The 225,327-nt window shown below is 59.1% G+C and carries 211 protein-coding genes, 2 tRNA genes and 1 riboswitch (2 of these 214 only partly in view); of the genes, 112 read left to right on the forward strand and 101 right to left on the reverse strand.

Annotated elements, in window-relative coordinates; all coding sequences use genetic code 11:
* The 3 genes from QOM10_RS06575 to pdxH form a co-directional block, all read left to right on the forward strand.
* Positions 1 to 732, forward strand: partial view of a serine hydrolase domain-containing protein gene (locus tag QOM10_RS06575; protein ID WP_127926099.1) — the 3' portion only. 414 nt of this gene lie to the left of the window's left edge; only the last 732 of its 1,146 coding nucleotides appear in the window; its start codon lies beyond the left edge, outside the window; the stop codon is at positions 730 to 732.
* Between the two features lie 113 nt (positions 733 to 845).
* Positions 846 to 1,952, forward strand: coding sequence for an OmpA family protein (locus tag QOM10_RS06580; protein WP_316917762.1), 1,107 nt, complete (start codon positions 846 to 848; stop codon positions 1,950 to 1,952).
* A 24-nt stretch (positions 1,953 to 1,976) separates the two neighbouring features.
* Positions 1,977 to 2,624 carry a pyridoxamine 5'-phosphate oxidase gene (gene pdxH, locus QOM10_RS06585; protein WP_316917763.1) on the forward strand — a complete coding sequence of 216 codons (648 nt, stop codon included), beginning with the start codon at positions 1,977 to 1,979 and terminating at the stop codon, positions 2,622 to 2,624.
* 5 nt (positions 2,625 to 2,629) lie between these two features.
* Here pdxH and QOM10_RS06590 read toward each other — a convergent pair whose 3' ends face one another.
* The gene (locus QOM10_RS06590; protein WP_150774157.1) at positions 2,630 to 2,866 is read right to left on the reverse strand and encodes a hypothetical protein; all 237 of its coding nucleotides are present in this window, start codon (positions 2,864 to 2,866) and stop codon (positions 2,630 to 2,632) included.
* Positions 2,867 to 3,046: 180 nt separating this feature from the next.
* Between QOM10_RS06590 and QOM10_RS06595 the strand changes: the two genes are divergently transcribed.
* Positions 3,047 to 3,511 carry a glycine zipper 2TM domain-containing protein gene (locus QOM10_RS06595; protein ID WP_007918566.1) on the forward strand — a complete coding sequence of 155 codons (465 nt, stop codon included), beginning with the start codon at positions 3,047 to 3,049 and terminating at the stop codon, positions 3,509 to 3,511.
* A 61-nt stretch (positions 3,512 to 3,572) separates the two neighbouring features.
* Here the strand turns inward: QOM10_RS06595 and QOM10_RS06600 are convergent, their stop codons facing one another.
* The 3 genes from QOM10_RS06600 to nhaA form a co-directional block, all read right to left on the reverse strand.
* Positions 3,573 to 3,827: a colicin E3-like toxin immunity protein gene (locus QOM10_RS06600; protein ID WP_127926103.1), complete on the reverse strand. Its 255-nt coding sequence runs from the start codon at positions 3,825 to 3,827 to the stop codon at positions 3,573 to 3,575.
* 7 nt (positions 3,828 to 3,834) lie between these two features.
* Entirely contained in the window at positions 3,835 to 5,055 is a 1,221-nt protein-coding gene (locus tag QOM10_RS06605; protein WP_150775287.1) for an S-type pyocin domain-containing protein, read from the reverse strand.
* Positions 5,056 to 5,215: 160 nt separating this feature from the next.
* Positions 5,216 to 6,406, reverse strand: a complete 1,191-nt coding sequence (gene nhaA, locus QOM10_RS06610) for a Na+/H+ antiporter NhaA (RefSeq protein ID WP_316917764.1) — start codon at positions 6,404 to 6,406, stop codon at positions 5,216 to 5,218.
* A 251-nt stretch (positions 6,407 to 6,657) separates the two neighbouring features.
* Between nhaA and QOM10_RS06615 the strand changes: the two genes are divergently transcribed.
* Complete coding sequence (locus tag QOM10_RS06615) at positions 6,658 to 7,752, forward strand: PLP-dependent cysteine synthase family protein (RefSeq protein ID WP_316917765.1); 1,095 nt, start codon at positions 6,658 to 6,660, stop codon at positions 7,750 to 7,752.
* 115 nt (positions 7,753 to 7,867) lie between these two features.
* On the opposite strand, the gene QOM10_RS06620 is transcribed toward QOM10_RS06615, so the two are convergent.
* The 3 genes from QOM10_RS06620 to QOM10_RS06630 all read right to left on the reverse strand — a co-directional run bounded on the left by QOM10_RS06620 (position 7,868) and on the right by QOM10_RS06630 (position 10,890).
* The gene (locus QOM10_RS06620; RefSeq protein WP_150749377.1) at positions 7,868 to 9,481 is read right to left on the reverse strand and encodes an NAD(P)/FAD-dependent oxidoreductase; all 1,614 of its coding nucleotides are present in this window, start codon (positions 9,479 to 9,481) and stop codon (positions 7,868 to 7,870) included.
* 97 nt (positions 9,482 to 9,578) lie between these two features.
* Positions 9,579 to 10,232, reverse strand: coding sequence for a COG3650 family protein (locus tag QOM10_RS06625; protein WP_150749376.1), 654 nt, complete (start codon positions 10,230 to 10,232; stop codon positions 9,579 to 9,581).
* 58 nt (positions 10,233 to 10,290) lie between these two features.
* Positions 10,291 to 10,890: a short chain dehydrogenase gene (locus QOM10_RS06630; protein WP_127926109.1), complete on the reverse strand. Its 600-nt coding sequence runs from the start codon at positions 10,888 to 10,890 to the stop codon at positions 10,291 to 10,293.
* A 104-nt stretch (positions 10,891 to 10,994) separates the two neighbouring features.
* Between QOM10_RS06630 and QOM10_RS06635 the strand changes: the two genes are divergently transcribed.
* A complete protein-coding gene (locus QOM10_RS06635) occupies positions 10,995 to 11,909 on the forward strand; it encodes a LysR family transcriptional regulator (RefSeq protein ID WP_316917766.1) in 915 nt (304 codons plus the stop codon).
* Positions 11,910 to 12,018: 109 nt separating this feature from the next.
* Here QOM10_RS06635 and QOM10_RS06640 read toward each other — a convergent pair whose 3' ends face one another.
* From QOM10_RS06640 to QOM10_RS06680, 9 genes are all read right to left on the reverse strand, one after another.
* Positions 12,019 to 12,495 carry a DoxX family protein gene (locus tag QOM10_RS06640; RefSeq protein WP_316917767.1) on the reverse strand — a complete coding sequence of 159 codons (477 nt, stop codon included), beginning with the start codon at positions 12,493 to 12,495 and terminating at the stop codon, positions 12,019 to 12,021.
* Positions 12,492 to 13,250: a DNA-binding domain-containing protein gene (locus QOM10_RS06645; protein WP_316917768.1), complete on the reverse strand. Its 759-nt coding sequence runs from the start codon at positions 13,248 to 13,250 to the stop codon at positions 12,492 to 12,494. Before QOM10_RS06645 ends, QOM10_RS06640 begins: the two co-directional genes overlap by 4 nt.
* On the reverse strand, positions 13,247 to 14,134 hold the full coding sequence (locus QOM10_RS06650) for a DUF692 domain-containing protein (protein ID WP_316917769.1): 888 nt from the start codon (positions 14,132 to 14,134) through the stop codon (positions 13,247 to 13,249). The genes QOM10_RS06645 and QOM10_RS06650 overlap by 4 nt, the downstream gene beginning before the upstream one ends.
* A gap of 25 nt (positions 14,135 to 14,159) precedes the next feature.
* A complete protein-coding gene (locus tag QOM10_RS06655; protein ID WP_127926114.1) occupies positions 14,160 to 14,465 on the reverse strand; it encodes a DUF2282 domain-containing protein in 306 nt (101 codons plus the stop codon).
* 292 nt (positions 14,466 to 14,757) lie between these two features.
* On the reverse strand, positions 14,758 to 15,459 hold the full coding sequence (locus tag QOM10_RS06660) for an ABC transporter ATP-binding protein (RefSeq protein WP_003222380.1): 702 nt from the start codon (positions 15,457 to 15,459) through the stop codon (positions 14,758 to 14,760).
* Complete coding sequence (gene livG, locus QOM10_RS06665) at positions 15,460 to 16,227, reverse strand: high-affinity branched-chain amino acid ABC transporter ATP-binding protein LivG (protein WP_077571419.1); 768 nt, start codon at positions 16,225 to 16,227, stop codon at positions 15,460 to 15,462.
* Positions 16,224 to 17,480 (reverse strand): high-affinity branched-chain amino acid ABC transporter permease LivM, encoded by a 1,257-nt coding sequence (locus QOM10_RS06670; protein ID WP_038358181.1) that lies wholly within the window; start codon positions 17,478 to 17,480, stop codon positions 16,224 to 16,226. Before QOM10_RS06670 ends, livG begins: the two co-directional genes overlap by 4 nt.
* Positions 17,477 to 18,400 carry a high-affinity branched-chain amino acid ABC transporter permease LivH gene (gene livH / locus QOM10_RS06675; RefSeq protein WP_007918526.1) on the reverse strand — a complete coding sequence of 308 codons (924 nt, stop codon included), beginning with the start codon at positions 18,398 to 18,400 and terminating at the stop codon, positions 17,477 to 17,479. Before livH ends, QOM10_RS06670 begins: the two co-directional genes overlap by 4 nt.
* 231 nt (positions 18,401 to 18,631) lie before the next feature.
* Positions 18,632 to 19,759 (reverse strand): branched-chain amino acid ABC transporter substrate-binding protein, encoded by a 1,128-nt coding sequence (locus tag QOM10_RS06680; protein ID WP_316917770.1) that lies wholly within the window; start codon positions 19,757 to 19,759, stop codon positions 18,632 to 18,634.
* A gap of 352 nt (positions 19,760 to 20,111) precedes the next feature.
* Here QOM10_RS06680 and QOM10_RS06685 point away from each other — a divergent pair, with 352 nt between their 5' ends.
* Positions 20,112 to 20,432, forward strand: coding sequence for a DUF2288 domain-containing protein (locus QOM10_RS06685; RefSeq protein WP_160038587.1), 321 nt, complete (start codon positions 20,112 to 20,114; stop codon positions 20,430 to 20,432).
* A 280-nt stretch (positions 20,433 to 20,712) separates the two neighbouring features.
* On the opposite strand, the gene QOM10_RS06690 is transcribed toward QOM10_RS06685, so the two are convergent.
* A complete protein-coding gene (locus tag QOM10_RS06690; RefSeq protein ID WP_007918508.1) occupies positions 20,713 to 22,911 on the reverse strand; it encodes a hypothetical protein in 2,199 nt (732 codons plus the stop codon).
* 194 nt (positions 22,912 to 23,105) lie between these two features.
* Here QOM10_RS06690 and QOM10_RS06695 point away from each other — a divergent pair, with 194 nt between their 5' ends.
* Positions 23,106 to 24,002 (forward strand): NAD(P)-dependent oxidoreductase, encoded by an 897-nt coding sequence (locus QOM10_RS06695; RefSeq protein ID WP_316917771.1) that lies wholly within the window; start codon positions 23,106 to 23,108, stop codon positions 24,000 to 24,002.
* Here the strand turns inward: QOM10_RS06695 and QOM10_RS06700 are convergent.
* Positions 23,893 to 26,175, reverse strand: a complete 2,283-nt coding sequence (locus QOM10_RS06700) for a bifunctional diguanylate cyclase/phosphodiesterase (protein WP_316917772.1) — start codon at positions 26,173 to 26,175, stop codon at positions 23,893 to 23,895. The genes QOM10_RS06695 and QOM10_RS06700 overlap by 110 nt on opposite strands.
* Positions 26,176 to 26,324: 149 nt before the next feature.
* Positions 26,325 to 26,693, reverse strand: coding sequence for a YkgJ family cysteine cluster protein (locus tag QOM10_RS06705; RefSeq protein ID WP_034155003.1), 369 nt, complete (start codon positions 26,691 to 26,693; stop codon positions 26,325 to 26,327).
* A gap of 301 nt (positions 26,694 to 26,994) precedes the next feature.
* On the opposite strand from QOM10_RS06705, the gene QOM10_RS06710 reads away from it, so the two are divergent.
* Positions 26,995 to 28,344: a spinster family MFS transporter gene (locus QOM10_RS06710; protein ID WP_127926119.1), complete on the forward strand. Its 1,350-nt coding sequence runs from the start codon at positions 26,995 to 26,997 to the stop codon at positions 28,342 to 28,344.
* 184 nt (positions 28,345 to 28,528) lie between these two features.
* Here QOM10_RS06710 and rapA read toward each other — a convergent pair whose 3' ends face one another.
* The gene (rapA, locus tag QOM10_RS06715) at positions 28,529 to 31,375 is read right to left on the reverse strand and encodes an RNA polymerase-associated protein RapA (protein ID WP_127926121.1); all 2,847 of its coding nucleotides are present in this window, start codon (positions 31,373 to 31,375) and stop codon (positions 28,529 to 28,531) included.
* 242 nt (positions 31,376 to 31,617) lie between these two features.
* On the opposite strand from rapA, the gene QOM10_RS06720 reads away from it, so the two are divergent.
* From QOM10_RS06720 to ccoM, 3 genes are all read left to right on the forward strand, one after another.
* A complete protein-coding gene (locus QOM10_RS06720) occupies positions 31,618 to 31,959 on the forward strand; it encodes an aspartate-semialdehyde dehydrogenase (protein WP_077571425.1) in 342 nt (113 codons plus the stop codon).
* Positions 31,960 to 32,056: 97 nt separating this feature from the next.
* Positions 32,057 to 32,218, forward strand: coding sequence for a hypothetical protein (locus tag QOM10_RS06725; RefSeq protein ID WP_095119184.1), 162 nt, complete (start codon positions 32,057 to 32,059; stop codon positions 32,216 to 32,218).
* A gap of 145 nt (positions 32,219 to 32,363) precedes the next feature.
* A complete protein-coding gene (gene ccoM / locus QOM10_RS06730) occupies positions 32,364 to 32,477 on the forward strand; it encodes a cytochrome c oxidase subunit CcoM (RefSeq protein WP_003222396.1) in 114 nt (37 codons plus the stop codon).
* 1,004 nt (positions 32,478 to 33,481) lie between these two features.
* Here ccoM and QOM10_RS06735 read toward each other — a convergent pair.
* Together QOM10_RS06735 and QOM10_RS06740 are read right to left on the reverse strand one after the other, a co-directional pair.
* Complete coding sequence (locus QOM10_RS06735; protein ID WP_034153067.1) at positions 33,482 to 34,957, reverse strand: inorganic phosphate transporter; 1,476 nt, start codon at positions 34,955 to 34,957, stop codon at positions 33,482 to 33,484.
* 374 nt (positions 34,958 to 35,331) lie between these two features.
* Complete coding sequence (locus QOM10_RS06740; RefSeq protein WP_127926122.1) at positions 35,332 to 35,532, reverse strand: hypothetical protein; 201 nt, start codon at positions 35,530 to 35,532, stop codon at positions 35,332 to 35,334.
* A gap of 651 nt (positions 35,533 to 36,183) precedes the next feature.
* On the opposite strand from QOM10_RS06740, the gene pcaR reads away from it, so the two are divergent.
* From pcaR to pcaC, 11 genes are all read left to right on the forward strand, one after another.
* Complete coding sequence (gene pcaR, locus QOM10_RS06745; protein ID WP_007917109.1) at positions 36,184 to 37,026, forward strand: pca regulon transcriptional regulator PcaR; 843 nt, start codon at positions 36,184 to 36,186, stop codon at positions 37,024 to 37,026.
* Between the two features lie 294 nt (positions 37,027 to 37,320).
* Positions 37,321 to 38,667, forward strand: coding sequence for an MFS transporter (locus tag QOM10_RS06750; protein WP_127926124.1), 1,347 nt, complete (start codon positions 37,321 to 37,323; stop codon positions 38,665 to 38,667).
* A 272-nt stretch (positions 38,668 to 38,939) separates the two neighbouring features.
* The gene (locus QOM10_RS06755; RefSeq protein ID WP_099758203.1) at positions 38,940 to 39,797 is read left to right on the forward strand and encodes a CoA transferase subunit A; all 858 of its coding nucleotides are present in this window, start codon (positions 38,940 to 38,942) and stop codon (positions 39,795 to 39,797) included.
* Positions 39,797 to 40,576: a CoA-transferase subunit beta gene (locus QOM10_RS06760; RefSeq protein WP_316917773.1), complete on the forward strand. Its 780-nt coding sequence runs from the start codon at positions 39,797 to 39,799 to the stop codon at positions 40,574 to 40,576. The genes QOM10_RS06755 and QOM10_RS06760 overlap by 1 nt, the downstream gene beginning before the upstream one ends.
* Positions 40,573 to 41,778, forward strand: a complete 1,206-nt coding sequence (gene pcaF, locus QOM10_RS06765; protein ID WP_174244436.1) for a 3-oxoadipyl-CoA thiolase — start codon at positions 40,573 to 40,575, stop codon at positions 41,776 to 41,778. Before QOM10_RS06760 ends, pcaF begins: the two co-directional genes overlap by 4 nt.
* 36 nt (positions 41,779 to 41,814) lie before the next feature.
* Positions 41,815 to 42,519, forward strand: a complete 705-nt coding sequence (gene pcaH, locus QOM10_RS06770) for a protocatechuate 3,4-dioxygenase subunit beta (RefSeq protein ID WP_008080089.1) — start codon at positions 41,815 to 41,817, stop codon at positions 42,517 to 42,519.
* Position 42,520: 1 nt separating this feature from the next.
* Positions 42,521 to 43,087, forward strand: a complete 567-nt coding sequence (pcaG, locus tag QOM10_RS06775; RefSeq protein ID WP_095119179.1) for a protocatechuate 3,4-dioxygenase subunit alpha — start codon at positions 42,521 to 42,523, stop codon at positions 43,085 to 43,087.
* Between the two features lie 187 nt (positions 43,088 to 43,274).
* A complete protein-coding gene (locus QOM10_RS06780; RefSeq protein ID WP_122845035.1) occupies positions 43,275 to 44,573 on the forward strand; it encodes an MFS family transporter in 1,299 nt (432 codons plus the stop codon).
* Between the two features lie 46 nt (positions 44,574 to 44,619).
* Entirely contained in the window at positions 44,620 to 45,984 is a 1,365-nt protein-coding gene (locus tag QOM10_RS06785) for a 3-carboxy-cis,cis-muconate cycloisomerase (RefSeq protein WP_150775303.1), read from the forward strand.
* A gap of 12 nt (positions 45,985 to 45,996) precedes the next feature.
* The gene (pcaD, locus tag QOM10_RS06790; protein ID WP_316917774.1) at positions 45,997 to 46,788 is read left to right on the forward strand and encodes a 3-oxoadipate enol-lactonase; all 792 of its coding nucleotides are present in this window, start codon (positions 45,997 to 45,999) and stop codon (positions 46,786 to 46,788) included.
* A gap of 10 nt (positions 46,789 to 46,798) precedes the next feature.
* Positions 46,799 to 47,191, forward strand: coding sequence for a 4-carboxymuconolactone decarboxylase (gene pcaC, locus QOM10_RS06795; protein WP_025110738.1), 393 nt, complete (start codon positions 46,799 to 46,801; stop codon positions 47,189 to 47,191).
* Between the two features lie 106 nt (positions 47,192 to 47,297).
* On the opposite strand, the gene QOM10_RS06800 is transcribed toward pcaC, so the two are convergent.
* The 5 genes from QOM10_RS06800 to QOM10_RS06820 all read right to left on the reverse strand — a co-directional run bounded on the left by QOM10_RS06800 (position 47,298) and on the right by QOM10_RS06820 (position 55,769).
* Complete coding sequence (locus QOM10_RS06800) at positions 47,298 to 48,101, reverse strand: methyltransferase domain-containing protein (RefSeq protein ID WP_150775305.1); 804 nt, start codon at positions 48,099 to 48,101, stop codon at positions 47,298 to 47,300.
* Between the two features lie 279 nt (positions 48,102 to 48,380).
* Positions 48,381 to 49,640: an OprD family porin gene (locus QOM10_RS06805; protein ID WP_150749359.1), complete on the reverse strand. Its 1,260-nt coding sequence runs from the start codon at positions 49,638 to 49,640 to the stop codon at positions 48,381 to 48,383.
* Between the two features lie 361 nt (positions 49,641 to 50,001).
* Complete coding sequence (gene emhC, locus QOM10_RS06810; protein ID WP_127926133.1) at positions 50,002 to 51,462, reverse strand: efflux RND transporter outer membrane subunit EmhC; 1,461 nt, start codon at positions 51,460 to 51,462, stop codon at positions 50,002 to 50,004.
* Entirely contained in the window at positions 51,459 to 54,608 is a 3,150-nt protein-coding gene (gene emhB, locus QOM10_RS06815) for an efflux RND transporter permease subunit EmhB (RefSeq protein WP_127926134.1), read from the reverse strand. Before emhB ends, emhC begins: the two co-directional genes overlap by 4 nt.
* Before the next feature lie 3 nt (positions 54,609 to 54,611).
* The gene (locus QOM10_RS06820; RefSeq protein ID WP_150749358.1) at positions 54,612 to 55,769 is read right to left on the reverse strand and encodes an efflux RND transporter periplasmic adaptor subunit; all 1,158 of its coding nucleotides are present in this window, start codon (positions 55,767 to 55,769) and stop codon (positions 54,612 to 54,614) included.
* 266 nt (positions 55,770 to 56,035) lie between these two features.
* On the opposite strand from QOM10_RS06820, the gene emhR reads away from it, so the two are divergent.
* Entirely contained in the window at positions 56,036 to 56,668 is a 633-nt protein-coding gene (gene emhR, locus QOM10_RS06825) for an efflux system transcriptional repressor EmhR (protein WP_007917080.1), read from the forward strand.
* Positions 56,669 to 57,039: 371 nt separating this feature from the next.
* On the opposite strand, the gene QOM10_RS06830 is transcribed toward emhR, so the two are convergent.
* From QOM10_RS06830 to QOM10_RS06840, 3 genes are read right to left on the reverse strand one after another with little or no spacing between them, the layout of a single operon-like run.
* Complete coding sequence (locus QOM10_RS06830) at positions 57,040 to 58,089, reverse strand: alkene reductase (protein ID WP_316917775.1); 1,050 nt, start codon at positions 58,087 to 58,089, stop codon at positions 57,040 to 57,042.
* 28 nt (positions 58,090 to 58,117) lie between these two features.
* Positions 58,118 to 59,284 (reverse strand): MFS transporter, encoded by a 1,167-nt coding sequence (locus QOM10_RS06835; RefSeq protein ID WP_316917776.1) that lies wholly within the window; start codon positions 59,282 to 59,284, stop codon positions 58,118 to 58,120.
* A gap of 34 nt (positions 59,285 to 59,318) precedes the next feature.
* The gene (locus tag QOM10_RS06840; RefSeq protein ID WP_007917068.1) at positions 59,319 to 59,621 is read right to left on the reverse strand and encodes an ArsR/SmtB family transcription factor; all 303 of its coding nucleotides are present in this window, start codon (positions 59,619 to 59,621) and stop codon (positions 59,319 to 59,321) included.
* Between the two features lie 170 nt (positions 59,622 to 59,791).
* On the opposite strand from QOM10_RS06840, the gene QOM10_RS06845 reads away from it, so the two are divergent.
* Complete coding sequence (locus QOM10_RS06845) at positions 59,792 to 60,376, forward strand: ACP phosphodiesterase (RefSeq protein WP_316917777.1); 585 nt, start codon at positions 59,792 to 59,794, stop codon at positions 60,374 to 60,376.
* Positions 60,377 to 60,480: 104 nt separating this feature from the next.
* Here the strand turns inward: QOM10_RS06845 and QOM10_RS06850 are convergent, their stop codons facing one another.
* A complete protein-coding gene (locus QOM10_RS06850) occupies positions 60,481 to 61,275 on the reverse strand; it encodes a lysophospholipid acyltransferase family protein (RefSeq protein WP_316917778.1) in 795 nt (264 codons plus the stop codon).
* A complete protein-coding gene (olsB, locus tag QOM10_RS06855) occupies positions 61,275 to 62,030 on the reverse strand; it encodes an L-ornithine N(alpha)-acyltransferase (RefSeq protein ID WP_016982801.1) in 756 nt (251 codons plus the stop codon). Before olsB ends, QOM10_RS06850 begins: the two co-directional genes overlap by 1 nt.
* Positions 62,031 to 62,183: 153 nt before the next feature.
* Between olsB and QOM10_RS06860 the strand changes: the two genes are divergently transcribed.
* The 5 genes from QOM10_RS06860 to QOM10_RS06880 all read left to right on the forward strand — a co-directional run bounded on the left by QOM10_RS06860 (position 62,184) and on the right by QOM10_RS06880 (position 66,489).
* Positions 62,184 to 63,062 carry an acyl-CoA dehydrogenase family protein gene (locus QOM10_RS06860; RefSeq protein ID WP_127926140.1) on the forward strand — a complete coding sequence of 293 codons (879 nt, stop codon included), beginning with the start codon at positions 62,184 to 62,186 and terminating at the stop codon, positions 63,060 to 63,062.
* Positions 63,063 to 63,229: 167 nt separating this feature from the next.
* On the forward strand, positions 63,230 to 64,303 hold the full coding sequence (locus QOM10_RS06865; RefSeq protein WP_316917779.1) for a serine hydrolase: 1,074 nt from the start codon (positions 63,230 to 63,232) through the stop codon (positions 64,301 to 64,303).
* Positions 64,300 to 64,596: an amidase gene (locus tag QOM10_RS06870; RefSeq protein ID WP_127926142.1), complete on the forward strand. Its 297-nt coding sequence runs from the start codon at positions 64,300 to 64,302 to the stop codon at positions 64,594 to 64,596. Before QOM10_RS06865 ends, QOM10_RS06870 begins: the two co-directional genes overlap by 4 nt.
* Before the next feature lie 143 nt (positions 64,597 to 64,739).
* Positions 64,740 to 65,330 carry a YceI family protein gene (locus QOM10_RS06875; protein ID WP_316917780.1) on the forward strand — a complete coding sequence of 197 codons (591 nt, stop codon included), beginning with the start codon at positions 64,740 to 64,742 and terminating at the stop codon, positions 65,328 to 65,330.
* 1 nt (position 65,331) lies between these two features.
* Positions 65,332 to 66,489 (forward strand): phospholipase D-like domain-containing protein, encoded by a 1,158-nt coding sequence (locus tag QOM10_RS06880; RefSeq protein WP_127926144.1) that lies wholly within the window; start codon positions 65,332 to 65,334, stop codon positions 66,487 to 66,489.
* Positions 66,490 to 66,629: 140 nt separating this feature from the next.
* Here the strand turns inward: QOM10_RS06880 and bglX are convergent, their stop codons facing one another.
* Positions 66,630 to 68,921, reverse strand: a complete 2,292-nt coding sequence (gene bglX / locus QOM10_RS06885; protein WP_150749350.1) for a beta-glucosidase BglX — start codon at positions 68,919 to 68,921, stop codon at positions 66,630 to 66,632.
* Between the two features lie 261 nt (positions 68,922 to 69,182).
* Between bglX and QOM10_RS06890 the strand changes: the two genes are divergently transcribed.
* The 4 genes from QOM10_RS06890 to QOM10_RS06905 all read left to right on the forward strand — a co-directional run bounded on the left by QOM10_RS06890 (position 69,183) and on the right by QOM10_RS06905 (position 72,741).
* On the forward strand, positions 69,183 to 69,791 hold the full coding sequence (locus tag QOM10_RS06890) for a LemA family protein (protein ID WP_095119162.1): 609 nt from the start codon (positions 69,183 to 69,185) through the stop codon (positions 69,789 to 69,791).
* A 13-nt stretch (positions 69,792 to 69,804) separates the two neighbouring features.
* Positions 69,805 to 70,560 carry a TPM domain-containing protein gene (locus tag QOM10_RS06895; protein WP_160038613.1) on the forward strand — a complete coding sequence of 252 codons (756 nt, stop codon included), beginning with the start codon at positions 69,805 to 69,807 and terminating at the stop codon, positions 70,558 to 70,560.
* A 33-nt stretch (positions 70,561 to 70,593) separates the two neighbouring features.
* Positions 70,594 to 71,211, forward strand: coding sequence for a TPM domain-containing protein (locus QOM10_RS06900; protein ID WP_007916305.1), 618 nt, complete (start codon positions 70,594 to 70,596; stop codon positions 71,209 to 71,211).
* 312 nt (positions 71,212 to 71,523) lie between these two features.
* On the forward strand, positions 71,524 to 72,741 hold the full coding sequence (locus tag QOM10_RS06905; RefSeq protein WP_150773855.1) for a class I SAM-dependent methyltransferase: 1,218 nt from the start codon (positions 71,524 to 71,526) through the stop codon (positions 72,739 to 72,741).
* Between the two features lie 66 nt (positions 72,742 to 72,807).
* Here the strand turns inward: QOM10_RS06905 and QOM10_RS06910 are convergent, their stop codons facing one another.
* Complete coding sequence (locus tag QOM10_RS06910) at positions 72,808 to 73,713, reverse strand: DMT family transporter (RefSeq protein WP_016982791.1); 906 nt, start codon at positions 73,711 to 73,713, stop codon at positions 72,808 to 72,810.
* Between the two features lie 269 nt (positions 73,714 to 73,982).
* Here QOM10_RS06910 and QOM10_RS06915 point away from each other — a divergent pair, with 269 nt between their 5' ends.
* From QOM10_RS06915 to QOM10_RS06925, 3 genes are all read left to right on the forward strand, one after another.
* Positions 73,983 to 74,564 (forward strand): DJ-1/PfpI family protein, encoded by a 582-nt coding sequence (locus QOM10_RS06915; RefSeq protein ID WP_316917781.1) that lies wholly within the window; start codon positions 73,983 to 73,985, stop codon positions 74,562 to 74,564.
* A gap of 13 nt (positions 74,565 to 74,577) precedes the next feature.
* Positions 74,578 to 74,883: a ribbon-helix-helix domain-containing protein gene (locus tag QOM10_RS06920; RefSeq protein WP_223027170.1), complete on the forward strand. Its 306-nt coding sequence runs from the start codon at positions 74,578 to 74,580 to the stop codon at positions 74,881 to 74,883.
* A gap of 179 nt (positions 74,884 to 75,062) precedes the next feature.
* Positions 75,063 to 75,407 carry a YegP family protein gene (locus QOM10_RS06925; RefSeq protein ID WP_150749345.1) on the forward strand — a complete coding sequence of 115 codons (345 nt, stop codon included), beginning with the start codon at positions 75,063 to 75,065 and terminating at the stop codon, positions 75,405 to 75,407.
* Positions 75,408 to 75,549: 142 nt separating this feature from the next.
* Here QOM10_RS06925 and QOM10_RS06935 read toward each other — a convergent pair whose 3' ends face one another.
* Together QOM10_RS06935 and QOM10_RS06940 are read right to left on the reverse strand one after the other, a co-directional pair.
* Positions 75,550 to 76,431, reverse strand: coding sequence for a dihydrodipicolinate synthase family protein (locus tag QOM10_RS06935; protein ID WP_316917782.1), 882 nt, complete (start codon positions 76,429 to 76,431; stop codon positions 75,550 to 75,552).
* A 22-nt stretch (positions 76,432 to 76,453) separates the two neighbouring features.
* On the reverse strand, positions 76,454 to 77,236 hold the full coding sequence (locus QOM10_RS06940; RefSeq protein WP_077571483.1) for an aldolase: 783 nt from the start codon (positions 77,234 to 77,236) through the stop codon (positions 76,454 to 76,456).
* Between the two features lie 106 nt (positions 77,237 to 77,342).
* Between QOM10_RS06940 and QOM10_RS06945 the strand changes: the two genes are divergently transcribed.
* On the forward strand, positions 77,343 to 77,885 hold the full coding sequence (locus QOM10_RS06945) for a helix-turn-helix domain-containing protein (protein ID WP_102900220.1): 543 nt from the start codon (positions 77,343 to 77,345) through the stop codon (positions 77,883 to 77,885).
* Positions 77,886 to 77,982: 97 nt separating this feature from the next.
* On the opposite strand, the gene QOM10_RS06950 is transcribed toward QOM10_RS06945, so the two are convergent.
* Positions 77,983 to 79,002 (reverse strand): DUF4917 family protein, encoded by a 1,020-nt coding sequence (locus QOM10_RS06950; RefSeq protein WP_316917783.1) that lies wholly within the window; start codon positions 79,000 to 79,002, stop codon positions 77,983 to 77,985.
* Between the two features lie 157 nt (positions 79,003 to 79,159).
* Between QOM10_RS06950 and yiaY the strand changes: the two genes are divergently transcribed.
* A complete protein-coding gene (gene yiaY / locus QOM10_RS06955) occupies positions 79,160 to 80,308 on the forward strand; it encodes an L-threonine dehydrogenase (RefSeq protein WP_316917784.1) in 1,149 nt (382 codons plus the stop codon).
* Positions 80,309 to 80,336: 28 nt separating this feature from the next.
* On the opposite strand, the gene QOM10_RS06960 is transcribed toward yiaY, so the two are convergent.
* Positions 80,337 to 80,954, reverse strand: coding sequence for a hypothetical protein (locus tag QOM10_RS06960; RefSeq protein ID WP_150773845.1), 618 nt, complete (start codon positions 80,952 to 80,954; stop codon positions 80,337 to 80,339).
* Positions 80,955 to 81,172: 218 nt separating this feature from the next.
* On the opposite strand from QOM10_RS06960, the gene QOM10_RS06965 reads away from it, so the two are divergent.
* Together QOM10_RS06965 and QOM10_RS06970 are read left to right on the forward strand one after the other, a co-directional pair.
* Positions 81,173 to 82,450: a hypothetical protein gene (locus QOM10_RS06965; protein WP_150749340.1), complete on the forward strand. Its 1,278-nt coding sequence runs from the start codon at positions 81,173 to 81,175 to the stop codon at positions 82,448 to 82,450.
* Between the two features lie 83 nt (positions 82,451 to 82,533).
* Positions 82,534 to 83,445, forward strand: coding sequence for a LysR family transcriptional regulator (locus QOM10_RS06970; protein ID WP_127926159.1), 912 nt, complete (start codon positions 82,534 to 82,536; stop codon positions 83,443 to 83,445).
* Between the two features lie 42 nt (positions 83,446 to 83,487).
* Here QOM10_RS06970 and QOM10_RS06975 read toward each other — a convergent pair whose 3' ends face one another.
* A complete protein-coding gene (locus tag QOM10_RS06975) occupies positions 83,488 to 84,654 on the reverse strand; it encodes an MFS transporter (protein ID WP_316917785.1) in 1,167 nt (388 codons plus the stop codon).
* 15 nt (positions 84,655 to 84,669) lie between these two features.
* Positions 84,670 to 85,905, reverse strand: a complete 1,236-nt coding sequence (locus QOM10_RS06980) for an aminotransferase class I/II-fold pyridoxal phosphate-dependent enzyme (RefSeq protein WP_238704382.1) — start codon at positions 85,903 to 85,905, stop codon at positions 84,670 to 84,672.
* Positions 85,906 to 86,282: 377 nt separating this feature from the next.
* On the opposite strand from QOM10_RS06980, the gene QOM10_RS06985 reads away from it, so the two are divergent.
* The 10 genes from QOM10_RS06985 (at position 86,283) to QOM10_RS07030 (ending at position 95,130) form a co-directional block, all read left to right on the forward strand.
* A complete protein-coding gene (locus QOM10_RS06985; RefSeq protein WP_316917786.1) occupies positions 86,283 to 87,476 on the forward strand; it encodes a CaiB/BaiF CoA-transferase family protein in 1,194 nt (397 codons plus the stop codon).
* Positions 87,473 to 88,399 (forward strand): hydroxymethylglutaryl-CoA lyase, encoded by a 927-nt coding sequence (locus QOM10_RS06990; RefSeq protein WP_316917787.1) that lies wholly within the window; start codon positions 87,473 to 87,475, stop codon positions 88,397 to 88,399. Before QOM10_RS06985 ends, QOM10_RS06990 begins: the two co-directional genes overlap by 4 nt.
* A 172-nt stretch (positions 88,400 to 88,571) precedes the next feature.
* The gene (locus QOM10_RS06995; RefSeq protein WP_316917788.1) at positions 88,572 to 89,903 is read left to right on the forward strand and encodes an MFS transporter; all 1,332 of its coding nucleotides are present in this window, start codon (positions 88,572 to 88,574) and stop codon (positions 89,901 to 89,903) included.
* Between the two features lie 333 nt (positions 89,904 to 90,236).
* Positions 90,237 to 90,971 (forward strand): hypothetical protein, encoded by a 735-nt coding sequence (locus QOM10_RS07000; RefSeq protein WP_316917789.1) that lies wholly within the window; start codon positions 90,237 to 90,239, stop codon positions 90,969 to 90,971.
* 29 nt (positions 90,972 to 91,000) lie between these two features.
* The gene (locus QOM10_RS07005; RefSeq protein WP_316917790.1) at positions 91,001 to 91,729 is read left to right on the forward strand and encodes a hypothetical protein; all 729 of its coding nucleotides are present in this window, start codon (positions 91,001 to 91,003) and stop codon (positions 91,727 to 91,729) included.
* A gap of 4 nt (positions 91,730 to 91,733) precedes the next feature.
* Entirely contained in the window at positions 91,734 to 92,150 is a 417-nt protein-coding gene (gene fos, locus QOM10_RS07010; protein ID WP_127926166.1) for a fosfomycin resistance glutathione transferase, read from the forward strand.
* Positions 92,151 to 92,210: 60 nt separating this feature from the next.
* Positions 92,211 to 92,849: a LysE family translocator gene (locus QOM10_RS07015; protein ID WP_127926167.1), complete on the forward strand. Its 639-nt coding sequence runs from the start codon at positions 92,211 to 92,213 to the stop codon at positions 92,847 to 92,849.
* Positions 92,850 to 92,928: 79 nt separating this feature from the next.
* Positions 92,929 to 94,278: a bifunctional diguanylate cyclase/phosphodiesterase gene (locus QOM10_RS07020; protein ID WP_316917791.1), complete on the forward strand. Its 1,350-nt coding sequence runs from the start codon at positions 92,929 to 92,931 to the stop codon at positions 94,276 to 94,278.
* A gap of 116 nt (positions 94,279 to 94,394) precedes the next feature.
* Complete coding sequence (locus tag QOM10_RS07025) at positions 94,395 to 94,550, forward strand: KGG domain-containing protein (RefSeq protein ID WP_007911485.1); 156 nt, start codon at positions 94,395 to 94,397, stop codon at positions 94,548 to 94,550.
* A 76-nt stretch (positions 94,551 to 94,626) separates the two neighbouring features.
* Positions 94,627 to 95,130 (forward strand): DUF4142 domain-containing protein, encoded by a 504-nt coding sequence (locus tag QOM10_RS07030; RefSeq protein WP_150749331.1) that lies wholly within the window; start codon positions 94,627 to 94,629, stop codon positions 95,128 to 95,130.
* 87 nt (positions 95,131 to 95,217) lie between these two features.
* Here the strand turns inward: QOM10_RS07030 and QOM10_RS07035 are convergent, their stop codons facing one another.
* The 3 genes from QOM10_RS07035 to QOM10_RS07045 all read right to left on the reverse strand — a co-directional run bounded on the left by QOM10_RS07035 (position 95,218) and on the right by QOM10_RS07045 (position 96,918).
* Complete coding sequence (locus QOM10_RS07035) at positions 95,218 to 95,628, reverse strand: low affinity iron permease family protein (protein ID WP_316917792.1); 411 nt, start codon at positions 95,626 to 95,628, stop codon at positions 95,218 to 95,220.
* 121 nt (positions 95,629 to 95,749) lie between these two features.
* The gene (locus QOM10_RS07040; RefSeq protein ID WP_316917793.1) at positions 95,750 to 96,289 is read right to left on the reverse strand and encodes an AidA/PixA family protein; all 540 of its coding nucleotides are present in this window, start codon (positions 96,287 to 96,289) and stop codon (positions 95,750 to 95,752) included.
* 125 nt (positions 96,290 to 96,414) lie between these two features.
* Positions 96,415 to 96,918, reverse strand: a complete 504-nt coding sequence (locus tag QOM10_RS07045) for an inclusion body family protein (protein WP_016982769.1) — start codon at positions 96,916 to 96,918, stop codon at positions 96,415 to 96,417.
* 379 nt (positions 96,919 to 97,297) lie between these two features.
* Between QOM10_RS07045 and tam the strand changes: the two genes are divergently transcribed.
* On the forward strand, positions 97,298 to 98,068 hold the full coding sequence (tam, locus tag QOM10_RS07050; RefSeq protein WP_316917794.1) for a trans-aconitate 2-methyltransferase: 771 nt from the start codon (positions 97,298 to 97,300) through the stop codon (positions 98,066 to 98,068).
* Positions 98,069 to 98,246: 178 nt separating this feature from the next.
* On the opposite strand, the gene QOM10_RS07055 is transcribed toward tam, so the two are convergent.
* Positions 98,247 to 98,975, reverse strand: a complete 729-nt coding sequence (locus tag QOM10_RS07055; RefSeq protein WP_212622780.1) for a class I SAM-dependent methyltransferase — start codon at positions 98,973 to 98,975, stop codon at positions 98,247 to 98,249.
* 572 nt (positions 98,976 to 99,547) lie between these two features.
* Between QOM10_RS07055 and QOM10_RS07060 the strand changes: the two genes are divergently transcribed.
* Positions 99,548 to 99,910, forward strand: coding sequence for a DUF6124 family protein (locus QOM10_RS07060; RefSeq protein WP_316917795.1), 363 nt, complete (start codon positions 99,548 to 99,550; stop codon positions 99,908 to 99,910).
* A gap of 76 nt (positions 99,911 to 99,986) precedes the next feature.
* Here the strand turns inward: QOM10_RS07060 and QOM10_RS07065 are convergent, their stop codons facing one another.
* The 4 genes from QOM10_RS07065 to QOM10_RS07080 form a co-directional block, all read right to left on the reverse strand.
* Positions 99,987 to 101,246 carry a type II toxin-antitoxin system HipA family toxin gene (locus tag QOM10_RS07065; RefSeq protein ID WP_127926174.1) on the reverse strand — a complete coding sequence of 420 codons (1,260 nt, stop codon included), beginning with the start codon at positions 101,244 to 101,246 and terminating at the stop codon, positions 99,987 to 99,989.
* Entirely contained in the window at positions 101,239 to 101,556 is a 318-nt protein-coding gene (locus QOM10_RS07070) for a helix-turn-helix domain-containing protein (protein ID WP_127930362.1), read from the reverse strand. The genes QOM10_RS07065 and QOM10_RS07070 overlap by 8 nt, the downstream gene beginning before the upstream one ends.
* 143 nt (positions 101,557 to 101,699) lie before the next feature.
* The gene (locus QOM10_RS07075) at positions 101,700 to 102,107 is read right to left on the reverse strand and encodes a type II toxin-antitoxin system HicB family antitoxin (RefSeq protein WP_127926175.1); all 408 of its coding nucleotides are present in this window, start codon (positions 102,105 to 102,107) and stop codon (positions 101,700 to 101,702) included.
* Positions 102,108 to 102,143: 36 nt separating this feature from the next.
* Complete coding sequence (locus QOM10_RS07080; protein WP_095049193.1) at positions 102,144 to 102,323, reverse strand: type II toxin-antitoxin system HicA family toxin; 180 nt, start codon at positions 102,321 to 102,323, stop codon at positions 102,144 to 102,146.
* Between the two features lie 368 nt (positions 102,324 to 102,691).
* Here QOM10_RS07080 and QOM10_RS07085 point away from each other — a divergent pair, with 368 nt between their 5' ends.
* The gene (locus tag QOM10_RS07085; RefSeq protein WP_127926176.1) at positions 102,692 to 103,210 is read left to right on the forward strand and encodes a BRCT domain-containing protein; all 519 of its coding nucleotides are present in this window, start codon (positions 102,692 to 102,694) and stop codon (positions 103,208 to 103,210) included.
* Between the two features lie 455 nt (positions 103,211 to 103,665).
* On the opposite strand, the gene QOM10_RS07090 is transcribed toward QOM10_RS07085, so the two are convergent.
* From QOM10_RS07090 to QOM10_RS07145, 12 genes are all read right to left on the reverse strand, one after another.
* Positions 103,666 to 103,739: transfer RNA gene (locus tag QOM10_RS07090), tRNA-Gly, on the reverse strand.
* Between the two features lie 158 nt (positions 103,740 to 103,897).
* Positions 103,898 to 104,782 carry an alpha/beta fold hydrolase gene (locus QOM10_RS07095; protein ID WP_007911470.1) on the reverse strand — a complete coding sequence of 295 codons (885 nt, stop codon included), beginning with the start codon at positions 104,780 to 104,782 and terminating at the stop codon, positions 103,898 to 103,900.
* 316 nt (positions 104,783 to 105,098) lie between these two features.
* Positions 105,099 to 105,791 (reverse strand): pseudouridine synthase, encoded by a 693-nt coding sequence (locus tag QOM10_RS07100; RefSeq protein ID WP_127926177.1) that lies wholly within the window; start codon positions 105,789 to 105,791, stop codon positions 105,099 to 105,101.
* A 33-nt stretch (positions 105,792 to 105,824) separates the two neighbouring features.
* Positions 105,825 to 106,055: a cysteine-rich CWC family protein gene (locus tag QOM10_RS07105; RefSeq protein WP_127926178.1), complete on the reverse strand. Its 231-nt coding sequence runs from the start codon at positions 106,053 to 106,055 to the stop codon at positions 105,825 to 105,827.
* The gene (locus tag QOM10_RS07110; RefSeq protein WP_316917796.1) at positions 106,048 to 107,535 is read right to left on the reverse strand and encodes a sensor domain-containing diguanylate cyclase; all 1,488 of its coding nucleotides are present in this window, start codon (positions 107,533 to 107,535) and stop codon (positions 106,048 to 106,050) included. The genes QOM10_RS07105 and QOM10_RS07110 overlap by 8 nt, the downstream gene beginning before the upstream one ends.
* Positions 107,536 to 107,919: 384 nt before the next feature.
* Entirely contained in the window at positions 107,920 to 109,692 is a 1,773-nt protein-coding gene (atzF, locus tag QOM10_RS07115; RefSeq protein ID WP_316917797.1) for an allophanate hydrolase, read from the reverse strand.
* A gap of 24 nt (positions 109,693 to 109,716) precedes the next feature.
* Entirely contained in the window at positions 109,717 to 113,349 is a 3,633-nt protein-coding gene (gene uca, locus QOM10_RS07120; RefSeq protein ID WP_316917798.1) for an urea carboxylase, read from the reverse strand.
* Between the two features lie 281 nt (positions 113,350 to 113,630).
* Positions 113,631 to 114,272 carry an urea amidolyase associated protein UAAP2 gene (locus tag QOM10_RS07125; RefSeq protein ID WP_316917799.1) on the reverse strand — a complete coding sequence of 214 codons (642 nt, stop codon included), beginning with the start codon at positions 114,270 to 114,272 and terminating at the stop codon, positions 113,631 to 113,633.
* An 11-nt stretch (positions 114,273 to 114,283) separates the two neighbouring features.
* Complete coding sequence (locus tag QOM10_RS07130) at positions 114,284 to 115,009, reverse strand: urea amidolyase associated protein UAAP1 (RefSeq protein ID WP_316918368.1); 726 nt, start codon at positions 115,007 to 115,009, stop codon at positions 114,284 to 114,286.
* Between the two features lie 25 nt (positions 115,010 to 115,034).
* A complete protein-coding gene (locus QOM10_RS07135) occupies positions 115,035 to 115,823 on the reverse strand; it encodes an ABC transporter ATP-binding protein (protein WP_316917800.1) in 789 nt (262 codons plus the stop codon).
* Positions 115,820 to 116,635 carry an ABC transporter permease gene (locus QOM10_RS07140; RefSeq protein ID WP_127926184.1) on the reverse strand — a complete coding sequence of 272 codons (816 nt, stop codon included), beginning with the start codon at positions 116,633 to 116,635 and terminating at the stop codon, positions 115,820 to 115,822. Before QOM10_RS07140 ends, QOM10_RS07135 begins: the two co-directional genes overlap by 4 nt.
* An 18-nt stretch (positions 116,636 to 116,653) precedes the next feature.
* A complete protein-coding gene (locus tag QOM10_RS07145; RefSeq protein ID WP_127926185.1) occupies positions 116,654 to 117,721 on the reverse strand; it encodes a putative urea ABC transporter substrate-binding protein in 1,068 nt (355 codons plus the stop codon).
* 63 nt (positions 117,722 to 117,784) lie between these two features.
* A riboswitch (guanidine-I (ykkC/yxkD leader) is annotated at positions 117,785 to 117,885 on the reverse strand.
* A 166-nt stretch (positions 117,886 to 118,051) separates the two neighbouring features.
* Here QOM10_RS07145 and QOM10_RS07150 point away from each other — a divergent pair.
* Together QOM10_RS07150 and QOM10_RS07155 are read left to right on the forward strand one after the other, a co-directional pair.
* The gene (locus QOM10_RS07150) at positions 118,052 to 118,270 is read left to right on the forward strand and encodes a hypothetical protein (protein ID WP_316917801.1); all 219 of its coding nucleotides are present in this window, start codon (positions 118,052 to 118,054) and stop codon (positions 118,268 to 118,270) included.
* Positions 118,271 to 118,327: 57 nt separating this feature from the next.
* Positions 118,328 to 118,735: a hypothetical protein gene (locus tag QOM10_RS07155; protein ID WP_127926187.1), complete on the forward strand. Its 408-nt coding sequence runs from the start codon at positions 118,328 to 118,330 to the stop codon at positions 118,733 to 118,735.
* A gap of 54 nt (positions 118,736 to 118,789) precedes the next feature.
* On the opposite strand, the gene QOM10_RS07160 is transcribed toward QOM10_RS07155, so the two are convergent.
* A complete protein-coding gene (locus QOM10_RS07160) occupies positions 118,790 to 119,902 on the reverse strand; it encodes an enoyl-CoA hydratase/isomerase family protein (RefSeq protein WP_127926188.1) in 1,113 nt (370 codons plus the stop codon).
* Between the two features lie 132 nt (positions 119,903 to 120,034).
* Here QOM10_RS07160 and ung point away from each other — a divergent pair, with 132 nt between their 5' ends.
* Positions 120,035 to 120,730 (forward strand): uracil-DNA glycosylase, encoded by a 696-nt coding sequence (gene ung, locus QOM10_RS07165; protein ID WP_122853676.1) that lies wholly within the window; start codon positions 120,035 to 120,037, stop codon positions 120,728 to 120,730.
* 128 nt (positions 120,731 to 120,858) lie between these two features.
* Here ung and QOM10_RS07170 read toward each other — a convergent pair whose 3' ends face one another.
* Genes QOM10_RS07170 through QOM10_RS07190 form a run of 5 tightly spaced genes read right to left on the reverse strand, consistent with a single transcriptional unit; the run spans position 120,859 to position 126,240 of the window.
* Entirely contained in the window at positions 120,859 to 121,893 is a 1,035-nt protein-coding gene (locus QOM10_RS07170) for an AbrB family transcriptional regulator (protein WP_038358335.1), read from the reverse strand.
* A complete protein-coding gene (locus QOM10_RS07175) occupies positions 121,886 to 123,400 on the reverse strand; it encodes a tripartite tricarboxylate transporter permease (RefSeq protein WP_007911435.1) in 1,515 nt (504 codons plus the stop codon). The genes QOM10_RS07170 and QOM10_RS07175 overlap by 8 nt, the downstream gene beginning before the upstream one ends.
* A 1-nt stretch (position 123,401) precedes the next feature.
* The gene (locus tag QOM10_RS07180) at positions 123,402 to 123,860 is read right to left on the reverse strand and encodes a tripartite tricarboxylate transporter TctB family protein (protein ID WP_007911434.1); all 459 of its coding nucleotides are present in this window, start codon (positions 123,858 to 123,860) and stop codon (positions 123,402 to 123,404) included.
* A 56-nt stretch (positions 123,861 to 123,916) separates the two neighbouring features.
* Entirely contained in the window at positions 123,917 to 124,894 is a 978-nt protein-coding gene (locus QOM10_RS07185) for a Bug family tripartite tricarboxylate transporter substrate binding protein (RefSeq protein ID WP_034153137.1), read from the reverse strand.
* A gap of 53 nt (positions 124,895 to 124,947) precedes the next feature.
* Positions 124,948 to 126,240: an OprD family porin gene (locus QOM10_RS07190; RefSeq protein ID WP_316917802.1), complete on the reverse strand. Its 1,293-nt coding sequence runs from the start codon at positions 126,238 to 126,240 to the stop codon at positions 124,948 to 124,950.
* 236 nt (positions 126,241 to 126,476) lie between these two features.
* On the opposite strand from QOM10_RS07190, the gene QOM10_RS07195 reads away from it, so the two are divergent.
* Positions 126,477 to 127,148, forward strand: coding sequence for a response regulator (locus tag QOM10_RS07195; RefSeq protein ID WP_102900255.1), 672 nt, complete (start codon positions 126,477 to 126,479; stop codon positions 127,146 to 127,148).
* Positions 127,141 to 128,526, forward strand: coding sequence for a sensor histidine kinase (locus QOM10_RS07200; RefSeq protein ID WP_095119116.1), 1,386 nt, complete (start codon positions 127,141 to 127,143; stop codon positions 128,524 to 128,526). The genes QOM10_RS07195 and QOM10_RS07200 overlap by 8 nt, the downstream gene beginning before the upstream one ends.
* A 106-nt stretch (positions 128,527 to 128,632) precedes the next feature.
* Here QOM10_RS07200 and QOM10_RS07205 read toward each other — a convergent pair whose 3' ends face one another.
* The gene (locus tag QOM10_RS07205; RefSeq protein ID WP_016984704.1) at positions 128,633 to 129,454 is read right to left on the reverse strand and encodes an HDOD domain-containing protein; all 822 of its coding nucleotides are present in this window, start codon (positions 129,452 to 129,454) and stop codon (positions 128,633 to 128,635) included.
* Positions 129,455 to 129,489: 35 nt separating this feature from the next.
* The gene (locus tag QOM10_RS07210) at positions 129,490 to 130,431 is read right to left on the reverse strand and encodes a YgfZ/GcvT domain-containing protein (RefSeq protein ID WP_150749319.1); all 942 of its coding nucleotides are present in this window, start codon (positions 130,429 to 130,431) and stop codon (positions 129,490 to 129,492) included.
* 150 nt (positions 130,432 to 130,581) lie between these two features.
* Between QOM10_RS07210 and QOM10_RS07215 the strand changes: the two genes are divergently transcribed.
* Both QOM10_RS07215 and QOM10_RS07220 read left to right on the forward strand, forming a co-directional pair.
* Positions 130,582 to 130,836, forward strand: a complete 255-nt coding sequence (locus QOM10_RS07215; RefSeq protein WP_007911418.1) for a succinate dehydrogenase assembly factor 2 — start codon at positions 130,582 to 130,584, stop codon at positions 130,834 to 130,836.
* Positions 130,820 to 131,272, forward strand: a complete 453-nt coding sequence (locus QOM10_RS07220; protein ID WP_127926192.1) for a protein YgfX — start codon at positions 130,820 to 130,822, stop codon at positions 131,270 to 131,272. Before QOM10_RS07215 ends, QOM10_RS07220 begins: the two co-directional genes overlap by 17 nt.
* On the opposite strand, the gene nadB is transcribed toward QOM10_RS07220, so the two are convergent.
* Positions 131,241 to 132,857, reverse strand: coding sequence for an L-aspartate oxidase (gene nadB / locus QOM10_RS07225; protein ID WP_316917803.1), 1,617 nt, complete (start codon positions 132,855 to 132,857; stop codon positions 131,241 to 131,243). The genes QOM10_RS07220 and nadB overlap by 32 nt on opposite strands.
* 559 nt (positions 132,858 to 133,416) lie before the next feature.
* Here nadB and rpoE point away from each other — a divergent pair.
* The 3 genes from rpoE to QOM10_RS07240 are packed head-to-tail and all read left to right on the forward strand — an operon-like array spanning position 133,417 to position 135,590.
* The gene (gene rpoE / locus QOM10_RS07230) at positions 133,417 to 133,998 is read left to right on the forward strand and encodes an RNA polymerase sigma factor RpoE (RefSeq protein ID WP_003172477.1); all 582 of its coding nucleotides are present in this window, start codon (positions 133,417 to 133,419) and stop codon (positions 133,996 to 133,998) included.
* Between the two features lie 30 nt (positions 133,999 to 134,028).
* Positions 134,029 to 134,616, forward strand: a complete 588-nt coding sequence (locus QOM10_RS07235; RefSeq protein WP_034153146.1) for a sigma-E factor negative regulatory protein — start codon at positions 134,029 to 134,031, stop codon at positions 134,614 to 134,616.
* 8 nt (positions 134,617 to 134,624) lie between these two features.
* A complete protein-coding gene (locus QOM10_RS07240) occupies positions 134,625 to 135,590 on the forward strand; it encodes a MucB/RseB C-terminal domain-containing protein (RefSeq protein WP_127926194.1) in 966 nt (321 codons plus the stop codon).
* A 14-nt stretch (positions 135,591 to 135,604) separates the two neighbouring features.
* On the opposite strand, the gene QOM10_RS07245 is transcribed toward QOM10_RS07240, so the two are convergent.
* The gene (locus QOM10_RS07245) at positions 135,605 to 135,766 is read right to left on the reverse strand and encodes a hypothetical protein (RefSeq protein ID WP_007911405.1); all 162 of its coding nucleotides are present in this window, start codon (positions 135,764 to 135,766) and stop codon (positions 135,605 to 135,607) included.
* A gap of 34 nt (positions 135,767 to 135,800) precedes the next feature.
* On the opposite strand from QOM10_RS07245, the gene QOM10_RS07250 reads away from it, so the two are divergent.
* A complete protein-coding gene (locus QOM10_RS07250; protein ID WP_127926195.1) occupies positions 135,801 to 137,234 on the forward strand; it encodes a DegQ family serine endoprotease in 1,434 nt (477 codons plus the stop codon).
* 81 nt (positions 137,235 to 137,315) lie between these two features.
* Here QOM10_RS07250 and QOM10_RS07255 read toward each other — a convergent pair whose 3' ends face one another.
* Positions 137,316 to 138,749, reverse strand: a complete 1,434-nt coding sequence (locus QOM10_RS07255; RefSeq protein ID WP_316917804.1) for a M48 family metalloprotease — start codon at positions 138,747 to 138,749, stop codon at positions 137,316 to 137,318.
* A gap of 98 nt (positions 138,750 to 138,847) precedes the next feature.
* Between QOM10_RS07255 and QOM10_RS07260 the strand changes: the two genes are divergently transcribed.
* Both QOM10_RS07260 and QOM10_RS07265 read left to right on the forward strand, forming a co-directional pair.
* Positions 138,848 to 139,087: a sulfurtransferase TusA family protein gene (locus QOM10_RS07260; RefSeq protein ID WP_038358357.1), complete on the forward strand. Its 240-nt coding sequence runs from the start codon at positions 138,848 to 138,850 to the stop codon at positions 139,085 to 139,087.
* A 31-nt stretch (positions 139,088 to 139,118) separates the two neighbouring features.
* The gene (locus QOM10_RS07265) at positions 139,119 to 140,189 is read left to right on the forward strand and encodes an AI-2E family transporter (protein ID WP_150651474.1); all 1,071 of its coding nucleotides are present in this window, start codon (positions 139,119 to 139,121) and stop codon (positions 140,187 to 140,189) included.
* A gap of 131 nt (positions 140,190 to 140,320) precedes the next feature.
* Here the strand turns inward: QOM10_RS07265 and QOM10_RS07270 are convergent, their stop codons facing one another.
* Positions 140,321 to 140,794, reverse strand: coding sequence for a peroxiredoxin (locus tag QOM10_RS07270; RefSeq protein WP_007911395.1), 474 nt, complete (start codon positions 140,792 to 140,794; stop codon positions 140,321 to 140,323).
* Between the two features lie 10 nt (positions 140,795 to 140,804).
* The gene (locus QOM10_RS07275; RefSeq protein WP_038358363.1) at positions 140,805 to 141,365 is read right to left on the reverse strand and encodes a glycine cleavage system protein R; all 561 of its coding nucleotides are present in this window, start codon (positions 141,363 to 141,365) and stop codon (positions 140,805 to 140,807) included.
* A gap of 330 nt (positions 141,366 to 141,695) precedes the next feature.
* On the opposite strand from QOM10_RS07275, the gene dapA reads away from it, so the two are divergent.
* From dapA to QOM10_RS07320, 9 genes are all read left to right on the forward strand, one after another.
* Positions 141,696 to 142,574, forward strand: coding sequence for a 4-hydroxy-tetrahydrodipicolinate synthase (gene dapA, locus QOM10_RS07280; RefSeq protein WP_127926200.1), 879 nt, complete (start codon positions 141,696 to 141,698; stop codon positions 142,572 to 142,574).
* Between the two features lie 17 nt (positions 142,575 to 142,591).
* A complete protein-coding gene (gene bamC / locus QOM10_RS07285) occupies positions 142,592 to 143,707 on the forward strand; it encodes an outer membrane protein assembly factor BamC (RefSeq protein ID WP_034153155.1) in 1,116 nt (371 codons plus the stop codon).
* 6 nt (positions 143,708 to 143,713) lie between these two features.
* Positions 143,714 to 144,475: an MBL fold metallo-hydrolase gene (locus QOM10_RS07290; RefSeq protein ID WP_095119104.1), complete on the forward strand. Its 762-nt coding sequence runs from the start codon at positions 143,714 to 143,716 to the stop codon at positions 144,473 to 144,475.
* A gap of 28 nt (positions 144,476 to 144,503) precedes the next feature.
* On the forward strand, positions 144,504 to 145,217 hold the full coding sequence (purC, locus tag QOM10_RS07295; protein ID WP_008077821.1) for a phosphoribosylaminoimidazolesuccinocarboxamide synthase: 714 nt from the start codon (positions 144,504 to 144,506) through the stop codon (positions 145,215 to 145,217).
* A gap of 83 nt (positions 145,218 to 145,300) precedes the next feature.
* A tRNA-Ser gene (locus QOM10_RS07300) sits at positions 145,301 to 145,390 on the forward strand.
* Positions 145,391 to 146,014: 624 nt separating this feature from the next.
* Entirely contained in the window at positions 146,015 to 147,052 is a 1,038-nt protein-coding gene (locus tag QOM10_RS07305; protein WP_160038664.1) for an acyltransferase family protein, read from the forward strand.
* Between the two features lie 162 nt (positions 147,053 to 147,214).
* Positions 147,215 to 147,391 carry a hypothetical protein gene (locus tag QOM10_RS07310; RefSeq protein WP_160038666.1) on the forward strand — a complete coding sequence of 59 codons (177 nt, stop codon included), beginning with the start codon at positions 147,215 to 147,217 and terminating at the stop codon, positions 147,389 to 147,391.
* A gap of 388 nt (positions 147,392 to 147,779) precedes the next feature.
* A complete protein-coding gene (locus tag QOM10_RS07315; protein ID WP_316917805.1) occupies positions 147,780 to 151,652 on the forward strand; it encodes a glycosyltransferase in 3,873 nt (1,290 codons plus the stop codon).
* A gap of 31 nt (positions 151,653 to 151,683) precedes the next feature.
* Positions 151,684 to 152,664, forward strand: coding sequence for a class I SAM-dependent methyltransferase (locus QOM10_RS07320; RefSeq protein WP_160038670.1), 981 nt, complete (start codon positions 151,684 to 151,686; stop codon positions 152,662 to 152,664).
* Positions 152,665 to 152,847: 183 nt separating this feature from the next.
* On the opposite strand, the gene QOM10_RS07325 is transcribed toward QOM10_RS07320, so the two are convergent.
* On the reverse strand, positions 152,848 to 153,609 hold the full coding sequence (locus QOM10_RS07325) for a hypothetical protein (RefSeq protein ID WP_160038672.1): 762 nt from the start codon (positions 153,607 to 153,609) through the stop codon (positions 152,848 to 152,850).
* 234 nt (positions 153,610 to 153,843) lie between these two features.
* On the reverse strand, positions 153,844 to 154,035 hold the full coding sequence (locus tag QOM10_RS07330; RefSeq protein ID WP_016984684.1) for a YegP family protein: 192 nt from the start codon (positions 154,033 to 154,035) through the stop codon (positions 153,844 to 153,846).
* 278 nt (positions 154,036 to 154,313) lie between these two features.
* On the opposite strand from QOM10_RS07330, the gene QOM10_RS07335 reads away from it, so the two are divergent.
* The 6 genes from QOM10_RS07335 to QOM10_RS07360 all read left to right on the forward strand — a co-directional run bounded on the left by QOM10_RS07335 (position 154,314) and on the right by QOM10_RS07360 (position 159,994).
* Positions 154,314 to 155,279: a glycosyltransferase family 2 protein gene (locus tag QOM10_RS07335; protein ID WP_316917806.1), complete on the forward strand. Its 966-nt coding sequence runs from the start codon at positions 154,314 to 154,316 to the stop codon at positions 155,277 to 155,279.
* Positions 155,280 to 155,282: 3 nt separating this feature from the next.
* Complete coding sequence (locus QOM10_RS07340) at positions 155,283 to 155,993, forward strand: class I SAM-dependent methyltransferase (protein ID WP_127926202.1); 711 nt, start codon at positions 155,283 to 155,285, stop codon at positions 155,991 to 155,993.
* The gene (locus QOM10_RS07345) at positions 155,990 to 156,376 is read left to right on the forward strand and encodes a GtrA family protein (RefSeq protein ID WP_127926203.1); all 387 of its coding nucleotides are present in this window, start codon (positions 155,990 to 155,992) and stop codon (positions 156,374 to 156,376) included. Before QOM10_RS07340 ends, QOM10_RS07345 begins: the two co-directional genes overlap by 4 nt.
* On the forward strand, positions 156,373 to 158,469 hold the full coding sequence (locus tag QOM10_RS07350) for a DUF6311 domain-containing protein (RefSeq protein ID WP_160038676.1): 2,097 nt from the start codon (positions 156,373 to 156,375) through the stop codon (positions 158,467 to 158,469). The genes QOM10_RS07345 and QOM10_RS07350 overlap by 4 nt, the downstream gene beginning before the upstream one ends.
* Before the next feature lie 73 nt (positions 158,470 to 158,542).
* Entirely contained in the window at positions 158,543 to 159,463 is a 921-nt protein-coding gene (locus QOM10_RS07355; RefSeq protein ID WP_007911372.1) for a LysR substrate-binding domain-containing protein, read from the forward strand.
* A 165-nt stretch (positions 159,464 to 159,628) separates the two neighbouring features.
* Entirely contained in the window at positions 159,629 to 159,994 is a 366-nt protein-coding gene (locus QOM10_RS07360) for a 5-carboxymethyl-2-hydroxymuconate Delta-isomerase (RefSeq protein ID WP_127926205.1), read from the forward strand.
* A 3-nt stretch (positions 159,995 to 159,997) separates the two neighbouring features.
* On the opposite strand, the gene QOM10_RS07365 is transcribed toward QOM10_RS07360, so the two are convergent.
* Together QOM10_RS07365 and QOM10_RS07370 are read right to left on the reverse strand one after the other, a co-directional pair.
* On the reverse strand, positions 159,998 to 160,933 hold the full coding sequence (locus tag QOM10_RS07365; RefSeq protein ID WP_127926206.1) for a LysR family transcriptional regulator: 936 nt from the start codon (positions 160,931 to 160,933) through the stop codon (positions 159,998 to 160,000).
* 182 nt (positions 160,934 to 161,115) lie between these two features.
* Complete coding sequence (locus QOM10_RS07370) at positions 161,116 to 162,303, reverse strand: cyanate transporter (protein ID WP_160038678.1); 1,188 nt, start codon at positions 162,301 to 162,303, stop codon at positions 161,116 to 161,118.
* A 414-nt stretch (positions 162,304 to 162,717) separates the two neighbouring features.
* On the opposite strand from QOM10_RS07370, the gene QOM10_RS07375 reads away from it, so the two are divergent.
* From QOM10_RS07375 to QOM10_RS07390, 4 genes are all read left to right on the forward strand, one after another.
* Positions 162,718 to 164,367, forward strand: a complete 1,650-nt coding sequence (locus tag QOM10_RS07375; protein ID WP_316917807.1) for a phosphoethanolamine--lipid A transferase — start codon at positions 162,718 to 162,720, stop codon at positions 164,365 to 164,367.
* Positions 164,368 to 164,530: 163 nt separating this feature from the next.
* Positions 164,531 to 165,664 carry a ribonuclease D gene (gene rnd, locus QOM10_RS07380; RefSeq protein ID WP_077571546.1) on the forward strand — a complete coding sequence of 378 codons (1,134 nt, stop codon included), beginning with the start codon at positions 164,531 to 164,533 and terminating at the stop codon, positions 165,662 to 165,664.
* Positions 165,661 to 165,954, forward strand: coding sequence for a YcgL domain-containing protein (locus QOM10_RS07385; RefSeq protein ID WP_007911350.1), 294 nt, complete (start codon positions 165,661 to 165,663; stop codon positions 165,952 to 165,954). Before rnd ends, QOM10_RS07385 begins: the two co-directional genes overlap by 4 nt.
* Before the next feature lie 104 nt (positions 165,955 to 166,058).
* Positions 166,059 to 166,991 carry a D-2-hydroxyacid dehydrogenase gene (locus QOM10_RS07390; RefSeq protein WP_127926209.1) on the forward strand — a complete coding sequence of 311 codons (933 nt, stop codon included), beginning with the start codon at positions 166,059 to 166,061 and terminating at the stop codon, positions 166,989 to 166,991.
* A gap of 131 nt (positions 166,992 to 167,122) precedes the next feature.
* On the opposite strand, the gene QOM10_RS07395 is transcribed toward QOM10_RS07390, so the two are convergent.
* Complete coding sequence (locus tag QOM10_RS07395) at positions 167,123 to 167,716, reverse strand: nitroreductase family protein (protein ID WP_116028869.1); 594 nt, start codon at positions 167,714 to 167,716, stop codon at positions 167,123 to 167,125.
* A gap of 280 nt (positions 167,717 to 167,996) precedes the next feature.
* Here QOM10_RS07395 and QOM10_RS07400 point away from each other — a divergent pair, with 280 nt between their 5' ends.
* Positions 167,997 to 168,446, forward strand: coding sequence for a YcgN family cysteine cluster protein (locus QOM10_RS07400; RefSeq protein WP_122608869.1), 450 nt, complete (start codon positions 167,997 to 167,999; stop codon positions 168,444 to 168,446).
* 35 nt (positions 168,447 to 168,481) lie between these two features.
* Positions 168,482 to 169,711, forward strand: a complete 1,230-nt coding sequence (locus tag QOM10_RS07405; RefSeq protein ID WP_316917808.1) for a hypothetical protein — start codon at positions 168,482 to 168,484, stop codon at positions 169,709 to 169,711.
* A gap of 103 nt (positions 169,712 to 169,814) precedes the next feature.
* On the opposite strand, the gene QOM10_RS07410 is transcribed toward QOM10_RS07405, so the two are convergent.
* The 4 genes from QOM10_RS07410 to QOM10_RS07425 form a co-directional block, all read right to left on the reverse strand.
* Positions 169,815 to 170,192, reverse strand: coding sequence for a DUF2892 domain-containing protein (locus QOM10_RS07410; protein ID WP_127926211.1), 378 nt, complete (start codon positions 170,190 to 170,192; stop codon positions 169,815 to 169,817).
* 81 nt (positions 170,193 to 170,273) lie between these two features.
* Entirely contained in the window at positions 170,274 to 170,744 is a 471-nt protein-coding gene (locus tag QOM10_RS07415) for an RNA methyltransferase (RefSeq protein ID WP_007911337.1), read from the reverse strand.
* A 192-nt stretch (positions 170,745 to 170,936) separates the two neighbouring features.
* A complete protein-coding gene (locus tag QOM10_RS07420) occupies positions 170,937 to 171,308 on the reverse strand; it encodes a YajD family HNH nuclease (protein WP_007911336.1) in 372 nt (123 codons plus the stop codon).
* A gap of 48 nt (positions 171,309 to 171,356) precedes the next feature.
* Positions 171,357 to 172,043 carry a spermidine synthase gene (locus QOM10_RS07425; RefSeq protein ID WP_007911335.1) on the reverse strand — a complete coding sequence of 229 codons (687 nt, stop codon included), beginning with the start codon at positions 172,041 to 172,043 and terminating at the stop codon, positions 171,357 to 171,359.
* 80 nt (positions 172,044 to 172,123) lie between these two features.
* Here QOM10_RS07425 and QOM10_RS07430 point away from each other — a divergent pair, with 80 nt between their 5' ends.
* Positions 172,124 to 172,408, forward strand: a complete 285-nt coding sequence (locus QOM10_RS07430; RefSeq protein ID WP_316917809.1) for a hypothetical protein — start codon at positions 172,124 to 172,126, stop codon at positions 172,406 to 172,408.
* On the opposite strand, the gene QOM10_RS07435 is transcribed toward QOM10_RS07430, so the two are convergent.
* Both QOM10_RS07435 and QOM10_RS07440 read right to left on the reverse strand, forming a co-directional pair.
* Complete coding sequence (locus QOM10_RS07435; protein ID WP_316917810.1) at positions 172,405 to 172,878, reverse strand: cyclic nucleotide-binding domain-containing protein; 474 nt, start codon at positions 172,876 to 172,878, stop codon at positions 172,405 to 172,407. The genes QOM10_RS07430 and QOM10_RS07435 overlap by 4 nt on opposite strands.
* A 202-nt stretch (positions 172,879 to 173,080) precedes the next feature.
* Positions 173,081 to 175,135, reverse strand: coding sequence for a S9 family peptidase (locus tag QOM10_RS07440; protein ID WP_316917811.1), 2,055 nt, complete (start codon positions 175,133 to 175,135; stop codon positions 173,081 to 173,083).
* A 225-nt stretch (positions 175,136 to 175,360) separates the two neighbouring features.
* Here QOM10_RS07440 and QOM10_RS07445 point away from each other — a divergent pair, with 225 nt between their 5' ends.
* The 3 genes from QOM10_RS07445 to QOM10_RS07455 are packed head-to-tail and all read left to right on the forward strand — an operon-like array spanning position 175,361 to position 177,205.
* Positions 175,361 to 175,858 carry a hypothetical protein gene (locus QOM10_RS07445; RefSeq protein WP_038358408.1) on the forward strand — a complete coding sequence of 166 codons (498 nt, stop codon included), beginning with the start codon at positions 175,361 to 175,363 and terminating at the stop codon, positions 175,856 to 175,858.
* A 15-nt stretch (positions 175,859 to 175,873) separates the two neighbouring features.
* Positions 175,874 to 176,650: a class II glutamine amidotransferase gene (locus tag QOM10_RS07450; RefSeq protein WP_007911322.1), complete on the forward strand. Its 777-nt coding sequence runs from the start codon at positions 175,874 to 175,876 to the stop codon at positions 176,648 to 176,650.
* Between the two features lie 12 nt (positions 176,651 to 176,662).
* Positions 176,663 to 177,205, forward strand: coding sequence for a DUF2937 family protein (locus tag QOM10_RS07455; protein ID WP_034153178.1), 543 nt, complete (start codon positions 176,663 to 176,665; stop codon positions 177,203 to 177,205).
* A gap of 109 nt (positions 177,206 to 177,314) precedes the next feature.
* Here QOM10_RS07455 and QOM10_RS07460 read toward each other — a convergent pair whose 3' ends face one another.
* On the reverse strand, positions 177,315 to 178,226 hold the full coding sequence (locus QOM10_RS07460) for a LysR family transcriptional regulator (RefSeq protein ID WP_127926215.1): 912 nt from the start codon (positions 178,224 to 178,226) through the stop codon (positions 177,315 to 177,317).
* Positions 178,227 to 178,385: 159 nt separating this feature from the next.
* On the opposite strand from QOM10_RS07460, the gene QOM10_RS07465 reads away from it, so the two are divergent.
* From QOM10_RS07465 to QOM10_RS07485, 5 genes are all read left to right on the forward strand, one after another.
* The gene (locus QOM10_RS07465) at positions 178,386 to 179,672 is read left to right on the forward strand and encodes an MFS transporter (RefSeq protein WP_127926216.1); all 1,287 of its coding nucleotides are present in this window, start codon (positions 178,386 to 178,388) and stop codon (positions 179,670 to 179,672) included.
* Positions 179,673 to 179,734: 62 nt separating this feature from the next.
* A complete protein-coding gene (locus QOM10_RS07470; RefSeq protein WP_150773811.1) occupies positions 179,735 to 180,487 on the forward strand; it encodes a 5-oxoprolinase subunit PxpA in 753 nt (250 codons plus the stop codon).
* The gene (locus tag QOM10_RS07475) at positions 180,484 to 181,188 is read left to right on the forward strand and encodes an allophanate hydrolase subunit 1 (RefSeq protein WP_316917812.1); all 705 of its coding nucleotides are present in this window, start codon (positions 180,484 to 180,486) and stop codon (positions 181,186 to 181,188) included. Before QOM10_RS07470 ends, QOM10_RS07475 begins: the two co-directional genes overlap by 4 nt.
* Complete coding sequence (locus tag QOM10_RS07480) at positions 181,185 to 182,102, forward strand: biotin-dependent carboxyltransferase family protein (RefSeq protein ID WP_316917813.1); 918 nt, start codon at positions 181,185 to 181,187, stop codon at positions 182,100 to 182,102. The genes QOM10_RS07475 and QOM10_RS07480 overlap by 4 nt, the downstream gene beginning before the upstream one ends.
* A gap of 118 nt (positions 182,103 to 182,220) precedes the next feature.
* Positions 182,221 to 182,763: a hypothetical protein gene (locus QOM10_RS07485; protein WP_127926220.1), complete on the forward strand. Its 543-nt coding sequence runs from the start codon at positions 182,221 to 182,223 to the stop codon at positions 182,761 to 182,763.
* Positions 182,764 to 182,804: 41 nt separating this feature from the next.
* Here QOM10_RS07485 and QOM10_RS07490 read toward each other — a convergent pair whose 3' ends face one another.
* Entirely contained in the window at positions 182,805 to 183,983 is a 1,179-nt protein-coding gene (locus QOM10_RS07490; protein WP_064388394.1) for a vWA domain-containing protein, read from the reverse strand.
* Positions 183,984 to 183,995: 12 nt separating this feature from the next.
* Positions 183,996 to 184,841, reverse strand: coding sequence for an AAA family ATPase (locus tag QOM10_RS07495; protein WP_127926221.1), 846 nt, complete (start codon positions 184,839 to 184,841; stop codon positions 183,996 to 183,998).
* A 288-nt stretch (positions 184,842 to 185,129) separates the two neighbouring features.
* Here QOM10_RS07495 and QOM10_RS07500 point away from each other — a divergent pair, with 288 nt between their 5' ends.
* Positions 185,130 to 185,426: a DUF2442 domain-containing protein gene (locus QOM10_RS07500; RefSeq protein ID WP_224790066.1), complete on the forward strand. Its 297-nt coding sequence runs from the start codon at positions 185,130 to 185,132 to the stop codon at positions 185,424 to 185,426.
* Here QOM10_RS07500 and QOM10_RS07505 read toward each other — a convergent pair.
* A complete protein-coding gene (locus QOM10_RS07505) occupies positions 185,386 to 186,462 on the reverse strand; it encodes a DUF748 domain-containing protein (protein WP_127926223.1) in 1,077 nt (358 codons plus the stop codon). The two genes, QOM10_RS07500 and QOM10_RS07505, sit on opposite strands and share 41 nt — an antisense overlap.
* Positions 186,463 to 186,590: 128 nt before the next feature.
* Here QOM10_RS07505 and cysK point away from each other — a divergent pair, with 128 nt between their 5' ends.
* Entirely contained in the window at positions 186,591 to 187,565 is a 975-nt protein-coding gene (gene cysK / locus QOM10_RS07510; protein ID WP_127926224.1) for a cysteine synthase A, read from the forward strand.
* A 184-nt stretch (positions 187,566 to 187,749) separates the two neighbouring features.
* Positions 187,750 to 188,688, forward strand: a complete 939-nt coding sequence (locus tag QOM10_RS07515) for an aspartyl/asparaginyl beta-hydroxylase domain-containing protein (protein ID WP_316917814.1) — start codon at positions 187,750 to 187,752, stop codon at positions 188,686 to 188,688.
* A gap of 273 nt (positions 188,689 to 188,961) precedes the next feature.
* Here the strand turns inward: QOM10_RS07515 and QOM10_RS07520 are convergent, their stop codons facing one another.
* On the reverse strand, positions 188,962 to 189,495 hold the full coding sequence (locus tag QOM10_RS07520; protein WP_316918369.1) for a hypothetical protein: 534 nt from the start codon (positions 189,493 to 189,495) through the stop codon (positions 188,962 to 188,964).
* Between the two features lie 449 nt (positions 189,496 to 189,944).
* On the opposite strand from QOM10_RS07520, the gene QOM10_RS07525 reads away from it, so the two are divergent.
* Entirely contained in the window at positions 189,945 to 190,808 is an 864-nt protein-coding gene (locus QOM10_RS07525; RefSeq protein ID WP_150749304.1) for a DMT family transporter, read from the forward strand.
* Positions 190,809 to 190,929: 121 nt separating this feature from the next.
* Here the strand turns inward: QOM10_RS07525 and QOM10_RS07530 are convergent, their stop codons facing one another.
* Both QOM10_RS07530 and QOM10_RS07535 read right to left on the reverse strand, forming a co-directional pair.
* A complete protein-coding gene (locus QOM10_RS07530; RefSeq protein WP_127926229.1) occupies positions 190,930 to 191,838 on the reverse strand; it encodes a DMT family transporter in 909 nt (302 codons plus the stop codon).
* Positions 191,839 to 191,923: 85 nt separating this feature from the next.
* Positions 191,924 to 193,549 carry a methyl-accepting chemotaxis protein gene (locus tag QOM10_RS07535; RefSeq protein ID WP_150749303.1) on the reverse strand — a complete coding sequence of 542 codons (1,626 nt, stop codon included), beginning with the start codon at positions 193,547 to 193,549 and terminating at the stop codon, positions 191,924 to 191,926.
* 397 nt (positions 193,550 to 193,946) lie between these two features.
* Between QOM10_RS07535 and aceK the strand changes: the two genes are divergently transcribed.
* The 5 genes from aceK to QOM10_RS07560 all read left to right on the forward strand — a co-directional run bounded on the left by aceK (position 193,947) and on the right by QOM10_RS07560 (position 202,282).
* Positions 193,947 to 195,668 (forward strand): bifunctional isocitrate dehydrogenase kinase/phosphatase, encoded by a 1,722-nt coding sequence (aceK, locus tag QOM10_RS07540; RefSeq protein ID WP_127926231.1) that lies wholly within the window; start codon positions 193,947 to 193,949, stop codon positions 195,666 to 195,668.
* A 270-nt stretch (positions 195,669 to 195,938) separates the two neighbouring features.
* Positions 195,939 to 199,850 carry an ATP-dependent RNA helicase HrpA gene (gene hrpA / locus QOM10_RS07545; protein ID WP_316917815.1) on the forward strand — a complete coding sequence of 1,304 codons (3,912 nt, stop codon included), beginning with the start codon at positions 195,939 to 195,941 and terminating at the stop codon, positions 199,848 to 199,850.
* Between the two features lie 328 nt (positions 199,851 to 200,178).
* On the forward strand, positions 200,179 to 201,300 hold the full coding sequence (locus QOM10_RS07550) for a beta-ketoacyl-ACP synthase III (RefSeq protein ID WP_116028888.1): 1,122 nt from the start codon (positions 200,179 to 200,181) through the stop codon (positions 201,298 to 201,300).
* Between the two features lie 137 nt (positions 201,301 to 201,437).
* Positions 201,438 to 202,049, forward strand: coding sequence for an RNA polymerase sigma factor (locus QOM10_RS07555; protein ID WP_127926234.1), 612 nt, complete (start codon positions 201,438 to 201,440; stop codon positions 202,047 to 202,049).
* On the forward strand, positions 202,043 to 202,282 hold the full coding sequence (locus QOM10_RS07560) for an anti-sigma factor family protein (protein ID WP_127926235.1): 240 nt from the start codon (positions 202,043 to 202,045) through the stop codon (positions 202,280 to 202,282). Before QOM10_RS07555 ends, QOM10_RS07560 begins: the two co-directional genes overlap by 7 nt.
* 182 nt (positions 202,283 to 202,464) lie before the next feature.
* Here the strand turns inward: QOM10_RS07560 and QOM10_RS07565 are convergent, their stop codons facing one another.
* Positions 202,465 to 203,787, reverse strand: coding sequence for a putative porin (locus QOM10_RS07565; protein WP_127926236.1), 1,323 nt, complete (start codon positions 203,785 to 203,787; stop codon positions 202,465 to 202,467).
* A gap of 283 nt (positions 203,788 to 204,070) precedes the next feature.
* On the opposite strand from QOM10_RS07565, the gene QOM10_RS07570 reads away from it, so the two are divergent.
* Complete coding sequence (locus QOM10_RS07570; RefSeq protein ID WP_150749301.1) at positions 204,071 to 205,195, forward strand: GNAT family N-acetyltransferase; 1,125 nt, start codon at positions 204,071 to 204,073, stop codon at positions 205,193 to 205,195.
* 126 nt (positions 205,196 to 205,321) lie between these two features.
* Here QOM10_RS07570 and aqpZ read toward each other — a convergent pair whose 3' ends face one another.
* From aqpZ to QOM10_RS07595, 5 genes are all read right to left on the reverse strand, one after another.
* Positions 205,322 to 206,017 (reverse strand): aquaporin Z, encoded by a 696-nt coding sequence (aqpZ, locus tag QOM10_RS07575; protein ID WP_064586473.1) that lies wholly within the window; start codon positions 206,015 to 206,017, stop codon positions 205,322 to 205,324.
* A gap of 208 nt (positions 206,018 to 206,225) precedes the next feature.
* Positions 206,226 to 208,058, reverse strand: a complete 1,833-nt coding sequence (locus QOM10_RS07580; protein ID WP_038358471.1) for an ABC transporter ATP-binding protein — start codon at positions 208,056 to 208,058, stop codon at positions 206,226 to 206,228.
* 88 nt (positions 208,059 to 208,146) lie between these two features.
* On the reverse strand, positions 208,147 to 208,704 hold the full coding sequence (locus QOM10_RS07585; RefSeq protein ID WP_316917816.1) for a peptidylprolyl isomerase: 558 nt from the start codon (positions 208,702 to 208,704) through the stop codon (positions 208,147 to 208,149).
* A 3-nt stretch (positions 208,705 to 208,707) separates the two neighbouring features.
* Positions 208,708 to 209,511, reverse strand: a complete 804-nt coding sequence (locus tag QOM10_RS07590) for an alpha/beta hydrolase (protein ID WP_316917817.1) — start codon at positions 209,509 to 209,511, stop codon at positions 208,708 to 208,710.
* Between the two features lie 14 nt (positions 209,512 to 209,525).
* The gene (locus QOM10_RS07595) at positions 209,526 to 210,449 is read right to left on the reverse strand and encodes a LysR family transcriptional regulator (protein WP_007914443.1); all 924 of its coding nucleotides are present in this window, start codon (positions 210,447 to 210,449) and stop codon (positions 209,526 to 209,528) included.
* Between the two features lie 49 nt (positions 210,450 to 210,498).
* On the opposite strand from QOM10_RS07595, the gene QOM10_RS07600 reads away from it, so the two are divergent.
* The 3 genes from QOM10_RS07600 to QOM10_RS07610 all read left to right on the forward strand — a co-directional run bounded on the left by QOM10_RS07600 (position 210,499) and on the right by QOM10_RS07610 (position 212,857).
* Positions 210,499 to 210,813: a 3-phosphoglycerate kinase gene (locus tag QOM10_RS07600; RefSeq protein ID WP_102900300.1), complete on the forward strand. Its 315-nt coding sequence runs from the start codon at positions 210,499 to 210,501 to the stop codon at positions 210,811 to 210,813.
* A gap of 231 nt (positions 210,814 to 211,044) precedes the next feature.
* Positions 211,045 to 211,644, forward strand: a complete 600-nt coding sequence (locus QOM10_RS07605) for an FMN-dependent NADH-azoreductase (RefSeq protein WP_127926241.1) — start codon at positions 211,045 to 211,047, stop codon at positions 211,642 to 211,644.
* Positions 211,645 to 211,990: 346 nt separating this feature from the next.
* A complete protein-coding gene (locus QOM10_RS07610) occupies positions 211,991 to 212,857 on the forward strand; it encodes a carboxylate/amino acid/amine transporter (RefSeq protein ID WP_102900312.1) in 867 nt (288 codons plus the stop codon).
* 123 nt (positions 212,858 to 212,980) lie between these two features.
* Here QOM10_RS07610 and QOM10_RS07615 read toward each other — a convergent pair whose 3' ends face one another.
* A complete protein-coding gene (locus QOM10_RS07615; RefSeq protein ID WP_127926242.1) occupies positions 212,981 to 214,279 on the reverse strand; it encodes a mechanosensitive ion channel family protein in 1,299 nt (432 codons plus the stop codon).
* A 191-nt stretch (positions 214,280 to 214,470) separates the two neighbouring features.
* On the opposite strand from QOM10_RS07615, the gene QOM10_RS07620 reads away from it, so the two are divergent.
* Positions 214,471 to 215,811, forward strand: coding sequence for a DEAD/DEAH box helicase (locus tag QOM10_RS07620; RefSeq protein ID WP_007914470.1), 1,341 nt, complete (start codon positions 214,471 to 214,473; stop codon positions 215,809 to 215,811).
* Between the two features lie 52 nt (positions 215,812 to 215,863).
* Here the strand turns inward: QOM10_RS07620 and QOM10_RS07625 are convergent, their stop codons facing one another.
* The 3 genes from QOM10_RS07625 to QOM10_RS07635 all read right to left on the reverse strand — a co-directional run bounded on the left by QOM10_RS07625 (position 215,864) and on the right by QOM10_RS07635 (position 217,597).
* Positions 215,864 to 216,463 carry a hypothetical protein gene (locus QOM10_RS07625; RefSeq protein WP_316917818.1) on the reverse strand — a complete coding sequence of 200 codons (600 nt, stop codon included), beginning with the start codon at positions 216,461 to 216,463 and terminating at the stop codon, positions 215,864 to 215,866.
* 12 nt (positions 216,464 to 216,475) lie between these two features.
* On the reverse strand, positions 216,476 to 217,060 hold the full coding sequence (locus QOM10_RS07630; protein ID WP_316917819.1) for a papain-like cysteine protease family protein: 585 nt from the start codon (positions 217,058 to 217,060) through the stop codon (positions 216,476 to 216,478).
* A gap of 261 nt (positions 217,061 to 217,321) precedes the next feature.
* Complete coding sequence (locus QOM10_RS07635) at positions 217,322 to 217,597, reverse strand: hypothetical protein (protein ID WP_127926245.1); 276 nt, start codon at positions 217,595 to 217,597, stop codon at positions 217,322 to 217,324.
* A gap of 436 nt (positions 217,598 to 218,033) precedes the next feature.
* Between QOM10_RS07635 and QOM10_RS07640 the strand changes: the two genes are divergently transcribed.
* Positions 218,034 to 225,327, forward strand: partial view of a hemagglutinin repeat-containing protein gene (locus QOM10_RS07640; RefSeq protein WP_316917820.1) — the 5' portion only. It continues 3,506 nt past the right edge of the window; only the first 7,294 of its 10,800 coding nucleotides appear in the window; the start codon lies at positions 218,034 to 218,036; its stop codon lies off the right edge, out of view.

Raw genomic sequence — 225,327 nt, forward strand, 5'->3', positions numbered from 1 at the left:
GATGCCCTTGCAGCCGAAGCGCCATGGTGGACGCCGGGCACCGGTCACGGTTATGCCGCGATCACTTACGGCTGGTTGATCGGTGAATTGTTGCGCCGCGCCGACGGTCGTGGGCCGGGCGAATCCATCGTCGCCCGTGTCGCCAAACCTTTGGGTCTGGATTTTCACGTCGGTCTGGCTGACGAGGAATTCCATCGCGTGGCGCATATCGCGCGCGGCAAGGGCAACGCTGGCGATGCCGCCGCGCAACGTCTGCTGCAGGTGACCATGCGCGAGCCCACCGCGATGACTACCCGCGCTTTTACCAACCCACCTTCAGTGCTCACCAGCACCAACAAACCGGAATGGCGGCGCATGCAGCAACCGGCGGCCAATGGCCACGGCAATGCGCGCAGTCTGGCCGGTTTCTACGCGGGCCTGCTCGACGGCAGTCTGCTCGAAAGCGACATGCTTGAAGAGCTGACCCGCGAACACAGCCTCGGTGAAGACAAGACACTGTTGACCCAGACCCGTTTCGGTCTGGGCTGCATGCTCGATCAACCGGACGTGCCCAACGCCACTTATGGCCTCGGCCCCAAGGCGTTTGGTCATCCGGGCGCGGGCGGCTCCATCGGTTTCGCTGATCCTGAGCATGATGTCGCCTTCGGTTTTGTGACAAATACCCTTGGGCCGTACGTCTTGATGGATCCGCGCGCGCAGAAGCTCGCGCGGGTGCTTGCCACTTGTCTGTAAAGTTGCATCCGAGGTCCCAGGGTCGGAACCTCAAGCGGTTTTTCGTTTCAAAACGGCTGTTTATCCGGGCGAAAGTGCTCTGATTTTTCATTACTTCATTTTGTGGATTTTCAATGTCATCTAAAAAGACCCTCGCCCTGGCCCTGTGTGTAGCGATCACCGGTTGTGCACAGACCCCGAAAAACGATGCGGACGGCGGCAGTTGGTGGCCGTTCGGCTCTTCCGACAAAGTCGCAGCCAAGGAGCCAGCACCGGCCCCGACCCCGCTGAAACCTGCGGCCACTGCACCCGTGGCCAAGACTGAAAGCAGCAGCCCGTGGTACTGGCCGTTCGGTTCCGATGATGAAGCGGTCAAAGCGGACATGAAGGCTGAAGTCGCCCCGGAAGCGAAAAAACCGGCAACCGTGGCCAAAGCTGAAGCCGATGCGGATGGCAAATGGTGGTGGCCGTTTGGCGGCAAGGATCAACCCACGACCAAAGCCGTGCCGATGCCGGATCCGAAAGTGACCCAGGCCTGGCTCGACGATTACGAGCCGCGTCTGCGTGAAGCGGTCAAGGACAGCAACCTGCAACTCGAACGCCGTGAAAACGTGCTGGTCGTGACGGCACCGGTCGAAGGTTCGTTCAACCCGGATCGTCCAGCCATGCTGCTGCCGGTCACCCTCGGCCCGTTCACCCGAGTGGCGAAAATCCTTGAAGCCGACCCGAAAACTGCCGTGCTGGTCCTTGGCCACAGCGATTCCAGCGGTGCCGCGCCTGCCAACATCAAACTGAGCCAGGAACGTGCCCAGTCCATTGCGGCGATCTTCCGTCTCAGCGGCTTGCAGCGTGATCGCCTGATGCTGCGCGGCATGGGTTCCGAAGCGCCGCGTGCGGCCAACGACAGCGTTGAGGGTCGTGCCCTGAACCGTCGCGTTGAGCTGCTGGTGACCCCGCAGAACACCATGGTTGCCCTGCTGAGCAAGTACAACATGCCGGCACCGAAGCCAGTGACCATGGTTGCTGCGCAGGACGCCAAGCCCGCCGCCAAACCGGTAACCCCGGCTCCTGCGGCGAAAAAAGCTGCTGTTCCGGCAACCAAAAAGGCTCCGGCCAAGAAAGCCGCTGCCAAGGCTCCAGCGAAAAAAGCTCCAGCCAAGGCCCCAGCGAAGAAAACTGCACCAGCCAAAGCCGCCGCGACCGACAAGAAAGTCGCCGCGACCGATGCCACCAAGAAGTGATCCGCTAACGAAAAGGAATGCGCCATGACCCAGGCTCTGGCAGATATGCGTCGTGATTACACCCGGGATGGTCTGACCGAGGCGCAAGCCCCGGCCGAGCCGTTTGGGTTGTTCCACCAGTGGTTCGCCGACGCGGTGAAAACCGAACAGGCACCGGTGGAAGCCAACGCCATGACCTTGGCCACGGTCGACCAGGATGGGCGACCGCACTGTCGCATTCTGCTGCTCAAGGGCCTGGACGAGCAGGGCTTCACCTTCTTCACCAACTACGACAGCGCCAAGGGCCAGCACCTGGCGGCCAACCCGTTCGCCGCCATGACCTTCTTCTGGCCGACCCTGGAGCGTCAGGTGCGCATCGAAGGGCGGGTGGTGAAGGTCACGCCCGCGGAGTCGGATGCGTATTATCAGGTGCGGCCACTGGGCAGCCGTCTCGGTGCCTGGGCATCACCGCAGAGCCGGGTGATCAACGGGCGCGGTGAACTGGAAGATTTGCTCAAGGCTACCGAGCAGCGCTTCTCCGATACTCAGCCCGACTGCCCGGAACACTGGGGCGGTTACCGCTTGCTGCCCGAGCGCATCGAATTCTGGCAGGGCCGTCCGAGCCGTCTGCACGATCGCCTCAACTACCGTGTGCAGGGCGCCGACTGGATTCTTGAACGTCTGGCACCCTGAGCAGTCTACCGAGCGGGATAGCCTGCCGCGGCGGCCTCCAGCCACTTCGGCAGATCCCGGCGCTTGATCTTCTGCGCCTGAGCGCGAGCCAGCTGTTCGAGCATAAAGGCACGTTTGCCCTCGTCCTTGCCGGCCAATGACAGCGTCAGGTCGCGATCCATCCAGCGTTTGATCCGCACATACAACCACCCATGGAAGTACAAACCGGCGGCCGTGGTGACGACGATGATGAAGTAATCCATGAAAATCCTTGGTGTCGGTGGCGCAGATTTGGCAATTTGGCGCTACTGTAGGGGCTATGTCAGGGAAAGCGTGCAGGCGTCTGTACCGCGCCTGAATGAAAGCCAATTTATCCGGGCTGCGTCGTGACAGGCGTCAAGCCACGGAGTTTAATGACTATATGTTTCTTTGGAGTTGATGCTATGCGTAAGTCTGTTCTGCTGGTTGCTTCCTTTTCCACGATGGCGATGTTGCTTACCGGCTGCCAATCGAGCCTGACCGGTGACTCCTACTCCCGTGACGAAGCGCGTCGTGTGCAGACGATTCGCATGGGCACCATCGAATCCCTGCGCCCGGTGAAAATCGAAGGCACCAAAACCCCGATCGGCGGCCTCGCTGGTGCAGCGGTCGGCGGCGTCGGCGGCAGCGCCATCGGCGGCGGCAAGGGCAGCATCGTTGCTGCGGTCATCGGCGCGGTGGCGGGCGGTCTGATCGGTTCGGCGACTGAAGAAGGTTTGACCCGCACCCAGGGTGTGGAAATCACCGTACGTGAAGACGACGGCAGCATGCGTGCCTATGTGCAGCAGGTGCAGGAGAATGAAGTGTTCCGCGTTGGCGAGCGCGTGCGCATCTCCACCGTTGGCGGGACCAGCCGCGTTTCGCACTAAGCGGAATTCAGGGTAAAGAAAACCCCGATCAGGTGACTGGTCGGGGTTTTTTGTTGGTTGCTTACCAGTGGTCGCGGTAGACGAAAGCGACCTGAAAGTCGAAAGAAGATAAATCAATGGTTTGTCTAAAATGGGGTTGCAGGATATTGACCCATTGCGAGGGCACATCGAATCCTCCGTTGTTCACATTATTTTCGATTGGTATTCCAAGTGATTCGATAATTGAACCGTCATCACCGAAGTCTTTCGATAATTCTTCTCCTTCGCCCAGTTCAGTTTTCTTGTCATACCATTCAAGCCTGGCTCTTAATCCCATAGATCCCTCATAGATATTTCTTAATGCTGCGTTTCTTCTTTTTTGGCGGATCTAACTGCTTACCGGTTTTGTGGTCGAACGATCCCAAGTGAGTGCCATCACTTGCCCGGTACGTCTCAAGTTCTCCATGTAGAAAATCCCATTCATATATTGTTCTGCCTTTCGCATCCGTCCAGCGATCTCGGAGACCACCCGCGTATGGGGTTTTCTTTTTTGCTCTTCTCAAACCGGGAAATGCAGTGATATCGCTTGTTTCGGGAGCAGGATGGTAGGTATGTCCAGCTTCGGCGGTACCGTGGCGTCGAACATTTAGAACAATATAAACCGGCCGAACCCCGGAGTTCGGGGGAAACACCAGAATAAAATCCCGGTACTCCGGCGGATAAACCGGATTCACCAGAATTCCATCCGCCGCTTTCGTCGGCGGATAAACCCAGATGTGCGGTGCCTGCGGTGCAGCCTCCAGCGCGGGGATGCCAAGGATGTCGGAGCCATCCACAGCCGGCGTCCAGATCAGTTCTACGCCTTCGCCCAAGTCAGCAATGAGCCGGCTGTCACGCAACTTGAACTGCACGACATCAACCATTTCCCAATCGCGATTCTTGCCGGTGTAGAAACCGTAGCCCTTCAGGCTGCCGTCGGCCTGCTGTTCGACCCTCAACCGAACACGCGTTCGCGCCTGTTCAAGTCCACGCAGTTGTTCGTCGGTATAGAGCGCACTGTCGCCAAGATTCGATGGCATGAACAACGCAACCAAACCAACCAAAGGCGCAACAGCCGCGCTTGATACAGCAGCGGGCAGTGCTTCAAACACCGATCCCGCCAGAGCCAGACTGCCAAATCCAACTGGAATAGCAGTTGCACCGATTTTCTTGAGAAGAACTGCGCCGCTTTCATCGGCTTCACGCGCGCCCAGCAGGATCAGGTCGCCGTAATCCTTCAGGCTGTCGGTCGGCACCATCCCCGCAGGACTGGAGTAATCGATGATCGCATCCGGCAATTTGCAGGACTTGGCGAAGACGCAGCCAGCCCGAACGGGCTCTGTCTTCTTAACCGCCACCTCACGGCTGCGCTCGAAAGCCTCCTGCCGCGCCAGCATGGCGTCGTAAGCGTTTTGTCTGGCGTCGCGCTCGGCCAGTTCAGTGGCCGTCATGTAGCGGTAGGTGACGTGATGCCCGTCGCCTTGCGGTGGGTTTTGAACCCGGGGAATGTCCTTGTTGCCAGCCACTGATCGTCCTTTCGCTCATCCATCGACAGCCCTTCGCAAAGGGCTGCGCAACGTTAACGAAGCAGGAAAATGGTGGCTGTAGGACGCGTCGCTAAAGACGTGGGGATTTGTCGCTGTGGTATCAGAAGGGCGAGGGGACAATCCCCTCGCCGCAGGTTTTCTATGCGTTGGGCAATGCTGTATTCCGGCGACTCGCCGCCGCCGTCACCGCATAACCAATCAACGCCGCCAGAATCGACCCGGTCAAAATCCCCATCCGGTCCATGCCAGCGTAATCACTCACGCCCGGTTCAAACGCCAGCGAGCCGACAAACAGGCTCATGGTGAAGCCGATCCCGCACAGGATCGCCACGCCCAGCACCTGACCCCAGTTGGCGCCTTGCGGCAGCGCGGCGATGCCGGTTTTGACCGCGAGCCAGGTCAGGCCGAACACGCCGACGGTCTTGCCCAGCAGCAGGCCGACCGCGATGCCCATCGGCACGTGATGAGTGAAGCTTTCCATGGTGACGCCGGTCAGCGACAGGCCGGCGTTGGCGAAGGCGAACAGCGGCAGAATGCCGTAGGCCACCCACGGGTGCAGCGCATGTTCGAGGGTCAGCAGTGGCGACGGCTCGGCGTTTTTCGTGCGCAATGGAATGCAGAAGGCCAGGGTTACGCCCGCCAGCGTGGCGTGGACACCGCTCTTGAGGACGCAGACCCAGAGGATCAAACCGATGATCATGTACGGCCCGAGTTTGACCACCCCGAGCCGGTTCATCGCCACCAGCGCTGCAATGCACGCTGCCGCCAGACCCAGCGACAGGGTCGACAGTTCGCCGGAGTAGAAGATCGCAATGATCACGATGGCGCCGAGGTCATCGATGATTGCCAGGGTCATCAGGAACAGCTTCAGCGATACCGGCACGCGCTTGCCGAGCAGGGCCAGCACGCCGAGGGCGAAAGCGATGTCGGTCGCGGTCGGGATCGCCCAGCCGTCGAGGGCTGCCGGATTGTCGCGGTTGAGGAACCAGTAGATCAGCGCCGGCACCAGCATGCCGCCGATCGCTGCGGCGCCGGGCAGGACAATCTGCGACGGTTTCGACAGCTGGCCGTCGAGGACTTCGCGCTTCACTTCCAGGCCGATGAGCAGGAAGAACATCGCCATCAGACCGTCGTTGATCCACAGCAGCAGGGGTTTAGCGATTTTCAACGCACCGATCTGCGCCACCAACGGGGTGTCGAGCAGGCCGGTGTACAGCCACGACAATGGCGAGTTGTTGATAATCAGGGCCAGGATGGCTGCAGCGATCAATAACAGACCGCTGGCAGCTTCCAACTGAAAGAAACGCGTGAAAGTGCTACGCAGAGGCAAGGTCGCTCTCCATCGAATCGTCAAAAAGGTGGGACACCCTAACCCGTACTGTTAGTTGTTAAAACAAAAGTTATATTCTTTTTTGTTATATGGCGTTACAAGGTGTCTGGCTCAAGCCACGCTGAGCCTAGCAGTTGTCTGACATATTGAGACTCAGCTGTATCTGTGCGCGCTATCGGATTTTTCCTAAGCTGATGAGTGAGCCTTTCGAGCCGATTCATCTCCTGCCCGATTCAACGAGAACCCTCACCATGAGCGACAACCGACAGTGGGCCCGCGAAGCCATCCGCATCATCGAAGCGGATTTTCAGCGCAGCGCCGACACCCACCTGATTCCTTTGCCGCTGCCGGGTTTTACGGGCATCGAGTTGTATTTCAAGGATGAATCCAGCCATCCGACCGGCAGCCTCAAACATCGCCTGGCCCGTTCGTTGTTCCTCTATGCGTTGTGTAACGGCTGGCTCAAGCCCGGCGCGCCGGTCATTGAGGCATCCAGCGGTTCGACGGCGATTTCCGAGGCGTATTTTGCGCGGATGCTCGGTTTGCCGTTCATTGCGGCGATGCCGGCGACCACGTCCAAAGAGAAGATCGCCCAGATCGCGTTCTACGGTGGCCAAAGCCATCTGGTGAAAGATCCTACGCAGATCTACGCCGAATCCGAGCGTTTGGCCCGCGAGCATGGCGGCCATTTCATCGACCAGTTCACCTACGCCGAGCGCGCGACCGACTGGCGGGCTAACAACAACATCGCCGAATCGATCTTCCAGCAGATGCGCTATGAGAAACATCCGGAACCGAGCTGGCTGATTTCCAGCCCCGGCACCGGCGGCACCACCGCGACGCTGGGTCGTTACGTGCGCTATCGCCAGCATTGCACCCGCGTGTTGTGCGCGGATGCCGAGCGTTCGGTGTTCTTTGATTACTACCAGACCGGCGACGCCGATTTGCGCCTCGATTGCGGTTCGCGCATTGAAGGCATTGGCCGGCCACGCGTTGAGGCCTCGTTTCTGCCCAAGGTGATCGATGCGATGGTCAAGGTGCCTGACGCCTTGTCGCTGGCGGCCATGCATTATCTGGCGCAGCGTCTGGGACGGCATGTTGGCGGGTCGAGCGGGACCAATCTGATCGGCGCCTTGATGGCGGCGCAGCAGATGAAAGCGGCGGGGGAGTCGGGATCGATCGTGGCGATTTTGTGCGATGGTGGCGAGCGGTATGCCGACACCTATTACGATCAGGATTGGCTGAAGGCGCAGGGGTATGAATTGAATGGGTTGATCGAAGCGGTGGCGGCGAGTGCCGAGCGCGGTGAGGCGCTGCCGACTTCAGTGCTACGCGCCAATATCTGACACACCGAAATCAACTGTAGGAGTGAGCCTGCTCGCGATGGCGTAATAACATTCAACATTGATGTTGAATGGACTACCGCTATCGCGAGCAGGCTCACTCCTACAGGGTTTTGTGTCAGTCAGTCAGGCCGAGGATGTCGCGCGCCACGGCTTCTGCAATGCGAATCCCGTCCACACCCGCCGACAGAATCCCGCCCGCATAACCCGCGCCTTCACCGGCCGGGAACAAGCCCTTCACGTTCATGCTCTGCAGCGTTTCGTTACGAGTGATGCGCAGCGGTGACGAAGTACGCGTCTCGATCCCGGTCAATATCGCATCGTGCAGCGAGTAGCCGCGAATCTGCTTCTCGAACGCCGGCAACGCTTCGCGGATTGCCTCAATGGCAAAATCCGGCAAGGCCAAGGCCAGATCACCCAGCGCCACACCCGGTTTGTACGACGGTTCGACTTCGCCCAGTTCGGTCGATGGGATGTCGTTGATGAAGTCGCCAACCAGTTGCGCCGGCGCCTTGTAATCGCTGCCGCCGAGGATAAAGGCGTGGGATTCCAGGCGTTCCTGCAACTCGATCCCGGCCAGCGGGCCGCCCGGGTAATCGACTTCCGGCGTAATCCCGACAACGATGCCTGAGTTGGCATTGCGCTCGTTACGCGAGTACTGGCTCATGCCGTTGGTGACCACGCGGTTGGGTTCGGAGGTCGCCGCGACCACGGTGCCGCCCGGGCACATGCAGAAGCTGTAGACCGAGCGGCCGTTCTTGGCGTGGTGCACCAGTTTGTAGTCGGCAGCCCCGAGTTTCGGGTGGCCGGCGTACTTGCCCAGACGCGCGCGGTCGATCAGTGATTGCGGGTGTTCGATGCGGAAACCCACCGAAAACGGCTTGGCTTCCATGAACACGCCACGGCTGTGGAGCATGCGGAAGGTGTCGCGGGCGCTGTGGCCGAGGGCCAGAACCACGTGTTTCGAATGCAGGGTTTCGCCGCTCGCCAGTTGCACACCGACCAATTGGCCGTCTTCGATCAGCACATCGGTGACGCGTTCCTGGAAGCGCACTTCGCCGCCCAGTTCGCGGATCTGCTCGCGCATGTTTTCAACCATGCCGGTCAGACGGAACGTACCGATGTGCGGCTTGCTGACGTAGAGGATTTCTTCCGGCGCGCCAGCCTTGACGAACTCGTGCAGGACTTTGCGGCCGAGGAACTTCGGGTCCTTGATCTGGCTGTACAGCTTGCCGTCGGAGAACGTGCCCGCACCGCCTTCGCCAAACTGCACGTTGGATTCCGGGTTGAGCACGCTTTTACGCCACAGGCCCCAGGTGTCTTTGGTGCGCTGGCGGACTTCGGTGCCGCGTTCGAGGACGATCGGCTTGAAGCCCATTTGCGCCAGCAGCAGGCCGGCGAAGATCCCGCACGGGCCGAAACCGACAACGATCGGACGCTGGCTCAGGTCGCTTGGCGCTTCACCTACGAATTTGTAGCTGACATCCGGCGCCACGTTGACGTTACGGTCATCGGCGAACTTGCCCAACACGTTGGCCTCGTCGCGTACGTTGAGGTCGATGGTGTAGATGAAGCACAGTTCGGAGGACTTTTTGCGCGCATCGTAGCTGCGCTTGAACAAGGTGAAATCGAGCAAATCATCGCTGGCGATGCCCAGACGTTGCACGATCGCAACGCGCAGGTCTTCTTCGGGATGGTCGATTGGCAGCTTGAGTTCAGTGATTCGTAACATGGCGAGGATCCGGGTTCGCGGGGCGCACAACTGCGCCAGGGCGTTTGAAGGCCGCGATTATAAGCCGCAAAGGCCGGATCCGGTGAGGCTAAAACGCTCAGTCGTTGCGCGATCCGCCGAAATACCCGCAACCGCGCTGCACCTGGCCGTCGATGCGCAACTCGGCGCTCATGTGCTGCACGCTGCCGGTGCTGCTGTCGACGCAGCGTTGCGGCGCGACCCACAATTCGATGCGCTGATTGTTGGCTTCGCTGCTCAGGTTGAAGCGGCCGTCGCCCAATTGATCTTCAATATACGGCACGGCAAGTGGCGGCTGACCTTCGCGGTCGATGACCATGCCTTTGCCGCTGACTTTGACGTTCCATTCCGGGCCGTGGCCGGTGGCGCGCAGGATCAGCAGTTTGAAGTTGGGGTCATCGCAGGCAGTGCCCGAGCGTTCGACGCGATACAGCTGCGTCAGATCGAGTCGATCACCGGCGACTTTGCCACGAACGTCGGCAAACAGTTTGCCTTGCTCGTCGGCGAGGGTCGCGGCTTCCTGCAGAATGCTGGTGCCACCCATGTCATTGACGACGAGTTGGCGCTGATCCTGGCATGGCTGGAACACCAGTTTGCCGTCAGCGGCGGTCAGTTGCCCCTGCATCCGCGTCTGCCCGACGTGCGAGGCACTTTCTCGCTGGCCATCGAACAACTGGCAAGCGGCAAACAACGGCAGCAGGGCAACAACGACTAACGAACGGGCAACACGCATCTTCGGCTCTCCAGACAAGTGTCGCCACGTTACGCAGCCTGACCGTTCATCACAAGGTTTAGCCCACGTGAAATGTCTGACCTGTCTGCAGGCCTTCGACACTCTTCGCGTAGGCCAGCGCCACATCCGCCGCAGGAACCGGCTTGTAACCACGGAAATACGGGGCGTAGCTACCCATGGCTTCCAGCAGTACGGTCGGGCTGATCGAGTTCACTCGCAAGCCGCGTGGCAGTTCGATGGCCGCTGCGCGGACGAAGCTGTCCAGCGCACCGTTGACCAGTGCTGCCGAGGCACCGCTGCGGATCGGATCGTGGCTGAGTACGCCGGTGGTGAAGGTGAACGAGGCGCCATCGTTGGCGAATTCGCGGCCGATCAGCAGTAGATTGACCTGGCCCATCAGTTTGTCTTTGAGACCGAGGGCGAAGCTGTCTTCATTCATCTCACCAAGCGGGGCGAAGGTCACGTTGCCCGCCGCGCACACCAGTGCATCGAACTTGCCGGTCTGTTCGAACAGTTTGCGGATCGATGCGCTGTCACTGATATCGACATTGAAATCGCCGCTTTTGCGACCGATACGAATGACTTCGTGGCGTTGCGACAGTTCTTTGTCCACGGCCGAACCGATGGTGCCACCAGCGCCTATCAACAGAATTTTCATCGAGCCGTACCTCAAGTGATTGAACGAGGCTTCAGTCTAGAGTGGTTTTTTCTGCGGATAAGCGCGCTAATAGGCAACCTTTGGTTTTCAACTGGAAACAATCCATGAGCGAGATGGATGATCTGGCGGCCTTCGCGGTGTTGATCGAAGCGGGTAGTTTTACCCTGGCGGCGCAGCAATTGGGCTGCAGCAAGGGCCAGCTGTCCAAACGCATCAGCCAGCTCGAAGCGCAGTTTTCCGTGGTGTTGCTGCAACGCACCACTCGACGCTTGAGCCTGACCGCTGCCGGCGCAGCATTGTTACCACAAGCGCAGGCGCTGGTCGTTCAGGTGGAAAGGGCGCGTCAGGCCTTGGCGCGGTTAAAGGACGATATGGCCGGACCGGTCCGCATGACGGTGCCGGTGTCGTTGGGCGAAACCTTCTTCGATGGTTTATTGCTGGAGTTCTCGCATCAATACCCCGATGTGCAGATCGAACTGGAGCTGAACAACAGTTATCGCGATTTGTCCCGGGACGGCTTTGATCTGGCGATCCGCAGCGAGGTGGCCAATGACCAACGACTGGTGGCCAAACCGTTGCTGGCCTGGCAGGAAATGACCTGCGCCAGCCCGGCTTATCTCGAGCGTTTCGGTGAACCGCTGACACCACAGGCTCTGGCCGAACATCGCTGCTTGCTCAACAGCCACTACAGCGGGCGCGAGGAATGGCTGTATCACCAGCAGCATGAGTTGCTGCGGGTTCGCGTGTCAGGACCGTTTGCCAGCAACCATTACAACCTGCTCAAGAAAGCCGCGCTCAGCGGCGCTGGTATCGCGCGATTGCCTTCCTACTTGCTGCAGGCGGAATTGGCTGACGGCCGATTGCGCTGGCTCCTGCGTGATTATCAGACACGACGCATGCCGATGTACCTGGTGCATCCGTATCAGGGCGGCTTGCCGAAGCGCACGCAGGTGCTGGCGGACTATCTGATGGGCTGGTTCAAGCGCAGTGGCGAAGCGCTGGATCGCCTGCAGCGCTGAACCGTTCCCTTGTAGGAGTGAGCCTGCTCGCGATAGCGGAGTGTCAGTCGCGGATGAGTTACCTGACACACCGCTATCGCGAGCAGGCTCACTCCTACAGGGATTTTGCTTAGCGGGAAAGACGGCGGGCGATCAGATGATCAATCGACAACTTGCCCGGCCCGGTCGCCATCAGGTACAGCAGCACCGCCGCCCAGGTGCCGTGAGTCGGATACGCATCGGGATACACAAACAGTTGAATGGTCATGGTCATCCCCAACAGCGCCAGTGCCGAAAACCGCGTGGCGAAGCCGATCAGGATCAGCAGCGGAAAAAAGTGCTCGGCAAACGCCGCCAAGTGCGCGGCAATCTCTGGCGACAGCAGCGGCACGTGGTATTCGCTTTTGAACAACGGAATGGTCGAGTCGGCCAGACGTGGCCAGCCGACTTGAAAGGAGCCATCGATCAGATCGATCGCCAAGCCTTCAACCTTGGTCTGCCCTGACTTCCAGAACACAGCGGCAATCGAGAAACGTGCAATGAAAGCGATCAGGCTGTGAGGGATTTTTTCCAACAGTGTGATGGCACAGGTGATGAGCGTGTTCATGGCAGTTCCTTGTTATGCAAGTGGGTGATGGCGTTACGCGCGATCAGCAGGCCGAGGGTTTGCCCGAGATCGAATTCAGGACTGTTTTCGGCCGCTGTCAGTAGCGCTTGGCCGTCGATCAGGTGGCGGATAAACATGCTGGCGCCGGGCTCAAGGGCGAACACTTCGACGTCCAGACCATTGCGCAGAACCAGTGCGTGTTGCCGCCGATTGATCTCGATGCCTTCCAGCGTCGCGTTCTGTTGATGCACTGCCCAGATCGCAACCACGGCATAAGCCGAATCGAGCAAGTGCAGCGATGGATGAAGTGCCAGGCAGAGTTCGCTCAAGGTGTGTGGGGAGGCTAGCGCTGCGGTGATTTGCTCTTGTCGCACCGGCTCGGCATCGGCGGCGTGATAGGCCTGTGTGCGCAGGTGCTCAAGGCGCGCGACATCGGCCAGGTAAGGCACGCTGGAGGCCGGCTCGAAGGCGTCGATGAAATCCGCGAACGCTTCGCCATAGCGACTCATCAACGGACTTTGTGGCGGCTGCTGCTGGACGAAAATAGCCGCCATGGCGCGAAAGAATTCAGCGCCGACCAATTGCGCAACCACCGGATAGCTGTCGCTCAACGCATTGATCAGCGAGCCCTGCACGTTGTTGCGATACACCGCGAAACGGCTCGCCGGATCAGCGCCGTTGGCGCTGCACAAACCTTCTGGGCAGGGCAGTCGCGTGTCGATGAGTGCCGCCGCGAAAGCGCGTTGAGTGCTCATGTGCGTGCTCCGGCATCCAGCAAAAGCGCATCAGCTTGCCGAGCTTCCGCCAGTAGCACCGCAAGCGCCGGCACTTGATTGTCGCGCTCGATCAGCGTCGCCACCGGGCCGATGCGTTGCAGCACTTGCCGGTACAAACCCCAGACGGCTTGATCGATCGGCGCGCCGTGATCGTCGATCAGCAAGCGATCGCCAAGGCTGTCGCTATCTTCGGCAAACCCGGCCAGATGAATTTCACCCACCGTGTGTAATGGCAGCGCATCGAGATACACCAGCGGATCGCGCTGATGGTTCACGCAAGAAACGTAGACATTGTTGACGTCCAGCAGCAGGCCACAGCCGCTGCGGCGGATGACCTCGGCGATGAAATCTGCCTCATCGAGGGTTGAGCGTTGAAACGCCAGACAGGTTGCCGGATTCTCCAGCAGCATTGGCCGTTTGAGCGTGTTCTGCACTTGATCGATATGCTCGCAGACGCGATTCAACGTCGGCGTGTCATAGGCCAGCGGCAACAGATCATTGAGAAACACCGGGCCATGGCTCGACCAGGCCAGATGTTCGGAAAAGGCTTGCGGTTGATAGCGCTGAATCAGCTCGGCAAGGCGTTGAAGATGTTGTTTATCCAGCGGCCCTTCAGCGCCGATGGACAAGCCGACACCGTGTAGCGACAGCGGATACTGCTCGCGGATCAAACCGAGAAAATGATGAAACGGACCGCCGGCCACCATGTAGTTTTCGGCGTGGACTTCGAAGAAACCGATGTCCGGTTGTGAGTCGAGCACTTCACGAAAGTACCCGGTCTTGAGTCCCAGCCCGGCACGGGACGGGAGCCCGGTGCGGGCTGCCTGAGTGCGGGATTGGGCATGGTCATTAATAGTGAACATGATCGTCACTCAGGCAGGCCAACGATCAGGACTTGGCTTTGAAGGCTTCCAGCTGGCCGAAACCGGTCGGCGAAGTCTTGCTCTCAGTGGTGGCGCAGGTGCCTTTCGGAACGAGTTTCCAGGCGTTGGCCTGATAGTCCATTTTCGACGTGCCGGCACAGGTGGTGCCTGCGCCTGCGGCGCAATCGTTGTGACCTTTCATGGCCACGCCGAAGCATTTTTCCATGTCGGCGTCTGCGGCATGGACGGTCGATACAGCAGCCATGCTCAGGGCAGAACCGAGGGCCAGAACCAGGGCGGTGGCGGACAGGGTGCGAGTGGTAGCAGTCATGATGTTTCTCCAGTCTTGGTCAGGGTTTTTACAAGCGCGTTTGCGCTTGCTTGTCCCTCTAGAGAAACGAGGTGGCGTTGCGTTACAGCCTGCTCAAAATCTTTTTGGAAAAACGCAAAACCCTGTAGGAGTGAGCCTGCTCGCGATGGCGTCATGTCAGATACTGGCGATGTTGAATGACACGACGCCATCGCGAGCAGGCTCACTCCTACAAGGGATTTTTGGAGAATCTGAAAATCGTGCAGGCACAAAAAAACGGCCCGAAGGCCGTTTTTTTGTTGGGCGAAACACATCAACCGCCGAGGTACGCCTCGCGTACTTTCGGGTCGGTCAGCAGTGCTTCACCGGTGCCTTGCATGACCACGCGGCCGTTCTCCAGAACGTAGGCGCGGTCGGCGATTTTCAGCGCCTGGTTGGCGTTCTGCTCGACCAGGAACACCGTCACACCGTCCTTGCGCAGCTGTTCGATGATGTCGAAGATCTGCTGGATGATGATCGGTGCCAGGCCCAGCGACGGCTCGTCGAGCAGCAGCAGCTTGGGCTTGCTCATCAGCGCACGGCCGATGGCGAGCATTTGCTGTTCGCCGCCGGACATGGTGCCGCCGCGCTGGTTGAAGCGTTCTTTCAGGCGTGGGAAAAGTCCGAGAACCTTGTCCATCTGTTCCTGATAGTCGCCCTTGTCGGTGAAGAAGCCGCCCATCGAGAGGTTTTCTTCAACGGTCAGACGGGCAAACACCCGACGACCTTCCGGCACCACCGCGATGCTTTTGCGCATGATCTGCGACGAGTCCTGGCCGACCAGTTCCTCACCCATGTAACGGATGCTGCCGCTGTGCGCTTGCGGCGAACCGCACAGCGTCATCAGCAGCGTGGACTTGCCGGCCCCGTTGGCGCCGATCAGGGTCACGATCTCGCCCTGACGGACTTCGACGTTGACGCTGTGCAGGGCCTGGATCTTGCCGTAGAAGGTGGAAACGTTTTCGAACTGCAGCATTTACGCTTCCCCCAGGTAGGCTTTGATCACTTCAGGATTGTCGCGGATCTGTTCCGGCGTGCCGTCGGCCAGAGGCGTGCCCTGGTTGATCACGACGATGTGGTCGGAAATGCTCATGACCAGTTTCATGTCGTGTTCGATCAACAGCACGGTGACGTTGTGCTCCTCACGCAGCACGCTGATCAGCGCCTTGAGGTCTTCGGTTTCCTTCGGGTTCAGGCCGGCGGCCGGTTCGTCGAGCATGAGGATCCGCGGACGGGTCATCATGCAGCGGGCGATTTCCAGACGCCGTTGCTGACCGTAGGCCAAGGTGCCGGCGGTACGGTTGGCGAACTCCTTGAGGTTGACCTTTTCCAGCCAGTACTCGGCAAATTCCATGGCCTCGCGCTCGCTTTTGCGGAACGCCGGGGTCTTGAACAGGCCGGCCAGGAAGTTCGTGTTCAAGTGACGGTGCTGGGCGATCAACAGGTTCTCGACCGCCGTCATGTCCTTGAACAACCGTACGTTCTGGAAGGTACGCACCACGCCTTTGAGGGCGATCTTGTGGCCCGGCAGACCTTGAATCGGCTCGCCGTCCAGCAGGATGCTGCCGCCGGTAGGCTGATAGAAACCGGTCAGGCAGTTGAACACGGTGGTCTTGCCGGCGCCGTTCGGCCCGATCAGTGCAACCACCTGTTTTTCCTTGACGGTCAGGGCCACACCGTTGACCGCGAGCAAACCGCCGAAGCGCATGCTCAGGTTTTCGACTTTAAGGATCTCACGGCTCATTTTCGCAACTCCATGTGTGGGCGTTGCATCGGCAGCAGACCTTGTGGACGCCAGATCATCATCAACACCATCAGGGCACCGAACATCAACATGCGGTACTCGCTGAACTCACGCATCATTTCCGGCAACAGGATCATCACCACAGCGGCCAGGATCACACCCAGCTGCGAGCCCATGCCACCCAGCACCACAATGGCGAGGATGATTGCCGACTCGATGAAGGTGAACGATTCCGGCGTCACCAGACCCTGACGCGCAGCGAAGAAGCTACCGGCGAAACCGGCAAACGCAGCACCGAGGGTGAAGGCGGACAGCTTGATGATCGTTGGATTCAGACCCAGTGCGCGGCAAGCGATCTCGTCTTCACGCAGCGCTTCCCACGCACGGCCGATCGGCATGCGCAGCAGGCGGTTGATGACGAACAGCGCCGCCAGCGCCAGCAACAACGCCACCAGGTAAAGGAAAATCACCTTGTTGATCGAGTTGTATTGCAGGCCGAAATACTCGTGGAAGGTTTGCATGCCTTCCGCCGCTTTACGTTCGAAGGTCAGACCGAAGAACGTTGGTTTCTCGATGTTGCTGATGCCGTTCGGACCGCCGGTAATGTCGGTCAGGTTACGCAGGAACAGACGGATGATCTCACCGAAACCAAGGGTCACGATCGCCAGATAGTCACCGCGCAGACGCAATACCGGGAAGCCCAGCAGGAAGCCGAACGTCGCCGCCATCAGACCGGCAATCGGCAGGCAGATCCAGAAGCTCAGGCCGTAGTAGTGCGACAGCAGCGCGTAGCTGTAGGCGCCGACGGCGTAGAAACCGACGTAACCGAGGTCGAGCAGACCGGCCAGACCGACGACGATGTTCAGACCGAGGCCGAGCATCACGTAGATCAGGATCAGCGTCGCGATGTCCACCGCGCCACGGGAGCCGAAGAACGGCCACACCAGCGCCACCAGGATCAGCGCAATGATGAAATAGCGCTGAGTGGTCGGCAGGGTGAGGAAGTTGCTCGCCTTGGCCGGAATCAGCGGCAGGCCCGGCGACGCACGCCAGGCTTTGCTGATCTGCTGGTTGAACAGCACGCGCAGGAACATCAGCACCGAACAGATGGCGATGGTCGCCAGCACGGTCGGGCTGGTGTTGTGCACTTCCAGGTTGATGCCGACGATGGTCAGTTTCAAACCGAGTACCGGGTAGGCCACGGCCCACACCAGCAAGGCACTGAACAGTGCCTGTTTAAGATTCCTAGTCATACTTTCTCAACCTCCGGACGGCCCAGAATGCCGGTCGGACGGAACAACAGCACCAGAACCAACAAGCCGAAAGCCACGACGTCCTTGTACTGGTCGCCGAAGATATCGGCACCAAAGGCTTCCGCCACCCCAAGCACCAACCCGCCGAGCATGGCGCCGGGGATGCTGCCGATGCCGCCAAGTACCGCAGCGGTGAAGGCTTTGAGGCCGACGAGGAAACCGGCGTTCGGGTTGATCACCCCGTATTGCATGCTCAGCAGTACAGCCGCAACGGCTGCCAGCGCGGCACCAATGACGAAGGTCAGGGCGATGATGTTGTTGGTGTTGATGCCGAGCAGGTTGGCCATCTTGATGTCTTCGGCGCAGGCGCGGCAGGCGCGACCCAGGCGAGAGCGGGAGATGAACAGCGTCAGGCCGAGCATGGCGATCAGGGTCACCACGAACACCACGATTTGCATGTAGGAAATCAGCACTTCTTGTGCGCCACCTGGGCCGAAGGCAATGTTGCCCGGAATCAGGTTGGGGATAGCTTTGTCCTTGGAGTCTTGCGCCAGCAGAACCGTGTTCTGCAGGAAGATCGACATACCGATCGCGGAAATCAGCGGGATCAGACGGTTGCTGCCGCGCAGGGGGCGGTAGGCGATCCGTTCGATGCTGTAACCGTAGGAACTGGTGACGACGATGCTGGCGATGAACGCCGCAGTCATCAACAGCGGGACACTGTCGAGTCCCATCATGGTCAACCCGGCGATGGCGATGAACGCCACGTAGGAGCCAATCATGTACACCTCGCCGTGGGCGAAGTTGATCATTCCAATGATGCCGTAAACCATCGTGTAGCCGATGGCGATCAAGGCATACATGCTGCCAACGTTCAGGCCGTTAACCAGCTGTTGGAAGAAGTGATAGATGTCAGGCATTACAGCGCTCCTAAAAACCTGATACGCATTTCACTGGTGGAGTCATTTTCCCGCCCGGCCCCGTGGATCTTTATCCACTTCGAATCCGGGTTTTGCCAGCGAACCGCTGATGACGGTTTTGAGATTTTCAGGTGGGGAGACTGGCGGATCACGCCAGCGCGGCCCAATACATTCGTAAAACAAAGCCCACGGCACGCCGTGGGCTTTATTGGCAGTCAGTCAGGCAGCGCCTTACTGAGGCGATACTTCAGTTTTAGGTTTGCCGTTGTGCCACTCGTAAACCACGAATTTGAAGTCTTTCAGGTCGCCCTTGGCGTCGAAGCTCAGGTCGCCAGTCGGGGTCTTGAAGGTACCGGCGTGAATGGCTTCAGCCACTTTGGTCGCGTCTTCGGATTTGGCTGCCTTGATGCCTTCGGCAATCACTTCAACCGCCGAGTAGGACGGGAACACGAACGGACCGCTCGGATCTTCTTTCTTCGCTTTGAAAGCATCGGCCAGGGCGATGTTGGCTGGATCCTGGTCGAAGGATTTCGGCAGGGTCACCAGCAGGCCTTCGGACGCGTCCTTGGCGATCTGGGTGATCGAGTCGTTGCCCACGCCTTCCGGACCCATGAACTTGGCTTTCAGGCCTTTTTCCTGGGCTTGACGCAGGATCAGACCCAGCTCCGGGTGGTAGCCGCCGTAGTAAACGAAATCGACGTTGGCTTGCTTGAGCTTGGCGATGATCGCCGAGAAGTCTTTGTCGCCGGCGTTGACGCCTTCGAACACGGCAACCTTGGCGCCTTTCTTCTCGAGGGTCGACTTGACGGCGGTGGCGATACCTTCACCGTACTGCTGTTTGTCGTGCAGCACGCCAACCACTTTCGGTTTCACGTAATCGGCAATGTAGTTACCGGCGGCAGGGCCCTGGGCGCTGTCCAGACCGATGGTGCGGAAGATCATTTTGTAACCACGGGCGGTGATGTCCGGGCTGGTGGCAGCCGGGGTGATCATGATCACGCCTTCGTCTTCGTAAATGTCCGAAGCCGGTTGAGTGGAGCTGGAGCACAGGTGACCGACCACGAACTTGACGCCGTCGTTGACGACCTTGTTCGCAACCGCTACCGCTTGTTTTGGATCGCAGGCATCGTCGTATTCAACGGCTTCGAGTTTCTTGCCGTCGACGCCGCCCTTGGCGTTGATTTGCTCAATGGCCATTTTTGCGCCACTGAACTGCATGTCGCCGTACTGGGCTACTGGACCGGTTTTAGGACCGGCGATACCGATTTTGATGGTGTCAGCTGCGAACGAATGGCTGGCAACCCCGGCCAGAACCATAGCGGCAAACAGTTTGGAAATCTGCTTAGTAGCCTTAGTCATAGTGCTCCACTCTTACTGTTGTAATTTTTTTGAGTTCTGGCGCCGTAGCAGCAGAACCGGGTCAGATATCTTTGCGATACCCTCCGGAAATGCCCCCGGCAACTGTACCGGTACAGTGTAGAGCGCCGGTTGTCAGCCTGGGAAGCGGGCGCCGAGGGGCAAAACTTGGGGGTGTCGCATTTTTGAATGAAAAAGACAGAATTGCGGCGGGGCGTTCGTGGGCATATAGCCCAATCAGCAGCATTCCTTGGCGTTCCTGCTCTTTTCGTTCGGTGCAGCCTTTTGCAACCGGGTTTTGCTGGCGGACCACCGACGTTATTATTCGCGTCGATTTCTTTTCCGGACAGCACCCATGAATCAAGAACCTAGCACCCTCTATGCCAAGCTGCTTGGTGAAACCGCATCTATTACCTGGAAAGAGTTGGAGCCGTTCTTCGCCAAGGGTGCCCTATTGTGGGTCGACCCTGACCTGGATTTGATCGCGGCTGCTGAGGCCGTAGCGTCGGACGAAGGCGAGAAAGTCGCTGCCTGGCTGGCCGAAGACAAGGTCGCCAAGCTCTCTGAAACGCGGGCGCTGGATCTTTTCGAGCGCGATCCTTCGTTGTGGGCGGTGGTGGTTTCGCCGTGGATTCTGATCCAGGAAAGGGCAGTCGCTTCTGACGTTGCACCTTGATGGTGCGACCTGTCGTCAGCGAAAAGTGTGTAGCGGAGTAGCGTGATGGCACGTTGCCGTAGAGAAACACCACAAGCGCGGGTGGCCTCACGGTGACGTAAACGTAACGGGAACAGTTTAGTAAGCAGCCTAACGGCTGCTTAATTGTTTCTGGATGTTGGAAAGGCCGAAATCTTCAGTGAATTTGAAGGCCTCTTCGCGAGCAGGCTCGCTCCCACATTTGGAATGTATTCCCCTGTGGGAGCGAGCCCGCTCGCGAATGGGGCGACTCGTTCTCAGATCAGACCGAGAACGACTTGCCGGTATGGTTATTGAGGGAAATAACCTTGGTCTTGCCAATCCGGTGACGGTAGATCTCGCGCAGGTACTTGATCGACTTCTTCACGCAATCACGCGACAGGCGAATGTCATTGATCGAGACAAACTTCTCTTTGTCGTTGATCAGCTCGCGGTACTTCTTCTCGTACATCGGCTTGATCGCGTACCAGTTGGTATCGAGGATCTTCGCCGGGTTCTCGAACTCGTTGAGCAGGTCGTCGATGCGGTCTTCGTCGAACTCTTCGTTAATGATGAAATCGAGGATCGAGTTGTCCAGGGTCTCGTCGAAACGGTACGGATTCTTCGCGAAGCAGCGCTTGATGAATGCGACGATCAGGGTCAGGAAGTCATCCGACAGGCACGGGCTCTTGGCGATCAATGTAGTCAGCGACAGGTTGGCCGAGGCGCCGATCACCAGCGCGTAACGCTTGAGCGTGGTGTTGGGGAACAGGCTGTTGAGGTGGGTCTTCAACCGATTCAGGTCCATGTACGACAGTTTGTAGTCTTTCGGCAGCGAGACGATCGAGACCACCGACGAGCAATTCTTGAAGAAGTGCAGATCGTGCAGGGCGGCGGCGTCGTAGCCGGAATTCTTGTACTGCTCAAGCGAAGCGCGATAACGCTTGGACTCGATCGGCAACAGGCTGATGCCTTCAATCGCCTGCGTCACTTTGTTGAAGTGCGGCAGGTCGATCGAGCGGAAGAACAGGTCGTCGATGTTCAGGCGCTGCGGCTCTTTGTCGAACACCTTGAACTTGTCGCTGCTCGGCGGCGGGGTTTCTGGCACCACCGATTCGGCGTAGGCAATCGCCACCGGGCCGGCCAGGCTCATGAACAAGTCGTTGGCGTCGAGGCGAATGGTTTCGCCAATGTCGATGCCGGCGCGGCGGAAGTAGTTCTGGTCGTAGTCAGTGGTGACTGCCTGCGCCGTCAGAATGTTGAAGATCTGCTGCGAGATGTACTGGTTGGCGTGCTTTTCCATCGCATTGACATCAATGTTCTGGATGTTGCCGTCATCGCTCTCTTCGGCGTAACGCATGATGTCGTTGGAGATCAGCATCATTGCGTTCCATGGGCGGATACGGCCCATGACGCTGGCTTCGCTGCTGTCTTCATTGGCGAAGTTGTAGGAGAAATCCCATTCTTCCGAGAGGTATTTGCACAGCAGGCGACCGGCGTTGATGTGCAGCGCCTCGGACATTTCGCTGCGGTGATCGGAAATGTTCGGCAGCACGCAGATGCCGCTGGTGAAGATCGGTTCGAACACGAACGAATGACCGCTCTTGCCGTCATGCTCGTCCATCGGCTTGGTGTCGAACGTCTTGTTCATGTACGAGTGCTGCTGGGCCAGACCGAATTCCGAAGCCATGCCGGAACCGGTACCGCCGCCGGCACTGAAGATCGAGAAATACAGGCGCGACTGGTTGGCCTTGATGCCGCAGCTGTCGATCAGGTACGAGTGGATCATTTTCCAGTCAGGGCTGGAGAAGCGCTGGGTGTCCTTGTTGAGGATGATCTTCGCCAGGTACTGGCCGAGGATCGGCGCGTTACCGGCGCCACCGGCGTGGACTTCGGACAAGTCCATGATCTTCATTTTGCTGTAGTCGCGCAGGAAGCCGCTTTTCTCGCCCTTGCGCGAGAACCGGATACGCCCGGCGATGTCCTTGTCGAGGTCGCCGAGCATCACCAGCGGTTCGACCAGAAACACCGGTTTGGTCGATTTGTTCGGGCCGATGCGCAAGTTGTTCTTGATCCACTGCGCCGGGCTGTAGCCCTTGTCGGCCAGTCGGCGATCCGCCGCACGGTCTTCGTTGTTGAATTCGTTGAGGTAGAACTTGCGCGCGTTGTACACCAGCTCCGCGACATCAAGGGCGATGTTCGAGCCGCAGCGACCGAGGCCGATCAGGCACACCGAGGGGAATTCCTGATCGTTATGCTGTTCGTTGTCGCCTTCCAGGTGCGGTGGGCGCGGGAACACCAGATCGCGCAGGCCGTCGAGGTTGTCGAGGATGCGGTCGGTATTGGTTTCGGTGAAGTACAGGTATTGCTGAGTCGACAGCGGGCGCGACGGGACCAATGGCTTCGACGATGACGGGCTGTTGGCGGCGGGGCTCAAAGTCAGATCGGATACCGCAGTGGCGGGATTGTTTTTAGAAGTCATTGTGCGCCATATACCTGGACTGGTTGGCTCGCTGGCCTTTGCCTACGAACCTCACGGAATAAGATCTCGCGTCTTTTGTGCGCGAATTGAGCCCGAGCATCAGGGTTTTGGCCTGACTGTCGCTGGGGGGAATCCTTTCCTGATCGTTGATAAATCGGCCATTATTCGGCGATCTTTAATCGAAAAGAGGCAAAATGATGTCAACGCTACCTTCGTTGGGGTTCGCCGGAATCGGTCTGATGGGCCTGCCCATGTGCCAGCGTCTGTTGGCAGCGGGTTACCCGCTGACCGTGTGGAACCGCAACCCGGCCAAGTGCGCGCCACTGGTCGAGGCCGGTGCCCGGCAGGTGGTGAGTCCGGCTGAACTGTGCGAACACGCCGACGTGGTGATGTTGTGTCTGGCCGATACGGCGGTGGTTCGCGAGGTGGTGTTTGGCGCTGGAGGTATCGCCGAAGGCGCGAAAAACGGCCAGTTGCTGGTGGATTTTTCCAGCCTTGAACCGACGGCTACTCGCGAAATGGCGGCGCAACTGCTGGAGAAAACCGGCATGGCCTGGCTGGACTCACCGGTGTCCGGCGGCGTGGTCGGCGCCGAGGCGGGCAGTCTGGCGATCATGGTCGGTGGTGAGGCGGCGGATCTTGAACGCGTGCGCCCAGTGCTGCTCAACCTAGGTCAGCGCGTCACGCACATGGGCGGCATCGGCGCGGGGCAAGTGACCAAGGCCTGCAACCAGATGATCGTTGCCTGCAATGCGCTGGTGATCGCCGAGGTGGTGGCGCTGGCCGAGCAGTCCGGCGTCGATGCGAGCCTGATCGCCGAAGCGTTGGCCGGTGGATTTGCTGATTCGAAACCGTTGCAGATACTCGCACCGCAAATGGCCGAAAGCCGCTTCGAGCCAATAAAGTGGCACGTACGCACCTTGCTCAAGGATCTCGATACGGCAGTGAAGTTTTCCCGCGAACAAGGCTCGGCCACGCCGATCAGCGGATTGGCCGCACAATTGATGCGCCTGCATGGGGCGCAGGGCTTTTTGGCGCAGGATCCAGCGACACTGGTGCAAATGTACCGCGCGCCAGAATCAACGGATTGAGCGCGTGTGAATGTTTGCGCTGATTGATTTCTTCCAGCACCGGGCGCAGCTCGTCCAGCGGTACCGGGCGGCTGAGCAGGTAACCCTGAATGAAGTCGCAGCCCGAGCGTTCAAGAAATTCGTATTGCTCCAGGCTTTCCACGCCTTCGGTGACCACCTGCAAATGCAGGGTGTGCGCCATGACGATGATCGCCTGGACAATCTCCATGTCGGCGGTTGCCGTGGGAATGTCGAGGATGAACGAGCGGTCGATCTTCAAGGTGTTGAGCGGCAGGCGCTTGAGGTAAGCCAGCGACGAGTAGCCAGTGCCGAAGTCGTCGATCGACAGCGACACACCGAGCGCGCGGATCTGCCGCAGCAGCACCAGGGTGTTGGCGATGTTGCCCATCAGCGCATTTTCGGTGACTTCCAGTTCGAGCCGTTCCGGCGCCACCCCGGCGCTGCGCAATGCCTGTTCGATTTCGTTGGCCAGTTCTTCCCGAGTGAGGTTGAGTGGCGAGCAGTTCCAGGCGATTTTCAGCTCTTCGCAGCCATGCCGTGACAGTTCACCCAGATCCTTGCAGGCGCGGCGCAGCACCCAGTTGTCCAGTTCGGCGATCAGGCCGTTGTTTTCGGCGATGGTGATAAAACGATCCGGGGTCAGCAAGCCGTGCAGAGGATGTTGCCAGCGGATCAGCGCTTCCAGTTTGGTGACACGGCCGGTTTTCAGTTCGAAGATCGGTTGGTAATAGAGCGTCAGACCGTTTTCTTCGCGCAGGGCATGGCGCAGTTCTTCTTCCAGTTGCAGCTCGAAACTGGCGCGGGTCTTGAGGTTGGAACTGAAAAAGTGCAGGCCATTACGTCCCGCGCCTTTGGATTGATACAACGCCAGATCGGCGTGCTTGAGCAGTTCTTCGCAGGTGCTGCCGTCTTCCGGAAACAGACTGATGCCGATGCTGGTGGTCATCACCATGCGGCGCCCGGCCAGTTCGATCGGCTCCTTCATTTTGAGCATGATGCGCTGGGCCATATTGCGGGCTTCTTCGCGGTCATGCAGGTTGATGAGGATGCAGAACTCGTCGCCGCCGAAACGCGCGACCACGTCTTCATGGCTGCGCACCGAGCCTTTGATGTGCTGGGCGATTACCTTGAGCAGTTCGTCACCGGCGTCGTGACCGAGGCTGTCGTTGATCCGCTTGAAGTGGTCGATGTCGAGGAACATCACCGCGAGCATGCCGCCCTCGGTGGCTTTCTGGCAGAGTTTCTCGGCGAAGATCTGGTTGAACCCGCGGCGGTTGATCAGGTTGGTCAGGGCGTCGTAGTTGGCCGCTTGTTGCAGCGACATGCGCGCCTGATCGAGCTGGCTAAGCAGGGCGTTGACCCGGCGCAGATCCTCTTCTTTGTTCTGCAGTTTCTTGTCGGCCAGCGCTGCACTGATCGCACTGCCAAGGATCAGCAGGATGATCAGCGCCACGGTCAGGCCCAGTTGCAGATGCCCGTTATCGCCGCCGCTCGCTGTCAGGCCTCCCTCGGGAAGAACCAGATCCAGCGCAGCCATGCCGGTGAAATGCATGCTGATGATGCCGGCGCCGAGAATCAGCGCAGCGCTGTACTTGAGCAACTGATGCGCCACGCCGCCGCCTTCGCTCAGATAGCGGGCCACCCACCGCGCGGCGAAACTGGCGCCGATGGCGATCGCCACAGACAGCGCGAACAGTCCTGGCTGATAGTAGGCGGTGGCGCTCGACTTCATCGCCGCCATGCCAACGTAATGCATGCCGGCGATGCCCAGGCCGATGACAAACGCGGTTTTCAAGCAATGCAATGCACTCGGCTGCGCTTCGCTCAGGGTTTGCATGGCCAGCCAAGAGGCGAGCAGGGCAATCAGCAACGAGAAAAGGGTGATGCCAAGGTCGTACTGAATGTCGATCGGTGTCTGGAAAGCCAGCATGCCGATGAAATGCATGGCCCAGATGCCGCCGGCCAGGCAGGTCGCGCCGATCCAGCGCCAGATCCGCCGCGACCCCGGATCTTCGGCATTTACAACGCGCTCAGCCATATCCAGAGTGGCGAAACTGGCTGCGCAGGCGACCAGATACGCAACCATCACCAGGAGAGGGTTGTGACTGCAATCGAGGATGACCTGCCCGCTCTCCGGCAGCTCGGTAACAAACTGCAAACCAAGCCACTCCATAGCATGCCCCATCTCTGAAGTCGTCCTGACTGCGCGGTGAACGCAGGCGAATGACTGGAGTATAGAGGCGGTTTTAGCCGTGCAAGGGGTAGTGGCACATTGGCGCTAATGATTTCGGCATTAGCGTCATAGCGATTGGCGCTAAAGGCTCAAGCGATCTGTTCGAAAGGAATTTGCGCCCAGTCCGGTTGCAGCGGCGGCAAGCCAAAACGCGCGCGGGCCTTATCGCAGTCGACATTCTGTTCGCCGTTTTCCCAGGACGATTCGAATTCACGGCAAGGGCTGGAGCGCAATTCGTAAATCGAGCACTTCACCTCGCTGCCGACTTCGCCGACCAACGCCGTGCAGCGCGGCGATTTGCAGTCGGTGCCGTTCATCGCCACCCGACTGGGGCTGATTTGCGTGACCAGTTCATCGGGCACCGTGCCGCCGGAGGAAGCGCACTCACCCCAGAAAAAAGACACGCGAAAATGGGAACAGCAGGCACCGCAATTCAGACACGGACTGACTTCGGACATGGGCGGGGGTATCAAAGGGATTGATCGGGAGATCCGGACGGATCCGGCGGCCATTCTAGGCTTTGCCGCAGACTTGGGAAGGGGGGCGCGAAACTATTTTTTTGTGGCAAGGTTTTGCCGCAAAAGCCCCGGTTTCAGGGGGATTTCTGACTTATCAAGGGCTTACGTTTCGTTACAGTGCCATGGCCCGATATCAGGCAGACGAATGATCACAGACAGCCCCGTCATGCCTGACTAGATTGCAGGTTCCGGGCTCGGATGCGTTGGCAGTGAAGCCCTATAACAATAAAGAGACGGACCCATGCAGAACTCGACCCAAGCGGCGAATGCCTGGCGCATTCTGTTCCTGCTGTTCCTCGCCAACCTGTTCAACTTCTTCGACCGCACCATTCCGGCGATCATCATCGAGCCGATCCGCATGGAGTGGCACCTCAGTGACTTTCAACTGGGCATCGTCGGTACCGCATTCACGATTGTTTACGCGATTGCCGGGCTGCCGCTGGGGCGCATGGCCGACACCGGTTCGCGCAGCAAGCTGATGGGCTGGGGCCTGGCGACGTGGAGTGCGCTGACGGCGGTCAACGGCCTGGTCGGCAGTTTCTGGAGTTTCCTGATCGTGCGCATGGGCATCGGCATCGGCGAGGCCAGTTATGCACCGGCGGCCAACTCGCTGATTGGCGATCTGTTTCCGGCGCATCGTCGGGCGCGGGCCATGGGCATTTTCATGTTGGGCTTGCCGCTGGGCCTGTTGCTGGCTTTCTTCACCATCGGCTGGATGGTCAAGGCGTTCGACAGTTGGCGCGCGCCGTTCTTTATTGCGGCGGTGCCGGGGCTGCTTCTGGCGATTTTCATGTTCTTTATCAAAGAGCCAAAGCGCGGCGCAGCGGAAACCGTGCAGGTTTCGCAAGAGAAAGTCGACAAGCCAATCCGCCGGATTCTGGCGGTGCCGACCTTTCTCTGGCTGGTGATGGCCGGGTTGTGCTTCAACTTCGCGACGTATGCCTGCAACTCGTTTCTGGTGCCGATGCTGCAGCGCTATTTCCTCATGCCGTTGCAGGAAGCAGCGGTGGCGACCGGGGTGATTGTTGGTGTGACCGGGCTGGTCGGGCTGACGCTGGGTGGCTGGATTGCTGACAAGATTCACCAGCGTGTGGCCAATGGTCGGTTGTTGTTCGCCGCGTTCAGTCTGATTATTTCGACGTTGTGCACGGCGTGGGCGCTGCATGCCGGCCGTATCGAGATTGGTGTGTTTGTCGCGGTGTTCAGTATTGGTTGGCTGTTTGCCTACAACTTCTACACCTGTGTTTACACGGCGATTCAGGATGTGGTCGAACCACGTTTGCGGGCGACGGCGATGGCGTTGTTCTTTGCCGGGTTGTATCTGTTGGGCGGTGGTTTGGGGCCGGTGGTGGTCGGTGGCTTGTCCGATCACTTTGCGCATACCGCGATGGCGGCGGCGGGGGCTGAGCAGATGACCGAGGCGTTCAAGGCAGTCGGGCTGCATGATGCGATGTACCTGATTCCGGTGGCGCTGTTTCTGACGATGGTCTTTCTGTTTCTGGCGGCGCGGTGTTTTGTGCGCGATGCGCAGCGGATGAAGGAGGGGTTGGTTGCTGTGGTTGAGCCAGAGGTCGCAGCGGCGACGGCATGATGATCGTTCCCACGCTCTGCGTGGGAACGCAGCCCGGGACGCTCTGCGTCCCTTTCCGGAGCTGGAACGCGGAGCGTCCCCTGAGGCATTCCCACGCAGAGCGTGGGAACGATCTAAATCACAGGCAACAAAAAAGGCCCGCATCACTGCGGGCCTTGTTGTTTCAGCGCTGGAGCAGGGCGGTTTAACCCGCCACCAACACCCGAATCGCTTCCAGACGCAATGCCGCTTTATCCAGCATCGCCAGACCCTGCTCACGCTGCTGGCGCAACGCGTCCAGTTCGCTGTCACGCACAGTCGGGTTGACCGCTTGCAACGCGGTCAGGCGCGCCAGTTCTTCGTCGGTGTCAGCCGCCAGACGGCGACGGGCCTCGGCCACGCGCTCGGCGTGACGCGGGGCGATCTTGTCTTCACCGGCGTTGATCCGTGGCGTCAGCTGATCGCGCTGGGCCTGGATGAACTTGTTGGCGCTGGCGCGTGGCACGCTTTCCAGCTGATCGTTCAGCGTTTCGAACGAGACGCGTGGCGACAGATCGTTGCCATTGGCATCGAGCAGGCAGCGCAGAGCGGCTGGCGGCAGGTAACGGCCCAGTTGCAGCGAACGCGGCGCCACCACTTCGCTGACATACAGCAGCTCGAGCAGCACGGTGCCCGGTTTCAACGCCTTGTTCTTGATCAGCGCGACGGCGGTGTTGCCCATCGAACCGGACAGCACCAGGTCCATGCCGCCCTGCACCATCGGGTGTTCCCAGGTGATGAACTGCATGTCTTCGCGCGACAGCGCCTGGTTGCGGTCGTAGGTAATGGTCACGCCTTCGTCGTCGCCCAGCGGGAAACTGGCGTCGAGCATCTTCTCGCTCGGCTTGAGGATCAGGGCGTTTTCCGAATGGTCTTCGCTGTCGATGCCGAACGCGTCGAACAGGGTTTCCATGTAGATCGGCAGGGCGAACTGATCGTCTTGTTCGAGGATGTCCTCGACCAGCGCTTCACCTTCGCCAGCGCCGCCGGAGTTGAGTTCCAGCAGACGGTCACGACCGGTGTGCAGTTCGGCTTCCAGACGCTCGCGCTCGGTGCGCGCTTCGTCGATCAGCGCTTGCCACTCGCTGTCGTCGGCTTCTTCGAGCAGCGGCAGCAGGCGCGGGCCGAACTGGTGCTGCAAGGCGTTGCCGGTCGGGCAGGTGTTGAGGAACGCGTTCAGCGCTTCGTGGTACCACTGGAACAGGCGCTCTTGCGGGCTGGTTTCCAGGTACGGCACGTGCAGTTCGATGATGTGCTTCTGGCCGATCCGGTCGAGACGGCCGATCCGCTGCTCGAGCAAGTCCGGGTGCGACGGCAGATCGAACAGTACCAAGTGGTGAGCGAACTGGAAGTTGCGACCTTCACTGCCGATTTCCGAGCAGATCAGCACTTGCGCACCGAACTCCTCATCGGCGAAGTAAGCAGCGGCGCGGTCACGCTCAAGGATGTTCATCCCTTCATGGAACACCGTGGCCGGGATGCCGGAACGCACGCGCAGGGCGTCTTCCAGGTCCATCGCGGTTTCGGCGTGGGCGCAGATCACCAGCACCTTGGTGCGCTTGAGCATTTTCAGCTGATCGATCAGCCACTCGACGCGCGGGTCGAATTTCCACCAGCGTTCTTCTTCGCTGGCGTCCGGTTGCGCCTGGAAGCTGACTTCCGGGTACAGCTCGGCGTGTTCGCCCAGCGGCAGTTCGAGGTATTCGTCCGGGCACGGCAGCGGGTACGGGTGCAGTTTGCGCTCCGGGAAACCCTGCACGGCGGCACGGGTGTTACGGAACAGCACGCGGCCGGTGCCGTGGCGATCGAGCAGCTCACGCACGAGGCGCGCACTGGCTTCGGTGTCGCCATCGTTGACCGCCGTCAGCAGCGCTTCGCCTTCGTTGCCGAGGAAACCCTGGATGGTTTTGTGCGCTTTGGCCGAGAGACGGCCCTTGTCGAGCAGTTCCTGAACGGCTTCGGCCACCGGGCGATAGTTGTCGCTCTCGGCGCGGAAGGCGGCCAGGTCATGGAAACGGTTCGGATCGAGCAGGCGCAGGCGAGCGAAGTGGCTGTCCTGACCGAGTTGTTCCGGGGTCGCGGTGAGCAGCAACACACCGGGGATGGTTTCAGCCAGTTGCTCGACCAGGGTGTATTCCGGGCTGGCTTTTTCTTCGTGCCAGACCAGGTGATGCGCTTCGTCGACCACCAGCAGATCCCAGCCGGCAGCGAACAGCGCGTCCTGCGCTTTCTCGTCGTCGACCAGCCATTCCAGCGCAACCAGCGCCAGTTGGGTGTCTTCGAACGGGTTGCTGGCATCGCTTTCGATAAAGCGTTCTTCGTCGAACAGCGCGACCTGCAGGTTGAAGCGGCGGCGCATCTCCACCAGCCATTGGTGTTGGAGGTTTTCCGGAACGAGGATCAGCACGCGGTTGGCGCGGCCCGAGAGCAGTTGGCGATGGATCACCAGACCGGCTTCGATGGTTTTACCCAGACCCACTTCGTCCGCCAGCAGTACGCGCGGCGCAATGCGGTCGGCAACTTCACGGGCTATGTGCAATTGGTGCGCGATCGGTTGCGCACGCACGCCACCCAGGCCCCAGAGCGAAGATTGCAGCTGGCGGCTGGTGTGTTCGAGAGTGTTGTAACGCAGCGAGAACCACGCCAGCGGGTCGATCTGCCCGGCGAACAGACGGTCGCTGGCCAGACGGAATTGAATGAAGTTCGACAGCTGGGTTTCCGGCAGGGTGACGGCTTCGTTCTGCCCATTGAGACCGTGATAGACCATCAGGCCGTCGACATCGTCGACTTGCTGCACGGTCATCTTCCAGCCTTCGAAGTGGGTGATGCTGTCACCCGGCGAGAACCGCACGCGGGTCAGGGGCGCATTCCGTAGCGCGTACTGGCGGGTTTCGCCAGTGGCCGGGTAAAGCACGGTCAACAAGCGGCCGTCCTGTGCCAGAACGGTGCCTAAACCAAGCTCTGCTTCGCTGTCACTGATCCAGCGTTGCCCCGGTTGATACTGCTGCGCCATGCTGCCTGACTCCCACCTTGAAAAAGCGGGCTATCTTAACGGAATGAGGGCTTCAGGGCCAAAGGATTAGGAGCAGTTGCGAGCTTTTAGCTGCAAGCTGCAAGTCGAAGCAGGCGGCGGTCATGCGTCGGTTTTACGAGAGAACAGGGCACCGGTGAGTGTTAACCCGGTCACAAGTTTGCGACCGACGGCTCAAGGCGCCTTTGCCGCAGCCGATAGCCTGCTGACAGGAGACCCTTTATATGTTGCCACCGATGCTCCCCCTGAGCGCTGTGCCGATCACTTCCCAGCAGGATCCGATCCGCCAGCGGCCGGACATTCCTCCGGTGGTGCCGGTGCAGGAAAGCTCCAACGAAAGCACGATCGATCTGCAAAAACGCGATCCGGAAGAGGATCGATTGCTGGCGCGCGAAGAACAGCGTCGCCAGCAAGAACGTGATCGCCGTCGTCGCGAAGCCGATGAAGATCCGGAAGAACACCTGGCCATACCCGGTACCGAGTTGAACGCCGACAACACCGTGCCGGTGGTGCCGCTGATGGAAGATCAGCCGCGTCAGGGTTTGTGGGTCGATATCGAGATCTGATCTTCGGCTGGTCAGCGCTGGTGTGACGTTGCATTATTGACGCGGTCCTGCCGGTGATGTGGCAGTTGTGATCCTTTACTGCGATGTACTGAACGCCATGAGCCAAGACGACAAACTGATCGACCTCAGCACTGAGCGCGCCAAGCGGGTGCATGACATAAAAGAGAAGCGCCTGAACGAAGTGCGCCAGGCTTTCGAGCAGGCGATGCCGTTGGGAAAAGCCAGGAAAAAGTCGAAAAACAAGCCGAAAAAGCGTTGATCTGCCCCTGCATCCTTTGATGCAGGTCATTTAATTCCCCTCCTTTATCTCCCTTCCTTGCTGGTATTGATCCCGGTCAATTTGTGCGCCTGTGTGTTTGGTAACTTAGGTCCATCGCAGCAGAGCAGGGGCCAGGAGGCCAGTCATGTTTTTCGATAACGTGGTGTTTGCCGGGGTCCTGACTGTAGGGCTGATGGTTCTGTTTTTTGCAGGGTTTGGATTTTTTATCTGGAAGGATGCGAATAAGCGCAAGAAGTGATTCTTCTGGATTGATGGGCACGCAAGGCATTTTGGGGCGACTTCGGTTGCCCCTTTTTTTTGACTTGGCGGCCTTTGGGCCGACCATGTTCTTGGGGGGTTGGGTGTATATCCGTTTTTTCGGGTGTTGCCACTGGCGGTTTCGCCCTTACGGCGACTCACTTTTTTTCAAACGCCAAAAAAAGTAAGCAAAAAACGCTTGCTCCTACGTGCGGCCCGCTCGCTGGGGCTCGGGGTTCCTTCGCTACGGGATCGATCCGGGCGCAGCGCCTACGGTTTGCTTCGCTGCACCTCCTCTCGCTGTGTTTGGCTTCGCCAAACGGTCGCTGCGCTCCCACGCCCGGATCAATCCCTCCACTCAGCCTTCCGACGTCGCCTTACAGATCAAAAGCTGCAGCCGAGCTAACGCTCATCCTGTTGAGTGGTGAAGGGCGCAGCGTGGTCGGCTTTGGATTTGTGGTGGATTTTCCCCTCACCCCAGCCCTCTCCCGAGGGAGAGGGGGCCGATTTGTGAGCCTTTCAGAATCTGAGTTCAACGCGATATCGCATGTCGGCGTACCTCCCCCAAACACCTCGATCAGTCCCCTCTCCCTCTGGGAGAGGGTTAGGGTGAGGGGCTCTTGATCTGGCATTTGATCTTGCTTCGGCTTTTGATCTTTTGCCCCATCGGCAGGCCGAGCGGAGGTGTTCATCCGGGGATAGGCGCGCAGCGCCGTGCGGCGTAGCCGCATTCATCGAGAGGAGGTGCAGCGAAGCAAGCCGTAGGCGATGCCCCCGGATGGACACCGTAGCGAGGGAACACTGAGCCTAAGCGAAGTGCCGTACGCCAGGGGCAAAGCCTTTTGGTTCCTTTTTGGCGTTTGAAAAAGGGACTCGCTGTAAGAGCGAAACCGCCAGCGGCAACACCCGCAGCAACGGATATACCCCCAATTCCAATCCCAAAACCCCAAACACAAAAAAGGCGCGATCCTCTCGAATCGCGCCTTTCTCATGTACCGCTATCTATCAACTACCCAGCGCCTTCGACGCCAGCCAGAACAGCCCGGCCGACAGCGCAACAGTCGCCGGCAAGGTCAACACCCACGCCAACAGAATGGTGCGAACCGTGCCACCCTGCAGGCCGCTCTTGTTGGCGACCATGGTGCCCGCCACGCCCGAGGACAGAACGTGCGTGGTCGACACAGGCAGACTGAAGATGTTGGCCATACCGATCAAACTGGCAGTAGTGATCTGCGCCGACATGCCCTGGGAATAGGTCATGCCTTGCTTGCCGATCTTCTCGCCAATGGTCAATACAACGCGCTTCCAGCCAACCATGGTGCCCAGGCCCAGAGCCAGTGCGACCGCCAGAATCACCCAGAATGGCGCGTATTCGGTGGTGGTGGTCAGGTCTTTGCGCAGCTTGTCGAGGTCAGCCTTTTCACGCGGTTCCAGACCCGGCAGCTTGCCAACCTTCTTCGCGGTGTCGTCCAGGCAGAGCAGGTAACGACGCACTTCAATGCGGCTTTCCGACGACAGCGAGTGGTAGTCCGCAACACCTTTGAGGGTGTGCAGCAGGGCGCTGATGGTCGGTTCGGTCTGCTGCGGGTTGCAGCGGAATTTCTCCGGCAGGTCGCCTTCCACGCTTTTGCCCAGGGCCAGGAATTCACCCAGCGAATCGGCGTTGCGCTGGTAGAACTGGCTCAGGTGCAGGGTCGCATCGCGAGTACGTTCGATCTGATAGGTGGTGCTGTTCAGGTCGAGAACGAACTGCGCAGGCACGATACCGATCAGCACCAGCATGATCAGGCCGATGCCTTTCTGGCCATCGTTTGAACCGTGCACGAAGCTCACGGCCATGGCCGAGATCACCAGGACCAGACGGTTCCAGAACGGTGGGTGCTTCTTGTCGTCGATCTTGCGGCGCTGTTCCGGTGTCTTGTGCATCTTCGACAGCGGACGCCACCACTTCAGGCCGATCAGGATCAGCGCGGCGATCAGGAAACCGGCCATCGGCGAAAACACCAGCGAGGCGCCGATGTCGATCGCTTTCTGCCAGTTCACGCCGTCGGCCAACGGAATGTCGTTGATCAGGGCGTTGGCCAGGCCGACACCGAGGATCGAGCCGATCAAGGTGTGCGAGCTGGAAGCCGGGATACCGAAGTACCAGGTGCCCAGGTTCCAGGCGATTGCCGCGGCGAGCAACGAGAACACCATCGCCAGACCATGGCCGGTGTTCACATTGATCAGCAGTTCAACCGGCAGCAAATGGACGATGGCATACGCCACGCCAACGCCACCCAGCAGCACGCCGAGGAAATTGAACACACCGGAAAAGAACACCGCCAGGTGAGGCGGCATGGCTTTGGTGTAGATAACAGTGGCTACCGCGTTAGCGGTGTCATGAAATCCATTGATGAACTCGAAGGCGAGGACAAACGTCAGGGCGAGCAAGAGGCTCACAAGCACCCAAGCATCCAGTCCGCTGAATAAATCGATCATGAAGGTTTTCTGACCCGGTCGTAAGGGGGCGCGATTATGCCAGAAAAGACTGGAAATCGATCCCCTACCTGCTCATCGGTTACACACTTCTTCGATTTAATTTGTTGCAGCGCATGAAAACCTAGCGTTCCGCAGGGTTTTTCAAGTCGTTGATTTAATTGATAAAAGCCTTTTTTAGTAGGCGATTTTACCGACGCGAAGAGGTCTCAAACGCTTGTCTGAAATATCTGTGAAACCTGTAGGACGCCCGTCCTCAGTCTGCCTGGCCGGGTGATGGCCGCTGCCCGCGGGTAGCGGGCGCGCAAGGCATCGTCGTTTCACCGCGCTTGTAACCGGTGCGGACGCAAACCTTCAAAAGATGCAAAAACCGTGGCTCAAGGCTCTTCGGCTTTGCGTTCCTTTTCGATCTTTTCGATTTCTTGCTTGAAGACCTGATCCTGAACGGTCGGGCGTTTACGCCACGCTTTGCGTTCCGGTTCTGGCTGAGCGGCGTAGGTGGTGACTTCCCCGCCGTAAACTTCCTTGTAACGTTGTTCCTGGCGCTCAAGTTCCGCGCGCAGTTCGTCTTTCGTCACAGTGCTACCTGTATGAGTTGAGTGAAGTGTCTGGTGAAACGCACTGCAACGAATCGATTGAACGAAGCCACCGAGAGTTCAATGCCAGACAGGCATTGGTTTTATCGGTGGGACGATCAAGACTTCCGTGTTACAGGCGGCTACGGCACCAGATAAAAACTGACGCAGCATCAGTTTCCTGTTTCAGCGAGCGCAGGCGTTGCATGAGTGATGCGTGTCGGGCGCTGGCCGGGCTGTTGGCGATGGACATCGCCTCAGCGGGTGACGGCCTCGGCGATTAAAAACGAGGTGCCACTGAGGTGCATTATAGCGGTCGATTCGGGAATGACTATCTTTGCCAAGTTAAAAACGGTTCCGGATGTGTGATTGTTTTGTGACTCGCAACTTTTGTCGCTAGTTGAAGTGTGCGTTGGCCGTTATTTGCCACGCGATCGGTTTTTGGCGCCATTTAGTCGAACAACTAAAGCAGTGATTCAGATAAAGGCTGAAGTTGAGCGAACCCCGGAAAGGGTTTGAAGCAAGCCGAACGGCCGATTGCGATTATCGGCCGACGGTTCGATAATCGCCCAATCTTGCAGGCCAGACGCTTGTGCATTTGCCGGCGAGCCGCTTGTATAGCCCATTGATCCGTGCCGGATAAAAGGACAAGAAATGAACGATCAAATGCGCAACTCTTTCACCTCCGTGGCGCCGCCGATCGTCGCCTCGCCGGCCAAACGCATCCAGGCGCTGACCGGTGATCCGGACTTCATGACCTCGCTGGCCCGTGGCTTGGCGGTGGTGCAGGCGTTTCAGGAGCGCAAGCGTCATCTGACCATCGCCCAAATCAGTCACCGCACGGAAATTCCCCGCGCCGCCGTGCGCCGTTGCCTGCATACCTTGATCAAACTCGGCTACGCCACCACGGACGGTCGCACCTACTCATTGCTGCCCAAAGTGCTGACCCTCGGCCACGCCTATCTGTCGTCGACGCCGTTGGCAGTGTCCGCCCAGCCGTACCTCGACCGCATGAGCGAGCAACTGCACGAAGCCTGCAACATGGCCACGCTGGAGGGCGATGACATTCTCTACATCGCCCGTTCGGCGACCACGCAGCGGCTGATTTCGGTGGACCTGTCGGTGGGCGGTCGCTTGCCGGCGTATTGCACGTCGATGGGGCGGATTCTGCTGGCAGCCCTCGATGACACATCGCTGCGTGAATACCTCGATCACGCCGAACTGGTCGCCAAGACCAGCCGCACGATCCATACACCCGATGCGCTGCTCGAATGCCTGCAGGAAGTGCGACAGCAAGGCTGGTGTATCGTCGATCAGGAACTGGAACAGGGTCTGCGCTCGATTGCCGTGCCGGTCTACGACGCTTCCGGCCAAGTGGTCGCAGCGCTCAACGTCAGCACCCACGCCGGTCGCGTCAGCCGTACCGAGCTTGAGCAGCGCTTCCTGCCGGGCTTGCTCAGTGCCAGCCGCGACCTCAGTGCGCAGTTGTTTGCCTGATGAAGCTGTTCGATAAACGCACAGTGTTGCGTTTATCGAATTGACGCTAAAACCCTCGGATCATTAATGTCGCGGCAGCGTCATCCGGCGCTGATGTGAATGAGCCCGCCGGACTGTCGACTCCCATAATAATGACAAGAGGCAACTCACCATGCGCACGCTCTCCGACTGTCTCCGCTTCACCCGCTGTTGCCGGGTTTCCCGCAACGCCTGATCCAGACCTTCTATTCTTGTGACCGTGCCGCTCTTTGGCCGGCCGCCGTTCGACTGCGTTTTTTGCGTGGAATAAAAATAATGAACCAGCCTCAGTCCGCTGTAGGTAACTGCCTCGACGTGCAGACCTTCATCAATGCCCAACCGATCTCGCGCTATCAGTGGCGGGTGGTGATCCTGTGTTTCCTGATTGTCTTCCTCGATGGCCTCGACACCGCGGCGATGGGCTTCATCGCCCCGGCGTTGTCGCAGGACTGGGGCATCGACCGCGCCAGCCTCGGCCCGGTGATGAGCGCTGCGTTGATCGGCATGGTCTTCGGCGCATTGGGTTCCGGCCCTCTGGCTGACCGCTTCGGGCGAAAAGTCGTCCTCGTCGGCGCGGTGGTGCTGTTCGGTGCCTTCAGTCTGGCGTCGGCGTACAGCAGCAACGTAGAGCAATTGCTGGTGCTGCGTTTCCTCACTGGCCTGGGTCTTGGCGCCGGGATGCCCAATGCCACCACGCTGCTCTCGGAGTACACCCCGGAGCGCAAGAAGTCGCTGCTGGTGACCAGCATGTTCTGCGGTTTCAACCTCGGCATGGCCGGTGGCGGGTTCATTTCCGCCAAGCTGATTCCGGCGTTCGGCTGGCACAGCCTGCTGCTGATCGGCGGGATCTTGCCGTTGATTCTCGCGGTGGTGCTGCTGTTCTGGCTGCCGGAATCGGCGCGTTACCTTGTAGTCCGTAACCGTGGCACCGACAAAATCCGCAAGACCCTGGCACCGATCGATCCGGCCACCGTCGCCCAGGCCGCAAGCTTCAGCGTGCCGGAACAGAAAACAGTGAAGGCGCGCAACGTCTTCGCCGTGATCTTCTCTGGCACTTACAGCACCGGCACCTTGTTGCTATGGCTGACCTATTTCATGGGCCTGGTGATTGTTTATCTGCTGACCAGTTGGCTGCCGACGCTGATGCGTGACAGTGGCGCGAGCATGGAACAAGCCGCGTTTATCGGTGCGTTGTTCCAGTTCGGCGGGGTCTTGAGCGCGGTCGCGGTGGGATGGGCGATGGACCGCTTCAATCCGCATAAGGTCATTGGCACTTTCTACCTGCTGGCCGGGGTGTTTGCCTACGCGGTCGGGCAGAGTCTGGGGAATATCACGTTGCTGGCGACGCTGGTGCTGGTGGCAGGGATGTGCGTGAACGGTGCGCAATCGGCAATGCCGTCACTGGCGGCGCGGTTCTATCCAACGCAGGGGCGGGCGACCGGGGTCTCGTGGATGCTGGGGATTGGCCGCTTTGGCGCGATTCTCGGGGCGTGGATGGGCGCGACCTTGTTGGGCCTGGGCTGGAATTTCGAGCAGGTGCTGACGGCGTTGGTGATTCCGGCGGCGTTGGCCACCACGGCGGTGGTGATTAAAGGCATGGTCAGTCATGCGGATGCGACTTGAGTTTCATGCGTAGAAATATTCGTTGAATGTTCTGGCCTATTCGCGAGCAGGCTCGCTCCCACATTTGGAATGCGTTCCCCTGTAGGAGTGAGCCTGCTCGCGATGCTTTTGATTCGATTGTTAGGAGAACAACAATCCGTTCGATAAACGAACACTCAGTCGATTATCGGATTGTTTGGCCATTTCCCTAGGCTTAATCTGCAGTGACTCCGGCGCTGAACCTCGCGCCTTTTTATCACTGGCGATTCATTACAAAAACAGGAGCCCGCTCCATGGCTGAGATCCTTTCGCTGCACGACGCGGTGAAGCAATTCGTCAACGACGGCGACACCGTCGCGCTCGAAGGCTTCACTCACCTGATCCCTACGGCCGCAGGTCATGAAATCATTCGTCAGGGCAAGAAAGATCTGACGCTGGTGCGGATGACGCCTGACCTGATCTACGACCAACTGATTGGCGCCGGTTGCGCACGCAAACTGATTTTCTCCTGGGGCGGCAACCCGGGTGTGGGCTCCCTGCACCGTCTGCGTGACGCGGTCGAGAAGCAATGGCCGCACGCGCTGGAAATCGAAGAACACAGCCACGCTGACCTGGCGAATGCCTACGTCGCCGGTGCTTCCGGGCTGCCATTCGCGGTGCTGCGTGCCTACGCCGGTTCCGACCTGCCGAAGGTCAATCCGCTGATCAAAACCGTGACCTGCCCGTTCACCGGTGAAGTGCTGGCGGCCGTGCCGTCGGTGCGCCCGGACGTGACCGTGATCCACGCACAGAAAGCCGACCGCCAAGGCAATGTGCTGCTGTGGGGCATTCTCGGTGTGCAGAAAGAAGCCGCACTGGCCGCCAAACGCTGCATCGTCACTGTTGAAGAAATCGTCGACGACCTCAACGCGCCGATGAACGCCTGTGTATTGCCGACCTGGGCCTTGAGCGCAGTCTGCCACGTACCCGGCGGCGCGCACCCGTCCTACGCCCACGGTTACACCGAGCGCGATAATCGTTTCTATCAAGCGTGGGATCCGATCGCCCGCGACCGTGAGACGTTTACCGCGTGGATCAACGAATACATCCATGGCTGCGCTGACTTCAGCGCGTTCCAGGCCAAGTTGGCCGCTGCTTCGGAGGCCAAGTAATGACTTACACCACCAATGAAATGATGACCGTCGCGGCGGCCCGTCGCCTGAAGAACGGCTCGGTGTGCTTCGTCGGCATCGGCCTGCCGTCGAAAGCCGCCAACCTTGCGCGTCTGACCTCGTCGCCGGACGTGGTGCTGATCTATGAGTCGGGCCCGATTGGCGCCAAGCCAAGCGTGCTGCCACTGTCGATCGGTGACGGTGAGCTGGCGGAAACCGCTGATACCGTCGTACCGACCGGTGAGATTTTTCGCTACTGGTTGCAGGGCGGGCGCATCGACGTCGGTTTTCTCGGCGCCGCGCAGGTCGACCGTTTCGGCAACATCAACACCACCGTGGTTGGCGATTACTTCTCGCCGAAAGTGCGTCTGCCGGGTGCCGGTGGCGCGCCGGAAATTGCCGGTTCGGCGAAAAGCGTGTTGATCATCCTTAAACAGTCGGCGCGTTCGTTTGTCGACAAGCTCGATTTCATCACCTCGGTCGGTCACGGCGAGGGCGGCGATTCGCGCAAACGTCTGGGCCTGCCGGGCGCCGGTCCGGTCGGGATCATCACCGACCTGTGCATCATGGAGCCGGAAGCGGGCACCCATGAGTTCGTGGTCACCGCGTTGCATCCTGGCGTGACCCGCGAGCAAGTGGTCGCGGCCACCGGTTGGGCGATCCGTTTTGCCGAGCATGTTGAAAACACCGCTGAACCGACTGAAGTCGAACTGACTGCGCTGCGCGATCTCGAAGCGCGTACTGCCGCCGCCCACGGCCAGGCACCGGGAGAAGCATGATGCGTGACGTTTATATCTGCGACGCGATTCGCACGCCGATTGGCCGTTTTGGTGGCGGACTGTCCGCTGTTCGCGCTGATGATTTGGCCGCCGTGCCGATCAAGGCCCTGATGGAGCGCAATCCCTCGGTGGACTGGAACGCCATCGACGAAGTCTTTCTCGGCTGCGCCAACCAGGCCGGTGAAGACAACCGCAACGTTGCGCGTATGGCGCTGCTGCTGGCCGGCCTGCCGGACAGCGTGCCGGGCGTGACCCTCAATCGCCTCTGTGCTTCGGGCATGGACGCCATCGGTACGGCATTCCGGGCGATTGCCAGCGGCGAGATGGAGCTGGCGATTGCCGGCGGCGTCGAGTCGATGTCCCGCGCGCCGTTCGTGATGGGCAAGGCTGACGCGGCTTTCTCGCGCAACATGAAGCTGGAAGACACCACCATCGGCTGGCGTTTTATCAACCCGTTGATGAAGGCGCAGTACGGCGTCGACGCGATGCCGCAGACCGCCGACAACGTCGCCGACGACTATAAAGTCTCGCGCGCCGATCAGGACGCTTTCGCCCTGCGCAGCCAGCAACGTACCGCCGCCGCGCAGGCCGCCGGTTACTTCGCCGAAGAAATTGTTGAAGTACGGATTGCCCACAAGAAGGGCGAAACCGTGGTCAGCCAGGACGAACATCCGCGCGCCGACACGACGATTGAAGCACTGACCAAACTCAAACCGGTTAATGGCCCGGACAAAACCGTCACCGCCGGCAATGCTTCCGGGGTCAACGACGGTGCTGCCGCACTGATTCTGGCTTCCGCCGAAGCGGTGAAAAAACATGGCCTGACCGCCCGCGCCAAAGTGCTCGGCATGGCCAGCGCCGGTGTGGCGCCGCGGGTGATGGGCATCGGCCCGGTGCCGGCGGTGCGTAAATTGATCGAGCGTCTTGGCGTAGCCGTCAGCGATTTCGACGTGATCGAACTCAACGAAGCGTTTGCCAGCCAAGGTTTGGCGGTGCTGCGTGAACTGGGTCTGGCGGATGACGCCGCGCAAGTCAACCCGAACGGTGGCGCGATTGCCCTCGGTCACCCGTTGGGCATGAGCGGTGCGCGTCTGGTGCTGACCGCGCTGCATCAGTTGGAAAAGACCGGTGGCAAGAAAGGTCTGGCGACCATGTGCGTCGGTGTCGGCCAAGGTCTGGCCCTGGCCATCGAACGCGTCTGACGCAAGCCGTGACGAAAAAGAACAGAGGAAAGCGACATGTCTGACAAGCCTGGTTACCGTCGTCCGCAGGAAGGCACTCAGCCTGAGTACCTGCACCCGACGTATCAATCCACCAACCTGCGCTCGCCGTCGAAGCCATTGGTGTTTCTGCCGCACTCGCTGTCGGAAATCACCGGCCCGACTATCGGCGCCGAGCGTGTGGGCGACACCGACAACGACTTGACCGCCCAGCATGAAGGCGAGCCACAGGGCGAACGCATCATCATTCACGGCCGCGTGCTCGACGAAAATGGTCTGCCGGTGCCGGGAATTCTGGTGGAGATCTGGCAGGCCAACGCCGCCGGCCGCTACAACCACAAGCGCGACCTGCACGATGCGCCGCTGGACCCGAACTTCACCGGCACCGGCCGCACCGTCACCGACGCCGATGGCTGGTACCAGTTCCAGACCATCAAGCCCGGCGCCTACCCGTGGGGCAACCACCACAACGCCTGGCGCCCAGCGCATATCCACTTTTCGCTGTTCGGGCCGAGCATCCTCACGCGTCTGGTCACGCAGATGTACTTCCCGGGCGACCCGCTGCTGGCTTACGACCCGATCTACAACTGCGTGCCGGACACTTCGGCCAAAGAGCGCCTGATCGCCAGTTTCGATCTGGAAAAAACCATTCCGTCCTACGCCCTCGGTTATCGCTGGGACATCGTGCTGCGCGGGCGTGAAGCCACGCCGATGGAGAAATAAGATGACGCTGACTGCGACCACGTCCCACACCGTCGGGCCGTATTACCACATCGGCCTGACCTGGCTGAACCGCGAAAACCTCACCGTCGAGCAGACCCTCGGCGAGCGTGTGGCGATCACCGGGCAAGTGGTGGATGGCAATGGCGATGTCGTCAACGACGCCATGCTTGAAGTCTGGCAGGCGAATGCCGCCGGCAAATACGACCACCCGGAAGACGAGCAGGACAAACCGCTCGATCCGAATTTTGAAGGTTTTGGCCGGGTGCCGGTGGATGCTGAAGGGCGTTTCCGTTTCACCACGATCAAACCGGGTACGGTTGAGGGGCTGAAAGGCTCGACCCAGGCGCCGCATCTGGTGGTGCTGGTGTTTGCCCGTGGCTTGGTCAAGCACTTGCTGACGCGGATCTACTTTGAAGGCGAGCCGGCGAACGTCGATGATCCGTTGCTCGAATGTGTGCCGGCCGAGCGTCGTAGTACGTTGCTGGCCAAGCAGGACGCCTCGGGTGTTTACCAGTGGAATGTGATTCTGCAGGGCACTGATGCCGAAACCGTGTTCTTCGATTACTGATCGCTGCCTACTGATCGTTCCCACGCTCTGCGTGGGAATGCCGCCATGGACGCTCTGCGTCCACTGTGACGCGGAGCGTCACCGGATGCGTTACCACGCGGAGCGTGGGAACGATCGATATAGGATGTGGAACGGGACTGTTGCAAAGTATGTCTAGACTCTCACTGTCCCTATCGAGTGAAAAACAATGACAACCACCACTGCCTCCCATTACACCGGTGAAGAGCGCAGCAAGCGTATCTTTGCCATTGTCGGCGCCTCGTCCGGCAACCTCGTCGAATGGTTCGACTTCTACGTCTACGCCTTCTGCGCGATCTATTTCGCCCCGGCGTTTTTCCCCTCCGACAACCCGACCGTGCAACTGGTCAACACCGCAGGCGTGTTCGCTGCCGGTTTCCTGATGCGCCCGATCGGTGGCTGGATTTTCGGCCGGGTCGCCGACAAGCACGGGCGCAAGAATTCAATGCTCATCTCGATTCTGATGATGTGCTTCGGCTCGTTGCTGATCGCCTGTTTGCCGACCTATAAAGACATCGGCGTCTGGGCACCGGTGCTGCTGTTGTTCGCCCGTCTGCTGCAAGGCCTGTCGGTCGGCGGCGAGTACGGCACCACCGCGACCTACATGAGCGAAGTCGCCCTCAAGGGCCAGCGCGGATTTTTCGCCTCGTTCCAGTATGTGACCCTGATCGGCGGGCAACTGCTGGCGGTATCGCTGGTGGTGGTTCTGCAGCAATTCCTCACCGAAGAAGACCTGCGTGCCTACGGCTGGCGGATTCCGTTTGTGGTCGGTGCGGTGGCGGCATTGATTTCGCTGTTCCTGCGTCGCAGTCTGAAAGAAACCACCAACAAGGAGACCCGCGAACACAAAGACGCTGGCAGCATCGCTGCGCTGTTCCGCGATCACAAAGCCGCGTTCATCACCGTGCTCGGTTACACCGCCGGTGGCTCGCTGATTTTCTACACCTTCACCACGTACATGCAGAAGTACCTGGTGAACACCGCCGGCATGCACGCCAAGACCGCCAGCTACATCATGACCGGCGCACTGTTCCTTTATATGTGCATGCAGCCGCTGTTCGGCATGCTCGCCGACAAGATCGGCCGACGTAACTCGATGCTTTGGTTCGGCGCGCTCGGTACGCTGTTCACCGTGCCGATTCTGTTGAGCCTGAAAAGTGTCAGCAGTCCGTTCCTCGCGTTTGTGTTGATCACCGTGGCGCTGGCGATCGTCAGTTTCTACACCTCGATCAGCGGCCTGGTGAAAGCCGAGATGTTCCCGCCGGAAGTCCGCGCCCTCGGCGTCGGTCTGGCTTATGCGGTGGCGAACGCGATCTTCGGCGGTTCGGCGGAATTCGTCGCGCTGAGCTTGAAGAACATCGGCATGGAAAACTCCTTCTACTGGTACGTGACGGCGATGATGGCGATCGCCTTCCTGTTCAGTTTGCGTTTGCCGAAGCAGGCGGCGTACTTGCACCACGATCTCTAACCCGATGCGCGCGGGTCGCCTCGGCCCGCGCCGGCAAGGACTGTTTATGACTCAGCGACCGGGCAATCAATTGTTCGATGCCTACTTCACTGCCCGCGATATGCGTGAGGTGTTCTGCGATCAGGGCCGCGTGCAGGCCATGCTCGACTTCGAAGCGGCGCTGGCCCGGGCCGAGGCGCGGGTCGGTCTGATTCCTTCTGCGGCTGTCGCACCGATTGCTGCGGCGTGTAACGCGCGGTTGTATGACTTTGCGGCGCTGGGCGAGGCGATTGCCACGGCCGGCAATTCGGCGATTCCGTTGGTCAAAGCGTTGGGCAAGCAGATTGCCGCGACCAGTGCCGAAGCCGAGCGTTATGTGCATTTGGGGGCGACCAGTCAGGACGTGATGGACTCCGGGCTGGTGCTGCAATTGCGTCAGGCATTGGTGCTGATCGAAGACGATCTGGCGCAACTGGCCGACTCTCTCGCTGTTCAAGCCCAACGCCATGCTGCAACGCCGCTGGCCGGACGCACTTGGTTGCAACACGCGACGCCGGTGACCCTGGGCATGAAAATCGCCGGCTGGTTGGGCGCCGTGACTCGCAGCCGCCAGCGTCTGCGCGAACTCAAGCCGCGTCTGCTGGTGCTGCAATTTGGCGGTGCTTCCGGGACGCTCGCAGCCTTGGGCGAACAAGCCTTGCCGATTGCCGAAGCGCTGGCTGAAGAACTGCAACTGACCTTGCCGGAACAACCGTGGCACACCCAGCGTGATCGCGTGGTCGAGTTCGGCGCGGTGCTCGGTTTGATCGCCGGCAGCCTCGGCAAATTCGGCCGCGACATCAGCCTGTTGATGCAGACCGAAGCGGCTGAGGTTTTCGAGCCCTCGGCGCCTGGCAAGGGCGGTTCGTCGACCATGCCGCACAAACGTAATCCGGTCGGCGCGGCGGTGTTGATCGGCGCGGCGACGCGGGTGCCGGGTCTGGTCTCGACGCTGTTCAGCGCGATGCCCCAGGAACATGAACGCAGTCTCGGCCTGTGGCATGCCGAATGGGAAACCTTGCCGGAGATTTGCTGCCTCGTTTCCGGTTCGCTGCAACAAGCACGCTTGTTGGCCGATGGCCTGGAAGTCGATGCCGAGCGCATGGGCCGCAACCTCGAATTGACTCAGGGGCTGGTGCTGGCCGAAGCCGTCAGCATCGTCCTCGCCCAGCGTGTCGGCCGCGACACTGCGCATCATCTGCTTGAGCAATGCTGCAAACGCGCGGTGGCCGAGCAGCGCCATTTACGCGCAGTGCTAGGTGATGAACCGCAAGTCACTGCTGAGCTGAGCAACGCTGAACTCGATCATCTTTTGAACCCCGCCCATTATCTCGGTCAGGCGAAAACCTGGGTCGAGCGCGCGGTGGCCGAACACAACGCATTGTCTGACTGAAAGGAGAGGGCTGTGGCTTTCGTTCAACTCGCCGATGGCGAACTGCATTATCAAATCGAGGGCCCGGTCGATGCGCCGGTGCTGGTGTTGTCCAACTCGCTGGGCACCGATCTGCACATGTGGGACGCGCAGATGCCAGCGTTCACCGAGCACTTTCGCGTGCTGCGTTTCGATACCCGTGGCCATGGCCAATCGCTGGTGACGGCGGGCCCGTACAGCATCGAGCAACTCGGTCACGACGTGCTCGGTCTGCTGGATGCACTGCATATCGAGCGTGCGCATTTTTGCGGACTGTCGATGGGCGGCTTGATCGGCCAGTGGCTGGGCATCAATGCCGGGCATCGTCTGAACAAGCTGATCGTCTGCAACACCGCAGCTAAAATCGGCGATCCGTCGGTGTGGAACCCACGCATCGAAACCGTGCTGCGCGATGGCGCAGCGGCGATGGTTGCCCTGCGTGATGCGTCGATTGCCCGCTGGTTTACTCCGGATTTTTCGGCGGCGCATCCGGCGGCGGCCAAGCAGATTACCGACATGCTCGCAGCGACTTCGCCTGAAGGTTACGCGGCCAATTGTGCGGCGGTGCGTGATGCCGATTTCCGCGAGCAACTGGCGTCGATCAATGTGCCGTTGCTGGTGATCGCCGGGACTGAAGATGCGGTGACGCCGCCGTCTGGTGGGCACTTCATTCAGGAACATGTGCGCGGTGCCGAATATGCCGAGTTCTATGCGGCGCATCTGTCCAACGTGCAGGCCGGCGCAGATTTCAGTGATCGTGTCTTGGCGTTTTTGCAGGCTAAGTGAGGAAGTTTTTGTGGACGAGAAACAACGTTACGACGACGGCATGCAAGTGCGCCGCGCAGTGCTGGGTGATGCGCATGTCGATCGCAGCCTGACCACGCTGACCGAGTTCAACTCGGAGTTCCAGGAGATGATCACCCGGCATGCCTGGGGCGATATCTGGACGCGTCCGGGTTTGCCTCGGCACACGCGTAGCCTGATCACCATCGCGATGCTGATCGGCATGAACCGCGAAGGTGAGCTGAAACTTCACCTGCGTGCGGCGGCCAATAATGGCGTGAGCCGGGGCGAGATCAAGGAAGTGATCATGCAGAGTGCGATTTACTGCGGGATTCCGGCGGCGAATGCGACGTTTCATCTGGCTGAATCGGTGTGGGATGAGCTAGGAGTTGAATCCCGAGAATAGTCGTTGGCCGGGCTGACACCATCGCGAGCAGGCTCACTCCTACATTTGGAATGCGTTCCCCTGTAGGAGTGAGCCTGCTCGCGAAAGCGGTAGTGGCCGCGATACATCAAACCCTGGCAACAATAAATATCCGCTTGAACGCAAACAACGTACGCCCATCCCCCTCCTGCGGATAATGCTCATGCACCCGCATCAGATAGTGATAGATAAACCGCGTCTGTTCCTCTGGACTCAGCGCCTGCATCACCGGCCGCAGCGCCGAGACTTTCACCCAGTCGTACACCGGTGATTTGCCGTCGACTACCTGCAACTGCTCGGTCTCCCAGATATCCAGCGACGAGGTCAGCGGCGCGAGCAAACGGTAGTAATCCTCCAGTGCCAACAACGGCCGTGCGGCCATGCGCTGACGCAGTTCTGGTGTGCCTATTGGCGTGCCGCCGGGACCGCCGTCTTCGAGGGTGTCGAGCATCAGCCGATACCACAGCGCATCGCGCCAGTCCGGCATGTGCGCTGCCAGACAACCGCCGGGATTCAGATAACCGAGCAGATGCGGCAGCAGCGTTTCATGGCCCCCGATAAAGTGCAGTACGGCGGCAGCGAGCAGCAGATCCGCTGGCTGCTCTGGTTGCCAGTCGAGCAGATCGCAACACTTCCACTGCGCCCGGATCGGCAGACAGCGCGCTTCATCGAGCATCTGCGTGGAGCTGTCGACGCCCTGCAACTGCGCGCGCGGCCAGCGTTCGGCCAACAACTGCGTGGCAATGCCGGTGCCGCAGCCAAGGTCGTAAATGCGTTGCGGGTTGGGCAGGTCGACGCGGTCGAGCAATTCATGGACCGGGCGTTGCCTGAGACGGGAAAACTGCTGGTACGCCTTGGCGTCCCAGTCGGGTGTTGCGAGACGAGAGATCATTGAGGTGGTCCTCCGGTGATCGTTGGTGTCTTCCGATGACAACCTGGCTCCCAGCTTGAGGACCGACTACGACGACGGAAGCGGAAAGGTGAAGCACCTGAATCCTTCAGGTTTTGTCACTTTACCTGCCGGCCGGCGAAGTGCCACTTCTCCTGACCAATGGCTCAGAACCAATGTGGGAGCGAGCCTGCTCGCGAAGGCGGTGTATCAGTCAACATCTCTGTTGAATGTTAAGCCCTCTTCGCGAGCAGGCTCGCTCCCACAGGGGAATATCAGTGTTTAGAGGAGGCTGATCGGGTAGCTGACGATGAGTCGATTCTCGTCAAACTCGTTATTGCTGAAGTCCCGACGCATGGTCGAGTTGCGCCATCTGACGTTCAGATCCTTCAGCGCGCCGCTCTGCACGGTGTAGCCCAGTTCCGATTCGCGGCCCCATTCCTTGCCGTCGGTGATCGTCCCGGTGTGCACGTTGTCGCCGCTGATGTAGCGGTTCATCAGGGTCAGGCCGGGGATGCCCAATGCCACGAAGTTGTAGTCGTGACGCAGTTGCCAGGAGCGTTCCTGCGCATTGTCGTAGCTGGCGTTGTAGCTGTCGTTGGCCAGCGTGCCGCCGCTGGTGCCGTTGACGCGCATCCAGGCGCTGTCGCCGGTGAGTTTCTGCAGGCCGACGTAGAAGGTGTTGCCGCCGTACTTCGCCGAGAACATCCCCGACCAGGTTTTGTTGTCGAGGTCGCCGGCGCGGGCGCTGCCATCGTCCTTGCCGTAGAAGAAGCCAAGGTTGGCGCCGAGGGTCCAGTCGCCGAGTGGCTGGCTGTGGATCAGGTTGACGTATTGCTGGCTGTAGATGTCTTTGAGTTCGGCATTCCACAGGCCGATCTGTGTGCGTTTTTCGTTGAAAACGTACTCACCGCCCTGAAAGTTGAAGCGATCAGAGGTGAATGCCGCTTTGCCGGTCATCGACATGTCGCTCATGCTGCTGTCGTCGCGCGGGCTGTTGGCGCGGAACTGGCCGCCGTAGAGGGTCAGGCCGTCGATTTCCTTCGAAGTGATCTGCCCACCGCGGAAGGTCTGCGGCAGCGAGCGGCCGTCGTCCGAACGCAGGATCGGCAGCACCGGCATCCACTCACCGACCTTCACTTCGGTCTGCGAAAGCTTGGCTTTGAAGGCGACGTTGGTGCGGCCGAAGTTGTCGGCCGGACGACCGTCGCGATCCAGCGGCAATAACTGGGTGCCGCCCGTGCCTTTGCCGCCATCGAGCTTTACCGAATACAGGCCGAGCACATCCATGCCGAAGCCGACGGTACCTTGGGTGAAGCCGGATCTGGCGTCGAGAATGAAGCTCTGCGTCCATTCTTCAGCCTTGCCCTGGGCCTTGGTCGGGTTGGTGAAGTTGCGATTGATGTAGAAGTTGCGCAGGTTCAGGTTGACCTTCGCGCCCTCGATGAAGCCGGCTTCTTCAGCCGCAGCGGGCAGCGCCGCGCTGGCTAGAGCCAGGGCGATCAGACCGGGAAATGCGTAAGGCGCAGGGGAAGCTGTCATGGGCTCGGGTCTCTCTTGTTTTTTTAAGGCGAACGGGTGCGCTGCGGCCGTTTTTTACGGTGCAGAAATGCGATGAATTCAGGGGGTGAAGCGACGGCGATCAGCCGGTCGGAGCAGGGCGCGGGAGCATGGTGTCGAACCTGTTGTTATTGGTTTTGTTGATCGAATGGTGCGGGGGGCGGATGTTCGGATTCAATTGGGTAAAGCGGGTTTTGGGCGATTATCGAACGCAAGATTAAGCCGGGTTTTTGGTTGAATGTGCGGGCCTCTTCGCGAGCAGGCCAGCCCAAACAACATACCTTTCTGACAGGCAACAAAAAGCCCACCAATCGGTGGGCTCCTTGTGTTCACCTGATGATGATCAGAACAACTTCATCTTCGGTGCTTCTTCTTTCAGCGGTTCGTTCTGCGCGGTCTGCGCATTCCAGCCACCGCCCAGGGCCTTGTACAGGTTGACCGCACTGGTCAGCTGCGCGAGGCGGTCGGTGATCAGCGCTTGTTGCGCGCTGAACAGCTGACGCTGGGCATCGAGGAAGGTCAGGTTGCTGTCGACGCCGATGCGGTAGCGACGTTCGGCCAGACGGTAGTAATCCTGGTTGGCCTGAACGAAGTCACGCTGCGCTTGCAGCTGTTCGGTGTAGGTCTGGCGGGCGGCCAGGCCGTCGGCGACTTCCTGGAAGGCCGTTTGAATGGACTTCTCGTAGTTCGCCACGCCGATGTCCTTCTGGATCTTGGCGTAGTCGAGGCTGGCGCGCAGGCTGCCGGCGTTGAAGATCGGCAGGTTGATCTGCGGCTGGAACAGCCACGTTCCCGAACCACCCTTGAACAGGCCGGACAGATCCGGGCTCAGGCTGCCCGCGTTGGCGGTCAGGCTGATGCTCGGGAAGAACGCTGCACGGGCCGCGCCGATGTTGGCGTTGGCCGCTTTCAGGTTGTATTCCGCTTGCAGGATATCCGGACGACGTTGCAGCAGGTCCGAAGGCAGACCGGCCGGTACGTCGCTGAGCAGGTCATCCGACAGCGGCTTGGCCGCTTGCAGATTGGCCGGGATACCGGTGCCGAGCAGCAGCGTCAGGCTGTTTTCGTCCTGTGCCACCTGGCGGGTGTAACGCGCCAGTTGTGCCCGGGCGTTCTCGACCGAGGTGCGCGACTGCGCCAGATCCAGCGCCGAAGCCACACCGACTTCGTTGCTGCGGCTGGTCAGCTTGTAGCTTTCTTCGAAGGCACCGAGGGTGTCCTGGGTCAGCTTGAGCAGTTCCTTGTCCGCTTGCCAGGTCAGGTAAGCGTTGGCGACGCTGGCGACCAGACTGATCTGGGTGCTGCGCCGTGCTTCTTCGGTGGCGAAGTACTGTTGCAACGCTTGTTCGCTAAGGCTGCGAACCCGACCGAACAGGTCGAGTTCGTAGGCGCTGATGCCGACGGTGGCCGAGTAGGAACTGGTGATGCCCGCTTCACCGGTCTGCGATGCACGAGCCGGAACTCGCTGACGGCTGCCGCTTGCATTGGCCGAAACCGCCGGGAACAGGTCGGCACGCTGGATGCGGTATTGAGCCGCATAAGCGTCGATGTTCAGTGCCGCGACACGCAGGTCACGGTTGTTTTCCAGCGAAACCTGAATCAGCTGTTGCAGCGCCGGGTCATGAAAAAACTGTTTCCAGCCCTGCTCGGCAGCGGCCTGCGCCGGAGCCTGGGCCGGCGAATACGCCGGCCCCTGCGGGAACTGACCTGCGACCGGAGCCTCAGGCTGCTGATAGTCAGGTATCAGCGAGCAACCGCTCAGCACGAAGGCGGCGACTGCGATGGAGAGTAGCGACTTGCTCATTGGCCAGCCTCTTTAGGAGTTTCAGTAGCTTCATCCTCGTCAGCGATTTTACGCTGGCCCAGGGACGAAACCGTAACGAAGAACAGTGGGACCCAGAAGATCGCCAGGATCGTGGCCGTGAGCATACCGCCAATCACGCCCGTACCGATCGCATGTTGACTGCCTGAACCGGCGCCCGTGGAAATCGCCAACGGTACAACACCGAGGACGAAGGCCAGCGAGGTCATGATGATCGGTCGCAGACGCATGCGGCACGCTTCAATCGCCGCATCCCGCAGGCTGCGCCCTTGCTCATGCAGTTCCTTGGCGAACTCGACGATCAGAATGGCGTTTTTAGCCGCCAGACCGATGGTCGTCAACAGGCCGACCTGGAAGTACACGTCGTTGGACAGACCGCGCAGGCTGGTGGCCAGCAGCGCACCGATGATCCCCAGCGGCACCACGAGCATAACCGCGATCGGAATCGACCAGCTCTCGTACAGCGCCGCCAGACACAGGAACACCATCAGCAGCGACAGGGCGTACAGCGCCGGCGCTTGCGAGCCGGACAGACGTTCCTCATAAGACAGACCCGTCCAGGAGATACCGACACCCGCCGGCAGCTTCTTGGCAATCGCTTCGACTTCGGCCATCGCATCACCGGTGGAGTAACCCGGCGCCGGAGAACCGAGGATCTCCATCGCTTCTACACCGTTGTAACGCGCCAGTTTGGGCGAACCGTAGATCCACTCGCCCTTGGCGAACGCGGAGAACGGCACCATGGTCCCGGCGCTGTTGCGCACGTACCACTTCTTCAAGTCTTCAGGGCTCATGCGAGCACCGGCCTGACCTTGCACGTACACCTTCTTCACCCGACCACGGTCGATGAAGTCGTTGACGTAGCTACTACCGAAGGAGATCGACAGCGTGCTGTTGATGTCGGCAATGCTCACGCCGAGGGCCTGGGCCTTCTGATCGTCGATTTCCAGGTGGTATTGCGGCTCGTCGTTCAAGCCGTTCGGACGCACCTGATAAAGCACCTTGCTCTGCGCGGCCAGACCGAGGAACTGGTTGCGCGCCTCCATCAGTTTTTCGTGACCGATACCGGCACGGTCCTGCAGGAACACGTCGAAACCGGTGGCGTTACCCAATTCCAGTACCGCTGGCGGGGCGAAAGCAAACACCATCGCGTCGCGGAAGCTGAAGAAGTGTTGCTGCGCACGCTGGGCGAGGGCGAACACGCTGTTGCTCGCGTCACGCTCGTCCCACGGTTTGAGCATGATGAACGCCAGACCCGAGCTCTGACCGCGACCGGCGAAGTTGAAGCCGTTAACGGTGAACACCGAGGACACCGCACCGGATTCTTTCTCCAGCAGGTAGGAACGCATTTCGTCGATCACGACTTGGGTACGTTCGGCACTGGAGCCGGCCGGGGTTTGCACCTGGGCGAACAGTACGCCTTGGTCTTCTTCCGGCAGGAACGCGGTTGGAATACGGGTGAACAGCCAGATCATGCCGACCACGATCAGCAGATAGGCGAGCAGGTACGGCGCTTTGCGCGACAGCATGTTGCCGACACCGCGCTCGTAGCTCTGCACACCACGGTCGAAATTGCGGTTGAACCAGCCAAAGAAACCCTTCTTCGGCGTGCCATGCTCGCCTTTCGGAATTGCCTTGAGCATGGTTGCGCACAGCGCCGGGGTGAAGATCAGCGCGACCAGTACCGACAGGGCCATGGCCGAGACGATGGTGATCGAGAACTGCTTGTAGATCACACCGGTGGAACCGCTGAAGAACGCCATCGGCAGCAATACCGCCGACAGCACCAGCGCGATACCGACCAGGGCGCCCTGGATCTGGCCCATGGACTTCTTGGTCGCTTCCTTCGGTGACAAGCCTTCCTCGCTCATCACCCGCTCGACGTTTTCCACCACCACGATGGCGTCGTCCACCAGCAAGCCGATGGCCAACACCATGCCGAACATGGTCAGGGTGTTGATGCTGAAACCGAATGCCGCGAGGATGCCGAACGTACCGAGCAATACCACCGGCACAGTCATCGTGGTGATGACGGTAGCGCGGAAGTTCTGCAGGAACAGGAACATCACCAGGAACACCAGCACGATCGCTTCGACCAGGGTTTCAACCACACCCTTGATCGACTCGGTCACCACCGGGGTGGTGTCGTACGGGAACACCACTTCCATGCCTTGCGGGAAGAACGGCTTGAGTTCGTCAATCGTCTTGCGCAGGGCTTTGGCGGTGTCGAGGGCGTTGGCGCCGTTGGCCAGTTTTACCGCCAGACCGGAGGACGGTTTGCCGTTGAACTGTGCGGAAATGGTCGAGTTCTCACCACCCAGACCGACATCGGCGACATCACCGACGCGCACTTGCGAGCCGTCCTGATTGACCTTCAGCAGAATCGCCTTGAACTGCTCAGCGGTCTGCAGACGGGTCTTGCCGATGATCGTCGCGTTCAGTTGCTGACCTGGCAGCGCCGGCAAACCGCCGAGCTGACCGGACGACACCTGGACGTTCTGCGCCGAGATGGCGGAGCTGACATCAGACGGGGTCAGGTTGTACTTGTTCAGCTTGGCCGGATCGAGCCAGATGCGCATCGCGTACTGGGCACCGAAGACCTGGAAGTCACCGACACCGGCGGTCCGCGAGATCGGGTCCTGCATGTTCGACACGATGTAGTTGGACAAGTCATCCTTGGTCATGCTGCCGTCACGCGAGACCACACCGATCACCAAGAGGAAGTTTTTCACTGCCTTGGTGACGCGGATACCTTGTTGCTGCACTTCCTGCGGCAACAGCGGGGTAGCGAGGTTCAGCTTGTTCTGAACCTGCACCTGCGCGGTGTCGGAGTTGGTGCCTTGCTCGAAGGTCGCGGTGATGGTCATGCTGCCGTCGGAGTTACTTTCCGAGGACACATAACGCAGGTTGTCGATACCGTTGAGCTGCTGCTCGATCACCTGGACCACGGTGTCCTGCACGGTTTGCGCCGAAGCGCCCGGGTAGGTCACGGAGATCGCAATGGCCGGCGGCGCAATGCTCGGGTACTGGTTGATCGGCAATTTCAGGATCGAAAGTGCCCCGACCAGCATGATCACCAGGGCAATTACCCAAGCGAAAATCGGACGGTCGATGAAGAATTTTGACATGGATTACTCCCCTTTGCCGCCGGCGGCTTTGTCAGCTGCCTGAGCGGGGGCCGGGTTCTTGTTGCCTACGTTAGTGGCTTCGGTCGGGTTGACCTGAACACCTGGACGCACGTACTGCAGGCCTTCGGTGATCAAGCGATCGCCGGCCTTCAGGCCGTCTTCGATCAGCCACTGGCTGCCGACGGTGCGGCTGGCCTTGAGCTGACGCAGTTCGACCTTGTTATCGGCGCCGACGACCAGTGCGGTCGGAGTGCCTTTGAGGTCACGGGTCACGCCTTGTTGCGGCGCCAGAATGGCCGCAGCGTTGACGCCGGCCTGCAACTGGGCGCGGACGAACATGCCTGGCAGCAGGGTGTGATCCGGGTTCGGGAACACGGCGCGCAAGGTCACGGAACCGGTAGTCGGGTCAACCGTGACTTCGGAGAATTCCAGCTTACCGTCAAGCTTGTACTGGCTGCCGTCTTCCAGGGTCAGTTTGACCGCTGCGGCGGTATCGCCGGACTTCTGCAGGCGACCGCTTTCCAGCTCGCGGCGCAGCTCCAGCAGTTCAACCGAGGACTGGGTGACGTCGACGTAGATCGGGTCCAGTTGCTGGATCGTTGCCATCGCGTCGGTCTGGCCATTGCTGACCAGTGCACCTTCGGTGACCGAAGAACGACCGATGCGGCCGGAGATCGGCGCGTACACCTTGGTGTAACGCACGTTGATCTGCGCGGTCTGCAACGACGCTTCCGATTCCATGCGGTTGGACACGGCGGTGTCGTATTCCTGACGGCTCACGGCCTGCTCGTCGACCAGTTGCTTGTAGCGGTCGGAGATCGACTTGGTCGAACGCAGGTTGGCTTCAGCGCTTTTCAGGGTCGCTTCATAGACCGACGGATCGATCTGATACAGCTGCTGGCCGGCTTTGACATCGCCGCCTTCCTTGAACAGACGCTTGAGAATGATGCCGTTGACCTGCGGGCGAACTTCAGCGATGCGGAACGCACTGGTGCGGCCCGGCAGTTCCGACGTGAGGGTAAAGGCTTGTGGTTGCAGGGTGACGACGCCGACCTGAGGCGGTGGAGCGGCCGGGGCCGCTTCTTCCTTTTTACATCCGCTGAGCAGCGATGCCAGGGCGACGGCAGTGACCAGAGCGGTAACAGCTGGCTTGAATTGCATGAAAATCCTCGGGTCAGGCGCGCGAAAAGCGCACAAGAAGTGTGGAAGGGTAAAAAAAGGTTACCGGGTGGATAAGTAGCTTGCTAAGGAATATACTTACGTTCATGGTTGTTTGTAAACACCCTGGCGTCGTATCCACCCTGTTACAAAAAACGGCGCAAGGTTTGAAATTGTAGGCTGGGGAGCCGATTCATGAGAGATCGCCCCCTCTTTATTCAGCGGATATTCAGCCATCCCTGAAACATCCTGTTTGAGGTTTTACTGCCATGGTCCGTCGTACCAAAGAGGAAGCTCAGGAGACCCGTAGCCAGATTCTGGAAGCGGCAGAGAAAGCCTTTTATGAAAGGGGCGTTGCGCGCACGACCCTGGCGGATATCGCGGCCCTGGCCGGCGTCACGCGCGGTGCCATTTACTGGCATTTCAGCAACAAGGCCGATCTGGTGCAGGCGATGCTCGATTCGTTGCGTGAGCCGCTGGATGAACTGGCCAGAGCCAGCGAAAGTGAAGACGAGCTCGATCCGCTGGGCTGCATGCGCCAACTGCTGATTCATTTGTTTCATCAAGTTGCGCTGGACCCGAAAACCCGGCGTATCAACGAAATTCTGTTTCATAAGTGCGAGTTCACCGATGAAATGTGCGATTTGCGCCAGCAGCGCCGGGACGTCAGTCTCGATTGCAATGAGCGCATCGCTCTGACGTTGCGTAATGCGGTGAATCGCGGCCAGTTGCCGGAAGATCTCGACACTGCCCGCGCGGCCATCAGCATTCACAGCTATATCGATGGCCTTCTGTATGGATGGCTTCTGGCGCCGGACAGCTTTGAGCTACATGCCGAGGCCGAGCGTTGGGTCGATACAGGGTTGGATATGCTGCGCCTGAGCCCCAGCCTGCGCAAATGAAACAAAATGCGTAATTGGCACAGCTTATGTCAATTGGCCTGCCTTTATATACGTTTGCGGCGGGGAGTTTATACGTAGCGAGCTACGCATTTTGTAGGGAATTTGTGTCGTCTGTGTGAACAAGTGTTGGCCGCTTGCCCTCACCCTAGCCCTCTCCCAGAGGGAGAGGGGACTGACCGAGGTGTTCTTTCGAGATACGCCGACGTGAAAAGTCCAGTCGAACTCAGGTCCCGAACATTCCCTGATCGGCTCCCTCTCCCTCGGGAGAGGGCTGGGGTGAGGGGCTACGTACTCAGCCGCGCAATAACTCTCCAGGCGAACACAAAAAAGCCCCCGACTCTCACAAGTCGGGGGCTTTGTGTTTCTGCTTCTTACAGCGCTGGATAGTCGATATAACCGACCGGGCCTTTGCCGTAGAAGGTTTCCGGGTGCGCATCATTAAGCGGCGCATCAGCCTTCAGACGAGCCGGCAGATCCGGGTTGGCAATGAACGGCACGCCGAACGCCACAGCGTCAGCCTTGCCGCTGGCCAGCCATTCATTGGCGCTGTCCTTGGTGAATTTTTCGTTGGCGATGTACGGGCCACCGAAAGCTTCTTTCAGTTGTGGACCGAGGCTGTCGGCACCTTCTTTCTCACGGGAGCAGATGAACGCGATGCCGCGTTTGCCCAGCTCACGAGCCACGTAAGTGAAGGTTTCCGCCAGGTTTTCGTCGCCCATATCGTGGGAGTCAGCGCGCGGTGCCAGGTGCACACCGACACGGCCGGCGCCCCAGACTTCGATCGCGGCGTCAGTCACTTCCAGCAGCAGGCGCGCACGGTTTTCCAGCGAGCCACCGTAATTGTCGGTGCGCTGGTTGGTGCTGCTTTGCAGGAACTGGTCGAGCAGGTAACCGTTGGCGCCGTGGATTTCCACGCCGTCGAAACCGGCCGCTTTGGCGTTTTCGGCGCCGGTGCGGTAGGCGTCGACGATGTCGGCGATTTCAGCGGTTTCCAGTGCACGCGGAGTCGGGTAGTCGGCCAGTGGGCGAACCAGGCTGACGTGACCTTTCGGCTGGATCGCGCTCGGAGCGACGGGTGCTTCACCGTTGAGGTACGACGGGTGGGAAACCCGGCCGACGTGCCACAGTTGCAGGAAGATCTTGCCGCCGGCAGCGTGAATGGCTTTGGTCACGTTGGCCCAGCCGCGCACTTGATCGTTGGACCAGATGCCCGGGGTGTCCGGGTAGCCAACGCCCATTGGCGTCACCGAGGTGGCTTCGCTGAGGATCAGGCCAGCGGAAGCACGCTGTACGTAGTACTCGGCCATCAACGCGTTTGGCACGCGACCTTCGTCGGCGCGGCAGCGGGTCAATGGGGCCATGATGATGCGGTTGGCCAGCTCGATGTCGCCGAGTTTGATCGGATCGAAAATAGTTGCCATGTCTACAACCCTCGTAAGTGGAAAGTAATCAGTTAGTTGCCGGGGCCAGATCGGCATTGCCGTTCTGACGGAAAGTAATCAGCGTCACCAGCAGGGCGAGCACGGCCAGGGCGGCGGCTGCGAGCGGTACGCTGGTCAGGCCGAAGCCGTGGGCGATGACACTGCCGCCAACCCAGGCGCCGAGCGCGTTACCGACGTTGAAGGCGCCGATGTTCAGGGTCGACACCAGGTTCGGTGCGGCTTTGCCGAAGGTCACCACGTTGACTTGCAGCGCCGGCACGGCGGCGAAACACGCGGTGGCCCAGAGGAACAGGGTGATTTCGGTCGGGATCAGCGCGACGCTGGTCCAGGTCAGCACGGTGGAGACCACGGCCATGGCGATGAATACGCCGATCAGCGTGGCGGCCATGCCTTTGTCGGCGAGTTTGCCGCCGATGATGTTGCCGACGGTCAGGCCCAGGCCGATCAGCATCAGTGTCCAGGTCACGCCACGGGGCGACACGCCGGTGACTTCGCCGAGCAGCGGGGCAACGTAGGTGAACAGGGTGAAGACGGACGCGGCGAACAGCGCGGTCATGCTCAGCGACAGCCAGATCCCGGCACCTTTGAGGGCGGCGAGTTCGGCGCGCATGTCGAGTTTTTCTTCTTCACGCTTGGCCGGCAGGAAGCGGATCAGGCCGATCAGCGCAATCACACCGATAACGGTCACCGCCCAGAATGTCGAGCGCCAGCCATATTGCTGACCCAGCGCAGTGCCCAGCGGTACACCGAGGACGTTGGCCAGGGTCAGACCGGTGAACATCAACGCTACCGCCGACGCACGCTTGTTGGCCGGCACCAGATTGGCCGCTACCACCGAACCGATGCCGAAGAACGCACCGTGGCACAGCGCGGTGATCACGCGGGCAAACATCAGCACGTTGTAATCACTGGCAATGGCGCAGAGCAAGTTGCCGACAATAAAAATGCCCATCAACGCCACCAGTGCTGCTTTGCGCGGCAGTCTGGCGGTGGCCATTGCCATGAACGGCGCACCGATCGCCACGCCGAGGGCGTAACCGGTCACCAGCCAGCCGGCGCCGGGGATCGACACACCGAGGTCGGCCGCCACATCGGGCAGCAGGCCCATGATGACGAATTCGGTGGTGCCGATGGCGAAGGCGCTCAAGGCGAGTATGAGTAGCGAGAGGGGCATGCAGGTTTCCTTGTCGGCTGGCTGACGTTAAGGGTCAGAGCTCTTTACTGAGGGTGCTGAGGAACGCCTGGATCACGTCCTCGTTACGTTTGAAAAAGTGCCATTGCCCGGCCTTCTGGCTGCTGATCAGACCGGCGCGTTGCAACGTCGCGAGGTGCGCAGAAACGGTCGACTGCGACAGGCCGCAGCGTTGATCGATCTGCCCGGCGCAGATGCCGTATTCGTGGTTGTGCAACTGTTCCGGAAATTCGTTCTTCGGGTCTTTCAGCCAGTTGAGGATGTCTCGCCGTACTGGGTGCGCCAGGGCTTTTATTATTTCGTCGAGGTCGAGGTTCATGGCAGGGTGCTCACAATGTGTACAACGCTATATCGCGATGTGGCGAAATATAAATCGTTAGATCGCGATACACCAATATGATTTTGATCTGACGTCAGCATAAATTGGTATATCGCGTTATAACGATACGTGGGTGTATGGCTTGTGGGTCGCAGTGCTAAGCTGCGCCCATGAACTATCTCGCACATTTACACCTCGGTGGCCAGCGCCCCGGGCAACTGCTCGGCAGCCTTTATGGCGATTTCGTCAAAGGCCGGCTGCAAGGGCAGTTTGCGCCGGAGGTGGAGGCGGCCATTCAACTGCATCGACGGATTGACGTGTTTACCGATCGCCATCCGCTGGTGGACATCGCCCTGGGACGGTTTTCCGACACGCGTCGGCGTTATGCCGGGATTGTGCTCGATGTGTTTTTCGATCATTGCCTGGCGCGGGACTGGCGGCTGTATGCCGATCAGCCGCTGGAGGTTTTCACCGCTGACGTTTATCGGGTTCTGACCCGCGAGCGGCAACTGCCCGAGCGACTGGCGAAGATCGCCCCGCACATGGTTGCCAATGACTGGTTGGGTTCGTATCAGCAGTTTGAAGTGCTGGAGCAGGTGTTGCGCGGGATCTCGCGGCGACTGAGCCGTCCGGAGGAACTGGCGGGGGCGATGGAGGAATTGCGGCGGTTGTATGAGCCGTTGAGTGACGACTTCCGCTTGTTCTACCCCCAACTCCAAGACTTCGCCCAAAACCCCGAATCACTGAAGATCTAAATGTGGGAGCGAGCCTGCTCGCGAAGGCGGCGTGTCATTCAGCATCTATATTGGCTGAGATACCGCTATCGCGAGCAGGCTCACTCCTACAGGGGATTTGTGTTTCAGGCGGCAATCAATTCGCCTGCACGACGCGGTTCGGCCGGTTTCGCCACCTCACCAAACAACGCCTTCTGCACCGCCTGCTGCGCTTCAAACGCCAACGCCGCACGCTCACGCCCTTGACAGGCCATCGGCTTGAGCAAGTGCACTTCGACATCGCCGCAATCATTGCTGAACAGGCGCATCAGGTGCGAGAGCAGATCATCGTCGCCAATGAACGGCGCCAGCGCATCGATTTCGCCATCGCGCAGATAACGGATCGCCACCGGTTGCAGCATCACCTCGGAATCAATCGCCGCCGCCAGCAAGCGACCATGAAAGGTTCGCAGCGAACGGCCATCGGTGGTGGTGCCTTCCGGGAACATCAGCAAGGCGTGATCGGTTTGCAGGTGACGGGTCATCTGCTTGCGGATCAACTGGCTGTCGCCCGAACCGCGACGGATGAACAGGCTGCCGGCCTTCGCCGCGAGCCAACCGGCCACCGGCCAGGTACGCACCTCGGCCTTGGACAAAAACGACAGCGGCGTGAGCATGCCGAGCAGTGGAATGTCCGTCCATGAAACGTGGTTGCTGACCCACAGCATCGGCTGTTTCGGCAGTTCACCGTGAACCGTCACGCGAAAGGGCAGGGCATTGCTCAGGCGCGCCATGAAGAAGCGCGACCAGCGCTGACGCCGCTCCATCGAATGCGCCAGGCCAATCCGTTCAATCACGCCGAAGACGCTGGCCATGGTCAAACCCAGCGAAACCACCAACAGCACCCGCGCGATCCGCGCGTACACGCGCAACCGGCTCATTACACAGCCGCCTTGAAGTGCTTGGCGTAGCGCGGGCAGAGTTCGTCGCGTTTGAGCAGGATGAACACGTCGGCGACCTGGAAGTCTTCGTCCCAGCACGGCTCACCGCAGATCTTCGCGCCCAGACGCATGTAAGCCTTGAGCAGCGGCGGCATTTCGGCGATCACGTTGGACGGAATATCCAGGGTTGGCAGCGGATTTTTCGGCTCGGCGCGCAGGTTTTCGGTGCACAGATAACGTTCGCGCAGGCGCTGCATGATCGCGTGGGCCTGAATGCCGCCGTCCTGCATCGGGATGCTCGCGCAGCCCATCAGATAGCTGTAGCCGCCCTGATTCAATACTTCGGCCAACTCGCCCCACAACACCGCGATGGTGCCGCCGTTGCGGTACGCCGGGTCGACGCAGGTGCGGCCGATTTCCAGAATCGGCCCTTGCAGATGAGCGAGGCCGTGCAGGCTGAATTCTTCTTCGCTGTAGAACTTGCCGAGGCTGCTGGCGGCGGTGTGATCGAGCAAACGCGTGGTCGCCACCAGACGGCCGGTGTTCAAATCACGCACGCCGATGTGGCTGCAGTGAACATCATAATCATCCATGTCCAGACCCAGTTCCGCGCCTTTCAGTTTGGCGTTGAACTCGCCGCTGAAGACGTTGAAGCGCAAGGCCTGGGCTTGCTGCAAGGCCTCGGCGCCGATCAGGCGTTCGGCTTGCAGGCGGCGTTCATTGCCGGTGTCGCTGATGCGGGCGATCTGAGTCATGTGAATCTCCGTACGGGCCTTTAACCCGTCGTGGGTTGCAGCCGATCGACTTTCTTTATGCAGCCGTGTTGTGCAAAGTCAGGCTATGTAGCCCCGGTGTCATCGCCATGAAAGTTTGGTGATGCTTATATGACAGCCCACAAGGAGCCTCTTATGCCCTGGCCAGATCTGCTGCACAGCCGTGACCGATTGCCCGCCGTTGCTGACCTGGCCGAGGGTTTTGCGACGTTGTTGCAGCAACTGGGCAACGTCACGCCGTTCGAATTGGCGGTCGCGGGCGGGCGGCGAATGGCGACGCCGGGGCTGGCGTTTCTGGTCGGGTATCAAGCGGCTTTGCGCATGTTGTGGCCGAGTGCGCCGCTGAGCCTTGGCGCATTGTGTGCGACCGAACAGCGCAGTTTGCGTCCGGCGGACATGCAGACGCGGCTCACCGATTTACGCCTGAGTGGGCGCAAGGATTTCGTCACCGCCGGCGATGCGGCGGATTGGCTGTTGATCGCTGCGCGCAGTGAAGAGCCCGGTGAAAGTCCGCGTCTGAGTCTGGCCGTGGTGTATCCCGGCGAGCCCGGCGTGACCGTGGAAAAACTGCCGGCGCTGCCGTTGATGCCGGACATCAGTCATGGCCGGTTGCAGCTTGACGGGGCGTTGTGCGAGTTGCTCGCCGGTGATGGTTGGGATGCTTACGTCAAACCGTTTCGCACGCTGGAAGATGTCTATGTGCTGAGCGCGATGACCGCGTGGCTGTATGGCGTCGGACAGGACAGCGACTGGCCGCAAGCGCTGCAATTGCGTTTGCTGGCGCTGTTGGCCGGGTGCGCGGAGGCGAGTCGGCAACCGCCGAACAATCCGGCCGGGCATGTGTTGCTGGGTGGGTTGTTTGCGCAGTTTGAGGCGCTGGAGGGGGAGGTGAGTCAGGCGTTGGCTGACGGGCCGGCAGAGTGGGCGCAGATGTGGCAGCGCGATCAAGGCGTGATGCAGTTGGCGGCGGGGGCTCGGGCCAAGCGGTTGACCAAGGCTTTGATGGTGAATTGACTGGCCCCTTCGCGAGCAGGCTCGCTCCCACAGGGGACCGCGTTTCTTCAATTGAAATGCGTTCAAAATGTGGGAGCGAGCCTGCTCGCGAAGGCGCCCTCAAAATCACCACACATCTGTCATCAACCCCGACTAGTCTCAGCAGGTTCTCCCCAAGAGCCCTCACCATGTGCAAAGGCCTGCCCCTGTTTCTGCTGCTGATCTGCTTCACCGTTCAAGCCGAACAGTGGCCCGGCGAACAATGGCCAACTGGCACGACGATCACCGATACAGGAGCGCTGGATAATTACGCCTTCCCACCTCGCGACGACGCAACCCGCCAAGGCATCCGCACCGATGCCCTGCTGATCATCCGCGACGGTCAGATCCTCTACGAACGCTACGCCGGCCCGACCACCGAGCAAACCCCGCACCTGACCTGGTCGATCAGTAAAAGCCTGATGGCCACCGTCCTCGGCGTGGCATACGGCGAAGGCCTGTTCAAACTCGAAGATCCCGCCGCAAAGTTCTACCCGCCACTGGCAAAATACCCGGAGATAAAAATCGCCGATCTGCTGCACTGGGCCTCCGGTATCGATTGGCAGGAAGACTACGAATATGCCCCGCTGAGGTCCTCGGTGGTGGCGATGCTTTACACCCGTGGTCATCACGATATGGCTGCGTTCACCGCTAACCACGACAGCTACGCCGCTCCCGGGCAGGCGTTCCGCTATTCCAGCGGCGACAGCAACCTGCTCGCGGCGGCGTTGAAAACCATCGTCGGGTCGCAGCGTTATTCGGATTATCCGTGGACGGCTTTGTTCGAGCCGTTGGGCATCCGTCACGCCGTGTGGGAAACCGATGCCAGCGGCACGTTTGTCGCGTCGTCTTACGCTTATCTGACAGCCCGGGATCTGGCGCGCGTCGGTCTGTTGATGGCCCGCGACGGGCGCTGGAATGATCGCCAATTGCTGCCCAAGGATTGGGTCGCGTTCAACCTTGAACCCTTCGCCGGTTACAAGGCTCATCAGGACGAAGCGGTGCCCGGCGGCCAATGGTGGCTCAATCGTCCGGCCGATGGCGACGCGTCACCGTGGCCCGACGCACCGCCGGACACCTTCGCCGCGCTTGGTCATTGGGGCCAGGCGCTGTACGTGATCCCCAGCGAGAAACTGGTGATCGTGCGATATGGCGATGACCGCGACGGCAGCTACCGCCACAACGAATTGCTCAAACACGTGCTGAAGGCGGTGCGGCCATGAAGCGCTTTTTGCTGTTACTGCTTGTTCTGCTGCTCGGCTGGGTTGTCTACGAGCGCGAAAATCTGTGGGCTTTCCCGGACATCATCAGCGCTTACACCGCCAAGGAATATTGTTCGTGCCGGTATGTGATGAACAACGGTGCCGAGTATTGCCGTGGCTATGTCAAACAATGGCTGCCGACCAGCCAGTTCACCGATGACCCTGCCAGCAAAACCATCACCGTCAGCGGCATGGGCCGCAGCAATCGCGCCCAATGGTTGAGCGAACGCCAAGGCTGTCGTTTACAGCCTTAAAAGATCGCAGCCTTCGGCAGCTCCTACATGACCGGGTCCACCCTGTAGGAGCTGCCGAAGGCTGCGATCTTTTGATCTTGATGTTGCAATAACTTTGGGGGCGGTTAAGGTTCGTGCAGGTTTATCGGCCCCACGAGTGTTCAATGTTCAACCGCTCCCTGTGTGCAACCCTGTCCAGCCTGCTGCTCGCTGCCGTCACGCTGCCGGCGCAGGCCAATTGGTATCTGGACGGCGAGTCGTCGCGGCTGTCGTTCGTCAGCACGAAAAACGCCAATGTTTCCGAAGTGCAGCGCTTTCTGGTGCTGCACGGTAAGGTCGATCCCAATGGTCGCGCCGAAGTCGAGGTCGAGCTGGACTCGATCAACAGCGGCATCCCGCTGCGCGACGAGCGCATGCGCAAGGAGCTGTTCCAGATCGGGCAATTCCCCGAAGCGACCATCACCACCCAGATCGACCTGCGCCCGATCAACGATCTGGCCCCCGGTGCGCAACTGGAATTGCGTCTGCCGCTGACCGTCAACCTGCACGGCAAGCAACATGAATACCCGGCCGAACTCTTGGCAACGCGCCTTGATGATCGCCGCTTTCAGGTGGTGACGCTGGAGCCGCTGGTGATCAACGCCGAGGATTTCGATCTGCTGCCAGGGCTGGAAAGCCTGCGCAAGCTCGCCGGTCTGTCGGCCATCAGTCTGTCGGTGCCGGTGGGTGCGGTGCTGATCTTCACGGCGCGCTGACATGCGCGGCGCGGTGTTCCCGTGGCGGGACGGCAACCGGTTCGAACTGCTGATCGACGGTCCGCAATTCTTTCCGCGCATGCTCGAGCAGATTGCTGGCGCGCAGGAGCAGATCGAACTGGAGTTGTATCTGGTCGAGGCTGGCGCCTGTGCCGAAACCATCGTGCAAGCGCTGGTGCTGGCCGCCGAGCGCGGTGTGCGTGTGCGTTGTCTGTTCGACGATTACGGCAGCCTCGCCTTCACCCTCAATCTGCGTCAGCGCCTGATCCAGTCCGGGGTTGAACTGCGTTTCTACAATCGGCTGAACTGGCGGCGCTGGGTCGGCAACTTCTATCGGGATCACCGCAAATTGCTGCTGGTCGATCAATGTCTGGCGGTGGTCGGTGGCACCGGTGTCACCGATGAGTTCTGGACGCCGGGCCATGACAGCAGCGAATGGCACGAAGTGATGGTCGAGATCCGCGGGCCGTTGGTGATCGACTGGCAATTGCTCTTTGATCGTCAGTGGATTGCCAACCGTTATCGCCGCGCCTGGCGCCCGGCCGCGCATTTCGGTCTGCCGCGTTTGCCTCGAGTGCCGGACAAGGGCGAGGGCATGGGCCGCGTGGCGTATGCCGACGCCCGCCAGCACCGCGACATTCTGCAGTCGCTGTTCCGCGCCTTGAACAGTGGGCAAAAACGCATCTGGATGGCCACGCCGTATTTCCTGCCAACGTGGAAAATCCGCCGCTCCCTGCGCAAGGCTGCGGCGCGCGGTGTTGATGTGCGGCTGCTGCTGACCGGGCCGCGCACCGATCACCCGTCAGTGCGCTACGCCGGGCATCGTTATTACCCGCGACTGCTCAAGGCCGGGGTGCAGATCTTCGAATACCAGCCGTGTTTTCTGCATTTGAAAATGGTGCTGGTGGACGATTGGGTGAGCATCGGTTCGTGCAACTTCGACCACTGGAACCTGCGCTTCAATCTGGAGGCGAATCTGGAGGCGCTGGACCCGTCGTTGACGGCAGCGGTAGAGGCGAGTTTTGTGAAGGACTTCGGGCTGAGCCAGCAGGTGAGTCTGGAGGAGTGGCAGCGCCGGCCGTTGTGGCGACGGGTCAAGCAGCGGGTGTGGGGCTGGGTGGATCGGGTGGTGGTCAATATTCTCGACCGCCGCGGGTAAAACCGATTTTGAATACACCCTAAATCCAATGTGGGAGCGAGCCTGCTCGCGAAAGCGGTGTGTCAGTCAGCAATTGTTTATCTGAATGACCGCTTTCGCGAGCAGGCTCGCTCCCACAGGGTTTTGCGGTGTGCTTGCGGTTACAGCAATTCAAAGCTCTGCTGCGTCACGTTCTGGGAATCCAGGCCGATCTGCACGTTGAACTTGCCAGGCTCTGCCGCGTACTTGAGCTGGGCGTTGTAGAACTTCAGGTCATCCTCGGTGATGGTGAAGTGCACGACTTTCTGTTCGCCGGCCTTGAGCATGATTTTCTGGAAGTTCTTCAGTTCTTTCACCGGGCGGATCATCGAACCGGTGACGTCCTGGATGTACAACTGCACCACGGTTTCGCCGTCACGCTTGCCGGTGTTTTTCACCATGACGCTGGCGTCGAGCTTGCCAGTGGCGTTGAGGGTGGTTGACGACAGCGCCATGTCGCTCAGGGCGAAGTTGGTGTAGCTCAGGCCGTAACCGAAGGGGAACAGCGGCCCGGTGGTGTCATCGAAATACTGCGAGGTGTAGTTGCCCGGTTTGCCCGGCGTGAACGGCCGGCCAATGCTCAGGTGGTTGTAGTAGGTCGGGATCTGGCCCACGGAACGCGGGAAGGTCACCGGCAGTTTGCCCGACGGGTTGTAGTCGCCGAACAGTACGTCGGCGATGGCGTTGCCGCCCTCGGTGCCGCTGAACCAGGTTTCCAGAATCGCGTCAGCCGACTGGTTCTCTTCGAGAATGGTCAGCGGACGGCCGTTCATCAGTACCAGCACCAGCGGTTTGCCGGTGGCTTTGAGCGCACGGATCAGCTCGCGCTGGCTTTCCGGGATGTTCAGGTCGGTGCGGCTGGAGGATTCGTGGGACATGCCACGGGATTCACCTACCGCTGCAACGATCACGTCAGCGTCTTTTGCAGCTTTCACTGCTTCGTCGATCAGCACGTTGGCCGGACGCGGGTCATCGACCACTTCTGGCGCATCGAAGTTGAGGAAGTTCAGGTAGTCGAGGACCTTCTTGTCGCTGGTGATGTTGGCGCCACGGGCGTAGATCAGGTTCGACTTATTGCCGATCACCGAACTCATGCCGTCGAACAGCGTCACCGATTGCGCAGGGCGCCCGGCGGCGGCCCAGCTGCCCATCATGTCGATCGGCGCTTTGGCCAGCGGGCCGACCAGCGCGACTTTTGCGTCTTTCTTCAGCGGCAGGGTTTCGTTCTGGTTCTTCAGCAACACCAGGCTGCGACGCGCGACTTCGCGGGCCTCGGCACGGTGCAGACGGCTTTCGGCGTAGGTGTCGGCCGGATCATCTTCAGCCTTGCCGATGCGCAGGTACGGGTCCTTGAACAGGCCCATGTCGTACTTGGCCGCGAGCACTTCACGCACGGCGTTGTCGATGTCTTTCTGCTCGATCTCACCGGACTTGAGCAGGCCCGGCAGCTCTTTGCCGTACAGAGTGTCGTTCATGCTCATGTCGATGCCGGCCTTGATCGCCAGCTTCGCCGCTTCACGACCGTCGCGGGCGACACCGTGCTTGATCAGTTCGAAGATCGCGCCGTGGTCGCTGACCGCCAGGCCTTTGAAGCCCCAGTCGCGGCGCAGCAGATCGTTCATCAGCCAGGTGTTGGCGGTGGCCGGAATGCCGTTGATCGAGTTCAACGCGACCATCACACCACCGGCGCCGGCATCGATCGCGGCGCGGTACGGCGGCAGGTAATCCTGGTACATCTTCACCGGACTCATGTCGACGGTGTTGTAGTCGCGACCGCCCTCGACCGCGCCGTACAGGGCGAAGTGCTTGACGCTGGCCATGATGCTGTCAGCCGCGCTCGGGGTGGCACCCTGATAGGCGCGGACCATGACGCCAGCGATGCGCGAAGTCAGGTAAGTGTCTTCACCGAAACCTTCGGAGCTGCGGCCCCAGCGCGGGTCGCGAGAGATGTCGACCATCGGCGCAAAGGTGATGTCGAGGCTGTCGGCGGCGGCTTCTTTCGCGGCCACGCGTCCGGACTGGCCGATGGCGTCCATGTCCCAGCTCGAGGCGAGGGCCAGCGGAATCGGGAAAATCGTACGGTGACCGTGGATCACGTCGTACGCGAAAAACATCGGAATCTTCAGGCGACTGCGCATGGCAGCGTCCTGCATCGGACGGTTTTCCGCACGGGTGATCGAGTTGAACGTGCCGCCGATGTTGCCGGTGGCGATCTCTTTGCGGATCAGTTCGCGGGGCATTTCCGGGCCGATGCTGATCAGGCGCAGCTGGCCGATTTTTTCATCGAGGGTCATTTGATTCATCAGATTGCTGATGAATGCGTCCTTGTTTTCCAGAGGTACCGGGGTCGTGGCGGCCAATACTTGATGACTGGCCAGGCTGACGAACAGACCCAGCAAACACAGCTTCTTCATGAATATTTTTCTCAAGGGCCCAAACGGCGAGGTAACGCCGGCCAGCCAAAATTTAGGGAGCGACTATTGTTGTTCGGGTGCAGGCTCGAAAACACCGAGCCAAAAACGACAGCCGACACTCGGCAGCGTGAACGCGCAGGGCACTTTTTAGCCCATTGGCCCGTCGTAATCCAGCGACGCGGCCGATTATGCCCCAAGAGCCCGCCAAGAATGTTTCGCGCTCGGTTTTTATAGTGAAATGTGCCAAGGAGCATCACTGCGATGAATGTAAGCCCAACCAATCGCTCGCGTTTGCAGGTCGCCACGCTGCTGGTGCTGGCCACGTTGTTGACCGCGTGCGGCATCAACAATATCCCGACCCTCGACGAACAGGCCAAAGCCGCGTGGGGCCAGGTGCAGAACCAGTACCAGCGCCGCGCTGACCTGATCCCCAATCTGGTGGAAACGGTGAAAGGTTATGCGGCTCACGAGCAGGAAACGCTGACCGCAGTGATCGAGGCGCGGGCCAAGGCGACCTCGATCCAGGTCGATGCCAGCACCCTCGACAACCCCGAGAAGCTCAAGCAGTTCCAGCAGGCGCAGGATCAACTGACCGGCGCGTTGAGCCGCTTGATGGTGGTCTCCGAGCGCTACCCGGATCTGAAGGCCAACCAGAACTTCCTCGCCCTGCAATCGCAACTCGAGGGCACGGAAAACCGTATCGCCGTGGCGCGCCGCGATTTCATTCTGGCGGTGCAGAAATACAACACCGAAATCCGCACCTTTCCCGGTCGCCTCTGGCACAGCGTGATGTACAGCGACCTGCCGATCCGCGAAACCTTCGAAGCCACCACGCCCGGCGCGGAAAAGGCCCCGGAAGTGAAATTCTGATTCGAGGTTGTCCATGCGCGTGTTGAAAATGGGCCTGGTGCTGATGCTGTGGCTGTTCGCCGTCAGCGCCCAGGCCGAGTTGACGTTCCCGGCGTTGAGCGGCCGGGTGGTGGACGAAGCGCAGATGATCGACCCGTCGGTGCGCGCGCAACTGGGCCAACAGTTGCAGGCCCACGAGCAGGCGACCGGCGAGCAATTGGTCGTGGTCACGGTGCCGGATCTGCAAGGCACCACCATCGAAGATTTCGGCGTTCAGCTCGGCCGGCACTGGGGCATCGGCCAGAAGGACAAGAACAACGGGGCACTGCTGATCGTCGCCCGTGACGAGCGCAAACTGCGCATCGAAGTCGGTTATGGCCTGGAAGACCGACTGACTGACGCGCAGACTTCGGTGATCATCCATCAAGTCATAACCCCAGCCTTCAAGACCGGCAATTTCAGCAAAGGCATCAGCGATGGCGTCGCGGCGATGCTGGTGGTGCTCGGTGGCAATCCGCTGGATGAACCGTCGACGGTGTATGAGTCCAGCGGTGATCCGGCCGACGATTTCATCTCGCGGCACCCGGCACTGTTCGTGTTTTTAGTGATGTTGTTCATCTTGACGGTGTTTGTCTGCCAGATGCTCGGTATCCTGCCCGCTGGCCGTGGCGGCTCCGGAGGAGGGGGCGGCTTTGGCGGTGGCGGCGGCTTTGGCGGCGGTGGTGGAGGCGGGGGCTTCAGCGGCGGCGGGGGCAGTTTCGGCGGCGGCGGTTCGTCCGGCGGCTGGTGAGATCAGAAGAATAATGAGCAGGCACTTTTCAACATGGCATTACTGACTGAACACGAACAACGCAAAGTCGCCGAGGCGATCGCCCGGGTCGAGCGCGACACCGACGCCGAACTGGTGACGGTGCTGGCCGCCCGCGCCGATGACTACGCGTACATCCCGCTGTTGTGGGCGAGCCTTTTGGCACTGGTGGTGCCGGGCGTCGTGCACTACCTGACCGGGTGGCTGACCCTGCGCAGTCTGCTGCTGGTGCAGTGGGGCGCGTTCATCGTGCTGTGCCTGCTGTTTCGTTTGCCGAAAATCACTACCCATCTGATCCCGCGCCGCGTGCGGCATTGGCGCGCATCCAACCTGGCGCGCCGGCAGTTTCTCGAGCAGAACCTGCACCACACGGTGGGCAGCACCGGCATGCTGATTTTTGTTTGCGAGGCGGAGCGGTATGTGGAGATTCTGGTGGATGAGGGGATTTCCAAACGGCTCGATAATAAGAGTTGGGATGCGATTGTTGCGGCGTTTACCGAGCAGGTCAGGCAGGGGCGCACGTTGGAGGGATTTGTGACGTGTATCGAGGCGTGTGGGGAATTGCTGAAGGTGCATGTGCCGGTGACGCAGGTGAGGAATGAGTTGCCGAATCGGTTGGTGGTGTTGGGTTAGGTTGCAGATTTTTTATTCGGCTTGAGGGCCATACCCTCACCCCAGCCCTCTCCCAGAGGGAGAGGGAGCCGACCGAGGTGTCTTGCGCTGGACATCGACTTGGAAAAACGTATCGATTTTGGATTCAAAGCAAATCGTTCAAGTCGGTGTATCTCGTCAATATCCCCCAATCAGTCCCCTCTACCTCTGGGAGAGGGCTAGGGTGAGGGCCGCTTTTAAAGAACCGTTCGGTAAATAAGAGCGTGTCCCCAACCCCCATCCCCCCTAAAATACCCGCCATTCCCGATTTCGCCCGTCCGAGGCCGCTTTTCCATGTCCGTTACTGCCCCGTCCATCAAGCCTGCGCCCGATCACCACGCCCAGTTCATCGAGCTGCTGCAAACCAGCCTCGAACAGAACGGTTTCATCAAACTGGTGCTGGCCAAGTACGTCGGTGACGAAGCGGATCTGCAGCGGGTCATCATCAAAGCGGTGACGGTCAAGGCGCAGCCGAATCTGTCGTTCGTCTATCGCTACAAAACCCGTGACATCACCAAAAACCTGCCCTTGGTTGACGGTGTGGCGACGATTGCCGCGCTGTTGCCGGCCTCGTTCAAAAATGCGCATTTACTCGCTGTGGCTGACGAAGCCCAGCTCGAATACAGCAAAAAGGGCAAGTCTTCGCTGTTCAAGAGCAAACCTCAGCAATTGCGCGAAGCGCCGTCCGCCGAACACAACCGTGAGAAAAATCGTTATCTCGAACTGAGCCGGCCGTTCCTCAAGGACTTGGGCGTGACCAACACCCAGCACGAGCTGATCCCGGCAATGTCGCGCAAGTGGAAGCAGATCAACAAGTTCATCGAAGTGTTCAGCCACGCCCTGACCTCGTCGCCGCTGGCGCTGGACAAACCGGTGCGGGTGGCGGATTTCGGTTCGGGCAAGGGTTACCTGACGTTCGCGATTCACGATTACCTGCGCAACACCTTGAACGCCGAGGGCGAAGTCACGGGTGTCGAGTTGCGTGAGGAAATGGTCAACCTGTGCAACGCTGCGGCGGCGAAGCTCGATCATCCGGGCCTGGTGTTCAAGTGCGGTGACGTGCGCAGCGTGGCGCCGAGCGAGCTGGACGTGATGATCGCCCTGCATGCCTGCGACATCGCCACCGACTACGCGATCCACACCGGCATCCGTTCGGGCGCGTCGATCATCATGTGCTCGCCGTGCTGCCATAAACAGATTCGCTTGCAGATCCAGAGCCCGGCGCTGCTCAAACCGATGTTGCAATACGGTTTGCATCTGGGGCAGCAGGCAGAAATGGTCACCGACAGTTTGCGTGCGCTGTTCCTTGAGGCCTGCGGTTACGAGACCAAGGTCTTCGAGTTCATCTCGCTGGATCACACCAACAAGAACAAGATGATTCTGGCGGTAAAACGCGCCGAGCCGGTGGACCCGGCGCAGTTGTTGGTGAAGATTCAGGAGTTGAAAGACTTCTACAACATCAGCGAGCACTGCCTGGAAACCTTGCTGCGCGCTGACGGCTACCTGGCGTGATACAAAACCCTGTGGGAGCGAGCTTGCTCGCGAAGGGGCCATAACAGCCAACATCATCGTTGACTGTCAGTCCGCCTTCGCGAGCAAGCTCGCTCCCACATTTGATTTCACCGCGGTTTTGCGGCCGAGCATGACAGTGGCGATGACTCCGCAGGCAAACACCCAAGTAATCGGCTCGACATGTTCACCAAAGAACAGCGCCGAAAACGCGATGGTGAAGAAGATCTGCAGCAACTGGATCTGACTGACCCGGGCAATGCCGCCCATGGCCAACCCGGCGTACCAGGCAAAGAAGCCGAGAAACTGCGAAAACAGCGCCACATAACCAAACGCCCACCAGGTTTTGGCCGACACCGCACCCTGATGTTGCAGCGCCAGATACAACACTGGCCCGATCAACAGCGGCGTCGACAGCACCAGCGCCCAGCAGATCACCTGCCAGCCGCCCATCTCCTTGGCCAACCGGCCGCCTTCGGCATAACCCAAGCCACCGACGGCAATCGCGCCGAGCATCAGCAAATCACCCGCCTGAATGCTACCGGCACCGGTATACAACGCATAACCGAGTACCAGCGCACTGCCCAGCGCCGCGCAGGCCCAGAAGGCTTTTGACGGGCGCTCATGGGACAACCACGCGGCATACAGCGCCACGCACAGCGGTTGCAGGCCGTTGACCAGCGCACCATGGGAGGCCGGCAAGGTTTGCATGGCCCACGCCGACAGCACCGGAAAACCCAGAATCACCCCGGCGATCACCAGACTCAGGCCTTTGACTTGCTGCCAGGTTGGCCACTTCTCGCGGCGCCACAGCAACAGCAACGCCGCAGGAATCGCTGCAAACAATGCGCGACCCAAACCGTTGAGCAATGGATGCAGTTCCTGCACCACGATGCGGGTGAAGGGCAGGGTGAGACTGAAAATCACCACGCCGAGCAGACCGAGGGCCATGCCGGTGTTTTCGCGCGAGGACATGATGGGAGACCAGAATCGTAGGAAATTGGAAGGTGTCCTCATCTAGCCATAATCCGCGAATTTCTGGGTGTTACAGCTAGGCACGAACTTAGGCGTACAGTTTGCGGACGCCATCGCGAGCAGGCTCACTCCTACAGTTGAAATGCGTACTTCTGTAGGAGTGAGCCTGCTCGCGATGGCGTCAACTCGGTAGTAGCCCGTTGTTACCCGTCATTCTCGAATAGGTCTACCTTGAACACTCACAGGTAAATTCCAGAGGAGTCCTCCCCATGGCCGCGAAAAAGATCCTGATGCTGGTCGGCGATTACGTCGAAGACTACGAAGTGATGGTGCCATTCCAGGCCCTGCAAATGGTCGGTCACACCGTCCACGCCGTTTGCCCGGACAAGGCCGCCGGCAAAACCGTGCGCACCGCGATCCATGATTTCGAAGGCGATCAGACTTACAGCGAAAAGCCCGGTCACCTGTTCGCCCTCAACTTCGACTTCGCCAAGGTCAGCGAGGCCGATTACGACGCACTGCTGATCCCCGGTGGTCGTGCCCCGGAATACCTGCGCCTGAACGAAAAAGTCCTCGAGCTGGTGCGTGCCTTCGACAAGGCCGGCAAACCGATTGCCGCCGTTTGCCACGGCGCACAATTGCTGGCAGCGGCGGGCGTGCTTGAAGGTCGCGAATGCAGCGCCTATCCGGCCTGTGCGCCGGAAGTGCGACTGGCGGGCGGTACGTACATCGACATTCCGGTGACGGACGGCCACGTTCAAGGCAATCTGGCCACTGCACCGGCGTGGCCGGCGCATCCGAACTGGCTGGCCGGGTTCCTCGGTTTGCTCGGCACCAAAATCACTCTGTAACGAGGATTCGCCGATGTGCGAGCTCTACGTCAAGGCTGACCCGATTCTCTACGAATCACGCTCGCGCTCGCTGCGTATCTGCGGCGTGGTGACCACGCTGCGCCTGGAGAATCAGTTCTGGGACATCCTCAGCGAAATCGCCGAGGTCGACGGTATGACCACCAACCAATTGATCGCCAAGCTGTATGAAGAGGTGATGGATTATCGCGGGGAAGTGGTGAATTTTGCTTCGTTCCTGCGGGTGAGTTGTATGCGCTATTTGAGTCAGCGGCGGGTGAATACGCCGGAGTTGTCGGTGGTGCGCGCGGTGGTGAAATAGCCGGCACCGAGTTGCCTCATTCGCGAGCAGGCTCGCTCCCACAGTAGCTCTTCAGTGAACACTCAGTATCCAGTGTGGGAGCGAGCCTGCTCGCGAAGAGGCCGGTACAGGCGACAGATGTTCTGGACTGGTCTTTACTCTGAAACGCGAAATCTCTCAATCGCCAAGGAGCAACGAGCATGTCCGGATGGTACGAAATCAGTAAAAGCAGCAACGGCCAGTTCAGGTTCGTGCTGAAAGCGGCGAATGCCGAAACGATTCTGACCAGCGAGCTGTACACCACTCGCGCAGCGGCCGACGGCGGCATCGCGGCGGTGCAAACCAACAGCCCGCTGGATGAGCGCTACGAGAAGAAGTCGACGAAGGACGGCCACCCGTACTTCAATTTGAAAGCCGCCAATCATCAGGTCATCGGCAGCAGCGAATCCTATTCCTCGGATGCAGCGTGCGATAAAGGTATTGCCAGCGTCAAAACGAACGGGCCAAGCAAAGTGATCAAGGACAAGACCTTGCCGGTGCTCTGACCTCACTTTCAAATCCACCAAAATCCCTGTGGGAGCGAGCCTGCTCGCGAAAGCGGTGTATCAGTCAACATCATCATCGACTGATACACCGTCTTCGCGAGCAGGCTCGCTCCCACATTGGGTTTTGCGTTTTACCGGGAGGTCAGCGCAAGGTTTTCAGGATCGTTTGCAGTTGAGTTTGGCCCGCTTCACTCAGCGGAAATACCGGCAAGCGCGGATCACCCACCTCCAGCCCGGTCTGCCGCAACCCAGCCTTGATCGTCGCCGGCAAGCCACCCTTGAGAATGAAATCCAGCAGCGGCAACTGGCGATAGAACAGATCCCGCGCCCGATCCAGATCGCCGGCCATGGCCGCGTCATAAAGATCCAGGTTCAACTGCGGAATAAGGTTCGGCGCCGCCGTGCACCAGCCTTTGGCCCCGGCGGCGAACGCTTCCAGCGCCAACGGATTGCAGCCGTTATAGAACGGCACCTGACCTTCACCAAGCAATTGCAGTTTGTGCATGCGCTGAATATCGCCGGTGCTCTCCTTGACCATGGTCACGTTTTCCACGGCATTGACGATGCGTAGAATCAAATCCACCGACATGTCGGTGCCGCTGGTGGCCGGGTTGTTGTAGAGCATGATCGGCACGCCGATACTCTCGCCGATCGCGCGGTAGTGGGCGAGGATTTCCGCCTCCGTGAGTTTCCAGTACGAAGCCGGCAGCACCATCACCACATCGCCGCCATGGGCTTCGGCGAAACGCGCGCGGCGTACGGCTTTGGCGGTGGTCAGGTCGGACACGCTGACGATCGTCGGCACGCGTTTGGCGACGTGCTTGATGCTGAACTCGGCGACCTGATCCCACTCCGCATCGCTCAGGTAAGCGCCTTCGCCGGTGCTGCCCAGCGGCGCGATGGCGTGGACGCCGCTATCGATCAGGCGATCGATCGATTGCCCGAGCGCTGGCAGGTCCAGCCCTTCGCCGTTGGCGCCGAACGGGGTGATGGTGTAGCCGATGATGCCGTGAATAGTGGACATGGGAATCTCTCCGTAACAGGTTTCAGTTCAGGCAATCGGCGTGTTGACGCAGGTTCTGCCGGGCGTAGTAGTTGAAGGCCGCGGCGTGACGTTTCGGCTTGGCGATCCAGTCGTGCGCCTCGCGGCCCAGCTCAGGGATGATCGGTTTGATCGTGCCGGCCGCCATCGCCAGCAGTTGCAGCTTGGCCGCGCGTTCGATCAATTGGGCGATGACACACGCCTCTTCAATCGTTGTGCCGGTCGACAGCTGACCGTGGTGCGAAAGCACAATCGCGCGTTTGTCGCCCAGTGCACCGGCAATCAACTCGCCTTCTTCGTTACCCACCGGCACACCCGGCCAGCCTTCGAGAAACGCGCAGTCGTCGTACAGTGGGCACAGATCCATGTGGGAAATCTGCAGCGGCACCTCCAGCATCGACAGCGCCGCGACGTGGGTCGGGTGGGTGTGAATGATGCAATTCACATCCGGGCGAGCGCGATACACCCAGCTGTGGAAACGGTTGGCCGGGTTGGCCATGCCGTGGCCTTCAAGGACTTCCAGATCCTCGTTGACCAGCAGCAGATTGCTCGCAGTGATTTCGTCGAAACCCAGGCCCAATTGCTGAGTGTAATAGGTGCCGGGCTGCGGGCCACGGGCAGTGATTTGCCCGGCCAGGCCTGAGTCGTGACCGTTCTCGAACAGAATCCGGCAGGTCAAAGCCAGCTTTTGCCGGTCTGTCCACGTATTATCCGCCAGGCTTTTTTGCATCTGGGTCAGCGCTTGCTTGACCAGTTGGTCTTTGGGTAGTGCTAATGTCTTGGCCATGTCTGTGTCCTTTGGGTGAGAGCAAATGACACGAAAGAGGCTATATGACACAAAGTGTCATTGGCAAGCACAAATCGTCGCTTCCTTGCTGGAATAACCGCCGCGCATGTCTATCCGTTTGAAATTATTGAGAAAAAAACTTGGCGTAACCCTTGAGGCACTGGCCGAAAAATCCGGCATGACCAAGAGTTATCTGTCGAAAGTCGAGCGCGGGCTGAACACGCCGTCGATTGCGGCCGCGTTGAAACTGGCGAAAGCGCTGAATGTGAAAGTCGAGGAATTGTTCTCCGAAGACAACGTCAGCCTCGACAGCTACAGCCTGGTGCGCAGCCACGAGCGCCAGTCACTCGCAGCGAATGATCAGAGCCCCGGTTATGCGGTGTTGGCCCATCAGGTCAGCGAGCGTAACTTGCTGCCGTTCATCATCTACCCGCCAAAAGAGTTCAGCGACAAGACCTTCAAGGAGCACTTGGGCGAGGAGTTTCTGTTCGTTCACGAAGGGCAGGTGGAAGTGGATTTCATGAACGAGAAGGTATTGCTGGAGCGCGGCGATGCGCTGCACTTCAATGCCCAGAAACCGCACCGGATCAGATCGGTGGGGGATGTGCAGGCGCAGTTGCTGGTGGTGGTGCACAGCGCCGAAGAATGAACCTTAGAGTCAAAAGATCGCAGCCTTCGGCAGCTCCTACAGTTGGAATGCGTTCCCCTGTAGGAGCTGCCGAAGGCTGCGATCTTTTGATCTTGCTTTAAACCTCGACGGGTACCGACAATTTCGGGCTGCCGAGCGCATGGCTCTTCGCATCAAAAAACCGCAACTCCACACCCGTGCCTTCGAACACCTGCGCGTAATGCCGCTTCTGATGCTGAACAAACGCCGCACTGCGCGGGTAAATCGAGATCGCCACCGTCGCAGGTTTCGCCAAACGCAACGCCCGAACAATGTGCGCATCCTGCTCGCCCAACGCATGACCAAAGATGCACAAACTGCCGCCATGCCCGAGCAACTGCTCATAACAGAACGACAGGTAATCCGAACTGCGAATGGTCTTGAGCTTGTCCGCACTCGGCCCTTCGGTAACGAACAGCGGCACGTCATCCAGCGTCTTTATCGTGTTGTTGATGGCGAAACTGCCGAGCAGCGTGCCTTCGGTTGACGTCAGTTTTCGCGCCGTGCCGTCCTGATTGCGCACCAGATGCAGGCCACCGTGCAGGTACAGCAAGCGCGGTTTGTCGGTGCCAGTTTCGCTCAGGTCGAAACTGGCATTCGGGCCGTTGAACAAATCGTCGATGGCTTCGCTGTTGTGCTGCAGTGCCCAGTAGTTGAGCAGGTCGTAATTGGTGGTGAACACCGTGCGATAGCGCGCCAGTTCTTCATTCAGCGTCGCCAGCGTCGAAGGCTTCACCAGACGCCACGGAATGTGCACGGCGTGCACGGTGTTGATCAACGCTTCCTTGATCGCGTAGTAACGATTGCGCGGCGCCGCTGAGCTGACGGCCAACGCTTTGTTGACCCGGCTGGTGGTTTTCAGCGCACCGAGAACCTGCTCGAAGCTGCGCGTTTGCATGGCGTCGAACACCGCCAGTTCCGACGGGCTCAGCGGTTTCTCCTCGACGGTTCGGGCGTTTTCGAACAGTGAGTCGTAGCCGAAGTCGTCCCATACCGCACGGCTGGCGCCATTGCCCACCAGCAGGCCGCTGAAGTCGGTCGCGGCGCGCAGGGTGTTCCAGTCTTCGAGGCTGGCGTCGACATCGAGAAAATCGGTCATTGCGTAGGCGGTCTCAAAACATAGGGGCTGATGGACGGCGACTTTATCACGAGCGGGCATTGAGCCAGATCAACATCACTCGTGACCGATCGGTCGATGCTGTGTCTATCCGCCGAACCGGAGCAGTCGATTCGGCCCCCTGTCAGGAGATGCGCGCATGACCAGCACCTTTTTCATTCCGGCGGTAAACATCATGGGCAACGGCTGCCTCGACGAAGCCATGGTCGCCATTCGCAACTACGGTTTTCGTAAAGCGTTGATCGTCACTGACGCGGGCCTGGCCAAGGCTGGCGTGGCGACGATGGTCGCCGAGAAACTGGCGATGCAGGACATCGATTCGGTGATCTTCGACGGCGCCAAACCCAACCCGAGTATCGCCAACGTCGAGTCGGGCCTGGGGCTGCTCAAGGAAAGTCGCTGCGATTTCGTCGTGTCGCTGGGCGGCGGCTCGCCGCACGACTGCGCCAAAGGCATTGCCCTGTGCGCGACCAATGGCGGGCAGATCAGCGATTACGAAGGCGTCGATCAATCGAGCAAACCGCAACTGCCGCTGATCGCGATCAACACCACTGCCGGCACTGCCAGCGAGATGACTCGTTTTTGCATCATCACCGACGAATCACGCCACGTGAAAATGGCCATCGTCGACCGCAATGTCACACCACTGCTGTCGGTCAATGACCCGGAATTGATGGTTGCCATGCCCAAAGGCCTGACGGCTGCCACCGGCATGGACGCACTGACCCACGCCATCGAAGCCTACGTCTCGACCGCTGCCAACCCGATCACCGATGCCTGCGCGTTGAAGGCGATGACCCTGATCAGCAACAACCTGCGCCTGGCCGTGCGCGATGGCAGCGACCTCGCCGCGCGGGAAAACATGGCTTACGCGCAGTTCCTCGCCGGCATGGCCTTCAACAACGCGTCCCTCGGTTACGTGCATGCGATGGCGCATCAATTGGGCGGTTTCTACGACCTGCCCCATGGCGTGTGCAATGCCGTGCTGCTGCCCCACGTGCAGACGTTCAATGCGCTGGTCTGTGCCGAGCGGCTGACCGATGTTGCCCACGCCATGGGCGCAGACATTCGTGGCTTCAGCCCCGAAGAGGGCGCCCAGGCGGCGATCAATGCGATCCGCTGCCTGGCCAAAGATGTCGAGATTCCCGGTGGTTTGCGTGAACTCGGCGCCAAGCTCAGTGACATTCCGCTGCTCGCGACCAATGCGTTGAAAGACGCCTGCGGTTTGACCAACCCACGGGCGGCCGATCAGCGCCAGATCGAGGAGATTTTTCGCAATGCGTTTTGAGAGGCCGGTCAGGTTGATTTCTTGACGGTCAGGTTTTGCCCTTGCCCTTGCCTTCAGCTGTCACCGTAAACGTTCGAACACGGACCCAGTCAGACAACTTCCCTTTGATGTTGTGAATGGCGGATATCCGGTTCAGTCCGGGAGGTAAGGGTTTTGTAACCTGAGTACGCCATTGCTTGAGGGGGTCGACGTCGGCTTTGGCAATCATCACGCCGGTGTCCAGATCGATAATGCTAACGAAGCCTTCAGCTTTTGTGACATCTCCCGAAAAGACCGGAACCGTATTCACCTGTGCGTCCTCTTTTGGTTCGGAAACTACCGGGACGTCGATTGCCGGCCGCAGCAGCACGGTATATCTGCGCTCCTCACTCCAGTCTGACTTGATGCCTTCCCATGTCTGGTGGGCGCGAATCTCCTGCTGACCCGGAGACTGGACACCGCTGATGCTAAACGCCCATCGTCCATTTGCGCTGACCTGTCCGTCACCGAGCGAATGCTTGTCTGCAATGCTCCAAACCTGCACTAGAGCACCCGGTATACCGCTGCCGAGAAACAGTGTTGCAACCCCCGTTTCGCTGTCCCTTTTGGGGTACGTGATGGTCGGGGGCGGGACAGGTTGCGTGTCGGGCTTGTCGGGAGTGCTCATTGTGTTTCTCGTTTCAGGCTGATTTGAAACGAAACACTGGCACGGCGTGTCCCGTTTAGAACCTGTAAGAACTACCAGTTTTTTAGCTTTTTTTGCTTGGGCGGTAATTTCTTTTTGTTCTAAAAAACTGTCATTTCTGTCAGTTGTCTGGCGTGGCTGCTTCGGATCGAATGCTCTGATAACGGGGTCGACTCCGATCTCTTCAGGAGCACGCGAACATGCCAGAAGCCACTACACGTAACGCACAACTCGCAGGTGAGCCGGATCAGACGTTTGCCCATTCAGGCCTGCAAACGCTGCAGTTTCCTGGCGCGCGCAAAACCATCGGTAACAGTGTCGCAGTGATGCCCTCGGGTCGGATCATGGTCAGTACAACGGTTATCGACGCATCGGGAGCCTCGAATTACGGACTTGCACGACTGCTCCCTGACGGTCATCTCGACACCGGCTTCGGCCAGGGCGGGTACCTTGGCGGCCAGTTTGCGAATGGTCGGTTATCACAGGGCGGGAGTCTGGTCGTCGATGCGAGCGGTGCATTCTGGTTGAGTGCAGTGCTCGCAAATGCAGCAGGCAAGCTCGAGCAAATCATCGCTCGATTCAAACCCGACGGTACGCTCGATCGTGATTTTGGTGATGAACAGTCGGGCTATCGAGTCGTGCCGATGCGTATTCCCACGCTGAACAATGCCACGGGCGGCCGCTTGATATTGGCCCAATCCACTCCAGCGAAATCGATGCCGGACAGATTGCTTTTCGTCACCTCCCAAGGGGGCAGCGGGTTGTTGGCGCGTTTCTTTCTGGATGGCAGGAATGATGACGATTTCGCTGAAAATGGCTGGATACCTCTGACGCTTCCAAGTGTGGCGATCACGTTGCACGGGGTCACGCAGTTGGACGGTGGGCAGATTCTTGTCCATGGCAAGACCGAAGTGACGAATCAGGGGCTGGTCATGGCTTACGACAGTTCCGGGCAGGTTGCCAAGCCGTTCGGCAAGGACGGTACCCTACTGCTGAAACTGGACAATGCCGGTGTACCGCTTGAAAGCTCGGTGAATCGTATCGTGGTGCAATCGGCGCAGCGCTTGTTATTGATCGGATCTGCCGTCGAGTCTTCCGCCGGGGAGAAACGTCAGCATGGCTTGATCAGCGGGATCAATCTCACTGGCCAGGCTGATCCAGAGTTTAATCTCGGTCTGCCAGTCATTACCCTTGCAAAGCAGCCGCTGGATCTTAAAAGCTGGAGCGCAGGGTTCGCGCTGAATGACTCCCCCGGCCCGAGAATCGTCACGGTCGGACAGACCTCGGAGGGCACACGAGGGTTGCTGACGGCTGGCTTTCTGGCCGATGGCGCAGTGGATCCGTTATTTGATGTCGAGGGTGCAGCCGAGATCCCGTGGATTGCGCAGGATGCCTGTCTGCAGGGGGCGTCAGTGCTGGTGCTGGGGCATAGAAATGAAGCGGCTCACCTGGTGCGATTGCTGACAGCGGCGAGTTGACGGGCGGGTTCATCACATTTTCGGTGTGATTGAAATCCGGGCTATCCTGCCGACTCGGAATAACCCCAGTCAGCGAGCCCTCCATGCTGCAAAAGAGCCTGATCCGCCGCCTCGACCTGATCACCCTGCAACTGTTCGTCGCCGTCCATGAAGAGGGCACGTTGACCCGCGCGGCCTCGCGCGAAGCCATCGCAGTGTCGGCGGCGAGCAAGCGGCTGATGGAGCTGGAAGAGGCGCTCGGGATCAGCCTGTTCGTGCGTCAGGCCAAGGGCATGACGCTGACGCCCGCCGGCGAAACGCTGCTGCACCATGCGCGGCAGATGTTGTTCAACGTCGAGAAAATGGGCCTGGAACTGGGTGAACACAGCCACGGCGTGCGCGGTTATGTGCGCATGCTGGCGAACCTGTCGGCGATCATTCAGTTTCTTCCCGAAGACCTGCGCGACTTCTCCGCGCAGCACCCGCAGGTCAAGACCGACCTTGAAGAGCGACCCAGTGCCGGGGTGATTCAGGGGGTGCTCGATGGCGTGGCGGATCTCGGCATCTGCTCCAACGACAGCGACACCAAAGGTCTGCGCAGCGTGTTGTACCGCGAGGACAAACTGGTGGTGGTCATGCTGCCAGAGCATCCCTTGGCCGCGCGTGAATCGGTGGCGTTCGATGAGACGCTGGACAGCGATTATGTCGGTTTGCACGCCGCCAGCTCGATCAATATGCGCACTCATGCGGCAGCGCGTCAGGCTGGCAAGGTGCTGCGCATTCGCATTCATGTGCCGGGGTTCGACGCGGTGTGCCGGATGGTCCAGGCCAACATGGGCATTGGCATTTTGCCGCAGCGCGCTTATGAATTGTTTGGTCAGGCGCTGGGTTTGCATGCGGTGCCGTTGATGGATGACTGGTCGGATCGTGCGTTGATCGTGGTGGTGCGGGATGAGGCGGGGTTATCGCCGGTGAGTCGGATGCTGTTTGAGCACTTGCGAGGGCAGGGCTCGTGAGATTCCCGGCGGTCTGATTGAGGAGATTGTCCGCAATGCCTTCTAACGCTTGTCGCCCATCGGCGCGAATCGCACGCAGAGCATCGTGCCGACAGCGAGCAAGGTGCACAGCAGCGACAGGCGCCAGGCCTGTGGGCTGGCGATCAGACTGGCCATCGCACCAATGATTGCCGCCATCGATTGATGAATGAACCCGCTCAGTGCCATCGCATAAGCACCGGCAATCGGCGCACCATCGTTGGCACGGGACAGGCTGATCGGGTAGTTCAACGATTGGCCGAACACGGCAACGCAATACGGCAGCCAAAACAGTAATGCGATGGAACTGGCCGTCAGACTGCCCAGCAACATCACGCTGCTACCGGCCAATACCAAACCTGCACCGACCGCCATCAACCACGCCTGACCGGTGCGCAGCACGAAGTGATTGACCGCCAGCGCGCCGAGAAAATAGGCAGCGCTGATGGGCCAGCCGAGCAGTCCGTAATCCACCGACGACCACGCGAATGGCCCCTGCAGAATCAGTGGCGCCGCAGTGTTGAATGCGATGATCACGCCGTAGCCCAAGCCACCGGCCAGAGCCGGCAGCAGAAACGCCCGGTGCAACAGGATTTGCCGATAAGCCGACCACGATGAGGCGCTGGCCGGTTCGTCAGCCATCGCTGGGAAAGTGACTCGCGCCACAATCAGCGCCATCAACAGGCACGTCACGCCGAGCAGATAGAAGATCGCCTGCCAGCCCAGTGTCACCTCGATCAGCGAGCCCATATATTGGCCGATGCCCAGCGCCACCACGAACGAAATCGAAATCCACGACAACGCCCTGGCCAGCAGATCGCCGCGAAAGCTGTCACGGATCAGCACCCGTGCCATCACTGAAATACCGCTGGCACCGACGCCTTGCATCAGTCGCAGCAGCAAAAACGCTTCAAGCGTCGAACCCGACGGCAACGCCAGATTGGCCACCCCGTAAATAACCAGCGCCGCCAATAACACCGGTTTGCGTCCGATGCGTTGGGCCAGGCTGCCCCAGAACAACATCGGCAGCGCCATGCCGATCAGGTACAGCGACAACCCCCACGACACCTTTGCAGCTTCCGCACCCAGGTATAGGGCGATCTCCGGTACTGCCGGCAAATAAATACTCATGCCCAACTGGGCGAGAAAAACCGTGCTGCAGGTGATCAGAAGGGTGACGCTGGCGTTCATGACTTGTCCCTGTTTTCAGTCGTCGAAATCGCAACGGTGGGTGCGCAACAGTCCGGTGATCAGTTCACAGAAGCGCCGAATCAGCGCCGGCTGCATGTCCGCGCGCAGCGTAATACGGATGGCGGCCTTGCCTTGAGCGACCACCGGGAAAAATACCGCGCTGGTGAAAAATCCCTGTTCGGCCAATTCACTGGCAATACGATTGGCCACGGCAGCCTGTGCGCACTTGATCAACCGAATGGCTATGTTGCTGTGGCACTGATCGGTGCTGATCAGGCTGTCGAAGAGGCGGATGTTAGCCGCAAGATTGCTTTGCAGCGTGACAAACTCGGCGCTGCGATGCAGGCGGATAGACGCTCTGCCGGCACCGATCGCCGCGCAGTTGAGACTCTGCGACCAGTTGCTTGGCCCGCCGTAGCGCTGAACAAGTGTTTTCTGTCGCTCGTTGCCCAGCATCACCAACCCGCCGCTGGCGCCAAACGACTTGGCCAGTGACGCGACGATCAGGCAGTCCTCCTCCAGCGCCGCCATCCGCGGCCGAACAAGTCCGGCGCCATGCTCACCGACAGCGGACAGCGCGTGAGAATCATCCAGATAAAGAAACAACCCGTAGCGATCCTTCAAGTACAGCAGACCGTCCATGTTGGCAACGCCGCCCATGCTGTACGCGCCGTCAGCGACATACGCCACGCGGCCGTGTTGCTGGCAGACGCGTTCGAGGAACTCCATGTCGTTGTGCGGCGCAGTCACCACGCGGGTTTCATCGGCGCACGCGGCCTTCAAATGATTCATCGAATAATGCGCGTAACGGTCAAATACCATCACCGGTGGCCGGCCTTCGGTGAAGATGCCGCTGGCCAGTAATGGCAGGATTCCGGCGCTGGCGGCGCTGCAAGACAAGGTGCTCAGGCAGACGGCATCGAACAGTTGCGACAATTCGTTCTCGTATTGCTCGAGAATTGCCAGTTTGCAGCGGTTCTTCGAGTTGGCGACGCGCAGGCTGCCGGTTTCGCGCAACGCGGTGATGGCACCCTCGAGCAGGGCAGGGTGATGATCGAGGCCAAGGTATGAGGTTGTGCAGAAATGATGGAGTTCACGTCCGTACTGATCAAGCAGGTGGTTGGGGCTCTTCACTTCGACATTGAGGCCAGCGACTTTGCCCAGTTCGGCGATGTCCCAATCGTGGTCGGCCAGGGCGATGATTTTGCGGAAATTGGAATACAGATTGGGCGTGTGCAACGGAAGATTCACAGGTGACATTCCTTGAGCGTAGCGATCCGTGGGGTGTTGCAATTTGTGTGTGTTGCCAGACTTTACAGAGCGAAAAGTCCGGCAAAAATCGGCTGTTTCCGCGAATCCTGAGAGGCGACGGAGTTTTGTTTGTAGGGCGAAGCGACGAAAATCTGTCGAGTAATCACCTTTCTGACGTGGGCGAAAAATCGCAATCCTGCCGACACTGACCAACCCCGGTCAGTGAGCCCGACTGGCTGATGACGGACCTGAGTTCAACGAAATCTCGCCCGAGCGTTCGCATTTCGCGAACGCTCATTGCCGAGAGAAGATTGGATTCTTCGTTTGGCGTTCCTCTAGCCTTGGCCACCTATTCCAAGAACAAGAGGTACCCCGCGATGACTGCCCCCTTGAGTGCGATCAAAGTGATCGAGATCGGCACCCTGATCGCCGCGCCGTTTGCCGCGCGCATGCTCGCCGAGTTCGGCGCCGAGGTGATCAAGATCGAAGCCATGGGTCAGGGCGACCCGCTGCGCAAATGGCGCAAGCTGCACGAAGGCACGTCGCTGTGGTGGTACCTGCAATCACGCAACAAGAAATCGCTGGCGCTCAACCTCAAATCCGCCGAAGGCATCGAACTGGTCAAGCAACTGGCCAGCGATGCCGACGTCATCATCGAAAACCTGCGCCCCGGTGCGCTGGAGAAACTTGGCCTGGGCTGGGACGTACTCCACGCGCTGAACCCCAATCTCACCCTCGTGCGCATTTCCGGCTACGGCCAGACCGGTCCGTACCGCGATCGTCCCGGCTTCGGCGCGATCGGCGAAGCGATGGGCGGCATTCGTTACACCACTGGCACTCCCGGTTCACCACCGGCGCGGGTCGGCGTCAGCCTCGGTGATTCGCTGGCCTCGCTGCACGCGGTGATCGGCGCGCTGATGTCGCTGTTGCGGGTCAAGACCGGGCAGGGCGGCGGGCAGATTGTCGATGTGTCGCTGGCCGAAAGCGTGTTCAACGTCATGGAAAGTCTGGTGCCGGAATACGACATGCAGGGCCATGTCCGCGAACGCAGCGGCGGCGCGTTGCCGGGTATCGCACCGTCCAACACTTACCTGACGGCTGACGGGGCCTATGTGGTGATTGCCGGCAACAGTGACCCGATCTACAAGCGTCTGATGCACACCATCGGCCGAGATGATCTGGCTGACGCCGAAGAATTCGCCCACAACGACGGTCGCGCCGCCAAGAGCGGTTTGCTCGACGCCGCCATCACTCATTGGACCAGCAGCCTGCCGATCGACGAGGTGCTCGCGGCGCTGGAAGCGGCTGAAGTGCCGGCCGGGCGCATTTATTCGGTGGCCGACATTGTGGCCGATCCGCACTATCAGGCACGCGACATGCTGCTCAATGCCGAGTTGCCCGGCGGTGCAACAGTGATGATGCCCGGCATCGTCCCGAAACTCTCGGAAACCCCCGGCGGCGTGAACTGGTCGGGGCCGAAACTCGGCCAGCACACCGACGGTATTCTTGCCGGCCTTGGCCTTACTGAACTCGACATCGAACGCCTGAAAAGCCAAGGGGTGGTGCAATGATCACGGACTATTCGCAAACCCTGATCGTCCAGGAAGTCTCGCCGCGCGACGGTTTGCAGATCGAGCCGACCTGGGTGGAAACCGCTGACAAGATCGCCCTGATCAATCAGCTGTCACTGGCCGGTTTCAGCCGTATCGAGGCCGGCTCGTTCGTGTCGCCGAAAGCGATTCCGGCGCTGCGTGATGGCGAGCAGGTTTTCACTGGCATTGAGCGACAGCCTGGGGTGATTTACGTCGCGCTGATTCCCAACCTCAAAGGTGCGCAACGTGCATTGGCGGCGGGTGCCGATGAGCTGAATCTGGTGATGTCCGCCAGCCAGACGCACAACATGGCCAACATGCGCATGCGCTGCGAGGATTCGCTGACGGCGTTTGCAGAGATTGTTGCGTTCGCCAGCGGTTCCGGCGTGCGCCTCAATGGCAGCATCGCCACCACGTTCGGTTGCCCGTTCGAAGGCCAGATCGACGAGGATCGCGTACTGCAAATCGTCGATGCTTATCAGGAGCTCGGGATTCAGGGCATTACCCTGGCCGACACCACTGGCATGGCCAATCCGCGTCAGGTCGACCGGTTGGTGCGGCGAGTGTTGCAGCGGGTTTCGGCGGCTGATCTGACCCTGCATTTCCACAACACCCGTGGTCTGGGATTGTGCAATGTGCTGGCGGCTTACGAGGCGGGGGCGCGACGTTTCGATGCGGCGCTTGGCGGTCTCGGTGGCTGTCCGTTTGCGCCGGGCGCGTCGGGCAATATCTGCACTGAAGACCTGGTAAACCTGTGCGATGAGATCGGTATTCACACCGGTATCGACTTGCCGCTGCTGCTGAAACTCTCGCGTGGCTTGCCGGATCTGCTGAGCCACGAAGTCCCCGGCCAACTGGCCAAGGCCGGGCGCAACTGCGACCTGCACCCGATTCCCACCTGACAACACCAATCCCCCTGTAGAAGTGAGCCTGCTCGCGATAGCGGTGTATCAATCACCGCAAATGTTGCCTGACACACCGCTATCGCGAGCAGGCTCACTCCTACAGTTAAAAACGCATACCAGACAACAAAAACAATCGGACGCCCACCGGCAGTCCGTCTGGAGAAAAGCTATGAGCCTCAATGTAATGGAGGCGGGCGCCCGTCCGTCCGTCGATCACGACGCCGAAAAAGCCTTGGTCAGCAAAGTCGCCTGGCGTCTGATGCCGCTGATCATGGTCTGCTACCTGTTCGCTTTTTTCGACCGCATCAACATCAGCTTCGCCAAGTTCCAGTTGCAGACCGATTTGAGCCTGAGCGACACCGCGTACGGCCTCGGCGCCGGGCTGTTCGTCGTCGGTTATGTGCTGTTCGAAGTGCCGAGCAACATGATGCTGTACAAGGTCGGCGCACGGCGCTGGATCGCGCGGATCATGATGTCGTGGGGCGTAGCGACAGCGGCGATGGTGTTCGTCAACAGCGAATGGCAGTTCTATGCGCTGCGCTTTGTGATCGGTGCGATGGAAGCCGGTTTTGCCCCGGGCGTGCTGTATTACCTGACGCTGTGGTTTCCGCAGCACTTCCGTGGCCGCATCACCTCGATGCTGTTTCTCGCCTCAGCGTTTGCCGGGCTGGTCGGCGCGCCGTTCTCCGGTCTGGTACTGGAACACCTCGACGGCGTGCTGCAAATGCGCGGCTGGCACTGGCTGTTCCTGCTCGGCGGTGTGCCGTGCATCGGCCTTGGTTTTCTGGTGCTCACGCTGCTCAAGGATCGCATCGAGGATGCGCACTGGCTGACGTCTGACGAGAAAAAAATGCTGTCCAGCCGCATCGCCCAGCATGAGCCGCACAAGAGCGGTGGGTCGTTGCTCGCGGCGTTGAAGATTCCCGGTTTTCTGACCTTGGGGCTGATCTACTTTCTGATCCAGGTGGCGTCCTACGGCTTGAACTTCTGGGCGCCACAGCTGATCCGCAGCGCCGGCACCGAGAGCCCGGTGATGATCGGTCTGCTGACGGCTATCCCGTACATTTGCGGGGCGATCAGCATGGTGGTGATCGGGCGTTTGTCGGATGCGACGGGCGAGCGGCGCAAATTTGTCGCCGGGCTGGTCATCGTCGGCGCGATCGGCTTTTTCAGTGCCGGGATTTTCGCCAGCCACACCACGTTTTTGATCGTTGCTCTTGGCTTGCTTGGCGCCGGGATCATCGCCTCGATTCCGAGCTTCTGGACGCTACCACCGAAGTTGCTGGCCGGGGCGGGCGCTGGTGCGGCGGGCGGGATTGCGGTGATCAACACGCTGGGGCAATTCGGCGGTATCGTCAGCCCGGTGATGGTCGGGCGGATCAAGGACCTGACCGGCAGCACCACGCCGGCGCTGTATGTGATTGGCGTGGCGGCGTTGATCGCTGCGGCACTGTTGCTGTGGGGCTTGCCGCAGAAGTTGCGCACGCTCGACAAGTTCTGAGATTGGCGGCGCCTGCAATGACACTTTCGCGAGCAGGCTCGCTCCCACATTTGAAATGCATTCCCCTGTGGGAGCGAGCCTGCTCGCGAAGACTGACTTCCAGAGACTGATAAATCACGGACTGATTCCATCAGTTAACAGCCACCCCATTTTTCTCAAACACACGAATCAACACCACGCTGGCAATCGCCAACATCGCCCCAACACCCGCAACGCCGTCAACGACTTCTCGCTACCAAGCGGGAAATGCACGTTGGTTTACTGATGATTCGGTTGAAAGCGCCGATACAGCAGGGGATAGTGCGCGGCTGAAAAGTGCTCAAGGAGCGGGAAGTGACAGTGAAGTCTGGCTGGATCGGGTGTGCGGCATTGTGCGGCTGGTTGCTGGCGGGGCAGGCATTCGCCGATTGCACACCGGCGCCAACCGCGCATGAGATGGATTTTTCCCTCTGCAAAGACTGGCCGGCGTATCCCGGGCTGACGCTCACCGCTGCTGCCAATTTCTCGCCCGATCCGGTGTATGGCAAGTCAGGGACTGTAGGGCTTTACGATCTGCGTTTGGCCTTGGTGGCGAGTGCAGACTCCAAGCCGTTAGCGAGCTTTTATCAGCCCTCCGCATTCTCTGTGGATGCCATCGCGCTTGATGAACTGAAATTCGATACCGCCCGCTATAAGCTCGCGCCGCAATTGCAGGCCTTTGGCGTGCGAGTACGGTTCAAAGGCTCTTCGCGCGTGAATCCTCTGGATCAAACCTGGTTGTCGCTCTATGTGAAAGACGGCAACGCATTGCGTCCTGTCATGAATCGGCTGGTGGTTTATGAATATGGCGGGGAGTGGGATGGCAATTGTGCGGGAGAGCGCTACGAGACTACGCGAACCGTGGCGCTGGCCAAGACCAGCAGCCATGGCTATGCCGATCTGATGATCAAAACGATCCGTAGCTCGACCGTTGGCGAGGGCGAGGGCGAGGCGTGTGTATCCAATACCGTCACGCAAAAACCGGTCTTGACGACACTTCGCTATGACGGCAAAAACTACGTAATGCCTGAAGATTTCAAAGGCCTCTAAGACCGATGTCTTTTACTCAAGGAAGAATAATGTTCTCGCGTACTACATTGCTGGGCTCTTTCATCGTGATGGGCCTTTTAACGATGGCCGCCCAAGCCCAGGCCGCCTGCGAAGTGAAGAAGTTCGACGGCCATTCCCTTTCGCGCTGCAAAGCGTGGCCGGCGTACAACGACCAGTCGATTGCGGCGAAATCTTCATTTCTCTCCGATTCGGGCGACGACGAAATGGGGGTGTTCGATCTGGAACTGGCGCTCGTCAGTTCGACAAGCGGCAAGAGCCTCGCTACTTATGCAAAGCCGGGCGCCTACAATTCCGATGCCATCAGCTTCGACGATCTGACAATCGATACGGCCCGCTACCGATTGGCAGCAGATGTCCGTGCATTCGGATTGCGTTCGAAATTCGCCAGTCACGGCTCCAGAGCCAATCCTTACGCAAAAACCGATTTGGCGTTATATGTGCGCGAAGGCAACAAGTTGCGCCCGGTGCTGGAAGGCTTGGTGATTCGCAAGGAGTTCGGCGAAGGGACGGATGAGTGTGCCACCGAAGACACGCAAATCCGCAGGACTGTTGATATCGGCGCGACGAGCCACCATGGTTTTGCCGATCTGATCGTCAGCTCGAGTGGTTCAGTTTACAAATCCTTCCTGTCGGGCAAGGAGTGCATCTCGAAAACGATCGATATGAAGAAAACTCGCGTCGTCCTGACCTACGACGGCCAGCAATACATCGTCCCCGAAGACCTCAGAGGTTACTGACCCGATGCTCACCGGCCTCAACCACCTGACACTCGCAGTTAGCGATTTGCACCGCAGCCTCGCGTTCTATCGCGATGTGTTGCAGCTGCGCGTTGAAGCCACGTGGGACGCCGGTGCCTATCTGTCGCTGCCCGGGCTGTGGTTGTGTTTGTCGCTTGATTCAACGCGCTCAAGCGAACCGTGCGCCGATTACACCCATTACGCTTTCAGCCTCACTGCAGCCGATTTTTCAACGTTCGTAGCAAAGCTAAAAGCGGTGAACGTGCAGGAATGGCGGGATAACCGCAGCGAAGGTGCGTCGTTCTATTTTCTCGATCCCGATGGCCACAAGCTCGAAGCGCATGTCGGCGATCTCGCTTCACGATTGGCAGTCTGTCGGCAAAAACCGTACGCCGGCATGCGTTTTTACGACGAGTCATGATCAGACACATTTGTCTGATATAGACTGGCGGCCACGTGTTTTGGCGCTTGCAGGTTTTCCATGACTCCATCGTTGCTAATGGCCGTGCTGGCCTCGGGTTTCATTTATGGCATCACGCCCGGGCCGGGTGTGCTGGCGGTGTTCGGCATCGGCGCAGCCCATGGGCGGCGGGCCGGGGCGGGGTTTCTCTGCGGGCATCTGCTCGGCGATGTGGTCTGGTGCAGCACGGCGCTGATTGCGATTGTCGGCGCCCGGGAAATCGGCAGCACCGCGTTTGATGTGCTCGGTGTGCTCAGCGGCTTGTACCTGTTCTGGCTCGGCTGGCGCGCGGTGCGGGCCCAGCGTCGCAACGGCGACGAACCCCAGGGCGCGGCGCGCAACCCGTTCTGGCACGGCATTCTGTTCGGTTTGACCAATCCCAAGGCTTATCCGGTGGCGGTGGCGACGTTCACCGCGCTGTTGTCGAGCCGCGCCGAACTGCTCAACTGGTCGATGCTGCCGGCGCTGATTGCCCTGAGTTTCCTCGGTGGCTTGCTGGCCTACGCTATTCTGATTGGCGTGGTTGGCGCGCAGCGGGTACGCACGCTGTATCAACGCCACGAACTGATGATCACTCGTTTGTGTGGCGTGATGTTTATCGGTTTTGCTATCAACGCGCTGCTGCATGCGCTGCCGGGGCTGATGCCGAACAAGGCTTGAAGGTGTGTGCAGGGATGCGCAATCAAGAGGTCAGGGATGGTTGATCAGTGCTGCATTGTCCGGACACCCACGCTGAACCATGGAAAGCCGAAATTCCACGCCGTTGGCGAGTTTTATCGATCTGTTGCTGGACGCCGTTTGTGCGGTCGACAAGCAAGGCCGCTTTGTTTTTGTCAGCGCCGCCTGCGAGCGTGTTTTCGGCTATTCGCCTGAAGAGTTGATCGGCCGGCAAATGATCGAGCTGGTGCACCCGGCGGATCGTCAACGCACCCTCGCTGCCGCCAACGAAATCATGGGTGGCGAACCCAAACTCAACTTTGAAAACCGGTACCTGCGCAAGGACGGCAGCGTCGTGCATATCCTCTGGTCGGCGCGCTGGTCGGAAGCCGATCAACTGCGCATCGCCGTGGCGCGCGACATCACCGAGCGCAAACAGGCCGAATCGCGCCAGGCTGCGCTGTATGCGATATCCGAAGCGGCCCATGCCGCGGAAGATTTGCTGGCGTTGTTCAAGCGCATCCACCTGATCATCGGCGAATGGCTGCCGGCGATGAATTTCTCCGTGGCGCTGTACGACGAGCACTGCGCACAACTGAATTTCCCTTATCACGTCGACGATCACGAATTGCAGCCCGAGCAACCGGGCACCGTCACCGGACGGCTGTGTACGGAAGTTATCCGTAGCGGCCAGCCGATTCTTCTTACGCCGGACAGTGCAGACTCCCCGGCTGATTTTGCCGAACTGGTGGCGGGGCAAAACTCGCCGTGCTGGCTCGGCGTGCCGTTGAAGTCGAAAAACGGCACCATCGGCGCCTTGATCGTCAAAAGCCTGCCCGGCGGCGAGCGCTACACCGAGCAAGACAAGGAACTGCTGCAATACGTTTGCGCCCAGGTCGCCACGGCCATCGAGCGTCAGCAATTGCACGCCCGCCTGCGACGTATGGCGCAGTACGACCAGCTGACGCAGCTGCCCAATCGTGAATTGCTGCGCGATCGCTTGAAGGCTGCGTTGGCCGGCGCACGCGAGCAATCAGGGCACATGGCCTTGTTGTATGTTGACCTGGACCGCTTCAAACAGGTCAACGACACCTTCGGCCATGGCGTCGGCGACATGCTTCTGCAAACCGTGGCCAACCGCCTAAAAGGCTGCGTGCGGGAAACCGACACGGTAGCCAGAATTGGCGGCGATGAATTTGTAGTGCTGCTGCACAGCGTTCAGGCTTCGGAAGATGCTGACGGCGTGGCGGAAAAAATCCGACAGGTACTGCTGCAGCCGATGCGTCTCGATGGCCACAACCTGCACATCGAACCGAGCATCGGCGTGGCCCGCTATCCAGAGCACGGCAGGGAGGAGCAGCAACTGTTCCGCCATGCCGATCAGGCGATGTACGCCGCCAAACGCCTGAACCATCACGCGTTGAATAGTTGATCCGGGGCCGCCGTTCGTCGCGGCGACTGCAACTTTTCTAAACCTTTGCGGCCCGGGAAATTCTCAATCTAGGCGGGCACCTGCTCGCCACGATCATTACCAAGAGGTAGAGAATCATGCCTAATTCAAGAAACTCGAACTCGGGAAACTTCGCCAACGATCGAACCAAGGCCTCTGAAGCAGGTCGCAAAGGTGGGAAAACCACCACAACGACCGTCGACAAAGAGCCAAAACCAGACATGGGCCGCAAGCCCGCTCAGAAATCGAAGTAGTCGGTGAAGGTAGTTTTGATTGAGAGGCGGGGGCGTAAGCTCCCGCTTGAATTTCGCAAGTAAGGAGGGCGCGACCATGAGCCGAATGGCCACCCGTATACGCACCATGAGTTTTGCATCGCTGTTGGGCCTGTGTGCCAGCAGTGCTTTTGCCCAGTCGCCCGCCGATTTCATCAACGATGCCTCAGCCAAAGGCATGGCTGACATCGAGGCCAGTCGTCTGGCCCACAGCAAAGCCGAATCGAAAGAGGTCAAGGACTACACCATCGTCGTCATCAACGACCGCACGACGGCAAACCAGCACTTGGCGAAAATCGCCAAGAAGCTCGACCTGCCCGTCGCGCCGCGTGAGGAACTGGCCGACAAGGCCAAAGAATTGATGCCACCAGTGACCGATGGCGCTTCCTTCGATCAGGCCTACGCCGCCAGTCAGGTCAAAGCCACTGAAGAGGCCATCGAGCAGATTCAGCAGCAAGCGCAGACCACTGACGTGCCGGAGATCAAGGCGTTTGCCGACGAGACCTTGCCAAAGCTGCAAAGTCATCTGGAAATGGCTCGCGCGCTGCAGGCAAGCCGCTAACCAGGATCAAAAGATCGCAGCCTTCGGCAGCTCCTACACCAAACTTTGTAGGAGCTGTCGAAGGCTGCGATCTTTTGCTTTCAATCCTCAACACTCATTCAAATCCTGCTTCGACTTACTCTTCTCGCCCAACCCCTCAAGATTAAAAACCTCACCCTCGCCCAACGAGCGGTAGTGCCTGCGCAACGCCTCCAGCTGCTTCAAGTCCAGCGCCTCCAGCCCGAGCATCGCGTTCTGCGCTTCTTTGGTCACCAAGAGCAATTCATCGATTTTCAAATGGAGAATGTCGGTGTCGCGGTTCTGCGTGTTCTGGATCAGGAACACCATCAGGAACGTGATGATGGTGGTCGAGGTGTTGATGATCAGTTGCCAGGTGTCGTTGTAATCAAAGACCGGCCCGCTCATTCCCCACAACCCGATCAGGATCAATGCGCCCATGAAGGTCTTGGGACTACCGGCCACCATCGCGAGCTTCTGGGAGATTTTTGCGAATTTCATAGCGGTGTTCCTTATTGGGGGAGTGCTTGAAATTCAGACATTGGCGGCGTTATGAAAATTCTACTGATGTGCAAGATGTCCCTGAAAAACCGGCCTCACGGCCGGTTTTGGCATTGGTACTCTAAAGCTTGATTTCAATGTCGACGGTCCAGTGGAAATAACCCACCACCTCACACTGCTGATTGACCAACATGAAACTCAGTTCGCATTGCACGTCGCCGGGTTTCTTCGGCGTGCAGGTCCAGAAATGGTCATCAGCCTGTCGGCTGCCCGGTGTTGTCGGGTCGTCCGGGTTGGGCGCGGGCACGGTCAGGTCGGTATGAATTTGCAAGTCAGGTTCGGAAAGCACGCCGCTGTCAGCAACTGTCATGCGGTACACAACCACACTGTGTTCGGCGATCAGGCTGACGGAGCGTCCACGAACGTGCAGGTCTCGGCCAACTTCTGAATGGATTATTGGTTTGCTGTCATTTATGACTATTTCTTTCGAGTTATTACCCGTGGCGAAGAAGATAAATCCATCGGTAATGCTCGTCGGCGCGGCGGCGTCCAGACTTGGATTTGGATAACGCTTCAGTACTGATTCGGCATCGACGATCAGCAACACATTGTGTGCGTCAGTGATGGCGGATGAGGGTGACGGGATCGGTTCGCTGGTCATCATGGATTCCTTTCATGATGTTGGCACAAGACGAAAGCCGCTTCGGCCAAGGCAAGACTTCCTGTTCCGGCCGCAGCGGCAGCGGATCGGTTGAGCCCCTTGTCGCCAAAGGGCTCGACACATCATCAGTTATGGATGGAGATGAACGGATCCCACGAGCAGCAGCCGATGATCTGGCAGTTGCGATCGACGATCAGGAAGTGGAAGTGATACGTCACGCGACCACAGTCCAGGGTTTCGGATGACCAATAGTGGTTGTCGACTTTCTGGCAGCTTGGCACGGATGGATTGCTTGTGTTGGGCACAGCAACGCACGCTGTGGCCTTGCGCGGGGAGGGGGGCGAGATCAGGTTCTCCCCGGCGTTGGGGATGAATTTGTAGAAAATCACCGCCTGTTCGAAGCTCTGCGACAGGCTGGTTTCGCGCCAGCGAATCAGATCGCCGACCTGAGCCTTGAGGTCCAGTTCGCCACCGGCCTGGCCACTGACGACGTTGTCCTGATTGGTGACCATGTACACATGTTTCCAATCGATCAGCGTGGGGTTCTTCGGATCCTTGCTGATGTTTGGATACTTTTTCAGAATGGTTTCGGTGTCGATGGAAACCAGAATATCCGTCACTCGAGACATGGTGATGCTCCTTTTTCATAGTGAACGTCGGACTGCAGTCCAGGCACGACGACGCTTGCTTGCCGTATGGCTTTTGCCAGCACACTACTGGGGGGAACCCACTGATCACGAGAAATGAACAGGCCGTGCTCCTTGCACGAAATCAACTGATTCGGGTTCCTTCCGATTGCCGCTCCTTGACTATAGGTACGTTTTTTAAGCTGTCAAAATCGCTTTTGTCTGGCTCGACGGACGGTCATTCAATGCATGAGAACCAACTTATTGGCGATAAGCCGACGGGGTGTTCAGACACCCTTTGCAATTCAGTCGCTCTGGAACTGTTTGCTGTGCGGCCTGTATCGTGACGCACCGCTGGTACGCCCCCCGACAGGAGAACGCAATGAGTTGGTCCGCCAAACAATACGTCGCTTTCGAAGATGAACGCACCCGCCCGGCCCGCGATCTGCTGGCGGCGATTCCCACGTCTGAAGCGCGAACAGTGGTCGATATCGGTTGTGGTCCCGGTAACTCGACTGAGTTGTTGGTGCAGCGTTTTCCCGGTGCGAAGGTCAGCGGGCTGGACAGCTCGGCAGACATGATCGACGCGGCTCGCAGGCGCTTGCCGGATTTGCGCTTCGATGTCGCCGAAATTGATAAATGGGCCGATTCAGGGCCGTTTGATGTGATCTTCGCTAATGCCGTATTGCAATGGGTGCCGGATCACGCGACGTTGTTGTCGGCGTTGGCCAGCAAGTTGTCGGCCGGTGGCAGCCTGGCGATCCAGATGCCGGATAACCTCAATGAACCCTCCCACCGTTTGATGCGTGAAGTCGCTGCTGATGGTCCGTGGGCGAGCAAGCTTTCAGGCGCTGCGGGGCAACGTACCGACATGGCGAGCGCCAGTGATTATTTCTCGATGCTGCGGCCACACTGTGCGCGGGTCGATGTGTGGCGTACGACCTATCACCATCAGTTGTCTGGCGGGGCGGCGGGAGTGGTGGAATGGTTCAAGGGGAGCGGGTTGATTCCGTTTTTAAGTCCGTTGAGCGAAGCGGAAAAGGCGCAGTACCTGAAGCAGTATCTGGCGGAGGTTGAGAAGGCTTATCCGGCATTGGCGGATGGCTCGGTGTTGTTGCCATTCCCACGGTTGTTTATCGTCGCGACTCGCTGAAATAAATTGGACCCCTCACCCCAGCCCTCTCCCGAGGGAGAGGGAGCCTTGGTGTTGCTTGCAAAACCTGAGTTCGCCTCGATTTCGCATGTCGGCGTAACCCTAGAGAACAACTCGGTAAGTCCCCTCTCCCCCTGGGAGAGGGTTAGGGTGAGGGCTTCTCAAGCTGCAAACCCGCTCAGCGCTGCACCGCCACCAACATCATCATCGGCCGCTCCCGCTCTTCCGCCAGCGCCGGTTGCGCCGCCACTTCAGCTTCGCTCGGGCCCCATTCGTTGACATGACGAATCGAAAACCCCGCATCGATCAGCGAATTGAGCAATGTCCCAACCGTACGATGCTGCTTGATCACGCCCTCAGCCAACCAGTTCGTAACCCGCTCACCCTCCAACTGATAGCTGTCCAGCGGCCAACGCTTGTTACCTTCAGCGTCAATCAACCAACCCGGATTACGCGGCGCCATAAAGATTGGATGCTCAATGGAAAACACAAAGTGCGAACCCGGTTTCAGCGCCGCGTACAGGTGAGCAAACAGCCCCGGCAAATCCTTGATGTAATGCAGCGCCAACGAGCTGTAAGCCAGATCAAAACTGCAGGCGGGCAGGTCGAGCTGTTCCAGATCGGCGCGCTCATAGCGAATATTCGCCGCCGTCGTGGTCTCCCGCGCCCGCTCCAGCATCTTCTCCGAGACATCAAGCCCCAAGACACTGGCCGCACCATTCTCAATGGCCCAGCGACTGAACCAGCCATAACCGCAGCCCAGATCCACCACGTTCAGGCCGTGCATGGAGGGCAACAGCGCCTTGAGCGCTGGCCACTCCGGCGCCGCGTCGAGACCGCCGATTGAACGGTTCATCTGGCTGTAGCCCTGGAAAAACTCGGGATCGTCGTAAATGTTTTGCGTCATGGTGAAGGCTCTTTTGAGTTCGGTCGTCAGCGGCAAAGTGGCCGCGATTGGAATCCCTCGAAAGTGATGGCGCGTATTCGTCGATGGCCGCGCAGGGGGGAGGGTGGTGGGTGATGGGGAAATGCTAGTCGGTTGGGCGGGAGGTGAAAACCGGTGGAGTGTTGTGGATCTGTAATGTCGGGGAAATCGCAATGTTTTATCGCCGCGTAAACGTCTTCCGAGCGAAGTGTTTAAAGGCGTGCAGTGTTACGTCCTGAAGCCTACAAATCCTTGCGCCGTTGCCTACCGCTACGCCAGAATCCGCCGGCTTGTGCGCTTTAGGGGCGGTCGGTAACTTGGTTCGCGTCACTGATTTCCAGTGATCGGGTTTAGTAGCCCGGCATCCTCAATCTAAATAGCTGCATGAGTACCACTCAGTCAGGCGAATGCCTGCACCTGATGGTGGCTGTGCGCATGGCGCCCTCGGGTGCGCCGGATTTGGATTGGGGTCCGGTCTACTAACTTGCGCACAGCTGCCACCCATCCGTTTAGTAGCGAGATCGGTTGCGGCGTTACTAAAAGGTCTCAATCCAATGTTCAAAGTTACGCCCAATCCGCCGGAAACCGATCCGGCATCCCCCTACGAATCACCCAACTCAAAGAAATTTCACGAAGCCGCCGAACGCGCCCTCGACCACTATCTCAGCCCGACCGCGCAGATCATGGGTTCCACCCACGAACCCGAACCGATGTTCCTCGCCAACCCTAAGTACGACACCGAATCGCTACTGGCCAACGCCAGTGAAACCCTCGGCTCGGCCACCACCCTGCTCAACAACTTCGCCGCGCTGCTGGACACCTCACACCGCAAGACCGCACTCGGTATCGCGCAGGTTGTGATGTTGGGTGAATTGGCGGTGAATCAGGCCCTGGATCAGGTTGTGCCAGCGGGTTAACCCGATCGCTTTAAGAAGCCAAAGAAACCGGCCAATTAGTGCCGGTTTCTCGAGACTGCTACTTGGCAGTACGAATTCAGGCAAGTAGCCCGATGTTTTGGTCGATGCGTTGTTGAATGGTGCGCAAGGTTTCCTGGGTGATCACACCCGGATACAAACTTTCAGCCATGGCTGAGAATCGGCTAGCTACCTCGCAAAATCTGTCAATGATGTCGGCGGCCGTAGCGGCGTTTACTTCAGCCTCCACTGCAAGGTTGAGCAGGTTTTCTCTTCCAATTTCCAAGGCTTCACCCATCACGTCCATCTGGTGATAGCCTCCCGGCCCCTCGCAGAACGTGACGTCATAGGCCGGCGCTAATTTCCAGTCTCCGCCAGGCGACATGATGTAAGCAAAGTTCTTCGGATGGTCGTCTCGGTTGTTGAATGCGACATTGAAGACGATCCGCTCAAACGCTACGGCTTTCTCTCGTACGTCATTGCTGCACTTATGAGTCGCACGCAGGAAGTTGACGTAGTCCAGCGCCCCGGGGGATCTGAAATCCGCACCGGTAAAGGCTGCAAGACTCTGCATGGGCACCCGTAAGTCGTTTTGTCGGTCAAAGCGTTTGGTGGCAAAAGCGGCCATTCCCTCAGACAGGCTGAAATAACGAGTGTCGGGAGTCTGGATACCGCACAAGCGTAAACATTCGGCATAGACCATTTCGATGGCGCACACCTCGGGATGTTCTTGCTGAGCCGGAAACTTCACCAACCAGGCTTCGAAACCGGGAGTGGCAGCCGTAGTAAAGGCGTCAGTGTGCGGATCGCGATACACCAGCGCTTTGGGTCGGGCGCCCTGTGGAGAGCCTCCGACCAGTAGCAGTTTCTGGAGAAGCTCTCCACCTTTACCTTTGAGTACCTCCTGCACTTCGGATGCGAGCAACTCGATGGGAGCATGCATTTGCGGTTCCAGCGCCTCGGGTGCAACAGGTTCAAACGACATGGCCCCCATGGCATTGTTGCCAATGTAGGCTAGCCGCTCCAAAGGGCCTATTCGCGCGGGGTTGAGGCCTCGACGTTTGAACAATCGGTCCATCAGTAACATGCCCCAGCCATCCGGCAGCGAGTCATAAACCGGCCCAGGCAGTCCCAACTGATGTGACGGGAAATCCCGGTTTAACCTGGCTCCCTGTAATGGAAGCCTCAAGGAGGAGAGTTCCAGCCCTCTGTTTTTTGCCTCATCGCTGTACTCAAACATGACCTGCGGGCGACCGGTCAGGGCTTTCGTCGTAGCAAGTGTGCCCCACCGCCAACGTTCACCCCAGCCCGCGTAGTAGACGTCAACTTGTTCAAGCATTGTCGGCTTTCCTTTTGATGCGATGACGCTTGGCCGTCTTTTCGTAGCGAATGATATCGTCAAGAGTTTCGAGCCTTGGCAGAAACAATCCTTCGAGCTCCTTTTCGCGTCCGAGAACCATCGCCACTCGCACCATGTTGTCGAAACTCACATTACGACCGGCTTCAAGGTTTGACACCGTATTCGTCGCAATGCCCGCGCGAGCGGCCACGTCTGCTTGTGTCATCTCCAAGGCCAATCGTTCTGTGCGCAGGCGTTGGCAAGTCCGTTTGACGATCTCGCTCGCGGTAGTGAGGCTTGAATCCAGCATGTCGTGTGTACCGTCGGCGTTCATTTTTGATTGTCAGTACACAATATACTGTGGATTAAACCTAAAAATATCATTTAACTCACAAGAAAATGTAATTAGGTTTAATGGGTAGGATAGGCCAGCACGGGTTGACGCGCCAAGGTTCAACCCTGCTGCAAAACTTTCAGAGCCGCCGACGCCAGAAAACCCGAGCGGCTTTTTTCTTCCGGGTGATGCAACACATATTCATCAATGCGGTTGAGCAAGTGGCCCGGCAGGGTGATGTTGAGCTTTTGGGCCTTGCCCAAATACTTGAGCACATCGATATCCACCACGGCCCATGCACAACCGGCGTATTTCGGGTTGGCCACGTGCAGGCTCAGTTTGCTGGCCGCTGGAATGGGAGCGCCGTCGTCCGCGAGAATCTCGAAATGACCTTCGATGGCTTCGCGAGCCATGGCGACGGCATCGTCCAGATCCTCTCCGGCGGAAAAGCATCCAGGAATGTCCGGGACTTCTACACCCCAGGCGTGTTGGTCATCGCCAATTGAAATCGCAATCGGGTAGAGCATATTCGTTGTCCTCCATGGCGCAACTGACTCAGAGGGTCAAAGCAGCGCCTGCTGCAAAATACTGATGGCCGTTTTCTTCAGCAGATCTTTTTTCGGATGTGGCACGGTGACCAGTCCTGGTTTGGTCGGATGCTTGAAGTGATGGTGACTTCCTTTGATCCGTACCAGATACCAACCGTCTGCGACGAGTTGGCCGATTAGAAAACGGCTATTCACAACACCTCCCTGTGGTGTGTTTGGTGGGTACTATACCTATTGAGCTTTTATGATCAACACTATAACCACCGGACGGTCGTCGTCTCTGCTGTTAGATGGGGTGGCATAGCGCAGTTTAGGTAAGGCAGAAGCGATGGTGAGGTGGGTGTGTTACCGGGTTTTGCTTACGTTCATGTAGCGATCTTCCGCTGAAAAATAATGGAACACATCTTTTTCTGACATCACTGCTCGGACTGCTAACGTTGAACTCTAATGGGCGAAGGTCATGGACACTCAACGAGCCTGTTGAAAGGAAATCACCTCTCGATAAAGCCAGCGTAGCAATGCATGGACTTTGGCCATGTGATCGTCAGAAGGGAGTGAAACGGATGTCGACTCTAAAATTCAGCTATAGAGATGCAAAGGGCGATTTAAGTCAGCGGGAGCTGATTCAATGGTCAGAGAATTCGGTTTACATTCAAGGACGATCGGCCAGCGATACCTTTCCTAAAACCTATCGCAAGGATCGCATCATCGAAGTATTGCTTGGAGCTGAGCTGCTCTTAAATGAGGCCGCTCCTCCTTCTCCGAGGCTTCAGCACAATCGAAAGCCACCGGCGCTCGTTGCTTCAGAAGCCGCTTCGCAAAGGCCTGAACCGAAAATGTCACCGGGTAGGATCAATCAAATTCTTTTCACTGGATTCGCAGCTGCACAACGGGCTGAGCTTGAGCAAAAGGCACTGGAATATGGGTTGAAGGTCATGAGTACGGCAGGCAAGACGCTGACGTTTCTTTGCTATGGCGAAAATGCGGGGCCAACCAAAGTTTCCAAGGCGCTTGAGGCTGGAGCTTTCATCATCAACTCAGAGCAATTCTTGAATCTGGTCACAACGGGAGAAATCCCCTGAAGTCATCCCTGCGCTCAGCCTGCGCATTGAAACTGCACCAACCGCCGAATGCTTGTTACGTGCAACCAGCATCACCTCATTCTGCTTCTTGGGAGCTGCGGTCAGCACTTCACGGTAAACGCGCTTTTTTTTCGTGAGATTTCGCATTACGGATGAAGTCTGCGAATGGGCTCGCGTACTCCTCTTTGAATCCGATTGTCATGGAATTGCTCCGTCATTGATGCCAGGCATGGGCATCATTTCGTGCCTCGCATACTTCTCAAGGATTGTCGCTAGAGAGAAAAAAAGCGTACAGGTGGAGGGTGCATCTTCAACCTGCGGTGTGTTTCTGAATGGTTCTGCGCTGCCAAAGTGGCCAACCTCAAATCCCAGCCACAAAAAACCGGCTTTATAGGCCGGTTTTTTCTATCCCTGCATCCCCCGTCAAAAAACACAACGTGAGACCAAAATTTGAGTGGAGCGGGTAGAGGGAATCGAACCCTCGTCGGAAGCTTGGGAAGCTACTGTTCTACCATTAAACTATACCCGCTCAGAGCGGCTGACTTTGTACCAGACTCGGCCACGGATTTGAAGTTTTTCTTTTACTCATGAACGCTTTAAATCACTGAAATCGGTCAATCGCGGGCGAGCACTGCGGTGCGTAAAGCAAAATCCCAACCCCACAGCCTCGCTCGCGACGACTCTCTTTCAAATTGCCAATGCATGTTGATCCTGAACAAACGAGTAACGCGTTCGGCTGGTCTGCTGCGCCGGTTTCAGAAAGCCGAGCAGGGCGTTCTGGCTGTCGCGGCAGGCAGCCTTGTGTTCCATGTCGAGAAAGTGCCCGGTGGCTTGCAGCGTGGTAAACGTGCTCTGCGCCACGTGGTTGCCGAACAGGCGTGCGTCTTCGGCAGCGGTGTATTCGTCCCATTCGCCGTTGAGAAACAGCACCGGCACGTTGATCTTTTTCGCTGCATTCAGATAGCACTGCCGATCACTGTGCAGCACGTCGCTGATGTGGAAGTGCATCTGCCCGTATTCGTGCTCGGCCAAGCTGCTGACGTGGCGATAGTTGAAGCGCTTGAACAGTGACGGCAGGTGTTTGCCGATGGTGCTGTTGACCAGATGGCCGACGCGGTCGCCGTCGCGCTGGCCGAGGTAGTCGACGCCGCGTTCGAGGTAATCGAGCATGTGCGCGTTGATCACTGGCGAGAACGAGCTGATCACCGCCCGTTCGATGCGCCGTGGCTGGTGGGCGAGGGCGACCAGGGTCGCGGCGCCGCCCCAGGAGAACGACAGCACGTGTTCGGCGGCGAAGTGGTCGATGAGCTCCAGCAGAATCTGCCCTTCGACGTCCTTCGTCAGATGTTTCTCGTGGCGGTTGTGGGCTTTTGACCGACCCGCGTAGGGCTGGTCGTAGCAGACCACGTTGAATTGCGGGTGCAGGTTTTTCACAGTCTGTGCAAACGACGCAGTCGTGGCCATCGAGCCGTTGACCAGGATGATGGTCTTTTCTGCGGCGTCTGCGCGATAGAACTCCGTGTAAACCCGATACTGACCCTGTATATCCAGCACAGCGATTTCTGGCCTCATGTCATAAGACTCCTGGCAAGCAAGCGGGTATGCGCGCAAATAGAGATTGCACGAGCTTTGTGACAGGTAGGCATACGCCTGGAATTTACTTGGCCCATGTCGATCCATGACTGCGGTCGACGGGTATTGTTATTGGCGGGCAGTCTGCCGGCTGAGGCGGAGCCTTGAAGGCTCTCTACCGGCAAAAAGTTTCTTGGATGTCTGTTGTGACTCATCGGTCACATTCTGGCCGACGTCCTGATTCAAGCAGGGGAGTCGGGATCGCGCAAGTGCCGTTGGTAAATTGTTCGACAACTTCTGCTGAGCGGTCGCCGGCTTAGAACAAATGAATCTCTTCGGTGCGCAAAGCGCGGTACTCGCCCGGTTTTAGCGCGTTATCGAGGTGTAGCAGGCCCATCGATTCGCGGTGTAGGCGCAGGACTTTGTTGTTGAAGAAACCAAACATGCGCTTCACCTGATGGTAACGCCCCTCGACGATGCTCAGCCGCGCCGAGCGTGGCCCGAGCAGCTCCAACTGCGCAGGCTGTGTGGTCAGGTCTTCGAAGGCGAAGTAAATGCCCTTGGCAAAAGTGGTCGCATATTCTGCGCCAATCTCTTGCTCGGTCTCGACGTAGTAGACCTTCGGCGCTTTGGTCTGCGGCTGGGTCAGGCGGCGTGACCACGCGCCGTCGTTGGTGATCAACATCAGCCCGGTGGTGTTGAAGTCCAGGCGTCCGGCGATGTGCAGGTCGTCCTTGTCCGGTTCATCGATCAGGTCGAGCACGGTCGGATGCTGCGGATCACGGGTGGCGCTGACACAGCCCGGCGGCTTGTGCAGCATGAAGTAGCGCGCCGGTTTGCCGACTTGTAGCACTTCGTCATCGACTTCGACGCGGCTGAACTCGAGCACTTCACTGTGCGGGTCGCTGACGACTTTTCCGTCAATCCGCACGCGCTTTTCCACCAGCAACAGGCGAACCTGCTGACGGTTGTAGCGGGGCAGGTTGCTGAGGAAACGGTCGACGCGCATGTTCAGTGTTCGATGAATGAAGGGCCGCGCATCTTACGGGATCGGCCGCTTGGCCGCTTGCAGTTGCGCCTCGACCTGCGCGCAACGCGGGCACAGGCAGGATTGGTTACGCAGCGCTGGCGGCAGCGCTTCAAGCACGGCCGGATCGATGCTCACGCCATAGCACCAGCATTCGCGGTCGGCGGTGCGCGGGTCGGCCAGGCTGCAATCGTTGCGGGCGCCGCAGGCCGGGCAAAGGTCGGGTTTAACGTCGGAATCAGGCATAAGTCGAGTGAGGCATTTCCACGCAGGTGCGGTTGCGGCCGGTTTGTTTGGCTCGGTACATCGCATGATCGGCCCGCGACAGCAGGCTGTGCAAGGTGTCATCGCGTTGCAGGGTGGTGGCGCCGATGCTCACCGTCAGATGGAGGCGGTGGCCGTCGTAGGCATATTCGTGCTGTTCGACGTGTTGGCGGATCTTTTCGGCAATTTTCTGACCGGTGTCGCCGTCGGTGTCCTTCAGCAAAACGATAAATTCCTCACCGCCCCAGCGACAGACAATGTCGGCATGGCGCAGGCAACTTTGCAGATCGCGGGCAAAACCGATCAATACCTGATCGCCGGCCATATGTCCGTAGGTATCGTTCAACACTTTGAAGTGGTCGAGGTCGAGCAGCAACGCGGTCAGCGGTTTGGTTTCGCGTTGCGCTTCGTGCAGGGCTTGCGCGGCGAGAATGTCGAAGCCACGGCGGTTGGGCAGTTCGGTGAGACTGTCGAGAATGGCCTGAGCCTGGATTTTGCTTTGATAGCGTTTGATCACGCGGTTGAGCAGCGCCAGGACAATCAGCGTCACCAGCAGGCAGATCAGTAGGTTCAGGTACAGCGACTGACGGATTTCACTCAGGGCGCCGTCTTCGCGTTTATCGACGAACAGATACCAGTTCAGCTCCGGAATAAACCGCACGTTGAGAAAATGCCCCTGGCCGTGGGTGGAATATTCGTAGCTGCCGCTGTGCGGTTTCGGTAACTGGCTGACCAGACTTTTCATGCTCTCGAGTTCGCCGAGACTCTTGCCGATGTGCGCGCCTTCCGGACCGCCCCCGGCGCCGGTCAATACCAGTCGACCGAAGGTGTCGACGAAATACACGCTGCGTTGATAGCGCTGTTGATACTTGTCGATCAGCTTGATCACCGCGTCCACGGTCAGACCGACGCCTGCCGCGCCGATGAAGCGGTTGTGGTAGTCGTACACCTTGTAGTTGATGAAGAAGGTCAGGTTGTCCTTGTTGGCCAGATCCGGGTCGACGTTGATCTCGTAAGGATCCTTCATGTCGCGCACGCGGAAGTACCAGGCATCGCGCGGTTCGTCGACCTTGACCTGCTTCAGTACGCCTTTGGCGTGGTAGTAGGTGTGCGTGCTGTTGGAGACAAAGAACGCGGTGTAGGCGCCGTAGTGGGTCATGACCTCGTCGAGGTAGCGGGTCATCTGCTCGGGATTCTGCTCGCCGTTGACCACCCAGTCGCGCATAAAGGTGTCGCGGGACATCATCGAGGAAATCAGGATCGGCCTGACGAGGTCTTTCTGGATTTCCGAGTACACCGTGTCTGAGGTCAGCGGCAGCTCGGTGTTGACGATGTTGTCGCGGATCGACGCGCGGGAGGCGTAGTAGCTGAGCAACGACGTGGCGAGGAACCCGGCGCCGAGCAGGGCGATCAGCGTCAGGACCAGCGAGCGTTGCGAGTACAGGGGAGAACGAAGCGGCATGGCAGTTCCGTTGGCAGTGGCCCGATGGCATGCATTCTAGTGGGATGGCCGGGAAAACACTGCGGGATTTATGCCTGAAATGGCGGGGGATATGACGTTGAGGGTGTGTCTGGAGGATCGCTCCCTCACCCCAGCCCTCTCCCGGAGGGAGAGGGAGCTAGATTGTGGTGAATTCAAAAATTGTGTTCGGCTCGGTATCACCGAATGGCAACTATCTTAAAGACACCCCGGTCAGTTCTCTCTCCCTCAGGAGTGAGGGCTGAATTGTGGTGATTTCAAAAACTGAGTTCGACGGGTTATCACTGAATGGCAAGCACCTGACAAACACCTCGGTCAGTCCCCTCTCCCTCTGGGAGAGGGCTAGGGTGAGGGCTGGTTTCTGGATCAGTTGCGAGTTTCAAGATACGCCCGCCAGCCCCCCAAATGGCTGATGTCCAGCGCACCCTCAAGACCATACGGCTCACAAATAAATCCGCTTTCCCAACGCCCATCCGCCAGTTGCACCTTGCCCAATCCAAGCGGCGCCGGAATCCCGGTGAGGAACGAGCCCAACTCACTGCTCGGCAATTCCCACACCTCCACCGCAATCGCCACACCGCCATCCTTCACTCGCACCATCCCCGGCCGCAATGGCGGGCCGCCGGCCAACGCATACAGTTGATAGTCCGGCGAACTCAATGTCGTTTCCAGCAAGCGCCCACCCCGCTGAGTCAGTTGCCAATTCAACGCCAATCCTTGCAGATGCGCACCACACACGACGATGCGTGCGCGATCATGGCGCGCTGCGTTCGCAGGCGTGGGCAATGCCGTGTTCTGCTGACGCTGCAGCGCATCCGCCACGCTCAGCAGATATTGATCGGTGAACGCCCGGCCAAACAGCGTCACGCCCCACGGCAATCCATTGGCCATAAACCCGCTCGGCACGGCGACGGCGGCGTAGTCGAGCAGGTTCATGAAGTTGGTGTAGTAACCCAGTTCGGAGTTGCGCAGCACCGGTTCGGCGTGCAGTTCGGCCAGCGTCACCGGGCGGCCGATGGTGGGTGTGAGCACGCAGTCGAGGACTTCGAGGGCCTGATCGCACAGCGCTTTCAAAGCTTGCAGCCGATACTGCGCGCGGAAGGTCTGCACGCCCGTCACCGCCGGGGCCTTGGCCAGTACGGCGCGGATCACCGGTAAAACGGCCGCGGGATTTTTCTCCATCAACTCACCCGCCACGCTATAGCGCTCGGCAACCCACGGCCCTTCGTAAAGCAAACGCGCGGCTTCAAGGAATGGCGACAGGTCCAGTTCGATCGCTTCGCCACCCAAGGCCTTGAGTTGATCGATGGCGTCGCCGAACAACAGCGGCCCTTCGACGCAACCGAAAAACTCAAGATCCTGCGCACGCGGCACACCGAAACGAAATGCGCGTGGCGCACCAAACGCCGAGCCGTCATTCCACGATGGATTGCGGCGGCTGTACTCATCGCGCGGATCAAATTTTGCCGTCAGCGCCAGCAACTGACTAGCCTCACGCGCAGTGGCGGTAAACGTGGTCACGCAATCCAGCGTGCGACACGCCGGCAGCACTCCAGCGGTGGAGATCAGCCCTTTGCTCGCTTTCAATCCAACCAGATTGTTCAGCGCCGCCGGCACCCGACCGGAGCCTGCGGTATCGGTGCCCAAGGCAAAACTCGCCACGCCCAACGCCACCGCCAGCGACGATCCGGCGCTGGAGCCACCGGACGGATATTCCGTCAGCACGCTGTTCGGGCACGCGCCATACGGCGAGCGGCTGCCGTTGAGTCCCGTGGCAAATTGATCGAGATTGGTCTTGCCCAGCGGAATCGCACCCAACGCAATCAACTGCTCGACGAGGGTCGCCGAGCGCTCCGGCACATAAGCAAAGTCCGGGCACGCGGCGGTGGTCGGTATGCCGGCCAGATCGATGTTGTCCTTGATCGCAAACGGCACGCCGTACAGCGGCAGGCTGTCGAGCTCGCGACCGTCGAGGGCGGCAAGGTAGGGCTCCAGTTCTGCGACGCTGAGCAGATGAATGAACAGGTGATAATCCGGGTTCAGCGCGGCGGCTTTCTCGCGCAGTTTCGGCAGCAGTTGACGTGGTGTGGTGTCGCCATTGCGATAGGCCTTGCGCAGAACATCGAGTTGCAGATTCATGAGTAGATCCTTATCCAATTGGCTTCAGTCGAGTTCCAGCACCACGACCCGTTGTCCGGCGCGCACCGCTGAACCGGGTTGCACGCGAATCTCGCGCACCACCCCGGCCAGCGGCGCGAGTACCGGGATTTCCATTTTCATCGACTCGAGAATCACCAGCACGTCGCCTGCTGCGACGCGACTGCCGGCCTCGACCTGCACCTGCCAGAGATTGCCGGCAATGTGGCTGTCGACGCTGTGTTCACCCTCGGCCAATGGCGCGTCTTCGGCGGATGGCGCCACGGCTTCTTCGCTATCGAAATGCGCCTGACCGCTGGCGATCCAGCGTTCGCGCTCGGCATTGAATGCGCCTTGTTGCTGAGCACGAAACGCGCTGATGCTCTCGGCTTCACGATTGAGAAACGCCTGATACTCGGCGAGGTTGAGTTGGCTGTGTTCGATGTTCAGATCGAAGCGGCCCAGCGGAAAATCGCGGCGGATGCGCAGCAGTTCTTCGGCGCTGACCGGATAGAAGCGAATCTGATCGAAGAAGCGCAGCAGCCACGGTTTGCCGTCGAACGCGGCGACTTCGCGATAGCGGTTCCACATCTGCAAGGTGCGCCCGACAAACTGATAACCGCCCGGGCCTTCCATGCCGTACACGCACAGGTAGGCGCCGCCGATGCCTACCGAGTTTTCGGCGGTCCAGGTGCGTGCCGGGTTGTATTTGGTAGTCACCAAACGATGGCGCGGGTCGAGCGGTGTGGCCACCGGCGCACCGAGATAGACATCGCCGAGCCCCATCACCAGATAGCTTGCATCGAATACCGTGCGCTGCACTTCGTCGAGGTTCGGCAGGTCGTTGATACGGCGGATGAACTCCAGATTGCTCGGGCACCACGGCGCGTCCTTGCGCACGGTGGTCATGTATTTCTCGATGGCCAACTGGCAGGCCGGGTCGTCCCAGGACAGCGGCAAATGGACGATGCGTGACGGTACTTGCAGGTCGTTGGCGGCGCACACCGCGTCCCATTCGCCGGCGACGATGCCGAGCAGATCGGCGAGTGGCAGCTGCTCGGGCTGGTAGTGGATTTGCAGCGAGCGGATACCGGGGGTGAGGTCGATCACGCCGTGCAAGGATTTGTGTTCCAGCGCTTGCATGAGGGCGTGGGCGCGGAAGCGCAGGACGAGGTTGAGTTCAGGCTCGCCGATTTCCAACAACAAATGCGTATCCCCGGAGACCCGCGCAACAAGCCGCACATCCCCCTGACCCAACGCCAGCACCACAGGCGACAAAAGCCCCTGTAGGAGTGAGCCTGCTCGCGATGAGGCCAGTTCAGGCACCGCATCAACTTCATCGCGAGCAGGCTCACTCCTACATTGATCCCATTTCAGGGCGAGATCGCGGGCGGTTTCGAGATTGACCGGGATGAACTGGATTTTGTCGCCCGCCTTGAGCTGTCCAAGCTGCCACAGATCCGCTTCGATCACCGTCACCGGGCACACGAACCCGCCAAGGCTCGGGCCATCCGGGCCGAGGATGACCGGCATGTCCCCGGTGAAATCCACCGCGCCGATGGCATACGGATTGTCGTGAATATTCGATGGATGCAACCCGGCCTCGCCACCGTCGGCTCGCACCCATTCCGGCTTCGGCCCGATCAGGCGGACACCGGTGCGGCTGGAGTTGAAATGCACTTCCCACTGGGTTTCAAAAAAAGTGCCGATATAATTTTCGGTGAAATATTCCGGCGCAGCGTGCGGGCCGTAAATCACCCGAATCTGCCGCACCGCCGGCAACTCGCAAATGTGCTGGAGTGCCAGTTGTTGACCGCTGCTACGGTCAGTCAGCGCAGGGATATGCAACACATCCCCGGCACGCAACGCCCGCCCGCCATGCCCACCAAACTGGCCAAGGGTGAAGGTGCTTTTACTGCCCAGATAATCCGGCACCTGCAAACCACCGCGCAGGCACAGATAACTGCGTGCCCCGGCGCCGCTGATGCTGCCCAGATGCAACGTCGCGCCCGCCGGGATCAGCAGGGCGGTGTTCATCGGCACGCTTTCGCCCTCAAGTGTCAAGGCAATCGGCGCGCCGGTCACCGCGATCACTGCTGCACAGTTGAAGCGCAGCAACGGCCCGCTCATGGTGATTTCCAGCGCCGCCGCGCCTTCAGCGTTGCCGAGCAAGCGATTGCCCAGACGCAATGCGCGGCTGTCCATCGGCCCCGACGGCGGCACACCAACGGCCCAATAACCGAGGCGGCCGGGATAGTCCTGCACGCTGGTTTGTGTGCCGGCGCTGAGCACTTCGAAAGTGTTGGCGCGATAAACCAGACCTTCCAGACAACGGGTCCACGGCTCACCGCTGGCGAACGGAGTGTCGAGGAGAATCTGCCGCAGGTAATCGCGGTTGGTTTCCACGCCGTACAACAGACTGCCGCCTAACGCTTGATGCAACTCGGCGCGCGCCTGTTCACGGGTCGGCGCCCAGGTGATGAGCTTGGCGATCATCGGATCGAAATACGGCGGAATCTCGCAGCCGGCCTCGACCCAGGTATCGATGCGCAACTGAATACCGTTGGCCAGGGGGAATTCCACCGCCGTCAGCAGACCTGGGCTCGGCTGGAAGTCGCGCCCCGGATCCTCCGCGTACAGCCGCGCCTGAATCGCATGGCCTTCAGGTTTCAGCTGGTGATACAACTCGCTCAGCGGCGGCAGATCACCGGCGGCCAGCTCAACCATCCAGCGCACCAGATCCACCCCCCAGACCTGTTCGGTCACACCATGCTCCACCTGCAGCCTGGTGTTCACTTCGAGAAAATAGAAGCGCTGCGCCTCGCTGTCGAAAACGAATTCCACCGTGCCGGCGCTGCGATAACTCACGGCTTTCGCCAGTTTGATCGCCGCCGCGCACAGCTCATCAGCCATGCCGCCCGGCAGGTTCGGCGCCGGGGTTTCTTCGAGGACTTTCTGATTGCGCCGCTGCACCGAGCAGTCGCGCACGCCGAGGGCGATGACCTCACCGCGACCGTCGCCGAACACCTGCACTTCCAGATGCCGGGCGCGCTGGATGTATTTTTCGATGAACACCCCGGCGTCGCTGAAGTTGTTCTGGCCGAGTCGTTTCACCGCTTCGAACGACTCGCTCAGTTCGCTGGCGCTACGGCACACGCGCATGCCGATGCCGCCACCGCCAGCGGTGCTTTTCAGCATCACCGGGTAGCCGACCTGTTCGCCTGCGATCAGCGCGGCGTCGAGGCTGTCGAGCAGTTCGGTGCCTTCGAGCATGGGCACGCCGTGCTGTTTGGCCAGCGCGCGGGCGGTGTGCTTGAGGCCGAACACGCGAAGTTGCTCCGGCGTCGGGCCGATGAAGGCGATGTTGTGCGCTTCGCAGGCTTCGGCGAACGCAGCGTTTTCCGAGAGAAATCCGTAGCCGGGATGGATCGCCGTGGCGCCGCTTTGTTTGGCAATGGCGAGGATCTTTTCGACGGCCAGATAAGTGCCGGCAGCAGCGCCTTCACCGAGGCTGTGCGCTTCATCGGCGTGGAGGATGTGCAGGCTGGCGGCGTCGGCTTCGGAATACACCGCCACACCTTTGACCTGCAGTGCAGCGAGGGTGCGCAGGATGCGGCAGGCGATGGCGCCACGGTTGGCGATGAGGACTTTTTCGAACATGGCATAACCCCTGAAGGGGAAGCGGGCCGTCCCGCTGTTTTTCGACAGACATCCGGGCCGTCCCGGATGAAAAAACCACTTCACTCAAACCCATCACAACCCCCCTGTGGGAGCGAGCCTGCTCGCGAAGGCGGTGGATCAGCCACATCAATGCTGTATGACACACCGCATTCGCGAGCAGGCTCGCTCCCACAGGGTTTAGGGGTGTTTGGGGGATTTCAGGCACTGCCCGGAGCGCGCCTGGCACAGGGCGAAAAGCCAACGGCGCAGTCGATTTAAATTCAGTTCCATACCAGCAGCTCCGCAGGTGTCGGGTTATAGGCGTTGCACGGGTTGTTCAACTGCGGACAGTTGGAAATCAGCACGATCACGTCCATCTCGGCACGTAAATCGACGTACTTGCCCGGCGCAGAAATCCCGTCCTCGAAGGTCAGCCCGCCATCCGCCGTGACAGGCACATTCATGAAGAAATTGATGTTCGGCCCGATGTCGCCTTTGCCCAGTCGCCCGTCATGCACACAGGCGCGCAGGTAGTTGTCGCGGCAGCTGTGCATGTAGCGTTTTTCCAGGGCGTAGCGCACGGTGTTGCTCTCTTGCGCGCAGGCACCGCCGAGGGTGTCGTGGCGTCCGCAAGTGTCGGCGACGATGGTCAGCATCGCGTGGCCGAGGTTGGAATACAGCACGCTGCCGGTGTTCAGGTAGACGCTGTTCTGCCGTCGCAAGGTGCGCTGCACGTCGTAGCGTTCCTTGGGATTGGCGAGGCTGTAGAACAACGTATCGACGGCCTGATTGCCTTCCAGGTCGAGGATGCGCAGGGTCTGGCCAGCCTTGACCTCCATCAGCCAGGGTTCACCGGCCGGGATCGTGGCGCGGTACACCGCTGTGTCGGGTTGGTTTTGCGAAGTGGCGATAGCAACTGACATGGCAGCGATCCTCAGGCGAACAAACGGTCGGTGTTGATAAAGCCGCGCTCATTTTCCGGGCGCGAGGTGCGGCAGTGTTCGGCGACGCTGGCGTCGGCGTTCATCCAGCTCAGCTTCAGCGGTTTTGGCGCGTATTCCGGCGCCGGATCCATCGGGTGTTGCAGCGCGGTGAGCACCACCAGCGTGTCCATCGGTGCGTACAGTTCGATGTAATCGCCAGCCTTGGAATTGCCCTCGATGAAATGGAAGCGCCCGGCCTCATCGACGTTCACGCGGCTGAACAGATTGAGCGTCATCAGCAGATCGGACAGGCCCAGCCCCCACTTGCCGAGCTCCACCAGCAGGTTGTCGGTGCCGTTGCGGAAGAAGCCGTTGCGCAGTTCCTGATAGCGGCCCTGGCCGTACTTTTGTGCAACTTCTTCGGCGCAGAGCACGCCGCCGAGGCTGTCGCTCCAGCCGCAGGTGTCGGCGGTGATTGCGGCGAGTACGCGGCCCATGTCCGAGTACAGGCAGTGGCCGCTGGTGAGCTTGGCGGTATGTTGGCATTTGAGGCTGTCGGGCAGGTTCAGCCGTTCGGTTTTTTCATTGGCGTTGAGCAGGGTCAGGCTGACGTTGGCGCCGCCGCGCAGATCGGTCAGGCGCAGCAATTGGCCGCGCTTCAGCACGAACGAACGGTGGCCGCCGCCGGGGAGCATTTCTTCGGCGAACGGTGGAAATAGTTGGGTCGAATCGGTCATCGGTTTATTCATCGGAGCAGTCCTCTCAAGCGGTGCGAAGGGCGCCTGCCAGTGGTAGCGGCAGGGCATCGACGGCGGCGCGTTGGGCGCGGCGGTCGCTGTTCAAAGGGATGTCGTAGGTGATGCGTGCGCCATAGGCGCCGGGGGCGTGCGGGTCGAGGCGAACCTTGTCGAACACCAGCAGACGCGTGCCGAGGCTGAAGCCTTCGGACAGATCATGGGTGACCATGAACACCGTCAGTTTCGTCTCGCGCCACAACTCCAGCAGCAACGCGTGCATGTCTTTGCGGATGCCCGGATCGAGCGCGCCGAACGGTTCGTCGAGTAGCAACACGCGCGGTTTCATGATCAGCGCCTGGGCAATCGCCAAGCGTTGCTGCATGCCGCCGGACAACTGCGCCGGGTACTTGTCCAGCGCATGGCCGAGGCCGACTTTGTCCAGCAATGCCGCAGCCTGTTCGCGCGCGTCACGTTTGCCGCTGCCGAACAACCGCCCCAGTAACGGCACACGCGGCAGTTCAAGGCCGAGGGCGACGTTGTCGAGCACGCTTAAATGCGGGAACACCGAGTAGCGCTGAAACACCACGCCACGACTGGCATCCGGTTCGCTGGCCAGCGCTTGACCGTCGAGCAGAATCTCGCCGCGACTCGCCGTTTCCTGACCGAGCAGCAGGCGCAGGAAGGTCGATTTGCCGCAACCGGACGCGCCGACCAAAGTGCAGAATTCACCCTCGTTGACGCTCAGGTTCAAGCCTTCCAGCACCACCTGATCGGCGTATTGCTGCCAGACGTTTTTTACCGTGATGAAGCTCATTTGGCCGCCCCCTCATACCAAGGGAATGCGCGACGAGTCAGATGTTTCAGGCCCCAATCCATCAGCCAAGCGAGGAGGGTGATCCACACCACGTACGGCAGGATCACGTCCATCGCCAGATAACGCCGCACCAGAAAAATCCGGTAGCCGAGACCGTCGGTGGAGGCGATCGCTTCAGCGGCAATCAGGAACAACCACGCCGAACCGAGCATCAGCCGCAACGAGATCAACAAACGCGGCAGCAGTTGCGGCAGCACCACGCGCAGCATCAGCGTCCAGGTCGAGGCGCCGAGGGTCTGCGCCTTGATCAGCAGTTCGACGGGGATTTCCCGCGCGCGCTGTTCCAGATCGCGAGCGAGGGCAGGGGTGATGCCGATCACGATCAGCATGACTTTCGACAACTCGCCCAAACCGAAAACGATGAACAGAATCGGCAGGATCGCCAAGGGCGGCACCATCGACAGCACCGTCAACAGTGGCGACAAAGGTGCACCGAACAGCGGCAGCGTGCCGGCGGCGATGCCCAGGCACAGCCCGGCCAGCGCAGCAATACCGAGGCCGATGGCCAGGCGTCGCAGACTCGACGCGGTGTCTTGCCATAACAGGTAGTCACCGGTGCGGCTGTCGGCATTGAAGGCCAGACGTTTCACCGCGTCGGTCATCTGCACGGCGCTGGGCAGCAGTTTGTCGTTGGGGTTGTCCGCCAGGCGCTCGGCCGAGCCCATGAAGTAGGCGAACAGCAGCAGGGCGAACGGCAGGATCACCAGCAACAGGCGACTGGGGCGATCCGGGTGGCGATTGATCAGGCGCATGGCCAAATCCTCCGTGGCTTACAGCTTGGCGTCGGCGGCCATCTGCACGTAGGTCGGATCGAAACGCAGCTTGAGGTTGCCGGTATCACCACTGGTCACGCCGTTGGCGAACGCCATGCCGACCGCGCTGGTGTCTTTCGCGCCTTCGCCGAGCAAGCCATGCTGAAACGAAAACTCGGCGACTTTGCGCATGGTTTCCGGCAGTTGTTTGCTGGTGGCGAAACTCAGCGCTTCGCTCGGTGTGGCGAACAGTTTGGTGGTGTCGAGTTGCGCCTGGAATCCCGCCAGATCAGTGCCTGAGGCCTTGGCCATGTGTTCCAGTGCGGCTTTGCTTGCAGCGTTCTTGGCGTTCATCAGCTCGACTACTTCGAACCACGCCCCGGTCAGGGCTTTGCCCAGCGCCGGGTTGTCTTTGAGGGTGGTGCTGTTGACCACCATCATGTCCATGATCTCGCCGGGAATCTGGCTGGAGTTGAACACTTCGGTCACGCCCGGTTTGGCCTTGATGTCCGAGAGCATCGGGTTCCAGGTCGTCACGGCGTTGACTTGTGCGGTGTTGAACGCAGCGGAGATGTCGGCGTCGGAGGTGTTGACCACTTTCAGGTCTTTCTCGGTCAGGTCGACCGAATCCAGCGCGCGGGCCAGCAGGTAGTGCGAAACCGACAGCTCGACCAGATTGACGTCCATGCCCTTGAGGTCGGCGACTTTCTTGCCGTCGCCCTTGAGGACGATGCCGTCGTTGCCGTTGGAGAAGTCGCTGACGATCAGCGCGGTGCTGTCGACGCCGCCGGCGGCTGGAATGGTCAGTGCGTCCATGTTGGTCATGGTGCAGCCGTCGAACTGGCCGGCGGTGTACTGGTTGATCGATTCGACGTAGTCATTGAGCTGTACGACGTCGATCTTGATGCCGTACTTCTTCGCCCATTTGTCGACAATGCCCTGGCTGCCGGCGTATTCCCATGGCATCCAGCCGGCATAAATCGTCCAGCACACGCTGAAGTGATCTTTCTGGGCGGCGGGGGCTTGGCTGCTGATGAGCGCGGCGAACGCGGCGGCGAGCAGGGCGGGCAAACGTAGTCGGGTCATGGTGGGTTCTCCAGTTGATCAAGGGCGGACAGGAAGGCAACGCGGCACCGCGAACGGTGGCTTGTCTCCCGGGCTTTTGTCCCGCCGTGTAACCTCAACTGGAGGTCGCCAACTCTCGGACCAGCCACTCGCGATTGCGAGCCGGAACCCTAGTCAGCCATTGCAAATTGTGGTGCCGCGAACCTGTGATGACTCCTGCACGGGTTTGCTAAAGCGAGACGCGTGCCAAGTCGCGTCAGGCGCTCTGGCACGGGCGCGCGGGTTGCTTAGGGGTGGCGGCGCGGGCGCTGAGGCGCTTTGTGTTGGTGCGCGGCTGCACCGTGATGCAGCGTGTTTGCCGCTGATCCGATGGTTTGCGCCGTTGGCATCGAGGCGGTTACGGACGGGGTTATCACGGCGGCGGATATCACCATGGGCACCACTAATCAGCGGCTGAATGATGGCGTTTTTGCGGATGAACAAGGTTTCATAGAGCACTTGTTTCAACTTGTTGCAGGGACGCACCAGATGCCGAAAACGCTGTCTGATTTTTCGACAGTCACCGATTAAATGACTGTCGCCTGCCAGCGTCGCTGGTATGGCCAACCCGCGGTCCAGGAGGCCGCCATGTATAGACGAATTCTTCTGCTTGCTGCGTTGATGTTTTCCGTTACCGGTTGCGTCCCGTACTCCTACGCTGACTCGTATTACAGCTCAGAGGTCTACACATCACCCGCACCGGCCTACTACAACACTGGCGGCACGTATTACAACGGTGGCAGCAGGTATTACGCGCAACCACGCTATTACCAGCCAGCACCGCGGTATTACCAGCAACCGCGCTATTACCAATCGGCGCCGCGTTACTATCAACCGGCCCCGCGTCACTACGAAAGCCGTCGCTGGCACGGCAATGATCGCGGACGCTGGGATGGCCACCGTCGCGGCGGTTGGGATAACGATCACCGCGGTCGTGGCAACTACGACCGACACAGCGGACGTGGCGACCACAACGGGCGTGGCAACCGCTGGTAATCACCCGCCAACAGAAAGCGGCGCATATAGCGCCGCTTTTTTTGTGCCCGGATTTTAATACTGCGTCAAATCCGCCAACGGATGCCGCCCCTCCCAAACCTTGTGAAAGTGCGCCTCCACCACTGCATCCGGCACAGTGTTGATGTCCGGCCAATGCCAGTGCGGCTTCTGATCCTTGTCAATCAAGCGCGCGCGAACCCCTTCGCTGAACTCCGGATGGCGGCAGCAATTGAGGCTCAGGGTGTATTCCATCTGAAAGACTTCGGCCAGCGACATGTGCCGGGCGCGGATGATCTGTTCCCAGACCAGATGCGCGGTCAGTGGTGAGCCTTCGCTCATGGTTTTCGCCGCCCGCGCGATCAACGGATCGCTGCTGTCGCGTTGCAGGCCGATGGCTTTCCAGGCGCAGGTGACGTCGCTGACATCGAGCAATTCGTCGATCTGCTGCCGCCGTGGCAACCATTGCGCCTCGGGCATCTGCGCCACGGCCTCTTGCTGCAAAGCCTTGAGCAGGCTGTTGAGTTGCACGTCGGTCTGTTCCTGCCAATTGAGCTGCAGCAGGCCTTCGATCAGTTGCGGCTGCTGTTCATCGAGCAGGAAGCGGTCAGCCAGATCGAGATCGATCGCATCACGACCGTTCATGTGCGCGCCGGTCAGGCCCAGAAACAAACCGAGCTTGCCCGGCAGCCGGGCGAGAAACCAACTGGCGCCGACGTCCGGATACAAACCAATGCTGATTTCCGGCATCGCCAGACGGCTGCTCGGCGTAACAATCCGCGTACTGGCGCCTTGCAACAGGCCCATGCCACCACCGAGCACGTAACCATGGCCCCAGCAGATCAGCGGTTTCGGATAGGTGTGCAGGCTGTAATCCAGGCGATATTCCGCGCTGAAAAACTGCGCGGCCAGCGGTGGTACTTCGCCGGGGTGAGCGCGACAGGCTTCCACCAGGCTGCGCACCTCGCCGCCAGCGCAGAACGCTTTGGCGCCATTTCCGCGCAGCAGCACGCAGACGATTTGCGCATCCTTGGCCCAGGCGTTCAGTTTGTCGCTGAGGGCGTTGATCATCGGCAGGGACAGCGCGTTCAGCGACTTTTCAGCATCCAGGCTGGCGATACCGATGCGGGCGCCGTCGGTGCCGGTGAGTTCTTCGAAGTGCAGATTCATCGTGACCTCGATCGGGAATTTGAACGATCAGTATGATCGTTGTGTGGGAAAGTGCCGGATCTGCGTCAGATCAATTGACAAGCGTGGCCGGCTTTCCTAGGGTTCGCCCCATTGTTTTTGCCGGGTATGACCATGACTGCTGACGACCGTATCAAACTCGAACCGAGCTGGAAGGAGGCACTGCGTGCTGAGTTCGACCAGCCTTACATGGCAGAGTTGCGCCAGTTTCTGCAGCAGGAGCGGGCGGCCGGCAAGGAAATCTATCCGCCGGGACCGATGATTTTCAACGCACTGAATTCGACGCCGCTGGATAAGGTGAAGGTGGTGATCCTCGGCCAGGACCCGTATCACGGCCCGGGCCAGGCCCATGGTTTGTGCTTTTCGGTGCAGCCGGGCGTGCCGGCGCCGCCGTCGCTGGTCAACATCTACAAAGAGTTGAAACGCGATCTGAACATCGACATTCCCAATCACGGTTACCTGCAGAGCTGGGCCGATCAGGGCGTGCTGATGATCAACACGACCATGACCGTCGAGCGCGCCAACGCCAATGCGCACAAGGACAAGGGCTGGCAGTTTTTCACCGACCGGATCATTGAACTGGTCAGCGAACGGCAGCCGCACCTGGTGTTCATGCTCTGGGGCGCCCATGCGCAGAGCAAGCAGAAGCTGATCGACGCGACCAAGCATCTGGTGCTGACGTCGGTGCATCCGTCGCCGCTGTCGGCGTATCGCGGGTTTTTGGGTTGTGGGCACTTTGGCCGGACGAACAAATTTCTTGAGCAGAATGGTGAGACGCCGATCGAGTGGCGCCTGCCGCCCATCGCGTAATCTCGTTCCAACGCTCTGCGTGGGAATGCCTCAACGGACGCTCCGCGTTCGGCTCTGAAAGGGACGCAGAGCGTCCCAGGCTGCATTCCCACGCAGAGCGTGGGAACGATCAAAAGGGCGACGCGGTCTTACTCCGGATTACGATTCCAGTACTTGAACAACGGCTCAGCCAGAAACAGCACAAACAAAAGCCGCATCACCTGCATCGCTGTCACCAGCGGTACTGACAGTTGCAGCGTCTCCGCCGTCAGACTCATTTCGGCGATCCCGCCGGGCATCATGCCCAGTGTCAGCGAACGCAGATCCAGATGGGTCAGCGCGCTCAACCCCAATGCCGCCAGTGTCGCGATCAACATGGTCAGCGCCGTGCCGATCAACGTCCGCCCCATGAATGAAGGCGCGCGGCGGAAGAACTGCCGGTTGAAATGGCACCCCAAACCGCTGCCAATCAACCACTGGCCAATCTGACTGCCGCCATTGGGCAAGCCAATGTGCAAATCCCAGCCAATGCTCACCGCCGCACTCACCAGCAACGGCCCGAACAGCCAAGGATTGGGTTGGCGCAAACGCTGCCAGAGCCACGCGAGCAAACCGCCCGCCGGAAACAGAATCGCCAGCCAGCGCCAATCGACGCTGCCAGCGTGGGAAATCGGTGTGCCATCACCCAGCAGATACTTGAACGCCGCCGGCACACACAGCACCACCACCAACACCCGCAAGCTCTGTCCCGCCGCGACGTGGCTGAGCATCGCGCCGTTACGCGCGCCAAGGTTGACCATCTCCCCGGAACCGCCGGGCATGCTGGAGAAAAACGCTGTCGCGCGATCTTCACCGGTACGGCGCATCAACCATACGCCGACCACCGCCGAGACACTGGTGACCAGCGCCCCAAAGAAGATCAAACCGAAATGACTGAGCACCTGCTCCATCACTACCGGGGTGAAGTGCAGGCCGATGCCGATGCCGACGATCCACTGGCCGCACTTGCGGCCGCCAGGGATTTCCGTGAGTTGCCACGGGGTCAGGCAGCGCACGAGGATGATCGCCAGCAACGAGCCGACCATCCACGGCAGTGGCCAGCCGATCTGGCTGGCGAGGTAACCGCCCAGCAGACCGACCAGCGGGGTTCCCCACCAGGATTTCAGTGAGGCGCGATCAAACATCGGCAATGGCGCGACGCGCGACCGAACGTTTGCGCCAGATGCGCAGCAGCGGCATCAGCAGCATGATCGCGGTCAGCACCCAGACACCGAAGGTGATCGGGCTCGACCAGAGGATTTCCAGTGCACCGTTGGAAATCGACAGCGCCCGACGCAGGTTCTGCTCCATCAGGCCACCGAGGATGAAGCCCAGCAGCACCGGCGACAACGGGAAGTCGAGCTTGCGCAGGATGTAACCGAAGATGCCGATGCCGACCATCAGGAACAGGTCGAACGTGGTGGCGTGCACCGCGTAGACGCCGATCCCGGTGATGATCGCGATTACCGGCACCAGTGCCCAGTTTGGCACCGCGAGGATGCGGGTGAAGATGCGGATCATCGGGATGTTGAGGATCACCAGCATGATGTTGGCGATGAACAACGAGGCGATCAGCCCCCAGACGATGTCCGGTTGTTGCTGAAACAGCAGCGGGCCCGGAGTGATGTTGTACAGCGACAGGGCGCCGATCATCACCGCCGTGGTGCCCGAACCTGGCACGCCGAGGGTCAGCATTGGCACCAGCGCACCGCAGGCCGAAGCACCGATGGCAGTTTCCGGTGCGGCGAGGCCACGGGCGTCACCCTGACCGAATTTGCCACTGGCACCGGCGATGCGTTTTTCGGTCATGTAAGCCACGGCGCTGGCCAGCGTCGCGCCGGCACCCGGCAACACGCCCATGATGAAACCGAGCAGACCGCATCGGATGTTCACCACGAACACCGACGACGCTTCCTTGAAGTTGAACATCATCCGCCCGGTCGCTTTCACCGCTTCCTGGCCGCGATGGGTTTTCTCCAGCAGCAACAGAATTTCACTGACCGAGAACAGGCCCAACACCAGCACGACGAATTGAATGCCGTCGGTCAGGTGAATGTTGTCGCCGGTGAAACGGTACACGCCGCTGTTGGCGTCGATGCCGACGCTCGACAGGAACAGGCCGATCAATGCCGCGATAAAGGTTTTCAACGGTCGATCCCCGGCCATGCCGCCGAGACAGACAATCGCAAACACCATCAGCACGAAATATTCCGCAGGCCCGAAGGCGATCGCCCATTTCGCCAGCAACGGCGCGAACAGGACCATGCCGCAGGTGGCGATAAACGCGCCGATAAACGAACTCCACGCCGACAACGACAGCGCCACACCGGCCAGACCTTTACGGGCCATCGGGTAACCGTCGAGGGTGGTCATCACGGTCGATGCTTCGCCGGGAATGTTCAGCAGGATCGAGCTGATCCGGCCACCGTATTCGCAGCCCAGATACACCGCTGCCAGCAGGATCAGCGCCGACTCCGGCGGCAGGCCGAGGGCGAAAGCGATCGGGATCAGCAAGGCCACGCCGTTGATCGGGCCGAGGCCCGGAAGCAGGCCGACGACGGTGCCGATCAGCGTGCCGGTCAGGGCCGTGACCAGGTTGTACGGGCTCAGCGCGACGCCGAAGCCTTGACCCAAATAACCGAGGGTATCCATATCAGTTCTCCAGCACGTCGAGCAGGCCAAGGGGCAGCGGAACGTCCATCACACGGTCAAACAGCAGGTACAGACCGATGGCCATCAGCGTGGTCACCACGATGCTCGGCATCCAGCGACCGCCATACAGACGCGCCATCGGAATGCCGATAAGGATGCTGCTGAGGATGAAACCCAGCGGTTCGAACAGACCGGCGAACACCAGCAACAGTGCGACGCAAATGGCGATCTTGGTCAGGGTTTCGCGATCCAGTGGCGGCTCGTCTTCACTGTGTTTGATCGGCGCCGGGCGGAACACCATGTACAGCAGCGCCGCGCCCATCAGGCCGAGCATCAGCAAAGGAAAGGCGCGTGGGCCGACCGGTTCGTAGGAAAAGGCCGCTTGGTACGGCCACGCCATCAATGCCAGGCCGGCGCAAACCAGCAACAGCACGGAGGCGAAAATGCGTTGAATAAGCATGGGAGCTCCTGTGCCGCGTCCCCGCAACCGGGAACGCAGCCGCTAGACAGAGACGATCACTGGATCAGGCCGAACTCTTTGGCCAGCACTTTGTAGTCCGCAACCTGCTTCTTCACGTAGGTGTCCAGCTCCGGGCCGGTCATGGCGAACGGGAACAGTTCACGCTGATCGCGCAGCTTGGCGAACTCATCGGAGGCCAGCAGTTTGTCGAACGAGTCTTTCCACCAGGCGTAGTCTTCATCGCTGACTTTTGGCCCGAGGTAGAAGCCGCGCACCACCGGCCAGACGATGTCGTAGCCTTGCTCGCGAGCGGTCGGAATGTCTTTCATTTCCGGCTCGTCGAGACGCTTGTCGGCAAACACCGCGAGCAAGCGCATGTCGCCACTCTGGATGTGCGGCATGGAGTCGGAAATGTCGGTACTGCCGACCTGAATGTGACCGCCGAGCAGGGCCGTGGCGATTTCGCCGCCACCTTCAAGCGCAACGTAACGCAGGTCGCGCGGGTTGATCCCGGCAGCCTTGGCGATCAGTGCGGTTTGCATCCAGTCCTGGCTGCCAACGGTGCCGCCGGAACCGATCACCACGGAGCTTGGATCTTTCTTCAGTGCCTGAACGAGATCGTCGAGGGTCTTGTAGGGCGAATCGCTTTTCACCGCGATGGCGCCGTAGCTCGTGCCTACCGCTGCCAACCAGCGGACGTTGGTCTCATCGAAGCGACCGAACTTGCCCTGCGCCAGGTTCAACAGCGAACCGCTCGACCACGCCACCAGCGTACCGGCATCGGCCGGACGCTGCGCAACCACGGCGTTGTAGGCCACTGCACCGACACCACCGGGCATGTAGGTCACACGCATCGGTTTGCTCAGCAGTTTCTGATTGACCAGTGCGCTCTGCACCAGTTTGCAGGTCAGGTCGAAACCACCGCCGGGGGAGGCCGGGGCGATACATTCCGGACGTTTCGGTTCGGCCATCAGTTGGCCGGCAAACAGGATGCAACTGGCGGCCAGTGCAACTTTACGCAGTGACAGGTTCATTCGATTCTCCACGGGCATTGTTGTTATTCGACGTGTTTTTCTTCAGCAGGCCATTACCACAACGCAACGCTATAGCTCACCAGCAAACGCACTTCGTCTGCATCGCGAGCCGAGTAGTTGGAGCGGTAAGTGGCATTACGCAAACGCACGGCGACATCCTTCAAGGCGCCGCTTTGTACTACATATTTGATCTCGGTGTTGCGTTCCCACTCTTTGCCTTCTTCACCGTTCTTGAGCTTGATGTTGTCACCGCTCAAGTAGCGGCTCATGAAGCTAAGGCCAGGGATGCCGAGTTTGGCGAAGTCGAAGTCGTAGCGAGCCTGCCAGGAGCGTTCTTCGGCGCCGGCAAAGTCGTTGATCTGCACGAAGTTGACCAGATACGGGTCGCTGCCATCGACATACGGGAAGGCGCTGTCGCCGGACATGTGCTGATAACCGGCGCTGAACTTGTGGCCGCTCAGCGCATAGCTGACCAGACCGTTGAGCGAGCGGTTGTCGATCTCGCCGCCACGGGCCGCGCCTTGGTCATCGCTGACGGCAAAACGCAGGTCAGTGGCAAACGTGCCCGGGCCCATCGGCCGTGAAGCGACCAGGCCGAAGAAGTGCTGGTTATAGACTTCGTCGAGTTGGGCGAAGTGGTAACTGCCGGTGATCTTGTCGGTGAACTTGTAGTCGACTCCGCCAAAATCGAAGTGCTTGCCGGCGGCGGTGCCGGCAAAACGGCTGTTCTTGTTGTTGAGGGCGATGTCCTCGAAATCGGTGCTGTCGCGATCCTTGGCTTTCTCCAGTCGACCACCGGTGAAGGTCAGGTTCTTGATCTCTTTGGAAGTCAGCAAACCCCCTTCAAAGGTCTGCGGCAGGATGCGCCCATCGTTGGGTTTGAGGATCGGCAGTTCAGGAATCAGGCTGCCGATTTTAAGTTCGGTGGCAGAGATTTTTACTTTGCCGGTCAGGCCGACTTTGGAATACTCGTTCGCCGCGCGCCCGTCATCGTGGGTTGGCAGCAGGCCGGTGCCGGTGCGGTCCGGACTCGAATCAAGTTTTACCCCGAGCATGCCTAAAGCATCGACACCGAACCCTACGGTGCCGTCGGTGTAACCCGATTGCAGATTGAGCATGAAACCCTGAGCCCATTCGTCACGCTTGGATTGCTGGGCGCTGGTGCCATCGCGAAAGTCGCGGTTGAAATACATGTTGCGGGTTTCGAAGGTGGCGCTGCTGTCTTCAATGAAGTCGGCAAAACTCAACGGCGAAAAACCGGCAAGGGCGGCGGCACTGACGAGGGCGGTGTGGCTGAAACGGGAAGGGCGAACAGGCTTGGACGCCTGAGGCTGCATGGACGGCATGCGGGTGTACTCCGTTTATTGTTCTTATTGGTCGAAAACGCTTCATGGCGTTTTTCGTTACGCTGTGTGGCATCAGCGACGGCAGTCGGAACTGTCCGTGGGCCGACTGTAACGAGCTAACCTTTCGCTAACCTTTCAGCTGACTTTCACGGTTTTCGGGCTTCACAGCGGCGGTTGCGGCTGTAAACTCCGCGGCAAAGCGTGGCGCCGGCCATTCCTGAACGAGGTAAAAATCCATGCGTGTTCTGCTCGTCGAAGACCATCTGCAACTGGCCGAAAGTGTCGCTCAGGCGCTCAAGAGCACCGGTCTGACCGTGGATGTGTTGCACGATGGCGTGGCCGCCGATCTGGCGCTGGGCAGTGAGGAATACGCCGTGGCGATCCTCGATGTCGGCCTGCCGCGCATGGACGGTTTCGAGGTGCTCGCGCGTTTGCGCGCTCGCGGCAAGAATCTGCCGGTGCTGATGCTGACCGCGCGCAGCGATGTGAAGGATCGCGTCCACGGCCTCAATCTGGGGGCCGACGATTACCTCGCCAAACCGTTCGAGCTGACTGAGCTGGAGGCACGGGTCAAAGCCTTGCTGCGTCGCAGTGTGCTCGGCGGCGAGCGTCAGCAGCGCTGTGGCGTACTCGCCTATGACCTCGACACCCGGCGCTTCACTCTCGGCGAAGATTTGCTGACGTTGACCTCTCGCGAACAAGCAGTGCTGGAAGCGCTGATCGCCCGGCCAGGTCGGGTCATGAGCAAGGAGCAATTGGCCGCACAGGTGTTCGGTCTCGACGAAGAGGCCAGCCCCGACGCTATCGAAATCTACGTGCACCGCTTGCGCAAGAAACTCGATGGCCAACCCGTCGCCATCGTGACTTTCCGTGGTCTCGGTTACCTGCTGGAAAGCCGCGATGCATAAGCCCAGCAGCCTGCGCTGGCGCTTGCTGTGGAACCTCGCGTTGCTGCTGGTGGTGTTGATGCTCGCCAGCGGATTGAGCGCGTACTGGAACGGTCGCGAAGCCGCCGACACGGCATACGACCGCACGTTGCTGGCCTCGGCGCGGACCATCGCGGCGGGTCTGTCGCAACGTGACGGCACACTGAGTGCCGATGTGCCTTACGTCGCACTCGATACCTTCGCTTATGACAGCGCGGGGCGGATTTACTATCAGGTCAATGACATCCATCAGAAGCTGATTTCCGGCTACGAAAACCTCCCCGGCCCGCCGCCGGGGACGCCGCGCACGGACAGCTATCCCGCGCTGGCGCGCTTCTACAACGCCACGTACAAAGGGCAAAACGTGCGCGTGGTCAGCCTGCTGAAAGCGGTGACCGAACCGAACATGAACGGCATGGCGGAAATTCGCGTCGCCGAAACCGATGAAGCACGGGTGAGCATGGCGCGCAGTCTGGCGGCCGATACCTTGCTGCGATTGGGCATGCTGGCGATTGGCGCTTTGTTGCTGGTGTGGTTTGCGGTCAGTGCCGCATTGCGCCCATTGGAGCGTTTGCGCACAGCAGTGGAAGAACGTCAGCCCGACGACTTGCGGCCGCTGCCATTGGTTGAGGTGCAGCATGAGCTGTGGCCATTGGTGCGCGGGCTCAATCATTTCACCGAGCGCTTGCGTGGTCAGTTCGAACGGCAGGCGCAGTTCATCGCCGATGCGGCCCATGAACTGCGCACACCCTTGGCGGCGCTCAAGGCGCGACTTGAATTGGGTCTGCGTTCTAACGAACCCGAGACGTGGCGCACGACATTGGAATCCTCGGCGCAAAGCACCGATCGCCTGACCCATCTGGCCAATCAGTTGCTGTCACTGGCGCGCGTCGAAAACGGTGCGCGGGCGATTGCCGAGGGCGGCGCGCAGTTGCTCGATCTGAGCCAGTTGGCGCGAGAATTGGGCATGGCCATGGCGCCGTTGGCGCACAAGCGCGGGGTGGCGTTGGCGCTGGAGGCGGACGAACCCGTCTGGCTGCGCGGTGAGCCGACGTTGCTGAACGAGTTGTTGAGCAATCTGGTGGACAACGCTTTGGCGCATACGCCACCGGGCGGTAACGTCATTTTGCGCGTGACCGCTCCGGCGGTGCTTGAGGTAGAAGATGATGGGCCGGGGATTCCGCTGGAAGAGCGCGATCGGGTGTTCGAACGTTTCTACCGGCGCAATCAGCAGGTCGCGGGTTCTGGATTGGGTCTGGCGATTGTTGGAGAGATCTGCCGGGCGCATCTGGCCCAGATCACTTTGCACGATGGCGAGCAGGCGGGGTTGAAGGTGCGGGTCAGTTTTATCGCCGGGTGATTGTGGTGGTTTTGCTGGCCCCTTCGCGAGCAGGCTCACTCCTACACTGGAACGCGTTCTCCTGTAGGAGTGAGCCTGCTCGCGATGGCCACAATAAAGTTTCGGATCAGTAAAACATCGTCCGCGATTCTTCCAGATCTTCACACAGCGCTTTGTTTTCCGGATCAATCCCAAGCTTCCTGAACGCCGGAACGGTCATTGGATCAATCCGCGCAAACGGATGATCAGTGTCCTTGTGGCAATACAGGCTCGCCACTTGCACCAGATCGACATAGTCAATTGCTGTCGAATCGCGCTTGAAGTCCTGATAGCGCCCCGGCAATTCCACCAGTCGCTCCGGGAACTCCCAGACCCGCAACAACTTGTCGCCCAGCAACGGATGAATGTGATCGATCACATGGTTGAGGCTGACCGGGTCCGACAGCAGTTCGTAGTGGTCTTCGGCGTAGGTCAGAATCGGCAGCACACCGATCTGATGCACCAGCCCGCCGAGGGCCGCCTGATCGGGTTTGAGCTGCGTGTAGCGGCGGCACAGCGCGTAACTGACCCCGGCAATTTCCAGGCTCTTGCGCCAGACTTCGCGCATCTTCTGCTCGACCACTTCGGAGCGGGCGTGGAAGATCTGCTCCATCACCAGACCGATCGCCAGATTGCTGCTGTAGTTGATGCCCAGCCGGGTGATGGCCGTGTGCAGGTCGGTAACTTCCTGCGCGGCGCGCAGCAGCGGGCTGTTGACCACTTTGATCAGGCGCGCCGACAGCGCCGTGTCACGGCCGATCACTTTGCTCAGGTCGCTGACGCTGATTTCCGGGTCTTCAGCGGCCTTGCGAATCTGCAGGGCCACTTCCGGCAACGTGGGCAGAACCAGGTCATCGTTATCGATGGCCTCAACCAAATCCTGTTGGACTTTTTCCGCCAGTTCGCTCATTTAAACTCTCTAGGGTGTTGCAACAAATGCTGCGATCAGCGCTGGATTTCGCGGTCGCGATCCAGTTCGTAAGGCAGGTCGAGCAGATGCAGCGCGGGACCTTCGAGGGTGCCCAGATGCAAATCACCGGCTTCGGCAGCTTCGGCCTGCAGCACCGCCAGGAGTTCAATGTTTTGCCCGGTCTTGGCGGCCAGCACCACTTCGCCGACGGAGCTGTTGTGGCTCGGCGCAAACAGTTGTGTGCCAGGCTCTGGCAAATCAGCGGCGTCCAGGCTCAGGCGATACAAACGACGCTTGAGTTTGCCCAGGTACTGCATGCGCGCGACGATTTCCTGGCCGGTGTAGCAACCCTTCTTGAAACTCACACCGCCGACGGCTTGCAGATTGAGCATCTGCGGGATGAACAGCTCGCGGGTGCTCGGCATGACCTGGCCGATACCGGCGCGGATCTGACCCAGCAACCATTGATTCAGCTCGGCTTCAGGCAGGGCGGCGGACAATTTGGCTTTGATCGCGTCAGCCTGATCGACCGGTGCCCAGAGTTCGGCGCGATCGGGCGAGACGCGAATCGCGATCAGGCTTTCATTACGCACGAGGCTGTCGGTTTCTGCCGGCAAGTCCAGACCGAGGCTGGTCAAGGCGTTATCGCCATGCTCCAGACCAAAGCGTACCCAAGCGGCACTTTCGTCGGTCAGTTTTGATTTGGAGAACACCGCGTACTTTTTCAGATCCGCCAGTTGCGGCTCGAGCAGCTCGCTGGCCATCGCCAGGACCACGCCGTCGCCTTCGAGCAGAATACGAAAGCTCGACTGCATCCGGCCCTTCTGAGTGCAGCGGGCGCCGAGGCTGGCGCGGCTGTCGCTCAGGTAATTGAGGTTGCAGGTCAACTGGCCTTGCAGGAATTTTCCGGCATCCGCGCCGCGAACCGCGAGAACGCCTTCATGAGACAGGGTGCAGAAAAAAGCAGAATCGGCCATGGGTCATCGCAGGGTAAATAGACTGGGGCACATCATAAGGGCGCGTTGGTGAAATGGGTAGTTGATAAAGGATCGGTGGTGCCCGACCAAAGCCGACTGTGCGACCTGCGTGGGGGCTGTATACTTGCCGGCAAATTTGAGGAGGGCCCCATGGTCGAACAAGTTGAACTGAATCGCCTGTTTTGGCACAGCCGTCGCGGCATGCTTGAGCTTGACGTGTTGCTGGTGCCGTTCGTGCAGGAGGTTTACGCGACGTTGAACCAGGTGGATCGCGATCTGTATGTGCGTCTGCTGACGTGCGAGGATCAGGACATGTTCGGCTGGTTCATGGAGCGCAGCGAGTCTGAAGATCCGGAATTGCAGCGCATGGTTCGCATGATCCTGGATCGTGTCCAGCCCAAGTAACACGTTCGAATGCCGCTGGCATGCCTCGCGGCAGTTGCTGGCGGCGTATCTGTTGGCCCAGGCGTTCGCACTGGGTGCTTTGTTTCTGCTTTCGATTCCACTCTGGGCCAGTCTGCTTGGGGCTTTAGGCTGCCTGCTTCATGGCGTTTGGGTGTTGCCTCGGCAGATTCTGCTGAATCATCCCAAGGCGTTTCGTGGATTGCGTCGGGACGCCGATGGTTGGCAGGTGTGGAATCAGGCGGATGGTTGGCAAGCGGCGCAGCTGCGCCCGGACAGCCTCGCGCTGCCCTTGATCGTGGTGCTGCGTTTTCGCTTGCGCGGCGAATGGCGGGTCAGATCGATCTGCGTGCCACGGGACTCGCAGGCGGCGGATCTGCACCGACGCTTGCGAGTACGGCTCAAGTTCAGCCGACGTAGGTGGGTGGCACCAGAATAGTGTCGAGTGCATCGGGCAGCATGTCCGGGTAGTCGAGGGTGTAATGCAGGCCGCGACTTTCCTTGCGCTCCATGGCTGAGCAGATCATCAGTTCGGCGACTTGCGCCAGATTGCGCAACTCGATCAGATCGCGGCTGACTTTATAGTTGCTGTAGAACTCGTCGATCTCGTCCAGCAGCAGACGCACGCGGTGTTGCGCCCGTTGCAGGCGCTTGTTGGTGCGCACGATGCCGACGTAGTCCCACATGAATCGCCGCAGTTCATCCCAGTTGTGCGCGATGATCACGTCTTCGTCCGAGTCGGTCACCTGACTGGCGTCCCACGCGGGCAGGGCGCTTGGCGCGGCGACATCGTCCAGCTGCGCGAGGATGTCCGCCGCCGCCGAACGGGCATAGACAAAGCATTCCAGCAGCGAGTTGCTGGCCATGCGGTTGGCGCCGTGCAGGCCGGTGAAGCTGGTTTCGCCAATCGCGTACAAGCCCGGCACGTCGGTGCGACCTTGTTGATCGACCATCACACCACCGCAGGTGTAGTGCGCGGCGGGTACGACCGGAATAGGTTGTTTGGTGATGTCGATGCCAAAACCGAGGCAGCGCTCATAAACAGTGGGGAAGTGAGTCTTGATGAAGTCTTCGGGCTTGTGGCTGATGTCGAGATAGACGCAGTCGACACCCAGACGCTTCATTTCATGGTCGATGGCCCGGGCGACGATGTCGCGCGGTGCCAGTTCGGCGCGCTTGTCGAAGCGATACATGAAGCGTTCGCCGTTCGGCAGCTTCAGGTGTGCGCCTTCACCGCGCAGAGCTTCAGTAATAAGGAAGCTTTTCGCTTGTGGGTGGTACAGGCAGGTCGGGTGGAACTGGTTGAATTCCAGGTTCGCCACCCGACACCCGGAGCGCCAGGCCATGGCGATGCCATCACCGCAGGCGCCGTCGGGATTGCTGGTATAGAGATAGACCTTGGCTGCGCCGCCCGAAGCCAGAATCACGAAGCGTGCGCCGTAGGTGTCGACTTCGCCGGTTTTGCGGTTGAGTACGTAGGCGCCGAGGCAGCGCTCGCCTTCCATGCCTAAACGGCGTTCTGTAATCAGATCAACGGCAACCCGCTGCTCCAGCAATTCGATATTCGAACGCTCTTTGGCCTGAGTCAGCAAAGTTTTGAAGATTGCGGCACCGGTAGCATCGGCCGCATGGATGATGCGACGGTGGCTGTGACCGCCTTCGCGGGTCAGATGGAATTCGAATCCGCCATCTTCAGTGCCGGATTGATCGTCGCGGGTGAACGGAACACCTTGGTCGATCAGCCACTGAATGGCTTCGCGGCTGTGCTCCACGGTGAAACGCACGGCGTCTTCATGGCACAGACCACCGCCGGCGTTCAGGGTGTCCTCTACATGGGATTCGACAGTATCAGTGTCATCAAGCACGGCGGCGACGCCACCCTGGGCCCAGAAAGTCGAACCATTGGCGAGATCGCCTTTGCTCAAAACGGCAATGCGCAAATGACCCGGCAGGGTCAGCGCGAGACTCAAACCGGCAGCACCGCTGCCAATGACCAGAACATCGTGTTGGAATTGTTGGCTCATTACAGGATTCCGCTCAAAGCGACCCGGGTCGGGGGGTGGCGCAAGACAGCTGGATCGGCGAGTCAAGACAGCCACACAGCCCACTAGTATATAGAGGGGGGGGACGGCACAATAGCCGAGCCGATATGGCATTGTGAAACTACTGTGACGGAAAAAACCGGGTGCTTCGTCGGAAGTTTTTTTCACCCTTTTGGGAAGAACACGACTGTATCGGCGCTGAAACAGGATTTTTCTGCTCAGGGTTGCCCAATGTCCGGGCGGTGCGGCTATAAATAATTGGAACTTTTGCCAAAGGCCCAAGATCAATAGTCGGTGCCAGAAACAAGGGACGTGTCGGCTTCAGTGCGGAATCTGCGGTTGGATTCCTGCCCGGCGAAACCGATAACAAGATTATTCGCGCAGCCGGTTTATCCCGCGCTGCGTTTTTCGTGCGTGCCAAATCAGAGCTCGCAGGAAACTTGCCTGGAGGGGGAGAACTTTTGCGAAAAGCCCGAGTCTATGTTTGCAAGTCTGGTCGTTTAGTTATGCAAGTCTCCTTCGGGCTTATCGAGGAGTGTTCATGCTAACCCAGGAAGAGGATCAGCAGCTGGTCGAGCGCGTTCAACGCGGCGACAAGCGAGCTTTCGATCTGTTGGTGCTGAAGTATCAGCACAAGATTCTCGGGTTGATCGTGCGTTTTGTGCACGACACCCATGAAGCCCAGGACGTGGCTCAGGAAGCCTTTATCAAGGCGTATCGAGCACTTGGAAACTTTCGCGGCGACAGTGCGTTTTATACGTGGCTGTACCGTATTGCCATTAACACGGCGAAGAATTACCTGGTTTCACGCGGCCGCCGGCCGCCGGATAGCGATGTAAGTTCCGAAGACGCAGAGTTCTACGATGGCGATCATGGCCTCAAGGATCTCGAGTCCCCAGAACGTGCACTGCTGCGGGATGAGATCGAAGGCACCGTCCATCGAACCATTCAGCAACTGCCAGAGGATTTGCGTACGGCTTTAACTTTACGTGAATTCGATGGTCTGAGTTACGAGGACATTGCGAGCGTCATGCAATGTCCGGTGGGTACCGTGCGCTCCCGGATTTTCCGCGCCCGGGAGGCCATCGATAAAGCCCTGCAGCCGTTGTTGCAGGAAAACTGAGACAGCGGCGACAGCCAAGAGAGGAACGCCATGAGTCGTGAAGCCCTGCAGGAATCGCTGTCCGCAGTGATGGATAACGAAGCGGACGAACTGGAATTGCGTCGAGTGCTCAATGCACTGGACGATGTTGATACCCGTGAGACCTGGGCTCGTTACCAGATCGCTCGGGCAGCAATGCACAAGGATCTGCTGCTTCCACGTCTGGATATCGCTGCGGCAGTGTCTGCTGCACTGGAAGACGAAACGGCTCCGGCCAAAGTATCTCGCAGCCCATGGCGCAACCTCGGCCGTCTGGCTGTTGCGGCCTCGGTGACTGTTGCCGTTCTGGCCGGTGTTCGCCTGTACAACCAGGACGAAATCGCTGGTGTAGAGCTGGCTCAGCAGTCCAATCAGCCAACCCTGGCGACCCCACAGGTCAAAGGTCCGGCTGTTCTGGCAGGCTATAGTGAGAGTTCGGAAGCCACTGGCCCGATGGCTAACGGCGTACTGCAAGGTCAGCCAGGCTGGCACGATCAGCGTCTGCCAGGTTATCTGCGCCAGCACGCTCAACAGGCTGCACTGAAAGGCACTGAAAGCGCACTGCCATACGCACGTGCAGCAAGTCTGGAAAACCGTTAAGGAGGATCATGCGCGCCATACCTCTACTTTCGCTTCTGCTCAGTGGCTGGTTCATTGTTCCAGCCCATGCTGATGAGGCCCAGGACTGGTTGACCCGTCTGGGCCAGGCCGAGCAGCAGCAAAGCTTTCACGGCACATTCGTATACGAGCGTAACGGTAGCTTTTCTACCCATAACATCTGGCATCGCGTCCAGAATGGCCAGGTCCGCGAGCGTTTACTCCAGCTCGACGGTTCGGCACAGGAAGTCGTGCGCATTGATGGGCATACTCAATGCGTCAGCGGCACCCTGATAGCCGGACTGGGGGATTCTCCCAACTCAGCCGCTCGTCCTCTCGATCCGCAAAAGCTGAAAAACTGGTATGACCTTGCCGTCATCGGCAAATCACGCGTGGCTGGGCGTGACGCAGTGATCGTATCGCTGACGCCTCGCGATCAGCATCGTTACGGTTTTGAGTTGCATCTGGACAAGAAAACCGGCTTGCCGTTGAAGTCGTTGTTGCTGAACGACAAAGGGCAGCTGCTCGAACGCTTCCAGTTCACCAGTCTGGATACTGATGAAGTCCCTTCGGACAAAGACTTGCAGGCCGACGCAGACTGTAAAGCGATTACGCTCGACAGCGACAAGGCTTCGGCCGTCAAGACTGCTCAGGTATGGCATTCGGACTGGCTGCCACCAGGTTTCGAACTGACCAGCAGCACCTCGCACAAAGATCCGGAAACCAAGACTCAGGTCAACAGCTTGCTTTATGACGACGGTCTGGCGCGTTTTTCGGTTTTCCTTGAGCCATTGAACGGCGCAACCGTCACTGACACGCGGACTCAACTGGGCCCGACCGTTGCCGTTTCCCGGCGCCTGACCACGCCAGAAGGCGAAATGATGGTGACAGTGGTCGGCGAAATTCCGATTGGCACCGCCGAACGAATTGCTCTGTCGATGCGTAACACTGATGGCGCTGCAACCAGCAAGCAGTGAGCTGATTTCAGTCATTACCACTTCTTCGTTGAGACGTAGATGAAATGTTTGCTGAGCATTTTCATTTGCAAATACCCTGAAAATTTTTTATAGGTCAGAGCCTCACGGCTCTGGCCTTGTTTGTTGTTGCCGGAACAAAAATGCCGGTCGGTGGTTTCCGGTGTTCCTTGCTCCATATCGCTTAACCCTGCTCGTCGTAACGGGAGCTGTATGTCGATACCAAGTTTGAAATCCTGTCTTTCCATTTTCGCCACTGTGCTGTTGCTCGGTCAGGCGGTGCCTGCTGCGCAAGCGGCCGATCTGCCTGACTTCACCCAATTGGTCGAACAAGCTTCGCCAGCCGTGGTGAACATCAGTACCACGCAGAAGCTGCCGGACCGTAAAGTGAACCAGCAGATGCCTGATCTGGAAGGTCTGCCGCCGATGCTGCGCGAGTTCTTCGAACGTGGCATGCCGCCTCAGCAGCGTTCGCCGGGCGGTGGTGGTCGTCAGCGTGAAGCGCAGTCGCTGGGCTCAGGCTTCATCATCTCTCCGGATGGCTACATCCTGACCAACAACCACGTGATTGCCGATGCCGACGAAATCCTCGTGCGCCTCGCCGATCGCAGTGAAATGAAAGCCAAACTGATCGGCACCGACCCACGTTCCGACGTTGCCCTGCTGAAAATCGAAGGCAAAGACCTGCCCGTGCTCAAACTCGGTAAATCCCAGGACCTGAAAGCCGGTCAGTGGGTTGTCGCGATCGGTTCGCCGTTCGGCTTTGATCACACCGTGACCCAAGGCATCGTCAGTGCCGTCGGCCGTAGCCTGCCGAACGAAAACTATGTGCCGTTCATTCAGACCGACGTGCCAATCAATCCGGGCAACTCCGGTGGTCCGCTGTTCAACCTGAACGGCGAAGTGGTCGGCATCAACTCGCAGATCTATACCCGCTCCGGCGGCTTCATGGGCGTGTCGTTTGCGATTCCGATCGACGTGGCGATGGACGTTTCCAATCAGCTGAAGAGCGGCGGCAAAGTCAGCCGTGGCTGGTTGGGTGTGGTCATCCAGGAAGTGAACAAGGATCTGGCCGAGTCGTTCGGTCTGGATAAACCGGCCGGCGCGCTGGTTGCCCAGATTCAGGATGACGGCCCGGCAGCCAAGGGCGGCCTGCAAGTCGGCGACGTGATCCTGAGCATGAACGGTCAGCCGATCGTCATGTCTGCTGACCTGCCGCATCTGGTCGGTGCACTGAAAGCTGGCGCCAAAGCCAATCTGGAAGTGATTCGTGAAGGCAAGCGCAAGAACGTCGAGCTGACCGTCGGTGCGATACCTGACGAAGACAAAGAGCTTGATGCACTGCCGAAGTCCGGCGCTGAAAGTACCAGCAACCGCCTCGGTGTTTCAGTGGGCGAGCTGACCGCCGAGCAGAAGAAAACCTACGACCTCAAAGGGGGGGTGGTGATCAAGGAAGTGCAGGACGGTCCTGCGGCCCTGATCGGTCTGCAGCCAGGTGACGTGATTACGCACCTGAACAACCAGGCCATCGGTTCCGCCAAGGAATTCGGCGAGATCGCCAAAGCGCTGCCGAAGAATCGTTCGGTGTCGATGCGCGTTCTGCGTCAAGGTCGCGCCAGCTTCATCACCTTCAAGCTGGCTGAATAATCCAGCGGCAGGGTAAAAAAGAAACCGCCTCGGAAGAGGCGGTTTTTTTATGCCTGAAGCTTTTGTCCCGGCGGGTAACGATCAGCCCATCATGTCCTTGATCATGCGCTCCTGCTCCATCATCTCGCGCTGACGGGCATCGATGCGTGAAGACAGCGGGAAGTTGCTGCCAGCCTTGCGCTTGGCAAAGTCCAACTGCTGGATCGCCTGGCGATAATCGCCAACCAGTGCGAAGTACTCCGCGCGCGCCTGGTGCAGGCCAATGATGTTGCCCGACAAGCCACGGGTTTCGGCGACTTGATACCAGACATCCGGATCATCCGGACGTGACTTGAGCAATGCTTCCAGTGCTTTCTCGGCATCAGGTGCGCGATTCTGTTTGAGCAACAGATCCACCCGAACCTGATTCAACGGATAGTTGCCGGGATATTGCGTAAGCATCCGGTCAACCCGCGATTGCGCATCCGGCAGGCGATTGTTGGTGATGTCCAGATCGACCTGGGCAAGGTTGTAGATGATTTCGTTCGGCGAGGTCGCCAGCAATTGCTTCAGATTCTCGCGCGCCTCATTCAATTGGCCGCCCTTGATCTGTGCAATCGCCAGACCGTAGCGCGCCACATCGTTTTTCGGGTTCTCGTCCAGTTGCGCACGGAAACGCTTGGCACCCAGGCCCGGGGTTTCTTCGTAGATCAGCTGCACGCGGGTGCGGATCAACTGATAGCGTTTGGAATCTTCGATTCCGCCTGGCTTGGCCTGTTCGGCACGGTTGCGGGTATCGGCGATACGCGATTCGGTGACCGGGTGAGTCAGCAGGAATTCCGGGGGCTTGGCGTCGAAACGGTATTGACGCATCAGACGCTCGAACATGGTCGGCATCGAGCGCGGGTCATATCCGGCCTTTTCCAGATTGAGGATACCGATGCGGTCGGCTTCCTGTTCGTTCTGACGGGAAAAGGTCCGTTGCGATTGAATCGCCGCTGCCTGTGTACCGGCAATTGTTGCGATGCCAGCGTCACCGCCACCGGCCGCCGCAATGACGATGCCGGCCAGCAGCGCGGCCATCATCGGCACCTGCATCCGCTGCGAAGCCTCGACGCCGCGCGCGAAGTGACGTTGCGACAAATGCGCCAATTCGTGTGCGAGAACCGAGGCATATTCACCCTCGGTCTGCGCATTGAGGAACAAACCGCCGTTGACCCCGACCACGCCGCCCGGCGCAGCGAAGGCGTTGAGCTGCGGGCTGTTGATCAGAATGAATTCAAGGCGTCGGTCCGTCACCTGGCTGGTCTCAACCAGCTTGTACACGCTGGATTCGACGTAGTCCTTGAGCTGCGGATCATTAAGTTGTGAGACCTGACTGCGCAACATCGCCAGCCAGGCACGACCGAGCTGATATTCCTGTTGCGGCGAGACAATGGCAGAACTGGCGTCGCCGAGTGACGGCAGATCGTCGGCAAAGCCTGGTGAGGCGAGCAGGCAAGCGAGCGTCAGCAGGGTAGGGCGCAGAAAAGTCATGCACAAAGCCTTAGAAGACAAAGACCTTACTGTAGCCGGACACCGGAGCTGCGACCAGATATTCTAGACAGCTCGACGACCCGAACCGGAGTGACGCAATGACTGACGCTGTAGCCCATGACGTGGAACTGGACGCCAGTGGCCTGAATTGTCCGTTGCCGTTGCTCAAGGCAAAAATGGAACTCAACAAACTCCAAAGTGGCGCCGTCCTCAAGGTGATCGCCACGGATGCTGGCTCGCAGCGCGACTTTCGCACCTTTGCCAGATTGGCCGGTCATACGCTGCTGCGTGAAGAAGACGAAGCAGGCGTTTACCGTTACTGGTTGAAAAAGGCCTGAACCCACAGCGTAAAAGACCTAAGGATTATTGATGTTCAAAGTGTTACGCGACTGGATTCAGCGCTATTTCTCCGATGAAGAAGCCGTGGTGCTGGCGGTGCTGCTGTTTCTCGCCTTCACCGCGGTGCTCACCCTCGGCGGCATGCTCGCGCCGGTGCTGGCAGGGATGGTGCTGGCGTATCTGATGCAAGGCCTGGTGGTCACGCTGGAGCGCCTGCGCGTGCCGGGTGGCGTGGCGGTCGGCTTGGTGTTTGCGCTGTTCATGGGCGTACTGATGGTGTTCATCGTCGTGGTCGTGCCGTTGCTTTGGCATCAATTGATTACCTTGTTCAATGAGCTGCCGGGCATGCTCGCCAAGTGGCAATCGCTGCTGTTATTGCTGCCGGAGCGCTATCCGCATCTGGTGTCCGACGAGCAAGTGTTGCAGGCGATCGAGGCGGCGCGCGGCGAGATTGGCAAGTTTGGCCAATGGGCGCTGACATTCTCATTGTCGAGTCTGCCGCTGCTGGTGAACATCATGATCTATCTGGTACTGGTGCCGATTCTGGTGTTCTTCTTCCTCAAGGACCGGGCCATGATCGGCGAATGGGTGCGTGGCTACTTGCCGCGTGAACGTGCGTTGATCACCCGGGTTGCGCAGGAAATGAACCGGCAGATCGCGAATTATATTCGCGGCAAAGTCATCGAAATCGTGATTTGCGGCGGCGTGACCTACATCGCTTTCGTGGCGCTCGGTCTCAACTACGCGGCACTGCTGGCGTTGCTGGTCGGTGTGTCGGTGGTGGTGCCGTACGTTGGCGCGGTGGTGGTGACCGTGCCGGTGCTGTTGATCGCGCTGTTCCAGTGGGGCTGGAGCGATCAGTTCATCTATTTGATGGCGGTGTACGGGATCATCCAGACGCTGGATGGCAACGTGCTGGTGCCGTTGCTGTTCTCGGAGGCGGTCAATCTGCATCCGGTGGCGATTATCTGCGCGGTGCTGTTGTTTGGCGGGTTGTGGGGATTCTGGGGGGTGTTCTTTGCGATCCCGCTGGCAACGCTGTTCAAGGCGGTGCTGGATGCATGGCCGCGCAAGGAGCCGGCGGTGGCTCCGCTGCTGTAACGATTGATCCAGATTTTGTAGAAAGGCTATTCGCGAGCAGGCTCGCTCCCACATTGGATCTGTGGCGTTCACAAGTCCAATGTGGGAGCGAGCTTGCTCGCGAAGGCGTCAATGAGGGCGACGCAAAACCATCAGGCTTTATTCAGATCCTGAGCAGCAGCCAGCACTGCATCCACATGCCCCGGCACTTTCACACCACGCCACTCCTGACGCAGCACACCGTCCTTATCAATCAGGAAAGTGCTGCGATCAACGCCCAGGTATTCCTTGCCGTACAGCTTCTTCAGCTTGATCACGTCGAACAGCTGGCAGACAGCCTCGTCCTTGTCGCTGATCAGCTCGAACGGAAACTCCTGCTTGCACTTGAAGTTCTCGTGGGACTTCAGGCTGTCGCGGGAGATTCCGAAAATCTCGGTGTTGGCAGCCTGGAACGCTGCGTACTGGTCACGAAAGCCCTGACCTTCAGTGGTGCAGCCCGGCGTGCTGTCCTTCGGGTAGAAGTAGATCACCACTTGCTTGCCCTTCAGGGCGGACAGGCTGACAGTCTGCCCGCTGGTGGCAGGTGCTTCGAAATCGGCAACCGGTTGGTCGATGACAACGGCCATGAAAGCTTCCTTACATTGGGTTCTGTGGGCGCCAGGGTTCGATCAGTGCGTCCAGGTTCATCGCATCGGAGAAGTCGAGGAACTGGTCGCGCAGCCAACTGATCTGGGTGCCGGCCGGCAGGGTCACGGTGAACGTGGCGTTGAGCATGGTGCCGCCGGTTTGCGGCGCCTGATAAGTGTCACAGGTCAGGTTTTCCAGCTCGACGTTGTGATCCATGAAGAACTGGCACAGCTCATTGATGATGTCCGGGCGATACGCCGAACTGACGTAAGCCACGTATGGTAGAGCTTGCGGACGATTTTCCAGCGGCGCGCTGCGCACCACATTGGCGGTAAAGGCGTGTTTTTTGGCCAGGCCCGGCAGGCTGCCTTCCAGGCGAGCGAGAGCGTCCCAGCTGCCGGAGATCTCGAGGATCAGCGCACTGCACTCGCCGTGGCGGGTCAGGCGCGAAGTAACCACGGCGCAGCGATTTTCATGGCTGGCGCGGCACAGGACGTTAGTCAGCTCCATGGGGTTGGCGCCAAGGGCACTGATGACAAGGAATTGTTCGCGAACTGTGGGGGTGGACATGCAGCATTCCTAAAGCGATGAGCGGTCGGTAGGTTTACGCGCGTTGGCTGCCGGGGAATGCCTGTTCTGGGCGTCCGTACTAAAAGACCCGGCAAGCGCTCGCGGCTCGCTCCACTATAGCGGGAGCGCGTCGATGCGACGCAGGAACGGGGTCTGGGAGGCCGTAAAGGAAGGCTGAAACCCGGCGTACAAGCTGATCAGTACCGATCAAAGTCTGAAGGGTAGCGAAAAGCAGCGCCAAGGGGAATGGCAGCAGCGCAGTACTTCGCTTGTGCAAGCATCTTGGCGCCAGTACCATTACCGCTCTCTTTTTCCGGCAGGAGCGGTTTCATGATTGCGGGCAGTATGGTGGCACTGGTCACTCCCATGGATGCACAAGGGCGTCTTGACTGGGACAGCCTCAGCAAACTCGTGGACTTCCATCTCAAGAACGGCACCCATGCCATTGTCGCGGTCGGTACTACCGGCGAGTCGGCAACCCTTGATGTAGAAGAACACATCGCCGTCATCAAAGCCGTGGTCAAACAGGTTGCCGGGCGCATTCCGGTCATCGCCGGCACTGGCGCCAACTCGACCCGTGAAGCCGTCGAGCTGACCCGCAACGCCAAAGAAGCCGGCGCCGATGCTTGCCTGCTGGTCGTGCCGTATTACAACAAACCGACTCAGGAAGGTTTGTACCAGCACTTCAAGTACATCGCTGAAGCGGTCGACATTCCACAGATTCTCTACAACGTTCCTGGCCGCACGTCGTGCGACATGCAGGCCGAGACCGTGATTCGCCTGTCCACCGTGCCGAACATCATCGGTATCAAGGAAGCCACTGGCGACTTGAAGCGCGCCAAGGCGATCATCGATGGTGTGAGCAAGGATTTCATCGTGCTGTCCGGCGATGATCCGACCGCCGTTGAACTGATCCTGCTGGGCGGTAAAGGCAACATCTCTGTTACCGCCAACGTCGCGCCGCGCGAAATGGCTGATCTGTGCGAGGCCGCGCTGAAAGGCGACGCCGACACTGCACGGGCGATCAACGAAAAACTGATGCCGCTGCACAAAGACCTGTTCATCGAAGCCAACCCGATTCCGGTGAAGTGGGCTTTGGTTGAAATGGGCCTGATGCACGAAGGCATCCGCCTGCCACTGACCTGGCTGAGCACACCTTGTCATGAAACGCTTCGCACGGCCCTGCGCCAGTGCAGCGTCCTGGTTTAATTGAGGAAGTACAACGCATGAAGCGAATGGCCGGACTTTCCGCACTTGCCTTGATTATCTCCAGCACCAGTGGCTGCGGATGGGTCTGGGGGCCGGAAGGTTATTTCCGCGACCGTGGTAGCGATTACCTGCAAGCGCAACAGACTGCACCGATGCAACTGCCGCCGGAAGTCAGCACTTCCAAGCGCCTGGATCCGCTGTTGCCGATCCCGCGTAACGTTGCTGATGACACCGCCAAGGGCGAATACATTGTTCCGCGTCCTCAGCCGCTGTCGGCCGTTGCCGATGCCAGCGATTACTCGCTGCAGAAGAGCGGTGATTCGCGTTGGGTCGTGGCCCAGCATCCACCGGCCGAAGTCTGGCCAGTGGCGGTGCAGTTCTTCCAGGACAACGGTTTCCGTCTGGATGAACAGCGGCCGCAAACCGGCGAATTCACCACCACCTGGCAGCATTCCGATGAACTGTCCGCGTCCATGGCCAAGCGCCTGAGCGCAGCCGGCATTGCCAGCGACAGCGAAACCCGTGTGCGTGTTCGCATCGAGCCGGGCGTGCAGCGCAACACCAGTGAAATCTACGTGGTCAGCGCCGAGCGTCCTGCCGGCAGCACTGCCGACGTCGCCTTCACCAACCGTTCGGTCAACACTGGCCTGGACGCAGCGCTGGTCGACGACATGCTTGCAAGCATGAGCCGGATCTCCGAGAAGGGCGGTTCGGTGTCGATGCTGGCTTCGCGTGATTTCGATACCCCGAGCCGTGTCAGCCTCAGTGAAGACGGCAGCGGTAACCCTGTGTTGAACGTCGGTACCGATCTGGACCGTGCCTGGTCGAGCGTTGGCCGTGCACTGGAGCAAGGCGAATGGCGCGTTGAAGACATCAACCGCAGCCTGGGCCTGTACTACATCAACCTGGCCGAGAAAGCCGAGAAGAAAGACGACAAGCCTGGTTTCTTCAGCAGCCTGTTCGGCAGTGCGCCGAGCAAGGAAGAAGTTGAAGCCCGTGCCGAGCGTTATCAGGTTCGCCTGAGCAAGGTTGGCGAGAACATTCAGGTGACCGTCGAGAAAAACATCAACACCGTCGCGCCGGCTGAAGTGGCACGCAAAGTGTTGAGCGTGATTCAGGACAACCTGGGCTGATCAACCATGCGTTTTGCCGTTCTCGGCAGCGGTAGCCAAGGGAACGGCACGCTGATCGCCAGTGCTGATACGTATGTGCTGGTGGATTGTGGTTTTTCTCTGCGGGAAACCGAAAAACGCCTGTTGCGCCTGGGTGTGAACCCGGCGCAACTGAGCGCGATACTCGTAACCCACGAACATGCCGACCACGTGCATGGCGTGGGTTTGCTGTCTCGGCGCTACAATCTACCGGTCTACCTCAGTCGCGGCACACTGCGCGGGATGCGCAAACCGATTGAACCCGCAGGCTTTCTGGCCGGCGGCGAGCAACTGCAGATCGGTGCACTGAACATCGGGGTCATTGCCGTGGCCCATGATGCGCAGGAACCGACCCAGTATGTCTTCAGTGATCACCAGCAGCGGCGCTTCGGCCTGCTGACCGACCTGGGGTCCTACTGCGAGCGGGTGCTGGACGGTTATCGGGATCTCGATGCGTTGATGATCGAGTCCAACCATTGTCGCGACATGCTGGCCCGTGGTCATTACCCGTACTTTCTCAAGCAGCGGGTGGGCGGCGAGCTGGGACATTTGAACAACCATCAGGCGGCATTCCTGGTGTCGGAGTTGGGCTGGCAGGGCTTGCAACACCTGGTCCTGGCCCACCTGAGCAGCAAGAACAACCTGCCGCAGCTGGCCCGGCAATGTTTTGTCGACACCCTCGGGTGCGACCCGGACTGGCTGCAACTGGCCGATCAAGATTCAGGGCTCGACTGGCGCCACATCGCCTAGCCCACCTACTTAGCAAGCGGAGCCCATCATGGAAAAACGTGAAGAACTCTACCGCGGCAAAGCCAAATCGGTTTACAAGACCGACGACGCTGACCGCTTGATCCTGCTGTTTCGCAACGACACCTCGGCGTTCGACGGCAAGCGCATCGAGCAGCTCGACCGCAAAGGCATGGTCAACAACAAGTTCAACGCCTTCATCATGCAGAAACTTGAAGCGGCCGGCATTCCGACCCAATTCGACAAGCTGCTGGCCGACAACGAAGTCCTGGTGAAGAAGCTCGACATGATCCCGGTCGAGTGCGTCGTGCGTAACTACGCCGCTGGTAGCCTGGTCAAGCGTCTGGGCGTCGAAGAAGGCCTGAAGCTCAACCCTTACACCTTCGAACTGTTTCTGAAGGACGACGCCAAGGGCGATCCGTTCATCAACGAATCCCACGTTGTGGCATTCGGCTGGGGCACCGCCGAGCAACTGGTTCGCATGAAGGAACTGTCGCTCAAGGTCAACGAAGTCCTGACCAAACTGTTCGACGACGCCGGCCTGTTGTTGGTCGACTTCAAGCTTGAGTTCGGCGTGTTCAGCGACGGCTCGATCGTCCTCGGCGACGAGTTCAGCCCGGATGGCTGCCGTCTGTGGGACAAGGACACCAAGAAGAAGATGGACAAAGACCGCTTCCGTCAGGGCCTCGGTGACGTCATCGAAGCCTACGAAGAAGTCGCCAATCGTCTGGGCGTACCGCTTTAATCGACGCAAGCATCTGATAGCACGAAGAAATTTTCGAAAGAGGGTTTGCTTTCGGTAAAAGTGTTGTTATGATGCGCGCCGTTGGAGAGATGCCAGAGTGGCCGAATGGGACGGATTCGAAATCCGTTGTACCTTCACCGGTACCTAGGGTTCGAATCCCTATCTCTCCGCCATTATTGAACAAGACGAAGCCCCCGTAATCATTGATGATTACGGGGGCTTTTTCGTTTCAGGTGTTTCACTTCGAGCGTTTACGGCGGTCCCGTCCCGCATCGGGTTTCCATCGCCATATCGGCTATAAGCTAACTTTCATGTAAACCACAGTGCTATCACCGTGCTCAGCCAGGTAGTGCTCATTTTTACAACATTTCGCAGCATCAAATCTTGGCACTCGTATTCGATACCCTCTGCTCATACGGCCTGGCGCCGAGTGCGAGGATCCTGTGGAAATGGAAGCTAGCCGGACGGCATCTCTTCGTAAACCCTCGAATCGAGGTGTACGGGCTTCTCCCGGGGCGCATTGATGGTGGCTCCACTTAGGGTGGCATCTCCGTGCTGGCAACTGCATAGAGCCGTTGGTGCCGTGGGCGTGTACCGCGACCGCGCATCAGGTTCTTCGTGCGCGCAGAACTCCTCGTGCGCCGTTTATCAGTAACGCTGGTAGGGGGGGGCGCTATTGCTGTGATTTTTTGGAATGCGACCTACTTAAATGTGATAATGCTCTACCCATGCGACTCGATAAGTCTATCAGCAGCACTCGACGTCTCTCGTTAATCACCGCAGTGGAACCTAAGTAAATGCAGAAAAACTATGTGGGCGGGATACAGGCTCTACGGTTACTTGCTTGTTTTTTTGTTCTTTTTCAGCATGTGACGTTTTTTGTCTGCGACTTTAAAGGCATAGACTACCACCCATTTTTGATGATTAATTTTGGTCGCGTGGGCGTTAGTTTGTTCTTCGTGATATCTGGCTATGTCATGGGCATGTGTCTTGATCAAGGTAGAGTGTTTCTTTGGAATCGTATTGCACGGATATATCCACCCTACTGGTTGGCCATAGTAGTCAGTTGGGTGGTTTTGGTGCCGCTTGGTGTTGATTGGGCTTTCGATATTAGATCGGTGTTGCTGTTGCCGACGTTGTTAGTAAATAGCAGCTATAAAATTCCTTACTGGACTTTGTGTTATGAGATGGCATTTTATGTGCTTGTCTTTGCGCTGGTACTAGTGAAGGCGTCACGCCAAAATATATTATGGTTCTGTGCTGCTTGGCTCTCGGTGATCATCGTCATTGATGCCTATACGGTAATTGGCGATATCGATAGTGCGCAGGTTTTTGCTTTGGTTGCTCAACCTGGCTGGGGGATTCTAGTAGCGCCTTATCCGATTTTTTTTATCGCCGGACTGGTTGCGTCGATTGGCGGGCTTGCAAGATTTGAGCGAGTTCCACCAGTCTTCTTGGTTTTTATTGCGGTTTGCACTTGGGCAGTTAGTAATAATATGAAACTACCCTCACCTGCTCCGATGTTTATTATGCAGTCATTCAGTTTTATCTGTTTGATTGCTGCTTCGAGGCAGATGGCTTTTCCTTCATTTATTACTCGATTGGGGGATTACTCATACGGTATTTATCTTGTTCATATGATAATCATCGGGGCTTTGATTGCTCTGTTTAAATCCCACGCTGTAGAAATGCGATTTTCTGGGGTTTTCGCAATTTTTATGCTGTGCTCAATTATCGGTGGCTGTGCCTTCGGTTGGTTTGAGCACAAACTTCATTCCCGTTTTGTAAAACGGTTATTTAGGCGTAAAAGTGTGCAGCCAGTCGCGATTCGTTGAATGCACAGCAGTGCTGCTCTTGTCCTCGCCTGTCGTTGACCGGCAGGCTGTGAATCCTGGTTAGGGATGACTGCTGGATTGAGTCGTCCGGTGTTGCCAATCATCGCCGGACGACTATGCGTTATGCGGCAAGCGCGTGGGGGTCGGCGGGTTGGCGTTCACATGGATCAAGCTTCGTGTCGGCCAGCCATGTCCGTGGGCACCGAACACAACCCAGGCGCCGTGCTTCTCGTTCAGTCGGTAGACATCAAACTTTTGCGCGAAGGACAGTTGAAACTGGTCGGCGGCTGGCTGGCAGTCACCTTGGATTATGTTGATTACCCCTTCCTGACTGCCTGAGTGTGAACACTGACTATTCTGTGCATTGCCTTGTCCATGCAGATGACCAAGCCAAGGAAGCGAAGACGGGGATGGCGGCGGGCAGCCAGATCTCAGGTTCGATTTTCATGAATCAATCGGAGGTCACGCAGGATGTCATCCTCGAACTGATCTGTTCCTGACAGGTGCAATCAGAGGCGCAGGGGTTCAAAGTGGCGATCAATACCTCTCTGCATTAATTAGTAATCAAATCCTCCAATTTCTTGTGCTGGTTTGATAAATTCTCCGGCTTGGTTTTGCGAGTGTGCTGCATTCGAGATGGCACAGTAGTCGATGCTTGACATCCATCTGCCAGCATCCCGTCCTGATACAATTCGTGTCCGAAAAAATACACCTGAGGGAAAAGGTAATGAACGCAACAATCACGGCTGTTATCCCGGTTATGGGGGACTACCGTCAGGTGCAACCTCTTCTCGTCAGCCTCGTGAAGGCTATGGCCACGGATTGGCCGATCAACGATACGGTTATTGATCTGCTTTTCGTTGGTGACGGCGATCATTGGGCACAAGTTGCTGATGTTGCCGGGTTACGCAAAGACCATCATGTTCGCTACGTTTCGGTAGCACAGAAGTCAACACCAGCCTGCCTGTTCAACGCAGGTGCGGAACTGGCGAAGGGTGAGTTCCTTGCATTCCTGTGGCCAGGCGTCGATGCAGTCGAGTGGTTAGCCTCGATGAATGCACTCGTGAGTAAAGTTGAGCCTGGCGATTTCCTTCTTGCGGGCGATGTTGACAAGTCGTCCGTTCGGACAGGCATACCCGGCTCCTGGCTGTGTAATCCGTCCGCAGGCATGCCGAACCTTTATCCAACGGGTTGGTTAGAGCTGAGCGATTACCTTCCAATGGCCAACTGCCTGGTGGAAAGAGCATCGTTTCTAAAGGCGGGGGGATTCTCCACCTCGGTATTGTTGCAACGTGGATTCTGGTGGGAGTTCACGCTTCGTTACGGCCGCGCTGGACGTATTCGCGCCATCGAAGGGGTGCCCTGCGCATCATCGGTCTGGTCATGGCACGAATATCCTCTTACGCACGAAGTCGTAATCTCCGGCGATCTTGTCGCACGTCGAGTGATGCGCGCTGCACTGGTCGAAAACGTCGCGCCGAGCGTGGAAGTAGATTTCGACGATGCCTTTGCGTTTTCCCAAAGTTTGAACTCGAGAACGAGAGCATGGCTGCTTAAGCAGATCAGTTGCACGTCGAGGGAATTCGACGAAATTGTCCGTAAACGCGCGCAGTCTGTACCAGAAGGAGCTCGCGAGCCTCTTCGTATCACGGTGTTGGGGGGCCCAGGCGAGCCGGCTCACAACCAGCTATGTTTCTTCAACTACTTTGCGTTGCTGGAAAAAGATCACAAGCTTACTTGGCGCACCGTGCTCGACACCGCCGCACACACGACCGACCTCGTGAACAGTGACATTGTCATTTTCAGTCGAATCAAGTCGGAAGAGGGCTGTCGTTTGATGGACTTCTGCGTCGCGACCGGCATTTCGACGATCTACATGCTTGATGATAACTGGTTCACCGTTGGCAAAGATTGGCCTGTCTATGCCGAGCTTTTTCACGAAGATTCGCCGATTGTCAAAACTTTCAGGTATTGCCTCGAGCGGGCAAGTATTGCTCTTACCTACAATCAGCTCCTCCTCGAAGACATGCGCCCGCATTCACGTACGGTAGAGTTGTTGCCGACCAACATCGAACTGTCTGAATTCAATCCGCTGCCAAGGCAAGATGGACGCAGAAAGATCGTCGGATATGTTGGCTCGCCGCGTCCCGACGACGTCGCTTTCCGGGCACTTGCAGCCGTTGCGCGCCGGCGAGACGACTTTGATGTTATGTACATGGGGGCGGCCCTGCCTGAGTGTTTCGCCGATTTGCCCGAGCATCGTTTGAAGCAAGAGTCCTATGTATTCGGATATCGCCGCTATGCGGCTATTCTCAGTGGCTATGCACCGGACGTGTTGCTGGCACCGCTCGGAGGCACTCGTTTCGACGCATCGAAATGCCCCAACAAGTTTCTGGAAATCAGTGCAGTTGGCGCGGCTGGCATCTACAGCAACGTTGAGCCTTATATCTCAGTCGTGCAGAGCGCGAAGACGGGTCTGTTCGCTTACTCTAATCAGTCTTCATGGGAAGACGCGATCGAACGGCTGCTCGACGACGACACGCTGCGCTCCGATATTCAGAAGAACGCGTACAAGAAGGTACAGGAAACGTACGCGACGGAAAATGTCTTGCCGCATTTCGAAATGCTGCTGCACCGAGCGTATGACCTACGCGGCGTGAAGCCGTCTACCGAGCGTCAGCGCGTGGCGTTTGTGTCGCATTCGCCGTATCAGGCGGGGGCTGAACGGGCGCTTGTCAACTTCGTCTGTAATCTCAATGCATCCATCGAGCCGATCGTCGTATTTCCGCTAGGCGCTGGCCCGATGCTCGATCTCGTCTTGGCAAGCGGCTTGCCTGTAATTCAGTCGGACTACGATTTCGCCGTGCCGCGAGTCGGCGACCAGTGGCATCTTCAACTCGAGGATGCTCGTCATCATGACTATGTCGGCCGATTCGGACGCGTGTTCAGGGAACTGGAACTCGACGGTGTGGTTGTCAACACCAACGTATTGCAAAGCGCGGTGTATGCAGCAGCGGTTAATTTGATCCCTGTGGTACTTCATTCACATGGCGTCATCAGTTCGCGTCTTGATACCCGCTTGTGCGCCAAGCGCTGGCCGCACGACGATGCCGAGCAGCTAGACCTGGCGAGCGGTGTAATCTGCCCTTCTCAACTAGTAGCCGATGCATATGTCGACCTGTATTTGACCCCCGGCGACAAGTTTCATGTGGTGCCCAACGGCACCGATTGTGAGTCTTGGGAACCCTTGCCAAGCGACTCACATCCTCAGCGCTTTTCGATGCTGTGCACGCTTGAACCGAACAAGAACGTACCCATGTTTTTAGAGGCGGCTCAGCAACTCATGTCCGCCGTAGCCGAGCCCATTGAATTTCATATCTATGGGGCGGGAAGCGGTGAGTATGTTGAATTTCTGAACGATTTAGTGAAAGAGAAAGCGCTGCAAAATTGTGTCTTCTTCCATTCGAAAACGGCGAATGTGAATGATGTTTACGACAGCTCACGCGCGATCATCGTCACAAGTCAACTGGAGTCATTTTCGTTTGTCACTATCGAAGCAATGAGTCGCGGTCGCCCAGTCATTTCGACACGATGTGGCGGTCCGGAAGCGATCATCGAAGATGGTAAAACGGGCTTTCTTATCAATAAGAACGACAGTGCCGCTCTAGCACGCTTAATGCTGCTCATCCATCGTGACGATGCGCTCGCACAGCGCATGGGTGCGAACGCGCGTACGGCCGTGGAGCAGCGATTCGAAATCAAGGTAATCGCCAATGCTTATTGTGAAGTGCTAACGGACATCTTCCCAACAGCATCGTTCGCGCATCTACGCGAGAAGCGTCGTGCAGCTCTGCATTTTATTGGTACTCGGCAGGCAATCGCTTGGTCGGACACTACTTTGTCGCTGAAAAATTATCCGGTTGCGGTCGCTTCGGCGTTAGATGCGCGGGGGTCGGGATGGGATCACAAAGCACTTTTCGACTACGCGGTTGGTCTGGAGGTGCAGGCTGTCAAACTCAAGCAGGATGCTGAAGTCGACAGAGTTGCGGCAGAAATGAATCGCAGGTATGCAATTTATAATGCCAACACTGCTCCGAATGCCTTCAATGGTCTTGCTGCCCGAATTTATCGCAGATTTGGGCTGGAGGATGACCTATGGGATCTGGTGGGCCATCCGTTCTCCGCCATCAAGAGATTCTGCAATGATCGCCATGAGAGAGGTGCCACCAAGCTACTGATGACGCCAGATTTGCGTGATTTTCCCTATATCGAATATGAACTTACGCCGAACCAGCCGTACCAATGCATCAGCACGCCCATACATGTGCCGGCAGCGAACGCGCAGGGCACGTTTGGTATAGAGATCGTCAATGGCGCTGGACAGATATTGCATCAAGACACCATCCTTTTGGCCGATACCAATGCAGGTCAGCCGGTCGAGTTTTATTTTGATGATCTGAAACTGCCAGTCGGGGAGGTGTGCAGGCTGCGCCTTTTCGCTCGCGATGCGGAAGTGCCAGTCTGTGCCTACGAACTCGTCACACGCCGTTTCGCAGGCCTGAAAGCGCCTGCGAGGACGCCATTCCTAGCGCTTATGTAGCCGAACCTTGTCACCAAATAGGACTGCGAACATGAACAATCTGAACGGAATTTTTCGTGGTGAGTTGATTGAGCAATTTGGGGTGCTGACCCCCGGATACGATAGTGGCGTAGTCGATTCGTATATGACGGAGCAGTTCAAGAGCCGAGCGCAAGAGTATGTCAAAACCCATTACAACTCTGATCATGTAGACGATGTAATCGGGAAAGCGTTGCGTACATTGGGCGTCGAAGCTCCGGCGGAGGCGTCAGAGTTTACGATTTTGGACGTCGGCTCGGGCGCTGGTGGATCCGTATTCACTCTGATTCGCATGTTCGGCCATCTGCCGAACGTACGTATCATTTGCTCGGATCTTTCGATGGAGATGCTTGCGCTGTTGCGGCAGGGGTTGGTTGACGTCCAATTCAAGTGCAAGATCGATGTATTGCAATTGAATGCCGAGCAACTCGATTTCCATGACGGCTCCGTAGATCTGGTGGTCGGCTATGCGATTGCACATCATCTGTATCGTCCGGATCAGATGTTCAGGCATGTCGCCCGCGTGCTCAAGCCTAACGGCCACGCAGTTTTCATGGAGCCATTCGAGAATGGCAATGTGATTCTGTCTGCGGCAATGGGCATCATTCTTGCGGACAGCCGAAAGGAGCAAATCAACCAAAACGTTCAGGAGTTCATGCGCAATATCGTAGCGGACAGAAAATCGCGAATCGGACGCGACAAGACGGCGGAGTGCTTCAGGCATCTTGACGACAAATGGATGTTCACACGCAACTATCTGCTCGAAGGTTTTCCGTCGAGTCAGGGTTCGTTGCAGATTCGTTCATTGCATCCCCCAATGAAGTTGTTTGAAAATCAGATGGCAATGTTGCTATCACTGGGGCTGTCGCTCGACAAAAGTGCGCTACCTTCGTGGGCGTGGGACGTGATTCGCACGCTCGACGACTCGATGTCTGATGATTGCAAGGAGGACGTGCTCATCGAAGGGATGGTGCTATTCACAAAGTTTTCTTGACGCCTCAAGGCGTTTGGGTCCGATATTCCATGGCAGATGATGTCTGCGATGGAGTTCGAGTTCCTACCTCTGCGCCGTGACGTAGAGAAAGCCCCGTAGATGGAAATCTACGGGGCCTTTTGTTTGTGCATGGTTGCTATCAGTCAATCGAGCAGCGATATGATGATGTTAGCTGCGCCAGCATCAGCGCATGTCAATCTCGCTGAATTTGAGGGTGAGAATTTCATCATTCAAATCATTGAATACAAGCTTGATTGCGGGCGTTTTGCTCAGCTTGCTGTTGCTTTGCTGAAAATTCAGAGTGACGCGCGTCGGGACGTTGCGGATAAGTTGGAATCTTAGCCAAGACCGATCTTCCACTTGGCCTACTCGAATCGATTCAAATTTCAGCGGCCCGCCTGATTCATCGAAAAGGCGTGTGCTTTCATCGAAACGGAAACTGCGATCCACATTCAGATTGGTCAGTTCGAATGTGCACGTAGGCAATCGACCGATATTTTCGCAGCCATCCAACTCAATACGTACGTTGTCCAAGACTTCCAACCGCTTGCCGAGCAGATTGCTCCCCTCGTTCTCGACGATTTTTGCCTGGAGTTTTGCAAATTCGAATGAGGGTTTGGCGTACTCCGTACCCAGGATAAAAAAGCCGAATGACATGCCTGCGATGATGAGGAATTGCAGGCTGCCTCTAAGAAAGGGCGTGAAATGTCGAATTTGCCATCCGATCGAAACTGCACCGAGAAACATAAATGTGCTGACCAGCAAGACCACGTTCTTCCAACTGATGAAACTAAAGCCAAATACGCTAGGGTCTGGCACTGCGTAAGTGATCAGTGCCCACATGGCGCCTAGCAGGACACCAAGTCCGGCCATGCCTCGCGTTATCAGGGAGGTCAGCTTCTGTGTCCGGGAAATGGGCGCGGATAAATCCTGAGAAGAGGTCAAAGTTACGAACTCCTTGTTTCGTAGCCTGATCATGTATCCATGAGGGTGAATGTCGGGCCGATGAGATGAAAATCCCTGGTGTGAGGGACTGGCGAATTGTGGCAGATTGCCATTATCCATCTGCGACGATCAGGGTAAAGCCGTATGTTGCTTGCGTACAGGTCTGAGGGGACGGGTTTCAGAGAATTTACGACTCTGGATGCTGCCTATATCAATAGGCAGCACGTTCATTTCTTAAATCTCCTTCACCGGCGTCTCCCCCTGCACAGCCTTGATCAACCCGATCACATGCAAACAATCCGCTTTATTCACGTACGACTCGCCACTGGCGATGGTCTCGTGGTTACCCGCCCTCAGCCGCCAGCGCCATTGTCCTTTGCCGGTGCTCGGGGTGCCTCTGGATTGCCTGTAAATCTCGAAATACATTCAGTTCGCTCCATGCGATTGATTTTGTGCGACAGCCTGTGTGGCGCATGCTCGCAAGCCTAGCGCAGAAGGTTTTTTTGGCTATCGGACATTTGTTTCCAATCGTTCGCGGATGTTTCTGAAGGGCGCGGGCTAGAGCGTGTGGATAGGCCTCTGGATTGGCCAATATGACGCCGTCTGCTCCTTGCAACGTTGTCGACGCTGCTGCTTAATACGGGACGGCTCATGGCGTCGAATATCGTTCGGCGACCGACAAACACTATAAAAAGAGCACTCCTTTGACTGAGCACGGAACGCAACAGGCGGGGCAGGTGACGTTATCGCTGGTAGTCCCCGTATTTAACGAAGAGGACAGCCTCGACACCTTTCTGCGGCGCATCAATTACGTCTTTCAGATGCAGGCGTCAATCGATCTTGAACTGGTGTTCGTCAACGACGGCAGTACCGATGCCACGCTCGAACGCCTGCTCGAACATCAGCATCAGGATGCGCGTCTGCGTATCGTCGACCTGAGCCGCAACTTCGGCAAAGAGGCGGCGCTATCCGCCGGTCTGCAGATCGCGACCGGGCAGATCGTGGTGCCGATCGATGCTGACCTGCAGGATCCTCCGGAAGTCATTCTGCAAATGATCGAGCGCTGGCGTGAAGGCTTTGAAGTGGTGCTCGGTCACCGCATCAGCCGTCGCAGCGACACCTGGGCCAAGCAGACCTCGGCTCACTGGTTCTACCGCCTGCACAACAAAATTGCCGAACAGCCTTTACCCGAAAACGTCGGCGATTTTCGCCTGATGGATCGCTGCGTGGTCGATGCCTTGCTGACGCTGCCCGAATCCCGGCGCTTCATGAAAGGCCTGTTCGCCTGGGTCGGCTTTCGTACTACCCACATCGATTACGAGCGCCCGGAGCGCGCAGCGGGGCAGAGCAAGTTCAATGGCTGGCGGCTGTGGAATTTCGCGCTGGAGGGCATCACCAGTTTCAGTACCGAGCCGCTGCGAGTCTGGACATACGTAGGCGCTCTGGTGTCGCTGGTGTCTTTTGCCTTCGCCATTTTCATTGTCGTGCGCACCTTGATTCATGGTGTCGACTTGCCCGGTTATGCCTCGCTGATGGTGGCCGTGACCTTTCTCGGCGGACTGCAATTGATCGGCATCGGGGTGCTCGGCGAGTACCTGGGTCGCACCTATATCGAATCCAAACGCCGGCCGGTTTTTCTGGTGCGTCGCGTCTACGACCCCAAGGACTGACACATGGATCTCAAGGAAACCGACATCCTCGGCGACAGCATCGGCGAGCATTGGTATTACTGCTCGAAAGCCGCAGCCACCAGGCGAATGCTGGGCGATGCCCGCATCAGTCGAATACTCGATGTCGGCGCTGGCTCGGGATTTTTCTCCCATCATTTGCTGACGCATACCGATGCCCGCGAAGCGTGGTGCGTGGATATCAGTTATCCCGCCGACTCCAGCGCGACCACCGCCGGCAAACCGGTGCATTACCGTCGCGCAATTGAAACCATCGATGCCGATCTGGTGCTGTTGATGGACGTGCTGGAGCATGTCGATGACGACCTCGGCTTGCTCAAGATGTATGTCGATAAAGTGCCATCGGGCAGTCGCTTCCTGATGACGGTGCCGGCATTCCAGTTTCTGTGGAGCGGCCACGATGACTTTCTTGAACACAAACGGCGCTACACCCTGGCGCAGTTCGAGACACTGGCGCGCGATGCCGGTTTGACGGTGCAGCGCGGTGCCTATTATTTCGGTGCGGTGTTCCCGATTGCGGCGGCGTTGCGATTGTTGCCGCAAAGCGCCCAAACCCAGCCGGCGCGTTCGCAACTCAAACGCCATCATCCGTTGGTGAACGGCGTGCTCAAGACCTTGTGCAGCCTTGAATTGCCGTTGATGGGCATGAACCGTCTCGCCGGTTTGAGTGTTTTTGTGTTGGCGCAAAAGCCGTGACTTCAGGCGAAAAATCAGCGCTGATTCAGCGCGGTTTGCGCTTCGCCGTGACCGGTCTGTTCGTCACCGCGCTGCATGCGTTGGTGGCGGTGCTGTTCATCAACTTCATCGCCGCGCAACCGCCGCTTGCCAATGGTGTGGCGTTTGCGGTGGCAACGGTGGTGTCCTACGTAATCAACACCACCTGGAGTTTTTCTGCCCGTCTGCACGGGCGAACGCTGCGGCGCTTTCTGCTGGTTTCCACGGGTGGTTTTTTCCTCGCGATGTTCGTTGCCTGGGCGGCGCAGATTGCCGGGTTGCCTTACTTGCTGGGCATCGTCGCGGTAGCGCTGACGATTCCGGCATTCACCTTTGTCTTGCACAATTTCTGGACGTATCGATGAAGGATTCAGCAAAGCATCCGGCGTTGGGCGTTTTGCCCTTGTTGCTCGGCGTGTTGGCGTTCTTCTGCGTGATCGGGCCACAAGCGCTGGATCCGCAAAATATTGCCTGGCTGGAGCAGGGCGACCCGGCGACGCATTATCTGGGGTGGGCGTATTTCCGGCATTCCCCGTGGACCTTTCCGCTCGGGCTCAACCCGTTCTATGGTCTGGAATTGGGCAGCTCGATCATTTTTTCCGACTCCAATCCGCTGCTGGCGCTGCTGTTCAAACCGTTCAATGCCTGGTTGCCGGCGACCTTCCAGTACTTCGGTCTGTGGCTGTTGGCGTGTTTCGTTCTGCAAGCCTGGTTTGCCTGGAAGCTGCTGGGGCTGATAACAACGAATCCGCTGGTACGGCTGTTGGGAACAGGATTACTGGTGTTTTCGCCGCCAATGTTTCTGCGCATGGGCGGCCACCTTTCACTGGCCGGGCATTTTCTGATTCTTGCCGCGTTGTACCTGGCGTTGTTGCCGAAGCTGCATCGACGGCGCCTGGCCTGGGGCACGTTGTTGGCTGTGACGGCGATGGTGCATGCGTACCTGCTCGCAATGGTTGCGTTGATCTGGGTCGCTGATCTGCTCGGCAAGACCTTCAGCCAACAATTGACTCGGCGTCAGAGCCTGCTAGAAGGCATGTTGCTGTTCGCCGTGGTGAGCCTGTGTTGCTGGCAGACGGGTTACTTCGCCATTGCCGATGGCGTAAAGTCCGGCGGTTTCGGTTTATACCGGATGAATCTGCTGTCGCCATTCGATCCGGCAGGCTGGTCGTTGATTTTGCCGAATCTGCCAAAGGCCAGTGGCGATTACGAGGGCTTCAACTACCTGGGGTTGGGGGTGTTGTTGCTGGTGCCTGTAGCGATTATCGCCTGGCTGAGAAACCGCCAGCCGTTGCAGATCCAGTTGCGTGCGCGGCCATGGTTGCTGGCGGCGTTGATCGCGCTGTGGGTGTTCGCGTTATCGAATCAGATCGGCTTCGGTGCACAGACGTTCAGCTATCCATTGCCGAAAATTGCGATCGGCCTGGCCAATGTTTTTCGCGCCTCGGGCCGGATGTTCTGGCCGGTGTTGTATGTGCTTACCCTGCTGGTGATTTTTCTGTTGGTACGCGGTTTCCGTCCGCGTACGGTCATTGCTCTGCTGGCGTTGGCGCTGGCGATTCAGATCGTCGACACACGTAATGGCTGGATGGGGCTGCGGCAAAGCAAAATGCTCGCACCGTCCGCCGAATGGGCAACGCCGATGCGTGATCCGTTCTGGGCAAATGCAGCGGCGCATTACCCGAAAATCCGCAGCCTGATGCCGCAGAATCAGTCTGAACGCTGGCAGGATATCGCCACTTTTGCCGCCACTCATGGCATGAAAACCGACGCTGTTTATATGGGGCGGATGAGTTCGAAAGCGCTGGAGCAGGCTCGGCAAAAAACACAGCGCATGCTTGAGTCGGGGCAATACGACACTGACTCGCTGTACATCCTTGACGATTCCGTATTGGTCGACGCCGCGAAAAACGTCGACAGTGAAACCGATCTGCTGACCAGAGTGGATGGCCTGGTGGTGCTGGCGCCGGGCTGGAAGCGCTGTTCGCAATGCTTGAGCATGCCGGATGAAGGCCGGCGAATGTCATGGCTGGCGCTGTCGCGCCCCGGTCAGGTCATGACGTTCAACCACACCACCCGGCAGCTCACCAGCGGCTGGTCGACTCCGGAAAGCTGGGGGACATGGTCGGCGGGGCAGCGGGCGCAGATTGACTTGCGGCTGACACCCGAGGCGCGCTCGATCGTCCTCGATGCCTTGGCTTTCGTTTACCCGCAACACCCGGCGCAGCGAGTGATCGTCAGTTTGAACGGTGAGCAGGTGCTGACCACGCGGCTGACGCAACTTCAGGATAATCATCTGGAAATCCCGATCCCTGCGACGATCCGCCAGCAGTTGGCGGACAACGATCGCCTGACGATCGAGCTGCAATTACCCGACGCCATCAGCCCGGAACAAATGGGATTGAACGACGATTCACGGGTCATGGGCCTGGGCTTGAAGCACTTGACGGTGAACTGACGCACTGTGGCGATGGACGCCGGGGCCTGCGCCTTTCTACACTGCCGGTATTCCGGGGGGCAGGGGGCAATGGATGAACCGCAATGAACTACGCAAAGCCGACATCAATCTGATGGTGGTGTTCGAGACCTTGATGCTCGAACGCAACGTGACCCGGGCCGCCGAGAAACTGTTTCTCGGCCAGCCGACCATCAGTTCGGCGCTTAACCGCTTGCGCACGATGCTTAACGATCCGCTGTTCATCCGCGTCGGTCATCGCATGGAGCCGACCGCCCGCGCCGAAGATATTTTTCGCCATCTCAAGCCGGCGCTGGATTCACTGTCGGTCGCGCTGAGCCTGACCCGCGATTTTGATCCGGCCGTCAGCACCATGACTTTCCGCATCGGCCTGTCCGATGACGTCGAATTCGGCCTGCTGCCGCCACTGTTGCGTGCGCTGCGTCAGGAAGCGCCGAACGTGGTGTTTGTCGTGCAACACGTTGATTACTGGCGCATTCCCGATCTGCTGGCGGCGGGCGACATCACGGTCGGCATCAGTCAGACCCGTGGTCTGCCGGCCAATGCCAAGCGCAAATTGCTGCGGCATATCCAGCCGAGCATTCTGCGCGCCGACGCCAGCGATACACCGCTGACGCTGGATGAATATTGCGCCCGCCCGCATGTACTGGTTTCGCACACGGCCAACGTCAGTGGTTTTGCCGATGAGTGGCTGGCGGAGCTGGGGCGCACGCGCCAAGTGGTACTGTCGGTGCCGCAATACAGTGCTTTACCAGCGCTGCTGGCCGGTACTGATCTGATCGCCAGTCTGCCGGATTACACCGCAGCGGCCATGGCCACCTCCGGGTTACTGTTCAAGGAACCGTTTCCATTCAAAACACCGACGCTGGATCTGTCGATGGTCTGGCTCAGCCATGTGGACAGCGACCCGGCCGAGCGTTGGCTGCGCTCAAGGCTGGAGCAATTCATGAGCGAACGACCACTGACTCCATCCTGAGCCATAACACCGTGTAGGAGCTGCGGCACGCTGCGATCTTTTGATCTTCAAATCTCAAGATCAAAAGATCGCAGCCTCGTTTCACTCGACAGCTCCTACAGGGATTGGTGATGAGCTGCATGTGCTATATGTACGACCTTTCTGCCAACCCACCGGGGACCTGCAATGCCACACCTGCACATGGAATACACCGCCAACCTGCCGCAGCTGAACGCCGACGTCGCATTGATCCGGCTCAACAACACCCTGGTGGGGTCCGGTCAGTTCGCGGCGGAGTTCGATATCAAAAGTCGTGCGATTAAAGTCGAGACGTTCAAGGTCGGCACCGCCATGGCCGAGCGCGCCTTCGTCTATGTGAAGCTGGCGCTGCTCAGCGGGCGTTCGCCGCAGATCAAGAAGCAGTTGTCAGAAAGCCTGTTGGCGGTCTTGCAGGACCTGTGCGAATGGCCGGCCGGCGTCGAAGTGCAGCTGTGTGTCGAGCTGGTCGATATGGATCGCGAGTCCTACAGCAAAACCGCGATTGGCGCGTAGGATTCAGGCCGCTTCGAGCTCGTTGCACACATTGACCACCTGCTCGCGCAACCACAGATTGGCGCTGTCCTGATCAACGCTCTGGCACCACTGCATGTCGAGGGTAAAACCGGGCAAGCCGTTCGGCGCTTCACAGTGATTGAACACCGCTTCATTGGTCAGCAAACGCTGAATACGGCGGGGCAGGGTGAGGATGAAATCTGTCCCGGTGATCATTTTCAGCGCGGCGCTGTAGCTGTTCGAGCGCGCGACGATCTGGCGCTTCTGCGCCTGCCGCGCCAGCCAGCCGTCGACCATGTTGGTGGTTGACGTCCACGGTGTCGGGAACACGTGCCGGCGTTCGGTGAAGGCTTGCAGGCTCAGGCGCGGTTCCAGTGGCGTGGCGCGCTTGTCGAAGACGCAGACCAGATCATCCTCCAGCAGCATCCGTGATTTCAGGTCGGTGTGATGACGGTGGAAGTTGGGGCCGAAACTGATCACCAGATCGAGGCTGCCATCGCGCAACTCATCCGCCGGCACATCGGTTTCAAACTTGTGCATGTTGACCATCACCGGCAGATCGTCGAAGTCGAAACGCTTCAACAGGCGCGGCAGAATCAACTGTTCGAAGTATTCCGGGGCGCAGATGTTGAACGTGACGGCCTGTTGGGTCGGGTCGAACGTGGGGGCGCCGGCGTGGCACAGGTTGATGCTTTCGAGGATCTTCTGCACATGGCCGTACATGCTGCTGGCCTTGTAGGTCGGACGCATGCCGGTACGGGTGTTGATGAACAGTTCGTCTTCGAAACTGGTGCGCAGTTTTTTCAGACAGTAACTGACGGTGGACTGGCTGACGAACAGGGTTTCCGACACATCGGTGACGCTGCTTTGCTCATAAACGGCGAGAAATACCATGAGGTCCTGCATGTCGAGCTTGCGTAGCAAGTTACTGTTCAGCATCCGTTCTGTCTCGCTGTGCTCCTTGCGCTGAATCCGCGCAAACGTGTGCGAATGATCCTAACGGAACGATGGTGCCAGGACAAAGCCCTGTAGGACGTTTCACGGTCAGTTGTGGGACAGAAAGTTTTAGTAACACGACGTCGCCGATCAAAGCGCGGAAAGATGGCCAGAGGCCTTTAGCTTTATCCCCGAAAGTGCCGCAGGTAATGCCGAGGATCGAAACGCCACACCATCAGCATCATCAAACCCATCACTGCCATCAGCGACCACCAGGCCCATTCGAAGCTGCCGAGTCGATCGCGGATCATTCCGGCCAACAGCGGCGAGAGGCCGGCGATCAAGTAACCAATGCCCTGCACGAAAGCAGCCAGCGCTCCGGCACGTTGCGGGTTGTCGAGGTGATCGAGCGAGACGATCAGGCTCATCGGAAACAAACCGCCAATGCCCAGCCCCAACAGGCAGGGCCACAGCAGGCTGAGATGTTGCGGGCTGAGGATCAAGCCGCAAAACCCGGCGATGATCAGCGTCAGCAGCGCCATCAGAACCGCGCGCCGATCACGGTGGCGATTGGCGATAGCGGGAACCACCAGGCCGGAAATCACCTCCAGGGCTGTCAGAAAACCTAACAGCAGCCCGGCGTTTTGTTCGCTCCAGCCTTTTTCCACGTAGTAAGGGGCGAGCCAGGCGAGCACACAGGTGTAGGACGCCGTACCCAAACCAAAGAAGATCGCCAGTAACCAGGCGCGGGAATTGGCGAAGAACGAATCCTTTCTGGCTGTCGCCATCTCCGTGGAGGGTTGCTGGCGGCGCTGGAACCACCAGAACACAAACGCGAGCAAAGCCAGAATCGCCCAGAAGGCCAGACCACTGCGCCAGCTCCCGGTTTGCACCATCACCAGCGGCGCGAGCGACGCGGCAAGTGCAGCGCCGCCCATGATCGAGGTGACGTACAAACCCATGCACAGAGCGACGTTGTCGGCGAAGCGCGATTTGATCAGCGCCGGCATCAACGCCTGAATCAGTGCTATGCCGATGCCGGCCAGCACGGCGCTTGCAATCAGTTGGGCGGCAGAGTCGATAAACAGTCGTGACAATGTCGCCAGGCCGATGATCAGCAAGGACAGCAATACCGTCCGTTGCTCACCCAGCCGTTGACTGATGCCAATGCCGAAAAACATCGCCAGCCCCATGGCCATCACCGGCAGCATGGTCAGCAGTGAAGCGACAGTGAAACTCAGCGGGATGTCACCGCGAATGGCCGACAGTAACGGACCGACTGCCGCCATCGACGGACGCAGATTGAGGGCTACGAGAATGATGGCGAGCATCAACCAGGCGGCGGGGCGAGCGGTGGCGCGAACGTTTTCCATCATCAGACCTTTGGGCGGGGCGGATGATTAGGCGCAGAGCTGTCTAGTCCGGGCAAACCAGAAAATCCTGAGCAGTATTTAAAAACTCGATACCCCGCCACTTTTGGTGGGAGCGAGCCTGCTCGCGAAAGCGGATTGTCTGTCACCGCAAATGTTGAATGTTCCGGCCTCTTCGCGAGCAGACTCGCTCCCACAATGGACTGCCGTGTTGTTTTTACTGAATAAAAGCTGAACCATTCTCAAATACTTCGCAAGTTTCATCACATCACCAAAAGCCAACTATTCGTTGGCGTCTTTTTCACAAAAAATTGATGGTTGCCTGCTTAAAGTTTGTCATGCCTTAGTTAATGAAATTTTCACAATTGAATTTTCTCTCCTTGACCAAGGATCTTCTTTTCAGGATCGCCCCTTTCTATGTTGAAGTTAAAAGCCGTGCGCCCGGAATGGGTGACGTTGATTGCCAGTGCCTTTCTTTTAATTGGCTGCAATGTTGTCCTCTGGCAGCACCTCTTCGAGATCACTGCCGCTGATGGCAAGGGCATCGCCATGCGCGTGGCGTTCGGGGTGATGATCCTCGCGGCATTCAACATCGTGCTGACGGTTCTGGCATTCCGCCCGTTGCTCAAACCACTGTTGATGCTGATATTCCTGATCAGCGCCGGGGTGGCTTACTTCATGAGTCAATATGGCGTTATGATCGATGCCGGCATGTTTCGCAACTTTGCCGAAACCAATGCAACGGAAGTGCGTGATCTACTCTCATTGAAGTTGTTTGCATATATTCTGTTGCTCGGTGTCTTGCCCTCCTGGATATTGTGGAAGTTACCGATTAATTATCGTCGCTGGCACCGTGAGTTGTTCAGTAAAGTTATTGTCAGTGTCGCCTCGGTAGCAGTAATTGGCGGCGTGGCCCTGGCCAACTATCAGGGCTTGTCTTCACTGTTTCGCAACCATCACGAAATTCGCCTGATGTTGGTGCCGAGTAATTACATCGGTGCGTCGGCCGGCTACCTGCGTGAGCAAGTGGTTTCGGCACAGCAACCGTTCGTCAAGATCGGTGAAGACGCTGAGCGCAATCCGGATGTGAAGCTTCAGCCGCGTAAATCCCTGACCGTGTTAGTGGTGGGCGAAAGCGCCCGGGCGGAGAACTTCGGCATACTCGGTTATGACCGCGACACCACACCGACACTCGACAAGGAAGCCGGGTTGATCGCCTTTACCAATGTGCACTCCTGCGGCACAGAAACCGCCGTTTCTGTGCCGTGCATGTTCTCCAACATGGGTCGCAAGGATTACGACGCGAGCAAGGCGAAAAATGAAGAAGGTCTGCTCGACGTGCTCAAACGTGCGGGTATCGACGTGATCTGGCGCGACAACCAGTCAGGCTGCAAAGGCACCTGTGATCGGGTCACCTTGCAGGATGTCAGCAACCTGAAAGATCCGGCGCTGTGCGCCAACAGCGAGTGCCGTGACGAAATCCTCCTGCAAGGTTTGCAAAGCTTTATCGATCATCTGGACAAAGACACGGTGCTGGTCCTGCACCAGATGGGCAGTCACGGTCCGGAATACTTCAAGCGTTATCCGAAGGAATACGAGCACTTCACACCTGTTTGTGAAAGTAACGCGCTGAACAATTGCAGCCGCGAAAGTATCGTCAACGGTTACGACAACACGCTGGTGTACACCGACCATGTGCTATCGAGCCTGATCGATGTATTGCGCAGCAATCAGGACAAAGTCGACACCGCGATGCTGTATCTGTCGGACCACGGCGAGTCACTGGGCGAATACAACCTGTTCCTGCATGGCACGCCTTACATGTTGGCGCCAGAGCAACAAAAGCATGTCGCCATGCTCGCGTGGTTCTCCGACAACTATCAGAAGGCCTATTCGGTCGACACCCATTGCCTGCAGATGAGCCGCGACAAACCGCTGAGTCAGGACAACCTGTTCCACTCGATGCTTGGCCTGCTCGAGGTCAAGAGCAAGGTCTATCAGCCGGATCTGGACATGTTCGCCGGTTGCCGTGGCGCGGTGATCGACGGCGTGTTGGCCAAGGACTGAGCCGATTCGGGCCGGTCATCCTGACCTGACGGGCCTGTCTGTTTTCTCTGTCAGACTATTCTTGCTCTTTGGCAGGACATTTCGTTACAGCTCTTGCCCTTCACAGGCGCGTAAATCGCCGGTGGCGATATATACTGCGCGCCATTCTTCAAGGGAGAGCCGTGTGGCCATCGATATTCACTGGATTCGCGACAACGAAAGCCTCGCGCAGTTTTGCGCCGAGTGGCAGCAGCTGCCGTTCGTTGCCCTCGACACCGAATTCATGCGGGTCGACACCTTCTACCCGATTGCCGGCCTGCTGCAGGTGGGCGACGGCAAACGCGCCTACCTGATCGATCCGCTGACCATCAACGCCTGGCAACCGCTGGCCGCTCTGCTGGAAAACCCGGCAGTGCTCAAAGTCCTGCATGCCTGCAGCGAAGACCTCGAAGTGCTGTTGCGCCTGACCGGCAGCCTGCCGGCGCCAATGTTCGACACGCAACTGGCCGCGGCTTACCTGAACCTCGGTTTCTCGATGGGCTATTCGCGGCTGGTGCAGGAAGTGCTCGGCATCGAACTGCCGAAGGGCGAGACTCGCTCCGACTGGTTGCAGCGTCCGTTGTCCGACACGCAAATCAGCTACGCCGCCGAAGATGCGGTGCATCTGGCCGAGGTTTTCGTACAGCTGCGGCCGAAACTGTCCGACGACAAATTCGCATGGGTGCTGGAGGACGGCGCCGAACTGGTTGCCAACCTGCGCCGCGAAACCGATCCGTACGAGGTCTACCGCGAGGCCAAGCTGGCGTGGAAACTTTCGCGCGCACAACTGGCGGTACTGCGTGAGCTGTGCGCCTGGCGTGAAAAAGAAGCCCGTGCCCGCGATCTGCCGCGCAACCGCATCGTCCGCGAGCATTCGCTATGGCCGCTGGCCCGCACGCAGCCGGATAACCTCGCGGCGCTGGGCAAGATCGAAGACATGCACCCGCGTACCGTGCGTCAGGACGGCCAGTTTCTGCTTGATCTGATCAAGCGCTCTGGCAGTGTGGGGCCTGATCAATGGCCGCCCGCCGTTGCGGAGCCATTGCCGATCGAAGCGGCTGCGTTGATCAAACAACTGCGCGCATTGGGCCAGGCTGAGGCCGAGCGTCTGGGCATTGCCCCGGAACTGATGCTGCGCAAGAAAACCCTCGAAGCCCTGGTCAAAAGTGGCTACCCCGAGGGTCCTTACCAATTGCCTGAGTCGCTGCGTGGCTGGCGCCGCGAACTCATGGGTCAGAAGCTGCTCGACAGCCTGGCCACCGCCGGAGAACAGCCTTGAAACGTATTTGTTCCATCTACCAAAGCTCCAAGCGCAGCGGCATGTACCTTTATGTGCTCAAGAGCGATGCGCTTGAGCGTGTGCCGGAAGCGCTGATGCTGGCGTTCGGCAAGCCGAAGCATTCCTTCGATCTGGTGCTGTCGCCCGAGCGCAAACTGGCCAGCGAGGACATCGTCGTGGTCCTGGAAAACCTCGACAAGCAGGGCTATCACCTGCAAATGCCGCCAGCCGAGGACGAGTACATCGAGCATCTGCCCGAAGAGTTGCTGCGACGCAACGATCCGGTCTGATCTGCGAGGCTCTGTTCTGAGTCTCGGTTTACCCAGGAACTGTTTTTACCGCGATGGTCGCCCGAATCCGGCGGCCGTCTGCACGGTTTGCGAAAGGTTTGAAGATGCGCGTTCTGATTGCTGAACACGACCACGCGATTTACGCCCGGCTGCTGCGTCAGGCAGCGCCGGAGCTTGAAGTACTGACCAGTGGCGACTCCGCCGAGCTGGCCCGTCAGGCCGCCGATTGCCCGGTGTGGCTGGGCCAGCCGGATCTGCTGGCGACCCTGTTGCGTCAGGGCCATCAACCGCAATGGCTGCAATCGACCTGGGCCGGCATCACGCCGCTGCTTGCCGATGGCTTGCGTCGCGATTATCGCTTGACCCGCGCGGTGGGTATTTTTGGTCAGGTGATGGCTGAATACGTGCTGACTTACATTCTTGGCCATGAGCGCGAAGTGTTGGCGCGACTGGTCAGCCAGGTCGAGCGCAAGTGGGACAACCGCAGCGGCCAGAGTCTGGTCGGGCGCAAGGTGCTGATCGTCGGCACTGGCGACATCGGCCAGAGCGTGGCGCAATTCCTGCTGCCATTCGGCATCGAGTTGTACGGCATCGCCAGCAGCGCCCGTGAGCAGGCGCCGTTTGTCGAAGTCGGTTCGATGGCCGATCTGCCGCGTCTGGTGGGCGAGGTGGATTACGTGGTCAACCTGCTGCCGAACACCGAGCACACCCACGATATCTACGACGCGGCGCTGTTCAAGCAATTCAAGCCGACCGGGTTGTTTATCAATGCCGGGCGCGGGGTCGCGGTAGTCGATGCGGACTTGGTGGAAGCATTGAAGGAAGGGCATCTGGCGGGGGCGGTGATCGACGTTTGCCGTCAGGAGCCATTGCCGCAACGGCATCCGTTCTGGACTGCCTGGGGTTTGCTGCTGACCGGGCACAGCTCGGCACCGACGTCACCGGCGTTGATGGTGCAGCTGTTTGTCGAGAACCTGAAGGCGTATCAGGCGAGCGAAGCGTTGCGCGGGGAAGTGGATTTCAACCGCGGATATTGATCTCCTTGCTTCAGATCGTTCCCACGCTCCGCGTGGGAATGCAGCCGGGGACGCTCTGCGTCCCATTGGAACGCGGAGCGTCCCTTGAGTCATTCCCACGCGGAGCGTGGGAACGATCATTTGCGTGTGGCTTAGAGGGTGAAGTCGCCTTCCGCCGCCAGTTCGTTCAGCGGACGACGCGGGCTCGGCTCTTCACGGGCTTGCAGGTATTCAGCCAGCGTTGCCTTGTCACCGAGTTTGCCGACCGCCACGGCCGCGTGCAGCGCGTAACCTTCAGGAATATTCAACTCCTTGCGCGTCAGTTCCTGATCGAAACCGGCCATGCCGTGGGTGTGCCAGCCGCTGATGCTTGCTTGCAGCGCCAGATGGCCCCACGCCGAACCGGTGTCGAACGTGTGCCACAACGCCGGGGTTTCTTCCGTCGCACCCGGTGCAGTAAACGTGGTTTTCGAAATCACGATCACCAGCGCCGACGCATGCTGCGCCCAGCTACGGTTGAACTCATTCAACAGGCCCAGATAACGCTCCCAGTTCGGCGTATCGCGACGCGCATACAGGAAACGCCACGGCTGCGAGTTGTACGCCGAAGGCGCCCAGCGCGCGGCTTCGAAGAAGCTCAGCAGGGTTTCTTCCGGGATCGCTTCACCGGTGAAGGCGCGCGGCGACCAGCGGTCGGTGAATTGCGGGTGAATGGCGTAATCGGCAACGCGAGGGTTGGCACTCATCGAGAGATTCCTGGCTACGTTTGAGTAAGAGATTCGATTGCAAACCCGGCGGGATCAGGTGCGCTGAACAATGGGGTTTGGCGAGCCATGACAGTTCACCGGAATGCAACGCGGTCGAGCGTTAATGGCTTCCGGACAAGGCTCGTGACGACAGGCAAAGCTACGCGCCGCCACAAAAACTGACAAGTCCCGCACAACCGGCAGTCGCCAGCGCTTGGCCCGCCGGGCCTTGGGCACTAGACTGGCGGCCTTTTCACCACCTGATGTTGATGCTTGAGCCATGGCCGCCAAAGTCGAACCGTTCTGGATACGCAAAACCCTCGACCAACTGGATCACGAGGAATGGGAATCGCTGTGCGACGGCTGTGGTCTGTGCTGCCTGCAAAAACTCGAGGATGAAGAGGACAACAGCGTTTATTACACGCGCATCGCCTGCAAACTGCTGGATCTGAAAACCTGCCAGTGCAGCGATTACCCGAACCGCCTCAAGTTTGTCCCGGATTGCATCCAGCTCACCCCGGGCCAGGCCGAAGAATTCAAATGGCTGCCGCCGACCTGCGGGTATCGACTGGTCAGCGAAGGCAAGGATCTGCCGTTGTGGCACCACCTGGTCTGCGGCGATCGCGACGCGGTGCACCACGAGCGGATTTCCCAGTCCGGGCGCATGCTCGCCGAAGGCAGCGTGCCGGAGGATGACTGGGAAGATCACCTGATTTTCCGCGCAGGTTAAACACCTGCTGTTCCAAGCTTTACCAAGGAGTGCGTATGGCTGTCGGATTGCCGCAGGCGTTGATGGTTGCGCTGCTGGCGTTGAGCGCGCCGGTCTGGGCGGCGAAGAAAGTCGATCTGGATTATCACGTGCGCCTGTTGCCGCAGAGTGATCAGGCCGAAGTGCGTCTGACCCTGGCCAAAGGCGAGGCGGTGCGCAGCCTGGATTTCGACCTTGGCGATGGCAGCCATTACTCTGATTTCAAGGCCGACGGCCAATGGCTGCTGACCCCGGGCAAAAACGCACGTGGCATCTGGCGCCCGACCAGTGACAAGTCCAGCCTGACCTACCGCGTGCGCATCAGCCACGGCCGCAAGAACGGCAGCTTCGACACGCGCATGACCCCGAACTGGGCACTGATGCGTGGCGACGAACTGGTGCCGCCGGCGAAACTTGATCAGCAGGACGGCACCGAACTGGTCGCGCGTCTGCAATTCGAACTACCAGGAGGCTGGAAAAGCGTCGAAACCGCTTGGCCGCGCGTCGGCAAAAACAAATTCCGCATCGATAACCCGTCACGCCTGTTTGACCGCCCGACGGGCTGGATGCTCGCCGGACACCTCGGCAGCCGCCGCACACGGCTGGGCGAAACCGAAGTCACCGTAGCCTCGCCGCAAGGGCAGGGCATGCGCCGTATGGACGTGCTGACCTTGCTGACGTTCGTCTGGCCGCAGGTACAGGCGGTTTATCCTCGCCATCCGGCCAAACTGTTGATCGTCGGCGCCAACGACCCGATGTGGCGCGGCAGCCTCGGTGCGCATGAATCCATTTACGTGAACACGCGCTTGCCGCTGGTCAGCGAAAGCGGTAGCAGTGCGCTGGTGCGTGAGCTGGCGCAGGTGTTCGGGCGGATCAACGACGAGCAGCGCAGCGACTGGATCAGCGAAGGTTTTGCCGAGTATTACGCCATTGAACTGGTGCGCCGTGCCGGTGGCATGAGTGATGAGCGGTATCAAACGCTACAGACGAAACTGGCCAGGGACAGCCAGAAGGTCACGACCTTGCGCGGCGAGCAGATCAGCCCGGCGCAGGTGGCGAAAGCGGTGGTGGTGCTGCAGGAGCTGGATCGCGAGATTCGCTTGAAGACGCGCAACAAGCGTTCGCTGGATGACGTGTTGCGTGGGGCGATGCATCTGGGGACGGTGAGTACCAAGGAGTTTGTGCAACTGGCTGAGAGCGTTCTCGGTGAGTCCTCCAAAGTCCTTGATACCGCGTTGCTTCAGTAATACCGCTTTCGCGAGCAGGCTCGCTCCCACAGGGGAATGCATTTCAAACTGTGGGAGCGAGCCTGCTCGCGAAGGGGCCATTAGCCCCACCGCAACTCTTGGATCAGACCCCGGCTTTCGGCGATTTCACCGAATCATTGCCGGTCACCGTGGCGGTGCTGGTCGCCGCCTCGGCATTGGCCTTGAGCTTGCTTAGCTCTTCCCCGGCCCTTTCGATCTTCGCCCGCACGTTATTCATGTCCTGACGACTCTTCTCGAACAGGCTTTTCACCGAACTGTGCCCGGTAATCCCGCGCGCCATGGCCACGCCGCCAATCGCCACCTGAATCAACCCGAACACGCCGCCACGGCGCAGGCCTTTACCGACCATGATCACGCCGCCGGCGAGTGAGCCGATGCGCTCCCAGCCTTCGACGTTCTGCTCGGAATGGCTCTGGAACGGGGTGGATTCGATGCGTTCGACACGTTTGAGCTCGGTCATGATCTTTCTCCAGGCAATGAGTAATCGATAAACAAGCTGACTGCCGGAGCGGTCAGCTCGTTCCATCGAATGTGCGGCGCTTCAGCGGAATTTTGGCCCGGAGCGGGTGTTCAAGCCCTTGGCCATGCGGTCGTAGAGCACGACGTTGACTGTCGCGGCGAGGTTCATGCAGCCGGTGGTCGGGATGTACACGACGTCTTCGCACCAATCGCGAATCTCTTTATCCAGCGAACCGTCTTCGGGGCCAAAGATGTACAGGGCGCGATCCGGGTGAGTGTATTCCGGCAGCGGGCGGGCGCCCTCGACCAGTTCCACGGCGACCGGCACGCAGTTGAGCGGAAGGATCTTTTTCAGATCGTCGATGCCGATCAGCGGGATGTCGTAGTGCACGCGCTTGGTGTCGGTGACGAAGTCGGCGGCGCGTTCATAACGCTTGCCGGTGTAGAACACCGACGCCACGCCATAGCAGCCTGCGGCGCGCATCACCGAACCGACGTTCTCCGGTGATTTGGGGTTATACAAACCAATGCAGCTGTACCGTTTGTCTGCCACGAGCGAGGTGCCTTCGGGAAAAAGAGCGCGATTATACGGGGATTGGGGGAGGGCGGGCAGATTCGAGATTTGTGGTGTCTGGCCGGCCGCCTTCGCGAGCAGGCTCGCTCCCACATTGATTTTGTGTACACCACCGATCAAATGTGGGAGCGAGCCTGCTCGCGAAGGGGCCAGTTCAGGCGCTGAAGATCATCAGTCTTCTTTTTTCATCAACCCGGCCAGTGCGGCAAACGGGTTATGAGTCGCCTTGGCAATCTTCGGCGTGCTCAGCGAGCCTTCGCTGAAATACTGCTGATCGGTATAGCGCGAGTGTTCGTTGTCGTGGCAATACAGGCACAACAATTCCCAGTTCGAGCCGTCCTGCGGGTTGTTGTCGTGGTTGTGGTCGCGGTGGTGCACGGTCAGTTCGCTCAGGCGCTTGCCGGAAAACTCACGGGTGCAGCGGCCACAGACGTGCGGGTACATCTTCAGGGCTTTGTCGCGGTAGCCCATTTCCTTGTCGCGCTGGTTATCGGCAAGGATGCGATCCAGCTTCGACGTGTTGGTTGGGGTGGACGAACTCATGGGTTCACCTTTGTAAAAGACTAATGACGGTTATGAGCAGAGTTTAGCTCAGCCCTTGAGCTTCTCGGCAATCCAGATTGTGTGCCGCGTGCCCTTGTTGCCGTGGGCGAAGACCTGGACTTCTTCGGCCTTGAAGCCGGCCTTCTTCAATTTGTCGGAAAACAGCCGGTCGGCGCTGGCCGACCAAACCGCCAGCACACCCTTCGGGCGCAGGGCTTTGGCGCAGGCATTCAGACCAGCGGCGGAGTACAGCCAGCTGTTGGCCTTCTGGGTCAGGCCTTCGGGGCCGTTATCGACATCGAGCATGATCGCGTCGAAACCGTTCGGCTCACTTTGCAGGACCTTGGCCACATCTTCCTGACGGATCACCGTGCGCGGATCGAGCAGCGGCCGGCCGGACTTCTCGCCGAGCGGGCCACGGTTCCACTCGACCACGCCGGGCACGAGTTCAGCGACTACCACTTCGGCAGTCTTGCCCAGATGCTTGAGCGCCGAGGCGAGAGTAAAGCCCATGCCCAGACCGCCGATCAGCACCCGTGAATCCGGCCGGCCAGCGACCTTGCGGCAAGGAATTTCGGCCAGTGCATCTTCGGAACCGTGCATGCGCGTGTTCATCAGTTGCCCGCCGTCGCCGCCCTGGATCTTGATGACGAAATCCTCGCCATATTCGAACAGGCACAGGGCACCGCCGCTTTCAGGGATCGGGGTGGTGTCGAGCAGAACGAAACGTTTCATGGAAATCTCTACAGGGGGGAAGGCAAGCAGGCCCGTTGGGAGTAGCCTGAGCGCAGACTAGAGGCCAAACGGAGCCCTTGATGAAGCGCACCATTCTAACGGTCATTGCCCTGGCCGCGCTCTCGATTACTGCAGTGCAGGCGCAGCAGACCATTCCGGTCAGCCCGGCGCCGCAACCCGGTTCGCCCGGCACCGCGACGCCGACGCCGTACCCGCAGATCACGCCGATCAACATTCCCAAGTCGGGTGCCGGCAGTGGCAGCCCGCCGCTGGTGCCGATCGAAATGCCCAGCCCGCCGAGCAAGGATCAACCGGTGCCGGGCATTGAACCGACCGGCACCAAGGCAAAATCCCCCGGCGGTTAAACCTGTTGCGCCGCCAGTTGGCCGTCGGCCATGCGCAGTCGTTTCGACAGGGAGACGGCGAGGGCGCGGATGATCTTCGCGGCGATCTTCGGCGCGTCGTTGAGCATTTTTTCCAGCGAATCCTTGCCGAGGTTCAATAGCTGGCAGTTAGTCGCGGCGACGCAGGTGGCCGAGCGGCGTTCACCGTCGAGCACGGCCATCTCGCCGAACGCGCGGCCGCTGCGCAAGGTGGCCATGGTGATGACCTGACCGTCGGGCCCGGTTTTCTGCACGGAGACCTGGCCAGTGTGGAGGATGCACATGAAGCTGCCGGCATCGCCCTCACGGAAAATCGCCTCGCCCTCAGCCACGGTGCTGATGCTGAAGTAGCCGGAAGCGGCTGCAAAGTCGGCCAGCTGCAATTGATCAAACAGGCCGCAGTCCATCAGCCAGTCGCGGATTTCGTTGTTCAGGAAGGTCGGTTCTGACATGTCGTCACGGTCTTTTTGTTTTCACTGTTTCAGGCTTCACACGATCCCTTGTAGGAGTGAGCCTGCTCGCGATAGCGGTCGGTCATTCAAATCATCTTTAACTGACATACCGCTATCGCGAGCAGGCTCACTCCTACAGGGGATCTTGGGGGTATCGGCCTCTTGGGTCTGCAATTAAGACCCAAGTGACCGACGGAGTTCCTCAGGCGAGACCCAAAACCTTGAAAACAAATGCGTATTCGAGTGCTACGTCACGTAATCCCTGATAACGCCCGCTCATCCCGCCATGCCCGGCACCCAGTTCAGTCTTGAGCAACAGCACGTTGTCGTCGGTCTTGGTAGCGCGCAATTTCGCCACCCACTTGGCCGCTTCCCAATACTGCACGCGGCTGTCGTTGTAGCCGGCAATCACCAGCGTCGCTGGATAATCCTGCGCGCTGACATTTTCGTACGGCGCGTAAGCCTTGATCCGCTCGTAAACCTGCGGCTCTTCGGGATTGCCCCATTCATCGTATTCGGTGACGGTCAGTGGCAGATCCGGATCGAGCATGGTGTTGAGCACGTCGACGAACGGCACTTCGGCAATCGCCACGCCGAACAGATCCGGGCGCTGGTTCAACACCGCACCAATCAGCAGACCACCGGCGCTGCCACCGCTGATCGCCAGTTTTTCTGCCGTGGTAATGCCGTTGAGGATCAGGAATTCGGCGCAGGCGATAAAATCGCTGAAGGTGTTGTGCTTGTGTTCCTGCTTGCCGGCGCGATACCAGGCCTCGCCCAATTCACCGCCGCCACGCACGTGAGCAATGGCGAAGGCCATGCCACGATCCAAAAGGCTCAGGCGGGCGTGGGAGAACCACGGATCAAGGCTCGAACCGTATGCGCCGTAACCGTAGAGATACAGCGGCACTGCTTTGCCAACCATTTCGCGCTTCATCACCAGACTGATCGGCACTTGCGTGCCGTCCGGCGCCGTCGCCCACAGGCGCTGGCTGACGTAAGCGTCGGCGTCGAACGGACCGAGTACCGGAGTTTCTTTCAACACCGCCTGTTCGCCGCTGGCGAGGATCAGTTGGCGAACCTGTGCCGGACGGTTCAACGCCTCGTAGCGCAGACGAATGCGGTCGCTCTCGAACTCCAGGCTGTTTTGCACATAGAGGCTGTAGGCCGCGTCCGGCAATTGCACGCGATAAGGCGTCAGACCGTGTGGGTGAACTTCGATGATCGGCAGGCCACCCTCGCGCAGACTCAGGGTCATGGCCTCGGTGTTGAGGCTGACGCCATCGAGCATCACTGTGTCGCTGTGGGGGATCAGGTTTTGCCAGTCGGCCTCGGTCGGCGCGGTGCCGGTGTCCGGGGCCTGATACAGGGCGTAGTTGATGCCGTCACGATTGCTGCGGATAAACCACGTCCACACCCCATCGAGCAGGCCGTGATCGACATCGTATTCATGATCCTCGACCCGTGGCGCCAGGCAGGTGAAGGGCAGGTGCGGCTGATTGGCGTCGAGCGCCCAGACTTCGCTGGTGGTCTTGCTGCCCAGCGACAGCAGCAATTGCTGCTCGGAGCTGGAACGGTAGCAATGCAGGAAAAAACGCCCGTCCGGCTCGTGGAACACCTCTTCGGCAGCCGTACCGTCGAGGCGATAATGGAACAGTTTGTGTGGACGATGGGTGTCGTCGAGCACGCCGAAAAACAGGGTCAGGCTGTCATTGGCCCAGGTCATGCTGCCGTCGCAGTCTTCGAACTCCAGTTCGCTGACCTTGTCGTTGGACAGTTCCTTGACGAACAGCGTGTAAATCTCATCGCCCGAGGCGTCGACGCTGTAGGCCAGACGTTGATGGTCCGGGCTGATGCTGAACGCACCCAGCGAGAAGAACCCGCCGTTGGCCAGTACATTCGGGTCGAGCAGCAGTTGTTCGCGGCTTTCGTCGAGGGTCAGGCTGTCGTCTGCCGGCCGTGGGCAGCGGTAATGCCGGGCGTACTCGTCGCCCGCCGTGGTGCGCGTGTAATACAGGTACGGGCCCCACGGCGAAGGCAGGGACAGGTCGGTTTCGAGGATTCGGCCCTTGATCTCTTCGAACAGGGTTTCACGCAATTCGGCCTGATCGGCGGTTTGCGCTTCCTGCCAGGCGTTTTCGGCCTTGAGGTAATCGAGCACCGCGTCGGTGTCGCGCTCCTGCAGCCAGGCATACGGGTCGGCACCGGGCGCCTTGTGAGCAATCGGGGCACTGATGACGTTGGCGGATTGGGGCATGGAAGGCTCTCGGACAAATTACGGAATAGGGTTTTCGCAGCTTTTGAAACCGTCGCAGGCCCCTGTGGGAGCGAGCCTGCTCGCGAAAGCGGTGGGTCAGACAACAATGTTTCAACTGACAGTCCGTATTCGCGAGCAGGCTCACTCCTACAGGTCGCATGTCTATTGGGACAAGCCGCACGGGCGAAAAGTCGTTACTATAAGCGCCTCTTTGCCTGCCTTGCCATGGACACCATGACCGAGAACGACTATCTGATCGCCTGGGGCCTCTACGCCTTTGCCGCTGTGGGCTGCCTGTTGGTATGGATGCGCCTGACTACCTGGATGTGGCGCTGGTTGCGCGAGCCGCTGCGTGTATTGATGGCCGTGTTGCTGTTCAGCCCGACCATCATTGACCCGGTCAAGGAAAAGGTCGCGCCGGCCATCGCCATCACCGCCCTGGATCTGGCTTTCAAGGTCGGTAACAACGCCTGGCGCGCGGTCTCCGATCTGTTCATGTACGGCATGATCGCGTTCGGCATTTACCTGATTTTCGTGTTGATCCGCTTCCCGCTCGAACGTGCTTCGAAGGCGCGCCGGGAACAGGCCGAAGCCGCCAAGGCCGCCGCACGCGCCGATGACCGCGACGACGATCAACCGTTTGGCGGCGCCGGTGATGACCGTTACGGTCGTCCGCCAGTACCGAACAATCCGCAGCGCATGCGGGTCGAGCCGCGCCTGTAACCCGAGAGTCCGCACATGTGTGAATTACTGGGCATGAGTGCCAACGTGCCGACCGATATCGTGTTCAGCTTCACCGGCCTGATGCAGCGCGGCGGCCGCACCGGCCCGCACCGTGACGGCTGGGGCATCGCGTTCTATGAAGGCCGTGGCCTGCGCCTGTTTCAGGACCCGGCGGCGAGTTGCGAATCGGAAGTCGCCAATCTGGTACAGCGCTATCCGATCAAGAGCGAAGTGGTCATCGGCCACATCCGCCAGGCCAACGTCGGCAAGGTCTGCCTGTCCAACACCCATCCGTTCGTCCGCGAACTGTGGGGGCGCAACTGGTGTTTCGCGCATAACGGCCAGCTCGCCGATTTCACCCCGATCAAAAGTTTCTACCGCCCGGTCGGCGATACCGACAGCGAGGCGGCGTTCTGCGATTTGCTCAACCGCGTGCGTGCAGCATTCCCGGAGCCGGTCGATATAGAAGAATTGCTGCCGGATCTGGTCGCCGCGTGCGCCGAATACCGCAGCAAAGGCGTGTTCAACTGCCTGCTCAGCGATGGCGACTGGCTGTTCTGCTATTGCTCGACCAAACTGGCGCAGATCACCCGACGCGCACCGTTCGGCCCGGCGCGGTTGAAGGATGTCGATGTCATCGTCGATTTCCAGGCGGAGACCACGCCCAACGACGTGGTCACGGTGATCGCCACCGAACCTTTGACCGAAAATGAAACCTGGACCCGCTACGAACCGGGCCAATGGAGCCTGTGGCGACGCGGCGAATGCGTCAGCCAGGGCAAGACCGAATAAGGATCTACTCCGATGTTGCTCAGTTATGTACGGCTGGTGTTGTTTGCGGCGGGCCTGTTGATCGGTGTCCAGGTGCCGGGATTCATCAATGATTACGCGAAGCGGGTCGAGGCGCATCTGATCGAAGCGCAGACCGGTTTGCGCGGTTTTCAAGGGACTGCCGAGCAGTTCTTCAAGGGCGATATGCAGGCACTGGTTGCGCATTACCGCGCCAGTGAAGATCCGATCTTCCGCAGCGACGCCGACAGTCTGAACACCTTGCTCACGCGTCAGGTGGCATTGGACAAGCAGTTCCAGGCGATGCAAGGCCCGTGGTACATCCGCTTCCTGCAAGTGGTGCTGGCCGCCGATCCGGATATCCGCAAGGAAACCTGGAACGGATACAGCTACCAGATCCTGCTGACTCCGGAAGCGATGATCTGGGGCATGAGCGGTGCGTTGCTGCTGTCGTTCGGCATTGAATGCCTGTTCCGCTTGATCGATTGGGTTGTTCTCGGCGGTCGACGCCTGCGCCAGAGCCGGCCGATCGAAGACCGCGACGTGCGCGGTCTCTGATGATCGTTCCCACGCTCTGCGTGGGAATGCCTCAACGGACGCTCTGCGTTCGGCTTTCGAGGGACGCGGAGCGTCCCGGGCTGCATTCCCACGCGGAGCGTAGGAACGATCAACTTAAAGCGATGTAGTCCTTGCCCACCTTGATCGCATATCCCTCCAGCACCTGCTGACACAACGTCACAATCTCCTCGACCCACTCAACGCCCACCCGCCACGACACCACCACCTGCAAGTTCGGTGGCCGTTGATCAACCGCCAGCAAGGTCAACTCCCCCCGCGCCAATTCCTCAGCCACCAGCACCGGTGGCAGCACACCAATGCCAAATCCATCGCGTAACAACCGCGTGATCGCCGACACCGAATTCACGCAATTCAAACGTGGCGCCATTACGCCGTTCGCCTGCATCAGCGCCAGAAGATCCTGATGCGGTCGGGAGTTTTTCGAGTAAGTGATGATGCGTTCCTGCGCCAGTTCGGCAAGGTCGGCGTAGTCACGGTTGTAGATCGAATTACTGGCGACAATCCAGCCCAGTGGATGACTGGCCAGCTCCAGACTGCGTACGCTTTCATGGCGCACCAGGTCAGTTTGCAGAACGATGTCGAGGAAGCCTTTTTGCAGCTGATCGCAGAGATTCAGCGAGGTATCCGCCACCAGCTCGATTTCCACCCGTGGATACAGATCGGTCATCTGCGCCACCAGCGGGCTGAGCCAGGTGTGGATTACCGTGTCCATCACGCCAATGCGCACCCGGCCGACCTTGCTCGAACGGGTTTCGATCGACTGCTTCAGTGCCGACATCGTGTCGAGCATCTGCTCGGCATACTCCAATACTTTCAACCCTTCGGGCGTCAGGCTGACCCCGCGTGAATCACGCAAAAACAGCTTCACCCCCAGCTCGCCCTCCAGCACCGCAATGCGGCTGGAAATCGACGCCTGAGTGGTGAACAGCTTGTCGGCGGTCAGGCGAAAACTCTTCAGTCGGGCGACCCAGACAAAGGTCTCGAGAAACTTCAGATTCATGGGCAAGGCTCGGGTGACAAATTTTTCTTATGGCTAAGGCGGGGTTTTATTCGTTGGACGCAGCAGGGCCGCGCGACGAAAAATCGACGCATCCGGTTCCCACGATAGGCGTCGTCGGGGCTACGAACAAGACCAATAAAAAACCTGCGGAGATAAGCCATGAGTGCGCCCGACACCCTACAAGCATCCACGGCAACGGCGCGTCCGGGGCCGTTCGACTGGTATCGCAACATCAACCAGCAGGAGCGCCGCACGTTCTGGAGCTGCAAGATCGGCTACGGTCTGGACGGCATGGACACGCAGATGCTCAGCTTCGTCGTGCCGACATTGATTGCAATGTGGGGCATTACCACCGGCGAAGCGGGGCTGATTCACACCAGCACCTTGATCGCCTCGGCCATCGGCGGCTGGGTCGCCGGGATTCTCTCTGACCGCATCGGTCGCGTGCGCACCCTGCAATTGACGGTGCTGTGGTTCGCCTTCTTCACCTTCCTCTGCGGCTTCGCGCAGAACTACGAACAACTGCTGATTGCCCGGACCTTGATGGGCTTCGGTTTCGGCGGCGAATGGACCGCCGGTGCGGTGCTGATTGGCGAAGTAATCCGCGCCAAGGATCGCGGCAAAGCAGTGGGCATGGTGCAATCGGGATGGGCGCTGGGCTGGGGGCTGACGGCGATTTTGTACGCGCTGCTGTTCTCGGTGTTGCCGCCGGAAGACGCTTGGCGCGCGCTGTTCATCCTTGGCATCGTGCCGGCGATTTTCGTGATTTTCGTCCGTCGCCTGGTAAAAGATCCGGAGATCTACCGCGAGGCCAAAGCTCAACAAACGCCGGAGACTCAGTCGAAGTTCTACGAGATCTTCGCCCCCGGCATGTTGTTCACCACAATCCGCGCATCACTGCTGACTACGGGTGCTCTGGGCGGCTATTACGCGATCACTTCCTGGCTGCCGACCTTCCTCAAAAACGAGCGCGGTTTGAGCGTACTCGGCACGGGCGGTTATCTGGCGATGGTGATTGTCGGTTCCTATGTCGGCTATGTGATCAGCGCTTACCTGACTGACCTGCTGGGTCGGAAAAAGAACTTCATCCTCTTCGCGGTCGGCTCGTTCACCATCGTTCTGCTCTATACGCAGTTGCCGGTGAGCAACGGCGTGATGCTGTGGCTGGGCTTCCCGTTGGGTTTCTTCGCCTCGGGGATTTTCAGCGGCATGGGCGCGTTTCTCACTGAGCTGTTCCCCACGCGGATTCGCGGTTCGGGGCAGGGCTTTTGCTACAACATCGGTCGGGCGCTGGCGGCATTGTTTCCGCTGCTGATCGGTTTGCTCAGCCAGAAAGTACCGTTGAGCGTCGGCATTGGTGCGTTTGCGGCGGTGTCCTACGGCGTGGTGATTATTGCGGCGTTGAGCCTGCCGGAAACCCGCGGCAAGCAACTCGATGCGCAGTAACTGATAACCTGCGCAGCACAGTCCTACAGATAAAAAGACAAGCACCTACAGGAGTGTTCACCGTGAGCCGCCTGCTATTGAATTGCGACATTGGCGAGAGCTTCGGCAGCTGGACCATGGGTCTGGATGCCGAGGTCATGCCCTTCATTGATTGTGCCAACGTGGCTTGTGGTTTCCACGCCGGTGACCCGAGCATCATGCGCAAGACCGTCAGCCTGGCATTGAGCCACGGCGTGCAGATCGGCGCACACCCGGCCTATCAGGATCTGGTCGGTTTTGGCCGCCGCTCCATGGCGTATTCGGCGCAAGAACTGCAAGACATCCTGCATTATCAGATCGGCGCCCTTGATGGCATCTGCAAAGCCCAAGGCGGCCGTGTCAGTTACGTCAAACCCCACGGCGCGATGTACAACGACATGATGGCCAACCCGGCGCAATTGCGTGCCGTGATTCAGGCGGTGGCCGCTTACGACCGCGGCCTGCCCCTGATGTTGATGGCCACCCGCGACAACTCCGCCGCGCAGCAGATTGGCGATGAATATGGCGTCACCCTTTGGTTTGAAGCCTTCGCCGATCGCGCCTACGACAGCGCCGGCAAACTGGTTTCACGACAACGGCCGGGCGCGGTGCATCACGATGCCGAAACCATCATTGAGCAAGCCCTCACCATCGCCCGTGGCGACAACCTCACCGCCAGCGACGGCAGCGCGTTGCGTCTGCATGCCAACACCCTCTGCGTACACGGCGACAACGCCAGTTCGGTCGCCGCTGTGCAACGCATTCGCGAGGCCTTGAATCAGCAGAGCGCGCCATGAACCCAAGGATTGAAGTGGTGGCACTGGATTGCCTGATGCTGCGTCTGTTCGATGAAATCGCCGAAGCCAACATGCCGTGGATGCTCGCCGCCAGTGAGCGCTTGCGTGCGTTATTCGGCGAGCAATTGATCGATCTGGTGCCTTCCTATACGACACTGATGGTGCATTACGATTTGACTGCACTGAGTCCGAGTCAGGCGCGGGAATTGATTACCGAGGCGCTGATTGATTTGTCGCCCAATGCGCGAAAGGCTGGCCAGTGCCATGTGCTGCCGGTCTGGTATGACTTGAGCGTCGGGCCGGAACTGAGCTTGCTCGCCGAGCGCAGTGGCTTGGCGCTGGAGGAGGTGATTCGTCGTCACAGTGGCCGCGAATATCAGGTATTTGCCCTTGGTTTCGCGCCGGGTTTCGCCTTTATGGGGCTGGTCGAAGAGATTCTCGCTGCACCGCGCTTGAATACCCCACGCAAAAAAGTCGCTGCCGGCAGCGTCGGGATTGCCGAACGGCAAACGGCGGCCTACCCGGTGGTGTCCCCCGGTGGATGGAACCTGATCGGTCGCACGCCAGCGAAATTGTTCGACCGTCATCGTGATGGCTACAGCCTGATGCAACCCGGCGACACGGTGCGATTCGAAGCGGTCAGTCACGCTGAATTCATCAATCTGGGCGGCGATGACACGCCACTGGAGGCGCGGGCATGAGCCGACTGACGATTGAAGCCAGTACCCCGTTGTGCCTGTTGCAGGACGCGGGACGGTTTGGCGTGCGACACCTGGGCGTCACCCAGGGCGGTGCGGCGGATTGGTGTTCGATGAGCTGGGCCAACTGGTTGCTCGGCAATAACCTCGATGCAGCGGTGATCGAAATCACCCTCGGCGGGTTTGCCGTCGTCGCTGCAGAGGATTGTTTGCTGGCGCTGGCCGGAGCTGATCTTGGGGCGCAGATTGATGGTCAGCCGCTGGCGCCGTGGCGCAGTTTCAAGTTGGGTAAAGGACAGAAGTTGCTGTTCACGCAACCGTTGCTCGGTGCCCGGGCTTATCTGGCAGCGCCCGGCGGTTTTGATGCACCGAAGGTGTTGGGCAGCCGTGCGACGGTGGTGCGTGAGGAACTCGGTGGTCTGGATGGCATGGGGTTGCCGCTGGCCAAAGGGGCGGCGCTGAGTTATCGCGGTGAAGCGGTGTTGCTTCGCGAAGTGCCTTTGGCGTTACGGCCTGATTTGAAAGTGAATGCACCGCTGGATCTGGTACTCGGCGCACAGATCGGCCAGTTCAGCGGGCAGAGCCTGTTTGATGTGTTCAACACGACCTGGGCTGTGGACAGTCGCGCAGATCGCATGGGCATTCGCTTGTTGGGCAGCGCCTTGCACTATCAGGGGCAACCGATGATTTCCGAAGGCATTCCACTCGGGGCGGTGCAGGTGCCGCCGGACGGGCAACCGATCGTGTTGCTCAATGATCGTCAGACCATTGGTGGTTATCCACGCTTGGGGGCGCTGACACCCTTGGCGCTGGCGAGGCTGGCGCAATGTCTCCCGGGTGACAGGGTGCGGTTCACGCCAGTCATGCAAGAGCGTGCATGGCAAACTCATCTCAACTATCTGAAGTCCTACTTGTAATTGTCCGTCATTCGGACTGAAGACCGAGACGATTCCGCTAGGTTTGGTAAGTCGCCCTACATCACTTGGCGATGGAGTGTGGAACTATCGGTCTTCATCTTTTACAAGGAAGTTGCAGATGCGTTATATGAAAGTAAGTGGTCAAGTTAGCGTTGAAGGGACAGCCAGTGTCGAAAGCCGTATCGTCGAGTTCTATGAGTCCGGCGTAAACGATGCCGTTTACCAAGCGAAGATGGATCGTTTCGGCAACCTGCAAAAAACGAGCACTGACAAGATCGGATTCGAAGGGCTCGCGAGTTTGATCGAGCCGTTCATATCCAAGGCAAATCTCGATATCAAGCGCAGTTTTGACCGGCATCACAGTGGAAATCCAAACGGTAAATCCATGGTGCTGATTGCCGAGGGACACACTGCAGAGGGCACTGCTACAGGTGTCACGTTTCGCTTTTTTGCAGAAGACGGCAAACTGAAACATGAAGTGTTGCACCGCCCGGAAACCGACCTGGAAAGAAAAAGCCGGCGAAAGCTGGAAGCTCAGGAGAGAATAAAAACTGATTTGTTGGCAAAAAGGCGAGGTGTGCAACCTCCGCCCATTTGCGAAACAGAAGACAGGAGCTTCATGGACAGGCTTTGCAAGTCCTACATTCAATTGGGCTGGTAAATTTGATTGTTCCCACGCACCGCGTGGGAACAATCCGGCTGTCATTTGGACAAAAACCGCATCCCTTCCTCAAGCCCGCGCAACGTCAACGGATACATCTGATCCTCGATCAGATCCCGCACGATATTGGTCGATGAGGTATAGCCCCAAGTGTCTTTCGGGTACGGGTTGATCCAGATGAGCTTCTTGTACTTCTCCATAAAGCGCTGCATCCACACGTAACCCGGCTCTTCGTTCCAGTGCTCGACACTGCCGCCGGCCTGAGTGATTTCATAAGGTGCCATGGCGGCGTCACCGATGAAGATCACTTTGTAGTCGGCGCCGTACTTGTGCAGCAGATCCTGAGTCGAAGTGCGCTCCGACGTGCGGCGCATATTGTTCTTCCACACCGATTCGTAAACGAAGTTGTGGAAGTAGAAGTACTCCAGATGTTTGAACTCGGTCTTGCAGGCCGAGAACAGTTCTTCGCAGATCTTCACGTGCGCGTCCATCGAACCGCCGATGTCGAACAGCAACAACAGCTTCACCGTGTTGCGGCGCTCGGGGCGCATCTGGATGTTCAGCAGACCGGCGTCCTTGGCGGTGTGGTCGATGGTGCCGTCGATGTCCAGCTCTTCTGCCGCGCCTTGGCGGGCGAATTTGCGCAGTCGGCGCAGGGCGACTTTGATATTGCGCGTGCCCAGTTCCACCGAGTCATCGAGGTTCTTGTACTCGCGCTGATCCCAGACTTTTACCGCTTTACCCTGACGCTTGCCGGCATCGCCGACCCGAATTCCTTCCGGGTTGAAGCCGCCGGAACCGAACGGGCTGGTGCCGCCGGTGCCGATCCACTTGTTGCCGCCGGCATGGCGTTCCTTCTGTTCTTCCAGACGCTTCTTGAACTCTTCAATCAGCTTGTCCAGGCCACCGAGGGACTGGATCTGCGCACGTTCCTCATCCGTCAGCGAGCGCTCGAACTCCTTGCGCAGCCAGTCTTCGGGAATCAGCGCCTGCAAGTGATCATCGAGTTTTTCCAGGCCATTGAAGTAGGCGCCGAACGCACGGTCGAACTTGTCGAAATGGCGTTCGTCCTTGACCAGAATCGCCCGCGACAAGTAGTAAAACTCGTCCATGTCGGCGAAGGTCACGCGCTGTTTCAGCGCGTTGATCAGGTCGAGCAGCTCGCGCACCGACACCGGCACCTTGGCTGCTCGCATTTCATTGAACAGGTTGAGCAACATGGCATCAGCCTCTTAGCGGGTGCCGCGACGGCTCATGAACGCCAGGCGCTCAAGCAGTTGCACGTCCTGTTCGTTCTTCACCAACGCGCCGGCCAGCGGCGGAATGGCTTTGGTCGGATCGCGCTCGCGCAGCACCGCTTCGCCGATGTTGTCGGCCATCAGCAGTTTCAGCCAGTCAACCAGTTCCGAGGTCGACGGCTTCTTCTTCAGGCCCGGCACCTTGCGCACATCGAAGAACACGTCCAGCGCTTCGCTGACCAGATCTTTCTTGATGTCCGGGTAGTGCACGTCGACGATTCTTTGCAGGGTCGGGCGATCCGGGAAGGCGATGTAGTGGAAGAAGCAACGGCGCAGGAAAGCGTCCGGCAGCTCTTTTTCGTTGTTCGAAGTAATGATGATGATCGGGCGTTTTTTCGCCTTGATGGTCTCGTCGATCTCGTAAACGTAGAACTCCATCTTGTCGAGTTCTTGCAGCAAGTCGTTGGGGAACTCGATGTCAGCCTTGTCGATCTCGTCGATCAGCAGAATGACCCGCTCTTCAGACTCGAAAGCCTCCCAGAGCTTGCCTTTCTTCAGGTAGTTGCGCACGTCGTGGACTTTTTCATTGCCCAGTTGCGAGTCGCGCAGACGGCTGACCGCATCGTATTCGTACAGACCCTGATGGGCCTTGGTGGTGGATTTGATGTGCCAGGTGATCAACTTGGCGCCGAACGATTCGGCCAGTTGCTCGGCGAGCATGGTCTTGCCGGTGCCCGGCTCGCCCTTGACCAGCAGCGGCCGCTCCAGGGTGATGGCGGCGTTGACCGCCAGCTTCAGGTCATCGGTGGCGACGTAGGCCTGGGTGCCTTCGAACTTCATCTGCTAATCCTCGAACGGTAACGCCGACCTGACGGGCAGGGCGGGGGCGAAATAATCGGATGCCCGACTATAACGCGCAGCCCGGTCGACTGTGAACGCAGACGGCTTATTCAGTCTCTGAATGGGGCGTCACATGTTGACTCAGTCTCGGCCGATGGCCGGTATTCAGGCCTCGTTGATTTGACGATAGCCTTCAGGATGTCCACTGAATCTGTGGCGAGGGAGCTTGCTCCCGCTGGGCTGCGAAGCAGTCCCCATGTGCCTGGAGGCGCTGAATTGATGCTATCCATGAAACGACCACGCTTGGCGGCTGTTACTACACTCTCTGATTGCCGGCTTGCACTGGACTTTGTTGATGGTCGAGCGCTGACACTCGATTTGAGTCGAGATATTCAAACGTGTAAGCAGTTGCAGCCCTTGCTTGATCCCCAAGTCTTTGCGACTGCCATCTTGGGCGATAAAGGTTGGACCGTTGAATGGCCGGCCCCGGATATTCAGATTGGCGCCGATACTCTATATCTGGATGCTTTTCCAGAAATGAGCCCTAACCCGCATCCGGCTTCGGCCGCTCATACCGGGCATTGAATGCCTGTACGAAACCATTGCGCAAAATCTGCAAAAACGCTTCGAACGCGCTGATATTTTGCTGATGCACGTTGCCGCTGAGTTCGACCTTGGTGGCGAACTGGTTTTTCGCCTGGTTCTTCAGCACGGTTTCCGTGCCGCCCACCAATGCCTCCCAGACCGAGCGGAAGATGCTCTTGTTCTTGTTTTCCACGTCCTGCTGCCAGTTGAACACTTCGACGTCGCGCAGCAGCGGCTTGATGTAACCGTTGACCTGGGCCTTTTTGGCTTGGGCTTCGATCACCACGTCACCGTGGCCGGCGTTGAAGTCGAACTTGCCGTAGGCCGAGGCGAAGTCGTTCATGCGCTTGAGTTCGATGTCTTTGGCGCGCAGGCGGAATTCGAAGTCCTCGAAGTTGCTCAGAGGGTCGAACGTTGCGGTGGTTTCCAGCGGTGCATGCCCCAGCAGGAGGGCTTTGCCTTCAAAGCGGGCGTCGCGTTTGCCCTGTTTGTCGACCACGTTGGTCAGGTTGTAGATGCTTGCGTCGACATTGGTCGCGTTCATGTTCACTGGCGGTTTTGAATTGAAGTTGCGGAAATTGATGCGGCCATCGCTGATCTGCACTTCATCGAGGGTGATCGGCAGCAATTTGCCCAGTTGCTCGCGCCAGTCGGTGCCTTGACCGGTCTGCGAGTTCTGTTTGTTGGCGCCGCCATCGACGAAGTTAACCTCAGGTTTGACGAATTTCACCTGCGCCACCACGGCATGGTCGTACCACAGCGAGTGCCAGCTGACCGCCAGATCGATCAGCGGTGCATTGACGAACGGCACCGGCACTTTGCCGTCGACCTTGACGATTTTCAGACCGTTGATTTTGTAGGCGCCGCGCCACAGCGCGAGGTCGACGTCGGTGATCTGGCCACGGTAATCGCCCATGTTCGCGAGTTTGTCGTTCAGGTAATCGCGCACCATGTAGGGCAGGGCGATGTGCAGCGCGAGCAGCAGCACAACGATTCCCGCGAAAATCCACAATGGCCAGCTGTAGCGACGTTTCATGGCAGTCATTCCCGAACGATTCAAAGCGATTGACTGTTGGCGGCCCCAGACGTTCGACCCGACTGGACTGCGATGGGCAACAGGCTTACCTTGGAACGCTGAATTCAATGCTGCATAAGGACCCAGCCATGAGCCGTATTTTTGCTGACAACGCCCATTCCATCGGTAATACGCCGCTGGTGCAGATCAACCGCATCGCGCCGCGCGGTGTGACCATTCTGGCCAAGATCGAGGGGCGCAACCCCGGTTATTCGGTCAAGTGCCGGATCGGCGCCAACATGATCTGGGACGCCGAAAGCAGCGGCAAACTCAAACCGGGCATGACCATTGTCGAGCCGACGTCGGGTAACACGGGCATTGGCCTGGCATTTGTTGCCGCTGCCCGTGGTTATAAATTGATGCTGACCATGCCGGCCTCGATGAGTATCGAGCGTCGTAAGGTCCTCAAAGCATTGGGGGCCGAACTGGTGCTCACCGAGCCGGCAAAGGGCATGAAAGGCGCTATCGAGAAAGCCGCCGAGATCGTCGCCAGCGATGCTGACAAATACTTCATGCCGGCGCAGTTCGATAACCCGGCCAACCCGGCGATTCACGAAAAGACCACTGGCCCGGAAATCTGGAACGATACCGACGGCGCTGTCGATGTACTGGTCGCCGGCGTCGGCACCGGCGGAACCATCACCGGCGTTTCGCGGTATATCAAGAATACCCAAGGCAAACCGATTCTGTCGGTAGCAGTGGAGCCAATGTCCTCGCCCGTGATTACTCAGGCGCTGGCCGGTGAAGAGATCAAACCGAGCCCGCACAAGATTCAGGGGATCGGTGCCGGTTTTGTGCCGAAGAACCTTGATCTGTCGATGGTTGACCGGGTCGAGCAGGTCACCGACGACGAGTCCAAGGCCATGGCGCTGCGGTTGATGCAGGAAGAGGGGATTTTGTGCGGTATTTCCTGCGGTGCAGCGATGGCGGTAGCGGTGCGTCTGGCGGAGACGCCAGAGATGCAAGGCAAGACCATCGTCGTGATTTTGCCTGATTCGGGCGAACGTTATCTGTCGAGCATGTTGTTCAGCGATCTGTTCACTGAGCAGGAGACTCAGCAGTAATCCAGTTGATTCAGGTCAGCCAGGGTTCAGGATCGTTATGCTAATAAATGCTTTGTTGCGCAATTCTTAACACTGAATCTTGTGTCAGGCGGGTTTTTCCCGAAGCCGGTAGTGTTTATCATGGCCGGCTGCCATGCCGGGTAAAAGGCATTGCGCAGCGTTGTCTTTATTCAAGGAGTTGTTGATGACCTTTTCGTTTGCCGCCAAGGCGTTTGTGCTGCTGCTCTTTTTGGGCAGCACACTCTATGTGCATTTGCGCGGCAAGGCGCGTTTGCCGGTTCTGCGTCAGTTCGTCAACCACTCGGCGCTGTTCGCCCCGTACAACGCCTTGATGTACCTGTTCTCCGGCGTACCGTCCAAGCCTTATCTGGATCGCAGCAAATTCCCGGAGCTGGACGTGCTGCGTGATAACTGGGAAACCATTCGCGACGAAGCCATGCACCTGTTCGATGAAGGCTACATTCGCGCGGCGGAAAAGAACAACGACGCCGGTTTCGGTTCGTTCTTCAAGAAGGGCTGGAAGCGTTTCTACCTCAAGTGGTACGACAAACCGCTGCCATCGGCCGAAACCCTGTGTCCGAAAACCGTGGCGCTGGTCAGTGCAATTCCCAACGTCAAAGGCGCGATGTTTGCGTTGCTGCCGGGTGGCAGTCACCTGAACCCGCATCGTGATCCGTTTGCCGGTTCACTGCGTTATCACCTCGGCCTGTCGACGCCGAACTCCGACGATTGCCGGATCTTCGTTGATGGTCAGGTGTACGCCTGGCGTGACGGCGAAGACGTGATGTTCGACGAGACCTACGTGCACTGGGTCAAGAATGAAACCGACAAAACCCGCGTGATCCTGTTCTGCGACGTCGAGCGCCCGCTGAGCAACCGTCTGATGACTCGCATCAACCGCTCGATCAGCGCCTGGCTCGGCCGTGCCACCGCACCGCAGAACCTCGACGATGAACGCGTTGGCGGGATCAATCAGGCCTACGCCTGGAGCAAGAGCTTCAGTGACAAGTTCAGTGGCGTGGTCAAACACTGGAAACGCCGTCATCCGAAGGCTTACCGCGTGATGCGGCCGGTGCTGGCAGTGGCGGTGTTGACGTTGTTGGGGTATTGGCTGTTTGGTTAAGGCTGGATGTTGTAATAAAAAACCGTTCCTTGAGAGCGGTTTTTTTTATGAAGAGAAGGTGAACGAAGCGCCAGCGAGCACGCCTCCTGGCTCTACCGCAGCTGGATTCACCAATGCTTCTCTGATTCGGTGCAACTCCCGTTCAGACAACTTTCCGGAAGAGCGTTTTCTAACAGCTTTTATCGATCTGGCGCCTGGCGCCCTTTTTTCATCGGCAGCCTTCATGGTGCCTCCGGCGTTGATCATTAAATGAGCAGTTGTCCGATACTAGTCTTACCAAATTAGCTTCACAAGCCTACCCTCTGAATCGAATTCAAAACCCAGCTGCCGGTAAAGAGGAATCACCCCAGGGAGAGGCTCCTGAATTTCAATTTGTGTACTGCCGATGATTCGCGCGAAGTGAGTCACGGCGGTCAAAGCAAATGTCGCTACTCGGCTTTTGAGAGGGTGATCGTTATCGGGCTTTCCTTCCAGGCGTACAATTTTCACTCGCAACCGGCTCTGATTAGGGTTTGCAAAGCAAAGTCCGCATAACTCCTGATCAAACCAGATTGCTAAATCGAAGCTAAGTGGTTCCTTGGCCTTCCACCTGACAACATCTTGCCAAGAGAAATGAGGATCAAACCATTCTTCATAGGCACTCAGCGCTAGCGCATCGATTGCTTCGAAACGAACTCTGGAGTGATCAACATCCACTATCCCTTGCAGCAACAAGTCTTTGTGCAGTTTTGCGAAAGTAACACCAGCCTGTTTCCTGGCCTGTGATTTGTAAACCTGGTAGCGCAAATACGTCCGTTCCCTTGGCATGTGATCCTGTGCATTCCTTGTCCCCCATGGTTGGGTGTCGCGATTGCAATCCAGCCTATTCACCTTGCGGCCAACTGTCCCTGCTGGCCCTTTGTCCAAATCATTGCAATCCATGTCCCACGCTGGTTATAGTCGGCGCTCGTGAGTCGTATGCCTCACCTTCCACACTCTCAAAAAGATCTGCCCCAATGCCTGCATCCCTCATCAACGCGGTAGTCGATTCAGCGGTCAACGCTGTCGTGGTGCCGTGCGGGAATCAGCAGCCCAAGCAGATCAGTCATTACCCCCCTCCTGTCAGTAGCACGCCGGTGTGCGCAGTCGTATCACCGCCGGGCGTTGGCGTTTCGGGCTGATCAGCACTGTCTGCTGAGTCCTGCCGCCCGCCAGAAAAACCTACTGAATTTCAGCTTCGGCTGAGTTGGCTTCTTGCCTGACTACAGGTGGTATTCATGTTTGTCCTGTCGAAAAAATCCGCGCTCGCGGCCGCGTCCACGAGCCTGTTCGTTCTGCTGTGGAGCAGCGGGGCGATCTTCTCCAAATGGGGCCTGGCCCATGCTTCCCCGTTTGCCTTTCTGCTGATTCGCTTCGCGATTGCCTTGTGCGGGCTGGTGTTGCTGGCGCCGTTGCTCAAATTGAAGTTGCCCAAGGGCGGGCGGCCGATGTTGTTTGCGATCGCCACGGGCGTGGTGTTGTTGGGGGCCTATCAGATTTTCTATCTATTGGCGCTCAACACCAAAGTCACCCCCGGTGTGATGGCGACCATCATGGGTGTGCAGCCGATTCTCACCGTGGTCTTGATGGAACGGCAACGCTCGGCCAGCCGGATGTTCGGTCTGGCGCTGGGGCTGGCGGGCCTGATCATGGTGGTTTACCAGGGCATCGGTCTGGCCGGGATGTCCTGGGCGGGGATGCTGTTCGGGTTGCTGGCGCTGGCGAGCATGACGCTGGGCTCGATCATGCAGAAACGCATCACCGACAATCCTCTCGGCACGCTGCCGGTGCAGTATCTGGCCGGGCTGTTGTTGTGCGGGATCTTCGTGCCGTTTCAGCCGTTCCATTTTGAACACAGCACAGGTTTTATCGTGCCGGTATTGTGGATGGGGCTGGTGGTGTCGGTGCTGGCGACGTTGTTGCTGTATCGGCTGATCGCGCGGGGCAATCTGGTGAATGTCACCAGTCTGTTCTATCTGGTGCCGGCGGTGACGGCGGTGATGGACTATCTGATTTTCGACAATCGCCTGGCAGCGTTGAGTGTGCTGGGGATGTTGTTAATTGTGGTCGGTCTGGCATTTGTGTTTCGTGAAAGGGGGTAACAGATCATCAGGTGGCGGCTTTTAGGCCGCCGATCGCGAGCAGGCTCACTCCTACAGGGGAACGCATTCCAATTGTAGGAGTGAGCCTGCTCGCGATAGCCTTTTTGGCAACAGCACTAATTTATCGGGCCGGCACCTCAGCCGGTTTCACCACCGCCGGCTTCAAAACCAGCCACAGCGCAATCGCGATCAACACCCCGCCATAGATGTGCGCCATCGATAACGGCTCATCCAGCAACAACGCCCCCCACAACACGCCGAACGGCGGAATCATGAAGGTCACCGTCATCGACTTCACCGGACCGATCGAGCTGAGCAGGCGGAAGTAAATGATGTAGGCAAACGCCGTGCAGCCAAGACCCAGGCCCAACAGCGACAGCCAGACATTCCAGCCGCCCCAACTGACCGGCGGTGACGTGATCACGCTGTAGCCGAACAACGGCAACAGGAACAACGTCGCACCGAGCATGCTGCCCAGCGCCGACAATCGGCTGTCCAGTCCACCGGCCTGATCCAGCCAGCGCCGCGCGAGGAAACCGGCAAAACCATAACAAGTGGTCGCCAGCAAGCAGGCGAGGGCGCCCATCAACAGCTGCATGTCAAATGCCACGGGACCGGCGCGGGTCAGCACGCCAACGCCTAACAGACCGAGGAACACCCCGCCCAGTTTGGCTGCGGTGAGTTTTTCACTGAAGAACAACCCGCCAATCAGCACGCCCATCAGCGGCGTGGTGGCATTGAAAATCGCCGAATAGCCGGCTGGCAATACCTGGGCCGCGACCGAATACAGTGTCGCCGGAATGCCTGAGTTGATCACGCCCAGCAGCATCACGGTTTTCAGTTTGCCTTTGAAATCCCAGCGCACGCGCATTAGCCCGAGGATTACCAGCAAACCTGCAGCCGCAATCGACACGCGAAGGAACCCGGTCGGGATCGTGCCAATCACCGGCGCAATAATGCGCATGAACAGAAAACTTGCGCCCCAGATGGCCGCCAGCGACAACATACGGAAAATATCGACAGGGCTCACGACGGGGCTCCTTCCTTGATCGGGACGAGAGTGTTGCCGAGCGCCCTGACGAAGGCAACCGCTATTCGGGCATGCAACTTATCGGTCAGATCACAAAGCGTGTCACCAGACTGTTGAGGTCCACGGCCAGACGCGACAGTTCCTGGCTTGCAGCCGAGGTCTGAGTGGCGCCAGCGGCGGTCTGCGTTGAGAGGTCACGGATGGTCACCAGATTCTGATCGACCTCGCGCGCCACCAAGGCCTGCTGCTCGGCCGCGCTGGCGATCACCAGGTTGCGTTGGTTGATCTGCGAGATCGACGCGGTGATTTTTTCCAGTGCCTGCCCGGCACTGTTGGCGCGGCGCAGCGTCTGACCCGCCTGCTCGGCACTGCTCTGCAAAGCGCCAACGGTCGCCCCGGTGCCTTGCTGGATGCTGCTGATCATCAGCTCGATTTCTTCGGTGGAATTCTGCGTGCGTTGCGCCAGCGAACGGACTTCGTCCGCGACCACGGCAAAACCGCGCCCGGCTTCACCGGCGCGCGCCGCTTCGATCGCCGCATTGAGCGCCAACAGATTGGTCTGCCCGGCAATCCCGCGAATCACCTCCAGCACTTTGCTGATGTCCTGTGCCTGCGTGGCCAGACCCTCGGCTTGTGCGGAAGCACCGAGTACCGCATCGACCAGTTGCTGAATCGAGCTGATGGTTTCGCTGACCTGTACGTGGCCGTGCTTGCTGTCCTCGTTCGACGCGGCAGACGCCTCGGCGCTGGACACCGCGTTGGCGGCGACTTCGTCCACCGCCGTGCTCATCTCGGTGACCGCGGTGGCGGCTTGTTCAATCTGATCGTTCTGCTGCTGCAGGCCGCGGGTGCTCTGCTCCATCACCGAACTCATTTCCTCGGCAGCGGAAGCCAGTTGCTGTGCCGATTCGCTGATACCGCGAATGGTCGAGCGTAGATTGCCCTGCATCTCGGCCAAGGCATGGAGCAGCTGCGACGCCTCATCCTTCCCGGTGCTGGTGATCTGTCCGCTGAGATCACCGGCAGCAATGCGCCGCGCGACATCCAGTGCCTGATTGATCGGGGTGGTGATGCTGCGGGTCAGCAGCCAGGCCAATAACAAGGTGGCAATCAGGGCGACCACGATGATCGACGTGACGATCCACAATGCCTGCTGATACATCGCCGCAGCGGCTTTGGCGGCGGCATCCGCACCTTGTTGGTTGAGGCTGATCATCTGCTCCAGCGTCTTATCGAGCACAGTGCCCTGCGGCGCCAGTTCATTGCTCAAACGCGTGGCAGCCTGCTCGTTCTGCCCCGCGTCAATCTGGCTGACAATCTGATCGAGAATGCTCAGGTATTTGCCGATGGCCGCGTTCAAGCCGTCGAGCATCGCCTGTTCCTGATCACTGGCGATCAAGGCTTTGTGATCGTTGAGGCGTTTGAGCAACTCCTCGCGTTGCGCCTTGAGGATATTTTTGCTTCGGTCGCGCACCGCAGGCTGGGAGTTGGTGATCAGACGCAACGATTCGAGACGGATGCTGGCGATGTTCGCCGCCGCGTCATGAATGCTCTCGATGCTGGGCATCCATGATTCTTCGATCACCGCTGCACTTTCGCGCAGGGTTTTCATCTGGCCCAGACCGAACAGGCCGACCATCACCAGCAGACTGGCCAAAACGGCAAAGCTCAAACTGGCGCGCAAACCTATGCGCAGATTCCGGATAGACATCAGTGTGCTCCTTGATCTTTGAAGGGGGGGGGTCGTCCTCGTCAGCGAGGATCTTGTTATGAGGCGGGTAATGGCGGGCTGTATATCAAAGTGCCACTATTTTGGTAAGACCAATCTGGAGTCGTTGCTGGCGATCCGCGTAGTTGCAGCAATGCCGCGGACTAGACGCGTGCATTGGGTCTTGGATCCGAAACCCAGAGAATTCACGGACTGGCGCAGGGCGGCGAGAAGAACCGCTCAGGCGTTAACTGACCGAACGGTTGATTAAAAAAACTTTGCCAAAACGCTTTTGGCGTACAACCCCGGCGCAGATTTGGCAGAAATTGCACTTCACCTGTGTGCGCATCCGTGGCTAAGCTCAGGCACAGATTTCCAAACGCACGCCGAGGTCTCATCTATGCCGCAGCAATGGCCAGCCACCGACATCGCCCGCATGATCCTCGATGGCTTTGACGATTACCGCGAGCATTTCCGGCGCATCACCGACGGTGCCCGTGAGCGCTTCGAGCAGGCGCGCTGGCAGGAGACGCAAACGGCGTCGGCGGCGCGGATCAATCTCTATGAAGAAAAGGTCGGCGAAACCATCGCCCGTCTGCGCGAATACTTCGACGATGAGACGCTGATGAATGTCAGCTGCTGGCCGCTGGTGAAAAGCGCCTACATCAGCGTCATCGACCTGCGCTTCGACGATGAGCTGTCGGAGACCTGGTACAACTCGATTTTCTGCGGGCTGTTCAGCCATGACCTGATCAGCGACGGCTGCATGTTCATCCACACCACCCGCCCGAGCCTGCGCCGTGCCCGCGCCGCGCAGACCCGTACCTACAAACCGCAAGGGCAATTGTCGGGGATGCTCGCGAGCATTTTTGCCGACTATCGCTTCAGCGAGGATTACGCCGATCTGCCCGGCGACTTGCTTCGCCTCGAAGCGCAGCTGCGCGAGAACCTGCCGGACTGGGTGTGCAAAGACCCGGAACTCAGCGTCGAGCTGTTTTCCTCGGTGCTGTACCGCAACAAGGGCGCGTACCTGGTCGGGCGCATTTACACCCGCGACGAGCAATGGCCGTTGGTGATCCCGCTGCTGCACCGCGAAGGGCGCGGGATCCAGATCGATGCGCTGATCACCGACGAAGCCGACGTGTCGATCATCTTCTCGTTCACCCGTTCGTACTTCATGGTCGATGTGCCGGTGCCGGCGGAATTCATCGGTTTCCTGCGGCGCATCCTGCCGGGCAAGCACATCGCCGAGCTGTACACCTCGATCGGTTTCTACAAGCACGGTAAATCCGAGTTCTACCGCGCACTGATCAATCACCTGGCCAACACCGATGACCAGTTCATCATGGCCCCGGGCGTGCGCGGCATGGTCATGAGCGTGTTCACCCTGCCGGGTTTCAACACCGTGTTCAAAATCATCAAAGACCGTTTTTCGCCGTCGAAAAACGTCGACCGCGCCACGGTGATCGAGAAGTATCGGCTGGTAAAAAGCGTCGACCGGGTAGGGCGCATGGCCGATACCCAGGAGTTCGCCGATTTCCGTTTTCCGCTGAGCAAGTTTGATCCGGCGTGTCTTGAGGAATTGCTGGAAGTCGCGCCATCGACAGTCTCGGTCGAGGGCGAGACGGTATTGATCCGCCACTGCTGGACCGAACGGCGGATGACCCCGCTCAATCTGTATCTGGAAAACGCCAATGACGCACAGGTGCGCGAGGCGCTGGAGGATTACGGTCTGGCGATCAAGCAACTGGCGGCGGCGAATATCTTTCCAGGCGACATGTTGTTGAAAAACTTTGGCGTCACCCGGCATGGGCGGGTGGTGTTTTATGACTATGACGAGATTTGTTTTCTGACCGAGGCCAACTTCCGCCACATCCCTGCGCCGCGGACCCCGGAAGACGAAATGGCTTCGGAGCCGTGGTATTCGATCGGGCCGCTGGATGTGTTTCCCGAGGAGTTTCCACCGTTTCTGTTTGCCGATTCGGGGCAGCGCAAGTTATTCGATCAGTTGCATGGCGAGTTGTATAACGCTGATTACTGGAAGAGTTTGCAGGAGGCGATTCGGGCGGGGAAAGTCATAGACGTCTTTCCCTATCGGCGTAAAGGGTTGGATAACGAGTAAGGCCTGAAACCCTCACCCCAGCCCTCTCCCAGAGGGAGAGGGGGCCGACCGAGGTGTCTTGGGTCAAACGCCGACCTGAAAGAGCTTGGCGATTATGGATTCGGCAAAGCTCTTTCAGGTCGATGTAACTTTGAAGCATCCCCCAATCGGTCCCCTCTCCCTTTGGGAGAGGGCTAGGGTGAGGGCAGCAATCCCCCTGACACGCCACAAATCCGCCAAATCTGCGACAATCCGCCCCCTGCATAAATAGACGACCGAATTGCCTACCCGATGACCGACGAATCGCCCTCCATCGACAAACTGCTGAAAAACCTCGATCACGCCATGCTCGCCGACCGTCACCGGCTGCGGCGGCAGTTGCTTGAGCTGCGCAAGAAACCCGACGAGGCCAAACTGGCCCAGTGGGTGACGCGCATGCAGGCGTCCTGTGATCAGGTGCTGGCCCGCCGTGCCAGCCTGCCGGTGATTCGTTACGACGACAGTCTGCCGATCGCCGCCAAGCGCGACGAGATCAAAAAGGCGCTGGAAAAACACCAGGTGCTGATCATTGCCGGCGAAACCGGCTCGGGTAAAACCACCCAGTTGCCGAAGATCTGTCTGGAAATCGGACGCGGCCAGCACGGCTTGATCGGCCACACTCAGCCGCGCCGAATCGCAGCACGCAGCGTCGCCAGCCGGGTTGCCGAAGAACTTGGCACGCCGCTTGGTTCGCTGGTCGGTTATCAGGTGCGTTTCGAGGATCAAAGCGATTCCAACACCCTGATCAAGCTGATGACCGATGGCATTCTGTTGGCGGAAACGCAGAACGATCGCTACCTCGAACGCTACGACACGATCATCGTCGACGAAGCCCACGAACGCAGTCTCAACATCGACTTCCTGCTCGGTTACCTGAAAACCCTGCTGCCGCGCCGCCCGGATCTGAAAGTCATCATCACCTCGGCGACCATCGATCTGGAGCGCTTTTCCAAGCACTTCGACGACGCACCGATTGTTGAAGTGTCCGGTCGCACTTTCCCGGTGGACACCTGGTACCGCCCGCTGACGCTGGAGCAGGACGAAGAGGGCAATCGCGTCGAGGATGACCTGACGGTGGATCAGGCGATCCTAGCGACCCTCGATGAAATCGCCGCTTACGAGCGCAGCGAACGTCGCAGCCCCGGTGATGTGCTGGTGTTCTTGCCAGGTGAGCGCGAGATTCGCGACGCCGCCGACATGCTGCGCAAGGCCCAAATCAAACACACCGAAATCCTGCCGCTCTACGCGCGCTTGTCGCCCGCCGAACAGCAGCGGATTTTCCAGTCGCACCCGGGCCGTCGCGTGGTGCTGGCAACCAACGTTGCCGAGACTTCGCTGACCGTACCGGGCATCCGTTACGTGATCGACAGCGGCACCGCGCGCATCAGCCGTTACAGCTATCGCGCCAAGGTCCAGCGTCTGCCGATCGAAGCGATTTCCCAGGCCAGCGCCAATCAGCGTAAAGGTCGCTGCGGTCGGGTCGAGCCGGGCATTTGCATTCGGCTGTACAGCGAAGAAGATTTTAATGGGCGCCCGGAGTTCACCGATCCGGAAATTCTGCGCACCAACCTCGCGGCGGTTATTTTGCAGATGCTGCATCTGCGCCTCGGCGAAATCACCGCGTTCCCGTTTATCGAGCCGCCGGACGGCAAGGCGATCAGCGACGGTTTCAACCTGCTGCAAGAACTCTCGGCGGTGGACCGCAACAGCCAGTTGACCCCGCTCGGTCGCCAGTTGGCGCGCTTGCCGGTCGACCCGCGCATGGGCCGTATGCTGCTCGAAGCGGCCAAGCTCGGCAGCCTGCAGGAAGTGCTGATTGTCGCCAGTGCCATGTCGATTCAAGACCCGCGCGAGCGTCCGCCGGAACGTCAGCAAGCGGCCGATCAGGCTCACGCACAGTGGAAGGATGTCGATTCGGATTTCGCCGGTTTGGTAAATCTGTGGCGTGGTTTTGAAGAGCAACGCCAGGCGCTGACTGCGAGTCCGCTGCGCAACTGGTGCCGCAAGAACTTCCTCAACTATCTGCGTCTGCGCGAATGGCGTGATTCCCATCGGCAGTTGAGCCTGATCTGCCGCGACATGCAGTTGAGCCTGAATAAAGAGCCGGCGGATTATCCGAAACTGCACAAAGCGGTGCTGGTCGGCCTGCTGAGCCAGATCGGTCAGAAAACCGAAGATGGCGATTACCTCGGCGCGCGTCAGCGGCGTTTCTGGATTCATCCGTCGTCGGGCATTGGCAAGAAGCGTCCGCAATGGCTGATGACCGCCGAACTGGTGGAAACCACCAAGCTTTACGCGCGCATGGTCGCCAAGATCGATGCCGACTGGATCGAGCCGCTGGCCGGGCACCTGATCAAGAAAAACCACTTTGAACCGCACTGGGAGAAGAAGCGCGGCCAGGTCGTGGCGTTCGAACAGATCACCCTGTTCGGGCTGATCGTGGTCGGCCGCCGCCCGGTGCATTACGGCCCGGTCGATCCAGTGGTTTCCCGTGAGCTGTTTATCCGCGAAGGTCTGGTGCGTGGCGAGATTCAGTCGAAAGCCAAGTGCCTGACCGCGAACAAACAACTGCTGGAACAGCTCGACGAACTGGAAGCCAAGGCTCGTCGCCGCGACATTCTCGCCGACGAAGAAACCTTGTATGCGTTCTACGATGCGCGGCTGCCGGCGGAGATTCACCAGACCGCGACCTTCGACAGTTGGTATCGCATCAACAGCCAGAAGAACCCGCAACTGCTGATCATGCGCGAAGAGGACGTACTGGCCCGCGAGGCCAGTGAAGTCACTGCGCGCGATTACCCGGACACGCTGCACATCGGCGATCTGGAGCTGGCGCTGACCTATCACTTCGAACCCAATCACCCGCGCGACGGCGTGACCCTGCGCGTACCGGCGCCGCTGCTGCCGATGTTGCCGCCAGAACGCCTGGAGTGGCTGGTGCCGGGGATGATCGAGGCCAAGTGCATCGCCCTTGTGCGCAACCTGCCGAAGGCCTTGCGCAAGAACTTCGTGCCGGTGCCGGACTTCATCAAAGCTGCGCTGCAACGCATGACCTTTGCCGACGGTTCGTTGCCACAGGCGCTGGGCCGCGAGTTGTTGCGCATGACCGGCGCGCGGGTCAGCGATGAGGCGTGGGCCGAAGCTGAGCAAGGCGTCGAGGGGCATCTGCGGATGAACCTGGAAATCGTCGATGGCCAAGGCAAGTTCCTCGGCGAAGGCCGCGATCTGGCCGAGCTGACCGCACGGTTTGCCGAAGCCAGTCAGGCTGCGCTGGCGGTGCCCCAGAGTGCGAAAAGTCAGCAACCGGTGGAGGCGAAAGTCTTCGCGCCGGTGGCAGAAAAGACTCAACAGAAGATCGCCGGGCTGTCGATGACGGTGTATCCGGCGCTGGTCGAAGAGGGCGGCACGGTCAAGGAAGGGCGCTTCTCGACCCCGGCCGAAGCCGAATTCCAGCATCGTCGCGCTTTGCAGCGTTTGTTGATGCAGCAACTGGCTGAGCCGGCCAAGTTCCTGCGCGGCAAGTTGCCGGGGCAGACCGAATTGGGCCTGCTCTATCGCGAGCTGGGCCGGGTCGATGCGCTGGTCGAAGACATTCTGCTGGCCAGCGTCGACAGTTGCATTCTTGAGGGTGAAGACCCATTGCCCCGCGACGGCGCCGGGTTGGCAGCATTGGCCGAACGCAAACGCGGCAGTTGGACTGAACACGCCGAGCGCGTGGCGCGCCTGACGCTGGAGATTCTCAAGCTCTGGCACGGTCTGCAAAAACGCTTCAAGGGCAAGATCGATCTGGCGCAAGCCGTGGCTCTGAATGACATCAAGCAGCAGATCAACAATCTGGTGTATCCGGGATTTGTCCGCGAGACGCCGATGCAGTGGCTCAAGGAGTTGCCGCGTTACCTGAAAGCGGTCGAGCAGCGTTTCGAAAAACTCGGCGCTCAGGTGCAGAAGGATCGCGTCTGGAGCGGTGAACTCGCCGGCCTCTGGGCGCAATACCAGACCCGCGCGGCGAAACATGCGCAGGAAGGCAAACGCGATCCACAGCTTGAGCTGTACCGCTGGTGGCTCGAGGAATACCGGGTCTCACTGTTCGCTCAACAGTTGGGCACCAAGGTCCCGATCTCCGACAAACGTCTGAACAAGCAGTGGAGCCAGGTCGAACCCTGATCTTGAGCCGTACGCGATCCCCTGTGGGAGCGAGCCTGCTCGCGAAAGCGGTGTGTCAAACAAGAATCTGGTGACTGACACTCTGCCTTCGCGAGCAGGCTCGCTCCCACATTGGGATGTGGGTTGTGCTTGAGAAAGGCGCCAAAAGTCCACGTTTATGGCAAACTTCGCGACCATAAACGCCGGTTTCGCGACCCAGAGCCTTCGGCCGCGGTGCGAGACGGAATAAAGCGATGCCAGGTTTGCGTCCCCCGGATGGGAATAGACCCTTTGTGTGTTGGTACGACGGTTCCAGCACTTTCTGCCTGAACAGATTAGAGAAACGACCATGCATAACGTCGTCATCAGCGGCACCGGCCTGTACACCCCGGCCAACAGCATCTCCAACGAAGAGCTGGTGCAGTCTTTCAATACCTACGTCGCCCAGTTCAACGCCGACAACGCCGACGCGATCGCCAGCGGCGAAGTCCAGGCCCTGACCGAATCCAGCGCTGCGTTTATCGAAAAGGCTTCCGGCATCAAGAGCCGCTTTGTCATGGACAAGGACGGCATCCTCGATCCACAACGCATGGCTCCGCGCCTGCCGGAGCGTTCCAACGACGAATGGTCGGTGCTCTGCCAGATGGCCATCGGCGCAGCCGAACAGGCCCTGCAGCGCGCCGGCAAAACCGCCGCTGACATCGACGGCGTGATCGTCGCCTGCTCCAACCTGCAGCGCGCCTACCCGGCCATCGCCATCGAAGTCCAGGAAGCCTTGGGCATTCAGGGCTTCGGTTTCGACATGAACGTGGCTTGCTCCTCGGCCACCTTCGGCATCCAGGCTGCGGCCAACAGCGTGCAACTGGGCCAGGCCCGGGCAATCCTGATGGTCAACCCGGAAGTCTGCACCGGGCACTTGAACTTCCGCGACCGCGACAGCCACTTCATCTTCGGCGATGCCGCGACTGCGGTGATCATCGAGCGCGCTGACACCGCGACGTCCAAGCACCAGTTCGATGTAGTCAGCACCAAACTGCTGACCAAGTTCTCCAACAACATCCGCAACAACTTCGGCTTCCTCAACCGCGCAGCGGAAGAGGGCATCGGTGCCCGCGACAAGCTGTTCGTGCAGGAAGGCCGCAAGGTGTTCAAGGATGTCTGCCCGATGGTTGCCGAACTGATCGGCGAGCATCTGCAAGAGAACCAGCTCAACGTCGGCGACGTGAAGCGCTTCTGGCTGCACCAGGCCAACCTGAGCATGAACCATCTGATCGTGCGCAAACTGCTCGGCCGCGAAGCCACCGAAGAAGAAGCGCCGGTGATCCTCGACACATACGCCAACACCAGCTCTGCAGGCTCGGTGATTGCTTTCCACAAATATCAGGACGATCTGGCTGCAGGTTCGCTGGCGGTGTTGAGTTCGTTCGGTGCGGGCTATTCGATCGGCAGCGTGATTCTGCGCAAGCGTTGAAAATTGGTTTAATTTCCTCTTAATCGCGCCGACCTTTCCTACATCCGAATCGGCTCAAACGCTGTAATTTTTCGGAAATGGCGGCAGGTGAAGACCTGTCGCCGTCATTTTCGGAATCGGGACAAGGGGATTGATGGATGGCGGCTGACGACACCCAACTGCTTGCGCGCCTGCTGGCAGGTGAACAACAGGCTTTCAAGGAACTGGTGACGACGTATCAGAGCGCCATGCGCGCCGTGGCGTATGCCATTGTCGGCCAGCGCCACGTTGAAGAAGTGGTGCAGGACGCTTGGCTATCGGTGGTGCGCCATATTGCCAGTTTCGAAGGTCGCTCCAGTCTCAAGACCTGGCTGTTGACCATCACCGCCAACTCGGCGAAAAGTCGCTATAAACAAAATCGCCGGGAAGTGTTGATGGATGATTTGCCATCGCCCCATGGCACGATCGACGACGACCGCTTTTCTCCCGGTGACGGCCATTGGCTGGTCGCCCCCTTCGCCTGGCACCAGGACACGCCGGAAGCGCTGCTGACCGAGAGCGAATTGCGCGAATGTCTGGAACACACCCTGTTGAATCTGTCGGAACTGCAAAGCAGTGTTTTGCTGCTGCGTGAGCGTCAGGGGCTGGAGCTTGAAGAGATCTGTAATCTTCTGGAGATCTCGCTCTCCAATGTCCGTGTGCTGCTGCATCGTGCGCGGCTGAAAGTCTTCGCGACCGTGGAGCATTTTGAGGAGACCGGAGAATGCTGACCTGTAAGGAACAAGTGGCGCGCTCCAGCGATTATCTCGATGGCCAACTGAGCTTTCGCGAAAAGTGGATGGTGCGTCATCACCTGATGTTTTGCCCGAACTGCCGGCGTTTCATTCGCCAGATGCGTTTGATGCAAGCCACATTGAAGGCGATGCCGGAGAAACCGGAAGAAGGCGTCGATGCCTTGGCTGAACGCCTGGCCGAGCAACGACGAAAAGATAATCCCCTGTAGGAGCTGTCGAGTGAAACGAGGCTGCGATCTTTTGATCTTTTTCAAGATCAAGATCAAAAGATCGCAGCCTTCGGCAGCTCCTACAGGAGATTTTTTGCATCCTGCAGAATTAGCCCGGCGCGAGCGAAACGAACGGATGATGGGGATCGTCCCGCTCGCACCGGGCTAAAGGGTGAAGCGTTTTAGAACTTGGCTTCGGCGTCCAGCTGCAAGGTGTTGGCGTCAGCGTCACGCTGGGTACGGCTGGCGAAGTCGGCCTTGGTCAGGAAGTACGTAGCGCCAATGGCGAAGTTCTTGTCGATGTCGTAACCGACCTTGAACTTGTGACCACGGGAGCCGGTGGTGCCGTTGGCGAAGTCGGAGTCGGTGAAGGCGCCGACCACGGCGTTGCGCTGCACGTCACGATAGTTGTAATCGAGGTTCAGGCCGAAGACTTTCGACTTGGCACCCAACAGCCACGCGGTGTCCTGATCGGTCACGGCGTCGTTGTTCTTCACGTACTGACCGTAGAACGACAATGGCATCGGCAGACCGCCGATGTCGACCTGGCTGAACCCTTCATACAGACGGAATTCGTTGTTGGCCGAGTTGCCATTGACCGCCAGCGCACACGGCGTGGAAGTGCCGGTGCAGCGGCTGTCTTCGTCGTTCTGGTAGGCGTAGACGCTGCCGCCCACAGTCACTTTCAGGTTGTCGGTGATGTTGAAGCGGCTACCCAACTGGCCAGCGGTCAGACGCAGGTCGTGACGGAATTGCACGCCATCGCCGTCAACGTTGTCCTTGAGGTTGTAGTTACCCAGGCTGCCGAACAGTTCGGCGCTGCTGCCCAACGGGTATTTGTAAGTAACGGCCAGACCTTCCGGGTTGATGTCGCTGTCCCAGATCACGTCGCCCATGCTGACCCACGGCTGAAGCATCTTGCCGCCGATGATGTGCAGGTTCTTGATCTGATCCGGGTGGTAGTCGATGTAGCCCAGGTCGAGCCAGATCTGCTTCTTGTCGAAGTAGTTGTCCTGATCCTGGTTGGTGGAACGGGCATCGTCGCCGCCGCCGGTGGCGATACGGATGCCGGTGTCGACCTGTGGGTTGATCTCGGTGTAGGCGCCCAGACGGGCACGGATGCGCTGACGGTCCTTGTCGCGGCCGCCGTTGTTCGGTTCGCCGTCGATCTTGATGGTTTCCTGACGAATACGCACGTCACCCTTGAACTGGGTCTTCGCGGCCCAGGCCAGTTTCTGGTCGAAAGCGCTTTGCTCGTTGCTCTTCTTCGCGACAGCCGCGACTTGTTCGTTGGTCTCTTGCTGCGCCTGCTGCGCGATTTGCTGAGCCTTCTGATCCTTGGCCAGTTCAGTTTGCAGTTCGATGTACTGCGCCTGGGAAATGGAACCGTTAGCCTTGAGCATGTCGAGCAGTTTGGCGTCGACTGCAGCACTGGCCGGAACACTCATGGCCAGCAACAAGCCACCGCACAGGGCCGCCGCAGTTTTCGTGGAAGCAAGACGCATAGCAATCTCCGAAGATGAGAGGGGATGGCACAGCCATCCGGGGCACAACCGACGATTCGAGCGTCGGAAAACAGTGTCCGGGTAGAACCCGGCGCTCTAAAAACAGGCGCCAGTATCGCGATGGTTTATGACAGAGCAGTGGCACAGTGATGGCAGGTTGATGACGATATCGATTCGCCCTGAACTATTGATCTAGAGCGCTGTCGGCCGATTGCGGGTGTGCAATGCCGCGCAATCGGCGATACTCGCCGGGCGCTGAAGTCCTGTTGTGGAGAGCTTGTTGATGCCGTTGCAACGCCTGCAAAACCTGTCGGAAATTGCCCCGGCAACCTGGGATGCGCTAGTGCCTGAAAGTCAGCCATTTCTGCGCCATGCCTTTCTCAGTGCGCTGGAAGACAGCGGTAGCGTTGGCCCCCACACCGGCTGGCAACCTGAGCATTTGCTGCACATCGAAGAGGGGCGTCTGATCGCCGCGTTACCCAGTTATCGCAAGTGGCATTCCTACGGCGAGTACGTGTTCGATCACGGCTGGGCCGACGCCTGCGCCCGCGCCGGCATCGATTACTACCCCAAGCTGTTGACCGCTGTGCCATTCAGTCCGGTCAGCGGCCCGCGCTTGTTGGCGGCCAATGTCGAAGACGGTTTCGAACTGCTCAAGAGCCTGCCGGGCTATCTGGAGATCGAAGGGCTTTCCAGCGCGCACATCAATTTCACCGACGCTTTCAGCGATGCTGCGATGGCCGAACAGCCGGGCTGGCTGCAACGCATTGGCTGTCAGTATCACTGGCAGAATCGCGGTTATCGCGACTTTCAGGATTTCCTCGACGTGCTCAGTTCGCGCAAGCGCAAACAGATGCGCAAGGAACGCGAGCAAGTGGTGGGGCAGGGCTTTGAGTTTGAATGGCTGGAAGGGCGCGAGCTGGACGAGGCGCAGTGGGATTTTGTCTACGCCTGCTATGCCAATACCTATGCGGTCAGGCGCCAGACGCCATATCTGACGCGAGAGTTTTTCAGTCTGCTGGCCGAGCGCATGCCCGAGGCGATTCGCGTGGTGCTGGCGAAACAGGGCTCACGGCCGGTGGCGATGGCCTTCAGTCTGGTCGGGGGCGACAGTTTCTACGGCCGCTATTGGGGGGGGCTGGCGGAGTTTGATCGACTGCACTTCGAGACCTGTTTTTATCAGGGCATGGATTACGCGATTGCGCAGGGTTATCAGCGTTTCGATGCTGGCGCCCAGGGCGAGCACAAGCTGATTCGCGGGTTTGAACCGGTGATCACCCACTCTTGGCATTACCTGCGGCATCCGGGTCTGAAAGCAGCAGTGAAAGATTTCCTGCATCAGGAACGCGCCGGCATCCTCGCGTATGCCGAAGAAGCCAAAACAGCCTTGCCCTACCGCCAAGCCTAGATCCCCTGTAGGAGCTGCCGAAGGCTCGGGCCGCGATCGGACGATCTTTTGATCTTGCTTTTTTGAACATCAAGATCAAAAGATCGCAGCCTTCGGCAGCTCCTACAAGGGGATCTCAGGCACCCCTCAGGTTTCTTCTTTGCCCAGCCAACGATAGATCCCGCCACCCACCACCGCGCCAATCAGCGGCGCGACCCAGAACATCCACAGCTGCGCAATCGCCCAGCCGCCGACCATCAGCGCCGGCCCGGTGCTGCGCGCCGGGTTCACCGAGGTATTGGTGACGGGAATCGAGATCAGGTGAATCAGCGTCAGGCCCAGGCCGATGGCGATCGGTGCCAGTCCCGGCGGTGCGCGTCTATCGGTGGCGCCGAGGATGATGATCACAAACATCGCGGTCATCACGAGCTCAGTGACAAATCCCGCTGCCATCGAGTACTTGCCCGGTGAATGCTCACCATAGCCGTTGGACGCCAGGCCGGCGGCGATATCGAAACCCTCTTTGCCGCTGGCGATGTGGGCGATCAGCGCCGCCGCGAGAATCGCACCGAGCACTTGGGCAATGATGTAAGCGGGCAACTCCTTGGCCGGAAACCGACCGCCAACGAACAGACCGACCGAGACGGCCGGGTTGAGATGACAGCCGCTGATGTGGCCGATGGCAAACGCCATGGTCAGCACCGTCAAACCAAACGCCAGGGCCACCCCCAGCACCCCGATTCCCAGCGGTGAAGACGCGGCGATCACCGCGCTGCCGCAACCACCCAATACCAACCAGAACGTACCCAACAACTCAGTGACTGAACGTTTGAACAGAGACATGAGAGGCGTCCTTGATAGCCCTGCTATCGAGACTGCATCGAGTTGTGCATCCTTGCAGACTTACGACAGGCTCCTTTCCGGAACCTTGGCTGAGTACAGCAGGCTTTTAACGGATTTCCAGCGGCCACAAAAAACCGCCAGCGCCCGTGGTTGGCGGGCTGTGGCGGTGATCGTTCCCACGCAGAGCGTGGGAACGATCTTGGAGGGGTCAGTCGATGCCGACAAACCCTCCGGTCTGGTGCGCCCAAAGCCGTGCATACAGACCGCGATGAGCCAACAGTTCAGCATGGGTGCCGCTCTCGGCAATCTTGCCGTTCTCCAGCACTACCAGCCGATCCATACGGGCAATGGTCGAGAGACGGTGCGCAATCGCGATCACGGTTTTGCCCTGCATCAGGGTTTCCAGGCTTTCCTGAATCGCCGCCTCGACTTCCGAATCCAGCGCCGAGGTCGCTTCGTCCATGATCAAAATCGGCGCGTCCTTGAGCAGCACCCGCGCAATCGCAATGCGCTGACGCTGACCACCGGACAATTTCACTCCACGCTCACCGACATGCGCATCGAAACCGGTGCGGCCCTCAGCGTCCGACAGCAGCGGAATGAACTCATCCGCGCGAGCCTTGTGCACCGCGTCCCACAGCTCTGCATCAGTAGCATCCGGTTTGCCGTACAACAAATTGTCGCGGATCGAACGGTGCAGCAGCGAGGTGTCCTGGGTGATCATACCGATCCGTGCGCGCAGGCTTTCCTGACCGACTTCGGCGATGTTCTGGCCGTCGATCATAATCCGTCCGCCTTCGACGTCGTACAAGCGCAGCAGCAGGTTGACCAACGTTGATTTGCCGGCACCTGATGGCCCGATCAAACCGATTTTTTCGCCCGGTTTGATGTTCAGATTGAGGTCGCCGATGATCCCGCGCTTCTTGCCGTAGTGAAAATCCACGTGCTCGAAACGCACTTCGCCACGGGCCACGTCCAGCGGTTTGGCCTGCTCGTGATCGGTGACGCTGACCGGTTGCGAAATGGTGCGCAGACCGTCCTGGACCATGCCGATGTTCTCGAAAATGCCGGTGACTACCCACATGATCCAGCCGGACATGTTGACGATGCGGATCACCAGGCCGGTCGCCAGGGCAATCGCGCCAACGGTAATCAACGACTGTGTCCACAGCCACAAGGCCAACGCAGTAGTGCCGACGATCAGCAAGCCGTTCATGGCGGTAATTACCACGTCCATGCTGGTGACGACGCGGCCGGCCATCCGCGCTTTGACGGTCTGTTCTTCGATGGCTTCCTTGGCGTAGTGCTGTTCGAAATTGGTGTGGGCGAACAGCTTCAGCGTGGCGATGTTGGTGTAGCCATCGACGATGCGGCCCATCAGTTTTGAACGCGCATCGGAGGCTTCCACCGAGCGGTCTTTCACCCGAGGTACGAAATAATAGAGCGCGCCGATGTAGGCAACGATCCACGTCAGCAGCGGGATCATCAGGCGCCAGTCGGCCTCGGCGAACAACACCAGCGAGCTGATCGCGTAGATCACCACGTGCCACAGCGCGTCCACTGCCTGCACTGCCGAGTCACGCAGCGAGTTGCCGGTCTGCATGATTCGCTGGGCGATGCGCCCGGCAAAGTCGTTCTGGAAGAAATTCAGGCTCTGTTTGAGCACGTAGCTGTGGTTCTGCCAGCGGATCATGCTGGTCATGCCGGGACTTAACGTCTGGTGCACCAGCAAGTCATGCAGGCCGAAGAAGATCGGTCGCAGCACCAGGGCAACCACCAGCATCCACGTCAGTTCGAGGGCATGGTCGCTGAAGAAATTCGGGTTCGGTGTGCCTTGGGCCAGGTCGATGATGCGGCTCAGGTAACTGAACAGCGCCACTTCGATCAATGCGGCGAACAGGCCAACGACGAGCAGGGCGGCGAAACTTGGCCAGACCTGCTTGAGGTAATAGGTATAGAAGGGGAGAACGCGGTCCGGCGGAGACGCCGTCGGGGCTTCACGGAATATGTCGATCAGTTGTTCGAAACGGCGATAGAGCATCAGATAACCGCCCGGAGCACGGGCTCTCCTTTTATCGGTGTGAGCGGCGTGGGATTAATCCAGCGCCGCTCGATACGCCCTGTACAGCTTAGTCGATGACTTTGGCCGACTTGATGAATACAGGGTCGGCAGGTACGTCTTTCATGCCGCTTTTGGTGGTGGTCGGCGAGTTGACGATGATGTCGACCACGTCCATGCCTTTGACCACTTTGCCGAATACTGCGTAGCCGTCGCCCTGGTCGAGGAAGTCGTTGTCCTTGACGTTGATGAAGAACTGGCTGGTCGCCGAATCAGGTACGGAAGTGCGAGCCATGGACAAGGTGCCACGAACGTTAGCCAGACCGTTTTTGTGTTCGTTCTTGATAGGGGCCTTGGTTTCTTTTTGCAGCATCTGTTGAGTGAAACCGCCGCCCTGAACCATAAAGCCCGGGATCACGCGGTGGAAAATCGTGTTGTTGTAGAAGCCGCTGTTCACGTAATCCAGAAAGTTCTTGGTACTGATCGGCGCCTTGACCGGGTCCAGCTCGATTTCGATCTGGCCGTTTGTGGTGTCCAGCAGCACGTGCGGTGCTTTGACCGGCGTGGCTGCCATCAGGTTGGCGGCAAACAGCACAGTACCAGCGGCGAGGGCGAGTTTTTTCAACATGGGTCAGTGATCCTGAGATTGAATATCGGCTGCGGCGAGGAACTCCAGCAGCGTTTGGTTGAAGCGTTCGGGTTGATCGAGCGGGGTGGCGTGGCGCGAATCGGCGATCACCACCAGCCGCGCATTCGGCAGCAGTTTTACATAGGTTTCTTTCAGTGCCACCGGTGTGTAATCACGGTCGGCGCTGATGACGAGCGTTGGACAGGACACTCGGGAAAGTCGTTCCTGAACGCCCCAGCCAACAATCGCATCGAAGCTGGCGAGATAAGCACGTTTGTCGTTTTTTGCCCAGCGCTCAGCCATTTTCTGCCGCAGATCGGCCTGTTCCGGTTTCGGAAAAAGTTTGCCGCCAAGGGCTTTGCCGATGGTCGCGAGGCTGAGTACGCGCATCAGGCTCCAGCGTTTGAACCACTGCCAGTAATCGTCGCGGCTGCGGATTTTGACTTCGGGGGCGCTGTTGACGATGGTCAGACTCTTGAGCAGATGAGGCTGATCGACGCCGAACTGGAAGCCGATCATGCCACCCATCGACAGCCCGACGTAATGCACCGGGCCGAGGTTCAAGTGCTCGATAAGCGCGAGCACATCGGCGCTGAAACCGGCGATGCTGTACCTCTCGCGCGGCTTGTCCGAGCGACCGTGGCCGCGAATATCCGGGACGATCACGCGGTAGTGCGCGGCCAGTGCCGGGATCTGCATTTCCCAGTCCAGTGTGCTCGAGCCGAGCCCGTGAACCAGCAGCAACGGCGTGCCGTGGCCATATTCCTCGTAGTGCAGGTTGCAACCATCGTGCTCGAAATACGCCATCGGTGAACTCCGTGTCAGGCTTGTTCAGGGGCGGCGAACGGTGCGTCCAGCGGCAAGGTGTCGAAGGTGCGCAGCAGTTCGATGAGGATTTGCGTGGCCGGGCCCAAGGGTTTGTCCTTGTTCGAATACAGATAGAAGCTCGAGTTGCGGTTGCCGCCCCTGTCCAACGGTAGCAGCTTGAGCGAGCCATCTTTCAGTTCGCGCTCGATCATATGCCGTGGCAGCCAGGCAAAACCAAGTCCGCTGCTGACGAACGTGGCCGCCGTGGCGAGGCTGCCGACGGTCCAGCGCTGTTCGGCGCCGAGCCAGCCGACATCACGCGGCTGCTGGCGGCCGGAGTCGCGAATCACCACTTGCATCTGGGTTTCCAGATCCTGAAAGCTCAATTCGCGATTGAGCCGATGCAGCGGGTGATCGGGATGAGCAACGGCGACGAATTCGACGTCGCTCAGTTCCGCACCAAGGTAACCGGGAATGCTCAGGCCGGTGATGGCCAGATCAGCCACGCCTTCGAGCAGCACTTCCTCGACCCCCGACAATACCTCCTCACGCAGACGCACGCGGCAGCCGCGACTCTGCGGCATGAACGCGGTCAACGCGCGGACGATGCGCGCACTCGGGTAAGCAGCGTCGACCACCAGACGGACTTCAGCTTCCCAGCCTTGCTCCATGTGGTGGGCGAGGTCTTCCAGTTGACTGGCCTGTTTCACCAGTTGCCGCGAACGGCGCAGCAACACGCCACCGGCTTCGGTGAGCACGGCTTTGCGCCCGTCGATGCGCAGCAACGGCACGCCGAGCTGGTCCTGCATGCGGGCGACGGTGTAACTCACCGACGATTGCGAACGGTGCAAGGCCTCGGCGGCCTGGGCGAATCCGCCGTGGTCGACCACGGCCTGCAATGTTCGCCATTGATCAAGGGTCACGCGGGGCGCTTTCATCAATAGCTCCTCTTGTCCTAAGCTGGCCGTCCCTCATGGAGACTGCCGAATGAAAAAATTCTGTTGTGTGCTGCTGGCGCTGCTTCCGCTGACTGCTTTCGCGTACCCGATCGATGTGCAGAAAGAACTCAACGGCATGAAGATCGATTACGAGACCTTCGACACCGATAACGACATCGGTTCGATTCGGGTGGCCAACTATGGTGATGTCGATGCGACGTGCAAAGCGGTGTTCAGCAACGGCCCGGAAGCACCACGCACGCGCACAATCGATGTACCGGCCGGCAAACATAAAAACGCCACGGCCAAGTTCACCCGCGAGATCATCAAGCTGCGCATCAAACTGACCTGCACGCCGAAATAACAGTCGACCCCTTGTAGGAGTGAGCCTGCTCGCGATAGCGGTGTCCCAGATAAATCAATATCGCCTGACACGCCGCTATCGCGAGCAGGCTCACTCCTACAGGAGCATGGTTCAGCATCTAAACGAATTATTCGATGCTTTGCAGCAATTATTTGCGCTTTTTCATCGATTCGACTCTGTTTAACCTTCACTCCATCGACCTACAACATTCTCGGATGGAGGCTACACACCATGTCCCGCGTTCTGATCATCGAAAGCAGCGCCCGCCAGCAAGACTCGGTATCCCGTCAACTGACCCAGACCTTCATCAGTCAGTGGAAAGCGGCGCATCCGGCCGATCAGATCACCGTGCGTGACCTCGCCGTGAACCCGGTGCCACACCTGGACATCAATCTGTTGGGCGGCTGGATGAAACCTGCCGAGCAACGCAACGCCAACGAGCAAGCTTCGCTGGACCGTTCCAACGAACTGACTGATGAATTGCTTGCTGCCGACGTGCTGGTGATGGCCGCGCCGATGTACAACTTCGCCATCCCGAGCACCCTCAAGGCCTGGCTCGACCACGTGCTGCGTGCCGGCGTGACCTTCAAGTACACCGAAACCGGCCCGCAAGGCCTGCTCAATGGCAAACGTGCCTACGTGCTCACTGCTCGCGGTGGTATCTACGCCGGTGGCCCGGCGGATCATCAGGAACCGTACCTGCGCCAGGTCATGGGTTTCATCGGCATCAACGACGTGACGTTCATTCACGCCGAAGGCATGAACCTCGGTGGCGATTTCCAGGAGAAGGGCCTGAATCAGGCCAACGCCAAGCTGTCCCAGGTCGCTTGATATGTTAATCGCCAGATAATCGCCGATTGTTTAAGTGACCTGGCGCAACCCCTTCAAGGCTCTACGCGCATCGAACCTCCCTTTGCACTTGTTGCTCCTGAGTGCTGTAGCCCGATTGAACGCATTAGCGAGATCGGGCTTTTTTTTGCCTGTATTTTTTGAACGACGCAAAACTCCTGGTGGGAGCGAGCCTGCTCGCGAAAGCGGTGTATCAGACAAGTATCTGCCGTCTGACACTCTGCCTTCGCGAGCAGGCTCGCTCCCACAAGGGAAATTTGTATTTCCGGCTATTCGCAGTGAGACCAGAAAACCGCTATCGTCGCCGCCATTCGATTTCGAGGCGAATATGGGCTATCTACTTTTTGTCACGCTGATCCAGGCGTTTTCCTTTAGTCTGATCGGTGAATACCTGGCCGGTCATGTCGACAGTTACTTCGCGGTGCTGGTGCGTGTGGTGCTGGCCGGGCTGGTGTTCATTCCATTGACCCGCTGGCGCTCGGTCGAACCTTCATTCATGCGCGGCATGCTGGTGATCGGCGCGCTGCAGTTCGGTGTGACCTATGTCTGTCTGTACCTGAGTTTCCGTGTGCTGACGGTACCGGAAGTGTTGCTGTTCACCATCCTCACGCCGTTGCACGTGACCCTGATCGAAGACGCGCTGAATCGGCGCTTCAATCCGTGGGCGCTGATCGCCGCGCTGGTGGCGGTGGGCGGGGCGGCGGTGATTCGTTTCGACAGCATCAATCCGGATTTCTTCATGGGCTTCTTGCTGCTGCAACTGGCCAACTTCACCTACGCGGCAGGGCAGGTGATGTACAAGCATCTGGTGGCGAAACACCCGAGCGATCTGCCGCACTATCGGCGTTTCGGCTTCTTCTACCTCGGCGCGCTGGCGGTGGTGCTGCCGGCATTTCTGATGTTCGGCAAAGCCAACTTCCTCCCGGAAGCGCCGCTGCAGTGGGGCGTGTTGCTGTTCCTCGGTCTGGTCTCGACCGCGTTGGGCATGTACTGGTGGAACAAGGGCGCGTGCATGGTCAACGGTGGCACGCTGGCGGTGATGAACAACCTGCATGTGCCGGTGGGGCTGCTGCTGAATTTGCTGATCTGGAATCAGCATGAGGAACTAGGGCGGTTGTTCCTTGGCGGCAGCGTCATCCTCGCTGCCGTATGGATCAGCCGACTGGGCATCCGCAAATCCCCAGCCACCGCATAACCCCTGTAGGAGTGAGCCTGCTCGCGATAGCGGTGTATCAGTCAATATGGATTTGTCTGACACACCGCTATCGTCGGAACGCCGCCCGGAGCAGGCTCACTCCTACAGTTTTGATCGGTGGGGTTACATGAGGTGTTTCTGCGGCTCGGGAATGCTGGCCGCTCCGAGCACCGCCGGCAGCAGGCCAGAGCGCAAATCCCCGCCACTCGGCTGCTGATAAAGACTCAGCCCAAACTCCGGCAGCACCGCCAGCAGGTAATCGAAAATATCCCCCTGAATCCGCTCGTAATCGGCCCACGCCGTGGTGCTGGTGAAACAGTAGATTTCCAGCGGAATCCCCTGCGCGGTGGTTTGCATCTGCCGGACCATGCAGGTCATGTTTGGCTGAATCTCCGGATGACTCTTCAGATACGCCAGCGCATAGGCGCGGAACGTACCGATATTGGTCATCCGCCGGCGGTTCGCCGACATCGCCGCGACATTGCCCTGCGCCTCGTTCCACGCCTTGAGCTCGGCTTTCTTGCGGCTCATGTAGTCAGTCAGCAGGTGCACCTGGGTGAGCTTTTCTTCTTCGTCATCGCGGATGAAACGCACGCCGCTGGCATCGATGAACAGACTGCGCTTGATCCGCCGGCCGCCGGATTGCTGCATGCCGCGCCAGTTTCTGAACGACTCGGACATCAGGCGCCAGGTCGGGATCGAGACGATGGTCTTGTCGAAATTCTGCACCTTGACCGTGTGCAGAGTGATGTCGACCACATCACCGTCGGCACCGACTTGTGGCATTTCGATCCAGTCACCGACGCGCAACATGTCGTTGCTGGTCAACTGCACGCTGGCGACGAATGAGAGCAGCGTGTCCTTGTAGACCAACAGAATCACCGCCGACATCGCACCCAGACCGGACAGCAGCAACAGCGGCGAACGGTCGATCAGCGTTGCGACGATGATGATCGCGCCAAACACGTACAAGACCATTTTCGCCAGTTGCACGTAGCCCTTGATCGAGCGCGTGCGTGCATGTTCGGTGCGTGCGTAGATGTCGAGCAGAGCATTGAGCAGGGCGCTGACCGAGAGCAGCAGGAACAGAATGGTGAACGACAACGCCACGTTCCCGAGAAAGGTCATCGCGGTTTTGCTCAGTTCCGGCACCAGATGCAGACCGAACTGGATCACCAGCGACGGCGTCATCTGCGCCAGGCGCTGAAACACCTTGTTGTGGCGAAAATCATTGATCCAGTGCAGCGCCGGCTGGCGGCCGAGCATGCGGCTGGCGTGCAGGATCAGGTAACGCGCCACTCGTCCGAGTACTAGCGCGATGACCAACAGCAGCATCAGCGCCAGGCCGGCTTGCAGAAATGGATGCTGTTCCAGGGTGCCCCAGAGGTCCTGGGCTTTGAGCCAGAGCTGTTTGAAATCCATATGAGTAACGATTCTTCTGTAGGAAGCGATGGGCGATTAGAGCATTTAAGACGCCGTGTATTACCGTTGGAGACAAATCGAGCAACAAAAAAGCCACTGATTACGTCCGTTTGTATAAAGAAACTCGGCCTGAGCGCTCGAAACCGGTAACCTATGCAGCTGTTTTTTTGCATATCTTCGAGGTAGCACCCGTGTTTTCCCAATTCGCCCTGCACGAACGCCTGCTTAAAGCTGTGGCCGAGCTGAAATTTGTCGAGCCAACGCCTGTGCAAGCCGCGGCCATTCCGCTGGCGCTCCAAGGGCGTGATCTGCGGGTGACGGCGCAAACCGGTAGCGGCAAAACCGCCGCTTTCGTTCTGCCAATCCTCAATCGCCTGATCGGCCCGGCCAAGGTTCGCGTCAGCATCAAGACGCTGATCCTGCTGCCGACCCGTGAACTGGCCCAGCAGACCCTGAAGGAAGTTGAACGCTTTTCGCAGTTCACCTTCATCAAGTCCGGCCTGATCACCGGCGGTGAAGACTTCAAGGTCCAGGCCGCGATGCTGCGCAAAGTGCCGGACATCCTCATCGGCACCCCGGGCCGGATGATCGAGCAACTCAACGCCGGCAATCTCGACCTCAAAGAAGTCGAAGTGCTGGTGCTTGACGAAGCCGACCGCATGCTCGACATGGGTTTCGCCGAAGACGTGCAGCGTCTGGTCGACGAATGTCCGAACCGTCAGCAGACCATGCTGTTCTCCGCCACCACCGGCGGTTCCGGCCTGCGCGACATGATCGGCAAGGTGCTGAACAACCCTGAGCACCTGCAGCTCAACGCGGTCAGCCAACTGAACTCGACCACCCGTCAGCAAATCATCACCGCCGACCACAATCAGCACAAAGAGCAGATTGTGAACTGGCTGCTGGCCAACGAGACCTACCAGAAGGCCATCGTCTTCACCAACACCCGCGCCATGGCCGACCGCATCTACGGCCGCCTCGTGGCTCAGGAATACAAAGCGTTCGTGCTGCACGGCGAGAAAGACCAGAAGGATCGCAAACTGGCGATCGACCGTCTGAAGCAGGGCGGCGTGAAGATCCTCGTGGCCACCGACGTTGCGGCCCGTGGTCTGGACGTTGATGGTCTGGATCTGGTGATCAACTTCGACATGCCACGCAGCGGCGACGAGTACGTGCACCGCATCGGTCGTACCGGTCGTGCCGGTAACGACGGTCTGGCGATCTCGCTGATCTGCCACGGCGACTGGAACCTGATGTCGAGCATCGAGCGCTACCTGAAGCAGAGCTTCGAGCGCCGTACCATCAAGGAAGTCAAGGGCACCTACGGCGGGCCGAAAAAGGTCAAGGCCTCGGGCAAAGCCGTTGGTGTGAAGAAGAAAAAGACCGACGCGAAGGGCGACAAGAAGAAAACCGCCGCCAAGACGCCGACCAAGCGCAAGAGCGCCAACCGTCCGAAGCCGGACTCGTTGGTGAGCAGCGACGGCATGGCCCCGCTGAAGCGCCGCAAGCCAGCAGAACCTGCGGCTGAGTAAGTTTCAGGCGCGCATAAAAAACCCGGACAATGTCCGGGTTTTTTTTCGTCCATCAGTTGCCGAGCTGGCCACTGGTGTCGGCGTCAAAGCGCCGCTTGGCTTGATCCGCTGCCGGTCTCAATGCGGCGAGCAGTGTTGCTTCGCTGTACAACCGGGTGGTCGCCAGCTCTTTCGGTGTCGGCTCGATCGGGATCAGCACGTCTTCACCGTCGGCATGCAGCCAGATCGCGACAACGTGCAGGGCCGAGACAAACAGCACGCGCAACTCAACGGTCTTGCCCTGAAGTTGCGGCGCTTGCTCTGCCAGTTTCAGCGCACCCACCGTAGCAGCGGCGTGATCGCCGTGGTTCAACGAGGCGAACTCGACGTGACCGCGCACTTCAGCCAATTGCGCATCGGCAATCGTCACGCCGTCGGCAAATACCAGGTAATGCCAGTCGCCGAGGCGAGCCTCCTTCAGGCCTTTGCCGTGGCTCAGGTCCTCCAGGTTCAACGAGTAGCCGCGATAGGCTTCGCTGAGGCTGATTTTTGCAGGTGCCGTGTTGGCGAACTGGCGATTGGCGCCAAAGCCCTGGGTTTGCAGCGCGGCTTGCAGCGCCGGGCGCAAAGTCTGAACGCCGTTGGAAGGCGCCTTTGGATAAGTCAGTTGCATGATGTCGCCCTCCTAGTTTTTCACGGTGAAGTAAGTGTGAGTCCAGTTGCCGCCGCCGTTGTAGGCGCGGGGGAATGCGTTCAGTGCGCGGGTCGAATAACCGTAGATCGAGTCTGCGACCAACACGTAATCGCCGTTGGTGCCGTAAATCGTCAGGAAGTGCGCACCGCCACCGTACCAGGCGCAGCGCAAACCGACCGGGCGGCCCATGCTGATCTGGTTCTGAAGGGCCGACATCTGCAGCGAGCCCTGATTCATGCCGTTATAGCAACGGGTGGTTTGCAAGGCCGAGTCCAGGTAGCCGTAGACGTTGCACGGCCCCGGCTGATTGCAGCAGTTGCGGTCGAGCTGAGTGCTGGCCACGCCGCACTGCGTCCAGTTGCCGGTGCCGTAATAGTTGCCGACCGAGGCGGATACGGCGGCCCAGCACCAGTTGGTCTGGGTCTGTTTCTGCATGTTGAAGTTGAGGCTGCCGGCGGCGAGGGCGCTGAGCTGTTCAGCGGCTTCGACTTCGGCGAGTTGCGGGTCGAGCAGGTGACCGGCCAGGCACCTTGGCAGTGATTCGCCGGTGAATTGTGTTGCTGCTGTGGTTAACATTTTTCAATCCTCCATGAGTGAAAACAAGCGTCCAGCTTGTGTGGGTGTAGCGGTGTTGCCGAGCGATCGGTGCTTAACGGGTGCCATCTTCTGTGGCCGGTTCCGATCTCCTTGCTCGAGGTAACCCTAGCCAGAGATATGCGTTAGTGCAAATAAATAAATGCGTTAATGCATTTTTAGTGGCAAAAGATCGCAGCCTTCGGCAGCTCTACAGGGTTTTGTGTAGGAGCTGCCGCAGGCTGCGATCTTTTGATCTTGCTGTTAGCCCTCGGTCTTCTTCTCGGCAGAATTCAGTTCTTTCAACCGCTGATCAATCAACTGACATTTATCCGGCAGATCCGCACTGGCCGTACCCAGATCCATCTTCTGCAATTCGGCATTGATCTCTTTGGCCTTGGCCGGATTCTGCTCGGTCAGCTTCGAGACTTCCTTGGCCAATTGTTCGCGCTTTGCGGTGGCTTCTTCAGGCGTGCAGGCCCAGACGGGCAGGGCACAGGTGAGGGTGGCGGCGAGGGTGAGTTTGATCAGGGTTTTCATGGGGGCAGGCCTCAGTTCCGGTTAAGGCGGGTTAATCGGTTGAGGGTTCAAAGACGTGAAAAGTTCAGTGCTGCTCGCTTGCAGCCCCGATCGGATTATGCAAACAACAGGTAGCGATCTTCGCCAAAATTACATATTTATGAGCGCAGCCCGCGAGCTAGAGCGGTTGCGAGAATAGTGGCGTAGCGGCTTATTGACGCCAGAATGATGGCGATCTAACATCGGGCTGTCACATTGATATCAATGTGTGTTTTCGAGGGATCGAACAGAAGTTTCGCAGCCTGTCTGCGATTGTTTAGCAATGCTTTGGACGCTCTGACCATTGCGCTAAATCTCCTGATTCAGCTTATGACTCACCGGCACTCTGGTTTTGGCTGGTCGGGGATTGCTTTGCCTGTTGTTTTTGCCAATCAACCTGCAGCAACGAGATCTCAACATGGATGTTCGCCCGTACGCGGTATTCACGCATCAAGCCTCTGGCGCCCTCGGAAAATCTGAGAAGGTCTGCGGCGTACCCAAACGCGGCCTGGCGTTTTTGCTGGCGAACGTCATGTTCTGGCAACCGATGTGGGCGCAGGCTGATGGCATTGTGGTGGCCAACCCGAACACCTCGCTGGATCGCGCCGGCAACGGCGTGCCGATCATCAATATCGCCACGCCTAATGCCAGTGGCCTGTCGCACAACCAGTTCCACGACTACAACGTCGGTGCGCAGGGTCTGATCCTCAACAACGGCTCGACGCAGAATAATCTCACCCAGTTGGGCGGGCATATCGTCGACAACCCGAACCTGAAAAACAGCGGTTCGGCGCAGGCGATTCTCAACGAAGTCATCAGCGGTAACCCGAGCCAGTTGCGCGGCTACACCGAAGTGGCGGGGCAGTCAGCGCGGGTCATCGTCGCCAACCCTTACGGCATTACCTGTAATGGCTGCGGTTTCATCAACTCGCCACGGGTGACCTTGACCACCGGTAAACCAGTGCTCGACAACGGTCGGCTGGATCGTTTTCAGGTTGATCAGGGTTCGGTGGCCATCGAAGGTGCAGGCCTCAACGCGACCAACGTCGACCGTTTCGAAATCATCACCCGCAGCGCAAAGATCAACGCGCAACTGCAGGCGCAGAACCTGACGATTGTCGCCGGGCGCAACGACGTCAACGCACAAACCCTGAATGCCACCGCCCGCGCCGATGACGGCAGCAGCAAACCGCAACTCGCCATCGACTCCTCGGCGCTGGGCGGCATGTACGCCGGGGCGATCAAACTGGTCGGCACCGAGGCCGGTGTCGGCGTGAAACTCGACGGCAAGCTGATTGCCAGCGGCGGTGATATTCAACTCGATGCCAACGGTCAGTTGAGTCTGGCCGACACCTCGGCCACTGGCGCGGTCAACGTCAAGGCCGCCAGCCTCGACGCGCGCGGCCCGGTTTACGCCGGCACCGCGCTCAACGTGCAAACCCAAGGCAACCTGACCAACCGCCAGACCCTCGCGGCCCGCGACAGCATCAGCCTCAGCGCGAGCGGCCAACTGACCAACGCCGGCGCCATCGAAGCCGGAGTCAATGCCGACGGCAGCCGCAATGCCAGCGGCGACCTGAGCCTCACCGCGCAGAATCTCGACAACACCGGCAAAAGCCTCACCGCCAGCCGCAATCTGACGGTCAACACCGCGCAAACCCTGAACAACCAGAGTGGCACGCTCAATGGGCAAACCACCGTCATCACGGCGGCGACACTGAACAACAGCAACGGCGAGATTGCCAGCAGCGGCACCACCCGGCTCAACGCCGGTACGGTGAACAACCGCAGCGGCCAGATTCTCGGCGACCTGGGCCTGAATATCGACCTCAGCGGTGCCATGGACAATCGCGACGGCGTACTCGGTTCTGCCCAGTCGGTGAGTTTCACAGCCGCCAGCCTGGATAATCGAGATGCCGGCGCGCTGGTCAGCGATGGTTACCTGACCGCGCGCGTCAGCGGGTTGCTCGATAACCGCAACAAAGGTGAGATCACCGCCAAAGGCGCCATCGATGCGCAGACCGGCAGCCTCGACAACCGCGACGGCAAAGTCATCGGCAAAACCACCTTGGCATTGCGCAGTGATTCGGCGGATAACCGCGTTGGAACAATTCAGGCCGACCAGCAACTGACGCTGAATGTCGGTCAACTCGACAACCGCGACAAAGGCAAGGTCAGCGGCAAGGCCGGGATCGCTTACTCCGGCTTACGTCTGGATAACAGCGGCGGCTTGATCAGCGCTGTCGGCCCGGTCACGCTCACTGTCGCCGAGGTGCAAAACGCGCTGGGGCGTATTTCCAGTCAGGGTGATCTGCTCGCCACAATTGGTCTTTTGCAACAGCAGGGCGGTGCACTGGTGGCGCAGGGCAACCTGAGTCTGACGGGCAAAACCCTCGATAACCGCAACGGCGGGTTGGTGGGCACCACGAAAGCACTCACGGTGAATGTCGAAGAAATCGACAACCGCGCCGGGGAACTCTCCGCCAGCCAGTTATTGACCCTCACCGGACAGCGTCTGAACAACGCCGACGCTGGCAAGGTCCTCGCTGGCAAGAACCTGGCGCTGGCAGTCGCTACGGTCAACAACCAGAACAAGGGGCTGATCAGCGCCAAAGGGGCGGCGACGGTAACGGGCCGCGTGCTGGATAACAGCAACGGCAACCTCGAAATTCTCAGTGGCCTGGACATTACCCTCGACGAAGCTTTGCTCAACGTACAAGGTCTCATCAGCAGTGAGGGTTCATTGACCGCTCATGCCGGTCGTATCGACAACAGTGCCGGTAGTCTGGGCAGTGCCGGTGAGCTGCTGTTGAACAGTCGTGGCGATCTGCTCAATCAGGCCGGTTCGATCAGCACTGACAGCAGTTTGACCCTCAACAGTGACCGTCTCGATAACAGTCGCAAAGGTTTGATCTCCAGCAAGGCAATCGCCCGGCTCGGCAGCGGCGATTTCGATAACAGCCAGAGCGGCCAGGTGGTCAGTGGTGCAGCGCTGGATATCAGGGCAAAGCAGGTCAATAACGGCACAGGACGAATTGCCAGCCAGCAGGCCCTGACGATGTCGGTCAGCGGGCTGGATCAGCAGGGCGGTGAACTGTTCAGCAAGGCTGATCTGACCCTCGACCTGAACAACGGCCAGTTGAATAATCAGAAAGGTTTGATCAACGCACCTAGTGCGTTGTTGCTGAAAAACCTCAACGGCGTGAACAACCAGGGTGGTGAAATTTCCAGTCAGCAAGCCTTCACGCTGGCAGCACAGGAACTCGATAACAGCAACGGCAAATTGCTCAGCCAGCTGGGGCTGATGCTGCGTATTGCACGAGCGTTGAACAACACCAAAGGCATTATTGCCGGCGCTTCGCTGGACAGTCATAGCGACAGCCTCGACAACCACGAAGGGCTGATCAGCAGCCGTGGCGAGCTATTGCTGGTCACCGAAAAGATGCTGGATAACCAGCTTGGTACGCTCATTGCCGACGGACAACTCACGCTTGCGGCACAGGCGCTGGATAACGCCGGCGGCAACATTGCCAGCAAGGCCGATGCCACCGTCAATGCACAGAGCCTGAACAACCAGAAGGGCCAACTGATCGCCACCGGTGTGCTCGGTCTGACCGCTGAAACACTCGATAACCGCCAAGGTGGACTTCTGGGGGCTACGCAGGCCCTGACCCTCAACAGCGGCGAGATAGACAACCGTGGAGGCGAAATTACCAGCAACTCGACCGTGACGATCACCGCCGACAACGTCGACAACAGCGATGCCGGGCAGATTTTCTCGGGGCAGGCGCTCACGCTGACAGTCGATCGCTTGCTCAATCGCAACAGCGGTCTGATCAATTCCCGATCCCTGTTCAATCTGCACGGACGTGTGCTGGATAACAGCGCTGGCAATCTGTTCAGCCTGCAGCAGGCGCACCTGGATCTGAGTGGTGCATTCGACAACAGTCACGGCAAGGTCAGTAGCGAACGCCAGTTGACGATCAGTACGGCTCAACTGACCAACACCATGGGCAGTCTGTCGAGTGCTGAAGATTTGACGCTCGACAGTCAGGGCGCAGTCGCAAATCAGGGTGGTTCGCTGGTGACTGACGGCGTGCTCAAGCTCGTCAGCACCCGCCTGGATAACAGTCAGAACGGCACAATCAGCGCCAAGGGCGCGGTGACGGTCACCACCGGGGCGTTTGACAACAGCCAGTCTGGACAGCTCAACAGCGCCAGCACGCTGGATCTGCACGCCGCTCAGGTGAATAACCGTGACCGAGGACGTATCGGCAGCGAAGAAGCGCTAACTGCATCGGTCACCGGGCTTGACCAGCAGGGCGGCCAATTGTTCAGCAAAACCAGCCTGAGCCTGGACATGAACAACGGTCAGTTGAACAACCAGAATGGCCTTATCAACGCGCCCGGTGCCTTGCTGCTCAAACAATTGAATGGCGTCAACAATCAGGGCGGTGAGATCTCCAGCAAACAGGCCTTCACGTTGACTGCGCAAAACCTGGATAACAGCAATGGCAGGCTTTTAAGCAGTCAGGGCCTGACGTTACGCATTGCCAATGCGCTGGATAACGTCAAAGGCTTGATCGGCGCGACGTCGATTGACGTTCGCAGCGCCAGTTTGAACAACAGCGGTGGCAGTCTGGACAGCCGAGGCAGGCTTGATCTGACCGTCGACGGCGTGTTGCGCAACGACGCCAATGGCGTGATCAACGCCGATAAAGCGCTGCAGATCAGCAGTGGCGATTTGAGCAATGACGGCGGGATGATACTGGCGGTGGACGCCATCACCTTAAACGCCATGGCGTTGAACAACCGTAACAACGGTTTGATCAACAGTCGCGGGACGCTGTCACTGACCGGTACGACCCTGGATTCCAGCAACGGCGGCGAGGTGTCCGCCAAGGATGATATCCATCTCACGCTGACCGCACTGACCCAGAACGGTGGCCGCTTACTGGGCGAAAAGGCCGTCACGGTGAATCTGGCGGATGGTGATCTCGACAACCGTAACGGTTTGCTCACAGCCAACGGCTTGCTGACCCTTGAACGTCTGCGTGATCTCGATAACGACAGCGGCGAAATCTCCAGCAGCCTCGGATTCGACGTGGTTGCACGGAACGTGATCAACAACGCTGGCAAGTTGATCAGCAGCCAGAAACTGACCCTCGACGGCACTCGTCTGGTCAACCGCAACGGCTTGATTTCAGGTTGGGAAGGCCTGGTCGTCAAAGGCGCCAGCCTCGATAACCGCAGCGGTGGCACGCTCTCCAGTCGCAATGGCAATGTGTTCGTGGCCATGCAGGGTGACCTGCTCAACAGCGGTTCTGGCGCTCTGGTCAGTCATGGCAGGCTGAACGTCGAGGCCGGCAGTCTGGACAACAGCGACAAAGGCATTATCAGCAGTGGCGAGGGCCAGACACTGGCGGTGGACGGGACGCTCAATAACGCTGGGGGGGGCCTGATCGACAGCGGCGCCGCACTGACTATCAACAGCGCCACATTGAGTAACGTCGGCGGTACGGTCAATGCGCAACAGGCGATCGATGTCGGCGCAACGGGGCTGGACAACAGTAACGGCCAGATCGTCAGTGATGCTGCGATCAACCTCCGGCTTTCCGGAAAACTGAACAACAGCGCCGGCAAACTGGCCGGCGCGGGGCCTTTGAGCATCAAAGGCGTTACCGATCTGGGCAACCGCAACGGTCAACTGATCAGCCAGAGCACACTGGATCTGCAGGCGCAGTCGCTGGACAACAGCGACAAGGGCACCATTGCCGCCAAGGGCGATCTGACCATCACCGCCAGTGGGACCGTACTCAATCATGGCGATGGCTTGATCTATAGCCAGACCGCCGGTCTGCTGCTCAAGGCCAACAGCCTGACCAACGCCAAAGGCGCAATCCAGAGCCAGAACGGTTTGACACTCGATGTCATCGGCGACCTCGATAACCAGAGCGGCAGAATCATTGCCGAAACCGGTGCCGTCAGTCTCAACGCTGCCAACATCGACAACCGTGGCGGTGTGCTGGCGAGCATAAAAGGCGCATTGGAAGCACGCACTGTTGGCGTCCTGCGCAACGGCGTCGATCTGAACAACAATCGCCAGGGCGGCATCATTCAGGCGCAGGGTCTCAAACTCACGGCTCTGGCCGGATTGAGCAACAATGGCGGGCGGATCTCGGCGCAGGCCGCGGATGTGAGCATTACCACGGCGGCGCTGGATAACGGCAGCGGCGGTCTCTACGCGAAAAACCTGCTCAGCGTGAGCGGCACCCGGCTGGACAACAATGTCGGCCAGATCGCTGGCAATCGTATCGACCTGAATCTGCTCAACGATTTGAACAACCGTGGCGGTGTCATCGAAAGCGACACCACTCTGGCAGTCAAGGCGGCCAGCCTGGATAACCAGACCGGCAAGCTGCGCTCGCTGAGCAACAGTGGCAAAACCGCCTTTCAGATTGGCGGGCTGCTGGACAATCGCTACGGCGTACTGGAAACCGGTAACACCGATTTGACACTGGCCGTCGGCAGCTTTCAGAACAGTGGCGGTCAACTGCTGCATCTGGGCGAGGGCACGTTTGATATTTCCACGGCCAATGTCACCGGCGCAGGCGGCAGTATCGTCACCCGCGGCGGGCTGACCCTCAATGCCGATAGCTGGAGCAACTCCAGCGTGATTCAGGCAGGTCGGTTGAACGTCAACGTCAACAATTTCAGCCAGACTGCCAGTGGTCAGATACTGGCATCCACGCACCTGCAAGGGCGCGGTGGCAACTGGAACAACGACGGCTTGATCGCCAGTGACGGCACTCTGGATGTACAACTGACGGGCAGTTACGGCGGCAATGGCCGGGTTTCAAGCGTGGGTGACCTCACGCTCGGTGCGGCGCAACTGACTGTCAACGAGGCTGCCAGTGTCGCCGGTGGCGGTTTGACCAAGCTCAATGTGGGCGGCCAATTGACCAACATGGGGCGGCTGACATCGGCTGATGCAATGGAAATCAGAGCCGCTACGGTGAGCAATCTCGGCACGCTGGCCAGTGCCAGAAACCTGTTGATCAACGCGCAGAACCTGACGAACAACCGCATCCGCGTCAATCAAGGCTCACTGCTGTTCAGCGGTGGCCATATGAACCTGCAAGTCGGCACCCTGACCAACACTTACAGCGATATGTACAGCCTGGGTGACATCAATGTGTCGGGTTACAACGGTGCCGACCGTGCAGGCCGGATTGACAACCTGTCCGGGCGGATCGAGTCCACTGGCGATATGTCGTTGAAGTCGGCCGTGGTCAACAACAAGATGGAAAACTTCAGCGTCACCACTACCGAGGGCGATTCTTCGTCCATCGGGGTGCGTTGCTTCAACTGTGATTCCGCCCGGCCCAAGCATATGGAGGACGTTGATTCACACCTGGTCTGGCAGCAGACGTTCAACGTCACGGTTTCGGGTGACGCCGATGCTTCGAGCATCACCGCCGGACGTAATCTGAGCGTCACTGGTTCGGAGTTCATCAACTCCAACTCCACCGTGTCCGCGTCGTCCGACATCACCATCAATGTCGATACGTTCAACAACTCCGGCAGTTCGCTGGGCAGCTATTCGTCGCTCAAGTACATCACCAACAAGGCGCCGACCAGGACACTTTGGAGTCAAATTGTCGACTACAACAGCCACAATGATGCAGGTTACAACAAGGACATCCGGTTCT

The sequence above is a fragment of the Pseudomonas sp. P108 genome (assembly GCF_032613195.1).
Classification (GTDB): domain Bacteria; phylum Pseudomonadota; class Gammaproteobacteria; order Pseudomonadales; family Pseudomonadaceae; genus Aquipseudomonas.

What these genes read in the sequence shown, in the direction of transcription:
- QOM10_RS06820 (WP_150749358.1), bottom strand. Translation starts at nt 55,769, where the DNA reads ATGCAATTCAAGCCAGCTGTTACCGCTCTGGTCACTGCCGTCGCCCTG.
- QOM10_RS07130 (WP_316918368.1), bottom strand. Translation starts at nt 115,009, where the DNA reads ATGACCGATTCGACCCAACTATTTCCACCGTTCGCCGAAGAAATGCTC.
- QOM10_RS07245 (WP_007911405.1), bottom strand. Translation starts at nt 135,766, where the DNA reads ATGGAGCAAGGAACACCGGAAACCACCGACCGGCATTTTTGTTCCGGC.
- QOM10_RS06965 (WP_150749340.1), top strand. Translation starts at nt 81,173, where the DNA reads ATGCCAGAAGCCACTACACGTAACGCACAACTCGCAGGTGAGCCGGAT.
- bglX (WP_150749350.1), bottom strand. Translation starts at nt 68,921, where the DNA reads ATGAAGAAGCTGTGTTTGCTGGGTCTGTTCGTCAGCCTGGCCAGTCAT.
- QOM10_RS07330 (WP_016984684.1), bottom strand. Translation starts at nt 154,035, where the DNA reads ATGTATTTCGAGATTTACAGGCAATCCAGAGGCACCCCGAGCACCGGC.
- QOM10_RS06710 (WP_127926119.1), top strand. Translation starts at nt 26,995, where the DNA reads ATGCAGAACTCGACCCAAGCGGCGAATGCCTGGCGCATTCTGTTCCTG.
- QOM10_RS07635 (WP_127926245.1), bottom strand. Translation starts at nt 217,597, where the DNA reads ATGAAAACCCTGATCAAACTCACCCTCGCCGCCACCCTCACCTGTGCC.
- emhB (WP_127926134.1), bottom strand. Translation starts at nt 54,608, where the DNA reads ATGTCAAAATTCTTCATCGACCGTCCGATTTTCGCTTGGGTAATTGCC.
- QOM10_RS07135 (WP_316917800.1), bottom strand. Translation starts at nt 115,823, where the DNA reads ATGAGCTTCATCACGGTAAAAAACGTCTGGCAGCAATACGCCGATCAG.
- QOM10_RS06760 (WP_316917773.1), top strand. Translation starts at nt 39,797, where the DNA reads ATGACTTACACCACCAATGAAATGATGACCGTCGCGGCGGCCCGTCGC.
- QOM10_RS06580 (WP_316917762.1), top strand. Translation starts at nt 846, where the DNA reads ATGTCATCTAAAAAGACCCTCGCCCTGGCCCTGTGTGTAGCGATCACC.
- QOM10_RS07455 (WP_034153178.1), top strand. Translation starts at nt 176,663, where the DNA reads ATGTTGCTCAGTTATGTACGGCTGGTGTTGTTTGCGGCGGGCCTGTTG.
- QOM10_RS07075 (WP_127926175.1), bottom strand. Translation starts at nt 102,107, where the DNA reads ATGCTCTACCCGATTGCGATTTCAATTGGCGATGACCAACACGCCTGG.
- QOM10_RS07205 (WP_016984704.1), bottom strand. Translation starts at nt 129,454, where the DNA reads ATGAGCGAACTGGCGGAAAAAGTCCAACAGGATTTGGTTGAGGCCATC.
- QOM10_RS07055 (WP_212622780.1), bottom strand. Translation starts at nt 98,975, where the DNA reads ATGACGCAAAACATTTACGACGATCCCGAGTTTTTCCAGGGCTACAGC.
- QOM10_RS07110 (WP_316917796.1), bottom strand. Translation starts at nt 107,535, where the DNA reads ATGCCGCTTCGTTCTCCCCTGTACTCGCAACGCTCGCTGGTCCTGACG.
- QOM10_RS07125 (WP_316917799.1), bottom strand. Translation starts at nt 114,272, where the DNA reads ATGTCAGTTGCTATCGCCACTTCGCAAAACCAACCCGACACAGCGGTG.
- QOM10_RS06830 (WP_316917775.1), bottom strand. Translation starts at nt 58,089, where the DNA reads ATGGCAACTATTTTCGATCCGATCAAACTCGGCGACATCGAGCTGGCC.
- QOM10_RS06945 (WP_102900220.1), top strand. Translation starts at nt 77,343, where the DNA reads ATGTCTATCCGTTTGAAATTATTGAGAAAAAAACTTGGCGTAACCCTT.
- QOM10_RS07045 (WP_016982769.1), bottom strand. Translation starts at nt 96,918, where the DNA reads ATGTCTCGAGTGACGGATATTCTGGTTTCCATCGACACCGAAACCATT.
- QOM10_RS07430 (WP_316917809.1), top strand. Translation starts at nt 172,124, where the DNA reads ATGAAGCGCACCATTCTAACGGTCATTGCCCTGGCCGCGCTCTCGATT.
- QOM10_RS07070 (WP_127930362.1), bottom strand. Translation starts at nt 101,556, where the DNA reads ATGCTGGATTCAAGCCTCACTACCGCGAGCGAGATCGTCAAACGGACT.
- QOM10_RS07250 (WP_127926195.1), top strand. Translation starts at nt 135,801, where the DNA reads ATGTCGATACCAAGTTTGAAATCCTGTCTTTCCATTTTCGCCACTGTG.
- QOM10_RS07495 (WP_127926221.1), bottom strand. Translation starts at nt 184,841, where the DNA reads ATGAAGTTCGAAGGCACCCAGGCCTACGTCGCCACCGATGACCTGAAG.
- pcaH (WP_008080089.1), top strand. Translation starts at nt 41,815, where the DNA reads ATGTCTGACAAGCCTGGTTACCGTCGTCCGCAGGAAGGCACTCAGCCT.
- QOM10_RS07625 (WP_316917818.1), bottom strand. Translation starts at nt 216,463, where the DNA reads ATGCAACTGACTTATCCAAAGGCGCCTTCCAACGGCGTTCAGACTTTG.
- QOM10_RS07460 (WP_127926215.1), bottom strand. Translation starts at nt 178,226, where the DNA reads ATGAATCTGAAGTTTCTCGAGACCTTTGTCTGGGTCGCCCGACTGAAG.
- QOM10_RS06620 (WP_150749377.1), bottom strand. Translation starts at nt 9,481, where the DNA reads ATGTTACGAATCACTGAACTCAAGCTGCCAATCGACCATCCCGAAGAA.
- QOM10_RS06655 (WP_127926114.1), bottom strand. Translation starts at nt 14,465, where the DNA reads ATGACTGCTACCACTCGCACCCTGTCCGCCACCGCCCTGGTTCTGGCC.
- rpoE (WP_003172477.1), top strand. Translation starts at nt 133,417, where the DNA reads ATGCTAACCCAGGAAGAGGATCAGCAGCTGGTCGAGCGCGTTCAACGC.
- QOM10_RS06960 (WP_150773845.1), bottom strand. Translation starts at nt 80,954, where the DNA reads ATGAGCACTCCCGACAAGCCCGACACGCAACCTGTCCCGCCCCCGACC.
- pcaR (WP_007917109.1), top strand. Translation starts at nt 36,184, where the DNA reads ATGAACGATCAAATGCGCAACTCTTTCACCTCCGTGGCGCCGCCGATC.
- rapA (WP_127926121.1), bottom strand. Translation starts at nt 31,375, where the DNA reads ATGGCGCAGCAGTATCAACCGGGGCAACGCTGGATCAGTGACAGCGAA.
- QOM10_RS07515 (WP_316917814.1), top strand. Translation starts at nt 187,750, where the DNA reads ATGACCTTTTCGTTTGCCGCCAAGGCGTTTGTGCTGCTGCTCTTTTTG.
- QOM10_RS07275 (WP_038358363.1), bottom strand. Translation starts at nt 141,365, where the DNA reads ATGTCCACCCCCACAGTTCGCGAACAATTCCTTGTCATCAGTGCCCTT.
- QOM10_RS07525 (WP_150749304.1), top strand. Translation starts at nt 189,945, where the DNA reads ATGTTTGTCCTGTCGAAAAAATCCGCGCTCGCGGCCGCGTCCACGAGC.
- QOM10_RS07350 (WP_160038676.1), top strand. Translation starts at nt 156,373, where the DNA reads ATGAAGGATTCAGCAAAGCATCCGGCGTTGGGCGTTTTGCCCTTGTTG.
- QOM10_RS07185 (WP_034153137.1), bottom strand. Translation starts at nt 124,894, where the DNA reads ATGAACCTGTCACTGCGTAAAGTTGCACTGGCCGCCAGTTGCATCCTG.
- ccoM (WP_003222396.1), top strand. Translation starts at nt 32,364, where the DNA reads ATGTTTTTCGATAACGTGGTGTTTGCCGGGGTCCTGACTGTAGGGCTG.
- QOM10_RS07375 (WP_316917807.1), top strand. Translation starts at nt 162,718, where the DNA reads ATGTTGAAGTTAAAAGCCGTGCGCCCGGAATGGGTGACGTTGATTGCC.
- QOM10_RS06890 (WP_095119162.1), top strand. Translation starts at nt 69,183, where the DNA reads ATGAATGTAAGCCCAACCAATCGCTCGCGTTTGCAGGTCGCCACGCTG.
- QOM10_RS07305 (WP_160038664.1), top strand. Translation starts at nt 146,015, where the DNA reads ATGCAGAAAAACTATGTGGGCGGGATACAGGCTCTACGGTTACTTGCT.
- QOM10_RS06950 (WP_316917783.1), bottom strand. Translation starts at nt 79,002, where the DNA reads ATGACCGATTTTCTCGATGTCGACGCCAGCCTCGAAGACTGGAACACC.
- QOM10_RS07100 (WP_127926177.1), bottom strand. Translation starts at nt 105,791, where the DNA reads ATGCGCGTCGACCGTTTCCTCAGCAACCTGCCCCGCTACAACCGTCAG.
- QOM10_RS06880 (WP_127926144.1), top strand. Translation starts at nt 65,332, where the DNA reads ATGCGCGGCGCGGTGTTCCCGTGGCGGGACGGCAACCGGTTCGAACTG.
- QOM10_RS07615 (WP_127926242.1), bottom strand. Translation starts at nt 214,279, where the DNA reads ATGGATTTCAAACAGCTCTGGCTCAAAGCCCAGGACCTCTGGGGCACC.
- QOM10_RS06985 (WP_316917786.1), top strand. Translation starts at nt 86,283, where the DNA reads ATGACTGCCCCCTTGAGTGCGATCAAAGTGATCGAGATCGGCACCCTG.
- QOM10_RS07420 (WP_007911336.1), bottom strand. Translation starts at nt 171,308, where the DNA reads ATGAGTTCGTCCACCCCAACCAACACGTCGAAGCTGGATCGCATCCTT.
- QOM10_RS06800 (WP_150775305.1), bottom strand. Translation starts at nt 48,101, where the DNA reads ATGATCTCTCGTCTCGCAACACCCGACTGGGACGCCAAGGCGTACCAG.
- QOM10_RS06940 (WP_077571483.1), bottom strand. Translation starts at nt 77,236, where the DNA reads ATGGCCAAGACATTAGCACTACCCAAAGACCAACTGGTCAAGCAAGCG.
- QOM10_RS07095 (WP_007911470.1), bottom strand. Translation starts at nt 104,782, where the DNA reads ATGAGGCCAGAAATCGCTGTGCTGGATATACAGGGTCAGTATCGGGTT.
- QOM10_RS07565 (WP_127926236.1), bottom strand. Translation starts at nt 203,787, where the DNA reads ATGCGTCTTGCTTCCACGAAAACTGCGGCGGCCCTGTGCGGTGGCTTG.
- QOM10_RS07395 (WP_116028869.1), bottom strand. Translation starts at nt 167,716, where the DNA reads ATGAGTGCCAACCCTCGCGTTGCCGATTACGCCATTCACCCGCAATTC.
- QOM10_RS06905 (WP_150773855.1), top strand. Translation starts at nt 71,524, where the DNA reads ATGTCCGTTACTGCCCCGTCCATCAAGCCTGCGCCCGATCACCACGCC.
- QOM10_RS07505 (WP_127926223.1), bottom strand. Translation starts at nt 186,462, where the DNA reads ATGAAACGTCGCTACAGCTGGCCATTGTGGATTTTCGCGGGAATCGTT.
- QOM10_RS06785 (WP_150775303.1), top strand. Translation starts at nt 44,620, where the DNA reads ATGACTCAGCGACCGGGCAATCAATTGTTCGATGCCTACTTCACTGCC.
- aceK (WP_127926231.1), top strand. Translation starts at nt 193,947, where the DNA reads ATGCCGCAGCAATGGCCAGCCACCGACATCGCCCGCATGATCCTCGAT.
- QOM10_RS07005 (WP_316917790.1), top strand. Translation starts at nt 91,001, where the DNA reads ATGTTCTCGCGTACTACATTGCTGGGCTCTTTCATCGTGATGGGCCTT.
- QOM10_RS07520 (WP_316918369.1), bottom strand. Translation starts at nt 189,495, where the DNA reads ATGCCAAGGGAACGGACGTATTTGCGCTACCAGGTTTACAAATCACAG.
- QOM10_RS07410 (WP_127926211.1), bottom strand. Translation starts at nt 170,192, where the DNA reads ATGACCGAGCTCAAACGTGTCGAACGCATCGAATCCACCCCGTTCCAG.
- QOM10_RS07435 (WP_316917810.1), bottom strand. Translation starts at nt 172,878, where the DNA reads ATGTCAGAACCGACCTTCCTGAACAACGAAATCCGCGACTGGCTGATG.
- QOM10_RS06750 (WP_127926124.1), top strand. Translation starts at nt 37,321, where the DNA reads ATGAACCAGCCTCAGTCCGCTGTAGGTAACTGCCTCGACGTGCAGACC.
- QOM10_RS07440 (WP_316917811.1), bottom strand. Translation starts at nt 175,135, where the DNA reads ATGCCCCAATCCGCCAACGTCATCAGTGCCCCGATTGCTCACAAGGCG.
- QOM10_RS07490 (WP_064388394.1), bottom strand. Translation starts at nt 183,983, where the DNA reads ATGTTGCTCAACCTGTTCAATGAAATGCGAGCAGCCAAGGTGCCGGTG.
- pcaG (WP_095119179.1), top strand. Translation starts at nt 42,521, where the DNA reads ATGACGCTGACTGCGACCACGTCCCACACCGTCGGGCCGTATTACCAC.
- QOM10_RS06860 (WP_127926140.1), top strand. Translation starts at nt 62,184, where the DNA reads ATGCCCTGGCCAGATCTGCTGCACAGCCGTGACCGATTGCCCGCCGTT.
- QOM10_RS07175 (WP_007911435.1), bottom strand. Translation starts at nt 123,400, where the DNA reads ATGGATACCCTCGGTTATTTGGGTCAAGGCTTCGGCGTCGCGCTGAGC.
- QOM10_RS06590 (WP_150774157.1), bottom strand. Translation starts at nt 2,866, where the DNA reads ATGGATTACTTCATCATCGTCGTCACCACGGCCGCCGGTTTGTACTTC.
- QOM10_RS06845 (WP_316917777.1), top strand. Translation starts at nt 59,792, where the DNA reads ATGAACTATCTCGCACATTTACACCTCGGTGGCCAGCGCCCCGGGCAA.
- QOM10_RS07255 (WP_316917804.1), bottom strand. Translation starts at nt 138,749, where the DNA reads ATGACTTTTCTGCGCCCTACCCTGCTGACGCTCGCTTGCCTGCTCGCC.
- QOM10_RS06755 (WP_099758203.1), top strand. Translation starts at nt 38,940, where the DNA reads ATGGCTGAGATCCTTTCGCTGCACGACGCGGTGAAGCAATTCGTCAAC.
- QOM10_RS06895 (WP_160038613.1), top strand. Translation starts at nt 69,805, where the DNA reads ATGCGCGTGTTGAAAATGGGCCTGGTGCTGATGCTGTGGCTGTTCGCC.
- QOM10_RS07215 (WP_007911418.1), top strand. Translation starts at nt 130,582, where the DNA reads ATGGTCGAACAAGTTGAACTGAATCGCCTGTTTTGGCACAGCCGTCGC.
- QOM10_RS07160 (WP_127926188.1), bottom strand. Translation starts at nt 119,902, where the DNA reads ATGAATCTGCACTTCGAAGAACTCACCGGCACCGACGGCGCCCGCATC.
- QOM10_RS07425 (WP_007911335.1), bottom strand. Translation starts at nt 172,043, where the DNA reads ATGAAACGTTTCGTTCTGCTCGACACCACCCCGATCCCTGAAAGCGGC.
- QOM10_RS06875 (WP_316917780.1), top strand. Translation starts at nt 64,740, where the DNA reads ATGTTCAACCGCTCCCTGTGTGCAACCCTGTCCAGCCTGCTGCTCGCT.
- QOM10_RS07190 (WP_316917802.1), bottom strand. Translation starts at nt 126,240, where the DNA reads ATGCCGTCCATGCAGCCTCAGGCGTCCAAGCCTGTTCGCCCTTCCCGT.
- QOM10_RS07140 (WP_127926184.1), bottom strand. Translation starts at nt 116,635, where the DNA reads ATGCGCCTGATCAATCGCCACCCGGATCGCCCCAGTCGCCTGTTGCTG.
- QOM10_RS07475 (WP_316917812.1), top strand. Translation starts at nt 180,484, where the DNA reads ATGAACCCAAGGATTGAAGTGGTGGCACTGGATTGCCTGATGCTGCGT.
- uca (WP_316917798.1), bottom strand. Translation starts at nt 113,349, where the DNA reads ATGTTCGAAAAAGTCCTCATCGCCAACCGTGGCGCCATCGCCTGCCGC.
- QOM10_RS06690 (WP_007918508.1), bottom strand. Translation starts at nt 22,911, where the DNA reads ATGACTTCTAAAAACAATCCCGCCACTGCGGTATCCGATCTGACTTTG.
- QOM10_RS07060 (WP_316917795.1), top strand. Translation starts at nt 99,548, where the DNA reads ATGTTCAAAGTTACGCCCAATCCGCCGGAAACCGATCCGGCATCCCCC.
- QOM10_RS06640 (WP_316917767.1), bottom strand. Translation starts at nt 12,495, where the DNA reads ATGAACACGCTCATCACCTGTGCCATCACACTGTTGGAAAAAATCCCT.
- QOM10_RS07015 (WP_127926167.1), top strand. Translation starts at nt 92,211, where the DNA reads ATGACTCCATCGTTGCTAATGGCCGTGCTGGCCTCGGGTTTCATTTAT.
- QOM10_RS06780 (WP_122845035.1), top strand. Translation starts at nt 43,275, where the DNA reads ATGACAACCACCACTGCCTCCCATTACACCGGTGAAGAGCGCAGCAAG.
- QOM10_RS06670 (WP_038358181.1), bottom strand. Translation starts at nt 17,480, where the DNA reads ATGACTAGGAATCTTAAACAGGCACTGTTCAGTGCCTTGCTGGTGTGG.
- QOM10_RS07555 (WP_127926234.1), top strand. Translation starts at nt 201,438, where the DNA reads ATGGCGGCTGACGACACCCAACTGCTTGCGCGCCTGCTGGCAGGTGAA.
- QOM10_RS07310 (WP_160038666.1), top strand. Translation starts at nt 147,215, where the DNA reads ATGGATCAAGCTTCGTGTCGGCCAGCCATGTCCGTGGGCACCGAACAC.
- QOM10_RS06615 (WP_316917765.1), top strand. Translation starts at nt 6,658, where the DNA reads ATGAGCGACAACCGACAGTGGGCCCGCGAAGCCATCCGCATCATCGAA.
- QOM10_RS07570 (WP_150749301.1), top strand. Translation starts at nt 204,071, where the DNA reads ATGCCGTTGCAACGCCTGCAAAACCTGTCGGAAATTGCCCCGGCAACC.
- QOM10_RS07155 (WP_127926187.1), top strand. Translation starts at nt 118,328, where the DNA reads ATGTATAGACGAATTCTTCTGCTTGCTGCGTTGATGTTTTCCGTTACC.
- QOM10_RS06865 (WP_316917779.1), top strand. Translation starts at nt 63,230, where the DNA reads ATGTGCAAAGGCCTGCCCCTGTTTCTGCTGCTGATCTGCTTCACCGTT.
- fos (WP_127926166.1), top strand. Translation starts at nt 91,734, where the DNA reads ATGCTCACCGGCCTCAACCACCTGACACTCGCAGTTAGCGATTTGCAC.
- QOM10_RS06870 (WP_127926142.1), top strand. Translation starts at nt 64,300, where the DNA reads ATGAAGCGCTTTTTGCTGTTACTGCTTGTTCTGCTGCTCGGCTGGGTT.
- QOM10_RS06700 (WP_316917772.1), bottom strand. Translation starts at nt 26,175, where the DNA reads ATGGAGTGGCTTGGTTTGCAGTTTGTTACCGAGCTGCCGGAGAGCGGG.
- QOM10_RS06840 (WP_007917068.1), bottom strand. Translation starts at nt 59,621, where the DNA reads ATGAACCTCGACCTCGACGAAATAATAAAAGCCCTGGCGCACCCAGTA.
- QOM10_RS07360 (WP_127926205.1), top strand. Translation starts at nt 159,629, where the DNA reads ATGCCACACCTGCACATGGAATACACCGCCAACCTGCCGCAGCTGAAC.
- purC (WP_008077821.1), top strand. Translation starts at nt 144,504, where the DNA reads ATGGAAAAACGTGAAGAACTCTACCGCGGCAAAGCCAAATCGGTTTAC.
- QOM10_RS07585 (WP_316917816.1), bottom strand. Translation starts at nt 208,704, where the DNA reads ATGTTGAAAAAACTCGCCCTCGCCGCTGGTACTGTGCTGTTTGCCGCC.
- QOM10_RS06630 (WP_127926109.1), bottom strand. Translation starts at nt 10,890, where the DNA reads ATGAAAATTCTGTTGATAGGCGCTGGTGGCACCATCGGTTCGGCCGTG.
- QOM10_RS07465 (WP_127926216.1), top strand. Translation starts at nt 178,386, where the DNA reads ATGAGTGCGCCCGACACCCTACAAGCATCCACGGCAACGGCGCGTCCG.
- QOM10_RS07235 (WP_034153146.1), top strand. Translation starts at nt 134,029, where the DNA reads ATGAGTCGTGAAGCCCTGCAGGAATCGCTGTCCGCAGTGATGGATAAC.
- pdxH (WP_316917763.1), top strand. Translation starts at nt 1,977, where the DNA reads ATGACCCAGGCTCTGGCAGATATGCGTCGTGATTACACCCGGGATGGT.
- olsB (WP_016982801.1), bottom strand. Translation starts at nt 62,030, where the DNA reads ATGACTCAGATCGCCCGCATCAGCGACACCGGCAATGAACGCCGCCTG.
- QOM10_RS06625 (WP_150749376.1), bottom strand. Translation starts at nt 10,232, where the DNA reads ATGCGTGTTGCCCGTTCGTTAGTCGTTGTTGCCCTGCTGCCGTTGTTT.
- QOM10_RS07105 (WP_127926178.1), bottom strand. Translation starts at nt 106,055, where the DNA reads ATGCCTGATTCCGACGTTAAACCCGACCTTTGCCCGGCCTGCGGCGCC.
- nadB (WP_316917803.1), bottom strand. Translation starts at nt 132,857, where the DNA reads ATGAGCCAACAATTCCAACACGATGTTCTGGTCATTGGCAGCGGTGCT.
- QOM10_RS06720 (WP_077571425.1), top strand. Translation starts at nt 31,618, where the DNA reads ATGTTGCCACCGATGCTCCCCCTGAGCGCTGTGCCGATCACTTCCCAG.
- QOM10_RS06725 (WP_095119184.1), top strand. Translation starts at nt 32,057, where the DNA reads ATGAGCCAAGACGACAAACTGATCGACCTCAGCACTGAGCGCGCCAAG.
- emhC (WP_127926133.1), bottom strand. Translation starts at nt 51,462, where the DNA reads ATGAGCAAGTCGCTACTCTCCATCGCAGTCGCCGCCTTCGTGCTGAGC.
- QOM10_RS07210 (WP_150749319.1), bottom strand. Translation starts at nt 130,431, where the DNA reads ATGGCCGATTCTGCTTTTTTCTGCACCCTGTCTCATGAAGGCGTTCTC.
- QOM10_RS06975 (WP_316917785.1), bottom strand. Translation starts at nt 84,654, where the DNA reads ATGAACGCCAGCGTCACCCTTCTGATCACCTGCAGCACGGTTTTTCTC.
- QOM10_RS06705 (WP_034155003.1), bottom strand. Translation starts at nt 26,693, where the DNA reads ATGTCCGAAGTCAGTCCGTGTCTGAATTGCGGTGCCTGCTGTTCCCAT.
- QOM10_RS06595 (WP_007918566.1), top strand. Translation starts at nt 3,047, where the DNA reads ATGCGTAAGTCTGTTCTGCTGGTTGCTTCCTTTTCCACGATGGCGATG.
- QOM10_RS07040 (WP_316917793.1), bottom strand. Translation starts at nt 96,289, where the DNA reads ATGACCAGCGAACCGATCCCGTCACCCTCATCCGCCATCACTGACGCA.
- QOM10_RS07195 (WP_102900255.1), top strand. Translation starts at nt 126,477, where the DNA reads ATGCGTGTTCTGCTCGTCGAAGACCATCTGCAACTGGCCGAAAGTGTC.
- dapA (WP_127926200.1), top strand. Translation starts at nt 141,696, where the DNA reads ATGATTGCGGGCAGTATGGTGGCACTGGTCACTCCCATGGATGCACAA.
- emhR (WP_007917080.1), top strand. Translation starts at nt 56,036, where the DNA reads ATGGTCCGTCGTACCAAAGAGGAAGCTCAGGAGACCCGTAGCCAGATT.
- QOM10_RS07445 (WP_038358408.1), top strand. Translation starts at nt 175,361, where the DNA reads ATGGACACCATGACCGAGAACGACTATCTGATCGCCTGGGGCCTCTAC.
- QOM10_RS07025 (WP_007911485.1), top strand. Translation starts at nt 94,395, where the DNA reads ATGCCTAATTCAAGAAACTCGAACTCGGGAAACTTCGCCAACGATCGA.
- QOM10_RS07550 (WP_116028888.1), top strand. Translation starts at nt 200,179, where the DNA reads ATGCATAACGTCGTCATCAGCGGCACCGGCCTGTACACCCCGGCCAAC.
- QOM10_RS07480 (WP_316917813.1), top strand. Translation starts at nt 181,185, where the DNA reads ATGAGCCGACTGACGATTGAAGCCAGTACCCCGTTGTGCCTGTTGCAG.
- QOM10_RS06970 (WP_127926159.1), top strand. Translation starts at nt 82,534, where the DNA reads ATGCTGCAAAAGAGCCTGATCCGCCGCCTCGACCTGATCACCCTGCAA.
- atzF (WP_316917797.1), bottom strand. Translation starts at nt 109,692, where the DNA reads ATGAATCTGCAACTCGATGTTCTGCGCAAGGCCTATCGCAATGGCGAC.
- QOM10_RS06990 (WP_316917787.1), top strand. Translation starts at nt 87,473, where the DNA reads ATGATCACGGACTATTCGCAAACCCTGATCGTCCAGGAAGTCTCGCCG.
- QOM10_RS07605 (WP_127926241.1), top strand. Translation starts at nt 211,045, where the DNA reads ATGTCCCGCGTTCTGATCATCGAAAGCAGCGCCCGCCAGCAAGACTCG.
- QOM10_RS06685 (WP_160038587.1), top strand. Translation starts at nt 20,112, where the DNA reads ATGAATCAAGAACCTAGCACCCTCTATGCCAAGCTGCTTGGTGAAACC.
- QOM10_RS06910 (WP_016982791.1), bottom strand. Translation starts at nt 73,713, where the DNA reads ATGTCCTCGCGCGAAAACACCGGCATGGCCCTCGGTCTGCTCGGCGTG.
- QOM10_RS06735 (WP_034153067.1), bottom strand. Translation starts at nt 34,957, where the DNA reads ATGATCGATTTATTCAGCGGACTGGATGCTTGGGTGCTTGTGAGCCTC.
- QOM10_RS07355 (WP_007911372.1), top strand. Translation starts at nt 158,543, where the DNA reads ATGAACCGCAATGAACTACGCAAAGCCGACATCAATCTGATGGTGGTG.
- QOM10_RS06650 (WP_316917769.1), bottom strand. Translation starts at nt 14,134, where the DNA reads ATGTTCACTATTAATGACCATGCCCAATCCCGCACTCAGGCAGCCCGC.
- QOM10_RS07315 (WP_316917805.1), top strand. Translation starts at nt 147,780, where the DNA reads ATGAACGCAACAATCACGGCTGTTATCCCGGTTATGGGGGACTACCGT.
- QOM10_RS07485 (WP_127926220.1), top strand. Translation starts at nt 182,221, where the DNA reads ATGCGTTATATGAAAGTAAGTGGTCAAGTTAGCGTTGAAGGGACAGCC.
- QOM10_RS06935 (WP_316917782.1), bottom strand. Translation starts at nt 76,431, where the DNA reads ATGTCCACTATTCACGGCATCATCGGCTACACCATCACCCCGTTCGGC.
- QOM10_RS06695 (WP_316917771.1), top strand. Translation starts at nt 23,106, where the DNA reads ATGATGTCAACGCTACCTTCGTTGGGGTTCGCCGGAATCGGTCTGATG.
- QOM10_RS07030 (WP_150749331.1), top strand. Translation starts at nt 94,627, where the DNA reads ATGAGCCGAATGGCCACCCGTATACGCACCATGAGTTTTGCATCGCTG.
- QOM10_RS06920 (WP_223027170.1), top strand. Translation starts at nt 74,578, where the DNA reads ATGTGCGAGCTCTACGTCAAGGCTGACCCGATTCTCTACGAATCACGC.
- ung (WP_122853676.1), top strand. Translation starts at nt 120,035, where the DNA reads ATGACTGCTGACGACCGTATCAAACTCGAACCGAGCTGGAAGGAGGCA.
- QOM10_RS07370 (WP_160038678.1), bottom strand. Translation starts at nt 162,303, where the DNA reads ATGGAAAACGTTCGCGCCACCGCTCGCCCCGCCGCCTGGTTGATGCTC.
- QOM10_RS07240 (WP_127926194.1), top strand. Translation starts at nt 134,625, where the DNA reads ATGCGCGCCATACCTCTACTTTCGCTTCTGCTCAGTGGCTGGTTCATT.
- cysK (WP_127926224.1), top strand. Translation starts at nt 186,591, where the DNA reads ATGAGCCGTATTTTTGCTGACAACGCCCATTCCATCGGTAATACGCCG.
- QOM10_RS07270 (WP_007911395.1), bottom strand. Translation starts at nt 140,794, where the DNA reads ATGGCCGTTGTCATCGACCAACCGGTTGCCGATTTCGAAGCACCTGCC.
- QOM10_RS06600 (WP_127926103.1), bottom strand. Translation starts at nt 3,827, where the DNA reads ATGGGATTAAGAGCCAGGCTTGAATGGTATGACAAGAAAACTGAACTG.
- bamC (WP_034153155.1), top strand. Translation starts at nt 142,592, where the DNA reads ATGAAGCGAATGGCCGGACTTTCCGCACTTGCCTTGATTATCTCCAGC.
- QOM10_RS07265 (WP_150651474.1), top strand. Translation starts at nt 139,119, where the DNA reads ATGTTCAAAGTGTTACGCGACTGGATTCAGCGCTATTTCTCCGATGAA.
- QOM10_RS07450 (WP_007911322.1), top strand. Translation starts at nt 175,874, where the DNA reads ATGTGTGAATTACTGGGCATGAGTGCCAACGTGCCGACCGATATCGTG.
- QOM10_RS06915 (WP_316917781.1), top strand. Translation starts at nt 73,983, where the DNA reads ATGGCCGCGAAAAAGATCCTGATGCTGGTCGGCGATTACGTCGAAGAC.
- QOM10_RS06645 (WP_316917768.1), bottom strand. Translation starts at nt 13,250, where the DNA reads ATGAGCACTCAACGCGCTTTCGCGGCGGCACTCATCGACACGCGACTG.
- QOM10_RS07600 (WP_102900300.1), top strand. Translation starts at nt 210,499, where the DNA reads ATGAAAAAATTCTGTTGTGTGCTGCTGGCGCTGCTTCCGCTGACTGCT.
- yiaY (WP_316917784.1), top strand. Translation starts at nt 79,160, where the DNA reads ATGACCAGCACCTTTTTCATTCCGGCGGTAAACATCATGGGCAACGGC.
- QOM10_RS06850 (WP_316917778.1), bottom strand. Translation starts at nt 61,275, where the DNA reads ATGAGCCGGTTGCGCGTGTACGCGCGGATCGCGCGGGTGCTGTTGGTG.
- QOM10_RS06900 (WP_007916305.1), top strand. Translation starts at nt 70,594, where the DNA reads ATGGCATTACTGACTGAACACGAACAACGCAAAGTCGCCGAGGCGATC.
- QOM10_RS07180 (WP_007911434.1), bottom strand. Translation starts at nt 123,860, where the DNA reads ATGCTTATTCAACGCATTTTCGCCTCCGTGCTGTTGCTGGTTTGCGCC.
- QOM10_RS07610 (WP_102900312.1), top strand. Translation starts at nt 211,991, where the DNA reads ATGGGCTATCTACTTTTTGTCACGCTGATCCAGGCGTTTTCCTTTAGT.
- QOM10_RS07400 (WP_122608869.1), top strand. Translation starts at nt 167,997, where the DNA reads ATGGCCGCCAAAGTCGAACCGTTCTGGATACGCAAAACCCTCGACCAA.
- QOM10_RS06995 (WP_316917788.1), top strand. Translation starts at nt 88,572, where the DNA reads ATGAGCCTCAATGTAATGGAGGCGGGCGCCCGTCCGTCCGTCGATCAC.
- QOM10_RS07035 (WP_316917792.1), bottom strand. Translation starts at nt 95,628, where the DNA reads ATGAAATTCGCAAAAATCTCCCAGAAGCTCGCGATGGTGGCCGGTAGT.
- QOM10_RS07630 (WP_316917819.1), bottom strand. Translation starts at nt 217,060, where the DNA reads ATGTTAACCACAGCAGCAACACAATTCACCGGCGAATCACTGCCAAGG.
- QOM10_RS07065 (WP_127926174.1), bottom strand. Translation starts at nt 101,246, where the DNA reads ATGCTTGAACAAGTTGACGTCTACTACGCGGGCTGGGGTGAACGTTGG.
- QOM10_RS07085 (WP_127926176.1), top strand. Translation starts at nt 102,692, where the DNA reads ATGTCGACTCTAAAATTCAGCTATAGAGATGCAAAGGGCGATTTAAGT.
- QOM10_RS07290 (WP_095119104.1), top strand. Translation starts at nt 143,714, where the DNA reads ATGCGTTTTGCCGTTCTCGGCAGCGGTAGCCAAGGGAACGGCACGCTG.
- QOM10_RS07320 (WP_160038670.1), top strand. Translation starts at nt 151,684, where the DNA reads ATGAACAATCTGAACGGAATTTTTCGTGGTGAGTTGATTGAGCAATTT.
- hrpA (WP_316917815.1), top strand. Translation starts at nt 195,939, where the DNA reads ATGACCGACGAATCGCCCTCCATCGACAAACTGCTGAAAAACCTCGAT.
- QOM10_RS07260 (WP_038358357.1), top strand. Translation starts at nt 138,848, where the DNA reads ATGACTGACGCTGTAGCCCATGACGTGGAACTGGACGCCAGTGGCCTG.
- QOM10_RS07390 (WP_127926209.1), top strand. Translation starts at nt 166,059, where the DNA reads ATGCGCGTTCTGATTGCTGAACACGACCACGCGATTTACGCCCGGCTG.
- QOM10_RS07595 (WP_007914443.1), bottom strand. Translation starts at nt 210,449, where the DNA reads ATGAAAGCGCCCCGCGTGACCCTTGATCAATGGCGAACATTGCAGGCC.
- tam (WP_316917794.1), top strand. Translation starts at nt 97,298, where the DNA reads ATGAGTTGGTCCGCCAAACAATACGTCGCTTTCGAAGATGAACGCACC.
- aqpZ (WP_064586473.1), bottom strand. Translation starts at nt 206,017, where the DNA reads ATGTCTCTGTTCAAACGTTCAGTCACTGAGTTGTTGGGTACGTTCTGG.
- livG (WP_077571419.1), bottom strand. Translation starts at nt 16,227, where the DNA reads ATGAGCCGTGAGATCCTTAAAGTCGAAAACCTGAGCATGCGCTTCGGC.
- QOM10_RS07560 (WP_127926235.1), top strand. Translation starts at nt 202,043, where the DNA reads ATGCTGACCTGTAAGGAACAAGTGGCGCGCTCCAGCGATTATCTCGAT.
- QOM10_RS07170 (WP_038358335.1), bottom strand. Translation starts at nt 121,893, where the DNA reads ATGTTTGATCGCGCCTCACTGAAATCCTGGTGGGGAACCCCGCTGGTC.
- pcaF (WP_174244436.1), top strand. Translation starts at nt 40,573, where the DNA reads ATGATGCGTGACGTTTATATCTGCGACGCGATTCGCACGCCGATTGGC.
- QOM10_RS06925 (WP_150749345.1), top strand. Translation starts at nt 75,063, where the DNA reads ATGTCCGGATGGTACGAAATCAGTAAAAGCAGCAACGGCCAGTTCAGG.
- QOM10_RS07020 (WP_316917791.1), top strand. Translation starts at nt 92,929, where the DNA reads ATGGAAAGCCGAAATTCCACGCCGTTGGCGAGTTTTATCGATCTGTTG.
- livH (WP_007918526.1), bottom strand. Translation starts at nt 18,400, where the DNA reads ATGCCTGACATCTATCACTTCTTCCAACAGCTGGTTAACGGCCTGAAC.
- QOM10_RS07340 (WP_127926202.1), top strand. Translation starts at nt 155,283, where the DNA reads ATGGATCTCAAGGAAACCGACATCCTCGGCGACAGCATCGGCGAGCAT.
- QOM10_RS07365 (WP_127926206.1), bottom strand. Translation starts at nt 160,933, where the DNA reads ATGCTGAACAGTAACTTGCTACGCAAGCTCGACATGCAGGACCTCATG.
- QOM10_RS06680 (WP_316917770.1), bottom strand. Translation starts at nt 19,759, where the DNA reads ATGACTAAGGCTACTAAGCAGATTTCCAAACTGTTTGCCGCTATGGTT.
- QOM10_RS07405 (WP_316917808.1), top strand. Translation starts at nt 168,482, where the DNA reads ATGGCTGTCGGATTGCCGCAGGCGTTGATGGTTGCGCTGCTGGCGTTG.
- QOM10_RS06835 (WP_316917776.1), bottom strand. Translation starts at nt 59,284, where the DNA reads ATGCCCCTCTCGCTACTCATACTCGCCTTGAGCGCCTTCGCCATCGGC.
- QOM10_RS07535 (WP_150749303.1), bottom strand. Translation starts at nt 193,549, where the DNA reads ATGTCTATCCGGAATCTGCGCATAGGTTTGCGCGCCAGTTTGAGCTTT.
- QOM10_RS07200 (WP_095119116.1), top strand. Translation starts at nt 127,141, where the DNA reads ATGCATAAGCCCAGCAGCCTGCGCTGGCGCTTGCTGTGGAACCTCGCG.
- QOM10_RS07580 (WP_038358471.1), bottom strand. Translation starts at nt 208,058, where the DNA reads ATGCTCTATCGCCGTTTCGAACAACTGATCGACATATTCCGTGAAGCC.
- QOM10_RS06635 (WP_316917766.1), top strand. Translation starts at nt 10,995, where the DNA reads ATGAGCGAGATGGATGATCTGGCGGCCTTCGCGGTGTTGATCGAAGCG.
- QOM10_RS07500 (WP_224790066.1), top strand. Translation starts at nt 185,130, where the DNA reads ATGAAACGACCACGCTTGGCGGCTGTTACTACACTCTCTGATTGCCGG.
- QOM10_RS07145 (WP_127926185.1), bottom strand. Translation starts at nt 117,721, where the DNA reads ATGACCCGACTACGTTTGCCCGCCCTGCTCGCCGCCGCGTTCGCCGCG.
- QOM10_RS06805 (WP_150749359.1), bottom strand. Translation starts at nt 49,640, where the DNA reads ATGACAGCTTCCCCTGCGCCTTACGCATTTCCCGGTCTGATCGCCCTG.
- QOM10_RS07590 (WP_316917817.1), bottom strand. Translation starts at nt 209,511, where the DNA reads ATGGCGTATTTCGAGCACGATGGTTGCAACCTGCACTACGAGGAATAT.
- QOM10_RS06660 (WP_003222380.1), bottom strand. Translation starts at nt 15,459, where the DNA reads ATGCTGCAGTTCGAAAACGTTTCCACCTTCTACGGCAAGATCCAGGCC.